The sequence below is a fragment of the Pseudomonas sp. GW821-FHT09C09 genome, assembly GCF_059418105.1.
This window is the reverse complement of sequence record NZ_JBWKPF010000009.1, coordinates 1-229,211: the sequence shown is the minus strand read 5'-3', so window position 1 is coordinate 229,211 and position 229,211 is coordinate 1. Positions and strand designations below refer to the sequence as shown.

The 229,211-nt window shown below is 60.0% G+C and carries 214 protein-coding genes and 1 tRNA gene (1 of these 215 running past the window's edge); 69 read left to right on the top strand and 146 right to left on the bottom strand.

All coding sequences use genetic code 11. From position 1 onward, the window contains the following. Positions 1-396: the 5' portion of a lipid kinase YegS gene (gene yegS, locus AC07NR_RS25735; protein ID WP_248740217.1), read on the bottom strand. The gene continues 522 nt to the left of window position 1, outside the view; the window shows 396 of its 918 coding nt (coding positions 1-396); it begins with the start codon at positions 394-396; its stop codon lies beyond the left edge, outside the window. 314 nt (positions 397-710) lie between these two features. Here yegS and AC07NR_RS25730 point away from each other — a divergent pair, with 314 nt between their 5' ends. Beyond that, positions 711-1,019: a hypothetical protein gene (locus AC07NR_RS25730; RefSeq protein WP_192552129.1), complete on the top strand. Its 309-nt coding sequence runs from the start codon at positions 711-713 to the stop codon at positions 1,017-1,019. 42 nt (positions 1,020-1,061) lie between these two features. On the opposite strand, the gene AC07NR_RS25725 is transcribed toward AC07NR_RS25730, so the two are convergent. Continuing rightward, complete coding sequence (locus AC07NR_RS25725; protein ID WP_495079740.1) at positions 1,062-2,288, bottom strand: molybdopterin molybdotransferase MoeA; 1,227 nt, start codon at positions 2,286-2,288, stop codon at positions 1,062-1,064. Continuing rightward, complete coding sequence (moaB, locus tag AC07NR_RS25720) at positions 2,272-2,811, bottom strand: molybdenum cofactor biosynthesis protein B (protein ID WP_495079739.1); 540 nt, start codon at positions 2,809-2,811, stop codon at positions 2,272-2,274. Before moaB ends, AC07NR_RS25725 begins: the two co-directional genes overlap by 17 nt. An 81-nt stretch (positions 2,812-2,892) precedes the next feature. On the opposite strand from moaB, the gene mobA reads away from it, so the two are divergent. Together mobA and AC07NR_RS25710 are read left to right on the top strand one after the other, a co-directional pair. Next, complete coding sequence (gene mobA, locus AC07NR_RS25715; RefSeq protein WP_495079738.1) at positions 2,893-3,495, top strand: molybdenum cofactor guanylyltransferase MobA; 603 nt, start codon at positions 2,893-2,895, stop codon at positions 3,493-3,495. 77 nt (positions 3,496-3,572) lie between these two features. Continuing rightward, positions 3,573-3,794 (top strand): YgdI/YgdR family lipoprotein, encoded by a 222-nt coding sequence (locus tag AC07NR_RS25710; RefSeq protein ID WP_085710733.1) that lies wholly within the window; start codon positions 3,573-3,575, stop codon positions 3,792-3,794. A gap of 74 nt (positions 3,795-3,868) precedes the next feature. On the opposite strand, the gene AC07NR_RS25705 is transcribed toward AC07NR_RS25710, so the two are convergent. The 3 genes from AC07NR_RS25705 to AC07NR_RS25695 form a co-directional block, all read right to left on the bottom strand. Next, positions 3,869-4,762, bottom strand: a complete 894-nt coding sequence (locus AC07NR_RS25705; protein ID WP_248740213.1) for a pseudouridine synthase — start codon at positions 4,760-4,762, stop codon at positions 3,869-3,871. 69 nt (positions 4,763-4,831) lie between these two features. After that, entirely contained in the window at positions 4,832-5,149 is a 318-nt protein-coding gene (locus tag AC07NR_RS25700; protein WP_085710735.1) for a transcriptional regulator, read from the bottom strand. 164 nt (positions 5,150-5,313) lie between these two features. Next, the gene (locus tag AC07NR_RS25695) at positions 5,314-5,550 is read right to left on the bottom strand and encodes a glutaredoxin family protein (protein WP_114884529.1); all 237 of its coding nucleotides are present in this window, start codon (positions 5,548-5,550) and stop codon (positions 5,314-5,316) included. Positions 5,551-5,752: 202 nt separating this feature from the next. Here AC07NR_RS25695 and AC07NR_RS25690 point away from each other — a divergent pair, with 202 nt between their 5' ends. Then, the gene (locus AC07NR_RS25690; RefSeq protein WP_495079737.1) at positions 5,753-7,465 is read left to right on the top strand and encodes a cation:proton antiporter; all 1,713 of its coding nucleotides are present in this window, start codon (positions 5,753-5,755) and stop codon (positions 7,463-7,465) included. On the opposite strand, the gene AC07NR_RS25685 is transcribed toward AC07NR_RS25690, so the two are convergent. Beyond that, the gene (locus tag AC07NR_RS25685; RefSeq protein WP_495079736.1) at positions 7,462-8,670 is read right to left on the bottom strand and encodes an ammonium transporter; all 1,209 of its coding nucleotides are present in this window, start codon (positions 8,668-8,670) and stop codon (positions 7,462-7,464) included. The two genes, AC07NR_RS25690 and AC07NR_RS25685, sit on opposite strands and share 4 nt — an antisense overlap. A gap of 316 nt (positions 8,671-8,986) precedes the next feature. Here AC07NR_RS25685 and AC07NR_RS25680 point away from each other — a divergent pair, with 316 nt between their 5' ends. The 8 genes from AC07NR_RS25680 (at position 8,987) to AC07NR_RS25645 (ending at position 20,367) form a co-directional block, all read left to right on the top strand. Continuing rightward, on the top strand, positions 8,987-9,301 hold the full coding sequence (locus AC07NR_RS25680) for an ElaB/YgaM/YqjD family protein (protein ID WP_085710739.1): 315 nt from the start codon (positions 8,987-8,989) through the stop codon (positions 9,299-9,301). A 2-nt stretch (positions 9,302-9,303) separates the two neighbouring features. Next, entirely contained in the window at positions 9,304-9,690 is a 387-nt protein-coding gene (locus tag AC07NR_RS25675; protein ID WP_065257074.1) for a phage holin family protein, read from the top strand. After that, complete coding sequence (locus tag AC07NR_RS25670) at positions 9,687-10,025, top strand: hypothetical protein (protein ID WP_305835883.1); 339 nt, start codon at positions 9,687-9,689, stop codon at positions 10,023-10,025. Before AC07NR_RS25675 ends, AC07NR_RS25670 begins: the two co-directional genes overlap by 4 nt. Positions 10,026-10,149: 124 nt before the next feature. Beyond that, positions 10,150-11,313 (top strand): EAL domain-containing protein, encoded by a 1,164-nt coding sequence (locus AC07NR_RS25665; RefSeq protein WP_495079735.1) that lies wholly within the window; start codon positions 10,150-10,152, stop codon positions 11,311-11,313. Positions 11,314-11,381: 68 nt separating this feature from the next. Beyond that, positions 11,382-12,710, top strand: coding sequence for a deoxyguanosinetriphosphate triphosphohydrolase (locus AC07NR_RS25660; protein ID WP_432217351.1), 1,329 nt, complete (start codon positions 11,382-11,384; stop codon positions 12,708-12,710). Between the two features lie 359 nt (positions 12,711-13,069). Continuing rightward, positions 13,070-13,696: a response regulator transcription factor gene (locus tag AC07NR_RS25655; protein ID WP_119429618.1), complete on the top strand. Its 627-nt coding sequence runs from the start codon at positions 13,070-13,072 to the stop codon at positions 13,694-13,696. 8 nt (positions 13,697-13,704) lie between these two features. Further along, entirely contained in the window at positions 13,705-17,373 is a 3,669-nt protein-coding gene (locus AC07NR_RS25650) for a transporter substrate-binding domain-containing protein (RefSeq protein WP_495079734.1), read from the top strand. A gap of 48 nt (positions 17,374-17,421) precedes the next feature. After that, positions 17,422-20,367, top strand: a complete 2,946-nt coding sequence (locus tag AC07NR_RS25645; protein WP_495079733.1) for an HD domain-containing phosphohydrolase — start codon at positions 17,422-17,424, stop codon at positions 20,365-20,367. On the opposite strand, the gene AC07NR_RS25640 is transcribed toward AC07NR_RS25645, so the two are convergent. Both AC07NR_RS25640 and AC07NR_RS25635 read right to left on the bottom strand, forming a co-directional pair. After that, positions 20,368-20,850: a GAF domain-containing protein gene (locus AC07NR_RS25640; RefSeq protein WP_085710746.1), complete on the bottom strand. Its 483-nt coding sequence runs from the start codon at positions 20,848-20,850 to the stop codon at positions 20,368-20,370. Further along, positions 20,847-21,737 (bottom strand): ATP-binding protein, encoded by an 891-nt coding sequence (locus tag AC07NR_RS25635; RefSeq protein ID WP_495079732.1) that lies wholly within the window; start codon positions 21,735-21,737, stop codon positions 20,847-20,849. The genes AC07NR_RS25640 and AC07NR_RS25635 overlap by 4 nt, the downstream gene beginning before the upstream one ends. A 166-nt stretch (positions 21,738-21,903) precedes the next feature. Between AC07NR_RS25635 and AC07NR_RS25630 the strand changes: the two genes are divergently transcribed. Beyond that, positions 21,904-24,225, top strand: a complete 2,322-nt coding sequence (locus AC07NR_RS25630) for a hybrid sensor histidine kinase/response regulator (protein WP_495079731.1) — start codon at positions 21,904-21,906, stop codon at positions 24,223-24,225. Here the strand turns inward: AC07NR_RS25630 and AC07NR_RS25625 are convergent. The 3 genes from AC07NR_RS25625 to msrB form a co-directional block, all read right to left on the bottom strand. Continuing rightward, complete coding sequence (locus AC07NR_RS25625) at positions 24,209-24,670, bottom strand: MarR family winged helix-turn-helix transcriptional regulator (protein ID WP_495079730.1); 462 nt, start codon at positions 24,668-24,670, stop codon at positions 24,209-24,211. The two genes, AC07NR_RS25630 and AC07NR_RS25625, sit on opposite strands and share 17 nt — an antisense overlap. Then, positions 24,667-25,152 carry a glutathione peroxidase gene (locus tag AC07NR_RS25620; RefSeq protein ID WP_085730592.1) on the bottom strand — a complete coding sequence of 162 codons (486 nt, stop codon included), beginning with the start codon at positions 25,150-25,152 and terminating at the stop codon, positions 24,667-24,669. The genes AC07NR_RS25625 and AC07NR_RS25620 overlap by 4 nt, the downstream gene beginning before the upstream one ends. Before the next feature lie 102 nt (positions 25,153-25,254). Beyond that, positions 25,255-25,650 carry a peptide-methionine (R)-S-oxide reductase MsrB gene (msrB, locus tag AC07NR_RS25615; protein ID WP_085711016.1) on the bottom strand — a complete coding sequence of 132 codons (396 nt, stop codon included), beginning with the start codon at positions 25,648-25,650 and terminating at the stop codon, positions 25,255-25,257. Between the two features lie 225 nt (positions 25,651-25,875). Between msrB and AC07NR_RS25610 the strand changes: the two genes are divergently transcribed. Together AC07NR_RS25610 and htpX are read left to right on the top strand one after the other, a co-directional pair. After that, complete coding sequence (locus AC07NR_RS25610) at positions 25,876-27,087, top strand: pyridoxal phosphate-dependent aminotransferase (protein ID WP_085710751.1); 1,212 nt, start codon at positions 25,876-25,878, stop codon at positions 27,085-27,087. Positions 27,088-27,390: 303 nt separating this feature from the next. Continuing rightward, the gene (htpX, locus tag AC07NR_RS25605) at positions 27,391-28,278 is read left to right on the top strand and encodes a protease HtpX (RefSeq protein WP_085710752.1); all 888 of its coding nucleotides are present in this window, start codon (positions 27,391-27,393) and stop codon (positions 28,276-28,278) included. Positions 28,279-28,332: 54 nt separating this feature from the next. On the opposite strand, the gene AC07NR_RS25600 is transcribed toward htpX, so the two are convergent. After that, positions 28,333-28,989: a thiopurine S-methyltransferase gene (locus tag AC07NR_RS25600; protein WP_495079729.1), complete on the bottom strand. Its 657-nt coding sequence runs from the start codon at positions 28,987-28,989 to the stop codon at positions 28,333-28,335. Between the two features lie 102 nt (positions 28,990-29,091). Here AC07NR_RS25600 and AC07NR_RS25595 point away from each other — a divergent pair, with 102 nt between their 5' ends. After that, positions 29,092-29,859, top strand: coding sequence for a DODA-type extradiol aromatic ring-opening family dioxygenase (locus tag AC07NR_RS25595; protein ID WP_495079728.1), 768 nt, complete (start codon positions 29,092-29,094; stop codon positions 29,857-29,859). Positions 29,860-29,943: 84 nt separating this feature from the next. Here the strand turns inward: AC07NR_RS25595 and AC07NR_RS25590 are convergent, their stop codons facing one another. Continuing rightward, the gene (locus AC07NR_RS25590; RefSeq protein WP_007955707.1) at positions 29,944-31,617 is read right to left on the bottom strand and encodes a DEAD/DEAH box helicase; all 1,674 of its coding nucleotides are present in this window, start codon (positions 31,615-31,617) and stop codon (positions 29,944-29,946) included. A 422-nt stretch (positions 31,618-32,039) separates the two neighbouring features. On the opposite strand from AC07NR_RS25590, the gene AC07NR_RS25585 reads away from it, so the two are divergent. Beyond that, positions 32,040-32,831 (top strand): crotonase/enoyl-CoA hydratase family protein, encoded by a 792-nt coding sequence (locus AC07NR_RS25585; protein WP_495079727.1) that lies wholly within the window; start codon positions 32,040-32,042, stop codon positions 32,829-32,831. A gap of 3 nt (positions 32,832-32,834) precedes the next feature. On the opposite strand, the gene AC07NR_RS25580 is transcribed toward AC07NR_RS25585, so the two are convergent. Continuing rightward, complete coding sequence (locus AC07NR_RS25580; RefSeq protein WP_085710756.1) at positions 32,835-33,590, bottom strand: spermidine synthase; 756 nt, start codon at positions 33,588-33,590, stop codon at positions 32,835-32,837. Between the two features lie 127 nt (positions 33,591-33,717). Between AC07NR_RS25580 and AC07NR_RS25575 the strand changes: the two genes are divergently transcribed. Then, entirely contained in the window at positions 33,718-35,064 is a 1,347-nt protein-coding gene (locus AC07NR_RS25575; RefSeq protein ID WP_085710757.1) for a class II 3-deoxy-7-phosphoheptulonate synthase, read from the top strand. Here AC07NR_RS25575 and AC07NR_RS25570 read toward each other — a convergent pair. Together AC07NR_RS25570 and AC07NR_RS25565 are read right to left on the bottom strand one after the other, a co-directional pair. After that, the gene (locus tag AC07NR_RS25570) at positions 35,061-36,308 is read right to left on the bottom strand and encodes a winged helix-turn-helix domain-containing protein (protein ID WP_495079726.1); all 1,248 of its coding nucleotides are present in this window, start codon (positions 36,306-36,308) and stop codon (positions 35,061-35,063) included. The two genes, AC07NR_RS25575 and AC07NR_RS25570, sit on opposite strands and share 4 nt — an antisense overlap. A 64-nt stretch (positions 36,309-36,372) precedes the next feature. Then, positions 36,373-36,588, bottom strand: a complete 216-nt coding sequence (locus tag AC07NR_RS25565) for a DUF1127 domain-containing protein (protein WP_114884556.1) — start codon at positions 36,586-36,588, stop codon at positions 36,373-36,375. Between the two features lie 97 nt (positions 36,589-36,685). Here AC07NR_RS25565 and AC07NR_RS25560 point away from each other — a divergent pair, with 97 nt between their 5' ends. Then, the gene (locus AC07NR_RS25560) at positions 36,686-37,540 is read left to right on the top strand and encodes a LysR substrate-binding domain-containing protein (RefSeq protein ID WP_007955701.1); all 855 of its coding nucleotides are present in this window, start codon (positions 36,686-36,688) and stop codon (positions 37,538-37,540) included. Here the strand turns inward: AC07NR_RS25560 and AC07NR_RS25555 are convergent. Beyond that, positions 37,530-38,279 (bottom strand): sulfite exporter TauE/SafE family protein, encoded by a 750-nt coding sequence (locus tag AC07NR_RS25555; protein ID WP_085744971.1) that lies wholly within the window; start codon positions 38,277-38,279, stop codon positions 37,530-37,532. The genes AC07NR_RS25560 and AC07NR_RS25555 overlap by 11 nt on opposite strands. A gap of 112 nt (positions 38,280-38,391) precedes the next feature. Here AC07NR_RS25555 and AC07NR_RS25550 point away from each other — a divergent pair, with 112 nt between their 5' ends. The 3 genes from AC07NR_RS25550 to AC07NR_RS25540 all read left to right on the top strand — a co-directional run bounded on the left by AC07NR_RS25550 (position 38,392) and on the right by AC07NR_RS25540 (position 40,598). Beyond that, positions 38,392-39,348 (top strand): LysR family transcriptional regulator, encoded by a 957-nt coding sequence (locus tag AC07NR_RS25550; protein WP_085710761.1) that lies wholly within the window; start codon positions 38,392-38,394, stop codon positions 39,346-39,348. A gap of 83 nt (positions 39,349-39,431) precedes the next feature. Then, on the top strand, positions 39,432-39,896 hold the full coding sequence (locus AC07NR_RS25545; protein ID WP_423204053.1) for a MarR family winged helix-turn-helix transcriptional regulator: 465 nt from the start codon (positions 39,432-39,434) through the stop codon (positions 39,894-39,896). Positions 39,897-40,178: 282 nt separating this feature from the next. Next, a complete protein-coding gene (locus AC07NR_RS25540) occupies positions 40,179-40,598 on the top strand; it encodes an organic hydroperoxide resistance protein (RefSeq protein WP_085710763.1) in 420 nt (139 codons plus the stop codon). Positions 40,599-40,676: 78 nt separating this feature from the next. Here the strand turns inward: AC07NR_RS25540 and AC07NR_RS25535 are convergent, their stop codons facing one another. After that, a complete protein-coding gene (locus AC07NR_RS25535; RefSeq protein ID WP_003226785.1) occupies positions 40,677-41,246 on the bottom strand; it encodes an elongation factor P in 570 nt (189 codons plus the stop codon). A 48-nt stretch (positions 41,247-41,294) separates the two neighbouring features. Further along, the gene (gene earP / locus AC07NR_RS25530) at positions 41,295-42,437 is read right to left on the bottom strand and encodes an elongation factor P maturation arginine rhamnosyltransferase EarP (protein WP_495079725.1); all 1,143 of its coding nucleotides are present in this window, start codon (positions 42,435-42,437) and stop codon (positions 41,295-41,297) included. Between the two features lie 124 nt (positions 42,438-42,561). Between earP and AC07NR_RS25525 the strand changes: the two genes are divergently transcribed. Together AC07NR_RS25525 and AC07NR_RS25520 are read left to right on the top strand one after the other, a co-directional pair. Then, positions 42,562-42,969 carry a hypothetical protein gene (locus AC07NR_RS25525; protein WP_495079724.1) on the top strand — a complete coding sequence of 136 codons (408 nt, stop codon included), beginning with the start codon at positions 42,562-42,564 and terminating at the stop codon, positions 42,967-42,969. A gap of 2 nt (positions 42,970-42,971) precedes the next feature. After that, positions 42,972-43,454 (top strand): GreA/GreB family elongation factor, encoded by a 483-nt coding sequence (locus tag AC07NR_RS25520; protein WP_495079723.1) that lies wholly within the window; start codon positions 42,972-42,974, stop codon positions 43,452-43,454. 8 nt (positions 43,455-43,462) lie between these two features. On the opposite strand, the gene cysB is transcribed toward AC07NR_RS25520, so the two are convergent. From cysB to AC07NR_RS25495, 5 genes are all read right to left on the bottom strand, one after another. Beyond that, positions 43,463-44,437, bottom strand: coding sequence for an HTH-type transcriptional regulator CysB (gene cysB, locus AC07NR_RS25515; RefSeq protein ID WP_007955684.1), 975 nt, complete (start codon positions 44,435-44,437; stop codon positions 43,463-43,465). A 113-nt stretch (positions 44,438-44,550) separates the two neighbouring features. Next, entirely contained in the window at positions 44,551-45,054 is a 504-nt protein-coding gene (locus tag AC07NR_RS25510) for a universal stress protein (RefSeq protein WP_085710767.1), read from the bottom strand. 98 nt (positions 45,055-45,152) lie between these two features. Continuing rightward, positions 45,153-46,058 carry a 5'-nucleotidase gene (locus AC07NR_RS25505; protein ID WP_085730576.1) on the bottom strand — a complete coding sequence of 302 codons (906 nt, stop codon included), beginning with the start codon at positions 46,056-46,058 and terminating at the stop codon, positions 45,153-45,155. 31 nt (positions 46,059-46,089) lie between these two features. Continuing rightward, positions 46,090-47,046 (bottom strand): putative 2-dehydropantoate 2-reductase, encoded by a 957-nt coding sequence (locus AC07NR_RS25500; protein WP_495079722.1) that lies wholly within the window; start codon positions 47,044-47,046, stop codon positions 46,090-46,092. Beyond that, a complete protein-coding gene (locus AC07NR_RS25495; protein ID WP_134827669.1) occupies positions 47,046-47,432 on the bottom strand; it encodes a thioredoxin family protein in 387 nt (128 codons plus the stop codon). Before AC07NR_RS25495 ends, AC07NR_RS25500 begins: the two co-directional genes overlap by 1 nt. Here AC07NR_RS25495 and AC07NR_RS25490 point away from each other — a divergent pair. Further along, positions 47,431-47,874 carry a PilZ domain-containing protein gene (locus AC07NR_RS25490; RefSeq protein ID WP_085710771.1) on the top strand — a complete coding sequence of 148 codons (444 nt, stop codon included), beginning with the start codon at positions 47,431-47,433 and terminating at the stop codon, positions 47,872-47,874. The two genes, AC07NR_RS25495 and AC07NR_RS25490, sit on opposite strands and share 2 nt — an antisense overlap. 129 nt (positions 47,875-48,003) lie before the next feature. Further along, the gene (locus AC07NR_RS25485) at positions 48,004-49,080 is read left to right on the top strand and encodes a 3-deoxy-7-phosphoheptulonate synthase (protein ID WP_011335309.1); all 1,077 of its coding nucleotides are present in this window, start codon (positions 48,004-48,006) and stop codon (positions 49,078-49,080) included. Positions 49,081-49,151: 71 nt separating this feature from the next. Here AC07NR_RS25485 and AC07NR_RS25480 read toward each other — a convergent pair whose 3' ends face one another. After that, positions 49,152-49,433: a GNAT family N-acetyltransferase gene (locus AC07NR_RS25480; protein WP_007955658.1), complete on the bottom strand. Its 282-nt coding sequence runs from the start codon at positions 49,431-49,433 to the stop codon at positions 49,152-49,154. A 637-nt stretch (positions 49,434-50,070) separates the two neighbouring features. Here AC07NR_RS25480 and oprI point away from each other — a divergent pair. Beyond that, complete coding sequence (gene oprI, locus AC07NR_RS25475; protein WP_003183784.1) at positions 50,071-50,322, top strand: outer membrane lipoprotei OprI; 252 nt, start codon at positions 50,071-50,073, stop codon at positions 50,320-50,322. Positions 50,323-50,445: 123 nt separating this feature from the next. Here oprI and AC07NR_RS25470 read toward each other — a convergent pair whose 3' ends face one another. From AC07NR_RS25470 to AC07NR_RS25460, 3 genes are all read right to left on the bottom strand, one after another. Then, positions 50,446-51,417, bottom strand: coding sequence for a L,D-transpeptidase family protein (locus tag AC07NR_RS25470; protein ID WP_085710772.1), 972 nt, complete (start codon positions 51,415-51,417; stop codon positions 50,446-50,448). Between the two features lie 150 nt (positions 51,418-51,567). Continuing rightward, on the bottom strand, positions 51,568-51,861 hold the full coding sequence (locus tag AC07NR_RS25465; protein ID WP_007908575.1) for a hypothetical protein: 294 nt from the start codon (positions 51,859-51,861) through the stop codon (positions 51,568-51,570). Between the two features lie 57 nt (positions 51,862-51,918). After that, positions 51,919-52,524, bottom strand: coding sequence for an arylesterase (locus AC07NR_RS25460; RefSeq protein ID WP_085710773.1), 606 nt, complete (start codon positions 52,522-52,524; stop codon positions 51,919-51,921). Between the two features lie 10 nt (positions 52,525-52,534). On the opposite strand from AC07NR_RS25460, the gene AC07NR_RS25455 reads away from it, so the two are divergent. The 3 genes from AC07NR_RS25455 to greB are packed head-to-tail and all read left to right on the top strand — an operon-like array spanning position 52,535 to position 56,254. Further along, positions 52,535-53,218, top strand: coding sequence for an ABC transporter ATP-binding protein (locus tag AC07NR_RS25455; RefSeq protein ID WP_085710774.1), 684 nt, complete (start codon positions 52,535-52,537; stop codon positions 53,216-53,218). Beyond that, positions 53,218-55,722: an ABC transporter permease gene (locus AC07NR_RS25450; RefSeq protein ID WP_495079721.1), complete on the top strand. Its 2,505-nt coding sequence runs from the start codon at positions 53,218-53,220 to the stop codon at positions 55,720-55,722. Before AC07NR_RS25455 ends, AC07NR_RS25450 begins: the two co-directional genes overlap by 1 nt. Positions 55,723-55,756: 34 nt before the next feature. Continuing rightward, positions 55,757-56,254: a transcription elongation factor GreB gene (greB, locus tag AC07NR_RS25445; protein ID WP_003226818.1), complete on the top strand. Its 498-nt coding sequence runs from the start codon at positions 55,757-55,759 to the stop codon at positions 56,252-56,254. 3 nt (positions 56,255-56,257) lie between these two features. Here greB and AC07NR_RS25440 read toward each other — a convergent pair whose 3' ends face one another. From AC07NR_RS25440 to AC07NR_RS25430, 3 genes are all read right to left on the bottom strand, one after another. Continuing rightward, positions 56,258-56,566 carry a class I SAM-dependent methyltransferase gene (locus AC07NR_RS25440; protein ID WP_192552142.1) on the bottom strand — a complete coding sequence of 103 codons (309 nt, stop codon included), beginning with the start codon at positions 56,564-56,566 and terminating at the stop codon, positions 56,258-56,260. Between the two features lie 250 nt (positions 56,567-56,816). Next, complete coding sequence (locus tag AC07NR_RS25435) at positions 56,817-57,251, bottom strand: DoxX family protein (RefSeq protein ID WP_007950955.1); 435 nt, start codon at positions 57,249-57,251, stop codon at positions 56,817-56,819. A 106-nt stretch (positions 57,252-57,357) separates the two neighbouring features. After that, on the bottom strand, positions 57,358-58,779 hold the full coding sequence (locus AC07NR_RS25430) for an MltF family protein (protein WP_495079720.1): 1,422 nt from the start codon (positions 58,777-58,779) through the stop codon (positions 57,358-57,360). A gap of 236 nt (positions 58,780-59,015) precedes the next feature. Between AC07NR_RS25430 and AC07NR_RS25425 the strand changes: the two genes are divergently transcribed. The 3 genes from AC07NR_RS25425 to AC07NR_RS25415 all read left to right on the top strand — a co-directional run bounded on the left by AC07NR_RS25425 (position 59,016) and on the right by AC07NR_RS25415 (position 61,898). Beyond that, complete coding sequence (locus AC07NR_RS25425; RefSeq protein ID WP_495079719.1) at positions 59,016-59,822, top strand: TatD family hydrolase; 807 nt, start codon at positions 59,016-59,018, stop codon at positions 59,820-59,822. Positions 59,823-59,930: 108 nt separating this feature from the next. Further along, positions 59,931-61,412 (top strand): methyl-accepting chemotaxis protein, encoded by a 1,482-nt coding sequence (locus AC07NR_RS25420; protein WP_495079718.1) that lies wholly within the window; start codon positions 59,931-59,933, stop codon positions 61,410-61,412. A gap of 120 nt (positions 61,413-61,532) precedes the next feature. Next, positions 61,533-61,898: an Mpo1-like protein gene (locus tag AC07NR_RS25415; protein WP_119429646.1), complete on the top strand. Its 366-nt coding sequence runs from the start codon at positions 61,533-61,535 to the stop codon at positions 61,896-61,898. Position 61,899: 1 nt separating this feature from the next. Here the strand turns inward: AC07NR_RS25415 and AC07NR_RS25410 are convergent, their stop codons facing one another. From AC07NR_RS25410 to AC07NR_RS25400, 3 genes are all read right to left on the bottom strand, one after another. Next, a complete protein-coding gene (locus AC07NR_RS25410) occupies positions 61,900-62,694 on the bottom strand; it encodes an acyl-CoA thioesterase (protein ID WP_495079717.1) in 795 nt (264 codons plus the stop codon). Positions 62,695-62,815: 121 nt separating this feature from the next. After that, a complete protein-coding gene (locus AC07NR_RS25405; protein WP_408986803.1) occupies positions 62,816-63,583 on the bottom strand; it encodes a CHAD domain-containing protein in 768 nt (255 codons plus the stop codon). 77 nt (positions 63,584-63,660) lie between these two features. Beyond that, entirely contained in the window at positions 63,661-63,939 is a 279-nt protein-coding gene (locus AC07NR_RS25400) for a hypothetical protein (protein WP_007963692.1), read from the bottom strand. 218 nt (positions 63,940-64,157) lie between these two features. Here AC07NR_RS25400 and AC07NR_RS25395 point away from each other — a divergent pair, with 218 nt between their 5' ends. Beyond that, a complete protein-coding gene (locus AC07NR_RS25395; protein ID WP_192552146.1) occupies positions 64,158-65,195 on the top strand; it encodes a patatin-like phospholipase family protein in 1,038 nt (345 codons plus the stop codon). Here AC07NR_RS25395 and AC07NR_RS25390 read toward each other — a convergent pair. The 6 genes from AC07NR_RS25390 to kdpF are packed head-to-tail and all read right to left on the bottom strand — an operon-like array spanning position 65,192 to position 73,091. Further along, positions 65,192-65,890 carry a response regulator gene (locus AC07NR_RS25390; protein ID WP_119429650.1) on the bottom strand — a complete coding sequence of 233 codons (699 nt, stop codon included), beginning with the start codon at positions 65,888-65,890 and terminating at the stop codon, positions 65,192-65,194. The two genes, AC07NR_RS25395 and AC07NR_RS25390, sit on opposite strands and share 4 nt — an antisense overlap. Before the next feature lie 48 nt (positions 65,891-65,938). Further along, positions 65,939-68,590 (bottom strand): DUF4118 domain-containing protein, encoded by a 2,652-nt coding sequence (locus AC07NR_RS25385; RefSeq protein WP_495079716.1) that lies wholly within the window; start codon positions 68,588-68,590, stop codon positions 65,939-65,941. 28 nt (positions 68,591-68,618) lie between these two features. Beyond that, a complete protein-coding gene (kdpC, locus tag AC07NR_RS25380; protein ID WP_495079715.1) occupies positions 68,619-69,164 on the bottom strand; it encodes a potassium-transporting ATPase subunit KdpC in 546 nt (181 codons plus the stop codon). 57 nt (positions 69,165-69,221) lie between these two features. Next, on the bottom strand, positions 69,222-71,288 hold the full coding sequence (kdpB, locus tag AC07NR_RS25375; protein ID WP_495079714.1) for a potassium-transporting ATPase subunit KdpB: 2,067 nt from the start codon (positions 71,286-71,288) through the stop codon (positions 69,222-69,224). A 10-nt stretch (positions 71,289-71,298) separates the two neighbouring features. Continuing rightward, positions 71,299-72,993 (bottom strand): potassium-transporting ATPase subunit KdpA, encoded by a 1,695-nt coding sequence (gene kdpA / locus AC07NR_RS25370; protein WP_192552151.1) that lies wholly within the window; start codon positions 72,991-72,993, stop codon positions 71,299-71,301. 8 nt (positions 72,994-73,001) lie between these two features. Next, positions 73,002-73,091: a K(+)-transporting ATPase subunit F gene (gene kdpF / locus AC07NR_RS25365; protein ID WP_007899818.1), complete on the bottom strand. Its 90-nt coding sequence runs from the start codon at positions 73,089-73,091 to the stop codon at positions 73,002-73,004. A 302-nt stretch (positions 73,092-73,393) separates the two neighbouring features. On the opposite strand from kdpF, the gene eat reads away from it, so the two are divergent. The 3 genes from eat to AC07NR_RS25350 all read left to right on the top strand — a co-directional run bounded on the left by eat (position 73,394) and on the right by AC07NR_RS25350 (position 75,738). After that, complete coding sequence (gene eat / locus AC07NR_RS25360; protein ID WP_495079713.1) at positions 73,394-74,758, top strand: ethanolamine permease; 1,365 nt, start codon at positions 73,394-73,396, stop codon at positions 74,756-74,758. Between the two features lie 118 nt (positions 74,759-74,876). Next, entirely contained in the window at positions 74,877-75,044 is a 168-nt protein-coding gene (locus AC07NR_RS25355; RefSeq protein WP_065257130.1) for a DUF2897 family protein, read from the top strand. Positions 75,045-75,180: 136 nt separating this feature from the next. Continuing rightward, positions 75,181-75,738: a TetR/AcrR family transcriptional regulator gene (locus AC07NR_RS25350; RefSeq protein WP_248740180.1), complete on the top strand. Its 558-nt coding sequence runs from the start codon at positions 75,181-75,183 to the stop codon at positions 75,736-75,738. Here the strand turns inward: AC07NR_RS25350 and fabF (AC07NR_RS25345) are convergent. The 5 genes from fabF (AC07NR_RS25345) to AC07NR_RS25325 all read right to left on the bottom strand — a co-directional run bounded on the left by fabF (AC07NR_RS25345) (position 75,735) and on the right by AC07NR_RS25325 (position 83,363). Then, positions 75,735-77,009 (bottom strand): beta-ketoacyl-ACP synthase II, encoded by a 1,275-nt coding sequence (gene fabF, locus AC07NR_RS25345; RefSeq protein ID WP_495079712.1) that lies wholly within the window; start codon positions 77,007-77,009, stop codon positions 75,735-75,737. The genes AC07NR_RS25350 and fabF (AC07NR_RS25345) overlap by 4 nt on opposite strands. Before the next feature lie 25 nt (positions 77,010-77,034). Then, entirely contained in the window at positions 77,035-77,829 is a 795-nt protein-coding gene (locus tag AC07NR_RS25340; RefSeq protein ID WP_248740178.1) for an SDR family NAD(P)-dependent oxidoreductase, read from the bottom strand. Between the two features lie 212 nt (positions 77,830-78,041). Continuing rightward, on the bottom strand, positions 78,042-78,377 hold the full coding sequence (locus tag AC07NR_RS25335; RefSeq protein WP_423204065.1) for a ComEA family DNA-binding protein: 336 nt from the start codon (positions 78,375-78,377) through the stop codon (positions 78,042-78,044). Between the two features lie 111 nt (positions 78,378-78,488). Then, positions 78,489-80,483: a polysaccharide biosynthesis protein gene (locus AC07NR_RS25330; protein ID WP_248740176.1), complete on the bottom strand. Its 1,995-nt coding sequence runs from the start codon at positions 80,481-80,483 to the stop codon at positions 78,489-78,491. A gap of 294 nt (positions 80,484-80,777) precedes the next feature. After that, positions 80,778-83,363, bottom strand: coding sequence for a putative glycosyltransferase family protein (locus tag AC07NR_RS25325; RefSeq protein ID WP_495079711.1), 2,586 nt, complete (start codon positions 83,361-83,363; stop codon positions 80,778-80,780). A gap of 292 nt (positions 83,364-83,655) precedes the next feature. Between AC07NR_RS25325 and AC07NR_RS25320 the strand changes: the two genes are divergently transcribed. Genes AC07NR_RS25320 through AC07NR_RS25305 form a run of 4 tightly spaced genes read left to right on the top strand, consistent with a single transcriptional unit; the run spans position 83,656 to position 87,046 of the window. Further along, positions 83,656-84,765: a DegT/DnrJ/EryC1/StrS family aminotransferase gene (locus tag AC07NR_RS25320; RefSeq protein ID WP_248740174.1), complete on the top strand. Its 1,110-nt coding sequence runs from the start codon at positions 83,656-83,658 to the stop codon at positions 84,763-84,765. Position 84,766: 1 nt separating this feature from the next. Further along, positions 84,767-85,702 carry a glycosyltransferase family 2 protein gene (locus AC07NR_RS25315; protein WP_134827691.1) on the top strand — a complete coding sequence of 312 codons (936 nt, stop codon included), beginning with the start codon at positions 84,767-84,769 and terminating at the stop codon, positions 85,700-85,702. Further along, on the top strand, positions 85,699-86,649 hold the full coding sequence (locus tag AC07NR_RS25310; RefSeq protein WP_248740173.1) for a WxcM-like domain-containing protein: 951 nt from the start codon (positions 85,699-85,701) through the stop codon (positions 86,647-86,649). The genes AC07NR_RS25315 and AC07NR_RS25310 overlap by 4 nt, the downstream gene beginning before the upstream one ends. 1 nt (position 86,650) lies before the next feature. Continuing rightward, entirely contained in the window at positions 86,651-87,046 is a 396-nt protein-coding gene (locus tag AC07NR_RS25305; protein WP_225739916.1) for a GtrA family protein, read from the top strand. A 206-nt stretch (positions 87,047-87,252) separates the two neighbouring features. Here the strand turns inward: AC07NR_RS25305 and AC07NR_RS25300 are convergent, their stop codons facing one another. The 21 genes from AC07NR_RS25300 to mtnA all read right to left on the bottom strand — a co-directional run bounded on the left by AC07NR_RS25300 (position 87,253) and on the right by mtnA (position 114,004). Next, the gene (locus AC07NR_RS25300; RefSeq protein ID WP_248740172.1) at positions 87,253-90,771 is read right to left on the bottom strand and encodes a glycosyltransferase; all 3,519 of its coding nucleotides are present in this window, start codon (positions 90,769-90,771) and stop codon (positions 87,253-87,255) included. After that, entirely contained in the window at positions 90,764-92,116 is a 1,353-nt protein-coding gene (locus AC07NR_RS25295) for an ABC transporter ATP-binding protein (RefSeq protein ID WP_134827695.1), read from the bottom strand. Before AC07NR_RS25295 ends, AC07NR_RS25300 begins: the two co-directional genes overlap by 8 nt. Further along, positions 92,106-92,924 carry an ABC transporter permease gene (locus AC07NR_RS25290; protein ID WP_134827696.1) on the bottom strand — a complete coding sequence of 273 codons (819 nt, stop codon included), beginning with the start codon at positions 92,922-92,924 and terminating at the stop codon, positions 92,106-92,108. The genes AC07NR_RS25295 and AC07NR_RS25290 overlap by 11 nt, the downstream gene beginning before the upstream one ends. 75 nt (positions 92,925-92,999) lie before the next feature. Then, positions 93,000-94,097, bottom strand: a complete 1,098-nt coding sequence (locus tag AC07NR_RS25285; protein WP_495079710.1) for an acyltransferase family protein — start codon at positions 94,095-94,097, stop codon at positions 93,000-93,002. A 291-nt stretch (positions 94,098-94,388) separates the two neighbouring features. Then, complete coding sequence (locus tag AC07NR_RS25280; protein WP_134827698.1) at positions 94,389-95,411, bottom strand: MraY family glycosyltransferase; 1,023 nt, start codon at positions 95,409-95,411, stop codon at positions 94,389-94,391. Beyond that, positions 95,408-96,370, bottom strand: coding sequence for a UDP-glucose 4-epimerase family protein (locus tag AC07NR_RS25275; protein ID WP_495079709.1), 963 nt, complete (start codon positions 96,368-96,370; stop codon positions 95,408-95,410). The genes AC07NR_RS25280 and AC07NR_RS25275 overlap by 4 nt, the downstream gene beginning before the upstream one ends. Then, positions 96,367-97,290, bottom strand: a complete 924-nt coding sequence (locus AC07NR_RS25270) for a glycosyltransferase (RefSeq protein WP_495079708.1) — start codon at positions 97,288-97,290, stop codon at positions 96,367-96,369. The genes AC07NR_RS25275 and AC07NR_RS25270 overlap by 4 nt, the downstream gene beginning before the upstream one ends. 52 nt (positions 97,291-97,342) lie before the next feature. Beyond that, entirely contained in the window at positions 97,343-98,233 is an 891-nt protein-coding gene (rfbA, locus tag AC07NR_RS25265) for a glucose-1-phosphate thymidylyltransferase RfbA (RefSeq protein WP_134827701.1), read from the bottom strand. Further along, a complete protein-coding gene (rfbD, locus tag AC07NR_RS25260) occupies positions 98,230-99,123 on the bottom strand; it encodes a dTDP-4-dehydrorhamnose reductase (protein WP_248740166.1) in 894 nt (297 codons plus the stop codon). Before rfbD ends, rfbA begins: the two co-directional genes overlap by 4 nt. After that, positions 99,120-100,196, bottom strand: a complete 1,077-nt coding sequence (rfbB, locus tag AC07NR_RS25255; RefSeq protein ID WP_248740165.1) for a dTDP-glucose 4,6-dehydratase — start codon at positions 100,194-100,196, stop codon at positions 99,120-99,122. Before rfbB ends, rfbD begins: the two co-directional genes overlap by 4 nt. A 221-nt stretch (positions 100,197-100,417) precedes the next feature. Further along, positions 100,418-100,657 (bottom strand): lipopolysaccharide assembly protein LapA domain-containing protein, encoded by a 240-nt coding sequence (locus AC07NR_RS25250; protein ID WP_248740164.1) that lies wholly within the window; start codon positions 100,655-100,657, stop codon positions 100,418-100,420. A gap of 30 nt (positions 100,658-100,687) precedes the next feature. Then, entirely contained in the window at positions 100,688-100,984 is a 297-nt protein-coding gene (gene ihfB, locus AC07NR_RS25245; protein WP_003189779.1) for an integration host factor subunit beta, read from the bottom strand. 152 nt (positions 100,985-101,136) lie between these two features. Then, complete coding sequence (locus AC07NR_RS25240) at positions 101,137-101,415, bottom strand: hypothetical protein (RefSeq protein ID WP_134827705.1); 279 nt, start codon at positions 101,413-101,415, stop codon at positions 101,137-101,139. Positions 101,416-101,621: 206 nt separating this feature from the next. Continuing rightward, entirely contained in the window at positions 101,622-103,307 is a 1,686-nt protein-coding gene (gene rpsA, locus AC07NR_RS25235) for a 30S ribosomal protein S1 (protein ID WP_007950918.1), read from the bottom strand. Between the two features lie 120 nt (positions 103,308-103,427). Then, positions 103,428-104,117 (bottom strand): (d)CMP kinase, encoded by a 690-nt coding sequence (gene cmk / locus AC07NR_RS25230; protein ID WP_007950916.1) that lies wholly within the window; start codon positions 104,115-104,117, stop codon positions 103,428-103,430. Further along, positions 104,114-106,321 (bottom strand): bifunctional prephenate dehydrogenase/3-phosphoshikimate 1-carboxyvinyltransferase, encoded by a 2,208-nt coding sequence (locus AC07NR_RS25225; protein WP_495079772.1) that lies wholly within the window; start codon positions 106,319-106,321, stop codon positions 104,114-104,116. The genes cmk and AC07NR_RS25225 overlap by 4 nt, the downstream gene beginning before the upstream one ends. 28 nt (positions 106,322-106,349) lie before the next feature. Beyond that, complete coding sequence (hisC, locus tag AC07NR_RS25220; RefSeq protein ID WP_438299352.1) at positions 106,350-107,462, bottom strand: histidinol-phosphate transaminase; 1,113 nt, start codon at positions 107,460-107,462, stop codon at positions 106,350-106,352. Positions 107,463-107,475: 13 nt separating this feature from the next. Then, positions 107,476-108,570 carry a prephenate dehydratase gene (gene pheA, locus AC07NR_RS25215; protein WP_007950913.1) on the bottom strand — a complete coding sequence of 365 codons (1,095 nt, stop codon included), beginning with the start codon at positions 108,568-108,570 and terminating at the stop codon, positions 107,476-107,478. Next, the gene (gene serC, locus AC07NR_RS25210; protein WP_085607237.1) at positions 108,570-109,655 is read right to left on the bottom strand and encodes a 3-phosphoserine/phosphohydroxythreonine transaminase; all 1,086 of its coding nucleotides are present in this window, start codon (positions 109,653-109,655) and stop codon (positions 108,570-108,572) included. Before serC ends, pheA begins: the two co-directional genes overlap by 1 nt. A gap of 64 nt (positions 109,656-109,719) precedes the next feature. After that, positions 109,720-112,503: a DNA gyrase subunit A gene (gene gyrA, locus AC07NR_RS25205; protein WP_114884663.1), complete on the bottom strand. Its 2,784-nt coding sequence runs from the start codon at positions 112,501-112,503 to the stop codon at positions 109,720-109,722. A 424-nt stretch (positions 112,504-112,927) separates the two neighbouring features. After that, positions 112,928-114,004, bottom strand: a complete 1,077-nt coding sequence (mtnA, locus tag AC07NR_RS25200) for an S-methyl-5-thioribose-1-phosphate isomerase (protein ID WP_114884665.1) — start codon at positions 114,002-114,004, stop codon at positions 112,928-112,930. A 108-nt stretch (positions 114,005-114,112) separates the two neighbouring features. On the opposite strand from mtnA, the gene AC07NR_RS25195 reads away from it, so the two are divergent. The 5 genes from AC07NR_RS25195 to AC07NR_RS25175 all read left to right on the top strand — a co-directional run bounded on the left by AC07NR_RS25195 (position 114,113) and on the right by AC07NR_RS25175 (position 118,977). Continuing rightward, complete coding sequence (locus AC07NR_RS25195) at positions 114,113-115,447, top strand: TRZ/ATZ family hydrolase (protein WP_495079707.1); 1,335 nt, start codon at positions 114,113-114,115, stop codon at positions 115,445-115,447. 57 nt (positions 115,448-115,504) lie between these two features. After that, positions 115,505-116,203: a bifunctional 2-polyprenyl-6-hydroxyphenol methylase/3-demethylubiquinol 3-O-methyltransferase UbiG gene (ubiG, locus tag AC07NR_RS25190; RefSeq protein ID WP_007950906.1), complete on the top strand. Its 699-nt coding sequence runs from the start codon at positions 115,505-115,507 to the stop codon at positions 116,201-116,203. 4 nt (positions 116,204-116,207) lie between these two features. Then, positions 116,208-116,879 carry an N-acetylmuramic acid 6-phosphate phosphatase MupP gene (gene mupP / locus AC07NR_RS25185; protein ID WP_134827711.1) on the top strand — a complete coding sequence of 224 codons (672 nt, stop codon included), beginning with the start codon at positions 116,208-116,210 and terminating at the stop codon, positions 116,877-116,879. A gap of 67 nt (positions 116,880-116,946) precedes the next feature. Next, complete coding sequence (locus AC07NR_RS25180) at positions 116,947-117,687, top strand: YciK family oxidoreductase (protein ID WP_085710824.1); 741 nt, start codon at positions 116,947-116,949, stop codon at positions 117,685-117,687. Positions 117,688-118,050: 363 nt separating this feature from the next. Further along, positions 118,051-118,977: a GGDEF domain-containing protein gene (locus AC07NR_RS25175; RefSeq protein ID WP_085710825.1), complete on the top strand. Its 927-nt coding sequence runs from the start codon at positions 118,051-118,053 to the stop codon at positions 118,975-118,977. A gap of 62 nt (positions 118,978-119,039) precedes the next feature. Here AC07NR_RS25175 and AC07NR_RS25170 read toward each other — a convergent pair whose 3' ends face one another. Further along, positions 119,040-119,801, bottom strand: coding sequence for an iron-containing redox enzyme family protein (locus AC07NR_RS25170; protein WP_263860234.1), 762 nt, complete (start codon positions 119,799-119,801; stop codon positions 119,040-119,042). A gap of 79 nt (positions 119,802-119,880) precedes the next feature. Then, on the bottom strand, positions 119,881-122,343 hold the full coding sequence (locus AC07NR_RS25165; RefSeq protein ID WP_248743860.1) for an EAL domain-containing protein: 2,463 nt from the start codon (positions 122,341-122,343) through the stop codon (positions 119,881-119,883). A 218-nt stretch (positions 122,344-122,561) separates the two neighbouring features. Here AC07NR_RS25165 and AC07NR_RS25160 point away from each other — a divergent pair, with 218 nt between their 5' ends. Then, entirely contained in the window at positions 122,562-126,713 is a 4,152-nt protein-coding gene (locus tag AC07NR_RS25160) for a hypothetical protein (RefSeq protein ID WP_495079706.1), read from the top strand. Position 126,714: 1 nt separating this feature from the next. Here the strand turns inward: AC07NR_RS25160 and AC07NR_RS25155 are convergent, their stop codons facing one another. From AC07NR_RS25155 to AC07NR_RS25135, 5 genes are all read right to left on the bottom strand, one after another. Beyond that, positions 126,715-128,532 carry an ABC transporter ATP-binding protein gene (locus tag AC07NR_RS25155; protein WP_495079705.1) on the bottom strand — a complete coding sequence of 606 codons (1,818 nt, stop codon included), beginning with the start codon at positions 128,530-128,532 and terminating at the stop codon, positions 126,715-126,717. Then, entirely contained in the window at positions 128,525-129,127 is a 603-nt protein-coding gene (locus AC07NR_RS25150; RefSeq protein WP_248740260.1) for a DsbA family protein, read from the bottom strand. The genes AC07NR_RS25155 and AC07NR_RS25150 overlap by 8 nt, the downstream gene beginning before the upstream one ends. A gap of 35 nt (positions 129,128-129,162) precedes the next feature. Further along, positions 129,163-130,104, bottom strand: a complete 942-nt coding sequence (gene trhO / locus AC07NR_RS25145; RefSeq protein ID WP_230732558.1) for an oxygen-dependent tRNA uridine(34) hydroxylase TrhO — start codon at positions 130,102-130,104, stop codon at positions 129,163-129,165. Between the two features lie 117 nt (positions 130,105-130,221). After that, positions 130,222-130,521 carry a BolA family protein gene (locus AC07NR_RS25140; RefSeq protein WP_065257175.1) on the bottom strand — a complete coding sequence of 100 codons (300 nt, stop codon included), beginning with the start codon at positions 130,519-130,521 and terminating at the stop codon, positions 130,222-130,224. 12 nt (positions 130,522-130,533) lie between these two features. Beyond that, complete coding sequence (locus tag AC07NR_RS25135; protein WP_085710833.1) at positions 130,534-131,052, bottom strand: DUF2059 domain-containing protein; 519 nt, start codon at positions 131,050-131,052, stop codon at positions 130,534-130,536. Positions 131,053-131,245: 193 nt separating this feature from the next. On the opposite strand from AC07NR_RS25135, the gene AC07NR_RS25130 reads away from it, so the two are divergent. Further along, positions 131,246-132,640: a class II fumarate hydratase gene (locus tag AC07NR_RS25130; RefSeq protein WP_119429699.1), complete on the top strand. Its 1,395-nt coding sequence runs from the start codon at positions 131,246-131,248 to the stop codon at positions 132,638-132,640. Between the two features lie 36 nt (positions 132,641-132,676). Here AC07NR_RS25130 and AC07NR_RS25125 read toward each other — a convergent pair whose 3' ends face one another. Continuing rightward, positions 132,677-133,636: a DMT family transporter gene (locus AC07NR_RS25125; RefSeq protein ID WP_495079704.1), complete on the bottom strand. Its 960-nt coding sequence runs from the start codon at positions 133,634-133,636 to the stop codon at positions 132,677-132,679. Between the two features lie 210 nt (positions 133,637-133,846). On the opposite strand from AC07NR_RS25125, the gene AC07NR_RS25120 reads away from it, so the two are divergent. Beyond that, the gene (locus AC07NR_RS25120; RefSeq protein ID WP_438299360.1) at positions 133,847-134,047 is read left to right on the top strand and encodes a DUF6316 family protein; all 201 of its coding nucleotides are present in this window, start codon (positions 133,847-133,849) and stop codon (positions 134,045-134,047) included. On the opposite strand, the gene AC07NR_RS25115 is transcribed toward AC07NR_RS25120, so the two are convergent. After that, positions 134,044-135,228 (bottom strand): thiolase family protein, encoded by a 1,185-nt coding sequence (locus AC07NR_RS25115; RefSeq protein WP_248740153.1) that lies wholly within the window; start codon positions 135,226-135,228, stop codon positions 134,044-134,046. The genes AC07NR_RS25120 and AC07NR_RS25115 overlap by 4 nt on opposite strands. Positions 135,229-135,329: 101 nt before the next feature. After that, a complete protein-coding gene (gene pap / locus AC07NR_RS25110; RefSeq protein WP_085710838.1) occupies positions 135,330-136,844 on the bottom strand; it encodes a polyphosphate:AMP phosphotransferase in 1,515 nt (504 codons plus the stop codon). A 173-nt stretch (positions 136,845-137,017) separates the two neighbouring features. On the opposite strand from pap, the gene mnmC reads away from it, so the two are divergent. Further along, positions 137,018-138,997: a bifunctional tRNA (5-methylaminomethyl-2-thiouridine)(34)-methyltransferase MnmC2/FAD-dependent 5-carboxymethylaminomethyl-2-thiouridine(34) oxidoreductase MnmC1 gene (gene mnmC / locus AC07NR_RS25105; RefSeq protein ID WP_495079703.1), complete on the top strand. Its 1,980-nt coding sequence runs from the start codon at positions 137,018-137,020 to the stop codon at positions 138,995-138,997. A gap of 14 nt (positions 138,998-139,011) precedes the next feature. Here the strand turns inward: mnmC and AC07NR_RS25100 are convergent, their stop codons facing one another. Next, positions 139,012-143,847 (bottom strand): NEL-type E3 ubiquitin ligase domain-containing protein, encoded by a 4,836-nt coding sequence (locus AC07NR_RS25100; RefSeq protein WP_495079702.1) that lies wholly within the window; start codon positions 143,845-143,847, stop codon positions 139,012-139,014. A gap of 296 nt (positions 143,848-144,143) precedes the next feature. Between AC07NR_RS25100 and AC07NR_RS25095 the strand changes: the two genes are divergently transcribed. From AC07NR_RS25095 to AC07NR_RS25080, 4 genes are all read left to right on the top strand, one after another. Next, positions 144,144-145,916 (top strand): N-acetylglutaminylglutamine amidotransferase, encoded by a 1,773-nt coding sequence (locus tag AC07NR_RS25095; protein WP_495079701.1) that lies wholly within the window; start codon positions 144,144-144,146, stop codon positions 145,914-145,916. A gap of 3 nt (positions 145,917-145,919) precedes the next feature. Further along, entirely contained in the window at positions 145,920-147,665 is a 1,746-nt protein-coding gene (ngg, locus tag AC07NR_RS25090; RefSeq protein WP_495079700.1) for an N-acetylglutaminylglutamine synthetase, read from the top strand. Positions 147,666-147,726: 61 nt separating this feature from the next. Then, complete coding sequence (locus AC07NR_RS25085) at positions 147,727-148,917, top strand: osmoprotectant NAGGN system M42 family peptidase (RefSeq protein WP_495079699.1); 1,191 nt, start codon at positions 147,727-147,729, stop codon at positions 148,915-148,917. A gap of 59 nt (positions 148,918-148,976) precedes the next feature. Next, entirely contained in the window at positions 148,977-149,204 is a 228-nt protein-coding gene (locus tag AC07NR_RS25080) for a YheU family protein (protein WP_003236706.1), read from the top strand. A gap of 5 nt (positions 149,205-149,209) precedes the next feature. Here AC07NR_RS25080 and csrA read toward each other — a convergent pair whose 3' ends face one another. The 3 genes from csrA to AC07NR_RS25065 all read right to left on the bottom strand — a co-directional run bounded on the left by csrA (position 149,210) and on the right by AC07NR_RS25065 (position 150,743). After that, positions 149,210-149,395, bottom strand: a complete 186-nt coding sequence (csrA, locus tag AC07NR_RS25075; protein ID WP_248740146.1) for a carbon storage regulator CsrA — start codon at positions 149,393-149,395, stop codon at positions 149,210-149,212. A gap of 136 nt (positions 149,396-149,531) precedes the next feature. Next, positions 149,532-149,864 carry a YnfA family protein gene (locus AC07NR_RS25070; protein WP_085710895.1) on the bottom strand — a complete coding sequence of 111 codons (333 nt, stop codon included), beginning with the start codon at positions 149,862-149,864 and terminating at the stop codon, positions 149,532-149,534. Between the two features lie 63 nt (positions 149,865-149,927). Continuing rightward, a complete protein-coding gene (locus AC07NR_RS25065) occupies positions 149,928-150,743 on the bottom strand; it encodes an SDR family oxidoreductase (RefSeq protein ID WP_438299367.1) in 816 nt (271 codons plus the stop codon). 256 nt (positions 150,744-150,999) lie between these two features. On the opposite strand from AC07NR_RS25065, the gene AC07NR_RS25060 reads away from it, so the two are divergent. Further along, a complete protein-coding gene (locus tag AC07NR_RS25060) occupies positions 151,000-151,158 on the top strand; it encodes a DUF3309 family protein (RefSeq protein WP_169432680.1) in 159 nt (52 codons plus the stop codon). Positions 151,159-151,218: 60 nt separating this feature from the next. Here AC07NR_RS25060 and AC07NR_RS25055 read toward each other — a convergent pair whose 3' ends face one another. From AC07NR_RS25055 to AC07NR_RS25010, 10 genes are all read right to left on the bottom strand, one after another. Next, positions 151,219-153,312, bottom strand: a complete 2,094-nt coding sequence (locus tag AC07NR_RS25055) for an LTA synthase family protein (protein ID WP_085710897.1) — start codon at positions 153,310-153,312, stop codon at positions 151,219-151,221. Between the two features lie 313 nt (positions 153,313-153,625). Continuing rightward, positions 153,626-154,231, bottom strand: a complete 606-nt coding sequence (locus tag AC07NR_RS25050; RefSeq protein WP_085710898.1) for an START domain-containing protein — start codon at positions 154,229-154,231, stop codon at positions 153,626-153,628. Between the two features lie 41 nt (positions 154,232-154,272). After that, a complete protein-coding gene (locus AC07NR_RS25045; RefSeq protein WP_085710899.1) occupies positions 154,273-154,527 on the bottom strand; it encodes a YkgJ family cysteine cluster protein in 255 nt (84 codons plus the stop codon). 166 nt (positions 154,528-154,693) lie between these two features. Next, on the bottom strand, positions 154,694-155,173 hold the full coding sequence (locus tag AC07NR_RS25040; RefSeq protein WP_248740144.1) for a translation initiation factor 2: 480 nt from the start codon (positions 155,171-155,173) through the stop codon (positions 154,694-154,696). Between the two features lie 78 nt (positions 155,174-155,251). After that, a complete protein-coding gene (locus AC07NR_RS25035; protein WP_003226969.1) occupies positions 155,252-156,691 on the bottom strand; it encodes an aminotransferase-like domain-containing protein in 1,440 nt (479 codons plus the stop codon). Positions 156,692-156,891: 200 nt separating this feature from the next. Continuing rightward, positions 156,892-157,704: an OmpA family protein gene (locus AC07NR_RS25030; RefSeq protein WP_085710901.1), complete on the bottom strand. Its 813-nt coding sequence runs from the start codon at positions 157,702-157,704 to the stop codon at positions 156,892-156,894. After that, positions 157,701-158,057, bottom strand: coding sequence for a DUF4398 domain-containing protein (locus AC07NR_RS25025; RefSeq protein WP_096820990.1), 357 nt, complete (start codon positions 158,055-158,057; stop codon positions 157,701-157,703). Before AC07NR_RS25025 ends, AC07NR_RS25030 begins: the two co-directional genes overlap by 4 nt. Positions 158,058-158,066: 9 nt before the next feature. Further along, a complete protein-coding gene (locus AC07NR_RS25020) occupies positions 158,067-158,903 on the bottom strand; it encodes a substrate-binding periplasmic protein (protein WP_495079698.1) in 837 nt (278 codons plus the stop codon). Between the two features lie 80 nt (positions 158,904-158,983). Beyond that, positions 158,984-159,913 carry an electron transfer flavoprotein subunit alpha/FixB family protein gene (locus AC07NR_RS25015; protein WP_075118734.1) on the bottom strand — a complete coding sequence of 310 codons (930 nt, stop codon included), beginning with the start codon at positions 159,911-159,913 and terminating at the stop codon, positions 158,984-158,986. A gap of 2 nt (positions 159,914-159,915) precedes the next feature. Next, complete coding sequence (locus AC07NR_RS25010; RefSeq protein ID WP_495079697.1) at positions 159,916-160,665, bottom strand: electron transfer flavoprotein subunit beta/FixA family protein; 750 nt, start codon at positions 160,663-160,665, stop codon at positions 159,916-159,918. 525 nt (positions 160,666-161,190) lie between these two features. On the opposite strand from AC07NR_RS25010, the gene AC07NR_RS25005 reads away from it, so the two are divergent. Beyond that, complete coding sequence (locus tag AC07NR_RS25005; protein WP_305835944.1) at positions 161,191-162,855, top strand: electron transfer flavoprotein-ubiquinone oxidoreductase; 1,665 nt, start codon at positions 161,191-161,193, stop codon at positions 162,853-162,855. 64 nt (positions 162,856-162,919) lie between these two features. Here the strand turns inward: AC07NR_RS25005 and AC07NR_RS25000 are convergent, their stop codons facing one another. Then, the gene (locus AC07NR_RS25000; protein WP_248740141.1) at positions 162,920-163,810 is read right to left on the bottom strand and encodes an AraC family transcriptional regulator; all 891 of its coding nucleotides are present in this window, start codon (positions 163,808-163,810) and stop codon (positions 162,920-162,922) included. A 191-nt stretch (positions 163,811-164,001) separates the two neighbouring features. Between AC07NR_RS25000 and AC07NR_RS24995 the strand changes: the two genes are divergently transcribed. Then, on the top strand, positions 164,002-165,054 hold the full coding sequence (locus AC07NR_RS24995) for an NAD(P)-dependent alcohol dehydrogenase (RefSeq protein ID WP_495079696.1): 1,053 nt from the start codon (positions 164,002-164,004) through the stop codon (positions 165,052-165,054). Here the strand turns inward: AC07NR_RS24995 and AC07NR_RS24990 are convergent. The 6 genes from AC07NR_RS24990 to AC07NR_RS24965 all read right to left on the bottom strand — a co-directional run bounded on the left by AC07NR_RS24990 (position 165,051) and on the right by AC07NR_RS24965 (position 170,825). Beyond that, positions 165,051-165,854: an IclR family transcriptional regulator gene (locus AC07NR_RS24990; protein ID WP_085710906.1), complete on the bottom strand. Its 804-nt coding sequence runs from the start codon at positions 165,852-165,854 to the stop codon at positions 165,051-165,053. The two genes, AC07NR_RS24995 and AC07NR_RS24990, sit on opposite strands and share 4 nt — an antisense overlap. Positions 165,855-165,914: 60 nt before the next feature. After that, positions 165,915-167,225 carry an MFS transporter gene (locus AC07NR_RS24985; protein WP_305835949.1) on the bottom strand — a complete coding sequence of 437 codons (1,311 nt, stop codon included), beginning with the start codon at positions 167,223-167,225 and terminating at the stop codon, positions 165,915-165,917. Positions 167,226-167,322: 97 nt separating this feature from the next. Next, positions 167,323-168,471, bottom strand: coding sequence for a galactonate dehydratase (gene dgoD / locus AC07NR_RS24980; protein WP_007950849.1), 1,149 nt, complete (start codon positions 168,469-168,471; stop codon positions 167,323-167,325). A 48-nt stretch (positions 168,472-168,519) separates the two neighbouring features. Next, positions 168,520-169,140 carry a 2-dehydro-3-deoxy-6-phosphogalactonate aldolase gene (locus AC07NR_RS24975; protein WP_495079695.1) on the bottom strand — a complete coding sequence of 207 codons (621 nt, stop codon included), beginning with the start codon at positions 169,138-169,140 and terminating at the stop codon, positions 168,520-168,522. Positions 169,141-169,159: 19 nt separating this feature from the next. After that, positions 169,160-170,149 (bottom strand): 2-dehydro-3-deoxygalactonokinase, encoded by a 990-nt coding sequence (locus tag AC07NR_RS24970; RefSeq protein WP_495079694.1) that lies wholly within the window; start codon positions 170,147-170,149, stop codon positions 169,160-169,162. Positions 170,150-170,342: 193 nt separating this feature from the next. Continuing rightward, positions 170,343-170,825, bottom strand: coding sequence for a GNAT family N-acetyltransferase (locus AC07NR_RS24965; RefSeq protein ID WP_039770630.1), 483 nt, complete (start codon positions 170,823-170,825; stop codon positions 170,343-170,345). A gap of 111 nt (positions 170,826-170,936) precedes the next feature. Between AC07NR_RS24965 and AC07NR_RS24960 the strand changes: the two genes are divergently transcribed. The 3 genes from AC07NR_RS24960 to AC07NR_RS24950 all read left to right on the top strand — a co-directional run bounded on the left by AC07NR_RS24960 (position 170,937) and on the right by AC07NR_RS24950 (position 173,319). Further along, positions 170,937-171,590 carry an HD domain-containing protein gene (locus AC07NR_RS24960; protein WP_495079693.1) on the top strand — a complete coding sequence of 218 codons (654 nt, stop codon included), beginning with the start codon at positions 170,937-170,939 and terminating at the stop codon, positions 171,588-171,590. A gap of 111 nt (positions 171,591-171,701) precedes the next feature. Further along, entirely contained in the window at positions 171,702-172,898 is a 1,197-nt protein-coding gene (locus tag AC07NR_RS24955) for an MFS transporter (RefSeq protein ID WP_495079692.1), read from the top strand. A gap of 82 nt (positions 172,899-172,980) precedes the next feature. Next, on the top strand, positions 172,981-173,319 hold the full coding sequence (locus tag AC07NR_RS24950; protein WP_248743878.1) for a hypothetical protein: 339 nt from the start codon (positions 172,981-172,983) through the stop codon (positions 173,317-173,319). Here the strand turns inward: AC07NR_RS24950 and AC07NR_RS24945 are convergent. The 27 genes from AC07NR_RS24945 to AC07NR_RS24815 all read right to left on the bottom strand — a co-directional run bounded on the left by AC07NR_RS24945 (position 173,313) and on the right by AC07NR_RS24815 (position 197,850). Further along, on the bottom strand, positions 173,313-174,242 hold the full coding sequence (locus AC07NR_RS24945) for a PfkB family carbohydrate kinase (protein WP_305835953.1): 930 nt from the start codon (positions 174,240-174,242) through the stop codon (positions 173,313-173,315). The genes AC07NR_RS24950 and AC07NR_RS24945 overlap by 7 nt on opposite strands. Next, positions 174,235-175,701, bottom strand: a complete 1,467-nt coding sequence (locus AC07NR_RS24940) for a purine-cytosine permease family protein (RefSeq protein ID WP_305835954.1) — start codon at positions 175,699-175,701, stop codon at positions 174,235-174,237. The genes AC07NR_RS24945 and AC07NR_RS24940 overlap by 8 nt, the downstream gene beginning before the upstream one ends. Positions 175,702-175,921: 220 nt before the next feature. Continuing rightward, a complete protein-coding gene (locus tag AC07NR_RS24935) occupies positions 175,922-176,920 on the bottom strand; it encodes an ADP-ribosylglycohydrolase family protein (RefSeq protein ID WP_495079691.1) in 999 nt (332 codons plus the stop codon). Beyond that, entirely contained in the window at positions 176,917-177,630 is a 714-nt protein-coding gene (locus AC07NR_RS24930; RefSeq protein WP_495079690.1) for a GntR family transcriptional regulator, read from the bottom strand. The genes AC07NR_RS24935 and AC07NR_RS24930 overlap by 4 nt, the downstream gene beginning before the upstream one ends. Before the next feature lie 118 nt (positions 177,631-177,748). Further along, complete coding sequence (gene araH, locus AC07NR_RS24925; RefSeq protein ID WP_085697229.1) at positions 177,749-178,717, bottom strand: L-arabinose ABC transporter permease AraH; 969 nt, start codon at positions 178,715-178,717, stop codon at positions 177,749-177,751. Between the two features lie 12 nt (positions 178,718-178,729). Continuing rightward, positions 178,730-180,271: an L-arabinose ABC transporter ATP-binding protein AraG gene (gene araG / locus AC07NR_RS24920; protein ID WP_495079689.1), complete on the bottom strand. Its 1,542-nt coding sequence runs from the start codon at positions 180,269-180,271 to the stop codon at positions 178,730-178,732. A 56-nt stretch (positions 180,272-180,327) separates the two neighbouring features. Then, the gene (locus AC07NR_RS24915) at positions 180,328-181,332 is read right to left on the bottom strand and encodes a substrate-binding domain-containing protein (protein WP_119429724.1); all 1,005 of its coding nucleotides are present in this window, start codon (positions 181,330-181,332) and stop codon (positions 180,328-180,330) included. A gap of 143 nt (positions 181,333-181,475) precedes the next feature. Next, complete coding sequence (locus tag AC07NR_RS24910) at positions 181,476-182,294, bottom strand: SDR family oxidoreductase (RefSeq protein ID WP_408986868.1); 819 nt, start codon at positions 182,292-182,294, stop codon at positions 181,476-181,478. Positions 182,295-182,564: 270 nt separating this feature from the next. Further along, positions 182,565-183,440, bottom strand: a complete 876-nt coding sequence (locus AC07NR_RS24905; RefSeq protein ID WP_495079688.1) for an SMP-30/gluconolactonase/LRE family protein — start codon at positions 183,438-183,440, stop codon at positions 182,565-182,567. A gap of 25 nt (positions 183,441-183,465) precedes the next feature. Further along, positions 183,466-184,182, bottom strand: a complete 717-nt coding sequence (locus tag AC07NR_RS24900; RefSeq protein ID WP_495079687.1) for a FadR/GntR family transcriptional regulator — start codon at positions 184,180-184,182, stop codon at positions 183,466-183,468. A 102-nt stretch (positions 184,183-184,284) separates the two neighbouring features. Beyond that, positions 184,285-184,845: a DUF1285 domain-containing protein gene (locus tag AC07NR_RS24895; RefSeq protein WP_408986871.1), complete on the bottom strand. Its 561-nt coding sequence runs from the start codon at positions 184,843-184,845 to the stop codon at positions 184,285-184,287. A 15-nt stretch (positions 184,846-184,860) separates the two neighbouring features. After that, positions 184,861-185,466 (bottom strand): DUF4823 domain-containing protein, encoded by a 606-nt coding sequence (locus tag AC07NR_RS24890; protein ID WP_007950810.1) that lies wholly within the window; start codon positions 185,464-185,466, stop codon positions 184,861-184,863. 120 nt (positions 185,467-185,586) lie between these two features. Then, positions 185,587-186,555: a GTP 3',8-cyclase MoaA gene (locus AC07NR_RS24885; RefSeq protein ID WP_085710923.1), complete on the bottom strand. Its 969-nt coding sequence runs from the start codon at positions 186,553-186,555 to the stop codon at positions 185,587-185,589. A gap of 138 nt (positions 186,556-186,693) precedes the next feature. Beyond that, the gene (locus tag AC07NR_RS24880) at positions 186,694-187,332 is read right to left on the bottom strand and encodes a TetR/AcrR family transcriptional regulator (protein ID WP_007950805.1); all 639 of its coding nucleotides are present in this window, start codon (positions 187,330-187,332) and stop codon (positions 186,694-186,696) included. 341 nt (positions 187,333-187,673) lie between these two features. Further along, positions 187,674-188,459: a TatD family hydrolase gene (locus AC07NR_RS24875; RefSeq protein WP_085710924.1), complete on the bottom strand. Its 786-nt coding sequence runs from the start codon at positions 188,457-188,459 to the stop codon at positions 187,674-187,676. Between the two features lie 15 nt (positions 188,460-188,474). Beyond that, on the bottom strand, positions 188,475-188,831 hold the full coding sequence (locus tag AC07NR_RS24870) for a PilZ domain-containing protein (protein ID WP_085710925.1): 357 nt from the start codon (positions 188,829-188,831) through the stop codon (positions 188,475-188,477). 42 nt (positions 188,832-188,873) lie between these two features. Further along, positions 188,874-189,857, bottom strand: a complete 984-nt coding sequence (locus AC07NR_RS24865; RefSeq protein ID WP_423204095.1) for a DNA polymerase III subunit delta' — start codon at positions 189,855-189,857, stop codon at positions 188,874-188,876. Then, positions 189,850-190,482, bottom strand: a complete 633-nt coding sequence (gene tmk, locus AC07NR_RS24860) for a dTMP kinase (RefSeq protein ID WP_408986873.1) — start codon at positions 190,480-190,482, stop codon at positions 189,850-189,852. Before tmk ends, AC07NR_RS24865 begins: the two co-directional genes overlap by 8 nt. A 19-nt stretch (positions 190,483-190,501) precedes the next feature. Next, positions 190,502-191,683, bottom strand: a complete 1,182-nt coding sequence (mltG, locus tag AC07NR_RS24855; protein WP_423204096.1) for an endolytic transglycosylase MltG — start codon at positions 191,681-191,683, stop codon at positions 190,502-190,504. Positions 191,684-191,686: 3 nt separating this feature from the next. Continuing rightward, complete coding sequence (pabC, locus tag AC07NR_RS24850) at positions 191,687-192,502, bottom strand: aminodeoxychorismate lyase (RefSeq protein ID WP_495079686.1); 816 nt, start codon at positions 192,500-192,502, stop codon at positions 191,687-191,689. Continuing rightward, complete coding sequence (gene fabF, locus AC07NR_RS24845) at positions 192,502-193,746, bottom strand: beta-ketoacyl-ACP synthase II (RefSeq protein ID WP_007908259.1); 1,245 nt, start codon at positions 193,744-193,746, stop codon at positions 192,502-192,504. Before fabF (AC07NR_RS24845) ends, pabC begins: the two co-directional genes overlap by 1 nt. Positions 193,747-193,854: 108 nt before the next feature. Further along, positions 193,855-194,091: an acyl carrier protein gene (acpP, locus tag AC07NR_RS24840; RefSeq protein WP_003175607.1), complete on the bottom strand. Its 237-nt coding sequence runs from the start codon at positions 194,089-194,091 to the stop codon at positions 193,855-193,857. Positions 194,092-194,287: 196 nt separating this feature from the next. Beyond that, positions 194,288-195,031, bottom strand: a complete 744-nt coding sequence (gene fabG / locus AC07NR_RS24835; protein WP_085710930.1) for a 3-oxoacyl-ACP reductase FabG — start codon at positions 195,029-195,031, stop codon at positions 194,288-194,290. Positions 195,032-195,047: 16 nt separating this feature from the next. Further along, a complete protein-coding gene (gene fabD, locus AC07NR_RS24830) occupies positions 195,048-195,986 on the bottom strand; it encodes an ACP S-malonyltransferase (protein ID WP_236189959.1) in 939 nt (312 codons plus the stop codon). Positions 195,987-196,111: 125 nt separating this feature from the next. Then, positions 196,112-197,122, bottom strand: coding sequence for a phosphate acyltransferase PlsX (gene plsX, locus AC07NR_RS24825; protein WP_495079685.1), 1,011 nt, complete (start codon positions 197,120-197,122; stop codon positions 196,112-196,114). Between the two features lie 4 nt (positions 197,123-197,126). After that, positions 197,127-197,309, bottom strand: a complete 183-nt coding sequence (rpmF, locus tag AC07NR_RS24820; RefSeq protein WP_003179396.1) for a 50S ribosomal protein L32 — start codon at positions 197,307-197,309, stop codon at positions 197,127-197,129. Positions 197,310-197,322: 13 nt separating this feature from the next. Continuing rightward, the gene (locus AC07NR_RS24815) at positions 197,323-197,850 is read right to left on the bottom strand and encodes a YceD family protein (protein ID WP_085710932.1); all 528 of its coding nucleotides are present in this window, start codon (positions 197,848-197,850) and stop codon (positions 197,323-197,325) included. A gap of 106 nt (positions 197,851-197,956) precedes the next feature. On the opposite strand from AC07NR_RS24815, the gene AC07NR_RS24810 reads away from it, so the two are divergent. Beyond that, complete coding sequence (locus tag AC07NR_RS24810) at positions 197,957-198,535, top strand: Maf family protein (RefSeq protein ID WP_495079684.1); 579 nt, start codon at positions 197,957-197,959, stop codon at positions 198,533-198,535. Positions 198,536-198,583: 48 nt separating this feature from the next. Here AC07NR_RS24810 and sppA read toward each other — a convergent pair whose 3' ends face one another. The 3 genes from sppA to rluC are packed head-to-tail and all read right to left on the bottom strand — an operon-like array spanning position 198,584 to position 201,209. Further along, entirely contained in the window at positions 198,584-199,573 is a 990-nt protein-coding gene (gene sppA / locus AC07NR_RS24805; RefSeq protein ID WP_114884748.1) for a signal peptide peptidase SppA, read from the bottom strand. A 24-nt stretch (positions 199,574-199,597) separates the two neighbouring features. After that, positions 199,598-200,260 (bottom strand): HAD-IA family hydrolase, encoded by a 663-nt coding sequence (locus AC07NR_RS24800; RefSeq protein WP_248740119.1) that lies wholly within the window; start codon positions 200,258-200,260, stop codon positions 199,598-199,600. After that, positions 200,247-201,209 (bottom strand): 23S rRNA pseudouridine(955/2504/2580) synthase RluC, encoded by a 963-nt coding sequence (gene rluC, locus AC07NR_RS24795; protein WP_011335441.1) that lies wholly within the window; start codon positions 201,207-201,209, stop codon positions 200,247-200,249. The genes AC07NR_RS24800 and rluC overlap by 14 nt, the downstream gene beginning before the upstream one ends. A gap of 697 nt (positions 201,210-201,906) precedes the next feature. Here rluC and rne point away from each other — a divergent pair. Further along, entirely contained in the window at positions 201,907-205,140 is a 3,234-nt protein-coding gene (gene rne / locus AC07NR_RS24790) for a ribonuclease E (RefSeq protein ID WP_495079683.1), read from the top strand. A gap of 68 nt (positions 205,141-205,208) precedes the next feature. Here rne and AC07NR_RS24785 read toward each other — a convergent pair whose 3' ends face one another. The 12 genes from AC07NR_RS24785 to AC07NR_RS24730 all read right to left on the bottom strand — a co-directional run bounded on the left by AC07NR_RS24785 (position 205,209) and on the right by AC07NR_RS24730 (position 216,667). Next, the gene (locus tag AC07NR_RS24785) at positions 205,209-205,805 is read right to left on the bottom strand and encodes a nucleotidyltransferase family protein (protein WP_495079682.1); all 597 of its coding nucleotides are present in this window, start codon (positions 205,803-205,805) and stop codon (positions 205,209-205,211) included. Next, positions 205,802-206,779 (bottom strand): XdhC family protein, encoded by a 978-nt coding sequence (locus tag AC07NR_RS24780; RefSeq protein ID WP_192552186.1) that lies wholly within the window; start codon positions 206,777-206,779, stop codon positions 205,802-205,804. The genes AC07NR_RS24785 and AC07NR_RS24780 overlap by 4 nt, the downstream gene beginning before the upstream one ends. After that, positions 206,779-209,100 (bottom strand): xanthine dehydrogenase family protein molybdopterin-binding subunit, encoded by a 2,322-nt coding sequence (locus tag AC07NR_RS24775; RefSeq protein WP_495079681.1) that lies wholly within the window; start codon positions 209,098-209,100, stop codon positions 206,779-206,781. Before AC07NR_RS24775 ends, AC07NR_RS24780 begins: the two co-directional genes overlap by 1 nt. Then, on the bottom strand, positions 209,097-209,567 hold the full coding sequence (locus AC07NR_RS24770) for a (2Fe-2S)-binding protein (RefSeq protein ID WP_096820949.1): 471 nt from the start codon (positions 209,565-209,567) through the stop codon (positions 209,097-209,099). Before AC07NR_RS24770 ends, AC07NR_RS24775 begins: the two co-directional genes overlap by 4 nt. 245 nt (positions 209,568-209,812) lie before the next feature. Further along, complete coding sequence (gene murB / locus AC07NR_RS24765; RefSeq protein WP_495079680.1) at positions 209,813-210,832, bottom strand: UDP-N-acetylmuramate dehydrogenase; 1,020 nt, start codon at positions 210,830-210,832, stop codon at positions 209,813-209,815. Beyond that, a complete protein-coding gene (locus AC07NR_RS24760; RefSeq protein WP_085710942.1) occupies positions 210,829-211,293 on the bottom strand; it encodes a low molecular weight protein-tyrosine-phosphatase in 465 nt (154 codons plus the stop codon). Before AC07NR_RS24760 ends, murB begins: the two co-directional genes overlap by 4 nt. Further along, complete coding sequence (gene kdsB / locus AC07NR_RS24755; protein ID WP_064383500.1) at positions 211,293-212,057, bottom strand: 3-deoxy-manno-octulosonate cytidylyltransferase; 765 nt, start codon at positions 212,055-212,057, stop codon at positions 211,293-211,295. The genes AC07NR_RS24760 and kdsB overlap by 1 nt, the downstream gene beginning before the upstream one ends. Further along, on the bottom strand, positions 212,054-212,239 hold the full coding sequence (locus AC07NR_RS24750) for a Trm112 family protein (protein WP_003179363.1): 186 nt from the start codon (positions 212,237-212,239) through the stop codon (positions 212,054-212,056). The genes kdsB and AC07NR_RS24750 overlap by 4 nt, the downstream gene beginning before the upstream one ends. Positions 212,240-212,263: 24 nt before the next feature. Further along, on the bottom strand, positions 212,264-213,274 hold the full coding sequence (gene lpxK / locus AC07NR_RS24745) for a tetraacyldisaccharide 4'-kinase (RefSeq protein WP_432217444.1): 1,011 nt from the start codon (positions 213,272-213,274) through the stop codon (positions 212,264-212,266). Then, the gene (locus AC07NR_RS24740; protein WP_007950767.1) at positions 213,274-213,702 is read right to left on the bottom strand and encodes an ExbD/TolR family protein; all 429 of its coding nucleotides are present in this window, start codon (positions 213,700-213,702) and stop codon (positions 213,274-213,276) included. The genes lpxK and AC07NR_RS24740 overlap by 1 nt, the downstream gene beginning before the upstream one ends. Further along, positions 213,699-214,334: a MotA/TolQ/ExbB proton channel family protein gene (locus AC07NR_RS24735; RefSeq protein ID WP_162803506.1), complete on the bottom strand. Its 636-nt coding sequence runs from the start codon at positions 214,332-214,334 to the stop codon at positions 213,699-213,701. The genes AC07NR_RS24740 and AC07NR_RS24735 overlap by 4 nt, the downstream gene beginning before the upstream one ends. A gap of 89 nt (positions 214,335-214,423) precedes the next feature. Then, complete coding sequence (locus AC07NR_RS24730; RefSeq protein ID WP_495079679.1) at positions 214,424-216,667, bottom strand: DNA internalization-related competence protein ComEC/Rec2; 2,244 nt, start codon at positions 216,665-216,667, stop codon at positions 214,424-214,426. Positions 216,668-216,803: 136 nt separating this feature from the next. Between AC07NR_RS24730 and AC07NR_RS24725 the strand changes: the two genes are divergently transcribed. Continuing rightward, on the top strand, positions 216,804-217,322 hold the full coding sequence (locus AC07NR_RS24725; protein ID WP_085710946.1) for a DUF2062 domain-containing protein: 519 nt from the start codon (positions 216,804-216,806) through the stop codon (positions 217,320-217,322). Between the two features lie 54 nt (positions 217,323-217,376). Here the strand turns inward: AC07NR_RS24725 and AC07NR_RS24720 are convergent, their stop codons facing one another. From AC07NR_RS24720 to AC07NR_RS24705, 4 genes are all read right to left on the bottom strand, one after another. After that, on the bottom strand, positions 217,377-218,156 hold the full coding sequence (locus AC07NR_RS24720; RefSeq protein ID WP_085710947.1) for an ABC transporter permease: 780 nt from the start codon (positions 218,154-218,156) through the stop codon (positions 217,377-217,379). Beyond that, positions 218,153-219,085 (bottom strand): ABC transporter ATP-binding protein, encoded by a 933-nt coding sequence (locus AC07NR_RS24715; RefSeq protein WP_169431447.1) that lies wholly within the window; start codon positions 219,083-219,085, stop codon positions 218,153-218,155. The genes AC07NR_RS24720 and AC07NR_RS24715 overlap by 4 nt, the downstream gene beginning before the upstream one ends. A 131-nt stretch (positions 219,086-219,216) precedes the next feature. Next, a complete protein-coding gene (locus AC07NR_RS24710) occupies positions 219,217-219,840 on the bottom strand; it encodes a glutathione S-transferase family protein (RefSeq protein ID WP_495079678.1) in 624 nt (207 codons plus the stop codon). 43 nt (positions 219,841-219,883) lie between these two features. Continuing rightward, positions 219,884-220,543, bottom strand: a complete 660-nt coding sequence (locus tag AC07NR_RS24705) for a transglutaminase-like domain-containing protein (protein WP_248740108.1) — start codon at positions 220,541-220,543, stop codon at positions 219,884-219,886. Positions 220,544-220,790: 247 nt separating this feature from the next. Here AC07NR_RS24705 and AC07NR_RS24700 point away from each other — a divergent pair, with 247 nt between their 5' ends. Both AC07NR_RS24700 and AC07NR_RS24695 read left to right on the top strand, forming a co-directional pair. Then, positions 220,791-223,238 carry an acyl-CoA dehydrogenase gene (locus AC07NR_RS24700; RefSeq protein WP_495079677.1) on the top strand — a complete coding sequence of 816 codons (2,448 nt, stop codon included), beginning with the start codon at positions 220,791-220,793 and terminating at the stop codon, positions 223,236-223,238. A 74-nt stretch (positions 223,239-223,312) separates the two neighbouring features. Continuing rightward, positions 223,313-223,720 (top strand): PA2817 family protein, encoded by a 408-nt coding sequence (locus AC07NR_RS24695; protein ID WP_007950758.1) that lies wholly within the window; start codon positions 223,313-223,315, stop codon positions 223,718-223,720. A 62-nt stretch (positions 223,721-223,782) separates the two neighbouring features. On the opposite strand, the gene AC07NR_RS24690 is transcribed toward AC07NR_RS24695, so the two are convergent. Next, positions 223,783-224,778: a LysR family transcriptional regulator gene (locus AC07NR_RS24690; protein WP_085710952.1), complete on the bottom strand. Its 996-nt coding sequence runs from the start codon at positions 224,776-224,778 to the stop codon at positions 223,783-223,785. Positions 224,779-224,868: 90 nt separating this feature from the next. Between AC07NR_RS24690 and AC07NR_RS24685 the strand changes: the two genes are divergently transcribed. The 4 genes from AC07NR_RS24685 (at position 224,869) to AC07NR_RS24670 (ending at position 228,931) form a co-directional block, all read left to right on the top strand. Then, entirely contained in the window at positions 224,869-225,495 is a 627-nt protein-coding gene (locus AC07NR_RS24685) for an alanyl-tRNA editing protein (RefSeq protein ID WP_248740106.1), read from the top strand. A 90-nt stretch (positions 225,496-225,585) separates the two neighbouring features. Then, a complete protein-coding gene (locus AC07NR_RS24680) occupies positions 225,586-226,356 on the top strand; it encodes a 2OG-Fe(II) oxygenase (RefSeq protein WP_085710954.1) in 771 nt (256 codons plus the stop codon). A 1-nt stretch (position 226,357) separates the two neighbouring features. Further along, positions 226,358-226,996: a LysE family translocator gene (locus AC07NR_RS24675; RefSeq protein WP_085710955.1), complete on the top strand. Its 639-nt coding sequence runs from the start codon at positions 226,358-226,360 to the stop codon at positions 226,994-226,996. 195 nt (positions 226,997-227,191) lie between these two features. Next, positions 227,192-228,931 (top strand): dipeptidase, encoded by a 1,740-nt coding sequence (locus AC07NR_RS24670; RefSeq protein ID WP_248740105.1) that lies wholly within the window; start codon positions 227,192-227,194, stop codon positions 228,929-228,931. Between the two features lie 127 nt (positions 228,932-229,058). Here the strand turns inward: AC07NR_RS24670 and AC07NR_RS24665 are convergent. After that, positions 229,059-229,134 (bottom strand) — tRNA-Gly (locus AC07NR_RS24665). Between the last annotated feature and the right edge of the window lie 77 nt (positions 229,135-229,211).

Below are 229,211 nucleotides of genomic sequence, written 5' to 3'. Positions count from 1 at the left end.
GTTCAGGAATATCTGCCCGCCCACCTCACCCAGATCAATGTCATGGGCAGGTGCACCGAGCAACTCAAGCGCCTCGGCGGGCTCCGGGGGTATACCGGCCGCGCGGGAAAAATCGTTGGCGGTTCCCAGTGGCAGCAGCACCAGACTGGCCTCTCCCGGGTGAGCCGCCAGGGCCTCGGCGATGTCGCGCAAGGTGCCATCGCCACCGCCGGCGATGATCTGCCTGTATCCACCAGCCAGGGCCTCTTCGACCAGACGCTGGGCATCACCGGCCTCCCAGGTCAGGCGTACCGCCAATTCCCAGCCCTGCTTGCGCTTGTGTTCAACGGCGGCACGAACCGCTTCGTTAAGTGCCTGCTTGCCATGCAGAATCAGCAATGCCCTGCGCTCATCCATATTGGCCACTCCCGTTATCAAATCAGTTCGGGACATCTTGACCCTCACAGCACGCAAAAGAGCCACCGTAATCCCAAGTATTTCCAGCGACGCGGCTCATTCGTCCTACAAGGCGGTATTTTTTCGTACGGAATGTAAGGAATCGGCTCAATTGACCCATCCAGACCATTCGTACACTGTGGGTCTGAGGCAGCAATCTTTAACCCGATAACACAAGGATGTGCAGGTAATGAGTCAAAACATCACCCGGACGCTGGATCATTCGAGCAGCAGTTTCAGCCGGCAGAAACTCATGGCAGCAGGCGGAATTTCCCATGCACGGTCATGACGCAAGAATGACCGCAAGTCCGGTTGCCCCCCTCTCCGGCAGTCGCGCCTGCCATAAACCCGAACTCAAGAGCAGCGCCAAAAACACTGGAGAAAAAATCATGGACCCCCGTGTCACCGAGCTGGAAACCCACCTCAAATATATTCGCCGAGACATGGACGAAGTAAAGGGAGACGTCAAAGCCATCAAACATCGTCTCGCCTACTCTGCGGGCGCCACAGCAGTGGTCCTTGGATTGTTGGGCTGGGTTGCCAATAGTCGCTTCGACCAGCTCGTGACGCTGATCAGCCGATGACTTACAGAAATGCAGGCCCGCGCCGGGCCTGCATTTCAATGATCAGCCGAGAAGGTCACTCAGGGGAATGAAGGGCACCATTTCTCCCTGGATCAGGGTGCGCCCCTCCTGCACTTCTACCAACCCATCAGCCCAGGCGGCGCTGCGCAGAACACCTGAACTTTGGTTTCGGTAGATAGTTGCCTGTCCCTGCTCCAGTCGCCCCCGCAGGAATTCACGCCGATTACCGGCCTGGGGCCAGACGAATCCAGCCGGGACTGGAAACTTGAGAGGCTCTACATCTTGCACACCCTGACGACGCAGCAGATAAGGCTTGGTCAACAAGGCAAAAGTCACCAGCGTCGACGCGGGGTTGCCGGGCAGACCGATGACCGGAACACCCCGAAAATGCCCAACAGTCAAAGGTTTCCCGGGCTTGATCGCCAGCTTCCACAGCGTCAGCTCACCCTCCTCCCTAAGCGCGACGCCGAGGAAATCCGCTTCCCCAACCGATACGCCTCCGGTCGACAGTATCAAGTCGGCCTCTTCGAGCTCCCCAAGACGCGCTCGGGTGGCGGACAAGTCATCTGGAAGAATCCCGGCATCCAGCACTTCACAGCCCAGACGCTGCAGCCAGCTGCACAGCACCACCCGGTTGCTGTTGTAAATCTGTCCCGGACCCAGTGCCGCTCCCGGTTCAACCAGCTCATCGCCAGTGGACAGCACTGCCACACGGGGCTTGCGGATCACTTCAAGGCCGGCGCAGCCCAAAGACGCAGCCAACCCCAGCTCGATCGGACCGAGCCGGGTTCCCGCGGACAGGATCAATTCGCCCACCGTGGTTTCCTGACCCTGCGGGCGGATGTTTTGCCCGAACACCATGGACTCGATGAACCGGACTCGTCCGTCGGCCTCGGTCACGGCGTTTTCCTGCATCTCGACGCAATCGGCGCCCGGTGGAACGGGTGCCCCCGTAAAGATACGGGCACAGGTTCCCGGTTCCAGCGGTACAGGCGACTGACCGGCAAAAATCTTCTGACTGACGGGCATCGGCTCACTGGTCCAGTCAGCCAGGTTCAAGGCATACCCGTCCATGGCACTGTTGGGCCATGGCGGCAGATCCAGTGTCGAAACCAGATCCCGCGCCAACACCCGCCCCTCGAGCTGCGCCAATGGCAGATACTCGGACTCGACAATACGCGAGGCATCAGCCATTTCCAGCAGACGCGCCAAGGCCACCTCGACCGGCATCAGGCTGCCGGTCTTGCCAGGCTTACCCGCGGGATTCACAAGGAGCCGCCTGTTTCAGGTGAGGGACGAAATTGCACGGGCGATGCCGCGAATCCAGTTGCTCGGCCAGGATGCCATCCCAACCGGTGCGCACCGCGTTGGTCGAACCTGGCAGGCAGCAAACCAGCGTACCGTTGGCCAGTCCAGCCAGTGCACGGGATTGCACAGTGGAAGTACCGATATCGGCCATCGAAATCTGCCGGAACAGTTCACCAAAACCATCCACCTGCTTGTCGAGCAGGCACGCAACGGCTTCCGGTGTACTGTCGCGACCGGTAAAGCCTGTGCCCCCGGTGATCAGCACCACTTGCACGATGTCTTCGGCAATCCAGTGGGCAACTTGCGCGCGGATTTTGTACAGGTCATCTTTGAGCAATATCCGCTCCGCCAGGTTATGACCGGCTGCGGTCAAGCGGTCGACGAAGACCTGGCCGGAGGTATCGGTTTCCAGCGTGCGAGTGTCGCTGACCGTCAATACCGCGATATTGAGCGGTGCGAAAGGTACATCAGCCTTGGCTTTCATAGGCTCATCCAGTTGTAGGAGAAACAGCCCGGTGTTATATCACAGCGCCCCATTTTTTCGCCGAACCTGCGGAGAGCTGCCATGACTTCGAATACGCAACTGCCCTCCTGCTCCATCCTGTTACTGGCCGGCGGGCGTGGTCAACGCATGGGTGGCCAGGACAAGGGCCTGATTGAATGGCACGGGGAACCGCTGATCGCTCATTTACAGCGCAAGGTTCGCCCGCTGACCGACGATCTGATCATTTCCTGCAACCGCAATCGCGAGCGCTATGCGCCCTTCGCCGATCAATTGGTGACAGACGACGAAGAAGACTTTCCCGGACCATTGGCCGGCATCCGTGCCGGTTTGCGAGCCGCTCGCCATTCCCATCTGCTGGTATTGCCATGCGACGTACCGCGAATCGATCTTCCCCTCTTACAGAGCATGCGCGAGACCGCCAGCCTGCACCCTGAAAACCCGTTGATGCTGCGTCACGACGAGCACTGGGAACCACTGCTTTGCGTAATTCCCGTGGCGCTTCAGCCCGCATTCGAAGAGGCCTGGCACGAGGGAGAGCGCAGCCCTGGCCGGCTCATGCGCAGCCTTGGAGCCCAGGCCCTGATTTGCCCGGACAACGACCCACGGCTGGCCAATCTCAATACCCCGGAACTGTTAAGCTCTCATAACACTGTGTCAGACTGACCGCATTCAAGGAACTCTCACGCCTTGCATACGTCTACAGCTCAGTAACCAAAAGAATTCCCTTCGGAGACAAACACATGACTCAACGGACTCTCGCCACTTTCATGCTCGCACTGGGCCTGGCCACCCTCGCCGGTTGCGCTTCGCCAACGGTGATCACCTTGAATGACGGTCGCGAAATCCAGGCCGTCGACTCGCCTAAATACGACAAGGATTCGGGCTTCTACGAATTCGAACAGCTGGACGGCAAGCAGACTCGCATCAACAAGGATCAGGTTCGCACCGTTAAAGAACTGTAAGCGACGCCAGATACAGAAAAGCCCGCATTTGCGGGCTTTTTCGTGGGCGTCAGAAAGATGGCTTGCACTATTTCTCACCAGTCCAGCGTGATCCGGCTTTCAAAATCACGCACCTGCCCCGTCACTGGATCAATGAACCGCAAACCCTGCGCCAGCAGCTTGAGCGGTTTGGTGTAATCGTCCTCGACGTCCTTCAACACCTCGGGATAGAACGGATCGTTGCAGATGCTCGCACCCAATGCCGTCATGTGCACCCGCAACTGGTGTTTCTTGCCGGTCACCGGATACAGGCCGTAACGCCAGAGGTCGCCGTTCCGTTCCCGCACTTCCACTGCCGTTTCGGTGTTGCTGACACCGGGACCTTCCTGCATGCGGAAAAAAGGCTCGCCATCGACCATACGGCTCTTGTGTACCAACGGAAAATCCAGCCCCGGCAATGCAGCAGCGATGGCTTCGTAGCGTTTTTCGATTTGCCGTGTAGGGAACAATGACTGATACGCCGAACGTGTTTGCGGATTGGCCGAAAAAATCACCAGCCCGGCGGTGTGCCGGTCGATTCGGTGCAGCGGCACCAGGTGCGGGTTGTCCAGACGACGAATCAACCGGCGCAGCAGCGTTTGTTCCACGTATTCCCCCGCTGGCGTCACCGGCAGGAAATGGGGTTTGTCTGCAACGACAAGATGTTCGTCCGCGTAGAGAATCGACTCGACCACCGGAATCGGCTTTTCATCCGGCACTTCGCGAAAGTAATGGATGCGCAGGCCTTCCTTGTACGGCAGGTCCAGCGCAATCGGCTGGCCTTCGCCATCCAGTACCCGGCCTCGGGCAATCCGGTCCAGCCACTGATCCCGTCCGATGGCACTGAAGTGATCACACAGACAATCGAACACCGTCCGCCAGTCGCCGGGAGGCAGATAAAGCGTGCTGGCCTGATTCTGTGCGGCGGAAAATGTAGATGTGCTGGACATACGGAGAACTCGAACCCTCAAAGCAGAGCGGCATTATCCAACACCGGACGCAGCAGACCTAGCGCAGAATCAGGCGGGAATCGATTTGAGGGCCGCGGCCTCGGTGAACTCCTTCAGCCAGCGCAGTACATCGACAGCCTCCCAGCGTCCCGGGTCGTACAAGGCGTACAACAGTCCCTGATAACCCACCACATCCAGTTGTTTGTGATAGCCGGCGCGCTGGAACAACGCCTCGATCTCGGCAAAACAGGTATTGAAATGCAGCTTGTTGAAAGGCGTCTTGCCCTCCGTGACCAGACCGTCCAGACGCAATTCGCGGACGGCGTCGTGCACCACATCAACCGACATCCGGTTCACGCTGCTTTTCAACTGTTCGACATTGACCACGGTTCATCCCTCTGACGTCCTGGCTGCCCTGCTCATTGCCCAAAAAAAGAAGCATGGCGAGCCCACCCAATTACTGTATGAACATACAGTAACCGAATAAACCCGAGAGTGCCAAGGTTCGATAACCGTCTCGATGAATGGCCAGACAGCATCGAGGGAAAGGATTAACGCAGAAATGCCACAACCTGATCAGCGCTGAACGGCCAGCCCAGTTCCGCTCCGGTATCGGTCCGGCGCAGCACGGGGATCCGCAGGCTGTAGGCCTCGAACCAGGACTCGTCGTCGGCAATGTCCACCAGCTCCACCAGCAGGCCATGCTCGACGAACGGCATCAGCTCGGCTTCAGCGACTTCACACAGATGGCACCCCAGGGTGCCGAACAACTGGCATTCAGGAAGCATGCGCGTTCAATCCCAAATTTTGATTGGCCATTTTAGGCCTGACCTGTGAACCCGTCGACCCGTCAGAGACCTCAAGTTTTTGAGCGAGTTTATCCTCGCAAAACCCTGACTCAAATCAGCCCGCACAAATGCGTTTTACACCATGCTCCGGTGTTTTTTGCCTCTACGCTTGAAGAGCCTGACCCTGCCACCGGAGTGTTTTGTGTTTGCCAATCTGTTGATCATTCTTGCCTCGTCCCTGGTGATGATTGCCCTGTTTCGCCGCCTGCGCCTGCCACCGGTGCTGGGCTATCTGTGCGTCGGGCTGATGGTCGGGCCGAAAGCGTTCGACTGGATCAACGAGAGCGAGCATCTGCCGGATCTTGCCGAGTTGGGCGTGGTGTTTCTGCTGTTTTCCCTGGGGCTGGAATTCTCCCTGTCGAAAATGATTGCCCTGCGCCAGGTGGTTTTTCGTCTGGGCAGCCAACAGGTGCTGGTCAGCACAGCGCTGCTGGGAAGCGTGCTGATGCTGCTGGGCATGCCCCTTACCCCGGCGCTGCTGCTCGGCGCGGGGCTTTCACTTTCGTCGACGGCGATCGTCACCAAGGAACTGGGAAGTCTCGGTGAAATATTCAGCAGCCATGGGCAGAATGCGGTCGGGGTTTTGTTGTTTCAGGATGTGGTGGCCGTGTTGTTGCTGACGCTGGTACCCGTCTTCGCCGGCAGCAGCGATCAAGCCTGGTATTGGGCGTTGCCGCTGACACTGCTCAAGACTGTCGTGCTGTTCATCGGCTTGCTGCTGGCCAGTCGCTGGCTGTTGCCGCGTCTGTTTCAGGAGGTGGCGGCATCGCGCTCGGCCGAGCTGTTCGTGCTATTGGCGCTGGTGATCGTGTTGCTCACGGCATGGCTGACTCACCTGCTTGGCCTGTCCCCTGCCCTCGGCGCGTTCCTGGCCGGCATGCTGCTGGGGGAAAGTCATTATCGGCATCAGATCGAGGCCGATATCCGGCCGTTCCGCGACATTCTGCTCGGCCTGTTCTTCGTCAGCATCGGCATGCTGATCGACCTGCAATTGTTTGCCAGCCACAGCGTCGTGATTATCGCCATGACCCTGGGCTTGCTGGTGATAAAGGGCTCAGTGGTGGCGCTGCTGGTGAAATGGCGTGGCAGCGACAATGAAACCGCCTGGCGCAGCGGTATGGCGCTGGCACAGGGTGGTGAGTTCTGTTTCGCCCTGATGGCACAGATGCAGCAGAACCGGCTGATGCCCGCCGATCTCGGCGCCCTGCTCCTCGCTGCGACGTTCTGCTCGATGCTGCTCACGCCGCTGATGTTGCGCGCTGCCCCCCGCATCGCCGCCGCCCTGCACCGCAAACCCAATCAGGAAGCACAGATCGAACAGATCAGCGCCCTCAATGCCGGCCTGGATCAGCATGTGGTGATCTGCGGCTACGGGCGTGTCGGTCAGTCGATCGGGCGTTTCATGCGCAATGCCGGGCAACCTTACATTGCCCTGGACAACGACCCCGTACGTATTCAGGAGGCAGCCACCGTAGAACGCGACGTGCATTACGGCGACTCTGCACGCGCCGACCTCCTGACGGCGGTCGGTTTGCTGCGCGCAAGGCTGCTGGTGATTGCCGTCGATAAAAGCGATGTGGCGCTGAGGGTGCTCAAGGAGGCCCGGCGACTCAATCCGAAGGTGCCGATTCTGGTGCGCACCCGCGACGACAGCCAGTGGGCCGAACTGAAAGCCGCCGGCGCCAGCGAAGTGGTGCCGGAGCTGTTGGAATCAAGCCTGATGCTCGCGTCCCATGCCTTGATTCTGCTCGGTCTGCCGGCACACCAGGTGCAGGAAAAAGTCGATCGGGTGCGTATCGACCGCTATCGCCTGCTGCATGGCTTCTACCCGGGTGCCGAAGATGAAGAGACTTAGTCCTGACTCACCGCGCCGATCTTGTGCAGCGACAGGTCCGCGCCGTAATACTCCTGTTCCTGACTCAGGCGTAGACCATGCAGCGCCTTGATCGAACCGTAGACGGCGAAGCCGCCAACCAGTGCTACCACCACGCCCAACGCCGTACCGATCAACTGGCTGATCAGGCTGACACCACCCAGCCCGCCCAACGCGGTCGAGCCGAAGATCCCGCAGGCGATGCCGCCCCATACGCCACACAAGCCGTGCAACGGCCAGACACCCAGCACGTCGTCGATTCGCCATTTGACCTGCGCTGCCGTGAAGCACCAGACAAACAGCGCGCCCGCTATCGCACCGGTGACGAGTGCGCCCACCGGGTGCATCAGGTCGGAGCCGGCACACACCGCCACCAGACCGGCCAACGGGCCATTGTGCAGAAAGCCCGGGTCATTGCGCCCGACGATCAACGCCGCCACGGTACCGCCCACCATCGCCATCAACGAATTGACCGCTACCAGACCACTGACACCCTGCAGGGTTTGCGCGCTCATCACGTTAAAGCCGAACCAGCCGACGATCAGGATCCACGAGCCCAGTGCCAGAAACGGAATGCTCGAGGGCGCGAATGCCACCAGCCGGCCATCGCGATAGCGGCCGTTGCGCGGGCCCAGCAACAGCACCGCCGCCAGCGCCAGCCAGCCACCCATGGCGTGAACCACCACGGAGCCGGCGAAATCATGGAACGGGGCGCCGAATCGCGCGGCCAGCCAGGCTTGCAGACCATAGTTGCCGTTCCAGATCATCCCCTCGAAAAACGGATAGATGAATGCCACGATCAACGCCGTCGCGCACAGCTGCGGAACGAACCGCGCCCGCTCGGCAATGCCGCCGGAAATGATCGCCGGGATCGCCGCCGCAAAGGTCAGCAGGAAGAAAAACTTCACCAGCCCGTAACCATGATCGGCACTCAGCACCGCCGCCGGTTGCAGGAACGTCACCCCGTACGAAATCCAATAGCCTATAAAGAAATAGGCCAGCGTCGACACCGCGAAGTCGCTGAGAATCTTCGACAGAGCGTTGACCTGATTCTTCTGGCGAACCGTTCCGACCTCCAGAAAGGCGAAACCGGCGTGCATGGCCAGCACCATGACCGCACCGATCAGAATGAACAACGTGTTGGAACTATGAACGAGCGTATCCACAGCGCTTTGCAGATTTTCCATGAAGAGGCAGACCCAAGGCTGAAAAAGGCACCAAAGCGGTTCATGCAGACATTTCATGCACCAAGTTGCGACCATACAGTCACAAGCCCGAGGGGCCGGTGAACCGCTTTGGCGCACGAGGTCGATGTCCTGAGCTGAACCCGTGTCATCCGGGCTATGATTTCCCGGCTTCGCGCCCGGCAACAGAGCACTGCTGCCGGAGGACGCACCACGACACAGCAAAAGATGTACCAGTCATTTGTACTGAACCTTCACGCAAGGCTCATACTCGAAAGTTTCAGAAGCCGCTTCAGACCGCCAATTACGGAGATTCCCAATGGCCAGCACCAAGGCAAAGACTGCTCAAGAAATCCTGATGAACGACTTCCAGACCCTGGTCAGCGATACCGAACGGTTGCTGGAACACACCGCCACGCTGGCCGGTGACCAGGCTGATGAATTGCGCGAACAGATCCATGAAAGCCTGCTGCGCGCACGGGAAACCCTGAAACTGACCGAAGACACCTTGCGCGAGCGCGGTCAGGCAGCGGTCACCGCCACCGAAGATTATGTGTCGGCCAACCCGTGGCAATCGGTGGGTATCGCGGCGGGCGTGGGCTTTCTGATCGGCCTGCTGGCCACGCGGCGCTGATCATGTCGATCGGTGAATCCGGCCCGACTGCGGGCACCGCCTCTTCCACACGGCGCCTGGGTGCAGCCGTCCTCGGTCTTTTGCACAGTCACGTCGAGTTGTTCGGCATCGAGCTGCAGGAGCAGAAAGCACGCACCGTCAGCCTGTTGCTGTTCGCCGGCCTGGCGCTGGTGTTTGCACTGCTGTTGCTGGTCGGCCTGTCGACCCTCGTTCTGATCGTGTTCTGGGACACCTATCGGCTCGCCGCAATCATCGGCCTGTGCGTGTTCTACACACTCGCTGCGATCTTCTGCGGGCTGCGTCTGAAGGCTGCGATCTTCGATGAATCCTCGCCCTTCCACGGCACCCTGGAAGAACTGGCCAACGACCGGGAGCGCCTGCTGCCATGAGCCTGCCTGAACTTCCGCACAACAGCTCGCGCCAGGAAATGCGCAAGGCCCTGATCCGCCTGCGCATGGAAATGCATCGTCAGGAAATCCGCCACGAAACCGGCCAGGTGCTCCAGCCCTTGCAACGCATGCGCGGCATGACGCAAAACCTGCAGGAAGGTTTCGGCATCAAGCATGCGCCGTTGTGGGGCGTGGCCGCCGTGACACTGCTGGGGTTCCTGACCGGCAAAGGTGCGAAAAGCGGTGGTATCGGCGGCCTGAGCCGGTTGATCCGCCTCGGTACCAGCCTCGCGCCGCTGATCAAACTGGTCATGCAGAACTCGGGCAAACGCTGAGTTCCACATCTGGCTGCATTCTTGCACTGCTGGCGGGATTGAATCTCTTCATCCGGAGATTCAATCCCGCTCGCCTATCCGGCCTGCAGGATCCCACCAGAACAACAATGACCAAGGAGGCCCCGTGATCGACGGGCAACCGCTCGCCTGCTTTCAGCCTTTCATCGATACCGCCACTGGACGCATTGCAGGCGTCGAGGCTCTGGGTCGATTGCGCCAGGCGCAAGGGCAACTGACATCGGTCGGGCCGCTGTTCGCCGACCCGCGAACGCCCGCTACCGCCCTGCGCCGCCTCGACCGGCAGATTCGTGACAATGCGCTGAGCCGATTTCACGAGGCGCCGCCGGACTGGTTTCTCAGCCTGAACATGTCACCGCGCTGGATCAGCCGTTTGCGCGCCGACCAGGCACTGCCGAGTCTCAAACAACTCGCCCGGCATGGCGTCGACCCGCAGCGGATTGTCTTCGAGATCACCGAACTGGGCGGCAACAGTCAGCGTCTGTCCGAAGTCGTCGCACGCTATCGCGATGCCGGCGCACGGATCGCCATCGACGATTTCGGCGCCGGCTATTCACAGCTGGATCGCGTGCTGGCCTTGCAGCCGGACATCCTCAAGCTTGACATGCGCCTGTTTCAGGCCGCCGCGCTCGGCGGGCCCAGCAGCGATGTGGTCAAGGCACTGGCGCAGATGGCCGAAAGGACCGGTTGCTGGATCATCGCCGAAGGCGTGGAGACCGAAGCACAGCTGAATTTCGCGCTGGAATGTGGCTCACGCTACGTACAGGGTTTTCTGTTCGCCCGGGCGCAGGAGGCTTTCTTTGCAACGGATGCTTTCGTCCAGCGCTTCGCTGAACTGCGCCAGGCCTATGTGAAGCAGAAACTCGCCGAGCGCGGCAAGTTGATGTCCATGCGCCGACAGCTCGGCGAGTTGATGACGATTCTGCAAAGCTGGGCACAAACCCGCGCGCCGCTGAGTGCCTTGCCGCAACTGGACGCCTTTCCATGGTTGCTGCGGTTTTATCAGTGCGACCGTCAGGGCACGCAACTGACGCCGAATCTGGAATGGCGGCAAAGCGGCTGGGTCGCCGACAACCGTTACCTGGGTCACAACTGGTCGTGGCGCCCCTACTTCTACCATCTGCTGGCCGAAGGCTGGGAAGAGCGCCGGTTGACGCTTTCCAACACCTACCGCGATGCCACCAGCAACCAGTACTGCCTGACCGCCGGGCAGTTTTTCGACAATGGCGAGCGCCTGCTGTTGATCGACATTGACGCCGCCGGGCTGTAGTTGCGCTTGCAGACACTCGCCCGAACCGGGAAGCTAGGGCACCAGTCACCCGACGGAGAGAATCAGCCTTGGATTGGCAAACCCTGCTCAACCGCGAACGTCTCGGCAAGCCGCTGCACAGCCCGCAGGAACTCGGCCGCAGCCCGTTCCACAAAGACCATGACCGCATCATTTTCTCTGGCGCCTTCCGCCGCCTGGGCCGCAAGACCCAGGTGCATCCCGTGTCGAGCAACGACCACATCCACACGCGCCTGACCCACTCGCTGGAAGTCAGTTGCGTCGGCCGGTCGCTGGGCATGCGAGTGGGCGAAACGCTGCGCCGCGCCCTGCCCGAGTGGTGCGAGCCAAGCGATCTGGGCATGGTCGTGCAGTCCGCCTGCCTGGCCCATGACATCGGTAATCCGCCCTTCGGCCATTCCGGCGAAGACGCCATCCGCCATTGGTTCCAGCAGGCCGCCGGACGCGGCTGGCTGGATGCGATGAGTGACGCCGAACGCGGTGACTTCCTGAACTTCGAGGGCAATGCCCAGGGTTTCCGGGTTCTCACGCAGCTGGAATATCACCAGTTCGACGGCGGCACCCGGTTGACCTACGCGACCCTCGGCACCTACCTCAAGTACCCGTGGACCGCGCGCCACGCCGACTCTCTGGGTTACAAGAAACACAAGTTCGGCTGCTATCAGAGCGAGTTGCCATTGCTGGAGCAGATCGCCCACAAACTCGGCCTGCCGCAACTCGAAGAACAGCGCTGGGCGCGTCATCCGCTGGTTTACCTGATGGAGGCTGCGGATGACATCTGCTACGCGCTGATCGATCTGGAAGATGGCCTGGAGATGGACCTGCTGGACTATCCCGAGGTCGAGTCGCTGCTGCTGGGTCTGGTCGGTGACGATCTGCCGGAAACCTACCGACAGCTGGGCCCTCAGGATTCGCGCCGGCGCAAACTGGCGATCCTTCGGGGCAAGGCCATCGAACACCTGACCAACGCCGCCGCCCGGGCCTTTGTCGAACAACAGGATGCGCTTTTGGCGGGAACGCTGCACGGGGACCTTGTGGAGCACATGCACGGCCCGGCCAAACGTTGCGTGCTGAATGCCAAGGACATTGCCCGCAAGAAAATCTTTCAGGACAAGCGCAAGACCCTGCATGAGATCGGCGCCTACACGACACTGGAGATTCTGCTCAACGCGTTCTGCGGTGCGGCCCTCGAACAACACAACGGGCGTACACCGTCGTTCAAGAGCCGCAGAATCCTCGACTTGCTGGGCAACAATGCGCCGGACCCTCACGGCCCGTTGCACGCATCGTTCCTGCGCATGATCGACTTCATCGCAGGCATGACCGACAGCTATGCCAGCGACATGGCCCTGGAAATGACAGGGCGCTCCAGCCATTGATACTTCGTCGCCCGCCCGGTCAGGCATTGACCGGACGGGCGACTGGTGGATATTCCAATCCTTTCCTTATATCCCTGTTCGACGCTCGCGACGTATCGCCAACAAAAAACTGAAACTCATTGATGACTGACAAACATTAAACAAACAGGTTTTTCAGTCACGCCCGCCCCCCTCCATCGAACAAGTTCAACTCGCGAAGCCAGCCGCTACCTACGTCAAAACTAGTTCACACGTAGTCCCATTCCTCTTTATTTGTAGGACTGATCCTAGATTGCCACCGAGGTCCTGTCGGCTCATGCGACCGCTCTTTCATCTGAGCTAAGGTGCGCCCTTTATTAGTGTTCGCATGGGACTTTGTTATGAACTCCGTTTTTATTGTCGACGATCACCCGGTTATTCGTCTTGCCGTTCGAATGCTATTGGAACATGAAGGTTACAAGGTCGTCGGTGAAACCGATAACGGGGTCGATGCCATGCAAATGGTTCGTGAATGCGCCCCCGACCTTATCATTCTCGACATCAGTATTCCAAAGCTGGACGGCCTGGAAGTCCTTGCCCGTTTCAACGCCATGAGTTCCCCGTTCAAGACGCTGGTCCTGACCGCACAGTGCCCGACGCTGTTCGGCATTCGCTGCATGCAGTCCGGCGCATCGGGTTATGTCTGCAAACAGGAAGACCTCAGCGAACTGGTCAGTGCCATCAAGGCGGTCCTTTCCGGATACAACTATTTCCCCAGCCAGGCCCTGAACCCTGTTCGCAATGACGATGTGCGCTACGCAGAACTGGAACTTTTCAAATCCGTCAACGACCGGGAATTGATGGTATTGCAACTATTCGCCCAAGGCCGAACAAACAAGGAAATTGCCAAAGGCATGTTCCTCAGCAACAAGACCGTCAGTACTTATAAAAAACGTCTGATGCAGAAACTCAAAGCCAGATCCCTTGTAGAACTTATTGAAATGGCCAAACGCAACGCACTCGTGTGAGAGACGACATGCCCAGTCGCTTGAAAAACTGCCTGTTTGTATTGAGTGCATGCCTTGGGTTGAGTGCTCATGTAACAGCCGCCCCCGTCATCTCGCAAGACCTGGCCCTGCTCAGTCGTTCGACCGACAAGTTGCTTCCGGTCCTGCTTGAACATGCGCAACGGGACTGGTTGCACAATCGCAATGAGTTGGTTCTGGGCACATCGGCTCCCGACTATCCACCCTTTGACATGACGGCCAGCGGCCGCGATTACGAAGGGTTCACGGCCGATTACGCCGGACTGATCGGTCAGGCAACCCGCCTGCCGGTCAGGGTCAAGCGCTTTGCCACACGAGACGCGGCGATCCGGGCATTGGTCGACGGCAGCATCGACATGCTTGGCACGTCCAACGGTCTGGAGGCGGAAAACGTCAACATCGTACTGTCCAGCCCTTACGCCATCGATCAACCGGTACTGGTCACCCGTACGGGTGAAACCCGGTCTCTGAGCGAAGGTCTGGCCGGATTGCGGCTGAGCATGCTGTATCACTATCTGCCGCTGGACGAAGTCAAGGCGCTGTATCCCAAAGCCCTCATCACCTCCTATCCGTCTTACCAGAATGCCATCAACGCCGTTGCCTTCGATCAGGCGGACGTATTTCTCGGCGACACCATTTCCACCCACTACATGATCAGCAAGGGGTATCTGAACAACATCCGCATGGCCAATTTCGGCAAGCACGAAGCCCACGGTTTCAGCTTTGCCGTGCGTCGCGACAATCCTCAACTGCTGGGTATCATCGATAACGTGCTCAAGGCTGTCCCCGGCAGCGAGCGGGAAACCATCGCCAAACGCTGGAGTGCCGGCAGCGATACCTTGCTGACCGACCAGAAACTGCAACTGACCCACCGCGAAGAACAGTGGCTGAAGAAACACCCGGTGGTGAGCGTGGTCGTCAACGAGGCCTTTGCCCCCCTGAGCTTCTTTGACACCGATGGTAACTTTCGCGGCATCAGCGCCGACCTGCTGGAACTCATTCGGTTGCGAACCGGCCTGCGCTTCGAAATCCGCCGCAGCCGCAGCGACGCCGAGATGATCAAACAGATCGAAAACCATCAGGCCGACCTGATCGCCGCCCTGCTGCCGACCGCCCAACGCGAGGAAACCCTGAAGTTCAGCCGCCCCTACCTTGAAAACTCCTATGTCCTGCTGACCCGCAAGGCTGCCGACAGTCCGACCCACCTGGGTCAGCTCAAGCGCAAGCGCCTGGCCATCGCCCAGGGCAATCCGATGATCGAGTACCTGCGCAACGAGTTTCCACTCATCCAGTTGATCGAGACCCCGGACACTTTCAGTGCCGTGGCATTGCTCGACGAGGGTCTGGTCGAAGGCGCCGTGAACTCGCTGGTGATCGCCAACTACTTCATCGCTTCGCACATCTTCGAACATCCCTTGCAGATCACGACCACCATCGGCACCCGGCAAGCCGCCTTTTCCCTGGCAACCGCCAGAGACAACACCGAACTGGGCTCGATCATCGACAAGACCCTGATGAGCATATCGCCCGAAGAACTGGGCATCATCAATGGTCGATGGAGGGGCTATTCAAGCCTTTCGCAAGGCACCTGGCACCAATACCGGCGTCTGTTCTATCAGGTGATCGGGGCGGCCGGTCTGCTGTTGCTGCTGTCGATGCTGTCGATGCTCTGGAATGCCTACATGCGTCGCCAGATCAAACAGCGCCAGGCCGCCGAACGTGCCTTGAACGATCAACTGGAGTTCATGCGCTCGCTCGTCAACGGCACGCCTCATCCGATCTATGTGCGTGATCGACAAGGGTTGCTGCAAAGCTGCAACGACAGTTACCTCGAAGCCTTCAAGGCCAGACGCGAGGACGTCATCGGCAAGAATGTGATGGAAGGTGCTCTGAGCAACGCGTTCGAAGCCAGGGCCTTTCAGGCCGACTACCAGCGGGTCGTGAACGAGGGCAGACCGCTGGTGCTCGACCGGCCGTTGCATATCGGCAACCGGCGCATGACGATCTATCACTGGATCCTGCCATACCGCGACTCCAGCGGTGATGTTCAGGGAATCATCGGCGGCTGGATCGATATCAGTGAACGTCATGAGCTGCTCGACGAGCTTCGTGCCGCCAAGGAGCAGGCCGATGATGCCAACCGTGCCAAGAGTACTTTCCTGGCGACCATGAGCCACGAAATCCGTACGCCGATGAACGCGGTCATCGGCATGCTCGAACTGACACTCAAGCGCATGGACAAAGTGCATCCGGACCGATCCAGCATCGAAACCGCCTACAGCTCGGCCAAGGATCTGCTGGGTCTGATCGGTGACATTCTGGATATTGCCCGGATCGAATCCGGGCGCCTGAGCCTGAGCCCCGAACGGGTCAATCTCATCGATACCATCGCCTCGGTGGTCCGGATCTTCGACGGCCTGGCCCGGCAAAAACGGCTGGCACTGGTGGTGAACGTCTCCCCGCCCGAACTGAACATCGACGTACATCTGGATCCCTTGCGTTTCAAACAGGTGCTGTCGAACCTGATCAGCAATGCCATCAAATTCACCGAAAAAGGCCAGATCAGGATCTCGCTGGAACTGCTGGACAGCGATGTTCCCGCTTGCTCGAAGGTTCAACTGACGGTTCAGGACAGCGGCATCGGTATTACTGCCGAAGATCAGCAGCGGCTGTTCGAACCTTTCACCCAGGCCAGCCATGGCAGGAACCGGGCAATCAGCGGTACAGGACTGGGGCTGGTCATCAGCCGCAGCCTGTGCAAAATGATGGGAGGGCAACTGCAATTGAGCAGTCAGCCCGGAGTCGGCACACAAGTGAGTGTGTCGCTACCACTGGCGATCATGCCCGCTGAGGTGAAAAGCCGGAAACACGAACCACAGATCCAGACCGCCCTCACGCCCCTCAACGTTCTGGTGGTCGACGATCACCCGGCCAATCGCCTGCTGATGTGCCAGCAACTCGAGTTCCTGGGACACCGTTTCAGCATTGCCGAAGAAGGCCAGAGCGCACTGGAACAATGGAAAAACGGCGCATTCGATCTGGTCATCGCCGATTGCAACATGCCCGTCATGAACGGCTATGAACTGACCCGCGCGATCCGGCGCCACGAAGAACTTACGCAACGCCCGACCTGCACCGTGCTGGGGTTTACCGCCAATGCCCAACCGGAAGAGGTGCTTCGCTGCAAGCAGGCCGGCATGAACGAGTGCCTGTTCAAACCACTGAGCCTGAGTGCCTTGAGCCAATGGGTCGACAGTGTCCGGCCAATCCTCGATGCACCTGTGTTCCATACCTCTGCGTTCAACCTGCAGGGGCTTTATGCGCTGACCGGAGGGAACCCCGCTCAGACCAGGCGACTGTTGACCGAACTTCTGAAAAGCAGCCGGAATGACCGCCGGGATCTACAAGCCTTGTCCCCCGGCCGGGATCACCTGGCGCTGGCCGAGATGGCGCACAAGATCAAAGGCGCTGCACGCATTGCCCAGGCATCACGCCTGATCAACAGTTGCGACGCACTCGAACAGGCTTGCCTGCAAGCTTTGCCGGTGGAGGAGATCGAACGCCGGTGCAAGGCGAGCAACTTCGCCATTCTCGAACTGGAGAAGGCGTTGGAGCAGCAACTGACGTTGACCGACCACAGCAGAATGACCGGGCCTTAACTATGCTTGGACGCTGAGCAGTGTGTTTATCAACTCGGAGAGTCCGCAATGCCCAGCCCACTGCGCCCGGATCAACGCCGGTTCCCCCTGCACGTGCACATCAGCGTCATGTTCACCTTTCTGTTGTTGCTCACCGGGGTCGTGCTGGGACTGTTCAACTACCGGCAGACCACACAGATCATTCTGTCGAGCAGCGAAAAACTGTTCGAGCGCATCGAGCAGGATGTGCGCGTCGATCTGCAATCAACCTATGCGCCGATCCGGCACTTGCTGAGCCTGCTCGCGGACAACCCCGGGACTCAGGCCTCCGCCCTTGAACAACGCCTGACCCTGCTCAAACCGTTCAGCCAGTCACTGGCAGACAATCCTGATCTGGCCTCGTTGTATCTGGGTTACGACAACGGTGATTTCTTCATGGTGCGGCCGTTGCGCACCGCCTCACTGAAAACCTTGCTAAAGGCGCCGGATGCAGCGGCCTATCAGGTCTGGAGCATCGAGCATGACGCCAATGGCGGCGTCAGATCACAGTCGCTGTTCTTCGATCGGGCGTTGTCGGCGGTCGGTCGTCAGGACAATCCGGACGATGCCTACGACCCGCGCAGCCGGGGCTGGTACATCGGCGCACAAAAACAGAACGAGCAGATCACCACCGAACCCTACGTGTTCTTTTCCACCCACAATGTCGGCACCACCCTCGCCCGACGCAGCGGTGAGCATGCAGTGATCGCTGCCGACCTGACCCTCGACGCGCTGTCGGCGACCCTGACCAAACATGTGGTGACGCCAGCGACAGAAATCGTCCTCTTCGACGCCGAAGGCAACGCCGTAGCGTACCCCGACAGCAGCCGGCTGATCGTCGATGACCGAACCGCGCGTCTGGCCAAGGCAGCCGACCTGAGCCCGAGCCTGCATGCCCTGCTGTCTGCCGATCATCAGGGCAAACGCCTGAATGCTGACGGGCGCCGCTGGATCGTCGCCCGCAGCAGCCTGCAGGAAGGTGGTCCGAAAGGTTTGCAGATGGCCTTGCTGGTGCCGGAAGACGAGTTGCTGGTCGATGCCTATCGCATGCGCTGGCAAGGTGCATTGATCACCCTCGCCACCCTGCTGTTATGCCTGCCGCTGGGCTGGTTGATCTCGCGGATTCTGGTCAAGCCGCTGCATGCACTGGTCAAGGAAGCCGACGCCATCCGCAGCTTCGATTTCAACTTTCCCGTGACCCGTCGCTCGCCGGTGCTGGAGGTCGATCAGTTGAGCCTGTCGATGGCGCGGATGAAGGACACTCTGGCCAGCTTCTTTCGCATCACCGACAGTCTGACCGCCGAAACCCGCTTCGCCCCGCTGCTGCAACGGGTGTTGTTCGAAACGGTGCAGATTGCCCAGGCGCAGGCGGGGCTGATCTACCTGCGGGAAAGTGATGGCAACCGCATGGAACCTTACGGGCTGGTAGTCGACGGCACTTCCCGGCCGCTGGCAGCGTTCGATATTCAAGGCCACGACCTTGATACCGCACAGGGTCCGGCCTGGTTCGAGCAACTGGCGCAGGCCGACAACGTGGTCAGCAACCTCGGTTTCGAAGAGGCCGCGGACCTGCAAAAGGTCCTGCTGGCCATGGACACGCCGCGCGTCCACCTGATCGGGATCCGCCTGCACAACCAACACAACGAAACAATCGGCCTGCTGGTGTTGCTGATCAATGACAGCGGCACCCCGGCCGACCTTGAAAAGCTGCGACCCGACCGCATCGCGTTCCTGCAAGCGGTGTCCGGCGCGGCGGCGGTGAGCATCGAAAGCCAGCGCCTGCAAGCCCGGCAGAAACAGCTGCTCGACGCGTTCATTCAACTGCTCGCAGGCGCCATCGATGCCAAGAGCCCTTACACCGGCGGGCATTGCCAACGTGTGCCGGAACTGACCCTGATGCTCGCTCACGCAGCGGCGGCGAGCGAAGCCCCGGCCTTCAGCGACTACCAGCCCAGTGAGGATGAATGGGAAGCCTTGCACATCGCTGCGTGGCTGCACGACTGCGGCAAGGTCACGACGCCGGAATACGTCGTCGACAAAGCCACCAAACTGGAAACCCTGAACGATCGCATTCACGAAATCCGTACCCGCTTCGAAGTGCTCAAGCGCGATGCCTGGATCAGCTACTGGCAAGCTCTGGCATCGGGTGGGGACGAACGACAACTGGCCAGCCTGCGCGACACGACGCTGGCGTCTCTGGATGATGATTTCAGTTTCGTCGCCCGCTGCAACCTGGGCAGTGAGGCCATGGCCGACACCGACCTTCAGCGTCTTGAGGGCATTGCGCAGCGCACCTGGACACGCACGCTGGATGATCGGCTGGGCGTGTCCTGGGAAGAAAACCGACGCCAGGCACGAACGCCGGCGCCGACCCTGCCCGTCAGCGAAAAGTTACTGTCCGACAAGCCCGAACACCTGCTCGAACGCGCCGACAGCGAGCTGATTCCGGAGGACAACCCATGGGGGTTCAAACTCGACGTCCCGCGCTACAAATACAACCGCGGCGAGCTGTACAACCTGAGCATTCCTCGCGGCACGCTGACCCGAGAAGAGCGCTACATCATCAATCACCACATGGTGCAGACGATCCTGATGCTCAGCCATCTGCCCTTCCCCGGGCATCTGAACAACGTGGCGGAAATCGCCGGCGGCCATCACGAAAAAATGGACGGCACCGGTTACCCGAAACGTTTGAAACGTGAAGAAATGAGCCTGCCGGCACGGATGATGGCGATTGCCGACATCTTCGAAGCGCTGACCGCTGCCGACCGCCCCTACAAAAAGGCCAAGACCCTCAGCGAGGCGCTGGGAATCATGGCCACCATGTGCCGTGAGGCGCATATCGATGCCGAGCTGTTCGGCCTGTTCATCCGCGAAGGCCTTTACCTGCAATACGCCAGTCGGTTCCTCGAACCGCAACAGATCGATGCGGTCGATCCTGCCGGCGTGCTGCGCAAGGCGGGCCTGGCAGCGTGATCAGCAGTCGGTCAGGCGCAGGAAGATCGCTGCCAGTCGTTCGATTCCGGCCTGATCGTCTGCGCCGAAACGCGAAAGCTTCGGGCTGTCGAGATCGAGCACACCGATCAGGCGACCGTCCTTGACCAGCGGCACCACCAGTTCGCTGTTCGACGCGCTGTCACAGGCGATGTGGCCGGGGAACGCGTGAACGTCTTCGACCCGTTGTGTCTGCAGGCTGGCCGCCGCCGCGCCACACACACCGCGACCGAACGGAATGCGTACGCAAGCGATCTGGCCCTGGAACGGGCCAAGCACCAGCTCTTCATTGCGATTGAGGTAGAAACCGGCCCAGTTCAGATCATCGAGCTGGTTGAACAGGAACGCCGAAAACTGCGCGGCGTTGGCGATGAAATCGCGCTCGTCCGCCAGCAGCGACTCCAGTTGTGCGGCCAACATGCCATAGCCTTCGAGGCCCTGGCCGCTCTGTTGCAAATCAATCATGCCTTGTGCTCCAGCAATTTCAGTCCCACCCAGTAACGGGCGAATTGGTACGCGCAACGTCCGTTGCGGTTGCCACGGCCGGTCGCCCAGCGCACGGCGAGAATGTCCAGCTGTTCGTCGCGCTGCCAGCTCAGTCCGGCCTTGGCGGCCAGTTGCCCGATCCAGTGTTCGACGACATTGAGGAAATGTTCCTGGGTAAACGGATAGAACGACAGCCACAGGCCAAAGCGATCCGACAGGGCGATCTTGTCTTCCACCGCTTCGCTTGGATGCAACTCGCCGTCGACGCGCTTCCAGTTTTCGTTGTCGCTTTCCTTTTCCGGCACCAGATGGCGACGGTTGGAAGTGGCGTACAGCAACACGTTGTCCGGCGCCTGCTCCAGCGAGCCATCCAGCACGCTCTTCAGCACGCGGTAATCGCCTTCGCCGGATTCGAACGACAGGTCATCGCAGAACAGCACGAAACGCTGCGGCAGCTTGGCGATCTGCTCCACCACACGTGGCAGGTCGGCCAGGTGATCGCGCTCAATCTCGATCAGGCGCAGGCCGGCCTTGGCGTGTTCGGCCAGCAACGCCCGCACCAGCGAGGATTTACCGGTACCGCGTGAACCCCAGAGCAGCGCATGGTTGGCCGGCATGCCGTCAAGGAACTGTTGGGTATTTCGGCCCAGTTGCTCCAGTTGCCGATCGATACCGATCAGGTCCGACAGACGCATGTCGAGGCTGACTTCCAGCGGCAGCAGATAGCCGCTGCGACCATCGCGCTGCCAGCGTGCAGCCAGGCAAGTGCCCCAGTCGATGACCGGGCGTGGCGCCGGCAGCAGCGGTTCGATCCGCGCCAGAACCGACTCGGCGCGCTCAAGAAAAGCATTCAATCGGGAATCCACGTCTTCTCCTCGGGCTGGTTCACAGTAATGATGGCGATACAGCGACAACCGATAGCGTTCGACACCCGGCCCGGCCCTTGTTACAAGGCGATGCGGGAACTCCGGTATCCATGCATGATCGACTATGCTTGAGCAGCGAAGGGAAACGTAAGTGGTTCAACACCCCATGGATATCAAATTCACCCACCGGCTGTCTTACAAGCAAGCCAGGCTTACCGTGCTGGTCGGGTTCATTCTGGGCACGCTGCTCAGTCTGCTGCAAATCGGCATCGATTATGCCAGTGAAGACGCCTCCATCAACCGTGAAATCCTGTCTTTGCTGGAAATCAGCCATAACCCGGCCTCGCGCATCGCCTACAACATCGATGCCGAGCTGGCCCAGGAACTCACGCTGGGCCTGCTGCGCTCGCCGGCCATCGTTTCCGCGCAACTGACCGACAACAATCAGACGGTGCTGGCCAGCGTCAAACGCCCGGAACTGCAAAGCGGCTATCGGTTGATCAGCGACTTTCTGTTCGGCGCCAAACGCGAGTTCGAAGACCGGCTCTATCTCGACCACTTGCCCAACGAATCCCTCGGTACGTTAAGCCTGGAAGTGGACACCTATGCCTTCGGCAGCCGCTTCCTGCGCCGGGCCGAAATCACGCTGCTCAACGGGTTCGCCCGCAGCCTGATCCTGACCGGCATCCTGCTGGCGCTGTTCTACGTGATGCTGACCAAACCACTGGTGCGGGTGATCCGTGAACTCAGCGGGCGCGATCCGCGCAGCGCCGAACCGACCACACTGGAATGCCCGGGCGGACACGCCAACGACGAGATCGGTGTGCTGGTGAAGGTCGCCAACCAGCAGTTCGAGAACATCGCCACGGAAATCCAGCAGCGGCGCACCGCAGAAAACCGCCTCACCGATTACCTCGCTCAACTCGAAGACATCGTGTCGGCTCGCACCGCCGAACTGAAAGCCATCAACGCCCGCCTCAGCCAGTCCAACGAGGAACTGGAAGTCGCCCGCAGCACGGCGCTGGACATGGCCGAGGCGCGCTCGGCGTTTCTTGCCAACATGAGCCACGAGATTCGCACTCCGCTCAACGGCCTGCTGGGCATGATCGCGCTGTCCCTCGACGGCCCGCTCACTGGCGAACAACAGCAGCAACTGTCCATCGCCCACGACTCGGGCAAGGTGCTGGTGGAGTTGCTCAACGATATTCTTGATCTGTCGAAATTCGATGCCGGGCAACTGGAGCTCGAGCACATCCCGTTCGACCTCGGTTCGCTCGTTGAAGACACCGCCAACTTGCTGTCACAGAATGCGGCGCCAAGCGTCGAACTGACGTGTCTGATCGATCCGCACTTTCCGGCGCTGGTACTCGGCGATCCGACCCGGGTCAGGCAGATTGTCAGCAACCTGCTGTCCAACGCCCTGAAGTTCACCCGCTTCGGCCGGGTCGATGTGCGTTTGTCGACCTGGAAGGACGGCGTGCGCATCGAAGTCTGCGATACCGGCATCGGCATTGCCCAGGAAGCCCAGGTGAAGATTTTCCAGCCATTCACCCAGGCCGGGGCCGGTATCACCCGCCAGTACGGCGGCACCGGACTGGGCCTGGCGCTGACCTACAACCTGTGCGAAGCCATGGAGGGGCGCCTGACGATCAGCTCCGAAGTCGGTTTCGGCAGCCAGTTCTGTGCCGAACTGCCGCTGCCCTGCCACACCCGCGCGGTCATTCCGGCACAACTGCATGGCAGCGTGCTTGCCATCACCACGGCGGCCAGCGGCCTGTCGGAGCTGCTGAGCAGTCTGTTGCCGGTCTGGGGCCTGTCGTACGAGCAGCGCACGATTGAAGCGTCACTGCTCGGCCCGTCACCGGACATCATCATCACGGATTGCCCTGAATGCCTGTTCGGCCTGCGGCCGACCATGACCGCACCGATTCTGCTGGTAACAGCCTACGGCAGTTTCCTGCCGGGCGAAGAGGCCGCCGCCCTCGCCCCGCTGCAACAGCAGGCTCGCCCCCTGGCTCGCAACGCGCTGTATCAGAATCTGCGCAGAACCCTGCAACCGGACATCACCACCATCGACCGCGGGCGGCTTGAAAGCGTGCCGTCACAGCGTCGCGGGCGGGTGTTGCTGGTGGAAGACAACCCGGTCAACCAACTGGTGGCCAAGGGCATGCTCAGTAAACTTGGTTGCGAAGTGGTAGTGGCGGCCCATGGCGCAGAAGCACTGGATCAACTGGAACACCATGAGTTCGATCTGGTGCTGATGGACTGCAACATGCCGGTGATGGACGGTTACGAAGCGAGCCGGCAGATCCGCCAGAGCGGTCGCTGGCCGCACTTGCCGATCGTGGCGTTGACGGCCAACGCCATGTCCGAGGAGCGTGAGCGCTGTCGGGCGGCGGGCATGAGCGACTACCTGGCCAAGCCCTTCCGCCGCGAAGAACTGGCCGCGCTGCTGGATCAGTGGATACCGACTACGACAGCGCTTTGATTTGCCCCAGCAGATGATCAAGCCCGGTGCGCAGCTCGTTGAGCCGATCCAGGTCCACGCCACTGTCGCACAGCAACCGGTCCTTCAACGGCCCGACCTGCTTGCGCAGTGCCAGCCCTTGGGACGTGAGGCTCAGGTGAACCTCACGCTCGTCCCGCGCCGAGCGTTGGCGCTGCACCAGTTGCAGCTGCTCCAGACGCTTGAGCAGCGGCGTCAGCGTCCCGGAATCCAGCGCCAGACGCTCGCCCAGTGCCTTGACCGTCGGTTGCTCCGGCGCCGCTTCCTGCCATTCCCACAACACCAGCATCGCCAGATATTGCGGGTAAGTCAGGCCAAGCTGATCGAGCATCGGCTTGTAGGCACGAATCACCGCACGGGAGGCGGCATACAACTTGAAGCACAGCTGACTGTCGAGCTTCAGGGCATCGGCGGACAGGTTGTTCATTTGAGCAGGGCTTCGATCTCGCGGCTCAGATCCTGCGGCTTGGTGGCCGGGGCGAAGCGCTTGACCAACTGGCCGTCCTTGCCGATCAGGAATTTGGTGAAATTCCACTTGATGCCCTGGGAACCCAGTACGCCCGGCGCGCGCTTCTTCAATTGCACGAACAGCGGATGGGCGCCGTTACCGTTGACTTCGATCTTCTTGAACAGCGGGAAGCTGACACCGTAATTCAGCTCGCAGAATTCGCTGATCGCCCCCTCGTTGCCGGGTTCCTGCTTGCCGAACTGGTTGCACGGGAAGCCCAACACCACCAGACCCTGATCCTTGTAAGTCTGCCAAAGCTCCTCAAGGCCTTTGTACTGTGGCGTGAAACCGCACTTGCTGGCAGTGTTGACCACCAGCACCGCTTTGCCGGCGAAATCGGCCAGGGTCTTTTGCTCACCCTTGATGGTGGTGCACGGGATGGTCAGCAGGTTATCGCTCATTGGTGCGCACTCCGGAAAGTTGAGAAGCTGCAAAAATAGCGAGCAATTGAATTGTGTGCAATTTAATTATCCGAAAGGCGATCCGAAGATCGCCTGCATCGGCTATTCGCGCGGTACCAGGTCCAGGCATACCGAGTTGATGCAGTAACGCAGACCGGTCGGCGGCGGGCCGTCGGGGAATACGTGGCCGAGGTGCGCGTCGCAGCGGGCGCATTTCACTTCGGTGCGGATCATGCCGTGGCTGGTGTCGCGGATTTCGGTCATGGCGCTGTCGCCGATCGGCGCGTAGAAGCTGGGCCAGCCGCAACCGGAGTCGAATTTGGTCTTGGAATCGAACAGCGGCTCATTGCAGCAGACGCAGTGGTAGACACCGTCGGTCTTCGTGGCGTTGTACTTGCCGGAGAACGGTCGCTCGGTAGCACTGAGACGGCACACGTTGTATTGCTCCGGGTCGAGCATCGCGCGCCATTCTTCCAGGGTCTTTTCAATCTTTTCCATCATCACACCTCAGCGGCTGAAAAAGCCCGATCTGTACCTTTTCCACGGATCGGGCGGCACGTATGATTGCGCCTCGTCACACGCCAGTCTGGCAGCGGGATCCTGCGCATTCAAACGGATTGTTGGAAACCGCCGCTCAAGACGCCTGCCTGTGTGAAGACGCAGGATTCCCAGCACGGTTGTCCATTCGCCGCCTGGATCGTTCATTTTCGGGATCACATCGCCATGCAGTTCAGCAAATCGAACAAGCTCGCCAACGTCTGCTACGACATTCGCGGCCCGGTGCTCAAGCACGCCAAACGCCTGGAAGAGGAAGGTCATCGCATCCTCAAGCTGAACATCGGCAACCCGGCGCCCTTTGGTTTCGAAGCGCCGGACGAAATCCTCCAGGATGTGATCCGCAACCTGCCGACCGCCCAGGGCTACAGCGATTCCAAAGGCCTGTTCAGCGCGCGCAAGGCCGTGATGCAGTACTACCAGCAGAAGCAGGTCGAAGGTGTCGGCATCGAGGACATCTACCTGGGCAACGGCGTGTCCGAGCTGATCGTGATGTCGTTGCAGGCCCTGCTCAACAACGGCGACGAAGTGCTGGTCCCGGCCCCTGACTATCCGCTGTGGACCGCTGCCGTGAGCCTGGCCGGCGGCAACGCCGTGCATTACTTGTGCGACGAAGGCGCCGACTGGTTCCCGGACCTGGCCGACATGAAGGCCAAGATCACCCCGAACACCAAGGCCATGGTGATCATCAACCCGAACAACCCGACCGGCGCGGTGTATTCGAAGGAAGTGTTGCTGGGCATGCTGGAACTGGCCCGCCAGCACAACCTGGTGGTGTTCTCCGACGAGATCTACGACAAGATTCTTTACGACGACGCCGTGCACATCTGCACCGCTTCGCTGGCGCCGGACCTGCTGTGCCTGACGTTCAACGGTCTGTCGAAGTCGTATCGCGTGGCGGGCTTCCGTTCCGGCTGGATCGCCATTTCCGGGCCGAAACACAACGCCCACAGCTACATCGAAGGCATCGACATGCTGGCCAACATGCGCCTGTGTGCCAACGTGCCAAGCCAGCACGCGATCCAGACCGCCCTCGGCGGCTATCAGAGCATCAACGACCTGGTGCTGCCGCAGGGTCGCCTGCTGGAACAGCGCAACCGTACCTGGGAATTGCTCAACGACATTCCCGGCGTGAGCTGCGTGAAGCCAATGGGCGCCCTGTATGCGTTCCCGAAGATCGACCCGAAGATCTGCCCGATCCACAACGACGAGAAATTCGTCCTCGACCTGCTGCTGTCCGAAAAGCTGCTGGTGGTTCAGGGCACGGCGTTCAACTGGCCGTGGCCGGATCACTTCCGCGTCGTGACCCTGCCCCGTGTCGATGACCTGGACATGGCCATCGGACGCATCGGCAACTTCCTCAAGTCCTACCGCCAGTAACCGGCCATCCGTGCGCAACGAGCCCTTCGTTGCGCACTGTCTGATTCAGCAACACTTCTGCTCCGCCCCTCCTCCAGCACCTTCTACACTTGCGACTCATACAAATCATGCGCGCCCGACGCAATGAGACCGGGTGGCCCGTGCCTGTCATCCATACCGGGTTCGGTAGTGGGAAATCTCCCATGCCCGGCGAATCCGGTGTAGGACACAGTTTGAAATAGTCACTCGGTTGAATCACCCGGTGCCGCGCCTTATATACCCCGCAGTACGCTACATCTTTAGCTTGAGGAGATTTCTACAACCATGATGCGCATCCTGCTGTTTTTGGCCACTAACCTGGCGGTCGTGCTGATAGCCAGCATCACCCTGAGCCTGTTCGGCTTCAACGGGTTCATGGCGGCCAACGGGGTTGACCTCAACCTCAGTCAGCTGCTGGTCTTCTGTGCCGTCTTTGGTTTCGCCGGTTCGCTGTTCTCGCTGTTCATCTCCAAGTGGATGGCGAAGATGAGCACGAGCACCCAGATCATTACCCAGCCGCGCACCCGTCACGAACAATGGCTGATGCAAACCGTCGAGCAACTGTCCCGCGAAGCCGGGATCAAGATGCCCGAAGTCGGGATTTTCCCGGCCTACGAAGCGAACGCGTTCGCCACCGGCTGGAACAAGAACGACGCACTGGTCGCGGTGAGCCAGGGCTTGCTCGAGCGCTTCAAGGAAGACGAAGTGAGGGCCGTTCTGGCCCACGAGATCGGCCACGTGGCCAACGGTGACATGGTCACCCTGGCGCTGATCCAGGGCGTGGTGAACACCTTCGTGATGTTCTTCGCGCGGATCATCGGCAACTTCGTCGACAAGGTGATCTTCAAGAATGAAGAAGGCCAGGGTACGGCCTACTACATCGCAACCATTTTCGCCGAGCTGGTGCTGGGCATTCTGGCCAGCGCGATCGTGATGTGGTTCTCGCGCAAACGCGAGTTCCGAGCCGACGATGCCGGTGCCCGCCTGGCCGGTACGGGCGCGATGATCAACGCATTGCAACGCCTGCGTGCCGAACAGGGTCTGCCGGTGCACATGCCTGATACCCTGAACGCCTTCGGCATCAACGGTGGCATCAAACAGGGACTGGCCCGTATGTTCATGAGCCACCCGCCGCTGGAAGAGCGTATCGACGCCCTGCGTCGTCGCGGCTGATCAGCCCGGCTACAAACAAAAGGCCCGCAGTGATGCGGGCCTTTTTTGTGCCTGTTACTGAGCGCTCAGGCGGTACACCCGCTCTTCCAGCCGCGTCACTCCTGCCTGCAGGAACTTCCCGCTTTCGCTCAAGATATCCTGCTCTTGCAGCGACTGCACCGCCCAGTCGCCACCGAACAGCTGCTGCACCTCGGCATCTGTCACCGCAAACGGCGGCCCGGGCATCTGAGCCTGATCATAATCCAGCGTGATCAGCAAACCACGCAGACCCGTCGGCAGGAAGCTCAACAAATGCGCCGAATAGCGCTCTCGCATCGGCGCCGGCAAGGCGATCAGCGCGGCCCGGTCATACAGCGCCGTGCAATCAGCCACATCGCTCGCGGACAAGGCAAAGAAATCCCCGCACCACAACTCGATTGCCCCGGCCCGATAAACCTTGAAGCCGCCCTCTTCGCTGATTTGCGGCTGTAGTTGCTGATCGCGGAAGAACTCCTCGACAGCCTTCTCGGACAGTTCGACACCGAGAACCCGAAGCCCCTGACCGGCCAACCACAGCAAATCCAGGCTTTTCCCGCACAACGGCACCAGCACCCGCGACTGCGCCGGGATGGCCAGATCGGGCCAATGCCGCTGCAAATAAGGATTCACCGCAGGCTGATGAAAGCCAATCTGGTTCGATTCCCACTTCTTGTGCCAAAACTCCGGCTGCATGCTTCCTCCTAAGAATTCGATCAAAAAGCGTTAAAACTTATATTGGAATTAGATCAATGAACTGACTGAAGATGAACCATCTTAACGCTCAGGAACCCTTCCATGTTTCCCAGCCTGTTTATCTCTCACGGCTCGCCCATGCTGGCGCTGGAGCCCGGTGCCAGCGGCCCGGCCCTGGCGCGTCTGGCTGCCGAACTGCCACGCCCGAAAGCCATTGTCATCGTTTCCGCCCATTGGGAGAGCCATGAGCTGCTGGTCAGCAGCCATCCGCAACCGGAAACCTGGCATGATTTCGGCGGATTCCCCCGTGCGCTGTTTGAAGTGCAGTACCCGGCACCGGGCAATCCGCAACTGGCCCGCGAGGTCGCCGACTTGCTGACCGCCAACAACCTGCCTGCACGCCTCGACCCGCAACGCCCCTTCGACCATGGCGTATGGGTGCCACTGTCGCTGATGTATCCGCAGGCCGACATCCCGGTGGTTCAGGTGTCCCTGCCCAGCCGTGGCGGCCCGACGTTGCAGACCCGCGTTGGCCAGGCGCTGGCCAGCTTGCGCGAACAGGGCATTCTGCTGATCGGCTCCGGCAGCATCACCCATAACCTGCGGGAACTGGACTGGCACGCCGGCCCGGAAAGCGTCGAGCCGTGGGCCCGGGATTTCCGCGACTGGATAATCGACAAACTGGCGGCCAATGATGAAGCCGCCTTGCACGATTATCGCCAGCAAGCGCCGAACGCCGTTCGTAGCCATCCAAGTGACGAACACCTGCTTCCGCTGTACTTCGCCCGCGGCGCCGGCGGCGAGTTCAGCATTGCGCACCAAGGATTCACCATGGGGGCGCTGGGCATGGACATCTACCGCTTCGGCTGACGTTCCCATCTCAAATCGCAGACATAAAAAATCCCCGAACCAGTCGGGGATTTTTTATGTTCGATCAATCAGCCCGGGGGCGGATCAATCTTCGCGGTAGCGACGCAGTTTCAGCTGCTTGCCGGCAACGCGAGTGTCCTTCAGTTTGGTCAGGAGTTTGTCCAGACCATCTTCCGGCAGCTCGACGAGGCTGAAGCTGTCACGCACCTGGATGCGACCGATGGCTTCACGTGCCAGGCCACCTTCGTTGAGGATGGCGCCCAGCAGGTTTTTCGCCGCAATACCGTCACGCGCGCCCAGCGCGGTACGGCAACGGGCACGGCCTTCGCCCAGCGGCATCGGCGCACGACGCTCGCGATCACCACGGTCCGGACGATCACCGGAACGCTCAGGACGGTCGCCACGTGGAGCGCTGTTCGGCACCAGTGGACGTTCCTTCTCGATCGCTGCCAGGTTCAGCGCCTGACCATTGGTGGCCTTGCGCAGCAGAGCGGCAGCCAGAGCACGCGGGGTGCAACCGATATCGGCGGTCAGGCGATCCAGCAGATCACCGTGAGTCGATTCGGCGTCAGCCACCAGCGGCGACAGGCTGTTGGTCAGTTTCTTGATGCGGGCATCGAGAACGGCCTGGGCGTCCGGCAGACGCACTTCGGCAACTTTCTGACCGGTCACACGCTCGATCACCTGCAGCATGCGGCGCTCACGTGGAGTCACCAGCAGCAGCGCGCGGCCTTCGCGACCGGCACGGCCGGTACGGCCGATACGGTGCACGTAGGATTCCGGATCGTACGGCATGTCCACGTTGAATACGTGGGTGATGCGCGGTACGTCCAGACCACGGGCGGCAACGTCGGTCGCCACAACGATGTCCAGACGGCCATCTTTCAGCGAGTCGATCACGCGCTCACGCTGGTTCTGGGCGATGTCGCCATTCAACGCTGCGGCTTTGTAGCCTTTGGCGTCGAGGGCGCTGGCCAGATCCAGGGTCGCTTGCTTGGTGCGCACGAACATGATCAGAGCGTCGAAGTCTTCCACTTCCAGCAAGCTGAGAACGGCAGAAGTCTTCTGGTCAGCGTGAACCAACAGGTGAGCCTGTTCGATCGCGGTAACGGTCTGGGTCTTGCTCTGGATCTTCACGTGCTTTGGATCGCGCAGGTGACGCTCGGCGATGGCACGGATCGATTGCGGCAGGGTCGCCGAGAACAATACGGTCTGACGGGTTTCCGGCATGGCCTTGAAGATGACTTCGAGGTCGTCCATGAAGCCCAGTTTGAGCATTTCGTCTGCTTCGTCGAGAACCAGGTGGTTCACGGTCTGCAGCACTTTTTCGTCGCGACGCAGGTGGTCGCACAGACGGCCCGGAGTGGCGACAACGATCTGTGCGCCATTACGGATTGCTTTCAATTGTGGGCCCATCGGCGCGCCGCCGTAGACAGCCACAACAGTTACGCCCGGCATTTGCTTGGCGTAGGTTTCGAAAGCGGTTGCAACTTGTAGCGCCAACTCACGAGTTGGGGCCAGGATCAGAGCTTGCGGCTCGCGCTTGGACGGATCAATGCGGTGCAGGATAGGCAGGGCAAAGGCAGCGGTTTTACCGGTACCGGTTTGCGCCTGACCAATCATATCGTGACCGGCGAGGATGATCGGGATCGACTGCTGCTGAATGGCCGAAGGCTCTTCATAGCCGGTAGCGACTACTGCAGCGACAATATTGGGATGAAGTTCAAGAGCGGCGAAGCCGCCGATTTCCTGGGTCATGGGTCTGCCTCTAAGTGCATCCGCAAAGACCCATGCTCCAAAGCTGCACATGCCGTGTTGAGACTCAAGAGTCGCCCTGGCAGCTTTGTCGGCGGGGATTTGCGAAAACGAATGAATGAAAAAGAATCGTCAAGGAAGAGCCCGCAGTGCGGACGTGCAGCCGAAGCTGACTTCGGGGAATTGCGCTACCTAAACGCGGCCCGGTTAAAGGCCGGCGCGCACTATACCGGAATTTGCCCAAAAAGGGAGCTTTTTTTATCGGTGAAATGCAGTTGTCACCGCTGTGTAACGGGGTTTTGCGGATAATCGGGCAAAGGTCTATTTTTCAAAGACCCCGGCCCTGCGGGCGATGGCGCTTAAACGATTCACCGACGTGCGGCATCTGGTCGCTGCACCCTTTCTTCCCGTCCGAGGAAACACCCATGAATCAGCCCTGCCCTGGCCGCGTCAGCCGTGCGCGCCACGGTCACGTCCACTTGATTGGTCTGGACCGTGCAGCCAAGCGCAATGCCTTCGACCTCGATCTGCTCAACGACCTGGCCCTGGCCTACGGCGAATTCGAGGCCGACAGCGACGCGCGAGTGGCGGTGGTGTTCGGGCATGGCGAGCATTTCACCGCCGGTCTCGATCTGGTCAACGCCAGTTCCTCACTCTCCGAAGGCTGGCAGGTGCCGACCGGCGGCTGCGACCCCTGGGGCGTCTTCGTCGGACCGCGAGTCAGTAAACCAGTAATCGTCGCCGCGCAGGGCTATTGCCTGACCATCGGCATCGAGCTGATGCTCGCCGCCGACATCAACCTGTGCGCCAGCAACACCCGGTTCGCCCAGATGGAAGTGCAGCGCGGGATCTTTCCGTTCGGCGGTGCAACGTTGCGCTTTCATCAAATCGCCGGCTGGGGCAATGCCATGCGCTGGCTGCTGACCGGCGACGAGTTCGATGCCCATGAGGCATTACGTCTGGGGCTGGTGCAGGAAGTCATGGCCAGTGAAGATTTGCTGCCGCGCGCCATCGAGCTGGCGGAACGGATTGCCCGACAAGCGCCATTGGGTGTGCAGGCGACGTTGATGTCGGCGCGTCAGGCGCGATATGAAGGCGAGACCGCAGCGGCGCAGGGTTTGCCGCCGCTGGTGAAGAAACTGCTGGCAACCGAGGATGCCAAGGAAGGTGTGCGTTCGCTGGTGGAGCGCAGACCTGGCGACTTCAAAGGCTTTTAAGACTCAAGTCGCCGGACGGATGCAGTTGATCAACGACTGCAACGAGTACCCCAGCTTCGGCGCCAGCGCTTCAGCTCGCGCGGTAAGCGCCTGCATGTCCAGCACCTGATCGAGATCCGCCGGCACGATCAGAATCACGTTGCCCTCCTTCACCGGCAGCTCCCAGTAATGCCGGTGATAGAGCCCGCGCAACAACGCCGCCCCGAGAGGTTTGCCGTCATCGGTGGCCCACTGGTTGATCACCAGCCAGCCACCGGGATTCAGACGTTTCTGACAGTCGCCGAGGAAATTCCACGCAAGGTGCGCGGCACCCGGGCCAACGTCAGTGTAGAGGTCGACGAAGATCAGATCCGCCGGTTCGGCCGTCGGCAGCAGTTCGATTGCATCGCCAACGCGAATATACAGCCGTGGATCGTCGTCCAGCCCGAGATACTCGATGGCCAGACGCGGCACATCGGGGCGCAGCTCGATGGCTTCGACATCTTCGAGCGGCAGGAACTTGAGGCAGGCCTGGGTCAACGTTCCCGCACCCAGCCCGAGAAACAACGCGCTCTCCGGTTGTTCATGGCACAGCGCACCGATCAGCATCGCCCGGGTGTAGTCGTACTCCAGCCAGCTCGGGTCGGCAGTAAACACGCAGCTTTGCTCGATGGCATCGCCGAACTCCAGAAAGCGGTAGTCGGCCACTTCCAGCACGCGAATCACGCCGAACTCATCCTGTACCTCGGCGAGCAACAGCTCGACGCGCTCCTCAGTCATTTCGTCTCCAGATCATTACCGCAACGGCACTGTGGCAAAGCGGCGATTGTCGGCGAAGCGGCGGGAGCAGGTCACGCACTAATTGCTGCTAACATGGCCGTCCGTGCGTAGAACCTTAGAGACCGTGATGAGCCAACCCTGGAGCCCTGACAGCTGGCGCGCCCTGCCGATCCAGCAACAACCCCGATACCCCGACGCCGCGCACCTGCGCCAGGTCGAGCAGACGCTGGCCAGCTATCCGCCGCTGGTGTTTGCCGGCGAAGCGCGGGAGCTGCGTCGTCAGTTTGCCGAAGTCACCCAGGGCCGGGCGTTCCTGCTGCAGGGCGGCGACTGCGCGGAAAGCTTCGCCGAGTTCTCCGCCGCGAAGATCCGCGACACCTTCAAAGTGCTGCTGCAAATGGCGATCGTCATGACCTTCGCCGCCGGCTGCCCGGTGGTCAAAGTCGGGCGCATGGCCGGCCAGTTCGCCAAGCCGCGCTCGGCCAACGACGAGACCATCGACGGCGTGACCCTGCCGGCCTACCGGGGCGACATCGTCAACGGCATCGGTTTCGACTCGGCCAGCCGCGTACCGGATCCGGAGCGTCTGCTGCAGTCCTATCACCAGTCCACCGCCACCCTCAACCTGCTGCGCGCCTTCGCCCAGGGCGGTTTTGCCGACCTGCATCAGGTGCACAAGTGGAACCTCGATTTCATCGCCAACTCGGCATTGGCGGAGAAGTACAGCCACCTCGCCGACCGCATCGATGAAACCCTGGCGTTCATGCGCGCCTGCGGCATGGACAGCTCGCCGCAACTGCGCGAGACCAGTTTCTTCACGGCCCACGAAGCGTTGCTGCTGAACTACGAAGAAGCCTTCGTGCGCCGCGACAGCCTGACCAACGATTACTACGATTGCTCGGCGCACATGCTGTGGATCGGCGACCGCACCCGTCAGCTCGACGGCGCCCACGTCGAGTTCCTGCGCGGGGTGAACAACCCGATCGGGGTGAAAGTCGGCCCGAGCATGAACCCCGACGACCTGATCCGCCTGATCGACGTACTCAACCCGGACAACGATCCGGGCCGCCTCAACCTGATCGCGCGGATGGGCGCGAACAAGGTCGGCGATCACCTGCCGGCGCTGATCCGCGCGGTGCAGCGTGAAGGCAAGCAAGTGCTGTGGAGCTCCGACCCGATGCACGGCAACACCATCAAGGCCAGCAGCGGCTACAAGACCCGCGACTTCGCGCAGATCCTTGGCGAGGTGAAACAGTTCTTCCAGGTTCACGAAGCGGAAGGCAGCTACGCCGGCGGCATCCACATCGAGATGACCGGGCAGAACGTCACCGAATGCATCGGTGGCGCGCGGCCGATTACTGAAGATGGTTTGTCGGATCGCTATCACACTCACTGCGACCCACGGATGAACGCCGATCAGTCTTTGGAGCTGGCGTTTTTGATTGCCGAGACGCTGAAACAGGTCAAACGCTAAATCGCGATGACGTTGGCTCGGTCGTTTTCGACTTGAGCCAACGTCACCCGCAAGCGCCCGGCACTTTCGCGCTGGCAATTGAGCTGCACCTGCTCAAGCCCCAACCAGTCCGCCATGCGCCGCAGGTTCAGCGCCAAGGCCAGCATCCCCGCCTCATCCAGTCCCGTTTCTTCCTCGTGCACCGCATGCACTGCCAAGCGCCCCGCCGCCCGCTCGGCGCGTAGATCGACCCGCGCAGCAATCCGTTCGTTCTGCAGGAACGGCAGCACGTAATAGCCGTAAACGCGTTTGTCCTGCGGCGTGTAAATCTCCAGCCGATAGCGGAAATCGAACAGCCGCTCGGTGCGACTGCGCTCCCAGATCAGTGAGTCAAACGGAGACAGCAGCGCACTGGCTTCGACTTTTCGCGGGATTTTCGACTCGGGCAGGCAGTAAGCGATCTGGCGCCAACCGGCGACTTCACAGGTCAGCAGTTGCCCGTCCTCGACCAGTTCGGCCAGACGCGGGCGGGCATCGGAAGGGTTCAGCCGGAAGTAATCGCGCAGGTCTTTTTCCGTGCCCACGCCCAGAGCTTCGGCCGCGTGCCGCAGCAAACCGCGCTGCGCCTCGGCCTCATCGGGCAATGGTTGTTGCAGCACGGAGGTTGGAATCACTCGTTCCGGCAGGTCATACAGCCTTTCGAAGCCCCGCCGCCCGGCCACGGTCACTTCACCAGCCGCAAACAACCATTCCAGCGCGTGTTTTTCCGCGCTCCAGTCCCACCACGGCCCGGCCTTTTCCTCGCGGGTCGACAGGCTGCCGGCACCGAGTGCGCCCTGCTCTTCGACCGACGCCAGCACCCGGCGAATGGTGTCCTGTTGCTCACGGCCGAAACGCGCCAGTTGCTGATAGATATCTTCACCGCGCTTGGCCCGCTGCATGCGCCAGCCCATCAGCGGATACATCGACAGCGGCAGCAGCGACGCTTCATGCCCCCAGTATTCGAACAGCGAACGACGTCGCCCCGAACTCCAGGCAGCCTGATCGAGCAAATCGGAAGAATAGGAACCGAGACGGGAAAACAGCGGCAGGTAGTGCGAGCGCACCACGGCATTGACGGAGTCGATCTGCAACAGACCGAGGCGTTCGATCAGCCGGTTGACGTGCAGGGCTTTGACAGCCGGCGGCTGGCGCCCGTGAAACCCTTGGGCAGCCAGTGCCAGACGTCGAGCCTGTTTAAGGGAAAAGGACAAAGTCGCGGGCATGTGTACCTCCATGTCTGCTCGCAACCTACCTCACTACAAAGTGGTTTGTGTAGCGATGGCCTCATCATTTATGCATCGGATCGTCCCAGAACGGCCGAATCGCTTCATGTTCGACATCGGCACGGCTGACCCCGATGTCCTTCAACGCCTCGTCGCTCAGACTGGCGAGCAACTCGCGTTCACGGTGAAGTTCGTACCAGCGGCTAAACTTGTGCAACAGATCGGAAACGATATGGCCGGAAAATTTTTCTTCGCCTGCATACTCTCTTTGACCTTTCATCGTGTTGCCTCCTTTTTGGGATGGCTCAAGTCTCGCGCCGGGGCTACGATCAATCCAACGAATGTTTCTGATGGCAAGCATCACGGAGATTCATCAATTGTCGGCGTACCCCAGTATCGATACCGATGTCCTGCGCACCTTTGTCGCGATTGCCGATCAGGGCGGTTTTACCCGTGCCGGCGAAATGGTCAACCGCACCCAATCGGCCGTGAGCATGCAGATGAAGCGTCTGGAAGAGGACGTGTTGCAGCGCCAGTTATTCGAGCGCGACGGGCGTCAGGTGCGCCTCACCGCTGAAGGTCAGGTGTTGCTCGGTTATGCGCGGCGCATCCTGAAATTGCACAGCGAAGTGTTCAACACTCTGCGCGAACCGCACATGGTCGGCACGGTACGGATCGGCACGCCGGACGATTATGTGATGCGGTTCCTGCCGGGAATCCTGTCGCGCTTCGCGCAGTTCTATCCGCTGATCCAGATCGAAGTGCATTGCGAGTCGACCAAGCAGTTGCTGCAGCGCACGGATCTGGATCTGTCGATCGTCACCCGCGAGCCGGGCAATGAGATTGGCCAATTGCTGCGCAAGGAGCGTTTTGTCTGGGCCGAGGCACAGAATTTCAGCGCCCACGAGCAGACGCCGTTGCCGCTGGCGATGTTCAACAGTGATTGCTTCTGTCGCCTGTGGGCCTGCAATGCGCTGGACGCCATGGGTCGCGAATACCGGATTGCCTACAACAGCACCAGCCTTTCGGCATTGATGGCAGTGGTGAGCGCGGGTCTGGCGATCACCGCGCAACTGGAAAGCCTGATCACCCCGGACCTGCGGATTCTCGGAGCCGCCGAGGATCTGCCGCTGTTGCCCGAGGCCAGCATCATGCTGATCCGCAACCTCAACAATCCGTCGCCGATCACCGAATGCCTGGCCGAGCACATCGTCGAAGGCTTCAAACTTTAAAGGCGAGCATCACCGCACACAGCACCAGGAAGCCGCAGAACAGCCCGCGCAGGAGTTTTTCCGGCATCGCGTGGGCCACTTTCACACCCCAACTGATGCTGGCCAGACCGCCGATGGCCAGCGGCAGGCCGATCATCCAGTCCACTTCGTGGTGCACCGCGTAGGTCACCAGCGTGACACCAGTGCTCGGCAAGGCCAGCGCCAGCGACAGGCCTTGAGCGACCACCTGAGTGGTGCCGAACAGGCTGGTCAGCACCGGTGTCGCCACCACCGCCCCGCCGACCCCGAACAAGCCGCCCATGGTGCCCGAGGCTGCGCCAAGCACGCCCAGCCACGGCCATGAATAACGCATCTCGGACGTCGCTGCCGGACGCGCGCCGAACATGCGCACCAGGTTGTAGGCCGACAGCGCGACGAGGAACGCGACAAATCCGATGCGCATGGTTTGCGCGTCGATGCCCACAGCCCAGATCGAGCCGATCCACGCAAAACAGAATCCCATCACCGCCAGCGGCAACGCGTGCCGGAGTTCGATGCGGTTGCGCTGGTGATAACGCCACAGCGCCAGCATCACGTTCGGCACCACCATCACCAGCGCTGTGCCTTGGGCGATCTGTTGATCGAGGCCGAACCACACGCCCAGCAGCGGAATGGCAATCAAGCCGCCACCGATGCCGAATATCCCACCCAATGTGCCAAGGGCGGCGCCAAATAACAGGTACAGCAAAAACTCGATCACAGCAGAATTCCTCATACGTCAGGCGACCCATCCTACGCAGTCGGCGCTGGCACGGAAACGCACAGCAACGCACAATGGCTGTGCCAAATCCGCATAGGCACTGAGCCGATTCATGAACCCCAATCAATTGACCGAACAACTCGGGCTGTTTCTTGATGTGCTGGAGAGTGGCAGTTTTTCCGCCGCCTCACGCCGACATCCGCTGACGCCATCGGCCGTCGCCCGGCGCATCGACAGTCTGGAAAGCGCTGTCGGCAGCCAGTTGTTCATCCGCAGCACGCATGCGGTGCGCGCCACGCCGGCCGGCCTGGCGTTTGCAGAACGGGCGCGGCGGATCGTTGCCGAGCTGCAACTGGCACGCGCCGAAGCGGTGTCACTGAGCAGCGCACCGGAAGGCTTGATTCGCGTGGATGCGCCGGCAGCGTTCGGGCGGCGGCACCTGGCGCCGGTGATAGCCGACTTTCTGGTGCTGTATCCGGGCCTGGACGTGCAACTGCATCTGATCGACAGCTTTGTCGACATGGATGGCTCGAACCTGGGCAAGGTCGATCTGGTGTTGCGCGCCGGGCAAATGGCAGATACCCGACTGGTCGCCACACCGCTGGCCAGCATGGTGCGCATCGCCTGCGCCAGTCCCGACTACCTCAAGCGTCGGGGCGTGCCGAGCGAGCCCGCTCAATTGGGCGAACACGACGGCCTCGATTGGGACGGCCTCGCCCCGCCCTTCGCCTGGCGATTCGAACACGACGGGCAAATGCAACTTCACCGTCCGGCACGAATCCGCATGAGCGCCAACAACGCCGAGGCCTTGGTCTGCGGTGCGCTCGCGGGACTCGGGATCGCGCATCTGCCGACCTGGCTGGCCAGCGAATACCTGTTGCGTGGCGAGTTGCTGCCGTTGTTCTGTGAAAACGGCCTGCCGAAACCAGAGAGCACCGGCATCTACGCATTACGTCTGGAACAACAGGCCAGCTCCCGCAGCCGCCTGTTGCTGGAATACCTCAAGACTCGCTTCAGCCCCGTGCCACCGTGGGATCTGGCGCTGCAACGGGAACTGGGCCGGCACTGACCGACTCGCCACCGGGCACAATTGTCTGGCGCATTAAAGATTCGAGCGCTAGATTCATCTGCATCACCGCTCAAGGCACCGACATGACCACCGACCGCAACACCACCGACCACTGCGAAGAACTGCTGCTCGACAATCAGGCCTGCTTCGCCCTGCATTCCACTTCGCTGATGATGACCAAGGTCTACAAGCCTTTGCTGCAAGCGCTCGGCCTGACCTATCCGCAGTATCTGGCGATGATGGTGCTGTGGGAGAAGGATGGTCTGACCGTCGGAGAAATCAGCACACGCCTGCTGACCGACCCGGGTTCGCTGACCCCGCTGCTCAAGCGTCTGGAAGTTGAAGGACTCTTGAGCCGGACCCGCAGCCGCGAGGATGAACGGGTGGTGATCGTTGAACTGACTGCACAGGGACACGCGCTGAAAGACAAGGCTCGAACCGTTCCGCCATGCATCCTGGGCGCCAGTGGCTTCACGCTGGAACGCCTGCAAAACCTGCAATCCGAGTTGCAGGCCTTGCGGGGTCACTTGCAGGACAGCCTGACCTAAGCCTCCCCTTTTTCCCTGCAGGAGCAGCCTCGAACCTGCAGGGAAATCGCATTCTTCGCCGCTTTACCCTCTTCCGAAAATTTTTTCCTCTCGCTCTTCTATCAAAAAAACCCTTCATATCAAAAGCTTGAGATCTCATCCCGAGCTGATCCACGTCTCGCTTCCGTGCTTTCGCAAAAATTTATCTTGCGCACTAAATATTAGCGAAGTACATTTACTTCGCACCTAGTTAGCGCGCAAACAATTAGCGCAACAAACCACACATTCGACGAGGCTCACACCATGCAAACTCTCTACACCGCAATCGCAACCTCCACCGGCGGCCGTGACGGTCGTGCGATCTCCAGCGACAACATCCTCGACGTCAAACTGGCCACTCCGAAAGAGCTTGGCGGTGCCGGCGGCGCGGCCACCAACCCTGAGCAACTGTTCGCTGCCGGCTACTCGGCCTGCTTCATCGGCGCCCTGAAATTCGTCGCCAGCCAGACCAAACGCAAAATCCCGGACGACGCGTCGATCACCGCTCACGTCGGCATCGGTCAGATTCCTGGTGGTTTCGGTCTGGACATCGACCTGCACATCGCCCTGCCGGGCCTGGAACAAGCTGACGCACAAAGCCTGGTCGACGCGGCCCACCAGGTCTGCCCGTACTCCAATGCCACCCGCGGCAATGTCGATGTACGCCTGCACGTGACCGTGTAACTGCCCGGCAGCAAAAATCGCAGGCACAAAAAAGCCCGACTCAATGGTCGGGCTTTTTCTTTCCGTAAAAAGCAGTGCTTATTTCGCACGGCCTTTGTAGGAACCGCCTTCGCGGGTATCGATCTCGATCATGTCGCCGATTTCGATGAAGTCAGCAACCGACAGCTCGGTACCGTTCTTCAGTTTGGCAGGCTTCATCACCTTGCCGGAAGTGTCACCGCGAGCGGAACCTTCGGTGTAGTCAACCTGACGCACGATGGTGGTCGGCAGCTCTACGGAAACCAGACGCTCTTCGAAGAACACGGCTTCGCAAACGTCGGTCATGCCTTCTTCAACGAAAGGCAGAACGCTTTCGATGTCTTCGGCGTTCAGTTCGTACATGGTGTAGTCAGTGGTGTCCATGAACGTGTAGGTGTCGCCGCTGATGAAGGACAGGGTCGCTTCTTTGCGGTCGAGGATCACGTCGTCCAGCTTGTCGTCCGCACCGTAAACGGTTTCGGTCTTGTAACCGGTCAGCAGGTTCTTCAGCTTGGTCTTCATGATCGCGCTGTTACGGCCCGATTTGGTGAATTCAGCTTTCTGAACCAGCCAAGGATCGTTGTCGATACGGATCACGGTACCGGGTTTGAGTTCTTTACCAGTTTTCATTGCGAATATCCGAATTTGGATGGGATTTACAAAAATCTAGGCCGCGTATCATATCCAATTTCGGTAAAACTGTACCAGCGCCGTCGCAAGATCGGCCTGCAAGGCCTGTTCCAGACACCATGCTTCGGCATTTTCCTGCAGTTCTGGCCAGTATTTACGGGCCTCAAGCCAGTGCTGGCCGATAGGCTGCCCGGCACTCCAGGCCCGCCAAAGACCGTTCATCGCCTCGGCGGCAGCAGGCGAAAGGCGTTTTCCGTAGAGCGCGAGGAAGGCGTCGAGCTTGTCCAGATGGATATCTTCGTCCTGCTGATAGATGTGCCACAGCATCGGCCGACCAGCCCACTGCGCACGGACAAACGAGTCCTCGCCGCGCACCGCGTTGAAATCGCAGCACCAGAGCAATTGATCGTATTGATCCTGGCGGACGAACGGCAGCACCTGCACGGTCAGCGCCTGGCGCACATTGAAGTCGCCGACCGACAGCGACTCGACTCCGAGCCAGCGCGCGACATCACCGAGAATCCGCCCTTCCGGCACCAGCAGATGAGTCGGTGTCGAATCAGCGGCGAGCACATCCAGCCAACTGGCGAGCCCGGCATTCTCGTAGGCAAACAGCGAAATCAGTTGCGCACCGGGCGCAGGAACGACCCCCAGGGCTTGCAGGAATTGTCGCTGCGACTCGGGATCCTGCTGAAACCGCCGACGCCGTTCCAGCAATCCGCTTTCACGCAACAATCCGCCAGTGCCAGCCTGGAACCCCGGGAAGAAAAAGATCTTCTGCACGGACTTGTACTTCACCGAAGGCAGACCGTGGCAGCCAACCACCCAGTCTTCAGCGCTGAGATAGTCGAGGTTCATCCACAATGGCGGTTTTTCCCGCTCGGCCATGGCGTCCATGTAGGTGCTAGGCAACTGGCAGGCAAACGCAGCGATCACCACGTCGGCGGCGTCCGTTTCAGGCCATTCTGCTGGCCAGTGCCGGACTTCAACGCCCTGCTGCCATTGCGCATCGAGATGGATATCGAGTTCCGGGCAAATACGCTCGAACGCACGCAGATCATCGACCCACAGCCGCACCGCCAGCGCATGCTCGGCCGCCAGTTGCCGGGCCAGACGCCAGGTCACGCCGATGTCGCCATAGTTGTCGACCACGGTGCAAAAGATGTCCCAGCGGGTTTTCGGTTGCGGCATTCAAGACTCCCGTTGGCAAAAGCGCCGATTGTCCGCATAAATGTCCGCGTGCAGAAGAGCCGACGACAATTAATCTTCGTGCGACAATCGCCACTTGCCCGCAATCATCCGCCAGGAGGCAGCCATGCCCTACCGCCCCAACACGCGTCGTCCCTTGCCTGTCCAGCTTAGCGTGCTGCAATTGACCGGCAGCATTGCCCTGGGTCTGTGGCTGGGTTTCCTGGCCATTGTGCTGACATGCTGGCTCGCTTCGATGCTGTTCAGCCGTCAATTGCAACCGGTGGCGGACGCCGTGCAACAACTGAGCAAGCCTGCGGCAGTCGCCCAGCCGCAGCCAGAGCCCGAGCCGCAAAACCGCCTGTTCGAGCAGTACGAAGAAAACCTGCGCAAGAACGAACAGCAGAATCGCCTGGATCAGGCCCGCAGCAGCACGCGCAACCAGTCGAACCCGAAATGCCAGTTCTGGCTCCAGCAGGATCAGACCGCTCCGAGCGAAAAGAGCCGCGCCAACGTCCTGCAATTCTGCGATTGATCATGAACAAGCACGCCGTCCATCAACTGATTCTCGACAAACTGCGCGTCGACCTCGATATCGCCGAACGCGCGGCACAAACCGCTTACCAAACCGCGACTCACGAAGAGAACATCGCCGAAAACAAGTACGACACCCTGGGGCTCGAGGCGTCGTACCTGGCGGCCGGGCAAGCGAAACGGGTCGAGGAGATCCGCCAGTCACTGGCGGTCTGCCAGAACCTGACACTGCGGGCCTATGACGATCAACGCGGAATTGAGATCGGCGCCCTGCTCGGCCTGGAAGACGAAAAGGGTCGCGAGCAATGGCTGTTTCTGGCGCCGGATGCGGCGGGTCTGAAAGTCGACGTGGTCGGTCAGCCGATTACCATCATCACCCCGCGCTCGCCGCTGGGCAAAAGCCTGCTGGGCAAGTTCGAGGGTGACGAGGTGGAGATTCTGGTGGCGGGCACCCGGCAACAGTTCGCTGTCACCGAGGTGCTGTAGACAGGGGCTTAGTGAACCGGCAGTTCGACGCCTTCGAACAGCTCTTCCAGTTCCTGCTTGTTGTGGCACTGGATGGCCTTGGCCATGACTTCGCGGGTCAGGTGCGGTGCGAACTTCTCGATGAAGTCGCACATGAAGCCACGCAGGAATGTGCCGCGACGGAAACCGATCTTGGTCACGCTGGATTCGAACAGTTCGCTGGCATCGAGCACCACCAGGTCGTTGTCGAGTTTGGTATCGACCGCCATTTTCGCCACGATGCCGACACCCAGACCCAGGCGAACGTAGGTTTTGATCACGTCGGCGTCGGCAGCGGTGAACACCACTTTCGGCGTCAGGCCGCGATGGCTGAAGGCTTCGTCGAGTTTCGAACGGCCGGTGAAACCGAACACGTAAGTCACGATCGGGTATTCGGCCAGTGCTTCGAGAGTCAGCTTCGGCAACTTGGTCAGCGGGTGGCCCTGAGGCACGACCACGCAGCGGTTCCAGCGGTAGCACGGCATCATCACCAGATCGCCGAACAGCTCCAGCGCTTCGGTGGCAATGGCGAAATCGACGGTGCCGTCAGCGGCCATTTCGGCGATCTGCATCGGCGAACCCTGGTGCATGTGCAGCGCCACGTCCGGGTATTGCTTGATGAAATTGCTGATCACCGGTGGCAGTGCATAACGTGCCTGGGTGTGCGTGGTGGCGATCGACAGGGTGCCTTTCTTCTCGTTGGAGAATTCCTGGGCGATCTGCTTGATGCTTTCAACCTTGCGCAGAATCTCACCGGCGGTGGTGATGATGCGCTCGCCGGCCGGGGTGACGCGGGTCAGGTGCTTGCCACTGCGGGCGAACACTTCGACGCCCAGTTCGTCTTCCAGCAGACGGATTTGCTTACTGATGCCCGGTTGCGAGGTGTAGAGACTTTGGGCTGTAGCGGAAACGTTGAGGTCGTGGTGCGCCACTTCCCAGATGTAGCGCAATTGTTGAAGCTTCATATGAATCCCTCAAAGCAGGTAGACGCCACGGGCATCAGCGACGGTATATAACTATATTAATGGTTTGAAGAATAAATCTAGAACTTTTTTATCAAAACGCCATTATTACCGTCTCAGCGATCCTCCCGGCGCCGACGCTCCACCAGCGGCACCATGTAAACCGGCACCTTGGACAATTGCAGCAATCGCGTCGCCGTGCGCCCCAACGGTGTTTCCGCCCCGACCCCGTGGCTGTGACTTCCTACGATCAGCAAATCGACGGAGAGTTTCTGGACCTGGTCGAGAATCACCTGCGACGGATCCCCCTGCAGCACCCGCACCGCACGGATCCGCAGCAGATCCTGCTCGCCCTCGTCCCCCAGCTCTTCGCGAAAACTGTCGAGCACCCGTTGCTCGATATTGGCGATGACGGTTTTCAGACCCTGACTGTGAAATTCGTTCAACGCCTGTTCGTCGAGATAGCTCTGCAACACCGACTCGGCAAACAACCCCATGGGCTCCACCGCGTGCACCACATACAAGTCGGCATTGAATGTTCGCGCCATCGCCAGGGCATGCTGCATCACTAACGGTGCGTACAGACCGAGGTCAGTGGCATACAGCATCGAACGAATCATATGACCTCCTCGCAAGCCAACATGGCGGAGATTTGATTCAGCTTAGCAGTGCCTTGGCGAGTACGACGTGCGACGCAACGTCTTGAACCACGAGGGCTTTAGACCGCCGGTTCGTTGCTGATGCCGTGGGGGACATGGCCGGTGGCAACCACCTCCCGGGCCAGCTCGCAGTGACCGGCCTGATCGTCGAAAAACACGTCCGCAGCGAACGCTTCGAGGAATGCCGACTTGGTCAGGCCGCCCAAAAACAGCGACTCGTCCAGACGGATGTCCCACTCGCGCAAGGTACGGATCACCCGTTCGTGAGCCGGCGCCGAACGCGCGGTGACCAGTGCCGTGCGGATCGGGCAGTTATCGTCCGGGAACTCACGCTGCAACAGATTGAGCGCTGCGAGAAAGCCCTTGAACGGCCCGCCGCGCAACGGCTCGCGAGCGGATTCACGCTCCTTGGCCTGAAAGGCTTCGAGGCCTCCGGACTGATAGACCCGCTCCGACTCGTCGGAAAACAGCACCGCGTCACCGTCGAAGGCGATGCGCAATTCATCGCTGGCCGCACGACTGGCGCCACCGGAAAGAATGGTGGCCGCCGCAAAGCCGTTGTCCAGCGCCGAGCGCACGTCTTCAGCGTGAGTGGAAAGAAACAGGTCGCAACCGAACGCCTTGAGATAAGGATAAGGACTGCGCCCGCCGACAAACGCTGCGCGGGAAATCGCCAGGCCGTAATGATCGATCGAGTTGAACACCCGCAGGCCGGTGTCAGCACTGTTGCGCGACACCAGAATCACCTCGACCCGGGCACGGCCAAGGCGACTGTTGAGGTTGAGCAGTTTTTCCACCAGCGGAAAGGCATCGCCCGGCGCGAGGATTTCGTCTTCGTGCTCGATCTGATATTGCCGATAGGCTTCGACGCCGCTCGACAGGTAGACCTTGTGACTCTCGCTCAGATCGAACAAGGCACGGGACGAAATCGCCAGCACCAGTTTGTCATCGATGTTCTTGGCCATGCCTTCCCCCAGATCCCCTCAAAGAATCGACTCAGGTGTTACGCCGGTCGATGAAACGCAAATTGCGATACAGCGCCTCGATTCGCGGCAGCTCGCAACCTGCCGCTTTTGCCGCCGCCAAAGGTCGAGCGTAGATGGCGTCCAGCTCCAGCGGTCGCTTGTGCAGAAAATCGTGGTACATGCTCGGCCAGTAGTCGGGCATTTTCTCGGTCATCATGAACAGGTACTCGGCGTAACCGGGCGGCATGTCATGGCCACAGGCCTTGGCGCCCTGCACCACTTCGGCCATCAGCGCCTGGATCTGCGCGCGGCTGTCGGCATCGGCCATCAGCGGCGTGGTGCTCGCCCCGAGCAACACCGAAAGTCCATTGTAGGGAATGTTCCAGACCAGTTTCTGCCAGCGGGCCTGGTGCAGGTTCGGCATGGCCTGGGAGTCGATGCCGGCGGCACGGAACAGACCAGCGCCCTCCTCGACGACCGCCATGCGCGCCGCATCATCGGCTGCCGGACCGCTGTGATAACCGACGTTCACCGCCCCCAGCGCCTGATGGGTGATGTGGCCCGGACCTTCCCGGTGAACGCAGATCAGGCACAAGCCACCGAGCAAGTGCAGGGAATCGGGCAACAGCGCCCGCAGGCTGTCTTCGACGTCGAGGCCGTTTTGCAGCACCAGCACTTTCGCGTCGGGTTTCGCCGCTTGAATGATCGACGGCGCCAGGCCAGCGTTGCTGGTGGTCTTGGCGCCGACCAGCAACCAGTCACAGGGCGGCATGTCTTCAGCCGATGAGTAAGCCTGCACCGGGTTCAGCATCAACGCGCCGTGAACCGCACTGTCGACCTGCAAGCCACGTTCGGCGACGGCGGAAAACTCGCTGCGCAGTAAAAAGTGCACATCGAATCCGGCCCGGGCCAGCATCAAGCCGTAGAAACCTCCGATTGCGCCGGTGCCGATAATCCCTACCACCGGCTTCTTGACGACTGCCCCCATCACGGCAACTCCTCTGCAATTCGACCCAGCGCCTGCGCCACGGCTGCGTTGAGCTCAGCGGCATTCAGGCGCGTGTGTACTGCCCCAAAGAACTCGCCGTCGCGCACCACGAACAGCGCCGGCAAATGAAAGACCTGATAACGCTCGACCAGACCACCATTGTCGCCGGCGTCGATCCAGCACAGGCGATCGACTGCCAGATCCAGCCCCGGCAACACCTCGCGGGCATAACGGCAACTGGCGCAGCCGACACTGGTGAAGATCACCAGCGAAACGCCGCTCATCGCCAGCAGCCGTTGGTCGGCGTCGAAATCGGTCAGTTCGGATTCGAACACTATACTGGGGGAAACAATGTCAGATGGCCGACACAGGGAGTCTGTGCTCATGGGACGGTTTATTCCTCATCCGGATGATGTGCCCGTCGAATTAACGTTGCTCAAACCTGAGTGTATTTCGCGGCAACAGCTGCACACTATCAGCCTCGGCGGCATCGCTTGCAATTACCACCGCGCCTGGCGCCATGGCACCGCGCTGCAGGTGCGCATGCCGACGCTCAATGCCGACATCTGTTATCCGGGCTACGTGGCCTGGTGCCTGCGACGCAAAAAAGGCTATCTGGTGGGCATCGCCTTCACCGACGAGCAGACCCTGTTCAGCGCCAGAATGGGTGAGCAGGTGTGTCAGATCGAACGCTATTGCCGACTCAACGACGCCCACGACGACCTCCAGGATATTCAGGCCCTGGCCCTGCAATGGGTCGAACAACACGCCGACGAGTTCTCCCACGACACCGTTCGCAAGGCTTTTGCGCAGCCAGTACTGGACTGAACAGTGACTTGCCCATTGTCGACAGGCGCCTGACGCGCTAAGGTTCGGCTCCCCGACGCGCTTAAATCTGCTGTGCTCCGCCGCGCGGGGATCGCTGGCGGCCGGCACCCGTGACCTGACGAGTAACCGATGGCTGATTTACCGATCAACGACCTGAACGTCGCTTCCAACGAGACCCTGATCACTCCCGATCAGCTCAAGCGTGATATCCCTCTGAGCGACGCTGCCCTGCGCACCGTCACCAAGGGTCGCGAAGTCATCCGCAATATTCTCGATGGCACCGACCACCGTCTGTTCGTGGTCATCGGGCCTTGCTCGATCCACGACATCAAGGCTGCCCACGAATATGCCGACCGCCTGAAGGTGCTGGCGGCGGAAGTGTCGGACACCTTGTATCTGGTCATGCGCGTGTACTTCGAAAAACCGCGGACCACCGTCGGCTGGAAAGGCCTGATCAACGACCCGTACCTGGATGACTCGTTCAAGATCCAGGACGGTCTGCACATCGGTCGCCAGTTGCTGCTGGACCTGGCCGAGAAAGGCCTGCCGACCGCGACCGAAGCCCTCGACCCGATCTCCCCGCAGTACCTGCAGGATCTGATCAGCTGGTCGGCCATCGGCGCCCGCACCACCGAATCCCAGACCCACCGCGAAATGGCTTCCGGCCTGTCCTCGGCGGTCGGTTTCAAGAACGGCACCGACGGCGGCCTGACCGTGGCGATCAACGCCTTGCAGTCGGTTTCCAGCCCGCACCGTTTCCTGGGCATCAACCAGGAAGGTGGCGTGTCGATCGTCACTACCAAGGGCAACGCCTACGGTCACGTGGTACTGCGCGGTGGCAACGGCAAGCCGAACTATGATTCGGTCAGCGTCGCCCTGTGCGAACAGGCGCTGAACAAGGCGAAGATCAAGCCGAACATCATGGTCGATTGCAGCCACGCCAACTCCAACAAGGATCCGGCCCTGCAACCGCTGGTGATGGAGAACGTTGCCAACCAGATCCTCGAAGGCAACCAGTCGATCATCGGCCTGATGGTCGAGAGTCACCTGAACTGGGGCTGCCAGGCGATTCCGAAAGACCTCGCCGATCTGCAATACGGCGTTTCGATCACCGATGCCTGCATCGACTGGTCGGCCACCGAAAACACCTTGCGCAGCATGCACGCCAAGCTCAAGGATGTACTGCCGAAACGTCAGCGCGGCTGACAGCCGTTTCGCAGGCATAAAAAAAACGCCGGGCATTGCCCGGCGTTTTTGTGTCTGCGGTGTGGGGTCAGTCAGATCTTGGCGGTGCGCCGCTGATGACGCTCCATGTAGCGCTCCACGTAGGAGCACGACGGGATGACCGTATAGCCCATTTCATCGGCGTACTGCAGTGCCCGCTCGGTCAGGGCTGCCGCGATGCCTCGGCCACGCAATGCGTTGGGCACGAAGGTGCGGTAGATATCCAGGGTCTGTTTCCCCAGATCCATATAGGTCAGGTAGGCACGATGACCGTCCACATTGGTCTCGAACTGATGACCAGCCTGGTCATGGTGGATGGACAACGCCTCGCTCATCACTACTCCTCGCGGGTCTCGAATGCTGACCCCTACCTTACCGATGTTTTCCCGGCGAAGGAACATCTACGCCACCCCGTGCCTGATGGACACCGAGAAGAACTGCACCGATCTCGCGCAACCCGAGCACGTATCAAATAGTAGGCACCAATGACGAAAATGCTCAAGGCGCACTCGTCATCAGGCTGATTGACGGGGCAGTTCCGGTGGACTCAGGACCGGTTCGGGAGAACCTTGTCCCGCACCGAAAGGCTGAACATCGCCGGATGTTGAGACTTAAGACGTGCCCGGTTTTTTAAAGTCACCTGAACATGGACAAAGATATGCGAGCTGTCACGCAAAATCGGAACAAAAGTGTAGACGAACCCATATAGGCAGACTCTACCCAAGATCGGCAAAACAGCACCCGACAACGGGAACTTTTTCTCAATAACTCGCTCACGACGGGCCTTACAGCTGAATATTTTTTATACAGCCCGGTTAAAAGTTGCTCGAAAAAGAATCAACGCCTACAATTTTTTTTGCTTCTTGCCTTACGTCAGTTTACTTACTACAAGTAATGGGTAGTATGTACGCCGGCTATTTCCTCAATCGGAGGAGACAGCCACTTAATTGAAAGTCCTTGAAGGGGAACACGATGAACAACGTTCTGAAATTCTCTGCTCTGGCTCTGGCCGCAGTTCTGGCTACCGGTTGCAGCAGCGCATCGAAAGAAACCGAAGCACGTCTGACCGCTACTGAAGACGCAGCTGCTCGCTCCCAGGCTCGTGCAGACGAAGCTTACCGTAAAGCTGATGAAGCTCTGGCTGCTGCTCAAAAAGCACAACAGACTGCTGACGAAGCTAACGAGCGTGCTCTGCGCATGCTGGAAAAAGCTAGCCGCAAGTAATAGTCCTTCGGGATTGTTATCAAGCCGACCCGTTTTTCGGGTCGGCTTTTTTTTGCCTGAAATTTTCTTCATGCAATAAAAAACCCGCCGGTGCTCACGCATCGGCGGGTTCTGTTTTCCGGCTTACTGTTGCAGGTCGATCGGTGCGCTGGAAACGATCGGCGCCGAGGTGTTCGGTGTGCCGATTTCAGTTGGCAGGCCATCTTCCGCCGCCACCACATCACGCACCACATCCCAGTTCATGCGCAGGTTGTTGGTGATGTCTTCACGCTTGAGCATCGCGTTGATCACGGCGGTGTGCTTGTCGACCACCGACGGGTTGCCCTTGTCGTCGATCGGCGTGTGTGCTTCCAGGTAGATCTTGCCGCCACTGCGACCGAACTTGTACGCGTCGTTGAGGATTCGTACCGAAGTCCCCACCGGCACCATGCTGGCCATTTCCAGCACGTTGTTGTTGAACATGCGGAAGCAGCCGTGGCTGGTGCGCATGCCGATACCGAATTTCTTGTTCGAACCGTGGATCAGGTAACCCGGCGTGCCCAGAGTGAACTTGAACGGCCCCAGCGGGTTGTCCGGGCCGGCCGGCACTACGTTCGGCAGCGGATCGCCATCGGCGGCGTGTTCGGCCTTGATCGAGGCTGGCGGTGTCCAGGTCGGATTCGGCGTCTTGGCGGTGATCGTGGTGTGGGCGATTGGCGAGCCCCAGCCTTCGCGACCGATACCCAGCGGGAAGGTGTACACCACGTTCCGGCCTTTCGGGTAGTAGTAGAGGCGGTACTCGGCAAGGTTGATCACGATGCCTTCACGCGGACCCGGCGGCAGGATGAAACGGGTCGGCAGGACCACTTCGGTGCCGGCGCCCGGCAGCCAGGCATCGACGCCCGGGTTGGCCGCGACCATTTCCGAATAACCCAGATCGTAGGTGGTGCCCAGATCGGCAAAGGTGTCTTCGTATTTGGCCTTGATCACCTGCACCTGGCCGATGATGTCTTCACCAGGTGGTGGCAGGGGAAACTCCAGGGCGGCAACGGGGCCGGCCACACACAGGGCGGCAAGAGACAGGCAGCGGGTGACGGCAGGGAAACGCGGCAACATCCGGAGAATCCTTCGCAAGATCGACAAGGGTATAAGAACGCGATTGTACACCGCGCCCAGGGAATTCGGGGAGATGCGCCGATGGGCTGGCAGCAGTCTTCATAATTGAAGCTGCCGCCAGCCCGGGGCGCGTTCTGCAGATGCGTGTGCTTATAGCTCGAAACGCAGCTCGGGCCAGATCGGCGAGGTTCCACGCTTCTGCGATTCGAGAATCGCCCGGCACAGCGAGCACAGACGCTGATCCTGGAACACCCGACGATCCACGCTGGACCAGCGCGGTTGCGCCGGCAGCAGACTGCCGCAAAGGGTCCGGTCAGCCGAGCCACCGAGCTCCAGTTGACGGGTCACCAGATGCACCCGCACTTCCTGGCAGGCGAACAGATCCAGCTGTTCGTCAGGCTCGATCAGTTGGTAGGCAAACAGGGACCAGGCAGAACGCGACATCGGGGGCTCCATTTAGGGGGGCGCCACATTAGCCGAAAGCCTGCCGCTAGAAAAGCCTCATAACAGCGGTTTTAGCGTCGGCCAGACATTTTCCAACAACTTGCCCTGAGCCCCGGCAGCCGGGTGCAGACCATCGGCCTGCATCAAGTCCGGGTGCCCGCCCACGCCCTCGAGGAAAAACGGCACCAGCGGGATCTTTTTCTCCTCGGCCAGCTTGCCGTAGACCTCGGCAAAGGCATCGGTGTAGCGCTTGCCGTAATTGGGCGGCAGTTGCATGCCGAGCAGCAGCACCCTGGCACCGCTTTGACGGGAGCTGTCGATCATCGAAGCAAGATTTTGTTGCAATTGCGTCGGCGGCATTCCGCGCAGGCCGTCGTTGCCGCCCAACTCGAGGATCACCAGCTCCGGCTTGTGCTCTGCAAGCAGCGCGGGCAGCCGCGCCTGGCCTCCGGCACTGGTGTCGCCGCTGATGGAGGCATTGACCACTTTATCGTCAAAACCTTCGGACTTGAGCCGCTGCTCGAGCAACGACACCCACCCCAACCGGGTATCCAGTCCGAAACCGGCGCTGATACTATCGCCAACGATCAGGACTGTACCCGCCGCTGCGTTCTGGGCCATGCACATCAAGGCCAGGCCAGCACTCAAAAACCACACACGCATCGGATTCTCCATGGGCGCAAGCATTCTCACCGCGAAGAACCTTAGCAAAGTGGTTCCCAGCGCGGAAGGTGAACTGACCATCCTGCACGAACTCAGCCTGGAACTGAACAAGGGCGACAGCCTGGCCATCGTTGGCGCATCCGGCTCCGGCAAATCCACCCTGCTCGGCCTGCTCGCCGGCCTCGATCTGCCGAGCAGCGGCGAAGTCGTTCTCGCCGGCCAGTCCCTGAGCAATCTCGACGAAGACCAGCGCGCGCGCATCCGTGCCGAACATGTGGGTTTCGTGTTTCAGTCGTTCCAGCTGCTCGACAGTCTCAACGCCCTGGAAAACGTGATGCTGCCGCTGGAACTCGACGGCCGCAAAGACGCCCGCGGGCGCGCCACGGAATTGCTGCAACGGGTTGGCCTCGGCCAGCGCCTGACGCACTCACCGCGCCAGCTCTCCGGTGGTGAGCAACAGCGGGTGGCGATTGCCCGTGCCTTTGCCGCCGAGCCGGATGTGCTGTTCGCCGACGAACCCACCGGCAACCTCGACAGCCACACCGGCGAGCGCATCAGCGACCTGCTATTCGAACTGAACAAGGAACGCGGCACCACCCTGGTGCTGGTGACCCACGACGAACGCCTGGCCCATCGCTGCCGGCGCCTGATCCGACTTGAAGCCGGCCTGCTGGTCGCCCCCCTGGAGCCTTGATGGCACGTCTGCCGCTGTTGCGCCTGTTCAGCCTTGCCCTGCGCCAGCTCCTGCGCGATGCCCGCGCCGGGGAGCTGCGGGTGCTGTTCTTCGCCTTACTGGTGGCGGTTGCCGCCAGTACCGCCATCGGCTACTTCGGTGCCCGCCTGAATGGCGCGATGACGTTGCGCGCCACGGAATTTCTCGGCGCGGACCTGGTGCTCGAAGGCAGCTCCCCCGCACGACCGGAACAAATCAGGAGCGGTACCGAGCTGCGCCTCGACCATGCGCAGATCGTTGAATTCTCCAGCGTCATCGCCACCGACAACGGCATTCAGTTGTCGAGCATCAAGGCCGTCGACCATGCCTATCCGCTGCGTGGCGAACTGAAAAGCGCCCCGGCACCGTTTGCTGCCGAAACGTCAGGCGGCGAACCGCAACCGGGAGAAGCCTGGGTCGAGTCGCGCCTGCTCACGGCGCTGGACCTGAAGATCGGCGACAGCATCGACGTCGGCATGAAGACGTTGAAGCTTACCAGGGTGCTGACTTACGAACCGGATCGCGCCGGCAACTTCTACAGCCTGACGCCACGGGTGCTGATCAACCTCGACGACCTCGCCGCGACCGGCGTGGTACAGCCCGGCAGCCGGGTGAGCTATCGCGAACTTTGGCGCGGCGAACCGAACGCGCTGGAAACCTATCGCCAACTGATCAAGCCGGGCCTTGCCGCCAACCAGCGGATTCAGGATGCCCGCGACGGCAACCGGCAAATTGGCGGCGCACTGGGCAAGGCCGAGCGCTATCTGAACATGGCCAGTCTGGTCGCCGTGCTGTTGGCCGGCGTGGCCGTGGCGCTGTCGGCGAATCGCTTCGCCAGCCGCCGTTTCGATGCCAGCGCCCTGCTCCGCTGCCTGGGATTGTCACGCCGGGAAACCATGGTGTTGTTCAGCCTGCAACTGGCGGTACTCGGCTTGTTCGCCAGCCTCAGCGGCGCCCTGCTTGGCTGGCTTGCTCAATTGGGTTTGTTTGCGCTGCTGCACGATCTGCTACCGACCGATGTACCGCCGGGTGGTTTGCTGCCGGCGCTGGCGGGGATCGGCACCGGGCTGGTGGCGCTGGCCGGTTTTGCCTTGCCACCGCTCGCCGCCCTCGGCCGTGTGCCGCCATTGCGAGTGCTGCGCCGCGACATGCTGCCGATTCCGTCGAGCACCTGGATGGTCTACGGCGCGGCACTCGGCGCGCTCGGACTGATCATGTGGCGCCTGAGCCTGGATCTGCTGCTGACGTTTGCCTTGCTCGGCGGTGGCGTGGTCGCTGCGCTGGTGCTGGGTGGATTGCTGTTGCTGCTGCTCAACAGTCTGCGTCGCCTGCTGGCTCGCGCCTCCCTGCCTTGGCGTCTCGGTCTGGGCCAGTTGCTGCGTCACCCGCTGGCGGCTGCCGGACAGTCCCTGGCATTCGGTCTGATCCTGTTGTCCATGGCATTGATTGCACTGTTGCGCGGTGAATTGCTCGACACCTGGCAAAACCAGCTACCGAAAAATGCTCCCAACTATTTCGCCCTGAACATCTTGCCGGCGGACAAACAGGCCTTCACCGATCACCTGATGAATGTCTCGGCCCAGGCTGCGCCGTTGTACCCGGTGGTGCCGGGACGGCTGATCAGCATCAACGGTGAAGCGGTGCAACAGATCGTCAGCAAGGACTCGGCCGGCGACCGGGCGATCCAGCGCGATTTGAGCCTGACCTGGGCGGCCGACCTGCCCGCGGGCAACAAGCTCACTGCCGGTGAGTGGTGGAAAGATCAGCCACAGGACGATGTGCCCGGCGTCTCGGTGGAAGGCAAGGTCGCCGAAAGCCTCAAGCTCAAACTCGGCGATCATCTGGTGTTCACCGTTGGCGGAGTCAATCGCGAAGCGAAGGTCACCAGCCTGCGGGAGATCAACTGGGACAATTTCCAGCCGAACTTCTTCATGATCTTCCAGCCCGGCACGTTGAAAGATCTGCCGGCGACCTACCTCACCAGCTTCTATCTGGCGCCCGGTCACGACCAGCAGATCGTCGAGCTGTCGCGAGCCTTCCCGGCGGTGACCATCCTGCAGGTCGAAGCCTTGCTCGAACAGCTGCGCAGCATCCTCGCCCAGGTCACCCTGGCGGTGGAGTACGTGTTGTTGTTTGTGTTGGCGGCCGGGATGGCGGTGCTGTTTTCCGGGTTGCAGGCAACGCTGGATGAACGTATTCGCCAAGGCGCACTGTTGCGTGCGCTGGGGGCGGAACGGCAGTTGCTGGTCAAGGCGCGGCGAATCGAGTTCGGCTTGCTCGGCGCGGTCAGCGGCTTGCTGGCGGCCATCGGTTCGGAAGTGGTGAGTCTGGTGTTGTATCGCTTCGCGTTCGACCTGCCCTGGCTCCCGCATCCATGGTTGCTGGTGCTGCCGTTGATCGGTGCGGCCCTGATCGGTGGCGCCGGCGTGTTCGGCACCCGTCGGGCCCTGAATGCGAGCCCGCTGACAGTGCTGCGCGAGGGTTGATAGACTCCAGCCCTCAATACCACAAGAAGTTGCCATGAGCCGTTATCGCCCTCCCCGCACCGCTGGCACCGCGCTGATCACCCCTGAAGGTGAAGCGCGGATGCGCGCCGAATTCCATGAGCTGTGGCACGTACGTCGGCCACAGGTGACGCAGTCGGTCAGCGAAGCGGCGGCTCAGGGTGATCGGTCGGAAAATGCCGAGTACACCTACGGCAAGAAGATGCTGCGCGAGATCGACAGCCGCGTGCGCTTTCTTACCAAACGCCTCGAGGCGCTGAAGGTGGTCAGCGAAAAACCGAGCGATCCGAACAAGGTCTACTTCGGCGCCTGGGTGACCATCGAAGATGAGGACGGCAAACAGTCGCGCTACCGCATCGTCGGCCCGGACGAGCTGGATCTGAAACTGGGCCTGATCAGCATCGACTCGCCGCTGGCCCGCGCCCTGATCGGCAAGGCGCTGGACGCCGAAGTCCGGGTCCAGACGCCAACCGGCGAGCAATTCGTTTATATCGTGGCGATCGACTATCCCTGACGCTCAGCGCCGGGCGATCAGACCCTGACGGGCAACGCGGGTCAGTTGATGGATCATTTCCGGCGCGTCTTCAGCGCTGGGCGACTGGATCACCGCCAGGTCGAAACTGTCATCGGCAAAACGCGCCAGCGACTCTCCGTCTTCAACGAACTGGATCAGGAATGCGGCAGGACCGCCGCTGCGACGTGGCCAGCCATCCAGATAACGCAACAGCGTCGGCTGATGTTTACCGCCAAGCAGGATTTTTGGATTGCGCTGGGTGACATGTGCCGTGATCGGCGCGGGACGTGCTGGAGGGCGAAGTGCATTCATCGTGTCGTGTCTCTGCCTCAAAAGTCTGCATGGCAGGTGAGAGGCAACACCGAACCAGCGCTTTAGCGGTATTTCGAAGCCCTGTTCCGGCTTCTGACGGCAACTGAAGAATAGTCACCTGGCGCCCCGCAAGTAGCTGTTTAAATCGGCGCATGAGCGGCATCCTAGAGAACGTGACCAGCCAGTGTCAAGAATCAGCCGTAACAAAAAAGGCCCGCACAATGCGGGCCTTTTGCTTGAGCCAGAGCGGTCAACCGGCGATGGCGCGATCCACCGAAAGCTTGCCGGCACCTTCGATCAGTACCGCGAGGCTGCCACCGAGCAGAGCCAGGGCGAACTCGTAACCGTTGTTGGCCATGAACAGACCGTTGCTGATGTGCACGGTGAAGATCGCCACCAGCGACAGGAAGGTCAGACCGAGTGCCGCCGGACGCACCAGCAGGCCGATGATCAATGCCAGACCGGCGAAGAATTCAGTACCGCCTGCCAGAGTCGCCATCAGATAGCCTGGGGTCAGGCCGATGCTTTCCATGTACTGCGCGGTGCCGGCCAGGCCGTAGCCACCAAACAGGCCGAAGAGTTTTTGCGAACCGTGGGCGGCGAAGATCACGCCGACGGCAATGCGCAGAATGGTCAGACCGTAGCCGGCGCGGGTGAACAGGACCTTGTTGATCAGAGAGCTCATGTTTGTATTCCTTGTTGGAGAAGTGCTTGTTGGTTGGCCGCCATATTAATCAGTTAAATTTATGTTAAAAGCGCAAATATTCCGCCATAACAATCAATTTACTTGATCATTTGCGTGAGACAACTTTCTGTCCCCGGGGCTCCAACGACTCACGCTCCCGGTCGAACGCCAAGTAATACTTGTTCACACTATTAACATAGCTGACGGCGCCCATCCCCACCTGCTCCATGGCAATGCGCTCGACCTGGAAGAACCACTGGTTAGGGTTCAAGCCCCGACGCCGGGCTTCGGCGCGCATGCCCTGCACACGTTCCGGGCCGATGTTGTAGGCGGCCAGGGTGAACGCCATGCGCTCGCGCTCGTTGAGCTTGGGGCTGTTGAAGAACTTGCGGCGGATCATCGCCAGATACTTGGCTCCGGCCTGCACATTCGCATCGAGATTCTGGATATTGTTGACGCCGACCCGTTGCGCGGCGGACGGCGTGATCTGCATCAGCCCGGTCGGGCCGCCGCCACCGCGTGCACTGGGTTGCAGCGCCGATTCCTTGAACGCCAGCGCCGCCAGGTTGAGCCAATCCATGTTCTGCGCTTCGGCATGCTTTTGCAGGGTCGGACGCAGTTTTTCCAGGCGCTGGCGGTCAGCCTTGGCCAATGGATAGTGAACTTGATAGAGGCGACGATAGATCCGCAGAAACGCTGCGTCTTCGTTCGACGGCGTCTTGTAGCCGGTCAGGAAGCGGTCGATGCTCGCGCGCAACATCGAGGCATCGCGCCGCACGAACCAGTATTCCTCGCCCGGTTCGCTGATCATCAACTGCCGGTCGAAGCGCAGCTTGGGCAGGATCTTGCCCCAGCGTTTGGCAATCGGTTGCTCGACGATGGTCAGGTGGAAGATTCCGCCCTGGACCATTTCCAGCACATCCTCGACGGCCAACGTAGGATCGACCCATTCGATCTTGATCGGCGCCAGTTTGTGCAGCGCCAGTTTCTGGTTGAGCTGACTGACCGCCTCCCCCGCCGCACTGCCGGTGGGCAGCGCCAGGGTTTTGCCGGCCAGTTGCTCGACCTTGGTGTAGCGTTTCTCGCCCTTGATGCCGACCAGCACCAGCGGCACATTGCTGGCGATCGGCTCGCTACTGGCGACCGCGTGGCCCGGTTGCAGGTCGAGCAGTTCGCCCGGGGCCACCAGATCACCTTCGCCACGCTGTAGCGCGCCGAGCAATTGATCCTTGGCTTTGGGAATGATCTTGAGGGTGATTTCCTGGCCGTCGCGGGCGTGGCCATTGAGGTACTGCTCGAAGGCGCGCAAACGGTGATATTCGACGCCGATGGTCTGGCCCTGGACTTCGCCGGAGCTGTTGCGGCTCTGGTTGACCAATACACGCAGCACGCGACTGTTGCGAATCTCGGTCAGGTCGCGGACCTTGGCGGCCGGCACGGCTTGCAGCGGCCCGGGCAGGCGCGCAACCGCCGTCATCGGCAGCAGCAACGAACCACACAGCAGGAGCAAAACCGAGGGACGAACCATCCACTCTCCGGAAAGAATACGGGGCGTTTTTGCCGCTGAACGGTCGCAAAACACCGACGAAAACAGAGCGCCTGGAGCGCTGATAAAGTGCGAGAGACTGGCACAGTGATAGCAACCGCGCCACCCTGTGTTGCCTCGCGGCCTCAACAGACAGCCATAAGCCGTTGTAGTTCTTGGTTTTTCTTTTAAATCTACTGCTCTGATATGCTTTCCGGCCTTCGGCCCGAGGTAGCACCATGCAACTCATCGATATCGGCGTCAACCTGACCAACCCCAGTTTCGACGACAAACACCAGGCCGTGCTCGATCGCGCCTACGCTGCCGGGGTCTGCCAACTTGTGCTGACCGGCACCAGCGTCGAGGGCAGCGAACAGGCACTGGAACTGTGCCGGCAACTGGATCCGGACGGCCAGCGACTGTTCGCCACCGCCGGTATTCACCCGCATTCGGCCAGTGACTGGAACGCTGACAGCGCAAGGCGTCTGCGCGCTCTTCTGAAGGAATCGAATGTGGTGGCGGTGGGTGAATGCGGGCTGGATTTCAACCGCGATTTCTCCCCGCGCCCACAGCAGGAAAAAGTCCTCGAAGAACATCTGGCCCTGGCCGTAGAGCTGCAACTGCCGGTGTTCCTGCACGAACGTGACGCCAGCCAGCGCCTGCTGGAAATCCTCCGTGACTTCCGCGACCAGTTGCCTGCCGCCGTGGTGCATTGCTTCACCGGCGAGCAGAAAGCGTTGTTCAGCTACCTCGATCTGGACCTGCACATCGGCATCACCGGCTGGATCTGTGACGAGCGGCGCGGCACCCACTTGCATCCGCTGGTGAAGGAGATCAAACGCGGTCGCCTGATGCTGGAAAGTGATGCGCCTTACTTGCTGCCGCGCACATTGCGGCCGAAGCCGAAGAATGGGCGCAACGAGCCGGCGTATCTGACCGAAGTGCTGCGTGAAGTGGCGTTGCATCGAAGCGAAACCGATGAAGATCTGGCGGCCCACACAACTGCGTGCGCCCGGGCTTTCTACGGTTTACCCACCCTGCCCTGACCGAGGCAGATGCATCACTTGTTGACGCATATCAAGATCCGGACACCTGCGTAGCGGCACAATGCTGGCACCTTGCCAAAACTGTTTCCGCTATCAGAGAAGACCTCCATGGGTGCCTGGCTTAGCAATATCTCGCTGAAATACAAATTCTGGGCGGTCAACGCGGTCGCCTTTGTCACCACCCTGTTGTTGGTGCTGTACGCGGTGCAGCTCGAACAACAGGCACGCAGCCATGCCGCGCAAACCTCGGCCCAGGCCCAGGCGCAATTGCTCAAGGCCTGGCCGACGGGACAAGCATTGCCCAAATCCGATCAGGTGCTGACTTTCAAACGCGGTGAAGCCCCGCGCCTCAACGATCAGCCGCTGCTGGAGATCACCGACAGCAACGGCTGGATCGAGATCAGTCACCTGCCGTTGTTCGGCGAAAACCCGCTGCTCGGCGCCGAGGTATTCAGCCGTGCCGATGGCCAGCAGGTCGCCGTGATTGCCTACGCCCCCAGCCTCAGCCAGGTGTTCAGCGAACGCTTCGCCAACTACGCGGTGGCGGTGTTCATCCTGATGCTGGCGATGCTCGGTGCTTCGCAGCTGCTGATCCGCTTTCTGCTCAGCCAGCTCAACACGCTCAAGGACGTGATGCTGCACGTGGAAAAAACCGGCGACCTTTCGGCCCGGGTGCCGCTGGCCTGCAAGGACGAAGTCGGTCAGATGGCCAATGCCTTCAACGCGATGCAGGCCGGCTACCAGCGTGTGGTCACCACCGTGGCCAACACCGCACGACAACTGGACGTCGGTGCTGCACGGCTGGCGTCGAGCATGAACGAGGTGCGCCACGGCATGCTCGGCCAGCAGAGCGAAACCGATCAGGCGGCCACCGCGATCAACGAGATGACCGCCACCGTCTACCACATTGCCCAGCACGCCGGCGCCACCCGTGACCTGTCGCAGACCGCCGATGGCCTGGCCGGCAGCGGTCAGCAAGTCGTGACCCGGGTTCAGCATTCGATTGCCGGCCTGTCCAGCGGCGTGCAGCAAACTGCCGAGATGATCCAGCGTCTGGCCGAAGACAGTCAGAAAATCAACGGTGTGGTCAGCGTGATCCACAGCATCGCCGAACAGACCAATCTGCTGGCCCTCAATGCTGCCATTGAAGCGGCCCGTGCCGGGGAAATGGGTCGCGGGTTCGCGGTGGTCGCCGACGAGGTACGCAATCTCGCCAAACGTGTGCAGACCTCCACCGATGAAATCACCACCATGGTCTCGGCGTTGCAGGCCGGCACTCGCGACGCGGTGGATTTCATGCAGGAGAGCTCGTACAAGGCCGACGACTGCGTGCAGCAGGCCCAGGAGGCCGGCGAGGCGCTGGCGGAAATCACCGGGGCGGTAGCGCAGATGCGCGAGAGCAATACGCAAATTGCGGTAGCGGCGGAACAGCAGAGCCAGGTGGCCGAAGAGATGAACCGCGCAGTGGTGAGCATTCGTGATGTGACCGAGAACACCGTGCAGCAGACCGTGGATTCGGCGACTACCAGTAACGAGCTGGCGACGCTGGCCGGGGAACTGAACAAGGCGATCGGTCAGTTGAAGCTCTAGGGGACAACATCAGGAACAGTCATTGTCCCTATCACTGCAATAGCCAACCTTGATTCGCCGCCCTGCCCGCCCGGGCCTATTCTTCAACCATGAACCAAACATGGATTGAGGAGCAGCAACATGGGCAAACGTCACCCCAACCTTCCCGCGTGGCAATGGCGCGCGTACCCGGCCAATCACCAGCACCCGACCAATCTGGTGCTGCACTTGATTGCCGTGCCGCTGTTCATCGTCGCGTTTCTGTTGATCGTCTCGGGCGTGTTCAGCCTGAGTCTGGCGAGCGTGGCCATCGGTGTGATCGGGATCGTCGCGGCGCTGGGTCTGCAGCGCCACGGCCACAGCCTGGAGGCGCAAGCCTCCGAGCCGTTCAGTGATCGCAAGGACGCGGTATCGCGCCTGCTGGTCGAGCAGTTTCTGACCTTCCCACGCTTTCTGCTCAGCGGCGGCTGGTACCGCGCCTGGCGTGAACGCCACCGCCGGCATTGAGTCAGGCGAAGATCGTCACCGTCTGCCGGCTCATGGCGATCAGCTCACCTTGCGCACTCCACAGCTTGGCGGCGACATGACCATAACCGTCGGCGGCGTACTCGATGTCCGCCAGATACTGGCACCAGTCCAGCGTGCTCAAATCGTGTAACGGCTGAACGAATTCGATGGTCCAGGTCAGCGTGCTGCCCGGCGCCGGTTTCTTCAGGTACGGCAACAGCGCGGGCGGCCAGGCATCGACCAGCGCCAGCAGATGCGCCTCGTTGACCGGCTCTTCCTTCACATCCCCACGCAGACGCACCCAGCCCCCCATCAGCCGCGATTGATTGCCGGTAAACGGCATGCCGCCGACACTCCAGCGCATCGCCAGATAGCGCATGAACTCCGGGGTCACACCTTTGATGTACGGCAGCTCCTGGCAGTCGTCCCAATGCTTCATCTCGGGCGCCGGATAGGCTTCAACCGCCACTTCCGACGGGCGCGAAGCACCGAAGCTGCCTTGCACCATCGTCACTACCTGGCCGTTCTGCATGGCGCGCCCCAGCACCTGGATGACCGCTTTGCCTTCGCGCAACACCTCGACCTCGAAGCTCACCGGCACCTCGGGCTCGACCGGCCCGACGAAGGTGATCGCCAGCGAACGCACCGGCCGTTCGGCTGGCACCCGAGTGCGCATCACTTCAAATTGCAGTGCGGCAACCAACCCGCCAAAACTGGCCCGACCCTGGCCCCACTCGGCCGGAATGATGACCTCCGGTTGACGACGGACAGCATCGATCAGATCGCAGAAGCGCATGGGAACCTCGGACACGAAAAAGGGAATGACCGGATCTTAACCAGCGCGGCAGAGCGGCGCAGCGTCCATTCCGGTCAAAGAGACTGACAGATAAGACAGCCGCGCCGAGCTGTAGAGGGATTCAGGATTTGAAGCAGGTGGCGCTGAGTTTTTCCAGCACCCGGTCAGCCTTGCTTTCGGCCTTGATCATGGTGGCCTGCCAGGTGGCGACGCAGGGTTGCAGGTCCGCTTCCTGCTCGGCCTTCGCCAGCCATTGCCAGCAATCGTGCCAGTCACCCAGGGCGCCCTGTGCGGACTTCAGACGAGCCAGCGCCGCTTTCGGCAGGCGATCGAGTTCGGGATAAGCCTCGATGCCGTAGCGCACACGCTTGATCAGCAGGCGCAGGCGATGGCGGTCGTGGGCCGGATCGTGCAGCGCCACGTCGAGGTTCTTCCATTGTTTGCCCAGGCGTTTTTCGATGCGTTTGTCCAGATCATCGAGCAGTCCCTGGCGCTGGGACGCCCGCAGGAAACGCGGAAACGCATCGAGGATCATCAGCAGCGAAGCCACTTCCGCACTGGCCGCCAATGCCGGATAAGCCTCGGCCATCTGCGCCATGCGCCGCTGCGCGGCTTCAGGCTGACCATGTTCGAGCAGGTACGCCGCCAGCACCTCGCGGTCGCGCCATGGCGTGGTCACTTGCCCGACACCGGCCGCCGCGACTTCCAGTTGCTCGACACCGGGCAAACCTCGCAATGGCCGCAACAGGCTGCGCAAACGGCGCACGGTGGTTCGCAGATCATGCAGCGCCTCAGGGTCGGTCCGGGCGGTCAAACGTGCCTGACAGGCCAGCAGCCTGACTTCCAGGCTCAGGACATGAGCCACCAACCGGTCGACCAACGCAGACATTACTTGCTCCTGAATTCAATGGCGCTGCATGAGTGTGTACCTGCGCAAGGCATCTGCACTTGCGCTACGTCAGCAGCTTAGCGCCCGGCGCGGGATTCGCGAATGTAGAAACGCGCCTTCTCGGCTTTGTTGCTGCAACCTTCGAAGCCTTCGAATTGCTGCTGGGTCTTGGCCGCCGTCAGCAGCGACAGGGCCTTGGAGTAGCTCACCGTACCGGCAAAACCCTCGGCCTTGGCCAGATCCAGCTCATGCCACGCCGCATCGAGCTGGCTGCCGCAGCTGTCGCGGTAGGCGGTCTTGCCGGCGCAACCGGCCAATGCCAGGGCAATCAAGGGCACACAGATCCAGGCTTTCATCACTTACACCTCAAAGATAGGTCAACAGTCGTGCAATTAAGACGTTCGGGCGGTGAAAAAGTGCCTTGTGCCCCGTGAATCCACCGCACGGCGGAAGATAACGCCAGCGGGTCATGAAGTATCGAAATAACGACGCCAGCGCCACCCCGAACGACCCTGACGATTGTAGCCCGGCCCTCAATGGGTGCATTGTGGAAATCTGTCGGGGAGGAAGTCTGATGAAAAAGCGTGTCGCACTGGTGCTGGGCTCCGGTGGCGCCCGGGGCTATGCCCATATCGGGGTCATCGAGGAGATCGAACGGCGTGGTTACGACATCGCCTGCATTGCCGGTTGTTCGATGGGGGCGGTGGTCGGCGGAATCTACGCCGCCGGCAAGCTCGACGAGTACCGACGCTGGATCGAAGGCCTGGATTACCTCGATGTGCTGCGGCTGGTGGACGTGAGTTTCCGCCTCGGCGCAATCCGTGGCGAAAAGGTCTTCGGCCAGATCCGCAAGATCGTCGGCGAAATCAACATCGAGGAGCTGCGCATCCCTTACACGGCGGTCGCCGCCGACCTCACCAACCAGCAGGAAATCTGGTTTCAGGAAGGCTGCCTGCATCAGGCGATGCGTGCCTCGGCGGCGATTCCCAGTCTGTTCACCCCGGTGATGCAAGGCAACCGGATGCTGGTGGATGGCGGCATTCTCAATCCGTTGCCGATCGTGCCGGTGGTGTCTAGCCATTGCGATCTGATCGTCGCGGTCAATCTCAACTCGACCAACCAGCGCCATTACAAATTGCCGGTGATCCAGCGCCCGGCGGCGTTTCGTAGCCGTTTCGACAACCTGATCAGCTCACTCGGTTCGAAGATGCCGTTCCGCCGCACACAAGCCGAGCAACTGCTGCGTCTGGAACAGGAGGCGTTGCGCGCCGAGGCCGCCGAGATCAATCCATGGGTCGAAGGCGCAGAGCCCGAAACCCAGCAACCGGCCGCCGCCCCCGAACGCGACGGCGCACCGAAATCCGCCACCGGTTCGTTCATCGTCGATAACGTCGGGCCGGCGTCGTTGCTGGATCTGATCAACCAGAGTTTCGAGGTGATGCAGACCTCGCTGGCGCAATACAAGATCGCCGGGTATCCGCCGGACATCCTGATCAACGTGCCGAAGCGGGTCTGCCGGTTCTTCGAGTTCTACAAGGCGCCGGAACTGATCGCACTGGGCCGCGAAATTGCCCGGGATACGCTGGATCGCTATGAGAGCGAGCAGAGCTAAACGCTGTTCTCGTTCAACAATCGATAGCCGACACCGGCCTCGGTCACGATGAATCGTGGCCGGGTCGGATCGTCCGCCAGTTTCTGCCGCAGATGACCGACGACGATCCGCAGGTAATGACTGTCCTCGGTGTGGGTCGGTCCCCAGATGTCCTTGAGCAGTTGCTGCTGGGTAATCACCCGCCCCGGATGCCGCGCCAGTTGCGCCAGCACCGCGTATTCCTTGCGGGTCAGGGCGACTTCGACGCCGTCGAGCAGCACCCGGCGATAGGCCAGATCCACCGTCAGCGGGCCAAACGCCAACGCTGCCTGTTGCGCCTCCCCGGCCGGCGCCTGACGCAACAATGCTCGCACCCGGGCGAGAAACTCCTGAATGCCGAACGGCTTGGTCACGTAGTCGTTGGCACCGCCATCCAGCGCCTGGACTTTCTGTCCTTCGCTGGCCCGCACCGACAGCACCAGCACTGGCGCCGTGGCCCACTCGCGAAACTCGCGCAGCACTTGCTGGCCGTCCATGTCCGGCAGGCCGAGGTCGAGCACCAGCAGGTCAGGCTTGTTCAGCGCCGCCTGGGCCAGGCCCTCGGCACCAGTGCCGGCCTCCAGCACTTTGTAGCCTTGCGAGGCGAGGCTGATGCGCAGGAACTTGCGGATCTGCGGTTCATCGTCGATGACCAAAATGGTCGCGGTCTGAGTCATGAGTTCACATCAACACAAAAGATTGGCAAGAGAGTAGCGCAGGCGGATTCAGGCTTCACCGTCCATCCCCGGTTGCGTCTGCAACGGCAGGTGCAGGGTGATGCAGGTGCCGTGTCCGTCGATGCCGTCGCCGACACTGATCCGCCCGCCATGGGCGCCGACCATGCCCTGACAGATCGCCAGCCCCAGGCCCGTGCCCTGCCCGCCACGATCACCCCGGGCGGCGGTGTAGAACATGTCGAAAATCTTCGCTCGCTCATCGACCGGAATCCCCGGCCCTTCATCGCTGACCGAGAAAAACACCTCGCTGTCATCCGCCCCGGCACGCAATTGCAGACGGCCATGGGACGGGGAGAATCGCGCAGCGTTTTCCAGCACATTGACCAGCGCCTGTTCGATCAACGCGGCATGGACGAACAGCAACGGCAACTCGGCCGGTACATCGGTGCTCACCTGTAACGACGACAACACCGCGCGCAGACGATTGAGCGCACTGCCGACGATATCTGCCGGCGACACCCAGTCCCGCGCCAGTTTCAACGCACCATGCCCGAGACGGGTCATGTCCAGCAGGTTCTGGATATAACGGTCGAGACGCTCGGCTTCATCGCGGGTACCTTCGAGCAATTCGCGGCGATCTTCCAGCGGGATCGCTTCGCCGAGGGCCAGCAGGCTGTCGATGCTGCCGCGCATCGAGGTCAGAGGCGTGCGCAAGTCGTGCGACACCGACGCCAGCAAGGCACTGCGCAGTTGTTCGGTTTCACCGTGCAGGCGCGCGGCTTCCAGATCATCGGCCAGTTGCGCCCGGGCCAGCGCCTGAGCCAGCGGCTGGCTCAGGGCTGTCAGCAAGCGGCGGCGTTGGCCACTCAATGTCTGACCTTCTTTGGCACACACACCGAGCAGTGCGAGCGGCCCGTCTTCCACCGACAATGGCCACCACCACCAACGCCCGAACGGCAAGGTGCCGGTGCCCATGCCCGCCGGTTGATCGTGTTGCCAGGCCCAGTCGGCGGCGGCGCGTTCGGATTCGGTGAACTGCAACGGCCCACCGGTCTCGACTTTCCAGCCGCCCTGGCCATCGCGATTGAGCAGGCACAGTTGCAGATCGCTCCAGCCATTGAGGTGCTGGGCAGCGGCGCTGACTACGGCCTGACGGTCGGTGGCGGCAGTGAGTTTGCGCGACAGGTCGAGCAGCTCGGTGGTCTCTTCCTGGGTATCGCGCAACGCCTGCAATTGCCGACGCTGACGCGCCGCAAGGTTGCCGGTGAGCGCTGCCATCAACAGGAAGAACAGCAAGGTCAGTACGTCTTCTTCGCGCTGGATGGCGAAGGAAAAATTCGGCGGGATGAACAGAAAGTCGTAGGTCAGGAACGACAGCGCCGCACAGGCCAGCGACGGCCCCAGGCTACTGCGCACCGCCACCAGCAACACCGCCGCGAGGAACACCAGAGAGATGTTCGGCAAAGGCAATACGCTGGACACCGCCCACGCCAGCGCACTGGCCAGAATGGTCGCCACCAGCGCCAGCGCATAGTCGAACCACACCAGCGTCGGCGCCGTCCGCAGGCGTGGCGCGCGCTGCTCGTGATCGCTGTCCAGCACGTTGATTTCCAGGCCATGGGACTGACGCAACAGACGCGCCGCCAGTCCACCACCGAACAGGCGCCGGCGCAGGCTCGGCCGCGACTGGCCGACCAGCACCAGACTGGCCCGGCGCTCGGTAGCGTGCTGGATCAGGGTCTTCGCCACTTCGCCGGCCCGCAGCAGCACCACTTCGCCGCCAAGCCGTTCGGCCAGTTGCTGGGCACCTTGCAGGCGCAGACGCGATTGCTCATCGCGCACGCTGCCGTTGTCGACGTGCACCAGGCTCCACGGCAAATGCCGGCGTTGGGCCACACGACTGGCATGGCGCACCAATCGTTCGGCATCGGCATTGCCATCGACGCCGACCAGCAGGCGACCGCGCACCGCCGGCGCGGCCTGACCGAGCTTGCGGTAGCCCTGGGCCAGATCGTTGTCAACCTGCGCCGCCGCGGTCTGCATCGCCAGTTCACGCAACGCGGTGAGGTTGGTCTGGGTGAAAAACGCATCGATCGCGGCCCGGGCCTGCTCCGGTACGTAGACCTTGCCTTCGCGCAAGCGCTCGAGCAGCTCCCGGGGTGGCAGGTCGATCAGCAGCAGTTCGTAGGCTTCCTGCAGCACCCAGTCCGGCAGGGTTTCGCGCACCTGCACCCCGGTGATGCCGCGCACCTGATCGTTGAGGCTTTCCAGGTGCTGGACGTTGACCGTGGTGTAGACGTCGATGCCGGCGGCGAGCAGTTCCTGAATGTCCTGCCAGCGTTTGGCGTGGCGACTGCCGGGGGCGTTGCTGTGAGCCAGTTCATCGACCAGCACCAGTTTCGGTTTTGCTGCGAGCAGACCGTCGAGGTCCATTTCCTCCAGCGTCACGCCGCGATATTCGGACCGCACCAGCGGCAGTTGCGGCAGGCCGCCGAGCAGCGCTTCGGTTTCGGCGCGGCCGTGGGTTTCGACCACACCGGCGATGACTTTCACGCCCTGGCGCAGCTGGCTATGGGCGGCCTGCAGCATGGCGAAGGTCTTGCCCACGCCCGGCGCGGCGCCGAGAAAAACCTTGAGCCGGCCGCGTCCGTCGCGGGGCAGTTCTGCTAACAGCGCGTCGGCGCGGCCGGAGTCACTCATGCTTGAAGCTCTCTTCCTGAAGGATTCATTACAGCTTTTCCAGCGCCATGTTCAACGCCAGCACATTCACCACCGGCGGGCCCACCAGCGGCTGTTCGATGTGCGCGTCGAGCAACTGCTGCAAGGTCGCCACCGACAAGTTGCGCGCGTGGGCGACACGCGCCAGTTGATAGGCAATTGCGGCCGGTGGCAAGTGCGGATCAAGACCGCTGCCGGAGGTGGTCAGCAGCGCCAGCGGCACCGGGCCCTGACCGGGCACCAGCAGCTTGTTGGCATCATCGATCACCCGAGTGGCCAGCGCCGGATTGCTCGGCGCCAGGTTGCTCGCGCTGCTCGAAACGGTGGCAAAGGCACCGGCCGAAGGACGTGGATGGAACCAGGCATCGCCGACAAAATCCTGAGCGATCAGGGACGAGCCGCGCACCTTGCCTTCGGCGTCGCGCACCAGGCTGCCGTTGGCCTGCTCGGGGAAGGCGACTTGCGCGACTCCGGTGACCACCAGCGGATAGGCGACGCCAGTGACCAGGGTCATCAGCACCAGCAGGCTCAGGGCCGGACGTAATATTGTGGACATTTCGGAATCCTCGAATTCGTGCTTGAAGCGGTGTGCCCGGCACACCGCTGTTCAGGTTCAAACCAGATGCAACGCCGTCAGCAGCATGTCGATCGCCTTGATCCCCACGAACGGCACCAGAATCCCGCCCAGGCCATAGATCAGCAGGTTGCGTCGCAGCAGCGCCGCCGCACTCGCCGCCTGCACCCGCACGCCGCGCAGGGCCAGCGGGATCAGCACGACAATGATCAGGGCGTTGAAGACGATGGCCGACAGGATCGCGCTCTGCGGGCTGCTCAAATGCATGATGTTCAGCACGCCCAGTTGCGGGTAGATCGCAGCGAACAGTGCCGGCAGGATCGCGAAGTACTTGGCCACGTCGTTGGCGATGGAAAAGGTCGTCAATGCGCCGCGAGTCACCAGCAATTCCTTGCCGATCTGCACCACGTCCAGCAGCTTGGTCGGGTCGCTGTCGAGGTCGACCATGTTGGCCGCTTCGCGCGCGGCTTGCGTGCCGTCGTTCATCGCCATGCCGACGTCAGCCTGGGCCAGCGCCGGCGCGTCGTTGGCGCCGTCGCCGCACATCGCGACCAGACGACCGTCGTTCTGCTCGTGACGGATGCGGGCGAGTTTTTTCTCCGGTGTGGCTTCGGCCAGCACATCGTCGACGCCTGCTTCAGCGGCAATCGCGGCGGCGGTCAGCGGGTTGTCGCCGGTGACCATCACCGTGCGAATCCCCAGTTTGCGCAGCTCGGCGAAACGCTCGCGGATGCCCGGTTTGACCACGTCTTTCAGATGGATCGCACCGAGCAGTTTGCCGTCGGCGCAGACCAGCAATGGCGTGCCGCCGCTCTGGGCAATCTTGTCGATTTCCCGGGACAGCGCCGGCGCCAGGTCCTTGCGTTGTTGACCCAGGAAGGCCAGCAGCGAATCCACCGCGCCCTTGCGGAATACACGGCCCTGATAGTCGACGCCGGACAAGCGGGTTTCCGCGCTGAACGGTACGGCAGTCAGGGTTTCAGGGGCTGGTTCCGGCTGCGGACTGGAGCCGCGCAGGTACTCGACGATGGACTTGCCTTCGGCGGTTTCATCAGCCAGCGAAGCGAACAGCGCGCCTTCGGCCAGCTCTCGGGCATTCACACCCGGCGCGGCATACACCGCGCTGCAACGACGATTGCCGAAGGTGATGGTGCCGGTCTTGTCCAGCAGCAGCACATGCACATCACCCGCCGCTTCCACTGCGCGACCGGACTTGGCGATCACATTCAGACGCACCAGACGATCCATCCCCGCGATACCGATGGCCGACAGCAGGCCGCCGATGGTGGTCGGAATCAGCGTGACCAACAGCGCCACCAGGAACACCAGCGGCAGGCTGCCGTTGGCGAAGTGGGCGAACGGTTGCAGGGTCACGACCACCAGCAGGAAGATCAGGGTCAGGCCGATCAGCAGGATGTCCAGCGCCACTTCGTTCGGGGTCTTCTGGCGTTTGGCACCTTCGACCAGCGCGATCATGCGGTCCAGAGTCGACTCGCCCGGGTTGGCGGTGATCTTCACCAGCAACCAGTCGGACACCAGTCGCGTATTGCCGGTGACGGCGGAACGGTCGCCGCCGGACTCGCGGATCACGGGAGCCGATTCACCGGTAATCGCCGCTTCGTTGACCGCCGCGATGCCTTCGATGACTTCGCCGTCACCGGGGATCATTTCCCCGGCTTCGACGCGCACCACATCGCCCTTGCGCAGGCTGGCGGCGGGCACCACCTGGAAACCGCCGTTGGCCAGTTTACGTCGGGCGCTCAGGCCTTCGCTGCCGGCCTTGAGGCTGTCGGCGCGGGCCTTGCCGCGACCTTCGGCCAGTGCTTCGGCGAAGTTGGCGAACAGCACGGTGAACCACAGCCACAGCGCGATTTGCGCCGCAACGAAGGTCGGCACGACGTTGTCCGGGATGAAGCACAGCACGGTGGTGAAGATCGCCGTCAGTTCGACCACCAGCATCACTGGTGAACGCACCAGTTGACGCGGGTCGAGCTTGACGAACGCTTGCATCAGCGCCGGACGCCACAGGGCGCTGATCGCGGTTTTCGGCGCTTCTGCCGACTTGGCAGCTACCGCAGGTTTTGAAGCTGGAACATGCATATTCATGATGGATTCCTTAGAAGCCCATGCTCAGGTGTTCGGCAATCGGGCCGAGCGCCAGGGTCGGCAAGAAGGTCAGGCCGCCCACCAGCAAAATGGTCACGGTCAACAGGGTCACGAACAGCGGGCCGTGGGTCGGGAAGCTGTTCTGGCCGATCGGTGCGGTTTTCTTCATCGCCAGGCTGCCGGCCAGGGCCAGTACCGGGAGGATGTAACCGAAGCGACCGATCAACATGCCCAGGCCCAGCATCAGGTTGTGGAACGGGGTGTTGGCACTCAGGCCACCGAACGCCGAACCGTTGTTGGCACTGGCCGAGGTGTAGGCGTACAGCAACTGGCTGAAACCGTGGGGGCCGGGGTTGCTGATGGTCGCCGCAGGGCCTGGCAGCGCTGCGGCAATCGCGCCCAGCACCAGCACGCCGACCGGCATCACCAGCAGAGTCACGACCAGTAGTTGCACTTCGCGGGCCTGGAGTTTCTTGCCGAGGTATTCCGGGGTGCGGCCGATCATCAGGCCGGCGAGGAACACCGCGATCAGCACGTTCAGCAACATGCCGTAGAGCCCGGCACCGACGCCGCCGAAGATCACTTCGCCGACCATCATATTGACCAGAGCCACCATGCCGCTGAGCGGATTGAGGCTGTCATGCATGCCGTTGACCGAACCGTTCGACGCCGCGGTGGTGGTCACCGACCAGAGCACGGTGGCGGTGGTGCCGAAGCGCGATTCCTTGCCTTCCAACGGCGCGGTCTGCTCGACGGCTACGTTGTTCAGCGCAGGGTTCGGCTGATACTCGGCCCACATCGAAGTAGCGCCGCCGATCAGGAACAGCGCGAGCATGCAGCCGATGATGGCGCGGCTCTGACGCAGATCCTTCACGTAGTGGCCGAAGGTGAACACCAGCGCGACCGGGATCAGGATGATCGAAGTGACTTCGAACAGGTTGCTCCACGCAGTCGGGTTCTCGAACGGATGCGCCGAGTTGACGCCGAAGAAACCACCGCCGTTGGTGCCCAGTTGCTTGATCGCAATCTGGCTGGCCGCCGGGCCGAGCGGGATCACCTGATCGACGCCTTGCAGCGTCACCGCATTCACGTATTGCGCGAAGGTCTGCGGCACGCCCTGCCACACCAGATACAGCGCCAGCAGCAGGCACAGCGGCAGCAAACCGTAGAGGGTGGCGCGGGTCATGTCGGCCCAGAAGTTGCCCAGGGTCTTGGTGGATTTGCGACCGATGCCACGGCACAACGCAACCAGCACGGCGAGGCCGGTGGCGGCGCTGACGAAGTTCTGCACGGTCAGGCCGACCATCTGGCTCAGGTAGCTGAGGGTCGCTTCACCGCTATAGGACTGCCAGTTGGTGTTGGTCATGAAGCTGACGGCGGTGTTGAACGCCTGGGTCCACTCCTGGCCCGGCAGGTTTTGCGGGTTGAGCGGCAGGTGGTCCTGGAACAACAGGATCGCGAACAACAGCAGGAAACCCGCGAGGTTGAACGCCAGCAGAGCCAATGTGTACTTCTGCCAGCTCTGTTCGGCTTGCGGATCGACCCCGGCAATGCGGTAACAGCCGCGCTCGACCGGGCCGAGAATCGGCGTCAGCCAGGTGCGCTGACCTTCCATCACCTTGTAGTAGAAGCGCCCGAGGAACGGCGCCGGCAGCAACACCAACGCGAAAAACGCGAGGATCTGCCAATAGTCATAACTGTGCATAGCCGCTCCTAGTTCCGGTCCGCGCGCAACAGCGCAACCAACAGATAAATGAACAGCCCCACTGCCAGCAGCAGGGACACCCCGTCCAGAACGCTCATGGAAGATCTCCGTGTTACGGCGTATTGCCGCGTGTGGAGGCATTGTCGGAAAGGAGGCTGTAAAGGAACGAGACCGAGGGTGCGGGCGGGGCATAAAGAATGCGTAAAGAGTGGGTTTATGCCTTCTTTACGACTGTTCCCGGTTGGCGGCGCACCTGACTGGCGCACAGAAATGTGGCTATCGAGTCGCGAACATCCCCGATACGACAGCTTTCAGCCCATTGCGACCCGCCAATACAAAATGGCACGCCCACTGCACACGCCCTCCCCCGAGCTTTCCAAACCGTTCAGGGAGCAAACGCATGAACACACAACTCAAACCCACGCTGGGCACGTTGCACCTGTGGGGCATTGCCGTGGGGCTGGTGATTTCCGGGGAGTATTTCGGCTGGAGTTACGGCTGGGGCGTCGCCGGAACACTGGGCTTTCTGGTGACTTCGTTCATGGTCGCGACCATGTACACCTGCTTCATTTTCAGCTTCACCGAACTGACCACGGCGATCCCGCATGCGGGCGGGCCGTTTGCCTACAGTCGCCGGGCGTTCGGTGAAAAAGGCGGATTGATCGCAGGCCTGGCGACGCTGATCGAATTTGTCTTCGCCCCACCTGCCATTGCCTTAGCAATTGGCGCCTACCTCAACGTGCAGTTTCCCGCCCTGGATCCGAAACACGCAGCGGTCGGCGCGTATATCGTGTTCATGGGGTTGAACATCCTCGGTGTGAAACTGGCGGCGACTTTCGAGTTGATCGTCTGCGTGCTGGCCGTCGCCGAGTTGCTGGTGTTCATGGGCGTGGTCGCACCCGCCTTCAGTTTCAGCAACTTCGCGCTCAATGGCTGGGCCGGCGCGGACATGTTCGGCGCACCGGCGATCGCCGGGATGTTCGCGGCGATCCCGTTTGCGATCTGGTTCTTCCTCGCGATTGAAGGCGCGGCCATGGCGGCAGAAGAAGCCAAGAATCCGAAACGCACGATTCCCAAGGCCTACATCAGCGGCATCCTGACCCTGGTGCTGCTGGCGATGGGCGTGATGTTCTTTGCCGGCGGCGTCGGCGACTGGCGCACCCTGTCGAACATCAACGACCCGCTGCCACAGGCGATGAAAGCGGTGGTCGGCGACAACTCCGGCTGGCTGCATATGCTGGTGTGGATCGGGCTGTTCGGTCTGGTGGCGAGTTTTCACAGGATCATTCTCGGCTACTCGCGGCAGTTCTTCGCCCTCGCCCGTGCCGGTTACCTGCCCGCCTCGCTGGCAAAGCTGTCGCGCTTCCAGACCCCGCACCGGGCGATCATCGCCGGCGGAATCATCGGCATTGCCGCCATTTACAGCGACGGCCTGATCAACCTCGGCGGCATGACCCTCACCGCAGCAATGATCACCATGGCCGTGTTCGGCGCCATCGTGATGTACATCATGAGCATGCTCAGTCTTTTCAAGCTGCGCAAAAGCGAACCGAATCTGGAGCGGACTTTCCGCGCGCCGTGCTACCCATTGATCCCGTTCATTGCGCTGGTGCTGGCGATCGTCTGCCTGGTGGCAATGGCCTGGTTCAACGCACTGATCGGCCTGATTTTCCTGGGGTTCATGGCCGTCGGCTTCGGCTACTTTTTGCTCACCGGGCAATTGCGCGCGAACGCTCCGGCGGACGCCATGTTGACCGGGCTTTAACCGCATCAGGCATAACCGGCCTAGAATGGAACCACTGCGATTTCCCATCGCTCAAACGTGGTAAGCAGCATCGCCGGCGAAATCCTCGCCCGGCGACCTGCCATTAAGGAGAGCCGCTATGCCCTGGTATGCCTGGTTGATTCTGGTCGTTGCAATCGGCTCGATCGTTGGTGGTCTGATGATGCTGCGTGACACCGCCAACAAGGTCGAACTGACCGAAGAACAACGTCAACGCGTTGCCGAGCGCAATGCCGAAGCGGACATCAAGGACGCGCAAGACCGCTGAACGAAAAACCCCGCTCGACAGGCGGGGTTTGTTCTTCTGATCTATTGGTCTTACCTGCAAGTTTTTTAGAAGTAGAAGTACAATCACCATTTAACTATCCGTGGTTAAGATAGCGGTCTTGTCGCGGAGAGAAGAAATGCGTTACTCGCAGGATCACAAAGCCCAGACCCACCAGCGCATCATCAAAGAAGCCTCTGCACGATTCCGCAAGGACGGTATCGGGGCCACCGGATTGCAGCCTTTGATGAAAGCGCTTGGCTTGACCCATGGCGGTTTCTATTCGCACTTCAAGTCCAAGGACGAACTGGTGGAAAAGGCGCTGCAAGAGGCCGGAAATCAGGTTGATGGCCTGTGCGCCGAGCTCTTTGCGCAAGAGCAGCCTCTGGAAGCATTCATAGATACCTACCTTTCCGAATGGCATCAAACCTCCCCTCATGAGGGTTGCCCATTGCTGACCATTTCTTCGGAGCTGGGCCTGCGCGGACAACCCAGTCCCACGAGTGATACGGTGCTCAATGCGCGACTGGCGCAAATTGAAAATACGCTTGAAGGCGAGAACAGTGCCGACCAGGCTATCGTCATCATGTCGACACTGGTCGGAGCACTCCTGCTATCACGCAGTGTCGCTGACAGCGAGTTTGCGCAACGCATTCTCGATGTCGCCCGCGATCACCTCAAGCACTCAAAAGGCTAAGCCTGCCATCGCTTGAACAGAACACTGGCATTTACTCCGCCAAAGCCGAATCCGTTGGACAACGCGTACTCGATCGACATTGACCTTGCTTCGCCATGGACGATGTCCACACCATCGCTTGCAGGATCGGGATGATCGAAGTTGAGCGTCGGCGGCACCCTCTGGTCGCGAATTGCCAACAAAGTGAAAATGGCCTCAACGCCGCCAGCAGCACCGAGCAAATGTCCGATGGAGGACTTGGTCGACGTTACGGCAATCCGGTTTTCCTCGCCGAACACGCTCTTGATGGCCGCCAGCTCGCCAAGGTCGCCAACCGGCGTAGAGGTGGCATGGGCGTTGAGATGCTGCACCTGACCGGGCTCTACTCCTGCCTGCTTCAAGGCCAGGGACATCGCTCTTCGCGCACCATTTCCATCCTCCGGCCCGGCAGTCAGGTGATAGGCATCAGCGCTGGTGCCATACCCGACCAGCTCTGCCAAAGGCTGAGCACCACGCGCCAAGGCATGCTCCAGTGATTCGATCACCAGCAGGCCGGCACCCTCACCCATGACAAAACCGTCGCGACCGCTGTCGAAAGGGCGCGAGGCACGCTCGGGAGTATCGTTATAGCCACTGGACAGTGCCCGTGCTGCAGCGAACCCGGCCAGGCTGACCCGATCGATCGCCGCTTCCGCCCCCCCGCACACTGCCACGTCCGCTTCACCTGCTCGAATCAGCCGCGCCGCATCGCCGATCGCCTGAACGCCAGCTGCACAGGCTGTTACCGGAGCGCCAAGCGGCCCTTTGAGGCCATGTTTGATCGACACATGCCCCGCCGCCAGATTGACCAGGAACGAGGGAATGGTGAATGGCGACAGACGTCTCGGGCCACGGGTGTCCGTGGTACGCACTGCATCGGCAATCGCACCGAAGCCGCCGACACCGGAACCGATGATCGTCGCTGTGCGTTCCTGATCCCGGGCTTCGAAGGGTTGCCAGCCAGCCTGCTCCAGCGCTTGCCGAGCCGCTTCCATGGCGAACAGAATGAAGCGGTCCATCTTCTTCTGCTCTTTGGGCGGCGTAGCGCGATCCGGATCAAATCCGGCCTCGGCATCCTCCTCCAGCGTCGGCACCCTGCCACCGACACTTGTTGGTAAATCAGCGCTGACTGCGTCCGGCAGCTTGCTCAAACCCGAGCGCCCGGCGAGCAAACGCTGCCAGACGACTTCGACGCCGCTGCCCAAGGGTGAAACCAGGCCCATGCCCGTCACGACTATTCGACGTTGATCCATATCGCATTACCTCGCTTCGAAAGTCTTACTTGTAGCGGCTGGCAGCCGAACGATGGGACAGGTTCGGCGCCAGGACATGCCGCGCAGCGACGAAGGCCTGCCAGTCAGCTGCATCCGGCAGGGACGGGATCGTGATGAGTTCGCCCTGATCCAGACCGGCCAGCGCTGCATCCACCATCTCGCCGGCTTCCATGACCATTTCAGCAGGAATCCCGCTGGCGTCGATTCCCGAGCGCTCCCAGATTTCCGTGCGGGTGACGCCCGGCAAAACGGCCTGCACCTTGACACCGGTGCCCTGAAGTTCGGCATTGAGCGATTGGGTCAGACTCAGCACGTAGGCCTTACTGGCACTGTAGGTGGCGTTGAAACGCTCAGGAAACAATGCCACTACTGAGGCGATATTGATGATCGTGCCACGACCGGCCCTGGCGAAACTGGCGGCGGCGGCAGAGGAAAGACGCGTGACAGCAGTAATGTTCAGCTGGATCAGCCGTTCCATTTGATCGAGATCTGCATTGGCCAACAGACCGTTGGCGGCCACCCCGGCATTGTTCACCAGCAGGCTGATGCTCGAATCGTCGCGCAGGCGCTGTTCAAGTTTTGACACATCTTCCTTCTGTGTCAGATCCGCTTTGAGGACCTCCACCTGAATGCCATGCGCATCGTGCAACTGAGCCGCTGCGATTTCCAGACGTTCCTGATCACGGGCCACCAACAGCAAATCAAAACCGCGCGCAGCCAGGCGCTCGGCGTAGATTGCACCGATGCCGGATGAAGCGCCGGTGACAAGAGCCGTACCTTGGGATTCAGCGGATTTCATGCAGTACTCCTGAAAATGCTCGAAATGAAAAAGGCCACTGAGTGGACAAGCGATCAGAGGCGACAATTTATTATAGGCATAATCCTAACGAGATATGATAGCCGTAATTTTTCTCCACCGATGAACGTCCTCCTTACGTTGCTGACCGTTCGCGCACCAACGAAACAAAAAAGGCCGGTCAATGACCGGCCTCATGCTTTCGAAAATCCAGCTTAGTTCACTTCCAGCTTTTCACGATTGCGATCCAGAATTGCCTTGCCGATACCCTTCACTTCAAGCAGCTCATCTACTGATGCGAACGGCCCGTTTGTCTCACGGTATGCAACAATCGCTTTAGCCTTGGCTTCACCGACCCCGGCCAGTTCCTTCTGCAAGGTTGTCGCGTCTGCTTCATTGAGATCGATTTTTTCCTTCGAAGAAGGAGCTGCCACCTCCATTACAACGGGGGCCTTTGGTAATTCAGGAGTGACGACAGGCGCAGCAATCGCGCCAATCGAGGCGCTGGTGAGCAGGGCAAAGATCAGAGAGTAGAAGTATCCGGTACGCATAAAGTGACGCTCCATCATGATTTGAGAAAGCAGCTTTTCCGTAGCTGCTCCCCAAACTTAGGTCACGATGGGCATAAGTCAAAAATGTGTACGTTACAGCATGTGAAACAATCAGGGCTCAAGCCGGCGTTGCTGGAAGATCCAGTCAACGATCTCGCCGTCGGGGGTATAGCCGCTGACGGTTTCACGCAGAAGTTGACGGACACGCGAATAATCGTCTTTTTCGACTGCAACAAGCAGCTCGCTCAATCTGGCCTTCAGCACATCCCATGGGAGGTGATCTTCGTTGGCCGTCATGATCATCGGGTGCGGAGTCGCCGCGACGTTGTCGCCAATCAGCAGTTCTTCGTACAGCTTTTCACCAGGGCGCAAACCGGTGAACTCAATGGAGATATCACCATGTGGATTGCGATCCGAGCGAATACTCAAACCGGAGAGATGAATCATTTTCTCCGCCAGCTCGACGATTCTGACCGGCTCGCCCATATCCAGGACGAAGACATCCCCGCCCTGCCCCATCGAACCGGCCTGGATTACCAGCTGCGCGGCTTCCGGAATGGTCATGAAGTAGCGGGTGATCTTCGGATGAGTGACCGTCAACGGTCCGCCCGACTTGATCTGGCTGTGAAACAACGGAATCACCGAGCCGGACGAACCCAGTACGTTTCCGAAACGCACCATGGTGAAGCGTGTCTTGTTCACTCGGGAGACATTGGAGTTGTCGCCAAACAATACGGGGGCAATCTCACGACTCAAAGCCTGAAGCGTCAGTTCGGCCAGGCGCTTGGTGCTGCCCATGACATTAGTCGGGCGTACGGCCTTGTCGGTCGAAATCAATACGAAGTTCGCTACGCCGGATTTCAGCGCCGCCTGAGCCGTATTGAGGGTGCCGATAACATTATTCAGAACGCCCTCAGCGATATTGTGCTCAACCATCGGCACATGTTTATAAGCTGCCGCGTGGTAAACCGTATCGACCTTCCACGTCTTCATCACGTCGAGCAGCTTGTCCTGATGACGGATCGAGCCGAGGATCGGCAAAAGCCTGACCGGAACGGACTCACGACAGCCACGCTGCTCCAGCTCCGAGAGAATGCTGTAGAGATTGAACTCGCTGTGTTCAAACAACAGCAGCGTGGTCGGCTGCAGGGAAAAGATCTGCCGGCACAGTTCAGAACCGATGGACCCGCCCGCCCCGGTCACCATCACGATCTTGCCTTTGATACAGCGCTCCAGCAGATCAGCCTGAGCAGGCACCGCGTCGCGACCGAGCAAGTCGGCAATATCGACTTCCTGAATGTCTTCGACCTTCACACGACCGCTGGCAAGATCGGTGAAGTTCGGCACGCTGCGCACATGCAGGGGAAAACCTTCAAGCAGGTGCAGAATTTCCCGGCGCCGGGCACGCGTAGATGATGGAAGGGCCAGGAGGATTTCCTGCGCCCCGGTGACATCAATCATCTGTTGGATATGTTTGGGTTTGTAGACCTGCAACCCGGAGATTGCCCGATCGGCGATGCTTGAATCATCATCGATGAATGCAACAGGCCGCATGACCCGCCCCATGCGCAATGCAGCCACCAACTGGTTACCTGCCACTCCGGCACCGTAGATGGCCACCTTCGTCAGACCATCATCGCGATTGGTGAACGGTACGTGCTGGGCAGCATTGAACCAGTCACCCATGAAGTACTGGCGCATCAGCAAGCGCAGCCCACCGATAATGACCAGACTCAACCACCAGTAATTGAAAATGATCGACCGAGGCACAACGGTTTCATGGTTGCTGTACCAATAGACCACCAACGCAAGAATCAACGAAGACAAACTGACCGCTTTGATGATCGCAACAAGCGCATCATTGCCAAAATAACGCATGACGGCACGGTACATGCCGAAGCGAATGAACAAGGGAATAGCCACGACCGGGGCGCAAACGAAGAGCCACAGATGCACCTTTATCGGGTTGACCATCTCATCAACGCCAAGACGCACGATAAACGCCATCCACAGTGCGGCCCAAACAAGGACAATATCCGTCAGCACTTGAATCAACCGTTTTTGCCTGCGGGGCAGCGCCAGCAAAAATACGCGTAGTTTTCCCATATTCCCTCGTACCAATCTGACCTACTCCGTTGGTTGAACCGGCTGACGCATTGTACGGAGTAAAAGATCCGGGTTACAGAAAAAACACTAGCAAAACCCGACCGACAAATCGACACGTGGCCCGTTGCCGTTCGACTGTGCGCGGCTTACAGCTCTGCGTGGGGGCAATCCGGCTTGACAGCAAGTCTTCTGAGGGACGGCATTTTTTGATGCCGTTGATCGGAGAAAAACGCCTGCGGGGAGTTTGCCACCCCGCAGGCGTAGAAATCTTACACATGGAATTGAACAGCCGGGCTATCTTTTCCGAAAAATGAGTAAGCCGCCGACACCCATCAAGTACGCCAGCAATCCGAGAACAGCCAGAAAAACAGCCGAGCGGAAATAAGGCATATTGAACTTTGCCACCGCTTTGTATGTCCCGGCCGGCATCTCCCAGTATCGGAAACCATGAACATCTTTCGCGGTTACCTGTACCCCGTCATTAACCGTCATGGTCCAACCGGGAAAGTAAGTCTCGTTTTCCAGGAAACCAAACCCGGAAGCGGATTTGACGTCATATTCAATCTGATTGGGTTTGTACAACGTGAGCTGCACCCGATCGCTTGTTGCATCTGCACCGCTATTGATAGCTGCAATCGCTTCCTGTGCATCGGGCTGCCCCTTGAAGTAAACCGGCGCCCAGGCCTTTTTGGCAAAATTCAACAAATCAGGATTGCCGACTATGTATCTCTGCCGGAGAAACTGCATTGGACCTGAATAGTCACCAACCATATAAATGCCGGTCAAATAGCCCTGATAGCCAAAGTCCTGACCTGTGAACTCATCGCTGCGCTCTGCGCGCGAATCGACACCCTGAATTCTCTGCGCGAGCAATGGCGCGGGGGTTTGCAATGCGCCGAATTTTTCCGCATGCACACCGGAAATGGAAGGGTTATCCCAATAGGCTTGCCCGTCTTCGACACGTATGAAATCAATCACCTGGATCGAGAAAAACAAGATGAAAACAACGGCCGGATTCAACCTGAATCGATGAACGCACAGCGCCACGATCACCAGAAGCATTGTAACGAGGGAAAAGACAAACGCGTCCTGATTCACCAACAACGGGTCAACGGCGAAGTAGCCCAACACGCCAAAAAGTGCAAACCTGACCAGTCGGTCTTTGACGACACCGACAGGGCTTGCCTTGTACTCCCGATAACCGAGCATGGCGAAATATATGAGCGCCAGGGCGATGAACCCACGATAGTCCGCGCTTGGAAAACGGCTATATCCCAGCGGTGGGAACAACTTGGTAACCGCGTCGAAAAACCACCCTCCCATGCCCATAAACAAAGCGCACACGGCAACGGCCGTCATTCCCACATTGCGCTTGAACACTTTCACGCTCATGAAAAAAATGAACACAAAAGGAATGATCAAGACGTGCAACGAGCGCATCGATACGTCACCCGGCAACCCGGGAAAATCAATTCGCTGAATCAGGCTGAGCAGATTCACCGGGGCGATAAACGTCTTGGCCAGACTACCCGCTTCGGCCGATCGGGCTATCTCCCCCTTCAACATCAGAACCGGAAAGAAGGCCGGCGATGCCATCAGCACCCCACTCATCATGAGCCCTGCGCCAATGATGAAATGTTTCCATGAGCATTCTTTGGCGATAGCCGATGCAAAAATGAACACAAAAGAAATGAAGACGATGCTGATCGAAGATCCCGGGTAACCACCCGTCCACTGAAACAGCAACACAACGGGCAGGATAATCAACGGGAAGGGTTTCACCCCGTTTCGCATAAGGTCGACCAGGCCTGCAAAAATCCACGGCAGGAATGCGAAACTGCGCACGATATCCAGATGTTCAGAATTGCAAAAGAAACCGCCGAACAGGTTGTAGGCAACACTTCCGATTACCGAGGCAAGGACATCCTGGCCCGACTTGCGCAACAGAACGTAAGCGCCAAGCCCGGCAAAAAACACATGCACGACTTGAAAAACAACTGCCGCGTGCAATGTGTAGGGAATATTAAAGATATAGAAAACGTAGTTCGGCGGATAAAACAGGCCGGACTGCATGTTCATCAACAGCGGATAACCCATCCCCTGGAATGGAACCCACGAAGGGAATTGCCCCGCCTGCAAGGAAGTCAGCCAGTAATTCGGTATCGCATGATAAGTCAGGGAGAAGTCCCAAGGAAAAACGCTCTGCCCCAACAGATGATCATAAAAAACATACATATTCAGAAGCGCTAACAAACCAACCACATAAAACCACGTTGGAAGCTTGCCAAGCAGCGCTTTGACATCTCTGGCAAAATGAAACAGAAGCAAGAAAACAGCCGAAACGACAAACCCACACAGCACACTGAGCATTATTCTGATCCGACTCACCTGCTCGGCTGCAAAAGTCATTTCAAGCTCAGGATCATCAGCATTTTCCTGTATACGAATTACAGTTTTCCCAGAAAGATTGTCTATGTTTTCAATCTGGTTAAGGGCCTTGAAGGTCATCGCCCCTGACAAAAAACTCATCCCCAACACCGAGATATCGGTATCGAGCACCTCGATAGTGCCCGGAGAATTCAGCGGATCCCAACGAACTGGAGATGCCTGAATCGAGAGCGGATACGCCAGCCTGTTCTTGCCGGCATTCACAACTCCTTTCACGGAGTTATCTTCGCTGTAGCCATTCCCATCATTAAAAAACAGCTGAGACATTCCAGAAACACTGGAGATCATCTCTATATTTACAACAGGCTTACTGACCGGAGTAAAAAAAACAATAAAACTAAAAAAGACCGTCAGGATCAGGAGACTGCGAAAATATTCTGCAAATGTTTTTTTCTGGAATAGGTCAGAACGGAAAAAAGCATTCATAAACAAAGACAAACTCTTGATTTTTAGGAATCTGGAAAAAAGCGCTTGCAAAATACAGTAGCAGTGTAAAAAAAGCGAGATGCACTGTTCCCTCTGGAGCCTTGCCCATCTACAGCCCTGCACATACTTACCCCTCGTCAAGCCGAGAAAAAAGCAGGCACCCAGAGGCGCAAAGCAGCCGGAAATTCACTTTTTTCGATCCCTGTTTATCGGGCAGGGAACCCGCCGGGCCCATAGCCAATTGTGTAATAAACCTTTGCCCTTTATCATGCGCGCAGCCAAAAATTCTGGATAAACCATGGACGCCAAACAACAAATTCCTCTCTTCTCAGCCGTCGCCGCCAACGCAGGCATCGACTTTTCCGAACCACTCATGCGTGTTGTCAACCGTCACTGGTACATCATGGGTGAGGAGGTTAAAGCGTTCGAGCGCGCATTCGCCCATTACGTTGGCGTAGAGCACTGCATTTCGGTTGCCAATGGTTCCGAGGCACTGGAAATCGCGTTGCTCGGCATGGGAGTGGGTCCTGGCGATCACGTCGTTACCGTCGCTAACGCAGGCTTCTATAGCAGCACCGCAATCAGAGCGGTTGGCGCCATACCTGTTTACGTCGACGTCGACGAGCATTCCCTTACCATGTGCCCCGAGTCGCTGAAGCGAGCATTGGCACAACCGGCGAAGGTTGTCATCGTCACCCATCTTTATGGGCAACTGGCGGCAATCCAGGAACTCGCATCGATCGCCCGGGAATCTGGCGCTGCGGTACTGGAGGATTGCGCCCAGTCGCATGGTGCTCGCTCGGAACAAGGCCAATGCGGCTCCTTCGGAGACCTGGCCTGCTTCAGCTTCTACCCGACCAAAAACCTCGGAGCCCTGGGTGACGGCGGCGCGATTGTTACCTCATCGCCAGAGATTGCCGAACGCTTGCTGAAGCTACGGCAATATGGCTGGGCGACCAAATATCATGTCACCGTACCGTTGGGACGCAACAGCCGCCTGGATGAAATGCAGGCTGCAATATTGCGCGTAAAGCTACCTCTGCTCGACCAATGGAACGCGGAACGTCGGGACATCGCCAAAAAATATTGCGAAGCTTTTAAAGCGCTGCCGGTAAAACTGCCTGCCAGCCTGGATCGTGACTTTGTCGCACACCTGTTCGTGTTGCGTGTTGAAAACAGAGATGCCTTTACCCAGTACTTGAAAGAGCAAGGCGTCAGCACCGACATTCACTACCCTGTTCCCGATCACTGGCAAACAGCCTACAAGTTGAATGACACTTTTGATCTACCAGTTACTGAAACCGCAAGTTCAAAACTCGTTTCACTCCCGTGCTTCCCGGGTTTGACGACTGAACAGGTAAACCGTGTTATCGAAGTTGTCTGCAACTTCTTCAAACAGGGGGTTTAGGGTGTTATCGCTTGTAATTCCAGTTTACCGCAACGAAGAATCGATCCCTTCGTTGCTACAGGCCATAGATGATCTTAATGTTCAACTACAGGGTGAACTGGAAGTAGTATTTGTTGTAGACGGCAGCCCTGACAAGTCATTCGAACTGCTGCGAGAGAGCCTGCCAATGCGCCAGTTCTCTTCGCAGCTGGTCCTTTTGTCGAAGAACTTCGGGTCGTTCATGGCGATTCGTACCGGGCTTCAGCATGCGAAAGGTCGCACATTTGCGGTAATGGCTGCAGACCTGCAGGAGCCACCGAGCCTCGTACTGACAATGAATAAGGTTCTGAACAATGAACCTGTCGATGTCGTTGTGGGTGTACGTGAAAGCCGGGAGGACCCATTTCTCTCCAAGCTTGCTTCGAAGACGTTCTGGGGCTTGTATAAGCGCTATGTCATTCCGGAAATGCCAGCTGGCGGTGTAGACATGTTTGGCTGCAACCTGGCGTTTCGCGACAACCTCCTGAAACTCGAAGAACGGCACAGCTCGCTGATTGCACAAATTTTCTGGCTGGGATTCCGTCGAGAAGTCGTCCTCTACTCTCGCGTGGCCAGGGAGCATGGAAAATCGGCATGGACACTCAGGAAGAAAATCAACTACCTGATGGACAGCGTGTTTTCCTTCACTGATCTGCCAATCCGCTTGTTGATCAGGGTCGGCGCCGCGGGTTCGATTTTTTCGTCGCTATATGGCATCAGTGTCATTTTTTCGAAACTGGCGGGCCTTATTGAAGTACCGGGCTACGCGATGACGCTATTCATGATCACGCTTCTTGGCAGCCTCAATTTATTAGGCCTCGGCGTTGTAGGTTCGTATGCCTGGCGAACCTATGAAAATACAAAAGGACGCCCATTGGCGATTCCGATGAAAGTCCTTGAGTTTGGAGTCAACAAATGACCGATTCACGTAATTTTTTTGTTCACGAGCAGGCTATCTGCGAGTCCCGGAACATCGGCGCAGGTTCGCGAATCTGGGCATTTGCACATGTACTTCCCAATGCAAGAATCGGTAAAGACTGCAACATTTGCGATCACGTTTTTGTTGAGAACGATGTCGAAATCGGGGACCAAGTGACGCTTAAATGCGGCGTGCAGGTGTGGGACGGAATTACCATCGAGGATAAAGTGTTTGTCGGGCCGAACGTTACGTTCACCAATGACAAATTCCCTCGCAGCAAGGTTTACCCGACCGAATTTACCAGGACTATCATCAGGAAAGGTGCCTCGCTCGGTGCAAACTCCACTATTTTGCCAGGCATAACAATCGGCTCGGCAGCAATGGTTGGCGCGGGCTCGGTCGTTACCAAATCAGTTCCGCCCAACGCGATCGTTGTAGGAAACCCCGCGAAGATCATTGGCTATGTTGACGCGAAAGCAACCAGCACGACGACCGTCGAAAGCCCGAGCAACGTTGGCAAATCCGAGGTTTATCCTTGCGGCGTAACGCTGCATCGCATGCGTGAAGCCGTTGATATTCGGGGCAGCCTCAGTGTCGGCGAGTTCGAACGGGACATTCCCTTCTCGGTGAAACGTTACTTCCTCGTTTCCAACGTCCCGACAGCTGAAACTCGCGGCGAACACGCCCATCGCGAATGCCATCAGTTTCTGATCGCCGTCAAAGGGACCGTTCACGTTGTCGCTGACAACGGCACGAACAGACAAGAATTCGTTCTTGACTCACATACTCTCGGTTTGTTTCTGCCTGCAATGACCTGGGGCATCCAGTACAAATACTCGGCTGACGCAGTATTGCTGGTATTCACCTCCGATTATTATGACCCCGAAGATTATATCCGCGATTACGACCAGTTCCTGCTGGAAAAAAACCGCACCGGGCAAGCTTGAAGTGAACCTGAAAAAACTGAGCGAGATAAAGTTTTTCCGTTTTCTGCTGACCGGCGGCTTCAACACCGCCGTCACCTACGGGCTTTATCTGATCCTGTTAAACTTTTTTGCCTACACAACCAGTTACTCGATCAGCTACCTATGCGGGATCTTGTTGGCGTTTCTTCTAAGTCGATACGTCGTCTTCAAAGAGCACCAAGGCATAAAGTCGGTGGTTTTTTTCCCGCTGATCTACGTCGCGCAGTACCTGTTCGGCTTATTGGTAGTCTGGTTTTGGGTTCGGATTCTATCGCTACCGGAATTTCTGGCACCACTGGCTGCGATCGTCCTGTCACTGCCCCTTACCTACACATTAAGCAAGCTCGTTTTTACAAAACCAAAACGATCCGAATCCTGAGGCCCGATCACGTGCAAGACTGATCGCTCATCCTCACCAACAAAAAAAGGAGCAGCCCCATAAGGGCCTGCTCCTTTTTTACGTCTTCAGATCGACGGTGAGGGCTCCAGCAGCTCTATCGCAATCAATGCTGCCGATGCATCCCGCAAGAAAACGCTCTCCGACAACGCGCTCAACGGTGAGTCAAGCGCGATTCGCCCTGGATATCAGACGGGCTGCAGCGGCTTACCCGCAACAGCTTCAATCCGCCCTTTTGCACTGGCAACAGCGATATCGTAGGCGCCATGCAGCAATGCATGACGCTCGGCACGTACGTTTTGATCAGCAGGTGTACGGAACAATGACGTCGTTTTTGCTACGTAACGGAAGTTTCCTTCAAAGCCGTAGCACAACCATAGACTCCAGTCTTCCAGCTGATCCAGTTCAAGATCAAAACCGCCCCAGCGCGAGTACAGCTCTTTCTTGAACAGAATGGATTGAATCGGGATGAAGTTATGGCGCCGCATCACTTCATAATCCCACTCCTGATGAAAGACAGCCGGGGTATGGAACAACTCTTCCACGTAAGACGTTTTGTCTTCATTGACGTGTGTCGTTACCTCGAACGCCAGACTGTAGGCGGCATCGATTGAAGTATCGGCATTGAGACATTGCATCAACGTTTCAACATGGTCGCAGAACAATAGGTCATCGTCATCCAGGAACATGAAATAAGCGCCGCTGGCATTTGCCATTGCAGCGTTACCGACACCCGAGCGGCCTATCTTTTCATTTGCCAGGAATCGCACGGAAACGTGTGCAGGAGCAACTTCTGCCAGCGATTCCACGAGGGCGCGTTGAGTATCTCCACCGTCTTCCGCGACCAAAAGCTCGATGTTCGGATACGTTTGATTGAACACACTCTGCATGGCTTGCTTCAAGAACATGCCACGACCTCTATAGGTTCGCGTGATGACCGTTACTTTGGGGATTGCCGCTGCCTCAGAAACAGCTTCGGCTGACCAGAACGCCCCCTCTCTTATCAGCTCATAGTCATATCCCCGGAACGGGAATTTCACGGAAGCAGGCCCTTTACCCTTCAAGAAATGGGGAATGTTCCTTAGAAGCTTGGGAACATTCTGCCGCAGCATTTTCTTTGAACCAGGAAATTGCGACGGGTATATAAACAGGGCGGCATACAGAACGAAGGCAATGACGCGATCGGAAAAAGAACCGTAGCGCAGTCGAATGTATGTGTTGCCCAGCACACTGCCGGCAAACTGCAGCGGCTTGACCTCTCCTGCCTCTTCATAGGTATGGTGAAGCACGGTCGCACCAGGAAGATACTTCAACGAGTAACCAAAGGAGCGTAACCGATAAGAAAGCTCTACGTCTTCGCCATACATGAAAATCGCATGATCATAACCACCGCTGCGCAGATAAGCTTCACGCTTGAGCAAAACACAGGCATGGGACGACCAGTTCGTTTCAAGCGTAACCGGGTCATAATACTTTGGATGCTCATACGGGATTTGACGAAATTCCCAACTTGCCGCCGACGTACTCTGATCATTAACCGCCGCAGTAACAGCCTTGACGATGGAATCAGGAAGAAACTCAAGATCGAGATTGACGATCAGGCAATAGTCCGCAGTGCCTTTTCGAATGGCGCGATCGTGGCCTGCACCAAAACCAAGGTTTTGCTGACGAATCACTTCCGCACTGGCAAATCTGCTTGCCTCTTTGCTCAAATACTCTTCGAACAATGCAACCGTGTTATCGGAAGAACCGTTATCAACCACTCTCAGGTGGATCTTTGAAAGCGGATAGTTTTGCGCCTCGATCGAGGCTACAAAGTTGGCAACCCACCGGGCACTATTATAAGCAACGACCGAGATATCAATCTCTGGAAAATCCTCGATCTTTTTGAATACGTCAGCCCGGCCATTTTCAACAAAGCGATTATTGGACAGCGCATTCAAGGCCAGAAGATTATCAGCCGAGAATGTCTTGTCCTGAATAATCTGCGCGAGTCTCATTTTTCTGTAGAGATAAAAAGACCAGACGAACTTCAGGCCCGGAATTCTCAGATAAATGGCACGCGCCACACCTCTCAGCGTCAGTCTGGGTCTGCGCACAAATGCACGGGCCAGATCTTTCGCTCTTGAAACCTTACGCCGAAAACCGCGCAGCGGTCGGGTCAACGTCCAGGACTTGCTGGTGACAATCTCCTGAAACTGTTGATCGAGATCACTCAGCTGCAGTTGCAGGTCGGCATTGGCACGCTCGAGCGTTTGATTATCAAACTGAACCACACTGTTTCGCGCCGAGAGTTGCTGCAACTCCGCATGGAGCTCACCTGCCCACACGTCGGAACGGAAGATATAGGCGCTTGCCACCGGGTCAGCGAGGACAAGGGAGAACGCAGCTGCTCGCTCCATCGGTAGCGGCGGGACTGGCTGAATCGTGGAGAATTCAACGGCTACGCGGCTGATTCCGCAGGCAAGGGCCGCCCGCCTTGCAAAACCCTGCCAACCCTCATCGCCGTGCGAAAATTCCAAATCCTGAAACCGCCCCACATAATCAGCCGGAATCATGAGGTGCCATGAGGCATCGGTGCTCAACGAGGCAAACATCTGGAACTGACTGGCATCTGTCATTTCCCGCACCTCTACCAATTCCAGGAGAGGGGTTCCACGGGCATCATCGAAGTTTTCGATCAACGCGCTCAGTGCACGGACACATACTTCTTGCGGATTTTTGACAAAGGACCAGTAACGGGTTTTCAACGAGGTCGCAACGAAACTTTCCAGCCCGTTTTCTTTGTAAAAGGAAACGGCCAACGCGCCAGCAAATTTCCCGAACAACTTTTCAGGCAACACCCACTCGATTGCCGCACTACTTGCCAGCCCTGAAAGAGCGGCATGCAGCGCCGAGACTTCCGACTCAACGACGTTTTCCGGAAAAACCAGCGAAACGGAAACGCTCATCGAGCTGACGTCATCCTGAGTTTCGACGGTTAGGCTATCGTCTGGCACATAAGCGCGCACAAACTGATATACGTCACTGGCCGGATCAAGAATGGCCTTTAACTTTCTCAGGTCGCGACCGATGCCGACATCCCTGTTCAAGAGAACTGAAGGCTGTTTTGAGAATTGCTCACTGAATTCGAGATGATAGTCACGAGCAGCCACTTCTCTCCAGCCGTTCTTTCGAGTGACTTCAGACAGGTTTTTCTCTGTGTACACAACTGTGTGCGTCTTATCCAACAACCCCGTATCCAGATAATCGTAGTCGCCTGCCAACAGATTGATAGCGACGTCGATATGGGAAGAGTTCGGAACGGAGATTACCAGCGACACTTTCTGTTCGGGAGAAAATGCTTCTTTGATACGACTCAACAGTGCACAGTCATAATCGAGATGTTCAATAACATCCAGAATGGAAATTGTGACAGTCGAATACTTTTCGCAGAGCGATGCCAGCTGAGCGACGACCGCATCGTGATCTCTCAGGTCCAACTCATAAGCTTCGACACCATGGCTTTGCAGGGTACTTACGCTTTCCTGGTTGGCATCAAAACCTATGTATCTGACACCTCCATTTTCGATCTGACGAGCAATCGCCGCGTAGCCACACCCCAAGTCGATATGTATGGCACCGGCACTGGAGCATTTCCGTACAAGATCAACTGCACAGGCATAAACGCTGACAGGCTCATACGAAAAATTGTACTTTTTATCCATTTTTCTGCAACTCGATATCAATCATGGGAATCCCGACCAATCCTGTAGACACACTAGTGCTGTGGGACTTGAAGGCGATTGCGTCGTGAACCCAACTATGAATAACGTGATTGTCCTGAGTACCGTTTGCGATCGCCACACCGATTGTGTAGTCGCCAGCGGGCATCATCGGCATTCTGAATTTGAACGTGGCCGCAAAGTCACTGCCACTGCTGACGCTTACAGCGTCATCGACATAGGTAAGGTAGGTGTTGTCACCGAACAGATGCTGACCATTTTTATCCTTGACCAGGAAACCCACAATCGGTTGATCCAACTCAATTTCCGCGTGAATTTTAACCACAAGTGCAACCAGTTCTCCGCCAACAAACCACGAGATCGGTGCACCGGATTCACTGCCAAGATAGACGTCAACAACATGGGCCTTGCTCAGGCCGAATTTTTCCCCGGTGTCGGAGAACCTGAAAACTTCCAGGTCATTTCTGATCACCGATGCATTGATAAAATCCTGACGAACATCCCGGTAATCCTCGACTGCACGGACTGCATGGACCTTGGTTTCCGCTACCGCCTGGGTCGAACCGGACGAAGCGTAATATTCCGCGAGATAGGACTGACAAACAGTCTTGGAGTCGCTGTAGGCTTTGCGATCTCCGGCCTGCAGCCAGACTGCACGCTCACAGAGACTCATGACGCTATTCGTGTCGTGAGTTACGAACAGGATTGTTCCGCGTTTTTTGAATTCCGCGAGAAAACGCATGCATTTTTGCGTGAAGAATATGTCTCCGACGGCCAGTGCTTCATCGATGACCAAGATATCGGCATCAACGTTGGCGATGACTGCGAATGCAAGGCGCACATACATGCCGCTCGAGTAAGTCTTGACGGGCTGTTCGATGAATTCGCCGATCTCTGCAAACTCCAGAATCGCGTCATATCGTGCGTCAATCTCACTTTTACTCAGGCCAAGAATGCCGGCGTTCATATAGACGTTTTCGCGGCCACTGAACTCCGGATTGAAACCGGAGCCGAGTTCCAGCAACGCCGCGATACGCCCGGACGTCGTCACACTGCCACTGGTCGGCTGGAGCGTGCCACAGATCATTTGCAGAAGGGTCGATTTGCCGCTGCCATTACGGCCGATAATCCCGACGGTCTCACCCTTTCGCACTTCGAACGAAACATCTTTAAGTGCCCAGAACTCCCGGAAGTACTGTTTCGCAGCTTGCCCCATGGCGCGCTGCAAAGGGGGCATCACAAACTGCTTGAGACGATCACGAGGCTGTTCATAAATTTGATAGCACTTACTCAAGTTTTCGACTTTTATAGAAATTTCAGAGGACATCAGCAAACCCCTTACGCGTCTTCTGGAACCAGGCAAAGCCTAACCATGCAACGAATACAGTGACGATCAAATAAAGCCCAAGCATGGCGAAGTCCGGAGCCTTGCCCCAATAGAGAGCGTCCCGAGTCTGCTCGATCACGGGCGTCATCGGATTCAGATAAAGCAATCCGCGATAACGCTCAGGCAATGCAGTGACCGGATAGAAGATTGGCGAAAGGAACATCAGCGTACTGGTGACAATACCGACGAACTGCGCGGCATCACGCAGGTAAACGCCCAACGATGCCAAAGCCCAGCTCAATCCCATGATGAAGAAAATCAAGGGGAGCAGGATCAGTGGCAAGAACAGTGCCGTCGCGTGCGGGATGCCAAAAAAGATGACATAAGCCAGCATCCAGACAGCAAGGCTGATAGCACCATGAAAAAGTGCAGAGCCCAAATTGACCCATGGAAGAATTTCCAGAGGAAAAACGACCTTTTTCACATAGTTCGGGTTGCCGAGGATTAATCCGGGAGCACGGTTCACGCATTCGGCAAACAGGCTGAAAACCATCAGTCCGGCGAAGAGAATCAGGGCGAACTCGGTTTTGGAGTCACTGCCGGTTCCCCAGCGGGCCTTGAAAATAACGCTGAACACAAATGTATACACAACCAGCATAAACAACGGGTTCAGAAAGGACCAAAGAATCCCCATGAACGAGCCACGATAGCGACCGAGAACATCCCGCTGTACAAACGACTTGATCAGGTTTCTATGCCGCCAGAGGCTTGCGATCATTTCCCTGGGACTTGCTGAAAAATTTTGCATCAAGCAAACACCTTACAAATAAAAATTCCTGAACGACTCATAACATCTTCCCTACGTGATGACCTTTCTGATGTATCAATTTCTAGAGCCCGCAGCGCCCTGGCTTTCAGCATCGACAGACTGTGCGCCCGGCCGAGCCACGAGCGTTTGATCGGTTGAAGGTGTCAGCTCTTTCGGTTTGAATTTCAACGCTCTTTTTTCAATCAAATGCCAGGAGCAATATCCCAGGGCCAACGAAATCAAAATCGTGACCGAAAGATAAGTACCGAAAGAGATATCCGGATACTTAAGCAAGACAGCCTGCTGCACCGGGAAAGCATAGATGTAGACTCCGTAGGAGCAGTCACCCACTTTATTGACAAAAGTGCCCAGCCAACTACTGGACAATCCATAAGCTAACACGATGTAGGGCACGGTAATCCATGGCAGGACATTGGTGAATTCGGGATAAGGCGCAAGCAAAATGGTCGCCATCAGCATTACAAAAACACCTGACAGGCTAAGCCAGCGCTCCAGGCGAAATTTTGCAAAACAGGCACCGATCATGAAATAGACTCCGGTCAGGAATACTTGCCGGATATCGGTTCCGTAGATCACCACCATGGGGGCATCCCGCCAGCACCAGAACACCACCACCGCCGCGAACAGCGCCGTGACCGCGGCATAGACCAGGCGCCCCCCCTTGAACAGCATGCCCAGCCCCATGACCACCAGATACATGAAGAACTCGACAGGTAGGCTCCACAACGAGCCATTCACGGCGCCCGGGACCTTTGACTGTTCAAATACACCTGGTAATGAAAATACCGGTTTCAGAATGATGTTCTTCAGATAACCGGTAAAGTACGGGTGCAAAAAGTATTCTTTCAAACTGAGCGTCGTGAAAATCGGTCCGAGCAAAAGCATGCTGACCAACACGACAACGATCAGGGCTGGAAATATTCTTAAAGCCCGCTTCATCAGAAAATCGCGAGGCACCGGATTGGAACCCCAGCTTTTCGTAATCAAGTAACCGCTGATTACAAAAAATATATCGATCCCAAGGCCGCCATAGGAACTAAGCCCCAGAAAGCCGACGGACGGCTTTCCGTAGAACATGAAAGAGTGCGCATAAAGAACCATCAGCGCGGCGATAAGCCGTAACAAATTTAAATTATTGTCTTTATGCAGCATTTCCTGCTCCCGAGCCAATCAACTTCGCATGTATCGAAGAGCATGCGTATACAAACTATGAATGAAACCTGGAGGACGCCTTTCAAGCTCAAGCGCTGGCGCCCCGCTCCCCCGCTGACGGCTGCGAATCATATCATCATCTGCAACCTTCATTGTCGAACCCGCTCACCGCCCTCCCGCCCTCCCGCTCTCTCCTGGCTCGTGGACCACACGACAAGGGCGCTGATCATTGGCTGCCTGGAACATCGGCATTTAGCCAGCAAACGCGAGAAGGAGTCATGAAGGAGGCGACTATTGTGATACCTCTTCCCGTTTGCCCGCACGGTACAGACAGGCCAGCACAACCAGAGGACAGTAGGCGATCGCCACGCCGGCCAATGCGGGGACGAGGCCCATTCCGACTGCTATCGACAGAGGAAGCAGCCATACAACGTTGATGCCGATAACGGCGAACACCACAGCCTTATGGCTTTGGTATTGCCGGGATGCGTATTGATAGGCGTGACTACGGTGAGCCTGATAGACCTTGTCACCGTTGATCAGACGTCGGCACAGCGTCCACGTCGCATCGACGATGAATACGCCCAGTAGAATCACCCAGCTCCAAAGCAACTCGGGCGCCGACCAAGCGGCATGCAGACTGAGCACCCCCAGCACGAACCCCAGGAATCCGCTTCCCGCATCCCCCATGAAAATTCGGGCAGGTGGAAAATTCCAGCATAAAAACCCACCGACCGCGGCGGCCAGCGCGAGTGCAACCCACGTGAAATCGAGGTGCCCCGTCAAACCATATACCAGGCAGACGCCGACGCACGCGCAGATGGCTTCGACACTGGCAATTCCATCGATACCATCCATGAAATTGTAAAGATTGAGCATCCAGACCAGATAAATCAACGCCAGTACCGTACCCGCGATACCGAGATCAATCGCTGCCCCAAAAAAAGCTACGGGAGCCATACCTCCAAGCCAGAACAGCGCCCATGCGGCCGCAGCGAAATGCCCCAGCAGCCTCCACCGCGCTGCGATATGTCCGTGATCATCGGCGAAACCCAATACCGCAACCAAAATGCCGGCACCTGACAGTGCATACATCAACGCCGGACTCATCAGGCCCGACAGAGTCATGAACGGTAAAGCGGCGAGGAAGGTGACAACAATTGCCACCCCTCCTCCGCGAGGCGTTGGGACAGTATGAGAACTGCGCTCATTCGGCACATCCATCAGGCTTTTTGCCAATGCATATCGACGCAAAATCAATGTCAACATCCAGGAAGCCAGGAACACCGCGAGCAACTGCCAGCAAAAAATCATTTCGATTGCTCTTTAAAATAGTGGCACGCAGTCTTGAGCATGGCTTCATCGACGTTAACGGGCGGCCTCCAGCCCAATAGTTCACGAGTCTTTTGAGTATCAACTTGCAGCGACCCGCAAATTCGTTGAGCGAGCGCACGCCTGCCCAGTACCGAGGCCACGGTCACCAGCAACCACTGCGGAAACTTTAACAACCGCGGTTTTTTACCGAGTGCACGGGCCAGGCGCTGCAAGAGCCCCGTTGTAGACAAGTCCTCGCCATCGCTGACCAGAAAAGTTTCGCCTGCAGCTTTCGAATGGCTGATACAAGTAATGATCAAATCCACCAGATTGCCAATGGCGACAAGGCTTCGTTGATTGGAGATCGCACCCAATGGCAGCGGTACGCCCCTGTCCAGCCAACGCATCATGCTGAGAAAGTTGGCTTTGACGCCCGGCCCGTAGACCAGCGGTGGACGAATGATGACAACTTCCATACCGGTTTCCCGACTGAGCCGCTTCAATCGTTCTTCAGCTTCGTATTTGGATACACCATAAGCATCGGACGGCGCCGGCGTGTCATCTGCCTTGAACGGTTTGCCCTCGGCAGTACTTTCGCCATTGACCTTGATTGAACTTATGAAGATGAAGCGCTTTACACCCGCGTCGGCAGCGTGCTGCGCCAACCTGAGAGTGCCTTCAACGTTGATCTTGCGAAACTCCGCCAATGCGTCTGCTGCTGTTTCTTTCATGACGTGCACACGGGCCGCGGCATGAATAACAACGTCGACGGCAACAAGCGAAGGCAAGTTTGCCGAGTCGGCAAGATCGAAAGACACAGCCGGACATAATCCGTTCAGCCGGGTTGAACCCCGCACTGCCGCAATCGGGGAAAAGCGCTTGTTCAGCAATAAACTGAAAACCACGGCCTCCCCGACAAATCCATTAGCGCCCGTCACCAGTACTCGAAGAGCGCTCATGAATGCTTATTCCCCAACAAGGCAGTTGCCCAGCAGATGCAAAAGAAAAAGATTTTATCCCGGACACGGCGCCGACACTTCCACGCACTGAATGACAACTTCATCAATTGCCGGCGTCGCAGCTGTAGCCAGCCTTTCACAAACGGATCGTCGCCCTGCCCGACCAACAAGCTGATCATGCGCACCTGTGCGAACCACCAACCGTCATGAATGGTTTTGTAGCGTGAAACCAACGAGCTCAACCCTGTGTTGGCGCCAACCTGATTGTTTTCATGTTGGCGGTATTCCATGGTGGGTTGCGGATCGATATGCCAACGAAAACCATGGCTACGGGCATACGCATAGAAGTACCAATCATGCAGGCTGACCTTCTGCAATTCCTGCCAATGATTGAGCATCGATTTTTTCAGGGTTTGAGAAAATTGCTTATTGAATACATAAGTGCAACCCGGCCCGGCAGCCTCGAACAGGAAGTCCCATGCGACCTGGGGTTGTGCCTTGTCCAGAAGGGAAGTTTTACCGTCCGGCCAAAAAGCCGTAACGTTGCTTGAGTACGCTTCAACCTGACGATATTGAATCGCAGTGATTGCTCGCTGCAGTTTTTCAACGTGCCAGACATCGTCCTGATCGGAAAACGCTACGAAATCATAAGGCTCGAAATCCACATCACGCATCAATCGAAAGAAATTGCGTGATGCTCCGCCGAACTTCCCTGCCTCAGGAAGCAGCTTGACGCAGGGATGATCGACCGCATAAGCCGCACACCAGGCCTGCGTACCATCAGTAGAGCGATCGACGCTGATATAAACAGCTACGTCGACACCCGACTGGTTGAGAATCGAATCAAGCTGCTCTTCGATCCACTGCATTCCATTGTAGGCAGCCAGCAAAACTGCAACCTTGGGAGATCTGACTGGCATGCCTTTCCTGTTTGCATGATGGTTACGCTAATGGCAACAGACAACACTCTGATCAGCGAGCGCTCATGTCCAAAAGCTTTCTCAAATACTGTCCATAACCGGTTTTTTTCAGGGCGTCTGCCTGAGCTTCCAGTTCGGCGGCGGTGATCCAGCCGTTGTGATAGGCAATTTCTTCCAGGCAGGCGACTTTCAAGCCTTGACGCTGCTCGATGGTATGAACGAAGTGACTGGCCTCCAGCAACGAGTCGTGAGTGCCGGTATCCAGCCAGGCAAAACCACGGCCCAGCATTTCGACGTTGAGTGTCTTGCGTTCGAGGTACGCACGATTCACGTCGGTAATTTCCAGCTCACCACGCTCCGAAGGCTTGATGTTTTTAGCGATCTCGACAACATCGTTATCGTAGAAATACAGGCCTGTTACCGCATAGTTGGATTTTGGCTTCAGTGGTTTTTCTTCGATGCTCAGCGCGCGCCCGTTCTGGTCAAACTCGACGACCCCAAAGCGCTCCGGGTCGGAGACGTGGTAGCCGAAAACGGTAGCCCCCTGCTGCTGGGAGCTGGCAGAACGCAAGTTGTCCGAGAAGTGCTGACCGTAGAAGATGTTGTCGCCCAGAATCAGGCAGCATGGGTCCTGACCGATGAACTCTTCACCGATGATGAACGCTTGCGCCAGGCCATCCGGGCTCGGTTGTTCGGCATAAGTGAGCTTGATGCCGTACAGACTGCCATCGCCCAGCAGCTTGCGGAAACACGGCAGATCATCCGGAGTGGAAATAATCAGGATTTCGCGCATTCCCGCCAGCATCAGCACCGAAAGCGGATAGAAAATCATCGGCTTGTCGTAAATCGGCAACATTTGCTTGGAGACACCCAGAGTCAACGGGTGCAGGCGCGTACCCGAACCACCAGCGAGGATGATGCCTTTACGATTTGTCGTGGTCATTTGTTCAAAACTTCCCTAAGCATTCGGGTTACACCACTTTGCCAATCCGGCAAGTGTAGAGAAAAATTATCGCGCAGCTTCTGAGTATTCAAACGTGAATTCAGCGGCCGACGCGCAGGGGTCGGATAAGCAGTGGTATCGATCGGATTCACAGCCTGTACGGCAAGCTGTTCACCATTGGCCTTGGCAAATGCAATCACGTGACTGGCATAGCCATGCCAGGACACTTCACCGCTGGCTGCCAGGTGATACACCCCCGATAGTTCCGGGCGCTGAAAGGCCTGGCGAATGGCCAACGCGGTGACGTCCGCAATCAGGTCCGCACCGGTTGGCGCACCGATCTGATCGGCGATCACGTTCAAGCTTTCGCGATCAGCAGCAAGACGCAACATGGTCTTGGCAAAATTGTTGCCGCGCGCACCATATACCCAGCTCGTGCGGAAAATCAGATGCTTGCAACCCGACGCGGTGATGAGCTGTTCGCCGGCCAGTTTGCTCGCACCATATGCGTTGACCGGCGCTACGCTGTCCGACTCCTGCCAAGGCGTGGCACCTTCCCCACTGAAGACATAGTCGGTCGAGTAGTGAACCAGCCAGGCGCCAAGGAGTGCAGCCTCTTCAGCCAGAACACCGCTCGCCTGAGCATTGACGCGCGCTGCCAGCTCGACTTCAGACTCGGCCTTGTCAACGGCGGTGTAAGCCGCTGCGTTGACAATGACATCAGGCTTTATCTGGCGGATCGTCGAACGCAAACCCTCAAGATTCGATAAATCACCACTCAATCCATCGATCGAATGGCGATCCAGTGCGATCAGCTCGCCAAGTGGTGCCAGAGAGCGCTGCAACTCCCAGCCGACCTGGCCGTTCTTACCCAGCAGGAGGATTTTCATGCCTTGTTTGAACGATCCGCATAATTTTGATCAATCCACTGCTGGTAACTGCCGCTCTTCACGTGAGCGACCCAGTCAGCATTGTTCAAGTACCATTCAACAGTCTTGCGAATGCCGGTTTCGAATGTTTCTTCCGGAGTCCAGCCCAGCTCGCGCTGAATCTTGCTTGCATCGATCGCATAGCGCTGGTCGTGACCAGGACGGTCCTGAACGTAAGTGATCAGGCTTGCATGAGGGCGATGCGCCGAGTCTGGACGCAGTTCATCGAGCAATGCGCACAGAGTGTTCACTACTTCAATGTTCTGTTTTTCGTTATGGCCGCCAATGTTGTATGTCTCGCCAACGACGCCTTCGGTCACGACTTTGTACAACGCACGGGCGTGGTCTTCGACATACAGCCAGTCGCGAACCTGATTGCCTTTGCCGTAAACCGGCAGAGGTTTGCCTTCCAGCGCATTGAGAATGATCAGCGGAATCAATTTCTCAGGGAAGTGGCAAGGGCCGTAGTTGTTCGAGCAGTTGGTCACCAATGTCGGCAGGCCATAAGTGCGAGCCCAGGCGCGAACGAGGTGATCGGAGCTGGCCTTGCTGGCTGAGTAAGGCGAGCTTGGCTGATAAGGCGTCGTTTCGGTGAAAAGGTCTTCCGGGCCTTCAAGATCACCGTAAACTTCGTCGGTCGAAATATGATGGAAACGGAAGTTGGCTTTACGCACATCATCCAATGCCGCCCAATAGTGGCGAGCAGCTTCCAGCAGAGTGTAAGTACCGATGATGTTGGTCTGAATGAACTCGGACGGGCCACTGATCGAGCGATCGACATGAGATTCCGCAGCCAGGTGCATGATGGCATCTGGTTGATGCTCACGCAAAACACGGTCGATCTGCTCACGATCGCAGATATCGACGCGTTCGAATGCATAGCGCGAATTACCGCTGACTTCAGCCAGCGACTCGAGGTTACCGGCATACGTCAGCTTGTCGACGTTGATCACTGCGTCGTTGGTATTGGAAATGATGTGACGGATGACTGCCGAGCCGATGAAGCCTGCGCCGCCGGTTACTAGAATTTTCACGCGAAACCATACCCTTGAGCTGCGGACAGTGACACTACAAGCACTGTCAATCCATGAACGCAGAAGCTTAAGAATGAAGCTTCTGTCAAAGTCAGTCTAAATCGATGTGGGAATAGGCCACTATCAAACAAGGGACGCATTTTACAGCTTAATGAAGCTTTTACTAATGGATATAGTCAGGCAGAGGCGCAATTTCGACAGACGCCATGCGCCTGCCGGTTTCAGACAAGACGCTTGCGTGCTGCTCTGGACGAGCGTCTCAGAAACAGGCCGAATATAGGACCGACAAACATACCGAACAACAATGCCAGCACCACGACCAGAGACACTGGAAGCTCCGGACCTGCCCAACCTAAAAACAACAACGAAACCGATTGCTGGTTCTCAAGTACAAACGCAAGAACTGCCAACACCAGCAACAGAATAAAAACGCCAAGAAGTACGCGCCTGAGATTACGCACGAGCATCTCCCTGATAATCAGCAACGAGGATCAAACGCCCTCCTCCTCTTCTTCATTCACGCGATCGCGCAGCTCTTTGCCTGGCTTGAAATGCGGAACAAACTTGCCGTCAAGACTGACAGACTGGCCGGTCTTTGGGTTGCGACCGACTCGCGGCGCGCGATAATGCAAGGAAAAGCTGCCAAAACCACGGATCTCGATACGATCTCCAGTAGCCAGGCATTGGGACATTTGTTCAAGCATAGTCTTGATGGCCAACTCCACATCCTTCGATGAGAGCAGCCCTTGATGGGTGACAATTCGTTCGATCAACTCCGACTTCGTCATATTTTTCCCTTCTTTTTCAAGCAGCTAGATCAGCGCTTGAAAGGTTTTAGCACGCCCGGAAGATTTTGAACAGCCCAGGGGTTGACATATCTTTCTCCACATCGAAACGCCCATTTTCAGGGCACCCAGCCACCTGCCCGCACAATGCGCCCTCACCGACAGATCACCAGCATGGTACGAGTGACGTAGCCTGCGGGATTGAAGCCAAAGGGAAACAAATCCTCATCCTTGGCATCATCCGATCGGGTGACCACCTTATAACCCGCTCCCTTGCATTCTTTCGCCGCACGTTTTTGACACTTCTCCCAACCCGACCCCAAACCTGAGCAATCAACCTCAATGCCACTGACGCCGCGCACCGCATGAGTCTTGGCACTGGTAGTACAGCCCGCCAAAGCCAACATGCCCATCAAGACAATAAACTTGTTCATTCACTTCCTTATGCCAGGCACTACGCCCGACTACTGCGATCTTCAGACTAAGCCTAGACGCGAATAGACGATTGATCCGATTAAAGAAACAGACCGCCGCACAAAGGGAATGGTTTCACCGGGACAACACACAGCATGACGCCACACCAAATCGCAGGCACAAAAAAGGGCGACCGAAGTCGCCCTTTTTAATGATCAGACAGAACTCAGTTCTGTTTGGCCATTGCTTGACGCAGCAGTGCCGCCATGGTGGTGTCAGCTGCTTCGCCTTCCGGAGCTGCTTTCAGGCTCTGGATGGCTTCTTTCTCTTCAGCATCGTCTTTCGATTTGATCGACAGCTGGATTACACGGCTCTTACGATCAACGCTGATGATCTTGGCTTCTACTTGCTGGCCTTCTTTCAGGACGTTGCGCGCGTCTTCAACGCGGTCACGGCTGATTTCGGAGGCTTTCAGAGTCGCTTCGATATCGTCGGCCAGAACGATGATGGCGCCTTTGGCGTCAACTTCTTTCACGGTGCCAGTAACGATTGCGCCTTTGTCGTTAACCGAGACGTACTCGGAGAACGGATCGCTTTCCAGTTGCTTGATACCCAGGGAGATACGCTCACGCTCCGGGTCAACCGACAGGATAACGGTGTCCAGCTCGTCGCCCTTCTTGAAACGACGTACGGCTTCTTCGCCCACTTCATTCCAGGAGATGTCGGACAGGTGAACCAGACCGTCGATGCCGCCGTCCAGACCAATGAAGATACCGAAATCGGTGATCGACTTGATGGTGCCGGAGATCTTGTCGCCCTTGTTGAACTGGCCAGAGAAGTCTTCCCATGGGTTCGACTTGCACTGTTTGATGCCCAGGGAGATACGACGACGCTCTTCGTCGATGTCCAGAACCATGACTTCCACTTCGTCGCCGACTTGTACGACTTTCGAAGGGTGGATGTTCTTGTTGGTCCAGTCCATTTCCGAAACGTGTACCAGACCTTCAACGCCTTCTTCCAGCTCAGCGAAGCAGCCGTAGTCGGTCAGGTTGGTTACACGAGCGGTAACGCGAGTGCTTTCTGGGTAACGGGCTTTGATAGCAACCCATGGATCTTCGCCCAGTTGCTTCAGGCCCAAGGAAACACGATTGCGCTCGCGATCGTATTTCAGAACCTTGACGTCGATCTCGTCGCCAACATTGACGATTTCGGAAGGGTGCTTGATACGCTTCCACGCCATGTCGGTGATGTGCAGCAGGCCGTCCACGCCGCCCAGGTCGACGAATGCGCCGTAGTCGGTGAGATTTTTGACGATACCTTTGACTTGCTGGCCTTCTTGCAGGGATTCCAGCAGAGCTTCACGCTCGGCGGAGTTCTCGGCTTCCAGGACGCTGCGACGGGAAACGACAACGTTGTTGCGCTTCTGGTCCAGTTTGATGACCTTGAATTCCAGCTCTTTGCCTTCCAGGTGCGTGGTGTCGCGCACTGGACGGACGTCAACCAGGGAACCTGGCAGGAACGCACGGATGCCGTTAACGTCGACAGTGAAGCCGCCTTTAACCTTACCGTTGATAACGCCCTTGACCACTTCCTCAGCTGCGAAGGCTGCTTCCAGAACGATCCAGCATTCAGCGCGCTTGGCTTTTTCACGGGACAGCTTGGTTTCACCGAAACCGTCTTCAACCGAGTCCAGAGCAACGTGAACTTCGTCACCGACGTTGATGTTCAGTTCGCCAGCGTCGTTGTAGAACTGCTCCAGAGGGATCAGTGCTTCGGACTTCAGGCCAGCGTGAACGGTTACCCAGCGAGCTTGGTAATCGATATCAACGATAACACCGGTGATGATGGAGCCTGCCTGAAGGTTCAGGGTCTTTAGGCTTTCTTCAAAGAGTTCCGCAAAGCTTTCGCTCATTTTAATTCCTGTTGATTAGGGCGAAAAAGTACGCCCATCTCCACATCCCAGACGATGTGGGTTAGTTTCATTAAAAAGAAGCACCACAGGACTATGACTGGTCCCCTGTGGCCTTCTTGGTCACCCGGCGATATCGCGAATGGCGATCTCGCTCATGATGCGTTCAAGCACCTGATCGATGGACAACTCCGTGGAATCCAGCTGTATCGCGTCGGCCGCCGGCTTGAGCGGGGCCACCGCTCGCTGGGTATCACGCTCGTCGCGCGCACGGATCTCATCTAGCAGACTCGACAGACTAACACCCTCGACTTTGCCCTTCAACTGCAAATATCGCCGGCGCGCCCGCTCCTCGGCACTGGCGGTCAGGAAAATCTTCAGCGGCGCATTCGGAAATACCACCGTTCCCATGTCACGACCATCGGCCACCAGGCCCGGCGTTTCCTGGAACGCGCGCTGGCGCTGCAGCAGCGCCTCGCGCACAGCCGGCAACGCAGCCACCTGGGAAGCGCCGGAACCGACGCTCTCGGTGCGGATGACATCGCTGACTTCATCACCTTCCAGAATGATGCGCTGCAACTGACCGTCGGTCGCTGCGATGAACTGCACATCCAGATGAGCGGCCAGTTTCTTCAGCAGCTCTTCATTGGTCAGGTCGACACCATGATTGTGCGCAGCGAACGCCAGCAGGCGATACAACGCGCCGGAGTCCAGCAGATTCCAGCCCAGACGCTTGGCCAGAATCCCGGCTACGGTGCCTTTGCCCGAGCCGCTTGGCCCATCGATGGTGATGACCGGAGCAATGTTGTTCACGACTGAGCCTCTTGCGCCACACGAATGCCGACCTGTGCGCACAGCGCCAGGAAGTTCGGGAACGATGTCGCGACGTTGGCGCAATCATGGATGCGGATCGGTGCAGTGGCGCGCAGCGAGGCCACGCTGAAAGCCATCGCGATACGATGATCGCCATGACCGTGCACTTCGCCGCCGCCGATCTGGCCGCCGTCGATGATGATGCCGTCCGGGGTCGGTTCGCACTTGACGCCCAGCGCCAGCAAACCGTCCGCCATGACCTGGATACGATCCGATTCCTTGACCCGCAGCTCTTCGGCGCCGGTCAGCACGGTGCGCCCTTCGGCACAGGCTGCCGCCACGAACAGTACCGGGAACTCGTCGATGGCCAGAGGGACCAGCGCTTCCGGAATCTCGATACCTTTGAGTTTAGCTGCTCGCACGCGCAGGTCGGCAACCGGCTCGCCACCCACTTCACGCTGGTTTTCCAGAGTGATGTCGGCACCCATCAGGCGCAGGATGTCGATCACACCGGTACGTGTCGGGTTGATGCCGACGTGTTCGAGCACCAGTTCCGAACCTTCGGCAATCGACGCCGCCACCAGGAAGAACGCCGACGACGAAATGTCACCCGGCACTTCGATATGGGTCGCAGTCAGCTTACCGCCAGACTCAACCGATGCCGTCGCACCGTTGACGCTCACCGAATAGCCGAAGCCGCGCAGCATGCGCTCGGTATGGTCGCGGGTCGGGGCCGGCTCGGTCACGGTGGTCTTGCCTTCGGCGTACAGACCCGCCAGCAGCAGGCAGGATTTCACCTGGGCACTGGCCATCGGCATGGTGTAGGTCAGCCCCTTGAGCTTGTGACCACCACGAATGGTCATCGGCGGACGACCGTCGGCAGCGGTTTCAATCACGGCGCCCATTTCCCGCAGCGGGTTGGCCACGCGATTCATCGGACGCTTGGACAGCGACGCATCACCGGTCAGGGTGCTGTCGAAATCCTGCGCGGCCAGCAGACCGGACAGCAGGCGCATCGAAGTACCGGAGTTGCCCAGATAGATCGGGCCCGGCGCAGGCTTCAGGCCGTGCAGGCCGACACCGTGGATGGTCACGCGGCCGTGATGCGGGCCTTCGATGACCACGCCCATGTCGCGGAACGCCTGCAGGGTCGCCAGGGCATCTTCGCCCTCGAGGAAGCCTTCGACTTCGGTGACGCCTTCAGCCAGGGAGCCGAGCATGATCGAACGGTGGGAAATCGATTTGTCACCCGGTACGCGAATCCGACCGGACAGGCGGCCACCAGGTTGAGCCAGGAAGATCAGATCGTTGGAATTCATAGCGTCCACATAGGCCCTGCGGGCCAGGATTTTACTGAAATGCTCGCGGGCAACCCGGGCGCGCGTGAAGACGCCCAACAATTGGTGCCCATCCCCTGCATCGACCGCGTCGCGCAAGGCGTCGAGGTCGCTGCGAAATGTATCGAGTGTGCGCAGGACAGCCTCGCGATTGGCGAGAAAGATGTCATGCCACATGACCGGGTCGCTTCCGGCGATTCTTGTGAAATCGCGAAAACCGCCCGCAGCGTAACGGAAGATCTCAAGGTTTTCATTGCGCTTGGCCAGCGAATCGACCAGACCGAAGGCCAGCAGGTGCGGCAGATGACTGGTCGCCGCCAGTACTTCATCGTGACGCTCGACCTGCATGTGCTCGACATCGGCACCGAGTTCGCGCCACAGGCGATCGACCACCGCCAGCGCAGCCGGATCGGTCTGCTCCAGCGGGGTCAGTATCACCTTGTGACGACGAAACAGCTCTGAGTTGGAGGCTTCCACCCCGCTCTGCTCGGAGCCGGCAATCGGATGACCCGGCACGAAGCGCGCCGGCATGCCGCCGAACGCTTCGCTCGCCGCACGCACCACATTGCCCTTGGCACTGCCGACGTCCGTCAGGATCGCTTGCCCCAGATCCATGCCGGCCAGACGGGCCAGCACTTTTTCCATGGCCAGGATCGGCACCGCCAACTGGATCACGTCCGCGCCCTGGCAGGCAGCCACCAGATCCTCTTCGCAGCGATCCACCACACCCAACTCGACCGCCAGCTTGCGTGATTGCGGATCGAGATCGACCCCGACCACTTCGCGGCACACGCCGCTTTCACGCAAGCCTTTGGCAAACGAACCACCGATCAACCCCAGACCGACCACCACCAGGCGCCCGATCATAGGTGCAGCAGATTGCAGCGCAGTGACATCACCCACGAGCCAGAACCTTGCGCAGCGCTTCGAGGAAGCGGCTGTTTTCCGCCGGCAGACCGATAGTCACCCGCAGATGGTTCGGCATGCCGTAGTTGGCCACCGGACGCACGATCACGCCTTCGCGCAGCAGGCCCTGGAACACCGGAGCCGCCACCTGACCGAGGTCGACGCAGATAAAGTTGCCCTTGGACGGAATCCAGCTCAGATCCAGCTCGCGGAAACCCGCTTCCAGCTGTTGCATGCCGGACTCGTTGAGCTGACGGCTCTGAGCCAGGTATTCCTCGTCCTTCAGCGCCGCACACGCCGCGGCCAAGGCCAGGCTGTTGACGTTGAACGGTTGCCGTACGCGGTTCAGCACGTCCGCCACTACCGGAGTGGAGAGGCCATAACCAACGCGCAGCGCCGCCAGACCGTAGGCCTTGGAGAAGGTGCGCGAGACCAGCAGATTCGGGTAAGCCGCGAGGAAATCCAGACCATCCGGCAGATCGCTGCCTTCGGCGTATTCGATGTAAGCCTCGTCCAGCACCACCAGCACGTGCTCCGGTACGTCCTGCAGGAACTCGTCCAGCGCTTCGGCACCGAACCAGGTACCGGTCGGGTTGTTCGGGTTGGCGATGAACACGACGCGGGTGTTGGCGTCGATGGCGGCCAGCATCGCTGGCAAGTCATGCCCCCAATCCTTGGCCGGAACCACTTTGGCCTGAGCGCCGACCGCCTGGGTCGCGATCGGGTAGACCGCGAACGCGTGCTCACTGAACACCGCGTTCAGGCCCGGCGCCAGGTAGGCCCGCGCCACCAGCTCGAGAATGTCGTTGGAGCCGTTGCCCAGGGTCACCTGGTTCAGCTCGACGCGGCACTGCTCGGCCAGCAGGGACTTCAGGGCAAAACCGTTGCCGTCCGGATAACGGGTCAGCTCGTCCAGCGCTTCGCGGATTGCGGCCAGCGCTTTCGGGCTCGCACCCAGCGGGTTTTCGTTGCTCGCCAGCTTGACGATGCTCGCCGGATCCAGATCCAGCTCGCGCGCCAGTTCGTCCACGGGCTTGCCCGGAACGTATGGCGAAAGTTGTTGCACGCCCGGCTGTGCCAGAGCGAGGAAGTTGCCACTCATTTGCTACCGCCCCTTAAAGAACTGCTTTCGGGTAGGAACCCAGCACCTTGAGTGCTACTGCTTCCTGACTGATCTTTTCCAGTACACCTTTGATCAGCGGATCACGGTGATGGCCGACGAAGTCGATGAAGAACACGTAGGTCCATTTACCGCTGCGCGACGGACGGGTTTCGATCCGGGTCAGGTCGATCCCGTTGTCATGGAACGGCACCAGCAACTCATGGAGCGCGCCGGGCTTGTTGCTCATGGACACGATGATCGACGTCTTGTCGTCGCCGGTCGGCGGCACTTCCTGATTACCGATCATCAGGAAGCGCGTGGAGTTGTCCGGACGGTCCTCGATCTTCTCGGCCAGACGGGTCAGGCCGTACAGCCCGGCCGCCATGTCACCGGCGATCGCCGCCGAATTCCACTCACCCTTGACCCGCTTGGCCGCCTCGGCGTTGCTGGACACCGCCACGCGCTCGACATTCGGGTAGTGGGCGTCCAGCCACTTGCGGCACTGGGCCAGCGACTGAGCGTGGGAATAGATGCGGCTGATACTGTCGGTCTTGGTGTTTTCACCGACCAGCAGATGATGGTGAATCCGCAGCTCGACTTCGCCACAGATGACCATGTCGTGCTCGAGGAAGCTGTCGAGGGTGTGGTTGACCGCGCCCTCGGTGGAGTTCTCCACCGGCACCACGCCAAAATTCACCGCACCGGCCGCCACTTCACGGAACACTTCGTCGATCGCCGCCATCGGCTTGCTGATCACCGCGTGACCGAAGTGTTTCATGGCTGCCGCTTGTGTGAAGGTGCCTTCAGGCCCCAGGTAAGCCACTTTCAGCGGGTTCTCGAGGGCCAGGCACGAGGACATGATTTCGCGGAACAAGCGCGCCATCTCTTCGTTGCCCAGCGGCCCCTTGTTGCGCTCCATCACGCGCTTGAGGACCTGCGCCTCACGCTCGGGACGATAGAACACCGGCTGCTCGCCTTCGGCCAGGCTGGCCATCTTGACCCGGGCAACCTCTTCGGCGCAGCGTGCACGGTCGCTGATCAGCTGGAGGATCTTCTCATCAAGGTTGTCGATGCGAACGCGCAGCGCCTTGAGTTCCTGCTCGGACATCAGGAATGCTCCTTCTCGAACTCAGCCATGTAACCAACCAACGCTTCAACCGCATCCAGGCCCAGGGCGTTGTAGATCGAGGCACGCATGCCGCCGACCGAACGATGGCCCTTGAGGTTGAGCAGGCCACGAGCATCGGCGCCGGCCAGGAATGCCTTGTCCAGACGCTCGTCAGCCAGGCGGAACGGCACGTTCATCCAGGAGCGGGCATTGACGCTGATCGGGTTGGTGTAGAAGTCGCTGTTGTCGATGAAGCCGTACAGGCGATCTTTCTTTGCCTTGTTGCGCTGCTCCATCGCGGCGACACCGCCCTGCTCCTTCAGCCACTCGAAAACGAGGCCCGAGAGGTACCAGGAATAGGTGGCCGGGGTGTTGTACATCGAACCGTTGTCGGCCGAGATCTTGTAGTCGAGCATGGTCGGGCACGAACTGCGGGCACGGCCCAACAGGTCTTCACGGACGATCACTACGACCAGACCGCTTGGGCCGATGTTCTTCTGCGCGCCGGCGTAGATCAGGCCGTACTGCGACACATCGATCGGGCGCGAAAGGATATCGGAGGACATGTCCACCACCAGCGGAACGTCACCGGCCTCGGGAACCCAGTCGAACTGCAGGCCGCCGATGGTTTCGTTGGACGCATAGTGCAGATAGGCCGCACCCGGGGTCAGCTTCCACTCGTTCTGACCAGGAATGGTCAGGTAATCGTAGGGCTTGGCGCTGGCGGCAACGTTGATGTTGCCGAAGCGACGCGCTTCCTCAATGGCTTTTTTCGACCAGATGCCGGTCTCGACATAGTCGGCAGTGCCGTTCTCGGGCAGCAGGTTCAGCGGAATCTCGGCGAACTGTTGGCTCGCGCCGCCCTGCAGGAACAGCACTTTGTAGTTGGAGGGGATGGACAGCAGATCGCGCAGGTCCTGTTCGGCTTTTTCGGCGATAGCCACGTAGTCATCACTACGATGGCTCATCTCCATGACCGACAGACCCTTGCCGTGCCAGTCGAGCATCTCGGACTGGGCACGCAACAGGACAGCTTCAGGCAGCGCAGCGGGACCTGCGCAGAAGTTAAAGGCTCGTTTGCTCACATCCACTCTCGCTATGCAATCACGGTAGCGGACAGAGCAAACACTCTGCCCTGCTACGATTTGGTTAGTCTTGCGACTCTTCTTCGTCTGCGGCGTCCGCCTGCAGGTTGTCGACCGCATCGTCCGGCTCGGCGCCGATCACGCCTTCTTCCAGTTCGACACCTTCTTCACCTTCAAACTCTTCACCCTCGACTTCCGACGGCTCCTGGACCCGCTCCAGACCGACCAGGGTTTCATCCTTGGCCAGCTTGATCAGGGTCACGCCCTGGGTGTTACGACCCAGGCTGGAGACTTCGTCGACACGGGTACGCACCAGCGTGCCCTGGTCGGAAATCAGCATGATTTCTTCGCCGTCCTGCACCTGAACCGCGCCGACCAGACGGCCGTTACGCTCGTTGCTGACCATGGCGATAACGCCCTGGCCGCCACGCTTGTATTCAGGGAACTCGGTGATCGCCGTGCGCTTGCCGTAGCCACGCTCGGAAGCCGTCAGGATCTGGCTGCCCTCTTCCGGGATCAGCATGGAAATCAGCTTCTGCCCTTCCGGCAGACGCATGCCACGTACACCGCGAGCGGTACGACCCATGGCGCGAACTTCGGATTCCTTGAAGCGAGTCACCTTGCCGCCGTCGGAGAACAGCATGATTTCCTGCTCGCCATCGGTGATGGCAGCGGAGATCAGGATGTCGCCCTCGTCCAGCTCCAGCGCGATCAGACCGACGCTGCGCTGACGGCTGAAGGCCACCAGCGGGGTCTTCTTGACGGTACCGTTGGCGGTCGACATGAAGATGAACGGTGCCTTCTTGCGGTCGGCAGCCTTGATGCGCGCGCGGCGCTCTTCTTCGGTTTCGTTGCTGTTTTCGATGTCTTCTACATCTGCCTCGGCGCCTTCGGCTTCTTCTTCATCAGCCTGACGCTTCATGGCTTCGAGATCGACCGGCAGCATGGTGGTGATGTATTCACCGTCATCCAGCGGCAGCAGGTTGACCAGCGGACGACCACGGGCGGCGCGGGACGCTTCCGGAATCTCGTAGGTCTTGAGCCAGTACACCTTGCCCTTGCTGGAGAACAGCAGCAGCGTGGTGTGGCTGTTGGCGACCAGCAGGTGAGCGATGTAGTCCTCATCCTTCACGCCGGTTGCCGACTTGCCTTTACCGCCACGACGCTGAGCCTGGTACGCAGCCAGTGGCTGGGTCTTGGCATAACCACCGTGGGAGATGGTCACGACGCGCTCTTCTTCCGGGATCATGTCGCCCAGGGTCAGGTCGAGGCGTGCATCGAGAATCTCGGTGCGGCGCACGTCGCCGTATTCGGCACGGATCACTTCCAGCTCTTCGCGGATCACTTCCATCAGGCGCGTGGCGCTGTTGAGGATGCGGATCAGCTCGCCGATCTGGTTGAGGATTTCTTGATACTCGGCCAGCAGCTTTTCGTGTTCCAGACCGGTCAGGCGGTGCAGACGCAGCTCCAGAATGGCTTGCGCCTGTTCCGGCGACAGGAAGTACTTGCCGTCGCGCAGACCGTATTGCGGATCGAGGTTTTCCGGACGGCACGAATCGGCACCGGCGCGCTCGACCATGGTCATCACCGCGCTGGATTCCCACGGCGTGCTGACCAGTGCTTCCTTGGCTTCCGACGGCGTCGGCGAAGCCTTGATCAGGGCGATCACCGGGTCGATGTTCGACAGGGCGACAGCCTGGCCTTCGAGGATGTGACCACGCTCGCGGGCCTTGCGCAGTTCGAACACGGTACGGCGGGTAACCACTTCGCGACGGTGACGGACGAAGGCTTCCAGCAGATCCTTGAGGTTCAGGATCCGTGGACGGCCGTCGATCAGCGCAACGATGTTGATGCCGAATACCGACTGCAGCTGGGTCTGGGCGTAGAGATTGTTGAGGATCACCTCAGGCACTTCGCCGCGACGCAGCTCGATCACGACGCGCATACCGTCCTTGTCGGACTCGTCGCGCAGTTCGGTGATACCTTCGAGTTTTTTCTCTTTTACCAGCTCGGCGATCTTCTCGATCAGACGCGCCTTGTTCAGCTGGTAAGGCAGTTCGGTGATGACGATCTGCTGACGGCCACCGACCTTGTCGATGTCTTCGATGATCGAGCGGGCGCGCATGTAAATGCGGCCACGGCCGGTGCGGTAGGCTTCGATGATGCCGGCGCGACCGTTGATGATCGCGGCGGTCGGGAAGTCCGGACCGGGGATGTATTGCATCAGCTCATCGACAGTCAGCTCGGGGTTGTCGATGAGGGCCAGGCAACCGTCGATGACTTCACCGAGGTTGTGCGGCGGAATGTTGGTCGCCATGCCCACGGCGATACCGCTGGAACCGTTGACCAGCAGGTTCGGCACGCGGGTCGGCATGACCGCCGGGATCAGTTCGGTGCCGTCGTAGTTCGGCACCCAGTCCACGGTTTCCTTGTGCAGGTCGGCCAGCAGCTCGTGCGCCAGCTTGGTCATGCGCACTTCGGTGTATCGCATGGCCGCGGCGTTGTCGCCGTCCACCGAACCGAAGTTGCCCTGACCGTCCACCAGCAGATAACGCAGCGAGAATGGCTGCGCCATACGGACGATGGTGTCGTACACCGCGGTATCACCGTGCGGGTGATACTTACCGATCACGTCACCGACGACACGGGCAGATTTCTTGTACGGCTTGTTGAAGTCGTTGCCCAGCTCGCTCATCGCGAACAGCACGCGACGGTGCACGGGCTTCAAGCCATCGCGCGCATCCGGCAGTGCACGGCCGACGATCACGCTCATCGCGTAATCGAGATAGGACTGTTTCAGCTCGTCTTCGATATTGACCGGGAGGATTTCTTTGGCCAGTTCGCCCATGAGAAGCCTGATTCCTTTTTCTGGTGAAACTTCGCCATATCCATAGGGGACGCACGAAGCTCGTCGATGCAGGCCGAGTGCCATGCGCCGACTTACGACAAATCGACAAGTTGACCCTGGATTTGCGCAGTGAAGACAACCCCGTGGGACTGCCTCGGAAAACGCCGGATGTTATCACAAGAGCCGCCACGCACCTATCCCCCAGATGCGCATGGAGCATAGTTAGATGACCGATGACAGGCTTAACGGGGACGAGAGAGGCTCAGAGCTTCTCCGAATGCAAATTTCGAGACGAAATTGCGGATGTTTATTGACTTTCAAGGCCCCATCGCTGGCAAGCCAACTCCCACCGGGGCCATGCCTGGCACAAAACCTGTGGGAGCCGGCCCGCTGGCGATAGCCAATTAGCGGGCGCTGAACACCTTTAATGCAAGCGCTTGCGGCACATCAGCTGGGCCATTTTCGCGGTGTCCGGGCGCTCGACGATGCCTTTTTCGGTGACGATCGCATCGATCAGGTCCGCCGGGGTCACGTCAAATACCGGATTGAACGCCTCGACATCAGCGCCAACACGCTTGCCGCCGACTTCCAGCAGTTCGGCGCCGTCGCGCTCTTCGATCGGGATGTCATCACCACTGGCCAGGTTCATGTCGATGGTCGAACTCGGCGCCACCACCATGAAACGCACACCGTGATGCATGGCATTGACCGCCAGTTGATAGGTACCGATCTTGTTCGCCACGTCGCCGTTGGCGGTGATCCGGTCGGCACCGACGATGACCCAGGTTACGCCTTTGGTTTTCATGATGTGCGCGGCAGCCGAGTCGGCGTTCAACGTTACCGGAATGCCTTCGTTGGCCAGTTCCCACGCGGTCAGGCGCGAGCCCTGCAGCCACGGCCGGGTTTCGTCGGCGTAGACACGCTCGACCATACCCTCGATGAAGGCGGCGCGGATCACCCCGAGCGCCGTGCCAAAACCACCGGTGGCCAGGGCGCCGGTATTGCAGTGAGTCAGAATGGCCTGGGCATTGCCCTGATGCTTGCGGATCAGGTCGACACCAAGCTGGGCCATGGTCAGGTTGGCTTCGCGATCGCTTTCATGAATGGCAATGGCCTCGGCTTCGAGCGCCTCCAGCGGATCGGCGTTGTCCTTCAGGCGATCCAGCCGGTCGTGCATGCGATTCAACGCCCAGAACAAGTTGACCGCCGTCGGACGGGAATCGGCCAGCAGCATGAAATCCTCTTCCAGCGCGGCATACCAGTCGCCACCTTCGGCAATCCGGGCACGGGCCGCCAGCACGATGCCGTACGCGGCACTGATGCCGATGGCCGGCGCACCGCGCACCACCATCGAGCGAATCGCTTCGGCCACGCCGGCGGCGCTGGTGTAGGCGATCCAGTTTTCCTCGAACGGCAAAACGCGCTGATCCAGCAGGTGGAGCGCGCCATCACGCCAATCGATGGCCTTCACTTTCTCCGCAGCCAACAGTCGATCGCGCATCCCTCACCCCGCACTCATGAACAAAAGCCGCCGATTATAGCGATCCCCCCGCGAAGACGCTCGGGTATACTTCGCCATCCTTTACAAAAGCACTGGAACCGACCCTCGATGCCGAAACCTGCCATTGCGCTCGACTTATTATTGCTGCCGACCTGGCTGGTACCCGTCGAACCCGCAGGCGTTGTGCTCAAGGAGCATGGCCTGGGCATCCGCGACGGTCGCATCGTGTTCATCGGCCCGCGCGCCGAAGCCTTGAAGTGTAACGCCGCCGAAGTCCGCGAATTGCCGGACGTTCTGCTCGCCCCCGGCCTGATCAATGCTCATGGCCACGCCGCCATGACCCTGTTCCGCGGCCTCGCCGACGATCTGCCGTTGATGACCTGGCTGGAAAACCACATCTGGCCGGCCGAGGGCAAATGGGTCGATGAAGATTTCGTGCGTGACGGCACCGACCTGGCCATCGCCGAGCAGATAAAAGGTGGCATCACCTGTTTTTCGGACATGTATTTCTTCCCGAAGGTTGCCAGCGAGCGCGTGCACAACAGCGGAATCCGTGCGCAGATCGCCATTCCGATCCTCGATTTCCCGATTCCGGGCGCCGCCAGCGCCGATGAAGCCATTCGTCAGGGCGTCGAACTGTTCGGCGACCTGAAGCATCACGAACGCATCAAGATCACTTTCGGCCCTCATGCACCCTACACCGTTGGTGATGAGAACCTGGAAAAAATCCGCGTGATCGCCGAGGAGCTGGACGCTTCGATCCACATGCACGTCCACGAGACCGCCTTCGAAGTGCAGCAAGCGGTCGAACAGCGCGGCGAACGTCCGCTGGCCCGCCTCGGCCGACTGGGCCTGCTCGGCCCGCGCTTCCAGGCCGTGCACATGACCCAGATCAGCGATGACGACCTGGCGTTGCTGGTAGAAAGCAACACCAGCGTGATCCATTGCCCGGAGTCGAACCTGAAACTGGCCAGCGGCTTCTGCCCGGTAGAACGCCTGTGGCAGGCCGGGGTCAACGTGGCGGTCGGCACCGATGGCGCAGCGAGCAACAATGATCTGGACCTGCTGGGCGAAACCCGCACCGCTGCGCTGCTGGCCAAAGCCGTCGCCGGCTCCGCCACCGCGCTGGACGCCCATCGGGCGCTGCGCATGGCGACACTGAACGGCGCGCGGGCCTTGGGGATCGAAGCAGAGACCGGCTCCCTGGAAATCGGCAAGGCCGCGGACATTGTCGCGTTCGACCTGTCCGGCCTGGCCCAGCAACCGGTCTATGACCCGGTCTCGCAACTTATTTACGCCACCGGCCGGGACTGCGTAAAACACCTGTGGGTTGCAGGCAAGCAACTGCTCGACGACCGGCGCCTGACGCGCCTGGACGAACAACAGCTCGGCGAAACCGCCCGGGCCTGGGGCCGGCGCATCAGCGGCCACACCGAATCGTAAACACCCCGGGGCAAACTCCGGGGCTACAGCCTTTTTCAAGTTTTAGAGGATTGAATCATGAGCAACGTCGACCACGCCGAAATCGCCAAATTCGAAGCACTGGCCCATCGCTGGTGGGACCGCGAAAGCGAGTTCAAACCGCTGCACGACATCAACCCGCTGCGGGTCAACTGGATTGACGAACGCGTCAACCTGGCCGGCAAGAAAGTCCTCGACGTCGGCTGCGGCGGCGGCATTCTCAGCGAAGCCATGGCCCAGCGCGGCGCGACCGTGACCGGCATCGACATGGGCGAAGCGCCGCTGGCGGTCGCACAACTGCATCAGCTGGAATCTGGCGTGAACGTCGAGTACCGGCAGATCACCGCCGAAGCCCTGGCCGAAGAAATGCCCGAGCAGTTCGACGTCGTCACCTGCCTGGAAATGCTCGAACACGTACCGGATCCATCCTCGGTGATCCGCGCCTGCTTCCGCATGGTCAAGCCTGGCGGCCAGGTGTTCTTCTCCACCATCAACCGCAACCCGAAGGCGTACCTGTTCGCCATCGTCGGCGCCGAATACATCATGAAGCTGCTGCCGCGCGGCACCCACGACTTCAAGAAATTCATCCGCCCGTCCGAGCTCGGCGCCTGGAGCCGCATGGCCGGCCTCACCGTCAAGGACATCATCGGCCTGACGTACAACCCGCTGACCAAGCACTACAAGCTGGCGGCGGACGTTGACGTCAACTACATGATCCAGACCCTGCGCGAGGAATAAGCCGATGGCCATCAGAGCAGTCCTTTTCGACATGGACGGCACCCTGCTCGACACCGCGCCGGATTTCATCGCGATTTGCCAGGCGATGCGCGCGGATCGCGGTTTGCCGCCGATGAACGACAAGCATATCCGCGACGAGATCTCCGGCGGCGCCAAGGCCATGGTCGCGGTGACGTTCTCGATGGATCCGGAGTCGCCGGGCTTCGAGGAGTTGCGCCTTGAGTTCCTCGAGCGCTACCTCGCCGGCTGCGCCGTGCACAGCAAGCTGTTCGACGGCATGGGCGAGCTGCTGGCCGATATCGAGAAAGCCAACCTCATCTGGGGCGTGGTCACCAACAAGCCGCTGCGCTTCGCCGAACCGATCATGCAGCAACTGGGGCTGGCCGAGCGCTCGGCCCTGCTGATCTGCCCGGATCACGTGAAGAACAGCAAACCGGATCCCGAGATGCTTGAGCTTGCCTGCAAGATGCTTGATCTGGATCCGTCGACCGTTCTGTTTGTCGGTGATGATCTGCGCGATATCGAATCCGGCCGTGACGCGGGCACCAAGACTGCCGCCGTGACCTATGGCTACATTCACCCGGACGACAATCCGCGGCACTGGGGCGCGGACGTGGTGGTGGATCATCCGCAGGAGTTGCGCAAGGTGATCGATAACGCTTTGTGCAGTTGCTGATTCGGGCACGCTCCATTCCCATGCCGGTCGTGGGAACGATCAGAAGTTAATGGACTAGAGGTTTTTTATGTTTGATTACTCCGCTCGCCCCGAATTGCTCAAGGATCGGGTCATTCTGGTCACCGGTGCCGGTCGCGGCATCGGCGCTGCCGCCGCGAAAACCTACGCGGCCCACGGCGCGACCGTGCTGCTGCTGGGCAAGACCGAAGCCAACCTGACCCAGGTCTACGACGAGATCGAAGCGGCCGGGCATCCGCAGCCGGCGGTGATCCCGTTCAACCTCGAAACCGCCCTGCCCCATCAATACGATGAGCTGGCAGCAATGATCGAATCCGAGTTCGGACACCTCGACGGCCTGCTGCACAACGCCTCGATCATTGGCCCTCGCACGCCGATCGAGCAGTTGTCCGGTGAGAACTTCATGCGCGTCATGCAGGTCAACGTCAATGCGATGTTCATGCTCACCAGCACCCTGCTGCCGCTGCTCAAGCTGTCCCAGGATGCCTCGGTGGTATTCACCTCCAGCAGCGTCGGCCGCAAGGGACGCGCCTACTGGGGCGCCTATGGCGTGTCGAAGTTCGCCACTGAAGGCCTGATGCAGACCTTGGCTGATGAAGTCGACGGCGTAGCACCGGTACGCTCCAACAGCATCAACCCGGGCGGCACCCGCACCAGCATGCGCGCCCAGGCATATCCGGGGGAAAACCCGCTGAACAACCCGACGCCGGAAGAGATCATGCCGGTCTATCTGTACCTGATGGGTCCGGACAGCACGGGCATCAACGGCCAGGCATTCAACGCCCAGTAATGCCATACGTCGCTTTTGTTACCGCGGCGGATTCCCGTCGCGGCATACATTTGCCGCTTTGCGCAGGCCCGTTTCAGTCAAATTACCACCACTGGATTTCAAGCTATAAATTCAACTCTTTGATTCACAAAGGTTTTAATAAAACCTGAACTGAGTGGCACGACTTTCGCTCTACATTCCCTCAAAGCACGCCGAGTGAAGGCAGTCGGGCAAGGCCTGATTTCGATAGCTGACTAATCGTCATCGGGCAGACTAAACTTGTGCCAAATGTCCTACGGGACTGATGGATCAGTATGACGCGCAGCCCATAGCCGCTCTCACCCAGCCTGTAAGACAGACTTACTGCTTAGGGGCTCACGCCATATGAAATCACCCTCCCAGACCACTGCAATTGACTTCGACAGTGCCAAATTGCAACGCCTGGGCTTTGGTCAGCTGCCTCCGCTGCTGCAGCGACCTGTCAGCCTGGCGCAATTGCGCCAGCAAATGAGCCTGCAACTGCAAACCAGCCTTGAGCCTCAACGCATCCTGGGTCTGTTTTTCCGCGAAGTTCAGCGCCTGGTACCGCTCGATGCCTTGAGCTACGTGCACAGCGGCAGTGACTTGCGCCTGGAGTTCGGTGCCCGCGGTCATCACTCGGCCAGCTACAGCCTCAGCCACGACGGCGAGCACATGGGCGAGCTGGTGTTCCGCCGCAACCAGCGCTTCAGCGAGCAGGAACTGGGCAATCTGGAATCGCTTCTGTCGTCCCTGCTTTACCCGATGCGCAATGCGCTGCTCTACCGCGTTGCGACGCAGACTGCCCTGCGCGATCCATTGACCGGCGCCGGCAACCGCATCGCCATGGAGCAGACCCTGCAGCGGGAAATCGAGATGTCCCGTCGACACCTGCAACCGCTGTCACTGCTGATGCTGGACATCGACCATTTCAAGCAGGTCAACGACAGCCATGGTCACACGGCCGGCGATGAAGTGCTCAAAGCCGTCGCAGCGTCGATCAAGGACCAGTTGCGCAACGTCGACATGGTGTTCCGCTACGGCGGGGAGGAGTTTTTGATTCTGCTGTCCAACACCAGCCGCGAAGCCGCCGCGATGGTCGGCGAACGCCTGCGGTATGCAGCACAGGCCCAGGACTATTACGCCGATGGCCAGTTGATCGAACTGACCGTGAGCCTTGGTTGCTCGACCCTGCTGCCGGGCGAGTCCGCCGACAGCCTGCTGCGCCGGGCCGACAGCGCGTTGTACGTGGCCAAACGCGAAGGGCGCAATCGCCTGACAATGGCCGGCTGAACTGACTCTGCCAGACAAAAACGGGAGCACATGGGCTCCCGTTTTTCATTGAGGTCGTCGGACTAGCTCTCGACCAGCGCCCGCCGCTCGCGCCCGACCAGCACCCGCTCCGTCAACTCCAACTGCATGCAGCGTTCAAGGAACAGGTACATGTAGTCGTAGCTCTTGCACACAGCCTGACGCAACTCGGTTTGCAGGGCTTTGCTCGGGTTCATGCCAGCCAGGGTGCAGATGATTTCCAGCGCCTCCCAGGGGTGGGCGTCATCGTACTGGGCGTGCATCTTCAGCCACTTCATCGCCCGCTTGCGATCCTCTTCAGGGAACGCGGCGGCATACACACCGGTCGAGCAGACCAGCGCCGACCACTCCCCGGTCGCGCCTTCGATCGCATAGTTGGTGGCGGCAATGGCCACGATCAGCGAATCCGCCGAACTGGTGTGCCAGCACCAGTGACTCAGTGCGTGCAACTCCGGCGGCACTTGCTGGGCCTGCAGGTCTTCCAGACTTACTCCGTGGGCCCGACTCCAGTTCAACCAGTAATCGGCGTGATTGAGTTCGACGCGGATGTTGCGCATCAGCCAGCGCCGCGCCATGTCTTCCCCGGGGTGACGGGCGAATTTGGTTTTGGTGAGATTCTGCGCCATGTACAACGCAAACTGCTCAACGACGGGCCAGCCCCCGATCAGGTACTGGCGCATGGTCCTGGCGCTGAGCTTGTTATCACGCATGCGCAGGTAAAGTTCATGTTCGACAACCCGGCGTTTGCTCTCGCTGCAGTCCTGGATCAACTGTTGTGCCCAGGCAGGATAACTTGCAGCTTCCATGAGTGGTCCGGTTCGGTTGAATGTGTCGATCACTGTTCGGCTCCTTTTGATTTGTGATTGTAAGGATCGGCAAGAGACTTCAACGGAACGTGCCAGGCGCCTTGAACAACAGCGGCTGCGGTCTGGCGGGCCGACTTTGCAAACTGTCGCAGGTAAACAATTGCGGGCGTTCGATGACATAACCCTGAGCGTAATCCACGCCGATTTCAAGCAATGCCTGCTCGATCTGGGCTGTTTCGACAAACTCCGCAATTGTCTGCTTACCCATGACATGCCCGATGTGGTTGATCACTTCGACCATAGCGCGGTTAATCGGGTCGTCCAGCATATCCTTTACGAAACTCCCGTCGATCTTCAGGAAGTCTACAGGCAAATGTTTCAAATAAGCGAATGAAGACATTCCGGCGCAAAAATCATCCAGCGAGAAGTAACAACCCAAGCCTTTGAGTTCATTAATAAATCGGATGGCGCTGCCAAGATTTGCAATGGCGCTGGTTTCTGTAATTTCAAAACAAATCATTTCAGGCGGAACGGAATAGTTATCAAACTGTTCCCGCAGAAAGTGCAAGAACGCGTCATCTCCGATAGTAATGCCTGAAAGATTAATCGCACACATTGCCAGAGGCCGTTCGCACTCTTCGTTAATACATTGAGCAATGACCTTAAATACATTCTGCACAACCCAGCGATCCAGCGAAGTCATCAAACCATAACGCTCGGCTGCCGGTATGAAGCTGTCCGGCAGAATCATCCGCCCCGCTTCGTCATGCAGGCGCAGCAGAATTTCGATGTGCCCGCCGGTACCGCCGGCGACCGAACCCAACGGGGCGATTTCCTGGGCATAGAGACAGAAGCGGTTTTCCTCCAGGGCCATGTGCAGGCGCTGCACCCAGGCCATCTCGCCGAAACGCAGGGATAGCTCCGAGTCGTCGGCATGGTAGACCTGCACCCGGTTGCGGCCCTTTTCCTTGGCCATGTAGCAGGCCATGTCCGCCGCCCGCAGCGAGGCTTCGAGGGTGGTCGGGGTTTGCGCGACGTGCACCAGCCCAATGCTGACGGTGGTCAGGAACGGCCGCCCCTTCCAGACGAAATGCAGGTTCTGCACCGTCTGACGCAGCCCTTCGGCGATCTTCTCGGCCGCCTCCGGTGCGCAGTTCTCCAGCAATATGCCGAATTCGTCGCCCCCCAACCGCGCCAGTGTGTCGCCCTCGCGCAGGCCGGATTGCAGCAACGCACAGATATGCCGCAGCAACTCATCGCCCGCCGCATGCCCGCAGGTGTCGTTGACCAGTTTGAACTGATCGAGATCGAGGAACATCAGCGCATGCCGCCCTGGTTGCCGGGTCAGATTGTGCAAAGCCTGTTCGAGGCGATATTCGAACTCGCGGCGGTTGGCCAGGCCGGTCAACGCGTCGTGGGTGGCCTGCCACGACAGATTGGCGATGTATTGCCGCTCCTGGGTCATGTCATGCAGCACCAGCACCGTCCCGCTGACCTTGCCGGCATTGCGGATCGGTGCCCCGACCAGGGTCACCGATACTGTGCTGCCGTCGAGCCGCTGGATCAGCTTCGAGTGCTCGCTACCACCGCTGAGCTGGCCGCTCAGAATGTGTTCGATCAGGGTCAGCCCTTCGGTCTGGGCGTTGTCATCCAGCAGATTGAACAGCGCCGCCAGCGGCAGGCCGGCAGCCTGCTCAGCCTTCCAGTGGGTCAAGGCCTCGGCGGCCGGGTTCATGTATTCGATTGCACCGCTCACATCCGTGGTAATCACCCCGTCACCAATCGATTGCAGGGTGATATGGGCCCGGTCCTTTTCCAGCTGCAGGGCTTCGGCAAAGGCATGCCGCTGTTTGAGCAGTTTGCGGGTGCGCAACAGCGCCAGGACGATCAGGCCCAACGCCGTGGCGAGGTTGGTGAACAGCAGCAGACGCAGGATTACCCGCGAACCTTCGCCCAGGGCATCGCTGAAGGCCTTGGCGGCGGGTGTCACGCCATCGTTGATTGCAAAGATCCGGTCCTTCCAGCGCCGGATATCGGCATCGGTGGCGGCATTGGCCGTGATACGCCGGTGCATCTCCTGCGCCACGTCATCGAGCTCCACCAGATAAGCGTCGCCCAGCGTCCAGCGGTCGATGGCGGTTTCCAGATAGCTGAAGTGGCGGAAGTTCAGGTACAGCCAGATCAGGCTGGAGACATCATCCGGGTGGTTGCCGCCCTTGAGGATGCCCTCGCGCGCCGCTTGCAGGTCGGGAGGTTGCTTGTCCAGGGCCAGGCGCAACTGATGGCCGCCCTGAGGCACGGCGATCGCGTTCTGGTATTTGAGGTAAATCGCCTCGTCACGGCTGTCGGCATACAGGTTGAGGTAATAGATCGCGTCTTTCTGGCCCTTGGACCAGAGGCTCTCGCCCGCCACATACCCGCGAACGGCCGACAGGACGTAAAGACTCACGCCCCCCAGCAAGGCCTGAAACAACACGACGGCAATGAATGGCCAGACGATGCCCAGCAACCGAGGCGTTCCGAGAGTCCGCTTTTGCTTCATGGAGTTCCTTGCGTGGTCACTGCCTGATTGTCCGTCTCTATCAGACCAACCTCCAAAGACTAGGAGGCGTTCGGGGTTCCGGCAAGCGACGGATCAGCCCTGATTCAGTACAAACTCAGGGTTATACATAAGTAACGCCATACAAGTTGCTGATGGCGTTTTATTGGCACTCCAGTTCCCCCCTCTCAGGGCAGGACATCGTTCTCGCGGAGTGCAGCATGACATCGACCTCTCTCGCTACAACCGACACACCGGATACCCAGGAGTTTCGTGCCAGGCAGGCATTGGGACTTGATCAGGGCCCCGACATCGAAGACCTGGTTCCCACGCCCGACACACGGGAAAAGAAAAGCTACAAGGTACTTGAACGCGCATCGCCTCAGCTTGCGCTGTCCATGCCCCTGCAAATGTACATGGCAAAAATCACCGATAACCGTATCGTCGACACCGTAACGAGCTTTATGAGCGGCCATTCCACGTTGATTAAGCATCTGGGCGCAGACGTCCTTTCGAGCGCGTCCGTCGAGCAACTGCGTGCGACACCTTCGATATGGCTGCAGAAAATACTCGACTCGACCCAGGCAACGGCACTGACCGGGCAGCTGTTGAAACAACTCAAGTGGTACGGTGCAAACCCCGGCGAACAGACTCCCGCGTCCATCCGCTACCAACTCTTGTGTAAAGCCATCCGTCTCTATGTGCAGACGCCTTCGGTCGATCACCCGGATGCGCTCGAAGGCTTCAGTTGGCAAGACCCGGCACACTGGGGCGAAAGCTACCAGACCTTGCGCAGTGCTTTCGAACAGCACCTGCTGAAAGCCCGGCGCGCTGTCGATAGCAAGGAAGCAATCGTGTTGGCCCAGGTGCTGTACACCCGCGAGGCAAAGGATTTCACCGTGGGCGACATCCCGTCCGATCTTCGCTACAAGAGCTCGGTGGTGTGGGTCAATTTCATGCATGGCGTGTTACTGGCTGACGAACTTGGCCTTGATCGATTGCAGCCTCTTTCCTTTCAACAACTCGTCAATCTGCCTCTGGAGCGCAGCACGAACGCTTCAACCGAGGAACTTGAAAAAATTATGCGACTGAGACTGAGCCCGGCACTCGACTGGGCAGTCTGCATGGGCATCGTTCAGCCACGAATGGCATCCGACTACACCGAGGAGGAAATCAAACGCGCAATGGCGGCGCTGGAAAGCCAGAGTGAAAGCCTGAACAAGGCCGTGCAATCACTGGAATTACGCCCGCCGGACAGATTGCAGATGGCCAAGCGAATGAAAGATGTCGCCCTGGGTAGCCATGTTCTGGAGGCGGACGGACGCAAACTTCTGCGGGACGATCCGCCGGCCGCTCTGGGTTTCAGAGACATGCCGTCACTGAAACTGGAAGGGTACGGGTTTCTGGATCTCTATGCCGATGGACAGTTCGATGATGGCAAACGATGGTTTTTCACCGAGGCAGATGGAAAAACGCGAACCCTCGAAACCTTTCGAATGGACAAAGATCGGTACTTTTACTCGGAACGCAAAGTACACGGCATCTATCGGCCGATGTTTACCGGGGGGATCGTTCACAACCTTTCCGGCAAACCGCTGCCGGATGTCAATGCGGAGTTTGCATCGGCGTTCGACAAGTACCTGACCACCATCAGATCGGCGTACAAGACCTTGATTCTCAGTCTGCTGGCATCCCTGCCGCTGGCTGACCGGCGGACACTGGAACAAGGTGATGTAGAGGTGCTGGGCCTGCGCGCGCAAACAAGGCCGGGCATTCATACAGAACCTCTGGCGAGGAAAGGCTTCGTACTGAAGGTGCTACTGGAAGGCAAGTTCAGCTATTACGAGGTCATCCCGAGCGCCGGTTTCATCCGTCAGAGAACCGGACTGAGATTTTCGACCATAAATGGAGTGTTCACCGAGTTTCCGCTGCATGCGGTCATCCCCGGACAAACGTTTTCAAGCAAGGACAGCACGTCGCTACTGCTCGACTGGGATGCTCATGCCAGTGGCTCCACCCCTGCCGCTCGGCAGTACTACATAGGATTCCTCGATGTCGTGGCCCGTTTATCTCGGGACTCGGCCGCTAAAGACGCGGCGGGAACAGGCCTGGAATCCTCCCGACTGGTTGCACTGGCAGACCACGTCGCCACCCGTTTTCTTTATGTCGATGAAAAGCATCTGCGCATTCAGGCCCGCGGCATGACGACCTTCGATATCACCCGGGCAAAAATCGAGAAACGGCTTGCAGTGCTCGAGACGATCGTGAAGAGTTTTGTACCGTTCTGGGGCAGCATTGATGATCTCTCGTCGGAGGGAACCGGGAGCAAAGTCATGGGTGGTCTGGGATTACTCCTCGATCTGGCGTCTTTCCTCTTCCCTGTAGGCAAGTTCATCTCGGGCTCGGTGCGACTGGCCCGGGCCGGCGCCAGCGTCACAGGCATGGTAGTCAAAGCCAGCCTGCCATCTTTCTCGACCCTGTCGCACAAGTTGATAACTTCCTCACTGAAAAACCTTAACCCGTTGGATGGCATCCCGACACTGGCGAAGTCACTTGCCCTCGGCAGCGGCAAAGGGTTGCTTGCTGCAGGCCGGCTGGGTCTCGGAGGGATCCGCCGACTGACCGGGCAAGTCGACAACTACCGTCTGATTCACAACCTGCCACAGGCCATGGACCCCGGAAGCTGGAAACCACTGACCCACGGTGATCAAATGGCAAGCATCAACGGCGTAGACGACATCCTGATACGCAACACCAGTCCGACAGACCTGAACCGATTCCACCTTGTCGATCCTGCCACGTCTCTGCCCTATGGCCCGCGTCTGAGCAACAACCCTGGAAACCTGATCCACGGCCAATCCACCTTCAAGACCTTGCCGCCCTCTGAATCCCATGTGCTCGCCGAGATCCCGGAAAATGCCCACATTCGTGAAGTGCTGGAGGTCGATGGTCGAACCACGCTGTTGATTGATGACATCCCTTATCGACTGAATGGCGATCAATTGCGCCGCGCCGACCTGATCGATGATCAGTCGCTGCTGAAAGCCCTGCCGTGCAGGATGCGGCGCATGCCGGGGTCGGAGGCATGCAAAACACGCTATGTCATCCGCGATCCAGCACCCACGCCGACCAACGGGACTTACGATACAGAGAAAGGCTGGGCACCCTGGTTCGGGGACAGCATTTACACCCCCGCCGCACCTGGCCGAGCGATACTGCTCAAAACCCTGAAAAAGAAAAGCAGACACCAGGCGACGATAGCCTTTCAAAAAGGGATTTACGGGCGAATCAAAGTAGATATCCCCTTCGGCACCCGGAATCAGTTCGATACGTTCGAGGCCGGCGCCACCATCGTCCCCGCCATGGACGGCTCAAAGCACTATGTGTTGACTCGGCTGGACGCCGGAGCCTTCTATGTAGCAGAACTGCCCAAAGGTCAGAGCCTCGCCACGCCGTTGACGCTGCGCAAGGCCAATACCCTGCCTGCCGATCTGAAGGGTGAACTGATGACGGTCTACACCGGATCGCTCAATGCCAACAACATGGCGAGAATCTACGGCATTCCAACCGTAGAACGTGCCCTCGAAACCATGGAGAAAATTGCCATTCGAATTGGTGGCCATGCGAGCCCGCCCGACACGCTCAAACTGCTTAAAGTCGATACCAACCCCGGTGAAGCGGTGTTGTTCGATCATTCCACACGCATGATCGTCAGCCGGCTGCCGGACGGTGCTGCATCCTGGTCACGCAGTCGGGACGCATCGCAGACCTTTCGTCAACGAACCGCCGACATCTTCGATACGCTGTTTGTCGAGAAAACAATCAATATCCAACAGAGCGCCGACCTGAAAATCAATCGGACAATGGACAAGTTGCAGGCTCTGCTCCCGTCTCATTTCCAGGGACAGAATCCGCGAAACATCGCCTACGCCGACATCGTGACGTCGACCGGCAAGCGCGAGGTGTATGTCAGCGTTTCCGGTGCGCAAGGACTGACTGGAGAACTGCCGCTGTTCAAGCCTCCATTCGCACCGGATAAAGTGATTGTCGGTGACACCACCTACTTCAACATCGACTTTGGCAAGACATTCAGCAAAACCTCACTGGAGGTCTCGAACGAAGGGCAATTGGTGGCGATTCCCCATACGATAAAGGACATCGACACCTACACGCCCGCACTGACCCGCCGGCCTACCTCTCTGGACAGCGAGGCAAAACTGATCAGCGCGCTCCGCAAGAAATATCCCGAAAACCACATGATCGCTTCGGTCGATGTGGCCACGACCATGCCCCCCTGCACCAGTTGCTCGGTGATCGTTAAGGAGTTTGGTTACGACGGCACAGCCAACGCGCTGGAGGTGCTGTGGAACTGAACTACATCCGCTGCAAATGCCCATACAGCTTGGCATACAACCCGCCATCGGCAATCAGTTGCTGATGGTCGCCATCCTCGGCAACCTGCCCGCCGTCGAACACCAGCACCCGGTCCGCCTGCTTCACCGCTGACAGACGGTGGGCAATGATCAGCGTGGTGCGGCCATGGAGGAACCGCGCCATGGCCTGGTGCAGGTTGTATTCGGTAGCGGCGTCGAGGGCCGAGGTAGCTTCGTCGAGGATCACCACTTTCGGCTCGGCGAGGATCATCCGCGCAATCGCCAGACGCTGCCGCTGGCCACCGGACAGGCGCACGCCGGAGCGGCCGACGATGCTGTCCAGCCCGTCCGGCAAGGCGCGGATGGCGGGTTCGAGCTGGGCGATTTCCAGTGCCTGCCAGCAGGCTTCGTTACTGCGGGTACGGCCCATGGTCAGGTTGGCGCGCACGGTGTCGTTGAACAGCGCCGGATGCTGCAGCACCACCGCGACGTTTTCCCGAACCGTTTCCAGACCGATTTCCTGCTGGGTCGAGCCGCCGAAACGGATGGTCCCGGCCAGCGGTGTGTACAGGCCCAGCAGCAATTGCACGAGGGTACTTTTGCCGCCGCCGCTGGCGCCGACAATCGCCACTTTCTCGCCCGGTGCGATGGACAGGTTCATCTGATCCAGCACCAGTTCATCGCCATAACCGAAGCTCAGGCCTTGCACCTCGATCCCGACGGTATCGCGGCCCTTGAACGGGTCGACGCCGCCGGGGTACTGCGGCTCATCGGCACGGGCCAGCAGCTCATTGATACGGGTCAGCGCACCGCCAGCAGCGTAATAGGCGTATTGCAGGTTCAGCAGTTGTTCGACCGGACCGATCATGAACCACAGGTAGCTGAACACCGCGAGCATCTGGCCGATCGACAGGTCGGAGAACAGCACCGTGAGCATCGCCGCTGCGCGGAAAATGTCGATACCGAACTGGAACAGCAAACCACTGGCGCGGTTGGACGCATCGGTCTTCCACTGCGAGTTGACCGCGTAGTTGCGCACTTCCTGAGCGCGCAGGCCAAGGCGCCCGAGGAAAAAGCCCTGACGGTTGCCGGCGCGCACTTCCTGAATCGCATCGAGGGTTTCACTCAGCGCCTGAGTGAAGCGCGAGGTGCTGTCGTTCTCCAGCTTCTTCAGGTGCTTGACCCGTTTGCCCAGTTGCACCGTGGCGTAGATCACCAGCGGGTTGAACAACAGGATCAGCAGCGCCAGTTTCCAGTGCATCCACATCAGGATGCTGGCGGTGCCGACCAGGGTCAGCATCGCCACCAGGAAACGGCTGAGGGTTTCGCCGACAAACTTGTCGAGGGTGTCGAGGTCGGTGACCAGATGCGTGGTGACAGTGCCGCTGCCCAGGCTTTCGTATTCGCCCAGGGAGATCCGTTTCAGGCGCTCGATCAGGCGCACGCGAATGCGATAGACGATGTCCTTGGCCAGCCGCGCAAACAGACGGGCCTGCAACACGCCAAAACACAGGGCGCTGCAACGCAGGGTCAGGGTCACCACCAGCATCAGGCCGATATAGCCCGCCGCTTGCTGCCACATGCCCGGCAGCACATGGTTCATGACTTTCAGCGCGGCATCGCCGTGGCCGAGCAGGACTTCGTCCACCAGCAACGGCAGCAGCAACGGAATCGGCACGCTGCACAACGTCGCCAGTACGGCCACGCCGTTGGCGATCCACAGGGATTTTTTGTGATGAAGTGCCAGTCGCCGGACTTCAGCCCAGCTCAGCCGGTCGACACGCTTGACGGCTGGCGTGTCATCGGCCGGGTCAGACACAGGCCGCGCGCTCCAGCCATCGACCGAGCAACGGCGACAGTTCACTGAGCGGCTGGTAGCCGTTGGTCAGCAACGCCAGTTGGCCATTGCGTTCGGCGAGCAGGGTCGGGAATCCGGCGATGCCGAGATCCTGAACCCAGTTGAAATCGGCCAGTGTGGCCTCGTGCTGGTCAGCACGATCAAACAGGGCAGCAAATTCGATGCGGGGGACGCCGGCCTTCTCCGCCAGCTCCACCAGAACGCTGGCCTGAGTGACATCGCGACCTTCAGCGTAAAACGCGTGCTGGATCAATCCGACCAGTTTCCAAGCGCAATCCGGCGCCAGGCTGCGCGCCGTGACGATGGCCCGGCAGGCAGGCTCGGTGTCGTAGACAAAACCGTCCGGCAACGCACCTTCGAACTTGAACGGCTGGCCGGTGGCCTCGGTGACCGCCTGCCAGTGTTCGAGAATGTAGCGCCGGGTGGTCGGTTCCAGCGCCGCGCCACTGCCGGTGCGCAATCCGCCGACCACCAGGTGCAGTTCCACCCCGGCAGCCTGCGCCTGCTCCACCAATGCCTTGGCGACCGGGGCAAATCCCCAGCACCACGAACACATCGGATCCATCACATAGAGCAGGCGTGCAGACATGATTAAGCCTCGGAGGATGCTTGCTTATAGTTGTAGCCGATCGGGTGCGGCATGTTGCGCGCTTTTGCCAGTTCGATCTGTTTCTGGCGGTCGATGGCGCTGCGGCGGGTCTTCTCGCTCAGGGTGTCCCAGCAGTGCGGGCAGCTGATACCGGCCACGTAATGCTCGGAAGCACGATCCTCGACGCTGACCGGTGTACGGCAGGCGTGACACTGATCGTAGTCGCCTTCGCTCAGGTCATGGCGCACGGTCACGCGGTTGTCGAACACGAAGCAGTCGCCCTGCCATTTGGTCTCTTCCTGCGGCACCTCTTCGAGGTACTTCAGAATGCCGCCCTTGAGGTGGTAAACCTCTTCGAAGCCTTCGCCCAGCATGTAGCTCGACGCCTTCTCGCAGCGGATGCCACCGGTGCAGAACATCGCGACCTTCTTGTGCACGGCCGGGTCGAAGTGTTCTTTGATGTAGTCGGGGAATTCGCGAAAACTGGTGGTTTTCGGATCGATGGCGCCTTCGAAGGTGCCGATCGACACTTCGTAGTCGTTGCGGGTGTCGATCAGCAGCACTTCCGGATCGCTGATCAGCGCGTTCCAGTCCTGCGGCTCGACGTAGGTGCCGACCTTCTTGTTCGGGTCGACGCCTTCGACGCCCAGGGTCACGATCTCTTTCTTGAGCTTGACCTTGGTGCGGTAGAACGGCTGCTCGTCGCAGTACGATTCCTTGTGGTCGATATCGACCATGCGCGGGTCGTTGCGCAGCCAGGCCAGCAGGCCGTCGATGCCTTCACGGCTGCCGGAAACCGTGCCGTTGATGCCTTCTTCGGCGATCAACAGGGTGCCTTTGATGCCGTTGTCGACCATCGCTTGCAGCAGGGGCTCGCGCAGGTTGACGTAATCTTCGAGGGTGACGAACTTGTACAGTGCCGCCACGACAATCGGTTGTGTCATGGGTATTTCTCCAGGTGGCTACCCTCGTAAAGGGTGAACCGGATGCGAAAAAAAACGCGCCGGGTGAGCGGCGCGTTGCGGATTCTAGCAAAAAACCTCAGTTCATTGCTGCAAGGCTCAATGCTTGCTGCCGCCGGCACAGGTGGGCGACGCCGGAGCGGCGCCCACTTCTGCCCATTCCTGCGGGGTGTAGGTGTGCAGCGCCAACGCATGGAACTCGCCCATCAGCTCGCCGAGCGTGCCGTAGACTTTCTGGTGGCGCTTGACCCGGTTCAGGCCTTCGAACTGCGCACTGACCACCACTGCCTTGAAGTGGGTCTGCAACCCGCGACTGTGCATGTGGCTTTCGTCCAGCACCTGCAGATGCTCAGGCTGAAGCAGCGCCAGCGTCGATTCGATGCGTTGTTGCATGGTCATCACGAACTCCGCTTACTTCTTCTTGGCCGGAGCCGCGCCTTTCGGTGCCAGCTCGTTGGTCATGTCGTCCAGCAGCTTGTTGACCACAGGAACGGCAGGTTCCAGTTTGGCCTGGGTCATCTGGGCCGATTGCTGAGTCAGCTGCGGCATTTTTTCCAGGACTTTCTTGCCCAGTGGCGACTGGTAGAACGCGACCAGGTCTTTGAGCTCCTGTTCGCTGAAGTTGCTGGTGTAGAGCTTGACCATGTCCGGCTTCAGCTTGTTCCAGCCGATGGCCTGGTCCAGGGCGGCGTTGGCCTTGGCCTGGTAGGTATCCAGTACGGCTTTCTTGGATTCCGGAGCCTTGGTCTGTTCAAAACGCTGGGCGAACATCTGCTGCACTTGCATGTACACCGGAGTGCCCAGCTTGTCAGCGTGCGCCAGGGTCAGGAAAGCTTCGGCACTGGCGTTGTGGCTGGCGGTATCGGCAAGCACCTGGCCGCTGGCGCAAACCAGGGCAACCGCGGTGCAGATGGCACGAAGACGAGTCATCGAGTTTCCTTTTCAGCTAGGCGAGGTAAAACCCCAAGGGCGACCATTCTGCGCCTGAATAACGCTGCGGCTCAACCCCCGGGCCTTGCCGCGCTTGATTGGCGGGGATTTGCCGGTCAACAATCGACTGGAGGGAACCACCCGGGCCGACACCGGCCTAAACTGCGCAAACAGACCAACAGGAGTGTGCACGATGAGCCGTATCGAAACCGACAGCCTGGGCCAGATCGAAGTCCCGGACGACGCTTACTGGGGCGCTCAGACGCAACGCTCGCTGATCAACTTCGCCATCGGTCAGGAACGCATGCCCTTGCCGGTCCTGCACGCCCTGGCCCTGATCAAGAAAGCCGCGGCCCGGGTCAACGACCGCAACGGCGACCTGCCTGCCGACATCGCCCGCCTGATCGAACAGGCCGCCGACGAAGTGCTCGACGGCCAGCATGACGACCAGTTCCCGCTGGTGGTCTGGCAGACCGGCAGCGGCACCCAGAGCAACATGAACGCCAACGAAGTGATTGCCGGTCGCGCCAACGAACTGGCCGGCAACCCGCGCGGCGGCAAGACACCGGTGCACCCGAACGATCACGTCAACCGCTCGCAGAGTTCCAACGACTGCTTCCCCACCGCCATGAGCATCGCCACTGCGCAGGCTGTACAAACCCAACTGCTGCCGGCCATTGCCGAGCTGTCGGGTGGTCTGGCCGAGCTGTCGGCGCGGCACATGAAGCTGGTGAAGACCGGTCGCACCCACATGATGGATGCCACGCCGATCACCTTCGGCCAGGAGATTTCCGGTTTCATAGCGCAGCTGGATTACGCCGAACGGGCGATTCGCGCCGCATTGCCGGCAGTCTGTGAACTGGCCCAGGGCGGCACTGCTGTCGGCACCGGACTCAACTCGCCCCACGGTTTCGGCGAAGCGATTGCGGCTGAACTGGCCGCGCTTTCCGGCCTGCCGTTCGTCACCGCCCCGAACAAGTTCGCCGCCCTCGCCGGCCATGAGCCGCTGACCACGCTGTCCGGCGCCCTTAAAACCCTCGCCGTGGCGCTGATGAAAATCGCCAACGACCTGCGCCTGCTCGGCTCCGGCCCCCGCGCAGGTTTTGCCGAAGTGAAGTTGCCGGCCAACGAGCCAGGCAGCTCGATCATGCCCGGCAAGGTCAACCCGACCCAGTGCGAAGCGCTGTCGATGCTGGCCTGCCAGGTGCTGGGCAACGACGTGGCGATCGGTTTCGCCGCCAGTCAGGGTCACTTGCAGTTGAACGTATTCAAACCGGTGATCATCCACAACCTGCTGCAATCGATCCGCCTGCTGGCCGATGGCTGCAGCAACTTCCAGCAGCATTGCATCGCCGGGCTTGAGCCGGATGCCGAAGTCATGGCGAAACATCTGGAGCGGGGTCTGATGCTGGTGACGGCGCTGAACCCGCACATCGGCTACGACAAATCGGCGGAAATCGCCAAGAAGGCCTACAGCGAAGGCAAAACCTTGCGCGAGGCAGCGCTGGAACTGGGTTATCTGACCGATGAAGAGTTCGATGCCTGGGTACGGCCGGAGAACATGATCGAGGCCGGCGCCAAGGGCTGAGTCATCCCGATCCTTCCCGTGCCCGGCGCGGGAAGGTCATCCGACCAACAGTTTCGCACGCCGGGCCTTGAGCCCGGCAATCAACGAAGGCCCCAGCGCCACCAGCGCCGACCCCAGCACCACCAGCACCGCCCCGCCATAACCCAACCCGTTGATCTGCTCGGCATGCACGTAGTCCGGCCAGGTCCATGCGGCAATCGCCACGGCACCGAAGGTCACCAGCGGCGTGATCGCCAAAGTTGCGCTGACCCGCGAGGCCTCCCAATGCGCCAGTGCCTCGGCAAACGCGCCATAGGCGATCAGGGTATTCATGCAGCATGCCAGCAACAGCCAGCCCTGCAACGGGCTCAACTCCAGCGCTTCGAGCGGATGCACCCACGGCGTCAGCAGCAAGGCGCAGAACAGGTAGATCACCATCATCACCTGCAGCGAATTCCATACCGTCAACAATTGCTTCTGCCCTAGCGCATAGAACGTCCAGACGGTCGAGGCCAGCAGCACCAGCAACACGCCGGCGGTGTAATCGGATAAAGACGTGAGCAGCTCCGCCAGACGCTGATTGAAGAACAACGCAAAACCGATCAACAGCACCGCCAGCCCCATGCCCTGACCAATGCTGAAGCGCTCCTTGAACACGAACAAACTGGCGATCAGCAACATGATCGGCCCCATCTGCACCACCAGTTGCGCAGTGCCGGGGCTGAGCAGGCTCAGGCCCATCAGGTACAGCACGTAGTTGCCCACCAGCCCGAGCACCGCCATCAGCACCAGCCAGCCGCCCTTCGGCCCGAGTACCTTGCGATTCGGCAAACGCTTTGTGGCCGCCAGATAAATGAACAGGCAGCCGCCGGACACCGTCAGGCGAAACCAGGTCACCGTGATCGGGTCCATCACCTGCAGCACCTGTTTGAGCTTGATCGGCAGGATTCCCCACAAGAACGCGGTCAACAAGGCCAGGAACATGCCGTACACCCAACGACCCGATGAAACGTGCATGAGAACCCCGAAAGCCAATGACAGGAGCGCTCATTCTAGGCGCAGCGGCAAGCGCGACACAGGGACAGTTGCGCTCAAGCCGCAAATGAAACTGTGCAGGTCGCAGCATTAAATTGACGGGCTGCCGTTGATCGGCTGGCGAAGCGCTGCAAGTGGTTCAGGCATAAGCTCTTTGGATCCCATTCAGCGCAGCGCTCAAGGAGATCGATCATGTTCGGAATGCGCGCCCAGGACACCGCCCCCGCCACGCACTTTCGCAGCGACCGGGTGTGTCGGGTCAATGGCGAATTGTTTTTCAGCACCCGGGAGAACACCCTCGAAGGGCCGTTCGACAGCCCCGAGAAAGTCGAGCAGGAAATCCGCGCGTACATCGCGCGGATGCAATTGCTGGATTCCGGCAGCCGGACTTAGCGCACCGCTTCAAACAACCCGGTCGCGCCCATCCCGCCGCCCACGCACATGGTGACGATGCCGTAGCGCAGATTGCGTCGCTGCAACTCGCGCACCAGATGCCCGACCTGCCGCGAGCCGGTCATGCCGAACGGGTGACCGATAGAAATCGAGCCGCCGTTGACGTTGTATTTTTCGTTGTCGATTTCAAGACGGTCACGGGCGTACAGGCACTGTGAGGCGAACGCTTCGTTCAATTCCCACAGATCGATGTCCGCGACCTGCAAACCTTTGGCCTTGAGCAGCTTCGGCACCGAGAACACCGGGCCGATGCCCATTTCGTCCGGCTCGCATCCGGCCACGGTAAACCCACGGAAAAACGCCTTTGGCTTGAGCCCCAGTTGCAGGGCTTTTTCCAGGCTCATCACCAGCGTCATCGAGGCGCCGTCGGACAGCTGCGACGAGTTGCCTGCGGTCACCGAACCATCTTCGGCGAACACCGGTTTCAATCCGGCAAGGCTTTCATAGGAGGTGTCCGGGCGGTTGCAGTCGTCGCGATCGACGATGCCGTCGAGGATCTGCACCTCACCACTGTTCTTGTCTTCAACCCGGTATTTCACCGACATCGGTACGATTTCATCGTTGAACAGACCAGCTGCCTGCGCCTGAGCGGTGCGGATCTGACTTTGCAGCGAGTAGCGATCCTGCGCCTCACGGCTGACGCCATAACGGCGCGCCACCACTTCGGCGGTCTGGCCCATGGTGTAGTAGATGCCCGGGGTCTGCTGCTTGAGCAACGGGTTGATCAGGTGATCGGTGTTGACGCTTTTCAGAGTCAGGCTGATCGACTCCACACCACCGGCGACGATGATGTCGCTGCAACCCGAAGCGATCTGATTGGCGGCAATCGCAATCGCCTGCAAGCCCGAAGAGCAGAAACGGTTGAGGGTCATGCCCGCCGTGCCGGTGCCCAGTTGCGAGAGCACCGCCACGTTACGGCCGATGTTGTAGCCCTGGGCACCTTCATTGGAGCCGGCACCGACGATGCAGTCCTCGACGCTGGCCGGGTCGACGTCGTTGCGCGAGAGCAACGCGTTCACGCAATGGGCCGCCATGTCATCGGGGCGGGTCTGGTTGAACTTGCCGCGAAAGGACTTGGCCAGACCGGTCCGCACGCTGTCGACGATCACCACTTCACGCATGGCATACCTCATTGTTGTAGTCGGTTGAGAGTGGACCGAGCATAAGTCCACCCCATTGCCGACCGCGACAATCATTCACCTCGCGTATGCGCGCCCATCGGTCAGTCCTTGTGCTTCTTTTCCTTCTTGTCGGATTTCTCGAAGGCTTCTTCCAGCGCTCGATTGATCGTGCGCAGCACCTTGACCCGGGCCCAGCGCTTGTCATTGGCCTCGACCAGTGTCCACGGCGAGATTTCGGTGCTGGTGCGGTCGACCATATCGCCCACCGCCGCACGATAGGCGTCCCACTTGTCGCGATTGCGCCAGTCGTCCTCGGTGATCTTGAAGCGCTTGAACGGGATTTCTTCACGGGCCTGGAAACGCTCCATCTGCGTGTCCTTGTCGATGGCCAGCCAGAACTTGACCACGATCACCCCGGCGTCGGCGAGTTGCTCTTCGAAGTCGTTGATTTCACCGTAGGCTCGCATCCAGTCGGCCGTGCTGCAAAAGCCTTCGATCCGCTCTACCAGCACCCGGCCGTACCACGAGCGGTCGAACACGGTGAACTTGCCCCGGGCAGGAATGTGCCGCCAGAAACGCCACAGATACGGTTGCGCCCGCTCCTCTTCGGTCGGCGCGGCAATCGGCACGATGTTGTACTGACGCGGATCGAGCGCCGCCGCGACCCGGCGGATCGCCCCGCCCTTGCCCGCCGCATCGTTGCCTTCGAACACCGCCACCAGCGCATGACGGCGCATGCGCTTGTCACGCATCAGCCCGGACAATCGCGCCTGCTCGGTGATCAGTTGCTCTTCGTAATCCTTCTTGTCCAGGTTCTGGTTCAGGTTGAGGCTGTCGAGCAGGTTCAACTGATCCACCGACGTGCCCAGCGGCTGGGCACTGACAGCGTTCGAATGCACGTCCGGACGTTTCAGTGCATTTTGCAGGCCTTCAAGCAGGATCTTGCCGACCGTCAGGCTGCGGTAATGCGCGTCCACCCCTTCGATGACATGCCAGGGTGCGTAGTCGCGGCTGGTGCGACGCAACACGCGCTCGCCATATTTGACGAACTTGTCGTAGGTCTCCGATTGCTGCCAGTCCAGCGGGCTGATCCGCCAGCTGTGCAGCGGGTCATCGGCGAGGGCCTTGAGCCGCGCCTTCATCTGTTTCTTGGACAGGTGGAACCAGAACTTGAAGATCAGTGCGCCTTCATCACACAGCATTTTTTCCAGCCGTTCGGCACCGGCGATGGCCTGATCCAGTCGCGGGTCCTTGAACAAACCGTGCACCCGGCCCTGCAGCATCTGGCTGTACCAGTTGCCGAAGAAAATCCCCATCCGCCCCTTGGCCGGCAGCATCCGCCAGTAACGCCAGGCCGGTGGTCGCGCCAGTTCTTCATCGGTCTGCTGGTCGAAGGTGCGCACTTCGATCAGGCGCGGGTCCATCCATTCGTTGAGCAGTTTCACCGTCTCGCCTTTGCCGGCGCCTTCGATGCCGTTGATCAAAATGATCACCGGAAAACGCTTTTGCTGCTGCAATTCGAACTGGACTTCCAGCAGTGCTTCACGCAGCGCGGGTACGGCGGCGTCGTAGGTTTCTTTGTCGATGGCGTGACCGATTTCAGCGGATTCGAACATAGGGACGGCTCCTTCCAGGATTCAGCAAGACTAGCGGATTGGGCACACTCGCGGCACAGAAATTCCCGCCGGCGGCGGATTGTCCTCGAGTCATCTTCGGCAAGGCTTGCCATGGATCAAGCGCCGCCCGCGTGATCGGCTAGAATGGCCGCCTTGCCGTTGCCGAGCCTGCCATGAAACCTGTAATGCCCCACGCCCAACTCGACTGGGATGACCAGGGACGCCCGCGTTCGCGAGTGTTCGACGATGTGTATTTTTCCGACCAGTCGGGGCTGGATGAAACCCGCTACGTGTTCCTTGAACAGAACCGCCTGGCCGAGCGCTTTGCCGCGCTGCCGGCGGGCGGGCGACTGGTGATCGGTGAAACAGGGTTCGGCACCGGGCTGAATTTTCTCTGCACCTGGCAGTTGTTCGAACAGCACGCGGTGGCCGGTGCGCGGCTGCATTTCGTCAGCGTGGAAAAGTACCCGCTGAGCCCTGCCGACCTGCAACGGGCGTTGGCGTTGTGGCCGGATCTCAAGCCGCTGTCCGATCAACTGCTCAAGCATTACGTGGCAATCCATCAAGGCTTCCAGCGCATTGTTCTGGATAACGGTCGTGTGACCCTGACGCTGTTGATCGGTGATGCGCTGGAGCAGTTGCCGCAACTGGACGGCCAGATCGACGCGTGGTTTCTCGACGGTTTCGCCCCGGCGAAAAACCCGGAGATGTGGACTGCCGAACTGTTCGCCGAACTGGCGCGACTGGCGGCGCCGGGCTCGACCATCAGCACGTTCACCAGCACCGGTTGGGTGCGACGCCTGCTCAACGCCGCCGGGTTCAAGATGAAGCGCACGCCCGGCATCGGTCACAAATGGGAAATCCTGCGCGGCGAGTTTCTCGGCTGGCCGGTGGATGTTCCGCCACCGGCGGCAGAAAAACCGTGGTTCGCCCGCCCTGCCCCCGTTGCCGGAGAACGACGCGTTTTGGTAATCGGCGCCGGTCTTGCCGGTTGCGCCACAGCTGCCAGCCTTGCGACCCGGGGCTGGCAGGTCAGTCTGCTGGAACGACATGGCGAGGTGGCTCAGGAAGCCTCGGGCAATCCGCAAGGAGTGCTGTATCTGAAACTCTCTGCCCACGGCACGGCACTGTCGCAATTGATCGTCAGCGGTTTCGGCTACACCCGGCGCCTGCTGGAAACACTGCAGCGCGGCACCGACTGGGATGACTGTGGCGTGCTGCAACTGGCGTTCAATGACAAGGAACGCGAGCGTCAGGCGCAACTGGCGACGGCGTTTCCCGAGGATCTTCTGCAGTGGCTCGATCAACCCGAGGCGCAGGCCCGTGCCGGGATCGGTCTGGCCAACGGCGGTTTGTATTATCCCGAAGGTGGCTGGGTGCATCCGCCCGCGTTGTGTCAGGCGCAAGCTGCGCAAACGGGTATCACGCTGCTGACTCATCAGGACGCCGTTGAGCTGCACAAGGTCGACGGTCAGTGGCAAGTTTTCGACGGCGGACAATTGATCGCAACAGCGCCCGTCGTGGTACTGGCCGGCGCTGCCGAGATCAAACGATTTGCACAGAGCGCCGAGCTGCCGCTCAAACGCATTCGCGGACAGATCACCCGTCTGGCACAGACCGAAGACAGTCAGGCACTGGCAACGGTGGTCTGCGCTGAAGGTTATGTGGCCCCCGCTCGCCTGGGCGAACATACGCTGGGGGCCAGTTTCGCCTTCCACAGCGATGACCTGACGCCGACCACCGCCGAACATTTGGGCAATCTGGCAATGCTCGAAGAAATCTCCGACGACCTGGTCATGCGCCTGCGGATCAAGGATCAGGATCCCGAACACCTTGAAGGACGCGCCGCATTCCGCTGCACCAGTCCCGACTACCTGCCGATCGTCGGCCCGCTCGCCGACCGCGAAGCCTTCGATCAAACCTATGCAGTCCTGGGCAAGGATGCCCGGCAAGTGCCGGACATCGCCTGCCCGTGGCTTGACGGGCTGTACGTCAACAGCGGCCACGGTTCACGCGGGTTGATCACCGCGCCATTGTCGGGCGAGTTGCTGGCTGCGTGGCTGGACAACGAACCGCTGCCCCTGCCCCGCAGCGTGGCCGAAGCGTGCCATCCCAACCGGTTTGCCCTGCGTCGGCTGATTCGGGGTAAATGACCTGCGAGCACCGATCAGGATCCCCCCTCGGGCAACAGGCAGGTATTGCCCTCAACCAGCTTCATCACTTGCTCGGTCAATCGCTCGAGCAAGGCACCTTCGGTTTGCTCCAGCCGGGTTGCACACTGGTTCATTTCGCTCAGGTAGTCGGCAGAGCCGAGCTCTTCAGCCTTCTCGAATAACGCCATGGCCTCCTCGTGGTGAGGGGCACGGGCATCGTCGAACTGCTGTGCGAAGCTTTTTTTAACGTACTCGCTCCAGAACGGCTGACGAACCAGAAACTTCAACCAGTCCGCAGACAGCTCTGCGGTCTGGATTCTATCGATGGCCTCTACCAGATCCGCCCCTGTCACCTCTGCAATTGACGCGTAGCGCATGTGCGAGGGTTGCCCCGGCAGTTCGAGAGCCTCCGCCAGCCCGGAGCGATAGGCCAGAGCCACCTCCAGGGGATCCGGTGACGCGTGCGCCTGCGCATGCTCCGTTGCAATCCCGTCCAGTTGGTCGAGACGAAACAGCCCTCTTGCAAGTTTGATCAGCGATATCGCCGAAGGTTGTCGGCCCGCAGAAACGCGGGTCACACGATGAACGTGCACGGCGACTTCCAGATGACTGAAGTTCAGCGCCGCATTGTCCGTGCAGTTGATCGGGTTGGCCGCCAGATCGAAAATCTGTCGCCGCAGTTCGGCATCGGCCTGCGTTGCCTCCAGAACCGTCCAGACCCGACGCGTCATGTCTTCACGCACGTGTACGGACTCGGCAGAATTGCCCAGCTCAGCCAATAGCTGAAACAGGCCTTCGGCCATGGGATCATCCTTGATTGCGGTCCACGTCTGCAGGCGCCGTGAACCCACGCTCCCTCCTGTTTCAGTCAACCAGATCGAACGCGCCAGGTTCTCGTCGAGTCGAGCAATATCGTTTTCCAGATAACCCATGCCGATACCCACGGTCTTGCGGTAGGAATCAAGATGGACTTTGCTGATGTCGGAAATCGGGTTGTTACGCAGATTGATCGTTTCACTGAAATACCTGGATGTTCCAAAGAGCCAGTCAGGCAGATCGCGAATATCGTTGTCGCGCAGATCCACCCGCTTCAGATTGGGCAGATACTGCAATCCCTTCGGCAGCTCGGTGGCACGGGTGTTTCGCAGGTAAAGGTGATTCAGGTCGAACAGACCACCGACATCCACTGTCGCTCCCAGGCGGTTCCCGCTCAGGTCCAGGCTTTGCAGCGTACGTAATCGGGACAACTTCACCAGCGAATGCTCCGTCAACTGGATCCGGTTGTTTCCCAGGCTCAGGTGCTTGAGGTTCGGCATATGCGAAATGATTTCAGGCAGCAAGGTAAGCTGATTGCTGTCCAGTGCGAGGGTCTCGATCTGCTTGAAGGCTTTCAGAAAGTAGGCCACATCGTTGTCCAGCTGCATGTTTTGCAGAGACAGATACCTGACATGGTCGAAGGTCAGTCCGACCGGCAGGGTCGGCAGCTTGCCGAATCGCATGCCGTCAAGGTTCAAACCGTATACCCGGTGCCCGAACTCATCGCTCTGGAAAACCCGCCGCCTGAAGCAGTCCTCGATCTCGTCGGCCACGATTTGCCGGCAATCATGAACGTCATACAGCAAGCCCCCCAGGGCACTCATGGCCACTTCGTCCTCGCTCCAGGTGTCCAGCACATCCCGGAGCCGGCCCAGATCTTCTTGCAGCTGTCGGACCCGTATCGCTCTGCTCAGATGGTCACCGCCCAACTGATCAAGAAACTCTTTGGCCTGCGCGTCCGAAAAAGAGGGGTAGATCCATTTGACTTTGCGCAGCAATCGGCGCGAGTGCGTGACTGACTCGATGGGAGAATCGGCAAGCGTACACACAGGCTCGGGGATGGCCGGTTGCAGCGGCTCACCTGCAAGGATCCGGGCGCAGTCTTCGCGCTCATCCAGCGCACAGTCCAGGAGTTTGAGTCGCAGACGCCAACCATCGTCCGCCTTCGGCTCCGCAAACCCGATGACCTTGCGCTGGCGCAACGAAAGACCTTTAAGGATCGCGTGGTAGAGACTTTCCGGACCGGACGCCACATGTCCGAGGGATTTCCTGTCACTACCGAACACTTCGTAACCGTTGTCGAGCCTGACCAGCGTGCATGAACTCGACGTCACAAGCGGTTTCTCGCCCAGTGTTTCCAGCAAGTCACCGTTGAGCTTTTTCGCCCGCACTTGCAGATGGAACTCAGGATCCCATCCGCTGAGCCGGGGTAGCAACCGGATCGCCAGTTTCGTGGTATCGGCACTGGCAATATCAGCCAGGTAGAACCCGGTCAACGCCCGATCCACACGCACATCACTCGAAGCCGCGCGGACACGTTCTGCCAACGCCATGGGTACCCGCCCGGTACTGCGCAGGTGCATCCGTTCAATACTTGGCGTTCGCTTGAGCAACTCACGCGCATACCGTCCCGGCAGATCGGGATAAGCGTTGCGAATCTTGAGCAACTCGCCGGCGACAGCTCGATCGTATTGCCGGTAGAGGTGATCGAAGGTTGACCTGCGATCAGCCTTGACCGCGGCCCCGATCACTTTGGCCAACTGTGCGCCAGCGTCGGTCGGGGCAACATTCGCGCCAACCAGCGTCTCCACTTCCTGGGGGTACAAGCCGTTGATGACCGTCTGCAACAGTTCGCCCTTCTCCAGTTGTGCGTGGCTCACAATGACGCTCACGGTGTCATCGTCAATTGCATCGGGAGGAAAGGTCGCGGTGATACGGCCATGCACATCAACGACCTTGATGTAGCGATCAGTGGGCCAGTTTGCGAGGAGAGGCAACGCATGCATCTGCTCCTCGGTGTAACGGGCATCGAACGCTTCGCCCGCCTCCATTGCGGCAATGAAATTACGCAATTGGCGCTCAAGCCTTAATTGCTCGAGCCCGTCGCGTAAACGGACGGGCAGTGGCAAGTTGTTCTCGAACAGACGCTGCAACTCGCCGGAATGGGTGTCCGTCAGCTGTCGAATCATCTCTAGACGACTGTCGTCGAAAGCTGTCAGACCTGGATCGATGCGTTTTAGCAGGTAGCCAGAGCTCCAGTTTTCGGCGTGTTCGAAAGCATGACGCCAGCCTCCATGGTTGCTGTGTTCAAGTACAGGCGCGTAGGCACCAGGACGAGCAGGATGCTGGATACGCAAGGTATTGCTGGCCGCCTCCAGTGCCACTTCGTAGAAATGTTGGTCGAGACGGACGAAAACCTTGCCGCCGATCCGGTAAAAACCCTGCGCATCAGGCGTCGCCGTGGTGGTCAATGGTTGTGCATAACCGCGCAGGTCCGGTTTCCATAACCGGGCCTGACCCTGACGATCGAGTATCGTGGTGAAGGGCTGAAAAAAATCCGGGTGTTGGCGTACCGTCTTGATCACCAGGGATTTCACCCCCTTGATCCCAGCCCCCACTGCAGCCATCAGCACAATGTTCTCGGCAACGCTGAGCAGGTGCGAAAACGCTTCCTGACGGTCGCCACGACTCCAGTCCTCAATCCCTTCGTACACCTCGGCGAGCATCTGTCCGATAGCGACGCCCATCATCAATTGCCCCAATACCGGAACGACGAACCCCGCCACGTTGGCGATCGTCAAGCCGATTTCCAGGTATTGAATCAATCGCTTCTTGCGCTCTTCCTCATCGACATCGGCAGTCGGTACGGCGAGCGCACGGGCATCGAGTTGCAGCTTGCCGACATGGCTCTTGAGCATGAAGTCGAACAGCGGATCGGTCATCTCCAGCTGTTTGACCTGCCCCAGACTGCCGGTATCGGCGAATGTCTTGAAGAAATCGACCTTGTCGACTTCGCCGATGCAGTGGGTGAAGTAACTCTTGTAACTGCCCACCCCCAGTTTGAATTCCAGAAAAGCAATGAAGGCCGTGAAGCTGGCGTACTCGGACAGTGGCTGATCGGGTTCTCCAGGCATGTACACCAGACACCACTGATCCGGATCCAGCTCCACCGAGCGTTCGGAGAACACCACGACGCCCCAGATGCAGCTGTCGAGCAATTCAATCCCCTGCATGATCAGCGGCCTGCCCTGGTACTGCAGAGCAGGGGCACTGGCGACGCCTGCGGCATCAATCAAACGTTGAACTGTCTGGAAACCTTCCGGGGAAACGTGCTCCTTGAGCAACGCCATGCGCAGGTCCAGTTGCAGCATGTGCTTTTTCATCACCGAGATATTGCGGACCATCGGCCCGGTGGCGACCCGACTGCCATTGACCTCCCTGACACCAAACACCTGCTGGAAATGCTCCTGATAGAGCCGGCCCAGATCCAGTTCCCGACAAAGTGCGGCGAATGCCGTCGGTGTCAGACCGGGAACGCCATCAGGCTGGCTGGCAATGCGCACTGCGGTGCCTGCGGGAAAATAATCGGCTTGCGCCTCGTCTTCCGTGAAATTCTGCATTGCGGCTTCCAGCAGCGTCGGCGTAGCGGGCGGAATGACCTTCTCTCCACCTCCGGGCGGCGTCACTGCCTCGCAACCGCAATAGCTTCCCGGCAACTCCAGATGGTCTTTCTCGACATCGAATACAGCCGACCAACGCGCAGTCAGAGCGCAGTTCAACTGTTCTATGCAAAAGTGCTTGAGCGATTGCAGCCGGCTCAGGTCTGTTTCGACTTGCGTCTGGGTCACATGCAAGTCACGCGCGGTCTTGTCCAGTGCCGCCAATGTGTCGGCGCTGGCTCTGAGCAGTGCGGGGGGCAGGGTTTTCTGCAAGGTCTGGGCGGTGTCCAGATCGCCTGTGGCCTCCAGCAGAAAGCTCAGTTTCTGTTTATCCGTGAGGGTGATCGATGTGGACGACTCCGGTGTCGTGGGCATGGGCAATATTCCTTTATTGCTGTTGAGTCCCTTCACCTTATCGATCCCGAGGATGAATAAAAAACACGGAAAACTGCCCGTTAAAGCCAGCAAACCAGCAGCAATCCGTATGTTTTGAATACTTATCTACTACCTCTGACTTTCCGCAGAATGCTAATGGCCCACCGGTCAGACCGTCGCGCTTATAACCGATCGTTCTAAAACTCCCACATCCATACCGGGTCAGTTTCTGGGTACCGGCCATTTCGGCGCGGTTCAGCAACACCCTCCCCAACGGAAAAACCGGTAAGGACCTTATGTGCGGATTAGCTGGCGAGTTACGTTTTGATCAACAACCTGCAGACCTTGCAGCCATCGAGCGAATCACCCATCACCTGGCGCCTCGCGGCCCGGATGCGTGGGGTTTCCATGCCCAAGGGCCGATTGCCCTGGGCCATCGACGCCTGAAAATCATGGACCTGTCGGACGGCTCGGCGCAGCCGATGATCGACAGTCAACTGGGCTTGTCCCTGGCCTTCAATGGCGCGATCTATAACTTCCCGGAACTGCGTGCCGAACTCGAAGCACTCGGTTACGCGTTCTACTCGGGCGGCGACACCGAAGTGTTGCTCAAGGGCTATCACGCCTGGGGCGAAGCGCTGCTGCCGAAACTCAACGGCATGTTTGCCTTCGCCATCTGGGAGCGCGATGCCCAGCGTCTGTTCATTGCCCGCGACCGTCTCGGTGTTAAGCCGCTGTACCTGTCGCGTACGGGCCAGCGCCTGCGTTTTGCCTCGGCCCTGCCGGCGTTGCTCAAGGGTGGTGACATCAACCCGATCCTCGATCCGGTGGCGCTCAACCATTACCTGAATTTCCACGCCGTGGTGCCGGCGCCGCGCACCTTGTTGGCTGGCATCGAAAAGCTGCCGCCAGCGAGCTGGATGCTTATTGAAGCGGACGGCACCACCGAGCAGAAAACCTGGTGGACCCTGCCCTACGGCCCACACGACGATGAAAAAAACCTGACTCTCGAAGACTGGCGCGACCGCGTGCTCGACAGCACCCGCGAAGCCGTGGCGATTCGCCAACGGGCGGCAGTGGATGTCGGCGTGCTGCTTTCCGGTGGTGTCGACTCGAGCATGCTCGTCGGTCTGCTGCGCGAAGTCGGCGTGGAAAACCTGTCGACCTTTTCCATCGGTTTCCAGGATGCCGGCGGCGAACGCGGTGACGAGTTCCAGTATTCCGATCTGATCGCCAAACATTACGGCACCCAGCACCATCAACTACGCATCGACGAAAAAGAGATCATCGAGCAACTGCCCGCCGCATTCCGCGCCATGAGCGAGCCGATGGTCAGTCACGACTGCATCGCCTTCTATCTGCTGTCCCGCGAAGTGGCCAAGCACTGCAAGGTGGTGCAAAGCGGCCAAGGCGCCGACGAGTTGTTCGCCGGTTATCACTGGTATCCGCAGGTAGATGGCGCGGCCGATCCCTACACGGCCTATCGCGAAGCGTTTTTCGACCGCAGCTACGACGATTACGCCGCCACGGTGCAGCCGAAATGGCTGACGGCCAATGACGCTGCCGGCGACTTCGTGAAGGAACATTTCGCACAGCCCGGCGCCGATGCGGCGGTCGACAAGGCCCTGCGTCTGGACAGCACGGTGATGCTGGTGGACGACCCGGTCAAACGCGTCGACAACATGACCATGGCCTGGGGCCTGGAGGCGCGCACGCCGTTTCTCGACTATCGACTGGTGGAGTTGTCGGCCCGTGTGCCCGGCAAATTCAAACTGCCTGACGGCGGCAAACAGGTCTTGAAGGAAGCCGCGCGTCTGGTCATCCCGAGCGAAGTGATCGATCGCAAGAAGGGTTACTTCCCGGTGCCCGGCCTCAAGCATCTGCAAGGCGACACCCTGAACTGGGTGCGCGAACTGCTGCTGGATCCGAGTCAGGATCGCGGCCTGTTCAATCCCGCCATGCTCGACAAATTGCTGACCGATCCACAAGGCCAGTTGACCCCGCTGCGCGGCTCCAAGCTGTGGCAACTGGCGGCTCTGAACCTGTGGCTCAGCGAACAAGGAATCTGATCGATGAAACCTCACGCCACGGCTTACAGCCAACGGCTGCTGCGCGGTCAGACTCCGTCCTATGAACGTTTGCAGGCGCGTCTGGCCGAGGATGGCAACCAACCGAGCGCCGAGCCGATTGCCGTGCATTGCGGCTGGGGCCGGTTGCTGATCGGCCATACCTTTCCCGACCCGGCCAGCCTTGCCCAAGAGTTGCTCAACGAGCAGCCCGGCGAGCGTGATATCGCACTGTACGTGGCAGCGCCGCAGCAGATTCTCGGCCTGGAGCCGACTCAGCTGTTTCTCGACCCCTCCGACACGTTGCGCCTGTGGTTCAGCGATTACCGTCAGGCCACCCGGGTTTTTCGCGGCTTCCGCATCCGTCGCGCACAAAGCGAAGAGGACTGGCAGTCGATCAATCAGCTGTATCAGGCACGCGGCATGTTGCCGATCGATGCCACGCTGCTCACCCCGCATCATCAGGGCGGGCCGGTGTACTGGCTGGCCGAGGACGAGGACAGCGGCGCGGTGATCGGCAGCGTCATGGGCCTCAACCATCAGAAGGCCTACAACGATCCGGAGAATGGCAGCAGCCTGTGGTGCCTGGCGGTCGATCCGCAGTGTTCGCGTCCCGGGGTCGGTGAAGTGCTGGTGCGGCATCTGATCGAACATTTCATGAGTCGCGGTTTGAGCTACCTGGATCTGTCGGTGTTGCACGATAACCGTCAGGCGAAGAACCTCTACGCCAAACTCGGCTTTCGCAATCTCTCGACCTTCGCCATCAAGCGCAAGAACGGCATCAATCAGCCGCTGTTTCTCGGGCCCGGGCCAGAGGCCGATTTCAATCCCTACGCGCGGATCATCGTCGAGGAAGCCCATCGACGGGGAATCGACGTTCAGGTGGATGACGCCGATGCCGGGCTGTTCACCCTCAGCCATGGCGGGCGTCGGGTGCGTTGCCGCGAGTCCCTGAGCGATCTCACCAGCGCCATCAGCATGAATCTGTGCCAAGACAAAAGCCTGACCCACAAGGTGCTGAAAAACGCCGGGTTGAATGTGCCGTCACAGCAGCTGGCGGCGAACGCGGACGACAATCTGGCGTTTCTCGACGAGCATCAGCGGGTGGTGGTCAAACCGCTCGACGGTGAACAAGGTCAGGGTGTGGCCGTGGATCTGCAAAGCATCGAAGAGGTGCAGCAGGCAATCGATTCGGCGAAGCAGTTTGACAGCCGCGTGCTGCTCGAAAGCTTCCATGAAGGCCTCGACCTGCGGATTCTGGTGATCGGTTACGACGTCGTCGCAGCCGCGATCCGCCGACCGGCCGAGGTGGTCGGTGACGATCATCATTCCATCGGTGCCCTGATCGAAGCCCAGAGCCGCCGCCGACAAGCGGCCACCGGCGGCGAAAGCAAAATCCCGCTGGATCACGAAACCCAGCGCACTCTGCACGCTGCAGGTTACGACTACAGCAGCATCCTGCCGGCCGGCGAGCATCTGTTCGTGCGGCGTACGGCGAACCTGCACACCGGTGGCACCCTTGAGGACGTCACGGCCATTCTGCATCCGACCCTGATCGATGCCGCCGTGCGTGCGGCGCGAGCGCTGGACATTCCGATGGTCGGGCTCGACCTGATGGTGCCCGCCGCCGATCAGCCGGAGTACGTGTTCATCGAAGCCAACGAACGGGCCGGCCTGGCCAATCATGAGCCGCAGCCGACGGCCGAACGGTTTGTGGATCTGTTGTTTCCACACAGTCAGCCGGCCGTTTGATCTCTCTTCTGCGTCATTCCCGCACCCAACGCGGGGATGGCGCTCCGCAACAGGAGTTTCCATGACCACCCAAATTCCCGAACCGGATCTGAGCTACCTGCAAAAAGTCCTGCTGGAAATGCTCGCCATTCCCAGCCCCACCGGCTTCACCGACACCATCGTGCGTTACGTTGCCGAGCGTCTGGAAGAACTCGGCATTCCCTTCGAAATGACCCGACGCGGCACGATCCGCGCCACCCTCAAGGGCAAGAAAAATAGCCCCGACCGCGCCGTATCGGCGCACCTGGACACCATCGGTGCCGCCGTGCGCGCGGTGAAGGACAACGGGCGCCTGACCCTGGCGCCGGTCGGTTGCTGGTCGAGCCGTTTCGCCGAAGGCAGCCGCGTCAGCCTGTTCACCGACAACGGCGTGATCCGTGGCAGCGTGTTGCCGCTGATGGCGTCCGGGCACGCCTTCAACACCGCCGTGGACGAGATGCCGATCAGTTGGGATCACGTCGAACTGCGTCTGGACGCCTACTGCGCGACCCGCGCCGATTGCGACTCGCTGGGTATCAGCGTGGGTGATGTGGTGGCGTTCGATCCGCTGCCGGAATTCACCGAAAGCGGCCATATCAGCGCCCGTCATCTGGACGACAAGGCCGGGGTCGCGGCACTGCTGGCAGCGCTGAAGGCCATCGTCGACAGCGGTCAGGAGTTGATGATCGACTGCCATCCGCTGTTCACCATCACCGAGGAAACCGGCAGCGGCGCGGCGGCGGCCTTGCCGTGGGACGTCAGCGAATTCGTCGGAATCGACATTGCGCCGGTCGCGCCCGGCCAGCACTCCAGCGAGCACGCGGTGAGCGTGGCGATGCAGGATTCCGGCGGGCCTTACGACTATCACTTGTCGCGGCATCTGCTGCGTCTGGCTGGTGAAAACGAGTTGCCGGTGCGTCGCGACCTGTTCCGCTATTACTTCAGCGATGCTCATTCGGCCGTCACCGCCGGCCACGACATTCGCACCGCCCTGCTCGCCTTCGGCTGCGATGCGACCCACGGCTACGAACGCACGCACATCGACAGTCTGGCCGCACTCAGTCGTCTGTTGGGCGCTTACATCCTGAGTCCGCCGGTGTTCGCCAGCGATGCGCAACCGGCCAACGCGTCACTGGATCGCTTCAGTCACCAGATCGAACACGAGACACAAATGGAAAGCGACACCCGGGTGCCGTCCGTGGACAGCCTGGTGGGGCAACGCTCGGACAGTTGAGTCTGGCCCTCGGCGATCATTCGCCGTAGCATCCCGACATTGATTTAGCCGAGGTGCCCATGCTGATTCCCTACGACGCGCTCGAAGTCGACACCCTGACCCGCCTGATCGAGGATTTCGTCACCCGCGACGGCACCGACAACGGTGACGACACCCCGCTGGAAACCCGCGTGTTGCGGGTTCGTCAGGCCCTGACCAAAGGCCAGGCGCTGATCGTCTTCGATCCGGACAGCGAGCAATGCCAGTTGATGCTCAAGCACGACGTGCCCAAGCACCTGTTCGACTGAAACGGTCAGCGGCCCTTGCCGCTGGCCTGCTTCTGCTGGATCCGCTCGTAGACTTCGGCACGGTGCACGTTGACCTGCTTTGGCGCCTCGACGCCGAATCGCACGCTGGAGCCATTGACCGCCAGAACGCGCAGAGTGATGTTGTCGCCGATGGAAATCAGTTCACCGACAACACGGCTGAGTACAAGCATGGGGGTTGTCCTTCAAGGTTTTCGAGCCTTGAAGATGCGCGGCTTTCGAGCGCCCTACAATGCGCTGCGGGCAAATCAGTCAAACCCTACAGGCCATGGCGCATCAGCCTTCAGACGTTTCCGTCAAACCGGTGTTTCAAGTCGCCGAAAACCGTGGCCCGAACAGAATCACGCTGGCCCCGATCACGCACAAGGCGACACCGATCCAGTCCGAGCCCAGCGGACGGATGCGCTCGACCACGGCCAGCCAGCCAATCGAGGCAATGATGTAGATGCCGCCGTAAGCGGCGTAGGCACGACCGGCGTAGGTCGCTTCAACACGCGTCAACAGCAGCGCAAACAGGGTCAGGCTGAGCAGCGCCGGGATCACCCACAAGGCACTTTTGCCCTGGCGCAACCACATCCAGAAAGCGAAGCAGCCGGCGATTTCGAACAGCGCGGCGAGGAAAAACCACAAGTAGTTGAGCATGCAGATGACTCGTCAGGGTGACTGTGGCGGTCACCCTAACGACGGGGCTTTAGCTGCGCAAGTTCAGCCGTTGTTCTGTTTGGCCTTGGCGCGCATCTTTTCGGCCATCGCGGTCATTTCGCTGTACAGCAGCTGCGGGTTCTTCTGCTTGATCGCCCAGGCCATGCGGCCCTGTTCGTGGGGCAGGATCATGAACTCGCCGGCGGCGACCTGCTGGTAGATGTAGTCGGCGATATCGGCGGCGGTGATCGGCGAACTTTCCAGCAACTTGCCGACCTGGGCTTTCATGGCCGGCGTCGGGCCACGGAACGAGTCCAGCAGATTGGTCTGGAAGAACGACGGGCAAACCACATGGACGCCGACTTCCTGTTGGGCCAGCTCGATCAACAGGCTCTCGGACAACGCCACCACACCGGCCTTGGCCACGTTGTAGTTGCTCATCGCCGGGCCTTGCATCAGTGCCGCCATCGAAGCGATGTTGATGATCTTGCCCTTACTCTGTTCCAGCAGTGGCAGGAACGCCTTGCAGCCTTTGACCACGCCCATCAGGTTGATCGCGATCTGCCAGTCCCAGTCTTCCAGGGACAGTTCGCTGAAGAATCCGCCGGAGGCCACACCGGCGTTGTTGACGATGATATCGATACCACCGAACTTCACTTCGCAGGCCTGGGCGAATGCGGTGAGCTGGCTGTAATCCCGCACGTCGCAGCGCTGGATAAAGCCGTCGCCACCGGCCTCGCGAACCAGTTTGAGCGTCTCCTGCAGGCCCGGCTCACTGACGTCCGACAAGGCCAGTTGCCAGCCTTCACGCGCCCAGCGCAGCGCGATTTCGCGACCCAGGCCGGAGCCCGCGCCAGTGATCATCATGCGATTTTGCATAACAGACAGCCTTGTTGTTCCGGGGAAGATGCGCGGAGTGTAGCGAAGGATCCAGAGCGACCCACGCTCCATCAGATTGCTGAATGGCAAGAGCAAACCGTGGCATCGAACGAAATAAGACCGTGAACCAAATACGTTAAAAAAACATTGAATTTTCTTTCACGCGCGTCAGTCGGAATTTGTAAGCCGTCTGGATTTAGTTCAACTTCCAGCCGCCCTTGAACAACGAGACTCCTCAGACACTATCAACAAGGAAATCGACATGGGCACAATTCTTATCATTATCCTGATCCTGTTGCTGATCGGTGGTCTGCCGGTCTTCCCGCACTCCAGAAGTTGGGGTTACGGTCCTTCGGGCATTATCGGCGTAGTGCTGGTTGTACTGTTGGTGCTGCTGTTGCTCGGTCGGATATGACCTTTTGACCGACAAAAAAAGAGGCCCTGAAAAGGGCCTCTTTTTTATTGCGCGGAAGGATCAGTCCGGCTTGCCGTTAATCACACCGGCGGTGTTGTCGAGCAGGCTCTTGGTAGCCGTCTGCAGGAACGCTTCGAGCTTGAGTTTCAGCTCGGCGGTGCGCGGTGCATCCGGAATGATTTCAGCCGAAGGATTCGCGCCCAGTTGGTACTGGTAGATCTTCGGCGCCATTTCCTTCTCTTTCGGCAGTACCAGGATCTGGTCAGCGGTCACGATGGCAGTGGTCTGCTCGCTGCCCGATGGCTTGATCACACCGAAACCGGTGTCGCCTGCCGGCAGGTTCAGCAGGTCACGCCCCCAGCACTGATGACGCACTTCGCCACCCAGACGACCCATGATGGTCGGCACGATGTCGATCTGCGTGCCCACGGTGTGGTCACGGGTACCGAATTTTTCCTGGATGCCCGGTGCAATCATCAGCATCGGTACGTTGAAGCGGCCCAGGTCCATTTCGGTGATCTGACGCTCGTTGCCGAAACCGTGGTCGCCGACGATGACGAACAGGGTTTCCTTGAAGTAAGGCTCCTTGCGGGCCTTCTCGAAGAACTGGCCCAGTGCCCAGTCTGCGTAACGCATGGCGGTCAGGTGCTCGTTGAGCGTGCCACGGTCGGTCACGCGTTCGACCGGCAATGGCGTCGGCAAGGCGTAAGGCGTGTGGTTGGACAGGGTTTGCAGCAGCGCGTAGAACGGCTTGCCGTTTTCCCGTGCCTTCAGTTCCACCAGACCGCGGTCGAACATGTCCTGGTCGGACACGCCCCAGGTCGGATCGGAGAACACCGGGTTGACGAAGTCATTGCGGCCAACGAAGTTGGTCATGCCCTGGTTGCTGAAGAAACCGGACTGGTTGTCCCAGGCGAAGTCACCGTTGTAGACGTAGACGTCGTCATACTTGCGCGCGCTGAGCAACTGCGGCAGGCCGGACAGTTTGTGGCTGCCTTCCGGGGTCTGCATCAGGTATTCGAAACCCGGCAGGTTCGGGAAGCACGCCATGGTGGCGAACATGCCCTGGTGGGTGTGGGTACCGTTGGAGAAGAAGCGGTCGAACAGCAGGCCTTCCTTCGACAGTTTGTCGAGGTACGGCGTGATGTTGCCCGGCGCGCCCAGGGCGCCCACCGAGTGACCGGCCATGCTTTCCATGAGGATCACGACGACGTTCTTGATCGGCAGGGTCTTGTCGGCTGGCGGCGTGTAGTCACGACGCACGGCGGCGATGTCGGCATCCACCAGTTTGTCGTCCGGCATCACCAGCATGTCGCGCACGACCTTCTGCGCCTGATCCTGCGGCAGCGTGGCCTTCCAGATGTTGTTGCGGTCTTCGCCCATGCGGTCCTTGGCTGCCGCGATCAGCGACAGGGTGCCATTGAGGCCGAGCTGGTTGGCGAAGTTCGATTCGGTGGTGTAAACGTCACCCCAGCGCAGTGGCGGGCCTTGACGCAGGGTGCCACGCACGGCGACCACACAGATCAGCAGGCACACCACGAACACCGCCAGACGCGCATACCATGGCGCCACCTGACGGGTGCCGACGTTGCCGCCGCTGAACGGGCCACGCGGACGGGTCAGGCGGTCGGCGCCCTTGAACGCCAGCGTCAGGATCACCGTGCCCACGGCCCAGGCCAGCAGGTAGCGCACCACCGGGAAACCGTACCAGAGCATGCTCATCACGGTTTTCGGGTCTTCCTTCACGTACTGGAACACCAGGCCGTTGAGGCGCTGGTGGAACTCGCGGTAGAAGTCCATCTCCATCAGGCCGAGGAACAGCGCGATGCTGGAGGTCACGGTCAGCCACAGGCGGAAGAACCCGCGCGCGGCCATGGCCCGGGCACTGAACAGCGCCAGGACCATCGGAACGCAGAGGTAGACCACCAGGCGCAAGTCGAAGCGCAGGCCGTTGGCGAAGGCTTCGAGGAACGTCGAGGCCGGGGTGTCGAGGATCATCTCGCGGTTGTAGACCAGCAGCGCGAGGCGCAGCACGGAAAACATCACCATCATGACCAGCGCGCACAAGAGCGTGTAGGCCAGATGCGATTTGACGGTCGGTTGCAGCAGGCGACTGGAAGATCGCTGCTGATTCAGGGCGTCCGGGTTTGCCATGTCGTTTTAGGACCCATTGGAAGTTGAAGTTGCAAAAATACAGCTGCACCCTGCCCTCTGTTGGCCATTCCAGGCCCCGGGGCTTGCGCGGTGCGCAAATGTTGCACGATCACCGGCGGCATTGCCATTGATTACTGCCCCGCAGCCGGACTCTTTCATTAAAGGCACGGCATACCCGGACAGATTCAAATTGCGCGGGCGAATTGTCTTGAAGCGTTTGTGAAAATTTCGTGCAACGCATATCCGGAAACACAATATCGCTACAAAACAAAACGCCCCGAGTTCATCGGGGCGTTTGCAGAGCACGCGATACTTACTTCTCGGCGCGTTCTTTCAGGGCTTTCAGGGTATTGAACGGTGCGTCGACCACGAACTTGTTGGCAATCATCGACGGCACGCTGCCACCCGGCTCGGTGTGGACCTGATAGGTCACTTCAACCTGATCGCCTTTTGGCACGAACTTCCAGAAGCCTTTGACCTGCGCGACACGCACAAAGCCTTTTTCTTCCGGCAGGTACTTCGGCACGCCTTCCAGATTGCGGGTCAGGCTGCCATCGGCGCCTTCAACGGTGGTGACGTGCAGGATCGAGTCGCGCGGGGTTACCGGCCATGGCGTGTTGAATTGGGTGTAGGTCCAGCTCTGGTCACCTTCGTGCTTGAGCAGTTTCTGGGTCTTGCACTCGTGAATCCAGGCACAGGCACCGGAAACGTCTTCCTGCAGTGCGCGCAGTTTGGCGACGGTCGTCTTCATCAAGGTCACGCCCTGATAAGACTTGTAGTCCGAACCCGGCACTTCGCTCAGGGAGACCTTGATGCCGTCTTCGTTCTTGGCCACTTTCCAGTCTTCAGCCTGGGCAGCCGAAGTGGCCAGCACGGCAGTCAAACCACACAACACAGCGATACGATGCAGCGAACCCATAGTCTTATTCCTTATTGTTGAAGTTCCGTACGTTTGACACATCACGCCGCCGTCATCTGCTCCCACCAGCCGAGCAGTCTGATTGCCTCTTCCTGACTGCTTCCGCAGACTTCGACATCGGCGCTGAACCCTGAACAGACGGCCGGGCGTTCCGGCCGGCCGAAAATGCTGCACAGGTTTTCGACCGAGAGCTGAACGCAACGTTCGCCGGCAGGTTTGCCATCGGGCATGCCTGGAATCGGCGAGCTGATGGAGGGGGCAATGCAACAGGCGCCACAGCCTTCACGGCATTTCATGACGACGAGTTCCTCGCGACGGGCAATGTATTAAAGGGACGCGGAACAGGGTAACCGCTAAAACGGCTGTTTTAAATTCCCTGAACCCGGGTTTTTACGCAGAAACGAAAGTGACTGACCAGTCTCCGACAAAGCGTCTGGTCTGCGGGTCACGAATCGATTGAATTTACTGCTTGAATTCGAAATCCAGCGCCGCGCCTTCGACTTCACGGCGTTCTTCGTTACGCAGCTGCAACTGCATTTCGTTGCTCAGCAGACGACCGTTGAGCTGGAAGCCGCTGTTCTTCTCGCCGAACATCTGCGGCAGGATCGCCTCGCGCTTGGGCAATGGCACGGCGCCAACCGGTTTCAGCTGCTGAACCATATCCCTGGGCAGGCTCAAGTCGAGCTTGGCCGGGGGTAGCGGCGTCTTGGCCACTTCACGGGCCGATTTCGACTTTGAGGCGATCGGCGCACGTTTCTTTGCCGGGGCGGCTTTCTTCTGTTGCTTGTCTTTCGCGGGAACGGCTTTCTTGCTGGCCACCGGCTTTTTCACCGTGGAGGCTGCTGTCGGTTTTTCCGAAACGGCAGCGGCCATGACAGCTGGCGCGTGACCGATCATCAACAGACAAAGCAAAACCCAGGCAGCAGGAAAAGTCGCTTTCATGGAACCTACAACGCTAACGGCAGAGGGCCATATGCTCGCCTGTTGAACGCCGCATGACAAGCGCGCGACACAGTCTGTTCAGAAACCGCCGGCCGTTTCCTGACACAGTTGAGTCGCCAGTAATCCCAAAGTCATCAACGCCCGCTCCGCCTCACGATTCCACGGCGTCCCGCAATTCAGGCGGATACAGTGGTTGAACTGCTCGGTATTACTGAAGATCAACCCGGGCGCGATGCTGATGCCTTGCTGTAACGCGCGGACATGCAATTCCTGGGTATTGACCCGCCCCGGCAGGCTCACCCAGAGAATGAAACCGCCCGTAGGCCGGGTCATCTGCGTGCCTTCAGGGAAGTACTGCTGCACCGCCAGCTGGAACGCGCTGAGGTTTTTTCGGTATTCCTGGCGGATGTACCGTAAATGCCGGTCATAACCGCCATTTTCCAGATAGGCGGCGATCGCCATTTGCGTGACGCTGCAAGCCGAATGCGTGGTGAAGGTCTGCAGACGCTGGATTTCCTGCTGATACTTGCCGGCAATCATCCAGCCCACGCGCACACCCGGCGACAGGGTCTTGGAGAAACTCGAACAGTAAATGACCCGATCCAGCCGGTCGTAGGCCTTGAGGGCCTTGGTGCGGCCTTGCTCGAACATCAGTTCGCCATAGATGTCGTCTTCGACGATCTGGATATCGAAGTCCGATGCCAGACGCAGCAATTGTTTTTGCCGCTCTTCGGGCATGGTGCCACCCAGCGGATTGCTCAGCCGGGTCGTCAGCACCAGGGCTTTGATCGACCATTGGTTGGCCGCCAGTTGCAGGGCTTCGAGGCTCATGCCGGTGGCCGGGTCGCTGGGGATTTCGATGACTTTCAGGCCCAGCAGGTCGGCCAGTTGCAGCAGTCCGTAATAGGTCGGTGATTCGGCGGCGATCAGATCGCCCGGACGGGTCAGCACCCGCAACGACATCTGCAAGGCATCGACACAACCGTGGGTGATCACCACTTCCGACGGATCGACCACCACACCGGCGTCGCGCATACGGATCGCCACTTGTCGGCGCAACGGTTCGAAGCCCGGACTGAACATGTAGCTGAAAGCGCGGGGGCTATGGAATCGGGTGACCTTGGCCAATTGCTGATGCAGCGCGCGCACCGGCAAGTAATCGACGCTCGGTACGGCTGCACCCAGCGGGAACACGCCTTCGCGGCGCGACTCGACCAATACTTGCTGAATAATGCTGGCGCGGGTGACCAGGCCAGGTCGTTCGACCCGGGCAATGTCCGGGGTCGGTGCAGTCAGGGCCGGCGTCTGGTGTACGTAGTAACCGGATTGCGGCCGTGCACGGATCAGCCCCTGATCCTCGAGGTTGGCGTAAGCCTGCAACACCGTGGCATGGCTGACGTTGAGCTGCGAACTCATCTTGCGCACCGAAGGCACGCGCTCGCCCGGTTGATAGACGCCACGGCGGATGTCTTCGGCCAGTTGTTGAGCAATACGTTGGTAGAGCAAGAGATTGGTCATGACGCAGCACTCGATATCACGGGCGTTTTATTTTTGTGTGAACAATACCGGAACAGTTCTGAAGTGTACTGGGACAGTTGCCATATTAGTCAACCATACAGTCCAGTGTCGGATAAATCTGTACTGCTTTGTGAGGTAATCGACAGACGTAAAAAAGCCCGGCGCTGCATGACAGCCCGGGCTTTCCAGTAACGCCACCCTCAGCGGGCGGCGCCGAGCTGGCCTTTTTCGTCGGAGAACACAATTTCCACCCGACGGTTCTGCGCTCGCCCACGCTCGGAAGCGTTGGCGTCCACCGGGTATTCATCACCGTAGCCTTCGACCTGAATGCGTTTTTCGTCGATGCCCAGGTCGGTCAACACATCAGCTACCGACTGCGCACGATCACGAGACAGCTTGAGGTTTTCCTGCTTGCCGCCAGTGCTGTCGGTATAGCCCTCGATGCGCACCACGCGCTTCGGATTGAGCTGCAGGAACTGCACGATCTTCAGGACCACGCGATTGGCCGAATTCTTCAGCTCGGCTTCGCCGGTGTCGAACAGTACGTCACCGAGGGTCATCACCAGGCCACGGTCAGTCTGGGTGGTGGCCAGTGCGACAATCTGCTCTTCCAGCCATTTGCCCTGCTGCTGCACGCTCAACAGTTTGGACTCGCGCAGTGCCAGTTGCAGGCGTTGACGCTCAAGCTCCAGCTTCGCCGCACGCTCTTCGTTGAGCACCAGATTGGTGTGCTCGCGGGCGATCTGGCTGTAGCGCTGGCTCAGATAGGAGTAATGCGCCACGTCCGAGCCACTGCCCCAATAAGTGGACAGGCGATCGGCACGGGCCAGGGATTCACCGGCACGGATCACGTCTTTCGGCGCGATACGCAGCACATTGGAATCTTCCTTGACCTTCTGGAAGTCAGCGCTGGCTTCCTGCAAGGCAGTTTCGCTGTGTTGACCGGCGCAACCGTAAAGGCTGGCGCAACCCACGAGGATCAGAGTGCCGAAGGCTTTTGAAGTCAGCTTCATTGGGCATCCCCCAGTTGCTTGCGCAGGCGGACGATGCGGGTGTTGAGCACGTTCAGTTGCTCTTCGCTCTTCTGGGTCAGCACCTTGGCTTCGGCCAGACGTGCATCCAGCTCAGCCTGTTCGGCACGCATCCGCGCGTTCTTGAAGGATTCGCCGGCCATGCTGCCCTTGGCCCGGTTGAACTTGTCTTCTGCCAGTTTCATTTCCGGCACTTCGTCGGCGGTGGCGCCGACAGCCTTGGCCTGCTCGAGCGCCTGCTCGGTCAAACGCATTTGTTCATTGGGTGCCGGATCGCTGGCGCAACCGGCCAGGGCCAGAACGGCCAGGGCCGTGAAAAGAACTCGATTACTCACTAAGAATCCCTACTGTTTTGGGGCGCTGACAGGTTGTTGTGGCGGCTGTTGCTGCTGCGCCTTCCAGCGCTCGATGTTGCGTTGCAGCGCGGCTTCCGTCAGGCCGGACGCGGGCAATTCTGTCATCTTTTTGGCCAGCTGTCCGCGCAACCACGGATCGTTGCAGGCCGAGTTGTGGGAAAGCGCAAGGAACAGACCGGGCCGGTCAATCGGTTGCTCGAAGGCCAGCAGATCATTGGCCATACCCAGTGCCTGCGCGGCCGCCATCCCCGAATAGCGGCCGGCGAGTACATATTCCACCTCGCCCAGCAGAAGTTTCTGAAACGCCTGGGTCAGGTTTGCCGTACGGGTCAGGGTCAATTGCTGCTCGGCGAAAGTGCCGAATGCCGGGGTCATTCGAGACTTTTCCGACAAGCCGCCGGTATGCCCGTGCAGGTCTTTGGCTTCGGTGTAGACCAGGGTCGAGCCCTTGCGGGTCCAGACCAGATAGTCGTTTTCCAGCAGCGGCGGATGAATGTAGTCGAGGTTTTCCAGCTCGTTGAAGGCCAGCGGCGCGTCGGCCAGCATGTCCATGCGCCCGCTGCGCACTTCGTCGAGGGCCTGCGAGCGCTTGCCGGCATACAGCAGTTCGACCTTGATGCCCAGATCTTTCGCCACTTGCTGCAACAGGTCGGCACTGGCACCGATCAACTGTTTGGGATTCTGCGGATCCTGCCAGAGATACGGCGGTGCATCCGGGCTGCCGGTAACGACCAGTCGCTCGCATTTGCCCGCGGCCACGGACAACCCCGGCAGCAGGCTGGAACACAACAATAACGAGAAGCCCAACCGGCGATGCAGATCCATGGCGAAACGCTCCCACTCAAATCCGAGACAAAAAAAAGCCCGACCAACAGGCCGGGCTCTTTATAAGTGAAGCCGCCGGATTAGACCAGCTTCTCCAGCTCAGGTACGGCTTCGAACAGATCCGCCACCAGGCCGTAATCGGCCACCTGGAAGATCGGCGCTTCTTCGTCCTTGTTGATGGCAACGATCACTTTGGAGTCTTTCATGCCGGCCAGGTGCTGGATCGCGCCGGAGATACCGACGGCGATGTACAGCTGAGGGGCAACGATCTTGCCGGTCTGACCGACCTGCATATCGTTCGGTACGAAACCTGCGTCGACCGCAGCGCGGGAAGCACCAACGGCAGCGCCCAGCTTGTCGGCCAGGGCGTACAGGTGTTTGAAGTTGTCGCCGTTCTGCATGCCGCGGCCGCCGGAAACGACGATCTTGGCGGCGGTCAGCTCAGGACGATCGGACTTGGCCAGTTCTTCGCTGACGAAGCTGGAAGTGCCGGCGTTGTGAGCAGCGGCGACCGATTCAACGGCAGCCGAACCACCTTCAGCAGCAACCGGGTCGAAACCGGTGGCACGCACGGTGATCACTTTGATTGCGGCGGTCGATTGCACGGTAGCGATGGCGTTACCGGCGTAGATCGGACGCTTGAAGGTGTCAGCGCTTTCTACCGAGATGATCTCGGAGATCTGGTCAACGTCCAGCTGGGCGGCAACGCGCGGCAGGATGTTTTTGCCGTTGGACGTGGCGGCAGCCAGGATGTGGCTGTAGCCCTTGCCCAGTTCGGCAACCAGCGGAGCAACGTTTTCCGGCAACTGATGCGCGTAGGCAGCATTGTCGGCGTTCAGGACTTTGCTCACGCCAGCGATTTTCGCAGCGGCTTCAGCCACGGCGCCAGCGCCCTGGCCTGCGACCAGAACGTGGATGTCGCCACCGATTTTGGCAGCGGCAGCAACGGTGTTCAGGGTGGCCGGGGCCAGCACCTTGTTGTCGTGTTCGGCGATTACCAAGATAGTCATGATTAGATTACCTTCGCTTCGTTTTTCAGTTTCTCGACCAGTTCAGCCACCGACTTGACCTTGATGCCTGCGCTGCGTGCGGCCGGCGCTTCGACTTTCAGGGTTTTGTTGGTGGAGGCGGTGGAAACGCCCAAAGCGTCCGGAGTCAGCGTCTCGAGAGGCTTCTTCTTGGCTTTCATGATGTTTGGCAGGGACGCGTAGCGCGGCTCGTTCAAACGCAGGTCGGTGGTGACGATCGCTGGCAGTTTCAGGGAAACGGTCTGCGCGCCGCCGTCGATTTCGCGGGTCACGGCAACGCTGTCGCCGGAGACTTCGACTTTCGAGGCGAAAGTGCCCTGACCGTAGCCGCTCAGTGCAGCGAGCATCTGGCCGGTCTGGTTGTTGTCGCTGTCGATGGCCTGTTTGCCCAGGATCACCAGCTGAGGCTGTTCCTTGTCGGCCACGGCCTTGAGCAGCTTGGCCACGGCCAGGGAAGTCAGGTCTTCAGCGGATTCGACGAGGATGGCGCGGTCGGCACCCAGAGCCAGTGCGGTACGCAGCTGTTCCTGAGCGGTGGACGGGCCGATGGAGACGACGACGATTTCAGTCGCAACGCCTTTTTCTTTCAGGCGTACGGCTTCTTCCACTGCGATTTCGCAGAACGGGTTCATCGACATCTTGACGTTGGCGAGGTCTACGCCGGAATTGTCCGCCTTGACGCGAACCTTGACGTTGTAATCCACAACGCGTTTGACAGCTACAAGAACCTTCATGGATTCCTCGTTACTCTCCGGTGAAAAGAAAGTCGCCTAGGCGAACCTGGCGGTTGATGCTCATCGGGCACAAGGGCACCTCCAAAAACGCCGGCTGAGCGAGATGACCGTTCGTCAGTCGTGACTGACAAGTCATGCCGCTTCGCGGTGTGTAAACTGCGCGCCGAACCTGCGCTGCGCATCACCGGGTACCGCCTTCGCCCTGTCTTTAGAGGTGCTCTTGAAACCACCATTCAGCCTACGGCGAGCGCAAAACCGCCCGTATCTTGACCGGAACGCCCATTCTGGTCAATACGCCAAAATGCCCTGTCATAAGCCGCGCTTCTTTGATTTCTCTGGGCTGGAGCCGATTCAAACAAACGTTTGTATTGGACGCTAAGAGTGGTGTAGATATAATGCGCCGCCTAGAGAGAAAGGTGGTTTGCCCATTATTAGCCTTGACGTTAACGTAAAGGCAATAACGGATATGACACCGAACCTCCAAATTAGAAAAAAAACTGTTGAGCCTTGAGTAGGAGATAGCCTGTGGAACGCGAATACATGGAATTCGACGTGGTCATCGTCGGTGCCGGCCCCGCTGGCCTGTCCGCCGCCTGCCGTCTGAAGCAGAAGGCCGCCGAAGCCGGTAAGGAAATCAGCGTCTGCGTGGTCGAAAAAGGCTCCGAAGTCGGCGCGCACATCCTGTCCGGTGCCGTATTCGAACCACGGGCCCTGAACGAACTGTTCCCGGACTGGAAAGAACTCGGCGCCCCGCTGAACACTCCTGTCACCCGCGATGACATTTTCGTGCTGAAAAACGCCGAAAGCGCGCAAAAAATTCCTGACTTCTTTGTGCCCAAGACCATGCACAACGAAGGCAACTACATCATCTCCCTCGGCAACCTGTGCCGCTGGCTCGCTCAGCAGGCTGAAAACCTGGGTGTGGAAATCTACCCGGGCTTCGCCGCTCAGGAAGCGCTGATCGATGAAAACGGCGTGGTACGCGGGATCATCACCGGCGATCTCGGTGTCGACCGCGAGGGCCACCCAAAAGAAGGCCTGTACACCCCGGGCATGGAACTGCGTGGCAAATACACGCTGTTCGCCGAAGGTTGCCGTGGCCACATCGGCAAGCAACTGATCAAGCGCTACAACCTCGACAGCGATGCCGACGCCCAGCACTACGGCATCGGCCTGAAAGAAATCTGGGAAATCGACCCGGCCAAACACCAGCCAGGCCTGGTGGTGCACACCGCCGGTTGGCCGATGGACATCATGGGCACCGAGAACACCGGCGGCTCGTTCCTCTATCACCTGGAAAACAACCAGGTTGTAGTCGGCCTGATCGTCGATCTGTCCTACAGCAACACCTACCTGTCGCCGTTCGACGAATTCCAGCGCCTCAAGCATCACCCGGTACTAAAGCAGTACCTGGAAGGCGGCAAGCGCATCAGCTACGGCGCTCGCGCGATCTGCAAGGGCGGCCTGAACTCGCTGCCGAAGATGGTGTTCAAGGGCGGCGCGCTGATCGGTTGCGACCTCGGCACCCTGAACTTCGCCAAGATCAAAGGCAGCCACACCGCGATGAAGTCCGGCATGCTCGCCGCTGAATCCGTGGCTGACGCGCTGTTCGCTGACAAGGACGGCACCGAAGAGCTGACCACCTACGTCGACGCCTTCAAGAAGAGCTGGCTCTACGAAGAACTGTTCGCCAGCCGCAACTTCGGCCCGGCGATCCACAAGTTCGGCGCCATCGTCGGCGGCGGTTTCAACTGGCTGGACCAGAACATCTTCGGCGGCAAACTGCCGTTCACCCTGCACGACACCAAGCCGGACTACGCCTGCCTCAAGCTCGCGGCCGACTGCAAGAAGATCGACTACCCGAAACCCGACGGCAAGATCAGCTTCGACAAGCTGAGCTCGGTGTTCATCTCCGGTACCAACCATGAAGAAGAACAGCCGTGTCACCTGAAACTGACCGACCCGACCATCCCGTTGAGCCGCAACCTGCCGATGTACGACGAACCGGCGCAGCGTTACTGCCCGGCCGGCGTGTATGAAGTGATCACCAAGGAAGACGGCGAGAAGCGCTTCCAGATCAACGCCCAGAACTGCGTGCACTGCAAGACCTGTGACATCAAGGACCCTTCGCAGAACATCACTTGGGTGACGCCGGAAGGCGCCGGCGGCCCGACCTACCCGAACATGTAAGTCGATCCGCTGAACATCAAGGCTCCCTGTATGGGGGCCTTTTTGTTGCCTGCGATTTAAAAGATCAAGCCGCCCGCTCGTCCCCCGGACTGCGTTCGAAATAACGTTTGTACTCTCGACTGAACTGCGACGTGCTCTGATACCCCACCCGATGCGCCACCTGCGCCACTCCCAGCCCCTCGGCGATCAACAACGTCTGCGCCTTCAACAAACGTAAACGCTTCAGATACTGCACCGGCGACAGCAACGTGCTGCGTTTGAAATGCTCGTGAAAGGTCGACACGCTCATGTTCGCGCAACCGGCCAGCGTCTCGACATTCAACGGCTCGGTGTAATGTGCATGCAGATGACTGATCGACGCCGCCACCCGCGCGAACTGCCCCTGCTGCTCGACCAGCGCCCGCAGCACATCAGCCTGAGGTCCGCGCAACGCAACGAACAACAACTCCCGCACCCGCGCTGGCCCAAGAATCTGGCACTCCAGCGGATCGTGCAGACAGCGCAGCAAGCGCTCGACGCAACCGCGCATGTCATCGTCGAGCACAACCGACGTCATCGATTCCGGGGTCTGCGCCGGTATATGCCGCCCCGGCGCCAGTCCCATGGCCAGCACCAGTTCACCGAGCAGCACCCGGTCGATCGCCACCGACACGCCGAGTAACGGCGCGTCCGGCAACGCATAGGTTTCGCACTCGAACGGCACCGGCAAGGCCTGGATCAGGTAATGCCCGGCGCCGTATTCCATGGTGCGCGGCCCCAGATACGCGAGCTTGCTGCCCTGGGCAATGATCATCAGGCTCGGCTCATAAATGTGCGGGCCACGAGCGACGTCGCAACTGGCGCGCAGCACCTGCACGCCCGGCAGCCCGGTCCGGCTGTAACCATCGCGCAGCGCCAGCGGTTCGATCAGCGAAACCAGGGTGGCGTTGGCATCTAGGTGACGGGTCAATTGCATCGGGTGGCTCTTCAGAAAAAATCACGGAAAAAGGGATGAAAGCATCATCGCAGATCCTTTTGCCAATGCGACCGATCAACCCCGCATGCCGGAGGATTAGGCATGACACCCGGAGGAATCGCCATGGCCGGACGACCGGACGGCGCCCAGAATGCGCCGCCTCACTTGTCACTGCTTTTGCGAGGTTTCACATGTACACCGCCATCGGCTATGCCGCTCAAACGGCCACCACCCCCCTCGCCCCGATTAAATTCGAACGCCGCAGCCCTCGGGCCGACGATGTCGCCATCGAAATCCTGTACTGCGGCGTCTGCCACTCCGACATCCACCAGGCGCGCAACGAATGGGGCATCGCCGTTTACCCGTTGATGCCCGGCCACGAGATCGTCGGAAAAGTCACCGCCGTCGGTGCGAACGTCACCAAACACAAGGTAGGCGATCTGGTCGGTGTCGGCTGCATGGTCGACTCCTGCCGCACCTGCGAAGCCTGCCAGTCGAACCTCGAGCAATACTGCCTCGAAGGCCCGACCATGACCTACGCCACACCCGACCGGGTCGACGGCAGCAACACCATGGGCGGTTATTCAGACAGCATCGTGGTCAGCGAACACTTTGTGGTGCGCATCCCCGAGAAGCTGGATCCGGCGGCTGCTGCGCCGATTCTCTGCGCCGGCATCACCACCTACTCGCCACTCAAGCATTACGGCGTGAAGGCCGGCGACAAGGTCGGGATTCTCGGCATGGGCGGCCTCGGCCATATGGGCATCAAGTTCGCCAAGGCCATGGGCGCCGAAGTGACGCTGTTCACCCGTTCGGCGAGCAAGGCCGAGGAAGGTCGTCGTCAGGGTGCCGATCACGTGATCGTCTCCACCGACGAAGAGCAGATGAAAGCAGCGGCCGGTCGTTTCGACTTCCTGCTGGACACCATTCCGGTGCAGCACGACCTCAACCCGTACCTCGACACCCTGCGCTTCGACGGCGTGCACATTCTGGTGGGCCTGATCGAACCGATCGATCCGCCAGTCCACGCCGCGAAACTGGTACTGGGTCGTCGCGTATTGGCTGGCTCGTTGATCGGTGGCGTCGCCGAAACCCAGGAAGTGCTGGATTTCTGCGCCGAGCACAACATCAGCTGCGACATCGAAATGCTCGACATCCGCCAGATCAACGAAGCCTACGCCCGCATGATCGCCGGTGACGTGAAGTACCGTTTCGTGATCGACATGGCGACCTTGAAGCTTTAAACCTTCAAACCAAGCTCTGCCGAAAGCCGGGCCGTGACCCCCTTGATCAGGGGAATCAGCTCGGCCATTTTCTCCAACGGCATGTACGGCACGGTGCTGGCGATGCTGATCGCCGCGACGATGCGCTTGCTTGCGTCGCGGATCGGCGCCGCCACGCAACGGATCGACGGTTCGTTGTCTTCCAGATCGAACGCGTAGCCGCCGGCCACGTACTCGGTCATCCGCTGTTCCAGTTGCTCCCACGACTGTTGCGGATGCTGCGGCCAGAACTGACTTTTCCCACCCGCCGGCAGGCTGATGTCGTACAGACGCTGCCAGTCCTGCGGCGCGTCATCCAGCATCAGCGCCTTGCCGATTCCGGTGCGCGCCAACGGCATGCGATGGCCGACCCGCGAGCGCATTTCCGGGCCATTGCGCCCCGGATTCTTCAACAGATAAAGCACTTCGTCGCCTTCACGAATCCCGAGGTGAACGGTATCGCCGGTCAGCGCCGACAACTCATCCAGATACGGCCCGGCCAGGGTCACCAGCGGCAACTCTTCGCGCGCCTGGAAACCCAGCTCGATCAGCTTCGGCCCCAACAGATAACCGACTTGCGGCACGACGCGCAGATAACGCTCGTCCACCAGACAACTGGCCAGACGATGCGTAGTGCTGCGGGTGGTGCCGATCAGGCGGGCGATTTCCTTGAGATCGCGGGCGCCACTGGCGACGGCCTGCACCACACCCAACCCGCGAAGCAGGGTCTGGGTGCCGGTCGGCGCGGCGTCCTTGGCGTTTTTCGGGGCGTCTTCCTGCATATCCAGCCTTTAGCGTTGAGCGAGGGAACGGGCGGCATTATGGTCGCCCGACAGGGACGACTACAACTCGATGCGCTCGACCTTGCCCACCAGCAGCACGTAGGACAAAGCACCGATCAAGGCCAGAACCGCGATGTAGGTGATCGCCGGAGCGAACGAATCGCCGCTGGCCAGGAAGCCGATGACAATCGGCGTGGCAATCGCCGACAGGTTGCCGATGAAGTTGAACACCCCGCCCGTCAGTCCAAGCAACCGCGCCGGCGCCAGGGTCGAGACCAGCGACCAGGTGATCGACGCCAGCCCGTTGCCGAAAAATGCCAGGGCCAGGAAGGCAATCACCAACGGCGTCGACTCAACGAAGTTGGCACCGATGATCGAGGTGGAAATCAACAGCCCGCCAATGATCGGCAACTTGCGCGCAAACCCGACGCTGCAACCACGGCGAATCAGGAAGTCGGAAAAGAACCCGGAACACAGCACGCCGATGAACGCGGCGAGAAACGGCAGCGACGCCAGCAGGCCGGACTTGATGAAGTCCATGCCGCGATACTTCACCAGGTAGGTGGGGAACCACGTCAGGAAAAACCACAGCGTCGAGTTCAGGCAGAACTGGCCGAGGTAAATTCCCCACAACTTGCGCTTGCTGAGGACAATGCCGAGATCGGCCCAGCTGAATTTCGCCTTCACTTTTGCAGTTTCGGCGGCGATGTCCACCAACCCGCCGCCCTCGCGGATCAAGTCGATTTCGCCTTCGTTGGCGCCTTTGAAATCACGCGGCTCGCGATACACCGCGTACCAGATCGCCGCCCACAAGATGCCCACCGCACCGGTCACGACAAACACCATGTGCCAGCCAAATTCATGTTGCAGCCACGCCAGCACCGGGGTCAGAAACGCCAGCCCGACAAACTGCCCGGACGTGTAGAAGCCAATGGCCGTGGCCCGCTCACGCTCGGGAAACCAGGTCGTCACCACACGACTGTTGATCGGATACGCCGGCGCTTCCAGCGCACCGACCGCCATGCGCAGCACAAACAGCGCGATGAAACTCGCGGCGAATCCGAGCATCACCGTGGCCAGCGACCACAACAGCAATGCGACGCTATAAAGGATGCGCGGTGGCACTCGGTCAACCAGCCAGCCGCCGGGGATCTGCATGGCGGCGTAGGTCCAGCCGAACGCGGAAAAGATCAGCCCGACATGCACCGGATCGATGCCCAGTTCGGTGGTGAGTGCCGGGGCGGCAATCGACAGGTTGCTGCGGTCGAGGTAGTTGATGACCACGGTGATGAACAGCAACACCATGATGAAAAACCGCTTGCGGCTGGGCGTGACTAACGTCGCTTGCCCGGTGAGGGTTTGCGGTTGCATGGGGAGAACCTCTTCTTGTGTTTATTGAGGTTGGCCTGAGGCCTTGAGTCGTTCCCGCGTTCGGCACGGGAACGATCAGATGGGCTGAGTCAGCGACTCACCACTCGGCAAAACTGCCATCGGCATGACGCCAGATCGGGTTGCGCCAGCGGTGGCCGACCGCCGCGCGTTCGATGACGTATTCCTCGTTGATCTCGATCCCCAGGCCCGGGCCGTTCGGGATCTTCACGAAGCCTTTGTCGTAGTCGAACACCCGTGGATCCTTCACATAGTCGAGCAGGTCATTGCTCTCGTTGTAATGGATGCCCAGGCTCTGCTCCTGGATAAACGCGTTGTAGCAAGCGGCGTCCAGTTGCAGACACGCCGCCAGCGCGATCGGCCCCAGCGGGCAGTGCAGCGCTAGCGCCACGTCGTAGGCTTCCGCCATGTTGGCGATCTTGCGGGTCTCGGTGATGCCACCGGCGTGGGAGGCATCCGGCTGGATGATGTCGACATAACCCTCGCTCAACACCCGTTTAAAATCCCACCGCGAAAACAGGCGCTCGCCAAGGGCAATCGGGGTGCTGGTCAGCGGTGCCAGCTCTTTCAGCGCTTCGTAGTTTTCGCTGAGCACCGGCTCTTCGATGAACATCAGTTTGTACGGATCAAGTTCCTTCATCAGCACCTTGGCCATGGGCTTGTGCACCCGGCCATGGAAGTCGACGCCGATGCCGACGTTCGGCCCCACCGCATCACGCACGGCGGCGACGTTGGCCAGCGCCAGGTCGACTTTCTCGAAGGTATCGAGGAATTGCAGCTCTTCGGTGCCGTTCATTTTCACCGCAGTGAAACCACGACCCACCGCCTCTTTCGCGGCCCGCGCGGTGTCCGCCGGGCGGTCGCCGCCGATCCACGAATACACACGGATCTTGTCCCGCACCTGACCGCCGAGCAAATCGCTGACCGACACGCCGAGCGCCTTGCCCTTGATGTCCCACAGCGCCTGGTCGATACCGGCCAGTGCGCTCATGTGGATGGCGCCACCACGGTAGAAGCCACCGCGATACAGCACAGTCCAGATGTCTTCGATATTGCGTGGGTCTTTGCCGATCAGGTAGTCGGACAATTCCTCGACCGCTGCAGCAACCGTGTGGGCACGGCCCTCGACCACAGGCTCGCCCCAACCGGTCACGCCCTCGTCGGTTTCGACTTTCAGGAAGCACCAGCGCGGCGGGACGATGAAGGTGGTCAGTTTGGTGATTTTCATCTGCTTGTCTCTCTTGTTAGATGCAGCGCACGCAGCGCCGGAAAAGTCTTAGCGAAGGGCTTTCCAGGCCGCCACGTAGGCCTTGGCATTGGCCGCCACTTGTTCAGTCGTCATGCCCGGTTTGAACAGCCCGGAACCGAGGCCGAAACCTTTGACGCCGGCGTCGATGAACGCCTGCATGTTGTCCGGCGTGATGCCGCCGACCGGCGCCAGGATCGTCCCGACCGGCAACACCGCCAGCCAGGCTTTCACCACTGCCGGGCCCATTTGTTCGGCCGGGAACAGCTTGAGAATGTCCGCCCCCTCATCCAGCGCGGCGAAGGCTTCGGTCGGCGTGGCAACGCCCGGCGACAGATACAGCCCCGCCGCTTTCGCCGCCCGCAACACCTTGGCATCGCTGTGGGGCATGACGATCACCTGGCCGCCGGCCTTCTTCACCAACTCCACTTGTTCCGGGGTCAGCACCGTGCCGGCACCGATCAGGCAATCGGCGGGCAGGGTCTTACGCAGGATGCGAATACTTTCGTACGGTGCAGGGGAATTGAGCGGTACTTCGATGACGCGAAATCCGGCCGCATACAGGACTTCTCCGACAGCGGCGGCTTCCTGCGGATGCAGGCCGCGCAGAATCGCGATCAGACCGTTTTGCGCCAGTGCTTGCTTGAGCATGTCAGGCCTCCAGTCAGGGTTAACGGGATGAGGAATCGATCAGTCCGGCGGCGAGCGCCAGTTGCCACAGACCACGCTCGGTGGCTTGCTCGGCCAGCGTCACCCGGACAAAACCGCAGGCGTCGAGGGCCCGGCTGTAGCGGGCGCACAATTGCGCGTTGCCGATGAGGATGATTGAAGGAAGATGTGTGCTGTTGCGCCGGCGTCGTTGCACGGCGGCCAATGCTGTCAGCTCATGGCCGATCAACAGGCCGGACAGATAATCCGGTTGCGCGGTGGCGACGAGTTCGCCGGTCAGGCCCAGGCTGCGGGCGCTGAACAGGGTCGACAGCACGCCGATTTCGCCCTCCGGCGACAGCGCCACCTGCACGCCGCGATCGAATGCCTCGGCATCGAACGTCGCGCTGTGCTGTTGGGTACGGCCGAGAATGCTGTGTTCACTGAGCACGGCGAACACTTCGCCGGTCATAAAGGTGTCGAAGCGAGTGATGCAGCCGTCGGCCACTTCCACCCATTTCGAATGACTGCCCGGCAGGCCGATCAGCAGATCATTGCCCGCCTCGTCCGGCAGATTCTGCAAGACGCCGAGGACCTGGGTTTCTTCGCCGCGCATCACGTTCGGCAGTGCCGAACGCTGAATCACACCCGGCACGATATGCACCTCGACACCGCGAAGACTGCGAACGGTTTGCAGGGATTTTCCGAGATCGGCGACGTTGGCCGGCGTATCGCGGTAGGACGCTTCGCGCCAGCCCTGGGCGCTGCCGACCATGCCGCAGGCGATCACCGGCAAGTCGGGCTGCGCATCGAGCCAGTCGCCGCAGGCCTCGTCGAAGGCCAGCTCAAAACCCTCGGCGCATTCACGACCGTTGATGACCCGCGGTGTCTTCGGCAACTGCATGATCCCGAACGACAGCGACCGCTGCGCCAGCACCTGCCCGTCCGCCCCGAGTTTGTAAGCACGTAGGGAGGTCGTCCCCCAATCGAGCGCGATCAATTGCGCCAGCATCGCTTCACCTGTTTTGTTATTGGCAGTGAGTGAGCTGGACTATAAACCCGGGCACAACAAAATCTCAATATATAAATAACAATCCCACAATATGAGACAACGACAAAAAAAATACCGCAGCCGTAACAGCGCCTTCAGAGAAATTCACTTCCCCTGCAGGAACCGTCTCGGGCTGCGGTATTCCTGGCGCGGCTCAGTTGCCCTCGGCAAACTCCCGCAATACCTTGCCATCCATGCGATACCTCACCCACTCCTCCTGCGGCTGGGCGCCGAGGGATTTGTAGAATTCGATGGCCGGGGTGTTCCAGTCCAGCACGCTCCATTCGAAGCGGCCGCAGTCGTTGGCGCAGGCGATTTTCGCAAGGTGGCGCAGCAGGGTTTTGCCGGCGCCGCCGCCCCGTTGTTCGGGGGTGATGTAGAGGTCCTCGAGGTACAGGCAGTTGCTGCCCAGCCAGGTCGAATAGCTGAAGAAGAACACCGCAAAACCGATCGGCAAACCGTCACGCAGGCAGATCAGGCCGTGGGCGGTGGCGCCTTCGCTGAACAGACTGCGCTCGATGTCGGCGACGCTGGCGATGACTTCGTGACGGGCCTTTTCGAAGTCTGCAAGTTCAGTGATGAACGCGAGGATTTGCGGAGCATCGCTGGGGGTCGCCGGGCGGATTTCGATCGTCATGGACGGGCCTTGTCGGAAAAAGGAAAACGCCATACTAAGGCGGCGCGCGGCGCTCGTCACATGGCAATCCACGGATTAGGCTAGCGCCGCCGAACACTCGAAAGGACGCCCATGAACAACTTCGCTTTCTCGCCTCTCGCGGAACTCGCCGCCGAACTGCTGCCCCACGCACTGGAACCGTCGGAGGACGGCGCCCATGACCTGTCGCACCTGCAGCGGGTCTGGCACAACGCGCGTATTTTGCAGGCCGAAGAAGGCGGCGACCTTGAGGTGCTGCTGGCGGCTGTGCTGTTGCACGATTGCGTGGCCGTGGAAAAGAACTCGCCACTGCGTTCACAGGCATCGCGCCTGGCGGCGGAAAAAGCATCAACGGTGCTGGCAAACCTGAACTGGCCAGAAGAGAAAGTCAGCGCCGTCACCCACGCCATCGAAGCCCACAGTTTTTCCGCCAACATCACACCGACGTCCCTCGAAGCGCGGCTTATGCAGGACGCCGACCGCCTCGACTCCCTCGGCATGCTCGGCGTCGCCCGCACGTTCTACACCGCCGGGCGCATGGGCAGCGCGCTGTATGACCCGCACGATCCCGAAGCCCGGAAAAGGGACTACGACGACAAGCGATTCTGCCTCGATCATTTCCAGACCAAACTGCTGCACCTCGCCGACGGTTTCCAGACCGCTGCCGGACAACGTCTGGCGCAGATTCGTCATCAACGCCTGAAGGGTTTCATGGAGCAATTCAAGGAAGAGATCGGCGAGGTCTGAAGGCGATACTCCGGTCAATCACGATCCTGAGATCGCCAAGCTCAGACCTAAGCCGCGGGCCTGACGTGTTAGATAGATGACGCTCAATTTTTCAGGTCAAGGAACCGCGTCATGCCTCAAGCAACACCCCAGGTCCCGGGCAAACTGTTCGGCCTGTTCTGCCTCGCCAGTTATCTGTTGTCGCTGTCCTATGGCGCGACGTTTATGCTCTCGCTGCTGATCGGTTCTCGCGGCGGTAACGAGCACGATGCCGGCAGCGTGATCAGCGCAGCGATGCTCAGCACCTTCGTTGCGGTGCTGGTGTCCGGGCACCTGTCCGACTGGCTGGGCGCGGCGCGTTCGATTGCGCTGTTCGGGCTGTTGCTGGTGGCGGCGAGCCTGGGGTTTGCGATGACGCCGGGCTTCGGCCATCTGCTGCTGTTTTTCGGTTTGCTGCTTGGCTTGGGCTGGGGCGTTTTCTATACGCTGGGGCCGATCATCGTCGCCAGTCTGGTGAGCCCGGCACAGCGGGCGAAATACTTTGCGCTGCTGTCCGGCAGCATGATGACCGGGATCGGCAGCGGCCCGCTGCTCGGGCGCGCCGCCAGTGCGCTGGGGTTGCCGGTGACGTCGGCGTTCTATCTGGCGGCGGTGGCGAGCCTGATCGGCGTGCTGCTGTTCTGGCGTCTCGGTGCCCGCCTGAAAAGTACACAAGCCGCGTCAGCGGCAAAAATCAGCTGGCAGGCGACTGCTCAGGTGCTCAGTTCCCGAGCCGTGTTTCCGATCATCATGGTCGGCCTCGGCGGTTGCGTGTTCGGAGGGCTGTCGAGTTTCCAGACCAGCTATGCCGCCGCCCGTTCGCTGGATTATTCGCTGTTCTTCCTGGGCTTCATGAGCGCCGCCATCAGCAGCCGGATGTTGATCGCAGGCTATGTGGTCAAGCGTGATCCGCTGCGGGCGTCGTGTCTGCTTTCGGGGTTGATGCTGGGCTCGATCGTGCTGTTTGCGTTCGGCGTGCAAAGCGGTTTCAGCTATCTGCTGGCGGCAGTGATGCTCGGTGTCGGTTACGGCCTCACCTACTCGGTAATCAATGGATTGGCAGCCAACGAGGCTCCGGCTGGCACGACGTCGCAGGCGTTGTTGCTGTTCAGTCTTTCTTATTTCATCGGTGTATTCGGCTTCCCGCTGCTGGCCGGAAAAATCATCGTCGAACACGGCATGGCGACGCTGTTGCTGACGGTGCTGGCGGTGGCGGCGTTGAACTGGTCGATCACCCTCGGCCGCCTGCTGTGGCGGAGGATGATGGTAGAAAGTGTACTGACGAACTGAACCGTTCGTCACTCAATCGGCACCTATGCCACACGAGGGCAGACCAAGATCAGGTAAGGATTCCAATCACTGGAGACACACCATGATCTCGTCAAGGTTGACTGCTTTCGTGTTTACCACTCTGCTCTGCCCCGTGGCGTTCGCCGCGACCGCTACGGGCACCGGCCCCACCGATCCGGTAACGCCACCGCGCGCCCCTGCGATCAACAGCGCGCCGGGCATGAATACCGATGGTTCCGGTGTTCCGCTGATCAATCAGCCGCCAGCCACCGGAACCGATCCGCGCACTCAGGGCAATGACCCCGGCCGTCAGGGTGGAATGAACACACCGGATTCCCCCACTACCCCCGACAACTCCGGCTCCGGCATCGGTTCGAAAACCACCACCGGAGGCTCGGGTTCCGAAGGCACCGGTCAGTAGGCGGAAGATTCGCGGATCAGCGCATCGACTTCGTCAGAGCCCGGCGCGGTCGCCGGCCCCCAGCGAGTGACGGCCAACGCGGCTGCAGCGTTGGCGCGCCTCGCGGCTTCAGCAGCCGCCAGACCGTGCGCCAGCCCGGCGACAAACACACCGGCATGGGCATCGCCGGCGCCGTTGCTGTCCACGGCCTGCACCTTGAAACCCGGCACATGCTGGCGTTCGCCGTGCTGATGAATCCAGCAGCCTTGCGGGCCGTCGCGCACCACCATCAGCACCTCCTGCGGCAGGTGCACGGCCAAGCGATCCAGCGCCGTTTCGATGTCCGCTGCGCCGGTGAAACGCAGCGCCTCGACACTGTTGCTGGTCCACACGTCGATGCGCGGCAGCAACGCCTGCATCATCGGCGAGTCCGGCGATTCCACCAGCGGGCCCGGATCGAACACCACGTTGATCGTCTTCGGCAGCGCCAGCGTCCAGTCCAGCAACGCCTGAGCCTTGCCGCTGTGCAGCAGGCTGTACCCGCTGACGTAGACGTAGTCCCCCGGCTCGGCTGCAACGCTGTTCAGCTCCGCCGTCGTCACTTCACCTTCGGCACCAATGTAGGAAATGAAACTGCGCTCCGCTGACGCATCGGTCAGCGCCACGCAGATACCGGTGTCCCGCTCTGCAGGCTGTTCGATGCCGATGCGGATGCCTTCGGCGTTCATCGCCTGCCGTGCCAGATCGCCGAAACGACCGTTGCCGTGGCGACCCAGATAGACCACCGGCAAACCGTTACGCGCGGCGGCAGCCATCACATTGAAGCCGCCGCCGGCTTCGAAACTGGCGGACTGCGCCAGCACGTCGCCGCCGATTTGCGGCAGCGCATCCACGGCCATGACCAGGTCGATGATGACCTGGCCGGTGTGCAACATCTTAGGCATGAGCATTCTCGGTTTGCGCGGCGCGGCGGTCTTTCGCCCCGCCGAGTACGAAGTACAGGCCACCGGCGACCACGAACGTCACGATCCAGCCGAGGCCGTTGTGGCCCAGCCACGAATCGGACAGGAAGCCCTTGAACCAGACGTTCTCGGCGGTGGTGCCGATGGTGGTGAAACTGAAGCCCAGCACGATGGCAATCGCCCACGCACCGAACGCGCGCCACTCGATGCCGCCGCTGTACCAATAGGCGCTGCTCGGGCTGACGTCGAGCAGGTCTTTCGGGCTGTAGTAATGACGGTGAATCAGGTCGACCACGAAGATCCCGACCCACGCGGTGATCGGCACCGCCAGCAGGGAAATGAAAGTAATGAACGGGCCGTAGAAGCTGTCGGCGATCAGCATGAAGTAGATCGAGCCGGCGAAGATCGCGACGATGTCAACCACCACCGCATACACGCGCTTGACCTTAAGGCCGAGGGTCAGCGTGGTCAGGCCGGCGGAATACACCGACAGGTTGTTCGACAGCAACAGACCGCCGAACGCGGTGATCAGGTACGGCACGGCCATCCAGGTCGGCAGCATGTCGCGGATCGCCACGATCGGGTCAGTCGCCGAGGCCAGGTCGTTGTTGCCCACCGACAGCAGGCCGCCGAGAGTGATCAGCAGCACCAGCGGAATCCCCGCACCGAACGCCGCTGAAGCGACCAGACGCACAGCCTTGACGCTGCGATGCTGATAGCGCGACATGTCGGCGCCGGCGTTGGCCCAGCCGATCCCGGTGCCGGCCGCCATGGTGCCGATACCGATGATCATCGCGCTCATCGGCGCCGGCGTGGCGTTGAACACCGCGCTCCAGTCGATGGTCGCGCAGAGGAAGCCTCCCACCAGAATGTTCAACGCACCGAACACGTAGGTCGCCCACTTCTGGATCACCAGCAAGGTGGCGTGGCCTAGGCCGGACACCGAAAGGGTCAGCAGCACGAAAATCGCGATGAAGATCAGGGTCAGCACCGGTGCGCTTTTGGCTTCCACCGGCGAGCCGAACAGGATCGAGCACAGCGACAGCAGCACGAACGCCGCCGTGGTGGTGTTGACGGTTTCCCAGCCCAGGCGCGACATCAGCGACACCAGCGTCGGGCCGATATTGCCGCGCACACCGAAGATCGCCCGCGACAGCGTCAGGCTCGGCGCACGACCGCGACGGCCGGCAATCGAGATGATCCCCACCACCGCGAACGAACCGGCAGCGCCGAGGATTGCGACGATGATCGCCTGCCAGATTGCCAGGCCGCGAAACGCAACCAGCGTGGCGCCCAGCGGCAGACCGAGGATGGAAATGTTGGCCGCGAACCAGACCCAGAACAGTTGCAGCGGATGGCCGTTGCACTCGCCTTCCGGCACCGGTTCGATGCCCCGGGTTTCCAGCTGCCCGGCGCTTTGCCCGGCGTTCGATGAACTCATGAAAAATGCTCCTGTTTGCCTTTATTGTGGTTGTGGCAATGACGCAGAACGAAAAGACATCCCGCCCTTCCTGGGCCTGTCTGCGCGATCCATTGCGGGTGAAAATTCAAGACTTGCGGTGCACCCATCGCTGGCAAGCCAGCTCCCACAGGTTCAAAGTGAACCTTGAGACTGCACCATCCCTGTGGGAGCTGGCTTGCCAGCGAAGGCGTCAGTTCAATCAGCGCAAGGCCAACAGCCCTTGCACCAATGGCTCCAGCTCCAGATCGTTGACGGCCTTCACCGTTTCAATCATCGCCGCCGGCCAGCTCTGCAGACCCAGGCAGGCCCCGAGCATGGCGCCGAGAATCGCCGCGATGGTGTCAGTGTCGCCACCCAGACTCGCTGCCATGCACAGCGCATCGAACGGCGTCATTTCACCCACCGCGACTTGCTGCGCAAGGGCGAACGACACCACCACCGATTCCTGCGACGCCACCGAGGTGCCGATCACGTCGTACAGCAGATCCGCGAGCAACACAGGATCACTCTCGACACTGATGCTGCGCGCCCAACTGATCCGCGAGGCGATACGCCCACCGGCCACCCAGTGCCCGTGCGCTTCCGCTTGCTGGGCGATCTGTTGGCCGAGGTTCAGCGCCTCGCCCAGATCCAGACCGTTGATGCCGGCCGAAACCACCGCCGCCACCGCCGCCGCACTGGAAATCCCCAGTGTGGTGTTGTGAGTGACCTGACAGGCCTGCACCACCGCCGTGATAAAGCGCTCGGGGTCGGCGACATCCGCCGCGATTCCCACCGGCGTGATGCGCATCGCCGCACCGTTGGTGGTGCCGTAGCGCCCGGCCTCTTCCGGCGAATGGCCGGCGAGGATCATTTCGATCGCACGTTTGGTCGACGGGCCGAGTAAATCCTGCGAGCCCTTGGCCTGCATCTCGGCTTCCCATTCGATCAGCCGTTGTGCCAGCACTGCCGGCTCGATCCGGCCCTTGCCTTCGACCAGCAACTCGCCGACCAGAATCGCCTGTTCGGTGTCATCGGTGATCGAGCCTTTGGGCATGTTCGCGGCAATCGGTTGCAAAGGGCCGGCGTCTTGCAGATCGGTGATCTGGCCGAAGCGTTGCTTGATGGTTTCGCGATTCAGGGATTGCGTCGGCATGCCCAGCGCATCGCCGAGGGCCAGGCCATAAAACGCGCCCAGGGCACGGTCGAGGGCGGTCATTTCGATTCTCCAAATTGCAGGTGCAGACGGAAATGCACCGGGTCGAGCAGGCTTTCGACCTGTTCCATGAAACGGTTTTGCCGGTCGTAAGTGGTGCGCAGTGCTTTGAGGAACACCGTGCCTTCAGGTCGGCCGAGCAGCTCGGCGTCCGCAGCGTTGAGCGGTTCGGCGCCGATCCATTGATCGCCGCGCTCGCCGATGTAGCCGTAGGCCGCCAGGGTGACGGTCAGCGAATTGTCAATCAGGCCCACGCGCGGCAGGCTTTCCAGGCCTCCGGTGGCGGGCATCAATGAACGTTCGAGGGACACCAGCGTGCCGTCATTGGAACGGCGACGGCGGTCGAGGGTAATGAATTGGTCGGTGCCGAAACGCGGCAGCAGATCGGGCCGGGTCACGGCTTCCAGGCGCAACACTTCGGTGTTGATCAGCGCCCCGCTGTCGGCCAGGGCCTGGGCCCAGCCGCTACGCTGGTCGAGCACCACACCGTCGAAGGTGACAATGGAACCGACCCCGCTTTGCGTGGCGATGTAATTGCGCCGCTTCAGTTCGGCCAGCGCTTCGCGCAACGTGCCACGGCTGACGTTGAATTCCTGAGCCAACTGATGCTCGCCGGGCAACAGAAAGCCGTCCTCCATGAGGCCGCTTTCGATGCGTCGGACGAGTTCGTCGACCACCCGTTGTTTCTTATCAAATCGTACCTGTCTAATCATGTACAAAGTGATAACCGAAACGGGTTGGGACGGGCAAGGTAATTTTTGGGAAAGGTGACAAAAGGCGCGGTACTGGAGGCACCCTCTCCCAAAGGAGAGGGTCAGCAGAATATTGATCTCAGCGCTGTTTCAGACGGTCGATCACCACTGCCAGCAGCAGAATCGACCCACGAATCACATACTGATAAAACGTGTCGATATTCTTCAGGTTCATCGCATTCTCGATAATCGCCAGAATCAACACCCCGGCAATCACATGCCGGATCATCCCGATCCCGCCGCTCAGCGACACCCCGCCCAGCACGCAAGCCGAAATCACCGTCAGCTCAAACCCCTGCCCGATCATCGGCTGCCCGGACGTCATCCGCGACGCCAGAATCACCCCCGCCAGCGCACCGATCACACCATGCACGGCGAAGATAATGATCTTGGTTCGGTCAACGTTCACACCCGCCAGCAACGCCGCCTCCTGGTTGCCGCCGATGGCCATGGTGTTGCGCCCGTAGGTCGTGTAGTTCAGCAGCCAGCCGAAAAACAGGAAGCAGACGATGGTGATCAGGATCGGCACCGGAACGCCGAACAACTGGCCGTTGCCGAACACGAAGAACGACTCCTGCGACACGCCCACCGCTTTGCCGTTGGCAAAAATGTAGGCCAGGCCACGGACGATCTGCATGGTCGCCAGCGTCGTGATCAGCGCATTGACCCGTAACTTGGCGATCACGATGCCGTTGATCAGCCCGACGATCAGGCCCATCACCAGCGCCGCGCTGACGCCGAGAAACACGCTGTTGGTGTCGCGCATCACCACTGCCGCAACCACCCCGGCGCAGGCAATCACCGAGCCCACCGACAAGTCGAAATGCCCGGACGCCAGGCAATACAGCATGGTGCACGCGGCGATGCCGGTGGTGGAAATCGCCAGGCCCAGGCCGCGCATGTTCAGCGGCGAGAGGAAGTTGTCGATCAGCAAGGTACAGGCGAGAAAGATCCCGACCGCCGCCAGCAACATCACCCAGTCATCGAGGAAGCGCCGCATATCCAGAGGTTTGCGCGCGGTCGGCAGGGTTTCGTTTTGGGTTGTCATCATGGTCACCTCTCAGTTCGCCGCGCCGCTGGCGCGATGGCGCGGCAAAGCCAGTTGCAGCAGGTTGGATTCGTTGGCCTGGTCGCGGCTGACTTCGCCACGCAGGGCGCCCTCGCACAGCACCAGAATGCGGTCGGAAATGCCCATCACTTCCATCAGATCGCTGGACACCACGATCACCGAAATGCCGTCGGCGGCCAGGTTATGGATGATCTGGTAGATCTCGGCCTTGGCGCCGATGTCGATGCCCCGGGTCGGCTCGTCGAGCAGCAGGACTTTCATCGGCATCGACAGCCAGCGTCCGAGAATCGCCTTCTGCTGGTTGCCGCCGGAGAGGAACTTGATCTGCTGCCCGGCGTGCGGGGTTTTCACTTTCAGGGCCTTGATCTGTTTGTCGGCGTTGCCCTTTTCCCACATCCCGCGCAGCAGGCAACCGAGCCCGGAATTGGCGCCGCGTGCACTGATGTTGATGTTCTCGGCGACACTGGCCAGCGGAATGATGCCTTCCTTCTTGCGATCCTCCGGGCACAGCAGAATCCCGGCGGCAATCGCATCCCGGGGCGAACGCAATTTCAGTTCGTGGCCGCGCAATTCCAGGCGCCCGGCGGTGTTTCGCTCCAGTCCGCTGAGCAGCCGAAACAGCTCGGTGCGCCCGGCCCCGACCAGTCCGAACAGCCCCAGAATCTCGCCTTTGTGCGCATCGAAACTGATCGGCTCACGCAGCCCCGGGCCGAGCAATCCATCGACTCTCAGCGCCACGGCACCACGGGGGCGACCGCGATAATCGTAGATGTCCTGAATGTCGCGCCCGACCATGCAGGTCACCAACTGATCGTGGGTCAGCTGGCTCATGTCTTCGAACGTGCGCACGTAGCGACCGTCCTTGAACACCGTCACCGCGTCGCAGATGCGGAACACCTCTTCCATGCGATGGGAAACGTAGAGCACCACTTTGCCCTCGTCGCGCAACCGACCGATGATCGCCATCAAGCGGTCGATTTCCCGCGCCGAGAGGCTGCTGGTCGGTTCGTCAAAGGCAATCACATGGGCGCCACGGGACAGCGCCTTGGCGATTTCCACCAGTTGCCGCTGGCCGAGGGACAGTCGCCCGACTTTGGTCTGCGGATCGATTTCATCGGCCAGGCCCTTGAGGCAGGCCAGAGCTTGCTGGCGCAGTGCGCCGCGATTGACCAGGCCGAAACTGGCCGGCAGGTGACCGAGGAACAGGTTCTCGGCCACGGTCATTTCCGGCACCAGATGCAGCTCCTGGTGAATCACCGCCACGCCGCTGCCGATGCTGTCGGCGGTGGACTTGAAGGCCATCGTCCGCTCACCGATCTGCAACTCGCCACTGCTGGGAATGTAGGCGCCGCCGAGGATTTTCAGCAGGGTCGATTTGCCGGCGCCGTTCTCGCCCATCAGGGCGTGTACCTGCCCGGGATGGGCGACGAAGCTGATGCCGTCCAGCGCCTTCACGCCGGGAAAGGTCTTGCCGATCCCTTTGAAGTGCAGGCTGCCGGCACCGTGTTGTTGTGTCTGTACTTGCGCGTGCATTTAAGCCACCTCATCACACCGTTCAAGCGGCCCGGCTGCCCGGGCCGACGCTGCCGTCAGTTCCACAGGCCGATCTTTTCCAGCTCCTGCTTGAAGTTGTCGCGGGTGATCAGGGTGACGTCGTCCATCGCGGTGTACTTCGGCGGTTCTTTGCCGGTGGTGACCCACTCGTACATCATCTCGGCAGTCTTGTAGCCCTCGATGTGCGGGCTCGGCAGCATCGAACCGTAGAAGCCACTGTTGGGCTTTTTCAGCTCGCCGATCGCATCGGTGCCGTTGATACCGATGCCGATTACGTTGGCGGCGGCGAACCCGGCGGCTTCGGTGGCGCGCACGCCGCCCAGCACGGTGTTGTCGTTCATGCCGCCGATGATCAGGTTCTTCGCCGCGCCCGGCAGCTTGACCAGCGCCGAGTTGGTGGCGTCCATGCTGCCCGGTACGTCGAGGGTTTTCAGGGCGGCGGTCAGGATGTGCTCTTTCGGCAGGCCGGCGTCTTCGAGCGCTTTCATCGAGCCGTCGGTGCGCTTCTTGCCGGTGTCGAGTTCGTTGTAGGTGTTGACCACCGCGTAGGTGTCTTTCCAGTCCCAGTTACGCTTTTTCGCCTCGGCAGCCATGGCGGCGCCTTGCTTCTGGCCGACTTCGAACGCGGCCATGCCGAGGTACGGCACCTCTTCCATGAACTTGCCGTTGGCGTCGACGAAACGGTCGTCCACGGCAATCACTTTCAGGTCATTGAGCTTGGCCTTGGCCATGATCGCGGGGCCGAGGGACACGTCCGGTGGGCAAATCACGAAACCCTTGGCACCGTTGGCCGCAAGGCTGTCGATGGCCGAAAGGGTTTTCTCGCCGTCCGGCACGGCGATCTTGATCAGCTCGAAGCCTTTGTCCTTGGCAGCTTTCTCGGCGAAGGCCCATTCAGTCTGGAACCACGGCTCTTCGGCCTGCTTGACCAGAAAACCGATCTTCACCGGATCGGCGGCCAGCAGCGAACCGCTCAGGCTGAACGCAGTGACCGCCAGCGCGGCACTGCACAGGGTACGAATCCCGAAACGACGTTTCATAAGCAGACTCCTTGTTATTTTTCTTGAGCGTTATTTGAAAAGCGTTGAAGCGGTCGAAGCGTTTCCCGCAAATCATGACGACAATAGTCATATCGTATGATGATTGGATTTCAGGCGGAGCTTGCCACCTGGAATCCAGATTTTCAGTCGTGGTACATCACCGAGCGACCACCATCGATGGTGATGCACGAGGCATTGATGAACGGCGCTTCATCGCTGGCCAGGAACACGGCGGTCATCGCCACTTCGATCGGCTGACCGATGCGTTTCGGTGGATGCAGATCGAAGGCGCGCTGGCGTTCTGCGTGCGGGTCGGCGAAACCGTTCCAGTAATCGACGTTGAGCTGGGTCTCGATGTAGCCCGGGGCGATGGCGTTGACGCGAATGCCTTTCGGCGCGTACTCGATGCCCAGTGCGCGGGTCAGCCCGAGCAAACCGTGCTTGGCCACCGGATACGGGAAGCAACCGGGAATGATGTTCGTGGAATGGGTCGAGGCAATATTGATGATGCTGCCGATACCCTGCTCGATCATCTGCGGCAACACGGCCTTGCAGCCATACCAGGCGCCGTCGAGGTCGATGGCGAAGCAGCGGTGCCAGTCTTCTTCGGTCATTTGCAGCGGATCGCGGAACACGTTGACCCCGGCGCAGTTGACCAGCACGTCGATGCGTCCGTGCAGCTCGATGGCCAGTTTGGCCATGGCGTGAAGATCCTGCTGACGCGATACGTCGGCCTTGATCGCTTGTACATCGGCGCCCTGATCGCGCCAGTGGGCAGCGACCTTCTCGACCTTTTCAGCCTGGATATCGCTGATCACCAGTTTGGCCTGCTGCGAGGCGAAGGTCGCGACGATTGCTTCGCCGATGCCTTGAGCGGCGCCGGTCAGCAACACAACCTTGTTTTTCAGACGCTCGCCTTTGGGTGGCTCGGGTACCGGTGGCAAGGAAAGGGGTTCAGCCATGAATCAGGACTCCTGTTCGAAAGCATAAAAAAACCGGGCATCTGACGATGTCCGGTCTGGAAGGCTTTTTGAACGAAACAGGCAAGCGCCGCTGACGGCATCGGGCCGTTGCGGAACACTGACTCCGCTGGGGAGTGCGATAGAGATTCGCTGCATCACTTCACCTGTTTTGTTCTTTTTAAGTGTGAGTGCGTGTTACTGCTGGAGCCGACTATAAACCCGACCGCCAAATAATCTCAATATATAATTTTGCATCCCATATTTTGGGATTTAATCAGCAAAGCGTGTACAGAGCTTTCCGGTGACGTCCACTCGTAGCGACAGCACGGCTCCGTCCAGCGGGTGGTTCAGCGGACTTTTGGCGCTGGTGATGTACAGGGTTTTCAGGTCTGCGCCGCCGAATACGCAACTGGTGGGGCGGCTGATCGGCAGATCGATCTTGCGGTCGATCCGGCCCTCCGGCGTCAGGCGCAGCAGGCAGCTGCCGTCCCAGCGGGCGTTCCAGATGTATCCCTCGGCGTCCATCGCCGAACCGTCCGGGCCGCCGTGCTGATCGGCGCTGTACCAGGGCTGGGCGGTGTCGAGGTTGCCGTCGGTGTGAATGAAATAGCGGTACAAGGTGCCGTCGAGGCTGTCGCCGAACAGCAGCGTGGTGCCGTCGTCGCTCCAGAGCAGCGTGTTGGGAATGCCCAGGCCCCGCAGCAATGGCGTGACGCGTTTATCCGGATCAACCCGGAACAGCCCGCCGGAGCGACGGGTGATCGGCAGATCCTCGCCCTGCTCGCCGATGTTGTTTTGCATGGTGCCGAGCCACAAGCGGCCCTGGCCATCGCAACGTGCTTCGTTGGCCCGGTTGCCCGGTTGCGGGTCGGCGACGCAGAACAGAGTCAACCGTGGTTCGAGTCCGGGGGAGTCCAGATCCAGCCGGTAGACGCCGCTGCTCAGGGTCACCAGCGCGTCACCGCTGGCACAGGGGATGAACGCCGAGACGTGCTCCGGCATCTGCCAGATCTGCACGTTCTGCCCGATCAGCCGCAGCGCCTGCTTGCCGGCGATGTCCACCCAGTACAGCGCCTGGGTCGGCGCATCCCAGAACGGGCCTTCGCCCAGTTGCGCCCGATGCTCTGTCACCGCAGTCCACGTCATGCAACCTCCTGTCTTGTTGTTTTTGTCAGCTGGCTTTCTTGTCGGCCATCACCTGAGGGTAGAACCGCTTGATGGCCAGGTCGGCATTGTCGATCAGGGTCATGCAGGCCCACACCCCCCGCGCGGCATCCCGGGCGGCGATGGCGTCGGCCATGTCTTTGTGGATGGGCAGCGTGCGACGCAATTCGTCGGGGTCGGCTGCGGACACTTCGAAGGACACCGCGAGCAGCGCACCGAGGGCCGGCACCATTTGCTCAATGAATTGATTGTGACTGGCGGCGAGAATGCACTCGTGGAAAAACTGGTCGGCGCGGTTGTAATCGATGCCGCTGTGCGCGGCCCGTTCCAGGGCGTTGTAGGCCTGCTGAATGGCTTGCACCTGTTCGACGGTGGCCCGCTCGCAGGCCCAGCGCACCGCCATCGGTTCGATGGTGCGGCGCAGATCGAGCAGGTCATCGACGAAGTTTTCCGGCAAGCCGCTACGTGACAGCCAGCCGACGACTTGCGGATCGAACAGATTCCAGCGCTTGATCGGCAACACCCGGGTGCCGACTTTCGGCCCGACTTCAAGCATCCCTTTGGCGACGAGGGTCTTGATGGCTTCGCGGATCACGGTGCGACTGACCCCGAGCTGTTCGCCCAGCTCGGCCTCGACCTTGATCGCCTGCCCCGGTTTCACCTGACCGGCGGCAATCCAGGCGCCCAGCCAGTCAACCGTTGATGCGTGAAAACTGCTCGACATGGACACCTCGAAGCCGTTCGCTGTGGTTGCCCAAGCTAATCATCATATGATTGAGAGTCAACGACAAAAAAACCGCAGCCTGCTTTCACAGACTGCGGCTTTTTAAGGTTCGAGGCCGATGGGGAAGAACTCGCCACCGCTCCAGACGCCGAGCCAGCGCTGGCCATCGATTTCTCGGCTGACTGCCAGTTCAACCAATTGGTAGAACACGTTGCGATGGATCAGCGCTTCGAGGTTGGTGCGTACATGCACGTAGGGGGCAGGTTCTTGAGTAACCGGGTCGATCTCGACGCGGATCGGATGTTCCGCGCCGGCCTCGGTGGTTTCATCGACGTTGGTGGTAAAGCGCAGCACTTGCGCCTCACCCTCGCCTTCCACCTCGACGGCAATCGCCACGAAGGGCGCATCGTCGACCTTGATCCCGACCTTCTCCACCGGAGTGATCAGGAAGTAATCATCGCCATCGCGGCGGATGATGGTGGAGAACAGCTTGACCATCGGCTTGCGCCCGATCGGCGTACCCAGGTAATACCAGGTGCCGTCGCGGGCGATGCGCATGTCGATGTCGCCGCAGAAGTCCGGGTTCCACAAGTGCACCGGCGGCAAGCCTTTGGTTTTGGGGATTTGCCCCAGCAGGTCATTGGCTTTTTGCGGGCCACTCATGGCGTACTCCTTGGATTACTGGTCCCCGACGCCCAGCAGGCTGCGTGCATATTGCGCCAGCGGTGGGCCGATCAGGTCTTCGGGCTTGTTGTCGTGGAACGTCAGTAAACCGCCACGACTCTTGATCCGTGCAGTATCAATCAAATACTGGGTGCTGGTCTCGATCAACATGATCTGAATCACGCCGCCGTCGATACCGAGGCGATCCACGGCTTCCTGATCCAGCCACTCATCGGAGTTGCCGATGCGGTCGTCAGCCTTGGCGAAGCGGGTGTACAGGAGGTAATGAGCACCGGCGTCGCGGGCTTCGCCCATCGCCTGATCGAGGCCTTCCGGCGCACGGGCGCGGCGGACCATCGGGAAGTATTCGACGAAGCCTTTGAAGGCCTCTTCGGCCACCACGTTGGGACGCGGGTAAGAACCACCCGGCGGCGCGAACGAGCCTTGCGCGATGTAGATGAACGAATCCGGCTGAATGCGGAAATTGTTTACGCGGCGACTGTCGCTGTGATCCAGCAGACCCGCGTCGCTCATCTGGTAGCGAGTCCCTTCGGCCATGTCACTGACAGTCATACAGCCGCCCAGCGCCAAAACGGCCAGCAGCAAAACCAGGCTACGCATCCTAATCCTCCAGAAGCCGGTGACGGAAAACCGGCGAATGGCCGTAGGATGCAGCTTTTGCGCCAGTCCGTGGAAATGTGCAGGTATCCGCTTTGAAATAAAGCTTATGTGGCGAGGGGTTTAGCCGCCGATGATCTTCATGACGGTTGCGCCGCCGGAGAACGCGACTTCCTGCTTGTCGCCCAGCGCCTTGACCAGCAATCGTTGCAACGCCGGCAGCGCCTCGTGGCGCGGCTTGTCGAGCAGGTCACCGACATAGTGGCGGTTGCTCGACGACAGGCAGCCATGCAGCCATCCGGTGGACGACAGGCGCAGGCGCGAACAGGTACGGCAGAACGGCACGCTTTCGTTGGCGATCACGCCGAAGGTGCCCAGGCCGGGAATCGCGTAGCGAACAGCCGTGGCGTCCACCGGCGCGTCGGTTTGCGCGTACTCGTAACGCTCGCCGATCAGTTCCAGCAGTTGTTGCAGGCTGACGAACTGCTGCAGGAAAGCGTTGGAGTCCTTGGCCAGGTGACCCATGCGCATCAGCTCGATGAAACGCAGCTCGTAGCCATGCTCAAGGCAATAATCGAGCAACGGCATGACCTGGTCTAGGTTCTGCCCGCGCAACGGCACCATGTTGACCTTGATCTTCATGCCCGCCGCTTTGGCCCGATCCATGCCGTCGAGCACCGTTGCCAGATCGCCGCCACGGGCAATGCTGCGGAACGCACCGGCGTCCAGGGTATCGAGGGAAACGTTGATCCGGCGTATACCGGCATCCACCAGCAACGGCAGTTTTTTTGCGAGCAACTGGCCGTTGGTGGTCAGGCTGATGTCTTCCAGCCCCATCTTGCCGACGGCGCTCATGAAGGATTCGAGCTTGGGGCTGACCAGCGGCTCGCCGCCAGTGATGCGCAGGCGTTCGATGCCGGCGGCTTCGATCAGATAGGCAACGCCGCGTGCCATGGCCTCGGCCGACAGTTCATCCTGCGCAGCCACCAGCCGCTTGCCGTTGGGCACGCAGTAGGTACAGGCGTAATTGCAGGCTGAAGTCAGACTGATCCGCAAATTGCGAAAACGCCTGCCTTGACGGTCAACGATCATGAAGCACTCCGGCGATGGAAAATCGAGCGGCTAAAACTTGACTCACAATTCAAGTTTTAGCAAGCCCTATGCCTGAGTATATTCCTGCGGTACTGCGCCATGTAGCGAAAAACACGGCGCATAAGGCGACTGAATGATTCAGCTGCTTGGGGTTTCAGGGTCGCGCTTGCGCTTGTTGCCCATGCGCACGCCGATATCCATCAGGAACTGGAAGAAACCTTCCTGATCTTCCAGCACATTGCTCCAGAACGGCGAGTGATACAGCGCCACCGCGCCGTGCACCAGCGCCCAGGATGCGCAGTAATGGAAGTACGGCGGCACGTCTTCAAGCTTGCCTTCGCTGATGCGGCCCTTGATGAGCAGGGTCAGGCGTTCGAAGTTCGAGGCACGGATCTTGTGCAGCTCCTCGACCATCTCAGGCACCTGATTGCCCTTGACCACCTTCTCTTCCAGGCGATCGAACAGGCGATAGCGCTGCGGGTCGCGCATGCGGAATTCAAAGTAGGCACGGGACAGGGCTTCCTTGTCCTTGTCGACATCGGCCGAATGCAACAGCTCGTTCAAGTCGCGCTCGTAATCGAGCATCAGGCGCAGATAGATTTCGGCCTTGGACTTGAAGTGCTTGTAGATCGTGCCTTTGCCGATACCCACGGCATCAGCAATCATCTCGACGGTGACACTGTCTTCACCTTGTTCGAGGAACAGCTTGAGCGCGGTATCGAGAATTTCTTGCTCGCGGCGACGAAACTCACGGACCTTACGAGGTTCTTTGTGCATAAGAAAAGGTCTGTAGGGGTCAAAATTCGAAGCCGCGTATTATGCCTAACTTGCGCAAAAATGCACGGATCATCCGACCATATCTGTGTTTCTTGTTCATTTCACGAACGTTTCGGGGGGAATGAGAACATAACCGAAGCGAACGTATTCCAAATTTGTTTAAAAACCCCGACCGGCCAACTGGACTGAACGCCAGACTGATCAATACTTGAACTGTCGGGCGACATCTCCCCCAAGTGTCGCGCCGGTAAAGGTACCAAGGGACCGCGTGCCTTTGTTTTACTCCTAATGGTCTTAACCCGGATTCACCCCCCAGAACCCGGGTTTTTTTTGCCTGCGATTCAGGCTTTTACGTGCGCCAGCGGAAACAGTCGCTTGAAGTTCTCGGTGGTCTGCTCGGCAAAGCGCTCGTAATTCTCGCCCCGCAGCATCGCCAGAAACTCTGCCACTTCCCGCACGTATTGCGGCAGGTTCGGCTTGCCGCGATACGGGATCGGCGCCAGGTACGGAGAATCGGTTTCCACCAGCAGACGATCGGCCGGCACCTTGCTTGCCACATCGCGCAGCGCATCGGCATTGCGGAAGGTGACGATACCCGACAGAGAGATGTAATAACCCATGTCCAGCGCTGCCTTGGCCATGTCCCAGTCTTCGGTGAAGCAATGCAGCACACCGGCCTGGGGCAGCGCGGCTTCGCGCAACAATTCAAGCGTGTCGGCACGGGCACCACGGGTGTGGATGATCACCGGTTTGCCGGTCTGTTGCGCGGCTTGCAGGTGCAGACGGAACGACTCCTGCTGCAACTCGGCGGCTTCCGGCTCGTAGTGGTAGTCCAGACCGGTTTCGCCGATCGCCACCACTTTCGGGTGATTGAGCTCATGCAGCAGCCAGTCCAGTGCCGGCGCCGCGCCCGGCTGCACATCCAGCGGATGCACGCCGACCGAACAATCGACATCGTCGTAACGCTCGGCCAGCGCTTTGACATCGGCCGCGTTGTCGGCACTGACGCCGATGCACAGGAAATGCCCTACGCCGCGTTGGCGGGCTGCATCCAGCGCGGCATCCAGGGAACCGTCGTGAGCGGCAAGGTCGAGGCGATCAAGGTGACAATGGGAATCTACGAGCATAAAAAGGACTGCAACTTACATCGTATGAGTGGGACGGTCGGACTTAAGGGCTCCGGCCAGATGAGTTTCGATGCGACTGCGCGCGGTGTTGTCGCCATCGTTGAATTGCACGCCGACGCCGGCAGCGCGATTGCCCTGGGCGCCTTTGGGGGTGATCCAGGCCACTTTGCCGGCCACCGGAATCTTCTCCGCCTCGTCCATCAGGTGCAGCAGCATGAACACCTCGTCGCCCAACTTGTAGCTCTTGTTGGTCGGGATGAACAAGCCACCGTTCCTGATGAACGGCATGTAAGCGGCGTAAAGGACAGACTTGTCCTTGATGGTCAGGGACAAGATGCCGTTGCGCGGCCCCGGGCTGACGGGTTCATTCATGTTGACCTCCACTGCTGATATTCAGAGTCTAGGTACACATTCTTATCTTTGGCCAGGCAGACTCGCCCATTGCACCAACAACGCTTCCAGCAGCAATGCCGCATTGAGGTTGGCCTTGCTCAGGACTTTCTGGCGCTGGGCGAGAATCCAGTCCTGGATATCGAGGACTTTGCCCTGGGCGCTTTTCTGCGCCAGGTACTGCACGACCTTGCGCATGTCGGTCAGACCGAGGCCCGCCTCATCCTGGGTCAATTGATAGCGCAGGATCAGGCTCGACCAGTCGCAGAACCAGTCGAACAGACGCAGCATCGGGATGTTTTTCCACTCCTCGGCCAGTTGCGTCGGCGATTGCTGCTGCTTGAGCAGCTTCTTCACGCCTTCGACCACCTGCGCCCGCTGTTCGCGCACGCCCTGCCCCTGCAACGTGACGGCTGCCAACGGCGAGCCAGCGGCCAGGGTCAACAGTTCGACCCGTTCGTCTTCGGAACATTCCGGCAATGCCTGAGCCAGCCATTGCAGGCTCATGGTCTCGCTCGGCAGCGGACAGGCCTGCTGCACGCAGCGGCTCTTGATCGTCGGCAACAAACGGCTCGGCTGGTGACTGACCAGCAACAGCACGGTATCGCCCGACGGCTCTTCAAGGCTCTTGAGCAAGGCGTTGGCGGCGTTGATGTTCATCGACTCCACCGGCTCGATCAGCACCACCTTGCGACCGCCCAGTTGCGCGGTCTGCACCACGAAACCGACCAGATCGCGCACCTGGTCGACCTTGATCGCCTTGTCCGCTTCTTCCGGTTCGAGGATGTAATTGTCCGGGTGGCTGCCGGCCCTGAGCAGCAGACAGGATTTGCACTCGCCGCAGGCTTCAGGCGTCGGACGCTGGCACAGCAGGCTGGCCATCAGCCGCTCGGCCAGCGCGCGTTTGCCGATCCCGGCCGGGCCGTGCAGCAGATACGCGTGGGCGTGCTGAGTGCGACCGGCCAGTTGCTGCCAGAGGCTGTCCTGCCACGGATAGGCCTCAGCCACGGCTCAGCTCCAGCAAGCGCGGAAGCAAGCCATCCAGCGATTGCTGGACCTGTGTCAGCGGCTGGCCGGCGTCGATCCGCACGTAACGCGCGGGATCCGCCTCGGCACGCTTGAGGAACGCACTGCGCACGGCCTCGAAAAACGCCCGGCCTTCCAGCTCGAAACGATCCAGTCGACCGCGAGCGCTGGCACGGGCCAGGCCGATTTCCACCGGCAGATCGAAAATCAGCGTCAGGTCAGGGCGCAGGTCGCCCTGAACGAAAGTTTCCAGCGCCGCGATACGCTCCAGCGACAAGCCACGACCACCGCCCTGATAGGCGTAAGTCGAATCGGTGAAACGGTCACACAGCACCACCGCGCCACGGGCCAGTGCCGGGCGAATGACTTCAGCCAGATGCTGGGCACGGGCGGCGAACACCAGCAGCAACTCGGTGTCCGGGTTCATCACTTCATCGACCGGGGCCAGCAACACTTCGCGAATGCGCTCGGCCAGCGGCGTACCGCCGGGCTCACGGGTCAGCACCACTTCGATACCGGCGGCGCGCAGGCGCTCGGCGAGGTATTCGCGGTTGGTGCTTTTGCCGGCGCCTTCCGGGCCTTCCAGGGTAATAAACAAGCCAGTCACAGGCAGTCCTTAATCAAAGTCATTGCGCGTTTTGCGGTGCGACCGCTTCGGTTTCCGGCGTCGGTGCGGGCTCCTGGGCAGGAACCGGCGGCAACGACTCGGGCGCAGTGTCGGGTGATGCGGCAGGAACGGCTTCGCCAGTTGCCGGAGCGGCTTCCGGCGTCGATGCCGGCGCCGGGCTCGAGCGGTAATCCGCGCGCCGCTTGAGCTGGAACTCACGCACCGCACTGTTGTGCGCATCAAGGTCATCGGAGAACACATGGCTGCCATCGCCCCGGGCAACAAAGTAGAGGCTGGTGCCTTCCACCGGGTTCAACGCAGCGTGAATCGCCTCGCGCCCGACCATCGCAATCGGCGTCGGCGGCAGCCCCGGAATCACATAAGTGTTGTACGGCGTGGCTTCCTTGAGATGCGCACGGGTCAACTTGCCGTTGTAGCGATCACCCAGGCCATAGATCACGGTCGGGTCGGTCTGCAGTTGCATGCCCAGCGCCATACGGCGCACGAACACGCCGGCAATCTGGCCACGTTCCTGGGGAACCCCGGTTTCCTTTTCCACCAGCGACGCCATGATCAGCGCCTGGTAAGGCTCGGTGTACGGCGCATCGGTGGAACGGCTTTCCCATTCCTTGGCCAATACTTCGTCGAGGCGATCGAACGCCTTTTTCAGCAGTTCGGTATCGGAGGCCCCGCGCACGAAACGGTAGGTATCGGGGAAGAATCGACCTTCGGGAAACACGCCCTTGTGGCCGATTTTGCTCATCACATCGCTGTCGCTCAGGCCGGTCAGGGTCTGCTCGATCTTTTCATCTTTCGCCAGTGCGGCGCGCACCTGATGGAAGTTCCAGCCCTCGACCAGGGTCAGGCTGTACTGAACCACTTCACCACGCTTCCACAGATCGATCAGGCCCTTGACGGTCATGCCCGGCTGCATGCGGTACTCGCCCGTGTGGATCGGGGTGCCGGACAGATTGAAGCGCCAGTAAATGCGTAGCCAGAATGCATCCTTGATCACGCCATCGGCTTCAAGGCCGAGAATAGTGCGGGTTGGCGTGGATCCCTTGGGCACATCCAGCAGTTCTTCCTGCGTAATGTTCAGGGGCTGTTCCAGTGCCGAATGAATCTTCCAGGCGCTGGCGCCCAGCAGCAGCCCTGCCAGAACCAGTCCGGTTTCCAGCAGCAGCAAAAGTTTACGTCTCACGAATCAGGCATCCAGTAGCGTGCGGGCAATGGTTTGCAGTTTACGGGTGAGCGGCCCAACCGGCCAGCTCAGTGCAGCGTACGCGCGTACCGGCCAGACGCCATACACGCTGTTGCAGACAAAGACTTCGTCAGCCCATTGCAGTTGATCAAGACTGATATCGGTGATTTGCGTAGGGACTCCCGAGGATGCTGCCTGAAACAATAGTTCGGCACGCATGACACCGGCCACGCCGCAGCGTTTCAGATCCGCCGTGACCAGCACGCCATCGCGCACCAGAAACAGGTTGCTGAACACCCCTTCGATCACTCGGCCCGCCTGGTCGAGCATCAAGCCTTCGGCGTGCTCGCTGTCCTGCCATTCGGCGCGGGCGAGAACCTGTTCCAGACGATTGAGGTGCTTGAGGCCTGCCAGCAAGGGCTGGATGGACAAACGCGTCGTACACGGAAACAGGCGGACGCCTTGCTCACTGTGGACGGCAGGATAAGCCGCTGGAGGATTGCCTTGCAGAATGCGTCGGCCCTGCGCGGAAGGATCCGGTGCATAACCGCGCAGACCGTCGCCGCGGGTGAGGATGAGCTTGAGCACGCCCTCGCCCATGGCCGCTGCATAGGCTTGCAGCTCGCTACGGATCAGCTCGATATCGGCCGCGATGGCCAGGCGTGAACAGCCCTCGGCCAGTCGCGCCACGTGACGCTCCAGCAGCAAAGGCTGGCCGCCACGTACGGCGATGGTCTCGAACAGACCGTCGCCGTAAGCCAGGCCGCGATCTTTCAGCGACAGAGCGTCAGCCGGTTGACCGTCGACCCAGCAGTCCATCAGCCGGCAAACCGGCGGAACGCCAACGTGCCGTTGGTGCCGCCAAACCCGAACGAGTTGGACAACACGACATCGATGTCCATGTTGCGCGCGGTGTGTGGCACGAAGTCGAGATCGCAGCCTTCGTCCGGCTCATCAAGGTTGATGGTCGGCGGCGCCACCTGACTGTTGATCGCCAGCACGCTGAAGATCGCCTCGACCGCCCCCGCTGCACCCAACAGGTGACCGGTCATGGACTTGGTGGAGCTGACCGCCAGTTTGTAGGCGTGATCACCGAACACCGACTTGATCGCGTTGGCTTCGGCAAGGTCGCCGGCCGGGGTCGAAGTGCCGTGGGCGTTGATGTATTGCACTTGATCGACGTTGATCTTCGCGTCGCGCAGCGCATTGGTGATGCAACGTGCAGCACCGGCGCCATCGGCGGGTGGCGAGGTCATGTGGAACGCGTCGCCGCTGGTACCGAAACCGATCAGTTCGGCGTAGATGGTCGCGCCACGGGCCTTGGCGTGTTCGAGTTCTTCAAGCACCAGCGCACCGGCACCGTCGGACAGTACGAAACCGTCACGGCCCTTGTCCCATGGTCGGCTGGCGCGGGTCGGTTCGTCGTTGCGGGTCGACAGTGCGCGGGAAGCGCCGAAGCCGCCCATGCCCAGACCGCACGCAGCCATTTCGGCACCGCCGGCAATCATCACGTCGGCTTCGTCGTACATGATGTTGCGGGCCGCCATGCCGATGCAGTGCGTACCGGTGGTACATGCTGTGGCGATGGCGTAGTTGGGCCCCTGTGCACCCAGGTGGATGGACAGGAAACCGGAAATCATATTGATGATCGAGCCAGGCACAAAGAACGGAGAAATCCGGCGCGGGCCGGTCTCGTGCAGGGTGCGGCTGGTTTCTTCGATGTTGGTCAGACCGCCGATACCCGAACCCATGGCCACGCCAATGCGCTCACGGTTGGCATCGGTGACTTCCAGGCCGGCATTGCGTACAGCTTGAAAGCCGGCCGCCAGACCGTACTGAATGAACAGGTCGAGCTTGCGCGCTTCCTTGACCGACAGGTATTCCTCGACATTGAAGCCCTTTACCGAGCCGCCAAAGCGGGTGGAATAGGCAGAAAGGTCGGTGTGTTCGATCAGACCAATGCCACTGCGGCCAGCCAGAATGCCCTGCCAACTGCTCGGCACATCCGTGCCCAGTGGCGACAACATACCCATACCGGTGACTACGACGCGTCTACGCGACACAGCACTCTCCTTTTTCAAATGACGACTTTGCATCAGGCCTAAAGAAAAAACCGCACGCCATGATGGCAGTGCGGTTTTTCCATGACAGCAAGCAACGATTACAAACTATTACGCCTGGTGGCTAGTAACGTAGTCGATTGCAGCTTGTACAGTAGTGATCTTCTCAGCTTCTTCGTCAGGGATTTCGGTCTCGAATTCCTCTTCCAGAGCCATCACCAGCTCAACGGTGTCAAGGGAGTCGGCACCCAGGTCTTCTACGAAGGAAGCGGTGTTTACCACTTCTTCTTCTTTAACACCCAGTTGCTCGGCAACGATTTTCTTGACGCGCTCTTCGATGGTGCTCATACCTTGTTTTCACTCCTAATGGACAAATTCAGGCAGCTGGCCAGTGGGTAAGTGTATAGAAAGACTTTTCAGCTTTTCAACTGAAAGCTTCACTCCTCAAACCCTGCGGCCCTCTGCCTATAAATAGATTGCAGCTTTATAACGGATTTTAGACAGCTCGTATGACATTTTTTTGAAGCAATCCGTCACATTTGAATTACATGTACATCCCGCCGTTAACCGGGATTGTAGCCCCGGTCACGTATGCCGCACCGTCGGATGCAAGAAAAGCGACCACGGACGCGATCTCTTGAGCTTGTCCCAGACGGCCCAGCGGAATCTGCGTCTGCAAGGCTTCACGCTGTGCTTCAGGCAGCTCGCGCGTCATATCGGTGTCGATGAACCCTGGGGTTACCGAGTTGACCGTAATCGAACGCGAACCGACTTCACGCGCCATGGCACGGCTGAAACCTTCCAGACCGGCCTTGGCGGCTGCATAGTTTACTTGGCCAGCGTTGCCCATGGCACCCACCACCGAGCCAATACTGATAATTCGACCCCAACGCGCCTTGGTCATGCCGCGCAGAACGCCCTTGGACAGGCGATACAGACTGTTCAGGTTGGTATCGATCACGTCGTACCACTCGTCGTCTTTCATGCGCATCATCAGGTTATCGCGGGTGATGCCGGCATTGTTGACCAGGATCGCTACCGGAGCACCGAATTGCTCCTGGATGCTCGCCAGCACTGCGGTGACCGATTCGTCACTGGTGACGTTCAGCTCGAAACCTGCACCCTGAATGCCATTCTCTTTCAGGGTCGCAGCAATGCGCTCGGCGCCCGAAGCGGAGGTCGCGGTGCCGACAACGATGGCGCCCTGACGACCCAGTTCCAGTGCGATAGCCTGGCCGATACCACGGCTTGCGCCGGTGACCAGTGCAACTTTACCTTGCAGACTCATGCAAGCTTCTCCTGATTCAGACAGCCGCTGCGCGAGCAGCAGCGAAAGCGTCTGGGGTATTGAGGTTGGAAGTCGATACGCCTTCGGCGCAACGTTTGTTCAGACCGGCCAGCACTTTGCCAGGGCCGCATTCGACCAGACTGGTCGCGCCTTTCGCTGCCAGAGTCTGTACGGACTCGACCCAGCGAACCGGCTTGTAGAGTTGTTCCAGCAGATCACGCTTGAGGGTTTCCAGATCCGCCGGCACCTGAGCGCTGACGTTCTGCACCACAGGGATCTGCGGCGCCTGCCAGTCGATGGCGGCGATGGATTCAGCGAAACGCTCGGCAGCCGGGCGCATCAGTTCGCAGTGCGACGGCACGCTGACCGGCAGCGGCATGGCACGCTTGGCGCCACGAGCCTTGCAGCCTTCGATGGCGCGCTCAACGGCAGCCTTGGCACCAGCGATCACCACCTGGCCCGGGGAGTTGAAGTTCACTGCGCTGACCACTTCGCCTTGCGCCGCTTCGGCACAGGCCGCCAGCACATCGGCGTCTTCCAGACCGAGGATGGCAGCCATGCCGCCCTGCCCCGCCGGAACGGCTTCCTGCATCAGCTGGCCACGGCGCTCGACGAGTTTTACCGCGTCCGCCAGGCTCAGGCTGCCGGCAGCAACCAGCGCGCTGTATTCACCCAGGCTGTGACCGGCAACAAATGCCGGGCGCGCACCACCTTCAGCCAGCCACAGACGCCACAGGGCGATCGAAGCGGTCAGAATGGCCGGTTGGGTTTTATCGGTTTGATTGAGCAGCTCTTCCGGACCCTGCTGGGTCAGCGCCCACAGGTCGTAGCCCAGAGCATCGGATGCTTCTTTGAAAGTTTCGAGGATCAGCGGATGTTGCGCGCCCAGCTCGGCCAGCATGCCGAGGGACTGCGAACCCTGTCCTGGAAAGACGAATGCGAGGGAAGCAGACATGTAACAAGCCCCTAATGATCTTGTCGTCGGAAAAATGGCATCCCGCTAGAGGGACGCAAGAAACTGACAGTTGGATGGCCCTTTGAACCGGGCGGTCACATTTAAGCATTGTCCGACGAAAACGCCTAAGACAACAAATCCTCCAGACGGCCGTGCAGGCGCTCGGGAAGATTCTCCTGAATCTCGATCAGCGCTCGCTGAATGGCACTCTGAAACCCCTGAACTCCAGCCGAACCGTGACTTTTCACGACAATTCCCTGCAAGCCGAGAAAGCTTGCGCCGTTGTGTCGCGCCGGCGCCAGATCAGCCTGCAGACGCTTCATCAATGGCAACGCCAAGGCACCCACGGCGCGCGAAGCGAAGTTTTTCTTGAACAAGGCCTCGATACGCGCGGCAATCATCGTCGCCAGGCCCTCGCTTGATTTGAGCAGGATATTGCCGACGAAACCGTCGCAAACCACTACATCCGCCTCACCGCGATACAAACCGTCGCCTTCAATGAAACCGATGTAATTGATGCCTCTGGCGGCCTGCAACAAAGTCGCAGCGAGCTTGACCTGCTGATTGCCCTTGATGTCCTCGGTACCGATGTTCAGCAACGCGACGCGCGGACGGGCAATGCCCAGCGTTTGCGCGGCCACGGACCCCATCACCGCGAACTGCAACAAGTGCTCGGCACTGCAATCAACGTTGGCGCCCAGATCGAGCAACTGACAGTAGCCCTTCTGCGTAGGAATCGCGCCAACCATGGCCGGACGATCAATCCCCGGCAGGGTCTTGAGCACAAATCGCGACAGCGCCATCAACGCACCGGTATTACCGGCGCTGACACAGGCCTGAACCTTGCCATCACGCAGCAATTCGAGAGCGACACGCATCGACGAATCCGGCTTGCCACGCAAAGCCTGAGCTGGTTTTTCGTCCATGGTGATGACTTCGGACGCCGGAACAATCGTCAGGCGCGCGCGATCGGCAGCCGATTGGCCGGTGATCAGCTCTTCAAGAAGGGAGGGTTGACCGACAAGGGTCAGATGCAGCGAGGGCGTAGCAGAAAGGCAAGCAAGGCTGGCCTGAACAATGCTGCGGGGACCGAAGTCCCCGCCCATTGCGTCAATCGCGATGACTTGAGCAGACAAGTGATTACTCGTCAGCGCCCTTGTCGATCACTTTACGGCCACGGTATACGCCTTCTGGCGATACGTGGTGACGCAGGTGAACTTCACCGGTGGTTTTTTCTACAGACAGGGTGCTAGCCTCGAGAGCGTCGTGCGAACGGCGCATGTCACGGGCAGAGCGGGATTTTTTGTTCTGCTGAACAGCCATAATTGATTAACTCCTAAACGTTTGGGTCACGCTTTAACTGCGCCAATACACTGAACGGGTTGGACCGCGTTACCTCGTCCTCGCTCGGTTCGGGCTCATCTGCTCCCGCCGGCTGCTGGCATTCTTCCGGATGATGAGCAGGCACAATGGGCAAGGCGAGCAGAAGCTCCTCCTCGATCAGTGACTGCAGATCCAAAGGATCTTCGCCCAGTTCCAGCACGTCATAACCTTTCGGTAACGACTGGGTATTCGCACCCTCCTTCACTACAGCGTAACTGCATTCGCTGTGGATCGGCAGGGTGACCAGCTCAAGACAACGCTGGCAAACCATTTTGACTTCGGTGTCGATAAAACTGTGGATCACCACAGATTTACGTTCATCTCGTTCAAAAACTAATTTGGCCTGCACCGTACCGACATCGTCGGAAAGCGGGTCGCAGAGTCTCTTCAAATCGGCCAGCAGCAGTTCACCTTGAAGGGTGGTGCCACGGTCAGCCAATTTGCGCGGGTCAACGTGAGGTGGAATCGGGTCATTCAACATAGGCGCAGCATTATAGGGATGCACCCACCCATGTCAAAGGAAATTGTGCCCTGTCCGTCACTTGCAAGCCTCCGCTAGAATCTGCAGCCTGCCTCTGGAGACGCGAATGCTGCCTTTATTACTCGCTTCAAGCTCGACCTATCGTCGGGAATTGCTCAGCCGCCTGCGCCTGCCGTTCGTCTGCAGCTCGCCGGATATCGATGAAAGCCATCGCCCGGACGAGTCGGCCATCGAACTGGTCAAACGCCTCGCCGAACAGAAAGCCCGCGCCCTGGCCCACGAACATCTCGACCACCTGATCATCGGCTCCGATCAGGTTGCGGTACTCGGCGAGCGCATCATCGGCAAGCCGCACACCTTCGAAAACGCCCGCGATCAACTGATGGCCGCCAGCGGCGCCAGCGTGACCTTCCTCACCGGCCTGGCCCTGCTCAACAGCCAGACCGGCCACTGCCAGGTCGACTGCGTGCCCTTCACCGTGCACATGCGCGTACTGGATCAGGCCCGCGTCGAGCGCTACCTGCACGCCGAGCAACCCTACGACTGCGCCGGCAGCTTCAAGGCCGAAGGACTGGGCGTGAGCCTGTTTCAATCAACCGAAGGCCCGGACGCCACCAGCCTGATCGGCCTGCCGCTGATTCGCCTGATCGACATGCTGCTGGTCGAAGGCGTACAGATTCCCTGACCCACAAAAAACCGGCCACGAAGGCCGGTTTTTTTATGCATCAAGCGGTCAGCGCAACGATGGCCCGTGGAAACCCATCCACATTGCCAACTGCTCAGCCACACTGGCGCCCAGTTTTTTCGAGAAGCGGTCGAACGGCGATTCCTGAACGGTAAAGTCCACCAGTTCCTTTTCGCCAATCACGTCACGCGCCACCGAACTGGCATTGCCCAGACCATCGATCAACCCCAGCGGCAGCGCCTGCTCGCCGGACCAGACCAGTCCGGAGAACAGCTCAGGATGCTCCTTGTCCTTCAGGCGATCGCCACGCCCTTGCTTGACGCTGTTGATGAACTGCTTGTGCGTGGTATCCAGCACACTTTGCCAGAACGCGGTTTCTTCCGGCTTCTGCGGCTGGAACGGGTCAAGGAACGACTTGTGCTCGCCAGAGGTGTAAGTGCGACGCTCGACGCCCAGCTTCTCCATGGTGCCGACAAAGCCGTAACCGGCCGCTGTCACACCAATAGAACCGACCAGGCTCGCCTTGTCGGCATAGATCTGATCCGCCGCACTGGCGATGTAATAGGCCCCGGACGCACCGAGGTCGGAAATCACCGCATACACCTTGGTATCCGGATGCAGGCCGCGCAGGCGCTTGATCTCGTCATACACATAACCTGACTGCACCGGACTGCCACCCGGGCTGTTGATGCGCAGGATCACGCCCTTGACCTTCTTGTCTTCGAACGCGGCGCGCAGACTGCCGACGATATTGTCGGCGCTGGCCGGCTCTTTATCGGCAATCATGCCGGTGATATCGATCAGCGCCGTGTAATTCGAGCTGCGGGTGGCGCTCTTTTCCATGTCCATCAAAGGCGTGAACAGGAGCAGCGCGACAAACAGATAAACAAACGTCAGCAGCTTGAAGAAGATCCCCCAACGCCTGGAACGGCGCTGCTCTTGCACACTGGCCAGCAGCGTCTTTTCCAGCAGCTTCCAGCTTTTCGCATCACCGTCGTCGGCAGTTGCCTTGGCCGGTGCTTTCCATTCGTCGGTCATGCCATCCACCCCAGCAAAAACGTATTAAGCCCGCTGCGCCAGCCAGGCGTGCAATTCAGAAAACCGGTCAATCGACAGTCGTGGTTCAAACTGCTGCAGCGACTCGATCGATTGCGCGCCATAACTGACCGCCACCGAATCCATCCCCGCGTTACGCGCCATCAACAGATCGAAGGACGAATCGCCGACCATCAGCGCCTGTGCGGCACGCACACCACAATGCGCAAGGATCTGCTCCAGCATCAGAGGGTGCGGTTTGCTGGCAGTTTCATCGGCAGCACGGGTGATATCGAAATAATCTTCCCAGCCATTGGCTTTCAGCACCCGATCCAGCCCGCGACGATTCTTGCCGGTCGCGACCGCCAGGTGATAACCCTGCTCGCGAAAGGACGCCATCGACTCGACTACACCTTCGAACAACGGCGAAGGCACGGCTTCCGCGGCGATGTAGTGATCGGCGTAATACTCGCGGAACAAGGTCATTTCGGCATCGCTGATTTCCGGATACAGCGTGCGGATCGCCTCGGGCAAGCCCAGACCGATGATGCCCTTCACGGCAAAATCATCGCGCAGCTCGAAACCGGAACGCCCGGATGCCGAGTGCATTGCCTCGACAATCCGATGAATGGAATCGGCCAGCGTGCCGTCCCAATCGAAAATCAGCAGTTTGTAATCAGATGGGCGCACTCAATCGCTCCACAGTCTTGGCCCACATTTCATCGACCGGGGCCTGCAACTTGAGTTCACCGCCATCAGGCAGCGGCACGGTCAGCATGTAGGCGTGCAGGAACAGGCGCTTGCCGCCCAGATCACGGATTTCCTTGCTGAAATTGTCATCGCCGTATTTGGTGTCACCCGCAATGCAGTGCCCGGCGTGCAACGTGTGAACGCGGATCTGGTGCGTGCGACCGGTGATCGGCTTGGCTTCGATCAGAGTGGCAAAATCGCCGAAGCGACGCAGGACCTTGAACACGGTCACCGACTCCTTGCCCTCCTCCTCGTCGACCTCGACCATGCGCTCACCGGAGCGCAGATTGCTCTTGCCGAGCGCCGCACGGACTTGCTTGATCGAGGTCGCCCAGTTGCCGCGAACCAGCGCCATGTAGCGCTTGTCGACACCATCACCGCGCAACGCGGCATGCAAGTGACGCAACATGCTGCGCTTCTTGGCGATCATCAGCAGGCCGGAGGTATCACGGTCGAGACGGTGAACCAGCTCGAGCTCCTTGGCATCGGGACGCAACTGACGAAAGGCTTCGATCACGCCGTAATTCAAGCCGCTGCCACCGTGAACCGCAATGCCGGCGGGCTTGTTGATCACGATCAGGGCTTTGTCTTCGTAGACAATCGAGGCTTCCAGGCGCTGCAACAGGCCTTGGGCCAAAGGCACCGGCTCGTCACGCTCAGGCACGCGAACCGGCGGCACGCGCACGATATCGCCGGCCTGCAGCTTGTATTCGGGCTTGATCCGACCTTTGTTAACCCGCACTTCGCCTTTGCGCAAAATGCGGTAAATCAAGGTCTTGGGCACGCCTTTGAGCCGGGCGAGAAGAAAATTGTCGATTCGTTGGCCGGCATATTCCGGCGAGACCTCAAGCAATTGAACGCCTGGAGTCGAAGGGGCAGTAGTCGTCATGCCGCGGATGATAACAATTTTTATGGAATTGAAGCACTTAATCATTGCTGCTATAGTCGCGAACGCCGCCAAAAGCGGCCTGGACAGCGGAACCACGGTCAAAAACCGGCCCTGACCAACGCAATTCACCAGGACGCGAGGCCGTCCTACGGGGCTTTCGCTACGTAACGGTGGAGTTTGCAGCTGTAACAAGCGCAGGTGACATGAGGCCTGAATCACGCCGCAAAGCAGAGTTCTGACTCGCCACGCGAGCCATATTCACGGCCAGTTCACAAAGTGCAGTCAGCCGCGGATGACCCCGAGCGAAAGCGCCGGAAACACCGCCTGAATTAGCCATGATGCGTGACCTCCCCTTTCGGAGCTCACGGTAAATGCCAACCCGCTGCGGATTCTGCGCGCGGCAGCACCCGAATTATCAGGGATACGTGTAGGGTGGAGATGCACAACCGCTGGACTGTGTAGCAACAGGCTTTCTCAAGACGCTTCATCTCGTCCACAGCCACGGTTGATTCCTCCTCCTGACTGAGTGCTTAAGTAGCCACAGCAAGCAGGACGCGTACGTCGCGATAACGGCCCAATTGGCCGGACATCGCTGGACACGGGAATGGCCAACCACTCCCGACGCACCTGACACCGACCGTGAGAAGTCGTGTGTGCCGAACGCCGTTTCCGGCAGCCCGGAAACCGACGGTACTACATGAAAAGAATGCTGATTAACGCAACTCAACCCGAAGAGTTGCGTGTTGCACTGGTAGATGGCCAGCGCCTCTACGACCTGGACATCGAATCCGGTGCACGCGAGCAGAAAAAGGCCAACATCTATAAAGGCCGTATCACTCGCATCGAACCAAGCCTTGAGGCTGCCTTTGTCGATTTCGGCTCCGAGCGCCACGGCTTCCTGCCCCTCAAAGAAATCTCCCGCGAATACTTCAAGAAAGCCCCTGAAGGCCGCGTCAACATCAAGGACGTCCTGAGCGAAGGCCAGGAAGTCATCGTTCAGGTCGAAAAAGAAGAACGTGGCAACAAGGGCGCAGCCCTGACCACCTTCATCAGCCTGGCCGGTCGTTACCTCGTTCTGATGCCGAACAACCCGCGTGCCGGCGGCATCTCCCGTCGCATCGAAGGCGAAGAGCGCAACGAACTGCGTGAAGCCCTGAACGGTCTGGTCGCTCCGGCCGACATGGGTCTGATCGTGCGCACTGCAGGCCTGGGCCGCAGCAGCGAAGAAATGCAGTGGGACCTCGATTACCTGCTGCAACTCTGGACCGCGATCAAGGAAGCCTCGCTGGATCGTTCCGCGCCATTCCTGATCTACCAGGAAAGCAACGTCATCATCCGCGCCATCCGCGACTACCTGCGCCAGGACATCGGCGAAGTGCTGATCGACAGCGTTGAAGCCCAGGACGAAGCCCTGACCTTCATCCGCCAGGTGATGCCGCAGTACGCCAGCAAGATCAAGCTGTACGAAGACAGCGTTCCGCTGTTCAACCGCTTCCAGATCGAAAGCCAGATCGAGACCGCTTTCCAGCGCGTCGTCGAACTGCCTTCCGGCGGCTCCATCGTCATCGATCCGACCGAAGCCCTGGTGTCCATCGACATCAACTCGGCGCGCGCCACCAAAGGCAGCGACATCGAAGAAACCGCCCTGCAGACCAACCTTGAAGCGGCCGAAGAAATCGCCCGTCAGTTGCGCCTGCGCGACATCGGCGGCCTGATCGTCATCGACTTCATCGACATGACCCCTGCCAAGAACCAGCGCGCCGTGGAAGAGAAAGTCCGCGAATGCCTGGAAGCCGACCGCGCCCGTGTACAGATCGGCCGCATCTCGCGCTTCGGCCTGCTGGAAATGTCCCGTCAGCGCCTGCGTCCTTCGCTCGGCGAAAGCAGCGGCATCGTCTGCCCGCGCTGCAGCGGCACCGGCATCATCCGTGACGTCGAATCGCTGTCCCTGGCGATCCTGCGCCTGATCGAAGAAGAAGCCCTGAAAGACCGCACCGCCGAAGTTCGCGCGCAAGTGCCGATCCCGGTGGCCGCGTTCCTGCTCAACGAAAAACGCAACTCGATCACCAAGATCGAACTGCGCACCCGCGCCCGCATCGTCATCCTGCCGAACGACCACCTCGAAACCCCGCATTTCGAAGTTCAGCGTCTGCGTGACGACAGCCCGGAAGCCGCGACCAACCAGTCCAGCTACGAAATCGCTGCCGCTGCCGCCGAAGTCGAAGACGTCCAGCCAGCCGCCGCCACCCGCACCCTGGTTCGCCAGGAAGCCGCGGTCAAGACCGCTCCGGCCCGCGCCAACGCTCCGGTTCCGACCGAGGTTGCCGCTCCGGCTCCAGCCCCTGCCCCGGTTGCCGCGCCAGAACCAAGCCTGTTCAAAGGCCTGGTGAAGTCGCTGGTCAGCCTGTTCGCCACCAAGGAAGAGCCAGTTGCTCCGGTTGTGGTTGAAAAACCAGCCACCGAGCGTCCGGCCCGTAACGAAGAACGTCGCAACGGTCGTCAGCAGAGCCGCAACCGTAACGGTCGCCGCGATGAAGAACGCAAGCCGCGCGAAGAACGTGCTCCACGTGAAGAACGCGCACCGCGTGAGCCACGTGAAGAGCGTCAGCCTCGTGAAGCCCGCGAACTGCGCGAGCCACGCGAGTCCCGTGACGAAGCACCGGCAGCCCGCGAAGAACGTGCACCACGCGCCCCTCGTGAAGAACGTGCACCACGTGCTCCACGTGAAGATCGCAAGCCGCGTGGCGAGCGTGAAGAACGCGTACGCGAACTGCGTGAACCTCTGGATGCTGCGCCAGCCGCCGCTGCCGCTGTTGCTGCCACCGCTGAAGAGCGCCCGGCTCGTCAGCCGCGTGAAGAGCGTGCACCACGTCCACCACGTGAAGAGCGTCAACCGCGTGCCGAACAAGCCGCTGCTGCCGTAGCCGAAGAAGAAGTGAACACCAACGAAGAGCAACTGCCGGAAGACGGTTCGGAGAACGCCGAAGGCGATCGTCCACGCCGCCGCTCCCGTGGTCAGCGTCGTCGCAGCAACCGTCGCGAGCGTCAGCGTGATGCCAACGGCAACGTGATCGAAGGTTCGGAAGAATCCGCCGAGAACGCTGAAACCGCCGAGCCGAGCACTGCCGATCTGGCTGCCGGCCTGGCCGTTACTGCCGCTGTTGCCAGCACCGTGATCAGCGCTCCGGCCGAAGCCCAGGCCCACGAACAAGCTGAACGCGCTACCGCTGCAACGCTGGAAACCGCTCCAGTTGAAGCGCCGGTTGTTGAAGCCACCACTGCGGTAGACGTGGTTGCCGTTCCGGAAGTCGAAGTGGCGCCGGTTCGCGAAGCTCAGCCTCAGGTTGAAGTCGCTGCCGAACCTGCTTTCGTCGCCCAGGCGCCTGTTGCAGTGGCAGAGCCGGTTGTCGAAACCGTCGCTGAAACCGTGACCGAAACCGTGCGTGAAGTTCGCGAAGAACAGACCGCTTTCAACTGGGTCGCCGAGCCGGTTGTCGCTGAAACACCAGCGCCAGTGGTTGAAGCGCCTGTCGTGGAAGAAGCCAAGGCTGCCGAGCCAGTGGTTGTTGCTGAACCGGCACCGGTCGTTGAAGCTCCGGTCGTAGAAGCGCCAGTTGTGGCCGAAGCACCAGCCCCTGTGATTGAAGCGGCTCCAGTCAGCGCCCTGACGCCAAGTGGCCGTGCACCGAACGACCCGCGTGAAGTGCGTCGTCGCAAGCGTGAAGAAGAGCGTCTGCAGAAGGAAGCCGAACTGGCTGCCGCTGCCGCCGCTGCTCCAGCCGTTGCCGAAGTGCTCGAGGCAGCCCCTGCCCCGGTCGCTGAAGAAGCTGCCGTAGAAGTGATTGCCGAAGCACCGCGCTCCGTACAGGAAGCGGTCGAGCACCACGAACAGGCCCAGGAAAAAGAACACGAGCCTAAACCTCTCGTCTGATTCCGAGCGCCAATGAAAAGCCCCGCCTGGTGATCCAGGCGGGGCTTTTTTATGCCTCGCGGTTTGTATCAGACCTGCGGAAAAACCAGTGCCTGCGGCACATCGATATCCCACAGCACGCCAGGATCATCCACGGCAACCTCGACCACCCGCCCCTGCTTGAACAAAGGTCTGGCCCCGCGATCACCGGACAATGCCATCAGTCCACGCCCAAACGAGCGACCAAATCCGACCGGATGCCCAAACTCGCCACCCTGCACCGGAACACTGACCGCATCGTCGGCAATCGCCGCCACGACCCGCTCAATACTCGACGGCAGGATGAACGGCATATCACCCAGCACAATCAGCCAGCCATCGGCATCCGGGCAAGCCGCCACACCCGCCGCGATGCTGTCGCCCATCCCCGTAGACTCGATCGAAACAATGTCACAGCCATAAGCCTGCGCCATCCGCATCGCCTGTGGCCGTGCTTCGGTCGTCACCAGTACTCGCTTGTCGAGACTCGTCGGCAGATTCACCAGCGTCTGCTCGATCACCGAGCGCACGGCTCCGTCGCGCCCTGTGCAATCGGCCAGCAACTTGTCCTTGTCGGCACCCGCCACTTCGCGAAAGCGGCTGCCCTCGCCTGCCGCCAGCACAATCACTCCGATGGATCGACTCATGCGCGCTCTGCCTTCTTCTGCTTCAACTCGACACCATTCTTGATCGCGACGATTTCCGCCAGCAACGACAACGCGATTTCCGCCGGGGAATGACTGCCGATCGGCAGACCGATCGGCCCGTGCAATCGAGCGATGGCCGCTTGCGACAAGCCTAGCTCAGCCAGGTATTCCCGGCGTTTGAGGCTGTTGACGCGCGAGCCCAGGGCGCCGACGTAAAACGCCCTGGAATCCAGCGCCGTCAGCAGCGCCATGTCGTCCAGACGCGGATCGTGCGTCAGGGCAACGATGGCGGTGCGCTCGTCGGTCTGAATGCTCAGCACCGCCTCATCCGGCATGCCGGGAACAAAGCGGCCATGCTGCTCTTCCCAGTCATACACGAACTCGGTGCGGGGATCGCAGATCAGCACTTCGAAATCCAGCAATCGCGCCATCTCGGCCACATAACGCGACAACTGACCGGCACCGATCAGCAGCAGGCGCCAACGCGGGCCGTAGATGGCACGCAAGGTCTTGCCGTCAAAAACCAATGCATCCGTTTTGCTGGCCGGCGAAAGAATCACTTCACCGCTTTCGAGGTTCAGTTCACGAGCAACGATTTCATGAGCCTCACAACGCGCCAGCAATTCGGCGACCCACGCTGGATCGCCGACTCGTTCTTCGGTGAGGCGCAAAGTGCCGCCGCACGGCAGGCCGAACCGCGCCGCCTCCTCCCGGGTCACGCCATAGGTGATCAACTGCACTGGCGGCCCGTCGGCGGGAATCCGCCCGTCATGCAACCGGGCGATCAGATCGTCCTCGACGCAACCGCCGGACACCGAACCAATCACCACGCCATCTTCGCGCAACGCGAGCATCGCGCCGGGTGCCCGGGGCGCAGTGCCCCAGGTCTGCACGACCGTGAACAACACCACCCGCTGCCCGGCGCGGCGCCATTCAAGCACGCTGCGCAGGACATTGAGATCGGCGCTGTCCATCACGCTTGCGCCTTCTGCCAGCCCTGCAACTGGTAACGCACCGGCAGGCTGCGGATGCGCTGGCCGGTCGCGGCGAAGATCGCATTGCACAGTGCCGGCGCAATCGGCGGCACACCCGGCTCACCGACACCGCCCAACGGCACCTCGCCCGGCGGCGTCACCAGATGCACCGCGACTTCCTTCGGCGCCATCGACATGCGCGCCACTTCATACATATGGAAGTTGTCCTGCTGCACCTTGCCGTCCTTGAAGCTGATTTCACCCCACACGGCATTGCCCAGGCCCATCACACAGGCGCCTTCGAACTGCGAACGGATTCGCTCCGGGTTGATTTGCGGCCCGCAATCCACGGCGATATCGGCCTTGTGCACGATCAGCGTGCCGTCGCCCTTGACCTCGACTTCGATCACCGCCGCCACATAGGTCACGAAGCTGTAATGCACTGCCAATCCGAGACCACGGCCCTTGGGCAACTTCCGCCCCCAACCGGCAGCCTTGGCCGCGGTTTCCAGCACGGTGCGCATGCGCCCGGTGTCGATCGGATAACGCTCCGGGGATTCACCGTAGTTCCACTCTTCGCTGAGCGTGCGCGGGTCGATCTGCCGATCCGGCCCGAGCAGTTTGATCTGGTACTTGAGCGGGTCTTCCTTGGCCTTGTGCGCGAGTTCGTCGACAAAGCTCTGGATCGCAAAACCATGGGGAATGTTCGACACCGAGCGATACCAGCCGACCCGCGTATGGACGGTGGCCTCGGGGTTTTCCAGGCGTACGTTGGGAATCGCGTAAGCCATATTGGTGAAGCCCATGCCCAGCTCGAACGCAGCTTCGTGATTCATGTTGGGCGCAAAGAGCGCGGTGATGCTCGGCGCCACCGTGCGATGCAGCCAGGCGGACGGCAAACCGTCCTTGCCCACGCCGGCCTTGAGGTATTCGGCCGACACCGTATGGAAATACGAATTGTGGATGTCGTCTTCCCGCGTCCACTGGACCCGCACTGCCTTGCCGGGAAACTCCTTGGCCAGAATGGCAGCTTCGACAACGAAGTCCGGCTTGGACTTGCGGCCGAAACCACCGCCGAGCAGGGTCACGTTGAAGGTCACGTTATCGAACGGCAGACCGAGGCGTTCGGCGATCCGCTCACGGGTGACCTGGGGCGCCTGACTTGGCGCCCAGGCTTCACACACGCCCTCTTCATAGCGAGCGATGGCCACCATCGGCTCCATCGGCGCCTGTGCCAGATGCGGCAAGTAGTAAGAAGCTTCCAGGGTGCCGGCAGCGCTGCCGATAGCCTTTTCGATGTCGCCGGTGTTGCGCACGACCTTGCCCGGTTTCAGCGAAGCGGCTTCCAGCTCCTTGCGATAGGCGATCGAGTCGTAACTGGCGTTCGGGCCATCGTCCCACTCGATCTTCAGCGCCTCGCGGCCCTTGAGCGCCGCCCAGGTATTGCTGGCGACTACGGCCACGCCACCCAATGGCTGGAATTCCGAAGGCAACGGCCGCGGTTCGATTTGCATGACTTTCAGCACACCCGGCACTTTCAGCGCGGCGCTGTCGTCCACTGACTTGACCTTGCCGCCGTACACCGCAGGGCGGGCGATCACGGCGTACAGCATGCCGTCGAAATGCACGTCCGCCCCGTACACGGCTCGACCGTTGACGATGTCTTCGCCGTCGATGGCCTTCGTCCCTTCCTTGCCGATGTAGCGGAATTCCGACGGCTGCTTGAGCCGCAGACTGTCACGGCCCGGAACCGGCAATGCACTGGCGGCAGCGGCCAGTTCGCCATAACCCAGCTCGCGCCCGGACGGTGTGTGGATGACTTTATGCAGTTGCGCGCGGCATTCGCCGACCGGAACCTTCCACTGCGCGGCAGCGGCCTGCTCCAGCATGGTCCGGGCAGCGGCGCCGCAACGACGCATCGGCTCGTACCAGTGACGCATGCTACGGGAGCCGTCGGTGTCCTGGTTGCCGAAACGCACTTCATCGCCCGGCGCCTGTTGCACTTTGACGTGGGCCCAATCGGCTTCCAGCTCATCGGCGACCACCATGGTCAGGCTGGTGCGCACGCCCTGGCCCATTTCCGAACGGTTGCAGACCACGGTCACCGTGCCATCGGCGGCGATGCTGACGTAGACCTTCGGATCGTCGATCCAGCCATTGGGCATGCCATCGGCGCCGAATTTCTTCGGTTTGTCTTCGGCCAATGCATCCTGCCACCCCCAACTGGCGGCCAACACCAGCGCACCTGTCGCGCCGACACCCTTGAGGAAACCCCGGCGACTCAGGTTGCTCAGGGCAAAATCGTTCGGCAAGCGGCTCATGCCTTGGCCTCCTTCAGGTGAGTGGAGGCCTGGCGGATGGCGGTCTTGATCCGGTTGTAGGTACCGCAGCGGCAAATGTTGCCGACCATCGCCTCTTCGATCTGCTCGTCGCTCGGGTTCGGGTTGGTCTTGAGCAACGCGGTGGCGGACATGATCTGCCCACCCTGACAGAAACCGCACTGGGCTACAGCAGTGTCGAGCCAGGCTTGCTGGACGATCTGGCCAATCGGGTCGGCGTGCAGATTATCGATGGTCGTTACATTCTGCCCGGCCACCGAACCGATCGGCGTGATGCAACTGCGCGCCGGCGAACCGTCGATATGAATGGTGCAGGCGCCGCACAGGCCCATGCCGCAGCCGAACTTGGTACCGTTGTAACCGGCGACGTCACGGATCGCCCACAACAGGGGCATGTCCTCGGTGACATCGAGTGGATGGTCTTGGCCATTGAGTTTCAGGGTAATCATGGGCACGCCCGCATATTCATGGAGGTTATGGGGTCGAGCAATCTGCCGCCGGAAATCAGCGGTGGGTTCACGCAGATCGACTCAGGCTAATGAGGCTCTCTTGTGCCGACGAAAACGTCTGCACCGGGCCTTTGGTGGAGCAAAGGGGTTTATCGTTAGCTGGCTAAGTTAACCCGGGATTAACAAAAAAGCCCTGCACTTTTTAAATAGTGCAGGGCTTTGGATTGCGCCTTGAAAGCGTAGCCTCAATAACGGTTGGGCTCCATTTCCAGCTCGACATTGAAACGTTCTGCAATGTCTTTCTGGATACGTTGCGCCAGATCGAGCAGTTGCAGCCCGGTAGCTGAGCCGTAATTGACCAGCACCAGCGCCTGCAATTTATGCACGCCGGCATCGGCCTCACGAAAGCCCTTCCAGCCTGCCCGCTCGATCAACCAGCCCGCCGCCAGCTTCATCTGCCCGTCCGGTTGCGCGTAGGCCACCAGATCCGGATGCTGCGCCTTGATCTGCGCAACTACCGCCGCCGACACCAGCGGGTTCTTGAAGAAACTGCCAGCATTGCCCAGCACCGCCGGGTCCGGCAGTTTCTCGCTGCGGATGCTGCAAATGGCGCGGCTGACGTCCGTCGGCGTCGGCTGCTCGATGCCCTGCTCGGTCAGGCGCTGACGCACCGGACCGTATTCCAGATGCAGATGGGCGACTCGACTCAATGCGAAGCACACCCGCAGGATCAACCAGCGACCCGGCTGCTGTTTGAACACGCTGTCACGGTACGCGAAGTTGCACTCTTCCAGACTGAAGTCGCGCAGCTCGCCGGTCTGACGATCCAGCGCCGTCAGGCCGGCGAACACGTCCTTGATCTCGACACCGTAGGCACCGATGTTCTGCATCGGTGCGGCGCCGACGGTGCCGGGGATCAGGCTGAGGTTTTCCAGCCCGGAAAAACCCAGCGCCAGCGTATGCTGTACAAACGGGTGCCACGGCTCGCCGGCTTCAGCCTCGATCACCACGCGATTACCATCGTCGCTGATGACACGAATGCCACGGCTGGCCATGCGCAGCACCAGTGCCGGGATGTCCGCCGTCAGCAGCAGATTGCTGCCGCCGCCGATCACCAGCAACGGCACATCGTGGGCGGTCGCATAAGTCAGGGCTTCGCGCACATCGGCGTCGCTGTGGGCTTCGGCAAACAGTTGCGCGCGGACGTCCACGCCAAAGGTGTTGAACGGTTTCAGGGAAACCTGAGGGTGTACCTGCAAACTCATAACCGGCCCTTCACTTCAATCAGCAACCGGTCGCAGGCGCGCTCGATCAGATCCAGCACCTGCTCGAAACCCTGATCGCCGTCGTAATACGGATCCGGCACCTCATCGACTTCGCCTTCATAGCGGCGCAGGAACAAGTCCAGCTCAGCCTTGCCGGTGGATGGCTGCAACGCCTTGAGGTTGCGCAGGTTGCTGTTGTCCATGGCGAGGATCAGGTCGTAACTGGCGAAATCGGCGCGGCTGACCTGCTGGGCGCGTTGCGCCGACAGGTCATAACCACGCAGTTTGGCTGCGGCCTGACTGCGTTTGTCCGGCGGATTGCCGACGTGCCAGTCACCGGTGCCGGCGGAAGCCACTTCGACCTGAGCGTCCAGGCCGGCCTCACGCAGCTTGGCGCGCATCACGCCTTCGGCAGTGGGCGAGCGGCAGATGTTGCCCAGGCACACGAACAGAACGCGCATCAGGCCTCCAGCAGGCGACGGACGCGCTCGAGGTCTTCGGCGGTGTCGACTCCGGTTGGCGGCGCGATCAACGCGTCAGCCACGTGAATCCGCACGCCATGCCACAGGGCACGCAGCTGCTCGAGGGATTCGGTGTTTTCCAGCCAGCACGGGCCCCAGCTCACGAAATCCTGGAGGAAGCCTGCACGATAGGCATAGATGCCAATGTGGCGGCGATACGGCACGCCTTCCGGTAGCACATCGCGGCTCTTGGCGAACGCGTCGCGGGCCCATGGCAACGTCGCACGACTGAAGGTCAGCGCCAGACCGTTGAGGTCGCTGACAACCTTGACCACGTTCGGGTTGAACAGGGTTTCCACGTCCTCGATCGGCTCGGCCAGGGTGGCCATGCGCGCTTCGGTGTGGGCCGCAAGATTGGCGGCGACCTGATCGATCACGCTTGGCGGGATCAGCGGTTCGTCACCCTGGACGTTGACCACGATGGCATCCGGCTCCAGGCCCAGCTTCGCAGCCACTTCGGCCAGGCGATCGGTGCCGGAGTTGTGATCTTCACGGGTCAGCACCACTTCGGCGCCGAAAGCCTTGCAGGCCTCGACGATACGCGCATCGTCGGTGGCCACGACCACACGGCTGGCGCTGCTTTTGCTCGCTTGTTCCCAGACGTGCTGGATCATCGGCTTGCCGGCGATATCCAGCAGCGGCTTGCCCGGCAGACGGGTCGAGGCGTAGCGCGACGGGATGACAACGGTGAAGGCTGTGGTCATTTATCCAGACGCTCGTCGGTGGTCAGGGTGCGGGCTTCGCTTTCCAGCATCACCGGGATGCCGTCACGGATCGGGTACGCCAGGCCGGCGCCCTTGCTGATCAGTTCGGTCTTGTCGGCGCTGAGCTTGAGCGGGCCTTTGCAGACCGGGCAGGCGAGGATGTCGAGCAATTTGGTGTCCATGAACATTCCCTGGATAAAAACGGTTTAAGGCAAAAGACGATCCGGCAACAGGCGCATCAGCTGCGTGTCGAACCAGGCCACGAAGGCCGGCGACGGCACGGCATCGACCGCCAGGTACCACCAGTCGGCGGCAGCGAAGGCGCGGCACTTCACCGCGTCCTTTTCGGTCATCACCACCGGCAATGACGGCGTAAAACTCAAGGCCTGCACGCTGTATTCGGCGTGGTCGGCAAACGCGTGGGGCACAGGCCGCCAGTCTAGCGCTTCGAGGGTATTGAAGAAACGTTGCGGATTGCCGATCCCGGCGACTGCGTGCAGTGCCTGGCCGGCTGGAAAATGTTCGAGGGACTGGCGTTCGCCGCTGAGCAGATTGACCAGCGCCGTGGGTTGCAGACGGAAAGCGAAACCGTCCTCGCGATCCTCAGGGGCGCCGTTGAACAGCACGCCATCGACGCTTTGCAGACGCTCGATCGGTTCACGCAATGGGCCGGCGGGCAGGCAGCGCTTGTTTCCCAGGCCTCGGGCGGCATCGATCAGCACCAGCTCAAGGTCCCGCGCCAGACGATAATGTTGCATGCCGTCATCGGACAGGATCAGGTCCAGCGGCTCGCTGGCCAGCAAGGTTTTGACGGCAGCGCCGCGATTCGGGTCGATCATCAGCGGCACACCGGTGCGCTGCACGATCAGCAGCGGCTCGTCGCCGGCGATGTCGGCACCTTGATCGGCTTCGACCCGCCACGGCAATTGCGGCGGCTTGGCGCCGTAGCCGCGACTGACCACACCGACCCGCAATCCGCTGCGCCGACAGTGTTCGATCAGCCACAGAATCATCGGCGTCTTGCCGGTGCCACCCACCGTGATATTGCCGACCACGATCACCGGCACCGGTGACTGATAGATCTCGCCCTCGCCGTCGAGAAAACGCTGACGCTTGCCAGCCACCACGCGGCGATACAGCCACTCCAGCGGCCGCAACAGCGTCAGGGCCGGATGCCCCTGATACCACGCGGCGAGCAGACGATCGGACATGGCCATCAGGATTTGGGCGCCGCCTCGACCGTGGTCATGCGCAAATGGCTGAAACCGAGCTTGCCGGCCGCGTCCATGGCGGTGATCACGGATTGGTGCTGAGTCTTCCCATCGGCACTGATCGACAACGGCATGTTGGTGTCACCGTTGGCTTCTTTCTGCATGGCTTCCATCAGAGTCGCCAGGTCGTTCTTCGGCAGAATCTTGTTGTTCACCGAGAACACGCCTTCAGCGCTGATGGCGACGTCCAGTTGCTTGACCTGCTGATCCTCGGCCGGTGAGCCGCTGACCGCTTCCGGCAGATCGACGCGCAGCTGGGTTTCGCGAGTGAAGGTGGTGGTCACGACGAAAAACAGCAGCAGAATGAACACCACGTCAATCAGCGACGCGAGGTTGATATCGATGGTTTCCCGGGGCTTGCGACGGAATTTCACGCTTTGCCCCCGGCCAGATCGACGTCACGGTCGCCCTGCACCACTTCCACCAGTTTGATTGCTTCCTGCTCCATGCCCACCACCAGTTCATCGATGCGGCGTTGCAGGAAGCGGTGGAAGAATACCGACGGAATACCGACCATCAGGCCCGCCGCCGTGGTGATCAGCGCCTTGGAGATACCACCGGCCAATACAGAAGCGTTGGTGGTCATGCCGGAGCCGGTGAAAGCGCTGAAAATATCGATCATGCCCAGTACCGTGCCCAGCAGACCGAGCAACGGCGACATGGCGGCGATGGTGCCCAGCGCATTGACGTAGCGTTCCAGCTCGTGGATGACCCGGGCGGCGGCTTCTTCAATGCACTCTTTCATGATCTCGCGACCATGCTTGGAGTTGGCCAGGCCCGCAGCGAGGATTTCACCCAGCGGCGAGTTGGCGCGCAATTCCTTGAGTTTTTCCTTGTTGAGCTGCTTGTCCTTGATCCAGACCCAGACCTGACCCAGCAGATGCTCAGGGGTGACGCGACTGGCGCGCAGCGTCCACAGGCGTTCGGCGACGATCGCCATGGCGGCGATGGAACTCAGAATGATCGGCAACATCATCCAGCCGCCGGATTTGACCAATTCCCACACAGTGACAGCCCCCTCGAAAAAGTGCGCCACTTTACCATACCGGTTCGCGATAAAGACCCGTCGCCCCGACGACCGTGCGCTGCCTGTGCTCAACGGTACTCCGCACCCGGCAGCGGCGGGTCGCGCCAGAAGCGGCGTTGCTGACGCATCGACCGGGCCGGCTGGAATCGGCCCAGTTGCAGATGAATGGCACCCTGCTCGGCGCTGTCATGGATGCGCAGACCCAGCTTGCGGTAACGAGCAATGACCGTCGGATGCGGATGCCCGAACGAGTTGCCCTGCCCTCGGGAGATCAGCACGTCCCGGGGCTGCAAAACCTTGAGCAACGCCATCGAGGAAGAACTGCGGCTGCCATGGTGCGGAGCCTGCAGCCACTGGGTCGGAACCGCCAGCGCGCTGTTGAGCAAATCCCGTTCGGCAGCGACGTCGATATCGCCGGTCAGCAGCAGTCGCTCGCCGCTGGCCTCGACCTGCAGGACACAGGAACGCTGATTGCTGTCATGGGCATCGGCCCATTGCCATAGATGGAAGGCAACGCCGTCCCACTGCCATTGCTGACCGCTTTCACAGGTTTCAGCGTTCAGCGCTTCGGGCAGCCCCGGTGGATCGCCGCTGATCACCCGACTGACCGGCAAGCCTTTTGCCACGGCCATTGCCCCACCGGCATGGTCGGCGTCGGCATGGCTGAGCAGCATCAGATCGAGTCGCTCCACACCCAGTTTGTGCAAGGCTGGCAGTACCACTCGCTCGCCGACATCGAAATCGCCGAAGCGCGGCCCGGTGTCGTACAGCAACGTGTGGTGGCGGGTGCGGATCAGAATCGCCAGACCTTGGCCGACGTCGAGCTGCCAGACATCCGCCACGCCTTCGGCCAGCCGCTCCCGGGGCGGGAATGCCAGCACCAGCAGTAACGGCCAGCCCAGGGGACGCATGGGAATACCTCGGGGCAGCAATAACAACGCGGCACCGATGCAACCCAGCGCCAGGATCCATCCCGGCATCGATGGCGCCACCCACGCCGGCCAGCGCCCGGCGATCAGGGCCAGGGCATGGAACAACCCGTCGACCAGCCCGCCGGCCAGCCACAACAGGCCTTCGCCGACATAGGGAATCGGCAACAACAAAGTGCCCAGTAATGCCGGCGGCAGCACCGCAAAACTGATCCACGGCACCGCCAGCAGATTGGCCAATGGTCCGCTGAGACTGATCGGCAGGCCCAGGATCAGCAGCACCGGGCACAAACCGATCGCGATCAACCATTGCGCCCGCGTCCAGGTCTGCCACCAGCGCCACGGCCCCAGACGACCGCCGAAGGTAAAAATCAGCACTGCCACCGCAGTGAAGGACAACCATAGCCCTGGGCGCAGAACCGCCAGCGGCTCCATCAGCAGCACAACATTGAAGGCCAGCAACAACGGCCACCAGGCACCGAGATGGCGAAAGCGCAATCGCCACAGCAACACCAGCGCAACCATTACGCAGGCTCGTCGCACCGGCACATCGAACCCGGCCAGCAACCCGTAACCCAGCGCCGCCACGAACGCCAGACCACAGGCCCACGGCAGCCATGGCCAACGCAATGGCCACACACCGAATCGCGCCAGCCCGGCGACCAGCCCGTACATCACCGCCGCCAGCAGACCTACGTGCTGTCCGGAAATCACCAGCAGGTGCACGGTGCCGGTGTCCTGCAGGATCTGCCAGTCCTCGCGACCGAGCCCCGAGCCATCGCCCAGCACCAATGCCGCCAGCGCCGCGCCCCGGCCCTGTGTATCCACCTCCAGCAGACGCTGTCGGATGCCGTCCCGCCAGGCCCACTGCGCCTCCGCCAGCCGACGGCCGTCCTTAACTGTGCCGGTGGCACCGATGCGTTGCGCCAACAGCCAGGCCTCGTAATCGAAGGCATCGGGATTGAGCAGCCCGCCGGGACGTTTGAGTTTGACCGCCAACCGCCAGCGCTCGCCGCTGTTGACCGCTGGCCCGTCATACCAGGCCAAACGCATCAGCGAAGGCAGTTTCCCGTGACGCGAACGGGCATCGGCCAACTCAAAGCGCACAACCCCGTCGCCGCTCTGCGGCAGGCCGACTATCCGTCCTTCCACCCAGCGCGTCTCGCCGTCCAGCTCCACCGGCAGTCGATCATCCAGCGCCCACTGCGCACCGATGCACGACCAGGCGAAGCCGAACAGCAAAAATGCCAGCGGATAACTGCGAAACGGTAACAACATCAGTGCCACCACCGGCAGCCACAGCATCCACCCGACCGGCGGCAAGGCCGGCAAAAAAACCGGGGCCAGCAGACCGACTGCCAGCGCCATCATCCCTGTGCGCATACGCCCGTCCTTGAGAGTCCCCTCTTCAGGCATAGCCTCTGTGGGGCACAGGCGTCGTCAACAATTGTCACAAAGTCTGAATGGGCGCTTCGTAGAATCCAGACATACTTGCCGCCTTAACCGACCGAGAAGCCTTATGCCCCGGCGCTTATTCAAACGTTACATGCCCGACCCGACGAGCATCAGGGAACACAAATCCTTACGCTTTCTCGGCAAGTTGCTGCATGACCCGAACCTCTGGCACCTCAACCGGCACTCGGTGGCCCGGGCCATGGCCGTCGGCATTTTTGCGGCTTTCCTGCCGATTCCCGCGCAGATGCTGGTGGCCGCCGCGCTGGCAATCACTGTGCGCGGCAACATGCCGATTGCCGTCAGTCTGGTCTGGCTGACCAATCCGGTCACCATGCCGCCGGTGTTCTACTGCACCTACAAAGTCGGGGCGTGGCTGATGGACATCCCCGCCCGCACCCTGCCGGACTCGTTGACCTGGGAGTGGATCAGTGGCGAACTCTCGACCCTGTGGCAACCGTTCCTGCTCGGTTCGGTGGTGGTCGGGCTGGCGCTGGGGGCCCTCGCCTATTGTCTGGTGATGTTGTACTGGCGCTGGTGGGTCGCCCGGCAATGGGCGCGGCGCAAGAAAAGTCGTCAATCGTGAATGCAAAACGGCCTCCGCAGTGGGAGGCCGTTTTTTATTGCAGCACCGGATGGATCAGGTACGCATTCCGCGACCGCTCACCAGCAACCGCGCGCAACCGAAGTAAAGCACCACCGTCGCCACCAGCATGAAGGTGATCGCGATACCGATACGGATATCCGACACACCGAGGATGCCGTAACGGAAGGCGTTGACCATGTGCAGCACCGGGTTCGCCAGCGACACGGTCTGCCAGAACGGCGGCAGCAAGGTGATCGAGTAGAACACGCCACCCAAGTAGGTCAGCGGGGTCAGCACGAACGTCGGGATGATCGAAATATCATCGAAGTTGCGCGCAAACACGGCGTTGATGAAACCCAGCAGCGAGAAGATCGTCGCCGTCAGCACCACCACCAGCACGGTAACGCCCAGGTGATGCACCTGCAGGCTGGTGAAGAACAGCGACAGGATCGTCACGATGACGCCGACCATCAGGCCACGCAGTACGCCGCCGAGGGTGTAACCGATCAGGATCGTGTGCGGCGACACCGGCGACACCATCAGTTCTTCGATGGAGCGCTGGAACTTGCTGCCGAAGAAACTCGACACCACGTTGCCGTAGGAGTTGGTGATCACCGACATCATGATCAGCCCCGGCACGATGTACTCCATGTAGGAGAAACCGCCCATGCCGCCGATCTGCTTGCCAATCAGATTGCCAAAGATCACGAAGTACAGAACCATGGTGATCGCCGGCGGCAGCAGGGTCTGCGGCCAGATCCGGGTGAAGCGCCGGACTTCGCGATAAACGATGGTGTTGAGGGCGACGAGGTTCGGGCGCAGCTCGGAACTCATACCGCCACCTTCGACAGATTTTTCTCCACCAGGGACACGAACAGCTCCTCGAGGCGATTGGTTTTATTGCGCAGGCTCAGCACTTCGATGTTCTGCAGGGCCAGTTGGCCGAACAGCGCGGTGATGCCCATGGACTTGTCGACCTGCACTTCCAGGGTATGCGCATCCACCAGACGGGACGGATAACCGACCAGTTGCGGCGCAACCGCCAGATCGTTCTTCAGGTCGAGCAGGAAGGTTTCCACATGCAGTTGCCCGAGCAACTGACGCATGCTGGTGTTCTCGACAATGGTGCCGTGGTCGATGATGCCGATGTTGCGGCACAACTGCTCAGCCTCTTCCAGGTAATGGGTGGTGAGGATGATGGTGATGCCTTTCTGGTTCAGTTCAGTGAGGAACGTCCACATCGAACGACGCAGTTCGATATCCACGCCGGCGGTCGGTTCGTCGAGGATCAGCAGGCGCGGCTCGTGCACCAGCGCCCGAGCGATCATCAGACGGCGTTTCATGCCGCCGGACAACGAACGCGACGGCACATCGCGCTTGTCCCACAGACCGAGCTGGGTCAGGTATTGCTCGGCGCGTTCCTTGGCGATTTTCGCCGGAATGCCGTAGTAGCCGGCCTGGGTCACGACGATGTCGAAGGTCTTTTCGAACTGGTTGAAGTTGAATTCCTGGGGCACCACGCCGATCGAGCGCTTCAGCGCCGCGGGGTTCTTGTCCAGGTCGTGACCGAAGATATTCACTGTACCGCTGGTCTTGTTCACCAGGGTCGAAAGAATGCCGATGGTCGTGGATTTGCCGGCGCCGTTGGGGCCGAGCAAGGCGAAGAAGTCACCTTCGGCGACGTCCAGATCGATACCACTCAAGGCCTGGAACCCGTTGCCGTAGGTTTTGGTTAGCTGCCGGATGGACAGAGCGGAACTCATATCGGATTACGCACCAAGAAGTGAAAAAGGACTGAATGACGGCGGGCGGCGAGGGAGACAACCGCGGCGCACAAGCGCAATGGTGCTTGCCGCCGCCGCACAAGTACAGTCAAGTGTGTCGATAGTAGGTATTAAGTCAACGCGGTCATGACGGCTTTGCGATACGCCGGACGCTGCTTCAGCCGCGCGTACCAAGCCTCCAGATGAGGCATTGGCGCACGCTCGATCGGCATCTCGAACCAGGCATAAATGAAACTGCCGAGCGGAATGTCGCCCATGCCGATTTCACTGCCGGACAGGTACGGCTGGTTTTTCAGGGCCTGATCGGCCATCGCCAGCAAGCCTTCGCATTCCTTGATCGCAGCATGAATCGCCGGCCAGTCCTGCTTGTCCGCCGGGGTGCGCAGAACGCCCCAGAACACCGTGCGGAAAGGGCCTGCGAAACTGGACGTGGTCCAGTCCATCCACTTGTCGGCGATTGCGCGGGTCTGCAGATCCGCCGGATACCACGAGGTGTTCGCCGCGTGCCTGGCCAACAGGTAGCGAACGATGACATTGGATTCCCACAATACAAAACCGTCGTCTTCGATCACCGGCACCCGACCGTTCGGGTTCATCGCCCGGTATTCCGGCGTATCGACCACGCCAAACGCGCCACCGGCATCGATCGCCTCATAGGCCAGCCCGAGCTCTTCGGCCGCCCACAACGGTTTTCTGACATTCGACGAATTCTTGCGACCCCAGATCTTCAGCATGACCGCCTCTTTTCCATTGAGTGGGCGAGCAGCATACGCCGGATCAGCGGCTGCCGACATCACCACGCAGGTCACTGGACAGCGGCGTCTGCTGATCGTTGAACAGGTGCGGATAGCATTTCTGCAGATGTTCGAAGAAAAAGGATTCCGGTACATCGGCGAACTGGCCGTGATCGACCAGGTACTCCATCAGCAGCGCGCCATCGCTGTTGTACGGGTGGAAAACGCTGTCGTTCATGCCGTCGAATTCCAGCGGCGCAACGTTGAACATTTCGCAGAGTTTCTGGTTGAACGCGGGGGTGGCTTTCACCCAACGATCGTTGAGAAACAGCTCGGTATAACCATGCATGGCGAACACTTCGCTTCTCAGCAATTCAAGCAGGCGCGGCGTCGACAGGTGATTTTTCACATCCGCCAGACCGATGCGTGCGGGGATCCCGCAATGGCGCGCGCAACCGGCGAGCAGCGTGGCCTTGGGCACGCAATAACTTTCACCCGCTGCCAGCGCGTAGCTGCCGCGCAAGGTCTGCGGGTCGCGGCTGAAGGTGTACATGTTGTAACGCACCGCCTCGCGCACGGCGTAATAAAGACTGATCGCCTGTGCGCGGGGGTCGCGGCTGGCACCACGGTGCCGTTCTGCGAACTCCACCACCGAGGGGTGGTCACTATCGATGAAGCGGCCGGGGCTCAGATACTCGCGCATGACGACATTCTCCTGGGTGAACCCGGAGTCTAGCGAGAGGATCAGCACAGAGATAACGACGTTTCGGCCAAACATGGACGCAAAGCCGCGGAGTCTGCGAACGATTTCCTACGCGTGTTGCCCACCGAAACTACAAAAGCCATCCAGGGTTTCCCACGATTTAGATCAACTTGTTCTGACCGCCCCGTTTTGCAGATGCCGTCTAAGCTCTGGAGGGTCGTTCGCCCTGGTTCACGGAGGATTGAATATGCTGTTGTTGTGGATACTGGTTCTGATCGTCGGCGTGGCGTATCTGGCCCACCGGCGCATCGCCCCGCTGCCGGCACTGGGGATCGTCGCGGCTTACCTGCTGGCGATGGGGATTTTCAGCCACGCGCCGGGCTGGTTGCTACTGATCTTCTGGGTCGTACTGGCCATCGTCGCGGCTCCGTTGCTGCTGCCGGATCTGCGCCGCAAACACTTCAGCGCGCCGCTGTTCGGCTGGTTCCAGAAAACCCTGCCACCGATGTCACAAACTGAGCGCGATGCGATTGATGCAGGTACGGTGTGGTGGGACGGCGAACTGTTCAGCGGTCGTCCTGACTGGGACAAACTGCTGTCCTATCCCAAGGCGCAACTGAGCGACGAGGAACAGGCCTTCATCGACGGCCCGACCGAAGAACTCTGCGCGATGGTTACCGACTGGCAGATCGGCCAGTCGATGGACTTGCCGGCCGAAGCCTGGACCCACATCAAGGAGCACGGTTTCTTCGCCCTGATCATTCCCAAGGAATTCGGCGGCAAGGGCTTCTCCGCCTACGCCCACTCCCAGGTCGCGATGAAGCTGGCAACCCGCAGCGGCGACCTCGCTTCTACCGTGATGGTGCCCAACTCCCTCGGCCCGGCCGAACTGCTGCTGCATTACGGCACCGACGAACAGCGCAATCATTACCTGCCACGGCTGGCCCGGGGCGACGATATTCCGTGCTTCGCGCTGACCGGCCCGCTCGCGGGTTCCGACGCCGGCGCCATGCCCGACACCGGGATCATCTGTAAGGGTGAATGGGAAGGCCAGGAAACCCTCGGCCTGCGCCTGAACTGGGAAAAACGCTACATCACCCTTGGCCCGGTCGCGACCCTGCTCGGCCTCGCCTTCAAGGCCTATGACCCGGATCACCTGCTCGGCGACAAGGAAGACCTGGGCATCAGCCTCGCGCTGATCCCGACCGACACTCCCGGCGTGGAAATCGGCCGCCGCCACCTGCCGCTGGGCGCCGCGTTCATGAACGGCCCCAACTCCGGCAAGGACGTGTTCATTCCGCTGGACTTCCTCATCGGCGGCCAGGACATGCTCGGCAAGGGCTGGATGATGCTGATGAACTGCCTGTCGGTCGGGCGTTCGATTTCGCTGCCGGCGGTGGGTACCGGTGCGGCCAAGTTCACCAGTCTGGTCACCGGGCAATATGCGCAGATTCGTGAGCAGTTCAATGTTCCGCTCTCGGCATTCGAGGGCATCCAGGAAGCCATGGCGCGCATCGGCGGCAACGCGTGGATGATGGACGCTGCGCGGATGCTGACCGCCAACGCGGTTGATCTGGGCGAGAAGCCCTCGGTGCTGTCGGCGATCCTCAAGTATCACCTCACCGAACGCGGTCGCGAGTGCATCAGCCACGCCATGGACGTGCACGGCGGCAAGGCGATCATCATGGGCCCGAACAACTACCTGGGCCGCAGCTGGAATGGCGCACCGATCTTCATCACCGTGGAAGGCGCGAACATTCTTTCGCGCAACCTGATGATCTTCGGTCAGGGCGCGATTCGCTGCCATCCGTTCGTACTGAAAGAAATGGCCCTCGCCGGACGCGAGGACAAGGATCAGGCCCTCAAGGAGTTCGATGGACTGCTGCTCAAACACATCGGTTTTGCCGTGAGTAACGCCGCCAGCACGCTGGTGCTGAACCTTGGTTTCGGACATTTCGAACATGCGCCGGGCGACAAGCTCAGCCAGGGTTACTTCCGTGCCCTCAACCGTCAGGCTGCCGCATTTGCCATGCTGGCCGACCTGAGCATGATGCTGCTGGGCGGCGAACTGAAACGCCGCGAGCGGCTGTCGGCTCGTCTGGGCGATGTGCTGAGCAACCTGTATCTCGCCTCGGCGGCGCTCAAGCGTTACCACGACCTCGATTCCCCGGCGTACATGGAGCCGCTGTTCAGATGGGCCATGGAGGAAAGCCTCGGCCAGTCGGAAAAGGCCCTTGATGAACTGCTGACCAACTTCCCGAACCGGGTTTTCGGCTGTCTGTTGCGAGTGATCGTGTTCCCGTTCGGTCGTCGTCACAAAGGTCCTTCGGACAGACTCGGTGCCGAAGTGGCAGCGGTCATCGGTCGGGCCAAGGGCGATCCGGCGCTGGAAGAACTGCTCGCCGGTTGCTATCGCCCGCAATCGGCGGACGATGCGGTCGGTGCACTGCAACACGCCTGCGATCAGTTGAACGCTGCGCAACCGTTGCACAAGAAACTGCACACCTCACTCAAGAGCGGCCAGGTCAAACCGGTCGCCGGCGAACACGCCATCGATGCGGCGCTGGAAGCCGGGGTGTTGCAGGCAGTGGAAGCACAAACCCTGCGCGACGCCGAAGCGGCGCGGCGCAAGGTGATCGATGTCGATGACTTCGACAAAGAGGAACTGAAACCGGCGGACGGCAAAATCCGCTGATCCCTTCAATCAGTGAAAAACGGGCGCAGGGGCTTTATACTCCCGCGCCCGTTTTGCTCTTGAGGACTTATCTCGTGTCCAACGTCGTTGCCGATCATCTGGTTTTGCTCGACCACCTGCGCAGTATCCTGGTCGCCGTAGGTGAGGCCGATCAGGTTCCCGAAGAAAGCCATGCCCTGTTCCTGGAGCGTTTCGACGAACTGCTGGCGTCACTGCCGATCGAGCCGATCGAAAGCCAATACCTGGGCCAGGACATCCTGACTCAAGTGATTACCCGTTACCCGCAGATTGCCCACCTGATCCCGCGGGATCTGCTGTGGTTCTTCGCCGGCGACTGCCTGCACTACCTGTCCGATGAAGAAATCGACATGTATCAGGCACTGGAAGAACGTCGCTACGAAGCTGAACAGAACGACGAACCGTTCGACTGGAATCAGGAAAAACAGCTGCTGGCGATGTCCGCCCAGGACAGCAAGCACTGATTTTCGCCAGACAATGAAAAGGCCCGCATGGTGATCCATGCGGGCCTTTTTTTGCGCCGCCGTTACAGCAGCCCTTCACCCTCCGGCAATTCGTACTCGGCCAGCGATTTTGCAGCGTTGGGTTTTCCCGGCTTGCTCAATGTCGGCTCTTTCTCCAGGCACTCCACCAGATAGTCGATGAACACCCGCAGCTTCGGCGGCAGATAACGCGTTGGCGAATGCAGCAACCACAGTCCGCCATGGTAGGACGCCAGGAATGTCCAGTCCGGCAGAACCTGCACGACCAGACCCTGTTCGAGGGCATAACGAGCGGTGAAATACGGCAGGCTGCCGATACCGATGTGCTGCAACACAGCGCCCAGACGCACGCCGGTGTGATTGGCGGCATACCGACCACGCACGCCGACCGTCACTGCCTTACTGCCCTTCTTGAATTTCCAGCGCGCATCACTCGGGGTTTCTCCCAGATAGATGCAGCTGTGATTGAGCAAATCATGGGGATGAGTCGGTGTGCCATGCTCGGCCAGATATTGCGGCGTCGCGCAGAGCAAATGGTCGATGGTCAGCAATTGCCGCCCGACCAGCCCTGCCGGCGGCCGCTCCGTGATGCGAATCGCCAGGTCGACATGATCGTCGATCAGGTCCACTTGCCGGTCTTCCAGCAGCAACTCCACATCAACCTTCGGATAACGGCGTAGAAACTCCGGCATATGCGGATGAATCACGAAGCGCCCGACCGCTTTCGGAACGCTGACCCGCACCAGGCCTTCGGCTTCGTGGGTGAACTGACCGCTGATTTCCATCACCGACCGGGCCGCGCTGACCATCTCCTGACAGCGTTTGAACACTTCTTCCCCGCCGTCGCTCAAGCGCAGTTTGCGCGTGGTGCGTTGCAGCAGCCGCGTGGCCAGTGCCTTCTCCAGTCGGGAAATACTGCGGCTGACCGCCGAGGGCGAAGAGCCCAATTGACGAGCGGCTTCGGAGAAGCTGCCGGTCTCCACGACCTTGACGAAAATCGCCATTTCACCGAGCAACGGCAGAGGAAGATTTATGCTCACAGCGCAACAGTCCTTTGATGTTTGAACGGATTATCACGTTATTGCACGATTCATATAATTAAAAAAGAAACTTTAATAAGGGCATGGAATATGACGCTTCGCCTCTTTTTCCATAGTGATGACCTCAAGGCCAATGTGGAAGTCCTCGACTGCACGCCCCACGAGAACGAATTCGCTGTGGTGCTGCGCGCCACTCTGTTTCACCCGCAAGGTGGCGGGCAGCCTTGCGATACGGGCTGGATCGGCGACAGCCAGGTCATGCGTGTCGTACAGGAACCGGACCGGATCATTCATTTCGTCGACCAGCCGGTGCCACTGGGCATGACCCAGATCCGCATCGATGAGGAACGTCGCCGCTTCAACACCCGCATGCATTCCGCCGGGCATTTGATCGGCCACTTTGTCCAGGCCATGGGCTGGATGCCGATCAAGGCACACCACTGGCCGGACGAAGGCCGGGTGCAATTCAAGCCCGGGGATTGTGCTCAGGAAGTCGATGCGCAAACCGTTCAATACGGCATCGGGCAATGGATCGAACACGATCTGCCCCGCCTGACGTCCCTACGCGAAGGCGCGCGGGAAATCGGCTTCGGTGAACTGCCAGCCTACGGCTGCGGTGGCACCCATGTACGCAGCCTGAAGGATCTGGGCACAGTCACGATCGCGTCCCTTTCGCAGAAGAAGGGCACGCTGTCCGTCCACTACAACGTGGATTGAGGATTTCGGACGCTGCCGGTTGCAGCGTCCGACGCCGGGGGAACCGCATTCGCCGGTTCCGTTGACTACTCGTTAGATGGACCTGAAACCATGATGCTTGACGTCGAGCGTCTCGATGAGACGTGCATAAAAAAACTGGCCAACGAAGAAGTCCTCGCCATCCGCGTCAAAGGCTTTCTGCCTGAAGACCAGGCGATCCGGATTGGCGACAAGATCCTCGAGCCCGGCTTCGAGGGTTACATCAACGCCCCCAGCATTGGCCGCATCGGCATGGCGTTCTATGAGGCGGAAAACCAGCCGTTGCTGATCGAGGATTACTTCGAACGCGCCACCGGCAACATAGCCGAACTGCGCAATCGCTGCGCGCCGTATTCCTCGCCGATCGATACCCTGCGCTGCATGCTCGACGAATCCTGGCCGGCAGGCGCCCATCTGGAAAACCTGTACGGGCGCAAGATGTACGTCGGCCTGTCACGGGTGGTCAAACCCGGCGTCTGCTTCCTCGCCCACCACGACATCTTCGCCAAGGATGCGCCGGAGAGTTTCCAGGCCCGCAGCCTCGAGGCGCAATTCGCCTGCAACGTCTACCTGAACATGCCGACCGAGGGCGGCGCGCTGCAGATGTGGGAAGACGACATTTCACCGGACCGCTTCGACGAAATGCGCGGCGACAGCTACGGCATCGACCCGGCACTGCTCGGCCCACCCGCCCTTGAAGTGCGCCCGGAACCGGGGGATTTCATCATGTTCAATTCGCGTCGCATGCACTCGGTAACGCCGGGCGTGGCAGATCCGCGCTTGAGCCTTTCGTTTTTTGTCGGCTATCGCGGCAATGCATCACCCCTGACTTTCTGGAGCTGAAATGACATCGAATTACCTGGGCGAGTTTCTGGCGCTGGCCACCATTCATTTTCTGGCCGTGGTCGCTCCCGGTCCGGACTTCGCCGTGACCATCCGCCAGAGTGTGCGTTTCGGGCGGCTGGTCGGCATCTGCACGGCACTGGGCATCGGCGCGGGGATTTCCGTGCACGTGCTGTATACCCTGCTGGGCGTCGGCGCCTTGATGCACACCACGCCGTGGCTCCTGACGGTGGCCAAGGTCGTGGGCGGCGCCTACATTTTCTACCTCGGTATCAGCCTGATCCGCAGCAAACCCAAGACAACGCTGGAAGGCGAAAAGACCAGCGATGAACCACTGGTCGAGCAATCGCTGTTCAAGGCGTTTTCCACCGGTTTCCTGACCAACGCCACCAACCCCAAGGCCACGCTGTTTTTCCTGGCGATCTTCACCACGATCATCAGCGCCAGCACGCCGCTGGAAATCCAGGCCCTGTACGGACTGTGGATGTGCAGCGTGAACGCTTTGTGGTTCGTGATCGTTGCGCTGTTCTTTTCGAGCAGCAAAGTGCGGCTGTTGTTTATGCGCATGGGTCATTGGTTCGAGCGCAGCATGGGAGTGATTTTGATCCTGTTTGCCGGGCGACTGGTGTTGTCGATGTAAACACGCTGATCGGAGAAGCCCGTTCCAGACAGATTGGACGGGTTTTTTCGATTCTGCGCCGCTTTTGCATTTCTGTGCGACGCGTCCCACTTCGGGGGCTCCCCTATCACTCGCTTGCAGTGTTAGTTTGCGAAACCGTCTGACACATCTATCAGACACTTCCTACTTACCACCTGCAAAGGAATGCCCTTAGCAATGGATTTTTCACTCAAGCAACTGGCCGCATCGACCCTGATTCTGGCCAGCCTTTCGTCCGTGACACTGCCCGCCCACGCCAACATCACACCGCAGCAAAGCGCGACCATCCTCAAGACATACAGCGATACAAAGGTCAGTGATTTCCGCCAGTTCCTCGGCGAAGTGGCCAAGAGCGACCTGAGCAAGACCGACGACCTGCGCCCTTCCATCAGCGCGTTTCTCGACAACAAGACACTGACCGCTGAACAGCAAAACGAAATCTATCGCCTGCTGGGCCTCTACACCCGGGCGAAATACGGCAAGGCAGCCCTGGAAACTCTGCGCGAACTGGTCGAAATCCCGACCGATCGCAAAGAAGGTGTTGCCCAGCACGAGAATCCTGAATTCATCAAGATCGCCGCCAAGATCAAGGACCTGGCCGAGTCCTTTGGTTTGAACTACCGAAACATCGACAACCGCGTCTACGAAATTTCTCTCGACGGCAGCGGCAAGGAAGTCGTGGGCATTCACGCGCACGCCGATGTGGTGCCGGTAACGCCGGAAAACTGGGTGCTGAAAGACGGCACCAAACTCGACCCGTTCAAGGTCACATTGATCGGCGACCGCATGTACGGCCGTGGCACCGAGGACGACAAAAACGGCATCGTGGTGACGCTGTATGCCATGAAGGTGATCAAGGAAGAAAAGCTGCCGCTGGCCCGCAATTTCAAACTGCTGGTGGACACCACCGAAGAAACCACCGGCGACGCGATTCCTTACTACTTTGAACGCAACCCGACGCCGGAGTACAACCTGGCGCTGGATGGCGGCTACCCGGTGGTGATCGCCGAGAAAGGCTACGGCACGGTCATGGCCAAATTTGCCAAGCGCAAGGCCGAGGGCAAAGGCGCGGAGCTGATCTCGATGACCGGCGGCATGGCAACCAACCAGATTCCATCGGTTTCGGTCGTGACTCTGGTGACAGACAAGCCTGCCGAGCTGGCCGCCAGTCTGCAAAAAGCCGGTAACGAATACGCCAAACAACATGGCGGCGATTTCGAAGTAAATGCCAAGGTCGATGGCAAGGATGTGAAACTCAGCGTAACCGGCGTTTCCGCGCATTCGTCCGAACCGGAATCCGGCGTCAACCCGGTCGCCCGCATGCTGGACTTCATCCACAGTGTGGATGGCAAGATCGCGCTTAAACACAACCACATCACCGATGCCGCCCGTTACGCCGCCGACAACTGGGGCCTGGACTACAAGGGTGGCAAGCTGGGCGTCGGTTTCGCCGATGACTTCATGGGCCCGCTGACCACCTCGTTGACCTACGTCGGGATGGACGACAAGACCTTCAAACTCGCGGTCAACCTGCGTGTACCAAAGGGCAAGTCGCCGGAAGTGCTCAAGACCGAAATCGCCGACAAACTGGCGGCATGGAGCAAGAAAACCCACGTCGCAGTCAACTTCGATTACTCGATCGCCGAGCCGATGTACCGCAACCCTGAAGGCGAGTGGGTCAAGGCACTGCTGGCCGTGTCCACCGAAAACCTGGGTATGAAACACGAGTTCGGCACCTCTGCCGGCGCCACCTCGGTGCATGAACTGCCCAACGGTGTGCAATTCGGTCTGGCCCGACCTGAGGTCAAATACACCGGTCACACCGACGGCGAGTTCAAGACCGTTGACCAGTTCCTGCTGGACCTGCAGATCGTTACCGAAATGATGGGCCGCATCGGGCAACTGCCGAAGCTTTGATCGCGACACTGGCCCGCCAAGGTGGCGGGCCCACAAAAAAAAGGACCGTGAGGTCCTTTTTTGTTGCGCGACAAATAACGTACAAACAAAAACGCCGCTCATTACTGAGCGGCGTTTTTGTTGAATATGGAGCGGGAAACGAGACTCGAACTCGCGACCCCGACCTTGGCAAGGTCGTGCTCTACCAACTGAGCTATTCCCGCAATGGCGTCCCCTAGGGGACTCGAACCCCTGTTACCGCCGTGAAAGGGCGGTGTCCTAGGCCACTAGACGAAGGGGA

What these genes read in the sequence shown, in the direction of transcription:
- AC07NR_RS25730 (WP_192552129.1), top strand. Translation starts at nt 711, where the DNA reads ATGCACGGTCATGACGCAAGAATGACCGCAAGTCCGGTTGCCCCCCTC.
- moaB (WP_495079739.1), bottom strand. Translation starts at nt 2,811, where the DNA reads ATGAAAGCCAAGGCTGATGTACCTTTCGCACCGCTCAATATCGCGGTA.
- mobA (WP_495079738.1), top strand. Translation starts at nt 2,893, where the DNA reads ATGACTTCGAATACGCAACTGCCCTCCTGCTCCATCCTGTTACTGGCC.
- AC07NR_RS25710 (WP_085710733.1), top strand. Translation starts at nt 3,573, where the DNA reads ATGACTCAACGGACTCTCGCCACTTTCATGCTCGCACTGGGCCTGGCC.
- AC07NR_RS25705 (WP_248740213.1), bottom strand. Translation starts at nt 4,762, where the DNA reads ATGTCCAGCACATCTACATTTTCCGCCGCACAGAATCAGGCCAGCACG.
- AC07NR_RS25695 (WP_114884529.1), bottom strand. Translation starts at nt 5,550, where the DNA reads ATGCTTCCTGAATGCCAGTTGTTCGGCACCCTGGGGTGCCATCTGTGT.
- AC07NR_RS25685 (WP_495079736.1), bottom strand. Translation starts at nt 8,670, where the DNA reads ATGGAAAATCTGCAAAGCGCTGTGGATACGCTCGTTCATAGTTCCAAC.
- AC07NR_RS25680 (WP_085710739.1), top strand. Translation starts at nt 8,987, where the DNA reads ATGGCCAGCACCAAGGCAAAGACTGCTCAAGAAATCCTGATGAACGAC.
- AC07NR_RS25675 (WP_065257074.1), top strand. Translation starts at nt 9,304, where the DNA reads ATGTCGATCGGTGAATCCGGCCCGACTGCGGGCACCGCCTCTTCCACA.
- AC07NR_RS25670 (WP_305835883.1), top strand. Translation starts at nt 9,687, where the DNA reads ATGAGCCTGCCTGAACTTCCGCACAACAGCTCGCGCCAGGAAATGCGC.
- AC07NR_RS25655 (WP_119429618.1), top strand. Translation starts at nt 13,070, where the DNA reads ATGAACTCCGTTTTTATTGTCGACGATCACCCGGTTATTCGTCTTGCC.
- AC07NR_RS25650 (WP_495079734.1), top strand. Translation starts at nt 13,705, where the DNA reads ATGCCCAGTCGCTTGAAAAACTGCCTGTTTGTATTGAGTGCATGCCTT.
- AC07NR_RS25645 (WP_495079733.1), top strand. Translation starts at nt 17,422, where the DNA reads ATGCCCAGCCCACTGCGCCCGGATCAACGCCGGTTCCCCCTGCACGTG.
- AC07NR_RS25640 (WP_085710746.1), bottom strand. Translation starts at nt 20,850, where the DNA reads ATGATTGATTTGCAACAGAGCGGCCAGGGCCTCGAAGGCTATGGCATG.
- AC07NR_RS25630 (WP_495079731.1), top strand. Translation starts at nt 21,904, where the DNA reads ATGGATATCAAATTCACCCACCGGCTGTCTTACAAGCAAGCCAGGCTT.
- AC07NR_RS25625 (WP_495079730.1), bottom strand. Translation starts at nt 24,670, where the DNA reads ATGAACAACCTGTCCGCCGATGCCCTGAAGCTCGACAGTCAGCTGTGC.
- AC07NR_RS25620 (WP_085730592.1), bottom strand. Translation starts at nt 25,152, where the DNA reads ATGAGCGATAACCTGCTGACCATCCCGTGCACCACCATCAAGGGTGAG.
- msrB (WP_085711016.1), bottom strand. Translation starts at nt 25,650, where the DNA reads ATGGAAAAGATTGAAAAGACCCTGGAAGAATGGCGCGCGATGCTCGAC.
- AC07NR_RS25610 (WP_085710751.1), top strand. Translation starts at nt 25,876, where the DNA reads ATGCAGTTCAGCAAATCGAACAAGCTCGCCAACGTCTGCTACGACATT.
- htpX (WP_085710752.1), top strand. Translation starts at nt 27,391, where the DNA reads ATGATGCGCATCCTGCTGTTTTTGGCCACTAACCTGGCGGTCGTGCTG.
- AC07NR_RS25600 (WP_495079729.1), bottom strand. Translation starts at nt 28,989, where the DNA reads ATGCAGCCGGAGTTTTGGCACAAGAAGTGGGAATCGAACCAGATTGGC.
- AC07NR_RS25595 (WP_495079728.1), top strand. Translation starts at nt 29,092, where the DNA reads ATGTTTCCCAGCCTGTTTATCTCTCACGGCTCGCCCATGCTGGCGCTG.
- AC07NR_RS25590 (WP_007955707.1), bottom strand. Translation starts at nt 31,617, where the DNA reads ATGACCCAGGAAATCGGCGGCTTCGCCGCTCTTGAACTTCATCCCAAT.
- AC07NR_RS25585 (WP_495079727.1), top strand. Translation starts at nt 32,040, where the DNA reads ATGAATCAGCCCTGCCCTGGCCGCGTCAGCCGTGCGCGCCACGGTCAC.
- AC07NR_RS25580 (WP_085710756.1), bottom strand. Translation starts at nt 33,590, where the DNA reads ATGACTGAGGAGCGCGTCGAGCTGTTGCTCGCCGAGGTACAGGATGAG.
- AC07NR_RS25575 (WP_085710757.1), top strand. Translation starts at nt 33,718, where the DNA reads ATGAGCCAACCCTGGAGCCCTGACAGCTGGCGCGCCCTGCCGATCCAG.
- AC07NR_RS25570 (WP_495079726.1), bottom strand. Translation starts at nt 36,308, where the DNA reads ATGCCCGCGACTTTGTCCTTTTCCCTTAAACAGGCTCGACGTCTGGCA.
- AC07NR_RS25565 (WP_114884556.1), bottom strand. Translation starts at nt 36,588, where the DNA reads ATGAAAGGTCAAAGAGAGTATGCAGGCGAAGAAAAATTTTCCGGCCAT.
- AC07NR_RS25550 (WP_085710761.1), top strand. Translation starts at nt 38,392, where the DNA reads ATGAACCCCAATCAATTGACCGAACAACTCGGGCTGTTTCTTGATGTG.
- AC07NR_RS25545 (WP_423204053.1), top strand. Translation starts at nt 39,432, where the DNA reads ATGACCACCGACCGCAACACCACCGACCACTGCGAAGAACTGCTGCTC.
- AC07NR_RS25540 (WP_085710763.1), top strand. Translation starts at nt 40,179, where the DNA reads ATGCAAACTCTCTACACCGCAATCGCAACCTCCACCGGCGGCCGTGAC.
- AC07NR_RS25535 (WP_003226785.1), bottom strand. Translation starts at nt 41,246, where the DNA reads ATGAAAACTGGTAAAGAACTCAAACCCGGTACCGTGATCCGTATCGAC.
- earP (WP_495079725.1), bottom strand. Translation starts at nt 42,437, where the DNA reads ATGCCGCAACCGAAAACCCGCTGGGACATCTTTTGCACCGTGGTCGAC.
- AC07NR_RS25525 (WP_495079724.1), top strand. Translation starts at nt 42,562, where the DNA reads ATGCCCTACCGCCCCAACACGCGTCGTCCCTTGCCTGTCCAGCTTAGC.
- AC07NR_RS25520 (WP_495079723.1), top strand. Translation starts at nt 42,972, where the DNA reads ATGAACAAGCACGCCGTCCATCAACTGATTCTCGACAAACTGCGCGTC.
- cysB (WP_007955684.1), bottom strand. Translation starts at nt 44,437, where the DNA reads ATGAAGCTTCAACAATTGCGCTACATCTGGGAAGTGGCGCACCACGAC.
- AC07NR_RS25510 (WP_085710767.1), bottom strand. Translation starts at nt 45,054, where the DNA reads ATGATTCGTTCGATGCTGTATGCCACTGACCTCGGTCTGTACGCACCG.
- AC07NR_RS25505 (WP_085730576.1), bottom strand. Translation starts at nt 46,058, where the DNA reads ATGGCCAAGAACATCGATGACAAACTGGTGCTGGCGATTTCGTCCCGT.
- AC07NR_RS25500 (WP_495079722.1), bottom strand. Translation starts at nt 47,046, where the DNA reads ATGGGGGCAGTCGTCAAGAAGCCGGTGGTAGGGATTATCGGCACCGGC.
- AC07NR_RS25490 (WP_085710771.1), top strand. Translation starts at nt 47,431, where the DNA reads ATGGGACGGTTTATTCCTCATCCGGATGATGTGCCCGTCGAATTAACG.
- AC07NR_RS25495 (WP_134827669.1), bottom strand. Translation starts at nt 47,432, where the DNA reads ATGAGCACAGACTCCCTGTGTCGGCCATCTGACATTGTTTCCCCCAGT.
- AC07NR_RS25485 (WP_011335309.1), top strand. Translation starts at nt 48,004, where the DNA reads ATGGCTGATTTACCGATCAACGACCTGAACGTCGCTTCCAACGAGACC.
- AC07NR_RS25480 (WP_007955658.1), bottom strand. Translation starts at nt 49,433, where the DNA reads ATGAGCGAGGCGTTGTCCATCCACCATGACCAGGCTGGTCATCAGTTC.
- oprI (WP_003183784.1), top strand. Translation starts at nt 50,071, where the DNA reads ATGAACAACGTTCTGAAATTCTCTGCTCTGGCTCTGGCCGCAGTTCTG.
- AC07NR_RS25470 (WP_085710772.1), bottom strand. Translation starts at nt 51,417, where the DNA reads ATGTTGCCGCGTTTCCCTGCCGTCACCCGCTGCCTGTCTCTTGCCGCC.
- AC07NR_RS25465 (WP_007908575.1), bottom strand. Translation starts at nt 51,861, where the DNA reads ATGTCGCGTTCTGCCTGGTCCCTGTTTGCCTACCAACTGATCGAGCCT.
- AC07NR_RS25460 (WP_085710773.1), bottom strand. Translation starts at nt 52,524, where the DNA reads ATGCGTGTGTGGTTTTTGAGTGCTGGCCTGGCCTTGATGTGCATGGCC.
- AC07NR_RS25455 (WP_085710774.1), top strand. Translation starts at nt 52,535, where the DNA reads ATGGGCGCAAGCATTCTCACCGCGAAGAACCTTAGCAAAGTGGTTCCC.
- AC07NR_RS25450 (WP_495079721.1), top strand. Translation starts at nt 53,218, where the DNA reads ATGGCACGTCTGCCGCTGTTGCGCCTGTTCAGCCTTGCCCTGCGCCAG.
- greB (WP_003226818.1), top strand. Translation starts at nt 55,757, where the DNA reads ATGAGCCGTTATCGCCCTCCCCGCACCGCTGGCACCGCGCTGATCACC.
- AC07NR_RS25440 (WP_192552142.1), bottom strand. Translation starts at nt 56,566, where the DNA reads ATGAATGCACTTCGCCCTCCAGCACGTCCCGCGCCGATCACGGCACAT.
- AC07NR_RS25435 (WP_007950955.1), bottom strand. Translation starts at nt 57,251, where the DNA reads ATGAGCTCTCTGATCAACAAGGTCCTGTTCACCCGCGCCGGCTACGGT.
- AC07NR_RS25430 (WP_495079720.1), bottom strand. Translation starts at nt 58,779, where the DNA reads ATGGTTCGTCCCTCGGTTTTGCTCCTGCTGTGTGGTTCGTTGCTGCTG.
- AC07NR_RS25425 (WP_495079719.1), top strand. Translation starts at nt 59,016, where the DNA reads ATGCAACTCATCGATATCGGCGTCAACCTGACCAACCCCAGTTTCGAC.
- AC07NR_RS25420 (WP_495079718.1), top strand. Translation starts at nt 59,931, where the DNA reads ATGGGTGCCTGGCTTAGCAATATCTCGCTGAAATACAAATTCTGGGCG.
- AC07NR_RS25415 (WP_119429646.1), top strand. Translation starts at nt 61,533, where the DNA reads ATGGGCAAACGTCACCCCAACCTTCCCGCGTGGCAATGGCGCGCGTAC.
- AC07NR_RS25410 (WP_495079717.1), bottom strand. Translation starts at nt 62,694, where the DNA reads ATGCGCTTCTGCGATCTGATCGATGCTGTCCGTCGTCAACCGGAGGTC.
- AC07NR_RS25405 (WP_408986803.1), bottom strand. Translation starts at nt 63,583, where the DNA reads ATGTCTGCGTTGGTCGACCGGTTGGTGGCTCATGTCCTGAGCCTGGAA.
- AC07NR_RS25400 (WP_007963692.1), bottom strand. Translation starts at nt 63,939, where the DNA reads ATGAAAGCCTGGATCTGTGTGCCCTTGATTGCCCTGGCATTGGCCGGT.
- AC07NR_RS25395 (WP_192552146.1), top strand. Translation starts at nt 64,158, where the DNA reads ATGAAAAAGCGTGTCGCACTGGTGCTGGGCTCCGGTGGCGCCCGGGGC.
- AC07NR_RS25390 (WP_119429650.1), bottom strand. Translation starts at nt 65,890, where the DNA reads ATGACTCAGACCGCGACCATTTTGGTCATCGACGATGAACCGCAGATC.
- AC07NR_RS25385 (WP_495079716.1), bottom strand. Translation starts at nt 68,590, where the DNA reads ATGAGTGACTCCGGCCGCGCCGACGCGCTGTTAGCAGAACTGCCCCGC.
- kdpC (WP_495079715.1), bottom strand. Translation starts at nt 69,164, where the DNA reads ATGTCCACAATATTACGTCCGGCCCTGAGCCTGCTGGTGCTGATGACC.
- kdpB (WP_495079714.1), bottom strand. Translation starts at nt 71,288, where the DNA reads ATGAATATGCATGTTCCAGCTTCAAAACCTGCGGTAGCTGCCAAGTCG.
- kdpA (WP_192552151.1), bottom strand. Translation starts at nt 72,993, where the DNA reads ATGCACAGTTATGACTATTGGCAGATCCTCGCGTTTTTCGCGTTGGTG.
- kdpF (WP_007899818.1), bottom strand. Translation starts at nt 73,091, where the DNA reads ATGAGCGTTCTGGACGGGGTGTCCCTGCTGCTGGCAGTGGGGCTGTTC.
- eat (WP_495079713.1), top strand. Translation starts at nt 73,394, where the DNA reads ATGAACACACAACTCAAACCCACGCTGGGCACGTTGCACCTGTGGGGC.
- AC07NR_RS25355 (WP_065257130.1), top strand. Translation starts at nt 74,877, where the DNA reads ATGCCCTGGTATGCCTGGTTGATTCTGGTCGTTGCAATCGGCTCGATC.
- AC07NR_RS25350 (WP_248740180.1), top strand. Translation starts at nt 75,181, where the DNA reads ATGCGTTACTCGCAGGATCACAAAGCCCAGACCCACCAGCGCATCATC.
- fabF (WP_495079712.1), bottom strand. Translation starts at nt 77,009, where the DNA reads ATGGATCAACGTCGAATAGTCGTGACGGGCATGGGCCTGGTTTCACCC.
- AC07NR_RS25340 (WP_248740178.1), bottom strand. Translation starts at nt 77,829, where the DNA reads ATGAAATCCGCTGAATCCCAAGGTACGGCTCTTGTCACCGGCGCTTCA.
- AC07NR_RS25335 (WP_423204065.1), bottom strand. Translation starts at nt 78,377, where the DNA reads ATGCGTACCGGATACTTCTACTCTCTGATCTTTGCCCTGCTCACCAGC.
- AC07NR_RS25330 (WP_248740176.1), bottom strand. Translation starts at nt 80,483, where the DNA reads ATGGGAAAACTACGCGTATTTTTGCTGGCGCTGCCCCGCAGGCAAAAA.
- AC07NR_RS25320 (WP_248740174.1), top strand. Translation starts at nt 83,656, where the DNA reads ATGGACGCCAAACAACAAATTCCTCTCTTCTCAGCCGTCGCCGCCAAC.
- AC07NR_RS25310 (WP_248740173.1), top strand. Translation starts at nt 85,699, where the DNA reads ATGACCGATTCACGTAATTTTTTTGTTCACGAGCAGGCTATCTGCGAG.
- AC07NR_RS25300 (WP_248740172.1), bottom strand. Translation starts at nt 90,771, where the DNA reads ATGGATAAAAAGTACAATTTTTCGTATGAGCCTGTCAGCGTTTATGCC.
- AC07NR_RS25295 (WP_134827695.1), bottom strand. Translation starts at nt 92,116, where the DNA reads ATGTCCTCTGAAATTTCTATAAAAGTCGAAAACTTGAGTAAGTGCTAT.
- AC07NR_RS25290 (WP_134827696.1), bottom strand. Translation starts at nt 92,924, where the DNA reads ATGCAAAATTTTTCAGCAAGTCCCAGGGAAATGATCGCAAGCCTCTGG.
- AC07NR_RS25285 (WP_495079710.1), bottom strand. Translation starts at nt 94,097, where the DNA reads ATGCTGCATAAAGACAATAATTTAAATTTGTTACGGCTTATCGCCGCG.
- AC07NR_RS25280 (WP_134827698.1), bottom strand. Translation starts at nt 95,411, where the DNA reads ATGATTTTTTGCTGGCAGTTGCTCGCGGTGTTCCTGGCTTCCTGGATG.
- AC07NR_RS25275 (WP_495079709.1), bottom strand. Translation starts at nt 96,370, where the DNA reads ATGAGCGCTCTTCGAGTACTGGTGACGGGCGCTAATGGATTTGTCGGG.
- AC07NR_RS25270 (WP_495079708.1), bottom strand. Translation starts at nt 97,290, where the DNA reads ATGCCAGTCAGATCTCCCAAGGTTGCAGTTTTGCTGGCTGCCTACAAT.
- rfbA (WP_134827701.1), bottom strand. Translation starts at nt 98,233, where the DNA reads ATGACCACGACAAATCGTAAAGGCATCATCCTCGCTGGTGGTTCGGGT.
- rfbD (WP_248740166.1), bottom strand. Translation starts at nt 99,123, where the DNA reads ATGAAAATCCTCCTGCTGGGTAAGAACGGCCAGGTCGGCTGGGAGTTG.
- ihfB (WP_003189779.1), bottom strand. Translation starts at nt 100,984, where the DNA reads ATGACGAAGTCGGAGTTGATCGAACGAATTGTCACCCATCAAGGGCTG.
- AC07NR_RS25240 (WP_134827705.1), bottom strand. Translation starts at nt 101,415, where the DNA reads ATGAACAAGTTTATTGTCTTGATGGGCATGTTGGCTTTGGCGGGCTGT.
- rpsA (WP_007950918.1), bottom strand. Translation starts at nt 103,307, where the DNA reads ATGAGCGAAAGCTTTGCGGAACTCTTTGAAGAAAGCCTAAAGACCCTG.
- AC07NR_RS25225 (WP_495079772.1), bottom strand. Translation starts at nt 106,321, where the DNA reads ATGATCGGGCGCCTGGTGGTGGTCGGTCTGGGGTTGATCGGTGGTTCG.
- hisC (WP_438299352.1), bottom strand. Translation starts at nt 107,462, where the DNA reads ATGAGTGGCAACTTCCTCGCTCTGGCACAGCCGGGCGTGCAACAACTT.
- pheA (WP_007950913.1), bottom strand. Translation starts at nt 108,570, where the DNA reads ATGTCCGAGCAGGAACTCAAGGCGCTGCGCGTTCGCATCGACAACCTT.
- gyrA (WP_114884663.1), bottom strand. Translation starts at nt 112,503, where the DNA reads ATGGGCGAACTGGCCAAAGAAATCCTCCCGGTCAATATCGAAGACGAG.
- mtnA (WP_114884665.1), bottom strand. Translation starts at nt 114,004, where the DNA reads ATGCGCGATCGACTGTTGGCTGCGGAGAAAGTGAAGGCCATCGATTGG.
- AC07NR_RS25195 (WP_495079707.1), top strand. Translation starts at nt 114,113, where the DNA reads ATGCCGAAACCTGCCATTGCGCTCGACTTATTATTGCTGCCGACCTGG.
- ubiG (WP_007950906.1), top strand. Translation starts at nt 115,505, where the DNA reads ATGAGCAACGTCGACCACGCCGAAATCGCCAAATTCGAAGCACTGGCC.
- mupP (WP_134827711.1), top strand. Translation starts at nt 116,208, where the DNA reads ATGGCCATCAGAGCAGTCCTTTTCGACATGGACGGCACCCTGCTCGAC.
- AC07NR_RS25180 (WP_085710824.1), top strand. Translation starts at nt 116,947, where the DNA reads ATGTTTGATTACTCCGCTCGCCCCGAATTGCTCAAGGATCGGGTCATT.
- AC07NR_RS25175 (WP_085710825.1), top strand. Translation starts at nt 118,051, where the DNA reads ATGAAATCACCCTCCCAGACCACTGCAATTGACTTCGACAGTGCCAAA.
- AC07NR_RS25170 (WP_263860234.1), bottom strand. Translation starts at nt 119,801, where the DNA reads ATGGAAGCTGCAAGTTATCCTGCCTGGGCACAACAGTTGATCCAGGAC.
- AC07NR_RS25165 (WP_248743860.1), bottom strand. Translation starts at nt 122,343, where the DNA reads ATGAAGCAAAAGCGGACTCTCGGAACGCCTCGGTTGCTGGGCATCGTC.
- AC07NR_RS25160 (WP_495079706.1), top strand. Translation starts at nt 122,562, where the DNA reads ATGACATCGACCTCTCTCGCTACAACCGACACACCGGATACCCAGGAG.
- AC07NR_RS25150 (WP_248740260.1), bottom strand. Translation starts at nt 129,127, where the DNA reads ATGTGTTCGTGGTGCTGGGGATTTGCCCCGGTCGCCAAGGCATTGGTG.
- trhO (WP_230732558.1), bottom strand. Translation starts at nt 130,104, where the DNA reads ATGACACAACCGATTGTCGTGGCGGCACTGTACAAGTTCGTCACCCTC.
- AC07NR_RS25140 (WP_065257175.1), bottom strand. Translation starts at nt 130,521, where the DNA reads ATGACCATGCAACAACGCATCGAATCGACGCTGGCGCTGCTTCAGCCT.
- AC07NR_RS25135 (WP_085710833.1), bottom strand. Translation starts at nt 131,052, where the DNA reads ATGACTCGTCTTCGTGCCATCTGCACCGCGGTTGCCCTGGTTTGCGCC.
- AC07NR_RS25130 (WP_119429699.1), top strand. Translation starts at nt 131,246, where the DNA reads ATGAGCCGTATCGAAACCGACAGCCTGGGCCAGATCGAAGTCCCGGAC.
- AC07NR_RS25125 (WP_495079704.1), bottom strand. Translation starts at nt 133,636, where the DNA reads ATGCACGTTTCATCGGGTCGTTGGGTGTACGGCATGTTCCTGGCCTTG.
- AC07NR_RS25120 (WP_438299360.1), top strand. Translation starts at nt 133,847, where the DNA reads ATGTTCGGAATGCGCGCCCAGGACACCGCCCCCGCCACGCACTTTCGC.
- AC07NR_RS25115 (WP_248740153.1), bottom strand. Translation starts at nt 135,228, where the DNA reads ATGCGTGAAGTGGTGATCGTCGACAGCGTGCGGACCGGTCTGGCCAAG.
- pap (WP_085710838.1), bottom strand. Translation starts at nt 136,844, where the DNA reads ATGTTCGAATCCGCTGAAATCGGTCACGCCATCGACAAAGAAACCTAC.
- mnmC (WP_495079703.1), top strand. Translation starts at nt 137,018, where the DNA reads ATGAAACCTGTAATGCCCCACGCCCAACTCGACTGGGATGACCAGGGA.
- AC07NR_RS25100 (WP_495079702.1), bottom strand. Translation starts at nt 143,847, where the DNA reads ATGCCCACGACACCGGAGTCGTCCACATCGATCACCCTCACGGATAAA.
- AC07NR_RS25095 (WP_495079701.1), top strand. Translation starts at nt 144,144, where the DNA reads ATGTGCGGATTAGCTGGCGAGTTACGTTTTGATCAACAACCTGCAGAC.
- ngg (WP_495079700.1), top strand. Translation starts at nt 145,920, where the DNA reads ATGAAACCTCACGCCACGGCTTACAGCCAACGGCTGCTGCGCGGTCAG.
- AC07NR_RS25085 (WP_495079699.1), top strand. Translation starts at nt 147,727, where the DNA reads ATGACCACCCAAATTCCCGAACCGGATCTGAGCTACCTGCAAAAAGTC.
- AC07NR_RS25080 (WP_003236706.1), top strand. Translation starts at nt 148,977, where the DNA reads ATGCTGATTCCCTACGACGCGCTCGAAGTCGACACCCTGACCCGCCTG.
- csrA (WP_248740146.1), bottom strand. Translation starts at nt 149,395, where the DNA reads ATGCTTGTACTCAGCCGTGTTGTCGGTGAACTGATTTCCATCGGCGAC.
- AC07NR_RS25070 (WP_085710895.1), bottom strand. Translation starts at nt 149,864, where the DNA reads ATGCTCAACTACTTGTGGTTTTTCCTCGCCGCGCTGTTCGAAATCGCC.
- AC07NR_RS25065 (WP_438299367.1), bottom strand. Translation starts at nt 150,743, where the DNA reads ATGCAAAATCGCATGATGATCACTGGCGCGGGCTCCGGCCTGGGTCGC.
- AC07NR_RS25055 (WP_085710897.1), bottom strand. Translation starts at nt 153,312, where the DNA reads ATGGCAAACCCGGACGCCCTGAATCAGCAGCGATCTTCCAGTCGCCTG.
- AC07NR_RS25050 (WP_085710898.1), bottom strand. Translation starts at nt 154,231, where the DNA reads ATGGGTTCGCTGCATCGTATCGCTGTGTTGTGTGGTTTGACTGCCGTG.
- AC07NR_RS25045 (WP_085710899.1), bottom strand. Translation starts at nt 154,527, where the DNA reads ATGAAATGCCGTGAAGGCTGTGGCGCCTGTTGCATTGCCCCCTCCATC.
- AC07NR_RS25040 (WP_248740144.1), bottom strand. Translation starts at nt 155,173, where the DNA reads ATGAAAGCGACTTTTCCTGCTGCCTGGGTTTTGCTTTGTCTGTTGATG.
- AC07NR_RS25035 (WP_003226969.1), bottom strand. Translation starts at nt 156,691, where the DNA reads ATGACCAATCTCTTGCTCTACCAACGTATTGCTCAACAACTGGCCGAA.
- AC07NR_RS25030 (WP_085710901.1), bottom strand. Translation starts at nt 157,704, where the DNA reads ATGAAGCTGACTTCAAAAGCCTTCGGCACTCTGATCCTCGTGGGTTGC.
- AC07NR_RS25020 (WP_495079698.1), bottom strand. Translation starts at nt 158,903, where the DNA reads ATGGATCTGCATCGCCGGTTGGGCTTCTCGTTATTGTTGTGTTCCAGC.
- AC07NR_RS25015 (WP_075118734.1), bottom strand. Translation starts at nt 159,913, where the DNA reads ATGACTATCTTGGTAATCGCCGAACACGACAACAAGGTGCTGGCCCCG.
- AC07NR_RS25010 (WP_495079697.1), bottom strand. Translation starts at nt 160,665, where the DNA reads ATGAAGGTTCTTGTAGCTGTCAAACGCGTTGTGGATTACAACGTCAAG.
- AC07NR_RS25000 (WP_248740141.1), bottom strand. Translation starts at nt 163,810, where the DNA reads ATGCAATTGACCCGTCACCTAGATGCCAACGCCACCCTGGTTTCGCTG.
- AC07NR_RS24995 (WP_495079696.1), top strand. Translation starts at nt 164,002, where the DNA reads ATGTACACCGCCATCGGCTATGCCGCTCAAACGGCCACCACCCCCCTC.
- AC07NR_RS24990 (WP_085710906.1), bottom strand. Translation starts at nt 165,854, where the DNA reads ATGCAGGAAGACGCCCCGAAAAACGCCAAGGACGCCGCGCCGACCGGC.
- AC07NR_RS24985 (WP_305835949.1), bottom strand. Translation starts at nt 167,225, where the DNA reads ATGCAACCGCAAACCCTCACCGGGCAAGCGACGTTAGTCACGCCCAGC.
- dgoD (WP_007950849.1), bottom strand. Translation starts at nt 168,471, where the DNA reads ATGAAAATCACCAAACTGACCACCTTCATCGTCCCGCCGCGCTGGTGC.
- AC07NR_RS24975 (WP_495079695.1), bottom strand. Translation starts at nt 169,140, where the DNA reads ATGCTCAAGCAAGCACTGGCGCAAAACGGTCTGATCGCGATTCTGCGC.
- AC07NR_RS24970 (WP_495079694.1), bottom strand. Translation starts at nt 170,149, where the DNA reads ATGCTGGCGCAATTGATCGCGCTCGATTGGGGGACGACCTCCCTACGT.
- AC07NR_RS24965 (WP_039770630.1), bottom strand. Translation starts at nt 170,825, where the DNA reads ATGACGATCGAAATCCGCCCGGCGACCCCCAGCGATGCTCCGCAAATC.
- AC07NR_RS24960 (WP_495079693.1), top strand. Translation starts at nt 170,937, where the DNA reads ATGAACAACTTCGCTTTCTCGCCTCTCGCGGAACTCGCCGCCGAACTG.
- AC07NR_RS24955 (WP_495079692.1), top strand. Translation starts at nt 171,702, where the DNA reads ATGCCTCAAGCAACACCCCAGGTCCCGGGCAAACTGTTCGGCCTGTTC.
- AC07NR_RS24950 (WP_248743878.1), top strand. Translation starts at nt 172,981, where the DNA reads ATGATCTCGTCAAGGTTGACTGCTTTCGTGTTTACCACTCTGCTCTGC.
- AC07NR_RS24945 (WP_305835953.1), bottom strand. Translation starts at nt 174,242, where the DNA reads ATGCCTAAGATGTTGCACACCGGCCAGGTCATCATCGACCTGGTCATG.
- AC07NR_RS24940 (WP_305835954.1), bottom strand. Translation starts at nt 175,701, where the DNA reads ATGAGTTCATCGAACGCCGGGCAAAGCGCCGGGCAGCTGGAAACCCGG.
- AC07NR_RS24935 (WP_495079691.1), bottom strand. Translation starts at nt 176,920, where the DNA reads ATGACCGCCCTCGACCGTGCCCTGGGCGCGTTTTATGGCCTGGCCCTC.
- AC07NR_RS24930 (WP_495079690.1), bottom strand. Translation starts at nt 177,630, where the DNA reads ATGATTAGACAGGTACGATTTGATAAGAAACAACGGGTGGTCGACGAA.
- araH (WP_085697229.1), bottom strand. Translation starts at nt 178,717, where the DNA reads ATGACAACCCAAAACGAAACCCTGCCGACCGCGCGCAAACCTCTGGAT.
- araG (WP_495079689.1), bottom strand. Translation starts at nt 180,271, where the DNA reads ATGCACGCGCAAGTACAGACACAACAACACGGTGCCGGCAGCCTGCAC.
- AC07NR_RS24915 (WP_119429724.1), bottom strand. Translation starts at nt 181,332, where the DNA reads ATGAAACGTCGTTTCGGGATTCGTACCCTGTGCAGTGCCGCGCTGGCG.
- AC07NR_RS24910 (WP_408986868.1), bottom strand. Translation starts at nt 182,294, where the DNA reads ATGGCTGAACCCCTTTCCTTGCCACCGGTACCCGAGCCACCCAAAGGC.
- AC07NR_RS24905 (WP_495079688.1), bottom strand. Translation starts at nt 183,440, where the DNA reads ATGACGTGGACTGCGGTGACAGAGCATCGGGCGCAACTGGGCGAAGGC.
- AC07NR_RS24900 (WP_495079687.1), bottom strand. Translation starts at nt 184,182, where the DNA reads ATGTCGAGCAGTTTTCACGCATCAACGGTTGACTGGCTGGGCGCCTGG.
- AC07NR_RS24895 (WP_408986871.1), bottom strand. Translation starts at nt 184,845, where the DNA reads ATGAGTGGCCCGCAAAAAGCCAATGACCTGCTGGGGCAAATCCCCAAA.
- AC07NR_RS24890 (WP_007950810.1), bottom strand. Translation starts at nt 185,466, where the DNA reads ATGCGTAGCCTGGTTTTGCTGCTGGCCGTTTTGGCGCTGGGCGGCTGT.
- AC07NR_RS24885 (WP_085710923.1), bottom strand. Translation starts at nt 186,555, where the DNA reads ATGATCGTTGACCGTCAAGGCAGGCGTTTTCGCAATTTGCGGATCAGT.
- AC07NR_RS24880 (WP_007950805.1), bottom strand. Translation starts at nt 187,332, where the DNA reads ATGCACAAAGAACCTCGTAAGGTCCGTGAGTTTCGTCGCCGCGAGCAA.
- AC07NR_RS24875 (WP_085710924.1), bottom strand. Translation starts at nt 188,459, where the DNA reads ATGCTCGTAGATTCCCATTGTCACCTTGATCGCCTCGACCTTGCCGCT.
- AC07NR_RS24870 (WP_085710925.1), bottom strand. Translation starts at nt 188,831, where the DNA reads ATGAATGAACCCGTCAGCCCGGGGCCGCGCAACGGCATCTTGTCCCTG.
- pabC (WP_495079686.1), bottom strand. Translation starts at nt 192,502, where the DNA reads ATGGACTGCTGGGTCGACGGTCAACCGGCTGACGCTCTGTCGCTGAAA.
- acpP (WP_003175607.1), bottom strand. Translation starts at nt 194,091, where the DNA reads ATGAGCACCATCGAAGAGCGCGTCAAGAAAATCGTTGCCGAGCAACTG.
- fabG (WP_085710930.1), bottom strand. Translation starts at nt 195,031, where the DNA reads ATGAGTCTGCAAGGTAAAGTTGCACTGGTCACCGGCGCAAGCCGTGGT.
- fabD (WP_236189959.1), bottom strand. Translation starts at nt 195,986, where the DNA reads ATGTCTGCTTCCCTCGCATTCGTCTTTCCAGGACAGGGTTCGCAGTCC.
- rpmF (WP_003179396.1), bottom strand. Translation starts at nt 197,309, where the DNA reads ATGGCTGTTCAGCAGAACAAAAAATCCCGCTCTGCCCGTGACATGCGC.
- AC07NR_RS24815 (WP_085710932.1), bottom strand. Translation starts at nt 197,850, where the DNA reads ATGTTGAATGACCCGATTCCACCTCACGTTGACCCGCGCAAATTGGCT.
- AC07NR_RS24810 (WP_495079684.1), top strand. Translation starts at nt 197,957, where the DNA reads ATGCTGCCTTTATTACTCGCTTCAAGCTCGACCTATCGTCGGGAATTG.
- sppA (WP_114884748.1), bottom strand. Translation starts at nt 199,573, where the DNA reads ATGACCGACGAATGGAAAGCACCGGCCAAGGCAACTGCCGACGACGGT.
- rluC (WP_011335441.1), bottom strand. Translation starts at nt 201,209, where the DNA reads ATGACGACTACTGCCCCTTCGACTCCAGGCGTTCAATTGCTTGAGGTC.
- rne (WP_495079683.1), top strand. Translation starts at nt 201,907, where the DNA reads ATGAAAAGAATGCTGATTAACGCAACTCAACCCGAAGAGTTGCGTGTT.
- AC07NR_RS24785 (WP_495079682.1), bottom strand. Translation starts at nt 205,805, where the DNA reads ATGAGTCGATCCATCGGAGTGATTGTGCTGGCGGCAGGCGAGGGCAGC.
- AC07NR_RS24780 (WP_192552186.1), bottom strand. Translation starts at nt 206,779, where the DNA reads ATGGACAGCGCCGATCTCAATGTCCTGCGCAGCGTGCTTGAATGGCGC.
- AC07NR_RS24775 (WP_495079681.1), bottom strand. Translation starts at nt 209,100, where the DNA reads ATGAGCCGCTTGCCGAACGATTTTGCCCTGAGCAACCTGAGTCGCCGG.
- AC07NR_RS24770 (WP_096820949.1), bottom strand. Translation starts at nt 209,567, where the DNA reads ATGATTACCCTGAAACTCAATGGCCAAGACCATCCACTCGATGTCACC.
- murB (WP_495079680.1), bottom strand. Translation starts at nt 210,832, where the DNA reads ATGAGTTTGCAGGTACACCCTCAGGTTTCCCTGAAACCGTTCAACACC.
- AC07NR_RS24760 (WP_085710942.1), bottom strand. Translation starts at nt 211,293, where the DNA reads ATGCGCGTTCTGTTCGTGTGCCTGGGCAACATCTGCCGCTCGCCCACT.
- kdsB (WP_064383500.1), bottom strand. Translation starts at nt 212,057, where the DNA reads ATGACCACAGCCTTCACCGTTGTCATCCCGTCGCGCTACGCCTCGACC.
- AC07NR_RS24750 (WP_003179363.1), bottom strand. Translation starts at nt 212,239, where the DNA reads ATGGACACCAAATTGCTCGACATCCTCGCCTGCCCGGTCTGCAAAGGC.
- lpxK (WP_432217444.1), bottom strand. Translation starts at nt 213,274, where the DNA reads ATGGCCATGTCCGATCGTCTGCTCGCCGCGTGGTATCAGGGGCATCCG.
- AC07NR_RS24730 (WP_495079679.1), bottom strand. Translation starts at nt 216,667, where the DNA reads ATGCGCACAGGGATGATGGCGCTGGCAGTCGGTCTGCTGGCCCCGGTT.
- AC07NR_RS24725 (WP_085710946.1), top strand. Translation starts at nt 216,804, where the DNA reads ATGCCCCGGCGCTTATTCAAACGTTACATGCCCGACCCGACGAGCATC.
- AC07NR_RS24720 (WP_085710947.1), bottom strand. Translation starts at nt 218,156, where the DNA reads ATGAGTTCCGAGCTGCGCCCGAACCTCGTCGCCCTCAACACCATCGTT.
- AC07NR_RS24715 (WP_169431447.1), bottom strand. Translation starts at nt 219,085, where the DNA reads ATGAGTTCCGCTCTGTCCATCCGGCAGCTAACCAAAACCTACGGCAAC.
- AC07NR_RS24710 (WP_495079678.1), bottom strand. Translation starts at nt 219,840, where the DNA reads ATGCTGAAGATCTGGGGTCGCAAGAATTCGTCGAATGTCAGAAAACCG.
- AC07NR_RS24705 (WP_248740108.1), bottom strand. Translation starts at nt 220,543, where the DNA reads ATGCGCGAGTATCTGAGCCCCGGCCGCTTCATCGATAGTGACCACCCC.
- AC07NR_RS24700 (WP_495079677.1), top strand. Translation starts at nt 220,791, where the DNA reads ATGCTGTTGTTGTGGATACTGGTTCTGATCGTCGGCGTGGCGTATCTG.
- AC07NR_RS24685 (WP_248740106.1), top strand. Translation starts at nt 224,869, where the DNA reads ATGACGCTTCGCCTCTTTTTCCATAGTGATGACCTCAAGGCCAATGTG.
- AC07NR_RS24680 (WP_085710954.1), top strand. Translation starts at nt 225,586, where the DNA reads ATGATGCTTGACGTCGAGCGTCTCGATGAGACGTGCATAAAAAAACTG.
- AC07NR_RS24675 (WP_085710955.1), top strand. Translation starts at nt 226,358, where the DNA reads ATGACATCGAATTACCTGGGCGAGTTTCTGGCGCTGGCCACCATTCAT.
- AC07NR_RS24670 (WP_248740105.1), top strand. Translation starts at nt 227,192, where the DNA reads ATGGATTTTTCACTCAAGCAACTGGCCGCATCGACCCTGATTCTGGCC.